This window comes from Shinella yambaruensis, assembly GCF_050859155.1.
GTDB classification, from domain to species: domain Bacteria; phylum Pseudomonadota; class Alphaproteobacteria; order Rhizobiales; family Rhizobiaceae; genus Shinella; species Shinella yambaruensis.
The window spans coordinates 2142534-2368899 of sequence record NZ_CP150638.1; the positions used below are offsets into that span (position 1 = coordinate 2142534).

The window sequence follows — 226366 nt, forward strand, 5'->3', positions numbered from 1 at the left end:
AGGCCCATCGGCACGATGGCGAATTTCCGCGGGTCGTAGAATTCTTCGCGCGTCACGCCGAGCCAGTCGCGCAGCCGGTCACCGGACGCGTCGTTGAACGGCAGGCCGCTTTCATGCACCCGCAGCCCCGGGGCCTGGCCGGCGATCAGGATGCGCGCGGCATCGGAGAGGACGGCGACGGGCCGCGGCTCGTGCGGCAGCCGGTCCCGGGGCCCCTTCGCCGGCGCGTCGCGACAGAGCCGACAGGCCGTAATCGCCGCGCCAAGGGCGGCAATCGCGCCGTCAGGTTCCGCATCGTCCATCATGCGGTCCGTTCTAGAACAATTCCGGCAAAGGTGCGAAGCGGTTTAAAGCCCGAACACGCGCAGAATCCCGTCGAGGATGCCCGGCTCCGCATCGTGCACATCTTCCTGCGGCCGGCCGTTCGTCCTGCGCCATTGTTGCGGCATGTCGAATTCCGCCCCCCACAGGCCCTTGCGCTCCGCCCGCGCGAACTGCTCCTCGTCCTCATAGCCGCCATAGGCGACCGCGAGCCCCTCGCGCACCATGCGCGCGCCGAGATCGCCCGCCGTGTTCTCGCAGCGCGCCAGCCAGCGGTCGTATTTGTCCGTGCCCTGCGTCCGGCAGGTGATCGGTCCTTCGCGCAGCAGCTCGGCAAGCCGCGAGCGCGCGGCGGCGCCGCAGCGCCAGTCCGCGCCGTCGCGCCGGCAGGTCTGCGTCAGCTCGGGCGAGTCCATGCCGACGAGCCGGATGCGGTGGCCGTCGAGCGTCAGCGTGTCGCCGTCCGCCGCCCGCGCCGCACCGGTGAAGGTCTCGCCGCCACCACCGCCGACGCGCACCACGATCAGCGCCGTCAGCGCCAGGATCGCCATCGCCACGCCGACATCGCGCGCCCGCCTGGTAAGCCCCATGGAATTCCGTTCCTCGCGAAGGGCGGTTCCGGCAAAGGCGCGCGCGGGCAGCCAGCCTCCGGAACCGCGTAAAATGAAAGAGATAGGGTGTTTTCGCGATTCGGAGAAAGGCGCAAATACCCCGGCGTCATGCCGTTACGTCACGATGGTGGCGCGCTGCCGGCGGGCTGTTCCGGAAAATGCCGGAATGGTTCGCAAATGGTTTATGCGCGGCAGCATCTTCTTAAGGATTCCCCCCTAGAATTCAACGCCGTCCGCAACAGTTGCAATCGTGATGAGTACCGGCGTCAGTACATCGACCGACAAGATCATCGTCGACAAGTCGCGCAGCCATAGAAACAAGGCTGTTTCGCGCACCGTCCGCGCGACCCGGGAACGCCTGCAGACCGCCACGGGCATCGCGCCCGGCTTCGAGCGCGAGATGCTGCAGCTGCACGTCGCCTCTGCTGCCCAGAGCGCGCTCGCCATTCCCGTCGTGGTCATGCTGATCGCCGCCGTCGGTGTCTACCTCACGCAGGAAGTCGGCCTCGTCGCCTGGGGGATCCTGGCCCTCAGCGTGCATGCGCTCGGCATGATCGTCGCCCGCCGGGCGCGCGCGCAGGAGATCACCGCCGACAACACCCGCCGCTGGCAGCGCGTCTTCCTCGCCGCCCAGGTCGCCATGGGCCTCACCTGGGCCGCCTTCTCCCTGCAGACCTGCGGCCCGTGCGGCGAGGTCACCTTCGATTTCTACAAGGGCTCGGCCCTGCTCGTGGCGCTGGCCGTCACCGCCATCAGCACCTTGATGCTGCGCCATGCGGTGCTCTATGCCTTCCTGCCGACGGTCGTCGCGCTCTCCGTCTCGGCCCTGCTGCGCCCCGACCCCGCGACCTTCGGCATGGCGGCGATCATCTCCGCCGCGCTGATCTTCCTCATCTTCATGACGAACCGCCTGCGCCACACCAGCGCGCAGCTGCTTTCCTCGCAATCGGAGAAGGACGACCTGATCGCCGAGCTGGAAGTGGCCAAGTCCATGTCGGACGAGGCGCGCCGGCGCGCCGAAGAGGCGAACCTTGCCAAATCCCGCTTCCTCGCCTCCATGTCGCATGAGCTGCGCACGCCGCTGAACGCCATCCTCGGCTTCTCCGAGGTCATGTCGACCGAGGTGCTCGGGCCGCTCAGCAATCCGGTCTACAAGGAATACACCTCCGACATCCACCGCTCCGGCCAGCACCTGCTCAACCTCATCAACGAGATCCTCGACCTCTCGCGCATCGAGGCCGGCAAATACGACCTGTCGGAGGACAGCGTGCATCTCGTCGATATCGCCGAGGACTGCATCGGCATGGTGCAGCTGCGCGCCCGGGCGAAGAACATCACCATTTCCGAGCAGGTCGAAGGCGACATGCCGGCCGTCTGGGCGGACGAGAAGGCCCTGCGCCAGGTCATCCTGAACCTCTTATCGAATGCCGTGAAATTCACGCCCCAGGGCGGCGAGATCCTCGTCAAGGCGGGCTGGACCGCCGGCGGCGGCCAGTACATCTCCATCAAGGACAACGGCCCCGGCATCCCGGAGGAGGAGATCCCCGTCGTGCTCTCCGCCTTCGGCCAGGGCTCCATCGCCATCAAGAGCGCCGAACAGGGCACCGGCCTCGGCCTGCCGATCGTCCAGGCGATCCTCGCCAAGCACAATGGCGAGTTCATTCTGAAATCCAGGCTGCGCGAGGGCACCGAGGCCATCGCCATCCTGCCGGCCAAGCGCGTGCTGCAGAGCCTGCCCGCCGTCACCGAGACCCAGGCCGTCGCCCCGCGCAAGAAGAGTTTTGCCTGAGGTCAGCGGTGCGTCCGGATTGTGGATCCTCGGGTCAAGCCCGAGGATGACGGAGAGGAGGAGAGGCCGCGCGGCCTTGAAACCGATCAGCATGTGGAAGCGTTGCGACGGACGGCCTCCCCTCGCTTCTTTCGTCATCCTCGGGCTCGACCGGGGGAGCCATGAGCCTGCCCGAAACCGCTCAGATGAACTGCGACACCACCACATAGCCGGCATAGACGGCATTGGCGGTGATCAGGCAGAAGACGGCGAAGGAGCCGAGGTCCTTCGAGTGCTTGCCCATCTCCGAGATTTCCGGCGAGACGCGGTCGACGATCTCCTCGATCGCCGTGTTGAGCGCCTCGAAGGCGATCATCAGGAGGAACAGGATCGCCATGGCGACATACTGGAAGAACGAGGCGCCGACCACGGTGAACAGCACCATGGCGACGCCGAAGGCGATCAGCTCGTGGCGGAAGGCGGATTCGCCGAGCAGCCGCCGCGCGCCGGCCGCCGAATAGGTCGCGGCCGCGAACAGGTGGCTGATGCCCGTCTTTTTCTCGATTGGTGCCTGACCCATTCCCGCAATCCCGTTGTCGCCGCTCTCATGAAACACGCCCGTGTGACGGGCGTGCCTCGAGGTCTCAATCCTGCCATTGAGGCTTTTTGCCGGCCGCCCGTTACGTCCGGTTGCTGACGCCCGCCTGAACGAAGGTCGCCATGCCCGAATGGCAGGCGGCCGCCGCCTTGACGATGCCGGCGGCAAGCGCCGCGCCGGTGCCCTCGCCGAGCCGCATGCCGAGCGCCAGCAGCGGCGTCTTGCCGAGCTTCTCGATCGACTTCAGGTGCCCCGGCTCGGCCGAGACATGGCCGATCAGGCAATGGTCGAGCGCCGCCGGATTGGCCGCGCGCAGGATCGCGCCGGCCGCCGTCGCCACATAGCCGTCGAGGATGACGGGGATCTTCTGCATGCGCGCGGCGAGGATCGCGCCGGCCATGGCGGCGATCTCGCGGCCGCCGAGGCGGCGCAGCACTTCGAGCGGGTCGGAAAGATGCGCGCGGTGCAAGTCGACGGCCTTCTTCACCGCCGCCACCTTGCGCTCCAGCACCGCGCCTTCCGAGCCGGTGCCGGGCCCGACCCATTCCTCCGCCGTGCCGCCATAGAGCGCCAGGTTGATCGCCGCGGCGATCGTCGTGTTGCCGATGCCCATCTCGCCGATGCACAGGAGGTCCGTGCCGCCGGCGACGGCCTCCATGCCGAAGGCCATGGTGGCGGCGCAGTCGCGCTCGGAGAGCGCCGCCTCCTCCGTGATGTCGGCGGTCGGATAGTCGAGCGCGAGGTCGAAGACCTTGAGACCGAGATCGTGCGTCACGCAGATCTGGTTGATCGCCGCGCCGCCGGCGGCGAAGTTCTCCACCATCTGCGCGGTGACGGAGGACGGATAGGGCGTGATGCCCTGCTGGGTGACGCCGTGATTGCCGGCGAAGATGGCGACCAGCGGGCGCGTCACGGCCGGCGGACGGCCGGTCCAGGCGGCGAGCCAGAAGGCGATCTCCTCCAGCCGGCCGAGCGCGCCCGGCGGCTTGGTGAGCTGCCTGTCGCGTTCGCGCGCCGCCACCAGCGCGGCCGAATCGGGACCGGGCAGGTTGCGCAGCAATTCACGAAAATCATCGAACGGCAGGCCGCTGGCACTCATCTTGGGGAATTCCTTAAGTTTCGGCTTTCAAAGGCGGGTGTTTGGTGTCTCCTAATAGAGGCAGGGCGCGAATCCGACAACCGCATTTGCGGCGGCTTCCGTCGCCCTTTCGTCACAGGGCAATCGAATGCGAAGGCGGAACTGGCCAAGCCCCTCACCTGCCTGCCGGCATCCTCTCCCCGTAAACGGGGAGAGGAGCGATGGGCTCGCCGTTTTCCCCTTCTCCCCGCCTGCGGGGAGAAGGTCCCGGCAGGGGGATGAGGGGCGCCTCACCAGCCGCGCCGCCTTCGGAAAGGACTCACTTGGCCATTCAGGACTACATCGACGACACCGCCCGCTCGGTCGCCTTCCTCTCGCGCGTGCCGGTGCCGCAGCGCCACTTCATCGGCCATGACGGGCGGCTGTCGCGCGCCGTGCGCGCCTTCCCGCTGGCCGGTATCCTGATCGTGCTGCCTGCCGCCGCCCTTGCCGCCCTCCTCTCGGCCCTCCATGCCCCGCCGCTGCTCATCGCCTTCGCCACGCTTGCCGCCCAGGTCCTCGTCACGGGCGCGCTGCACGAGGACGGGCTTTCCGACAGCGCCGACGGCATCGGCGGCGGGCGGGACCGCGAGAGCGCGCTCGCCATCATGAAGGACAGCCGCATCGGCTCCTATGGCGCCGTCGCGCTGATCCTCTCCTTTGGGCTGCGCGCCGCGGCCATCGCCGCCCTTGCCACCACCCTCACCCCGTCCGGCCTCGGCATGGCGCTGCTTGCCGTCGCCGCGGCCAGCCGCACCGCGATGGTCTGGCACTGGTCGCTGCTGCCGCCCGCCCGGCAGGGCGGCGTCGCCGCCTCGGTCGGCGAGCCGGACGGCGGCGCGACGACCGTCGCGCTTGCAAGCGGCATCCTCCTTGCCGCCGCCCTCCTGTTGCCGCACGGCGGCGTGCTCTCCCTCGTGCTGGCGCTCGTCCTCGCCGTCGCCGCCGTCATCGCCTTCAACCGCGCCGCCCTCGGCAAGATCGGCGGGCATACGGGCGATACGATCGGCGCCACGCAGCAGCTCGCGGAAATGTCAGTGCTCTTCGCCCTTGCCTTGGCGCTCTGACCTGCCGATATAGGAAAGACAATTTTCGGGAGCCGCGATGGAATCGCCCTGCATCCTCGTCTGTTCGATCGACATGGTGACCGGCTACTGCTTCGGTTGCGGCCGCACGCGCGATGAAATCGGCGCCTGGACGCTCTATTCGTCCGATGAGCGCCGCGCCATCATGGCCGAGCTGCCGGCCCGCCTCGCCACCGTCGAGCGCAAGCCGCGGCGCGAGACCCGCCGCGCCCGCATGGCCCGGGAGCGCGACGAAGCATGAGGCTGTACGTCCTTCTCGGCATCCTCGCCGTCGGCCTCGGCGCCCTGATCCTCAACCATGACAACGGCCGCACGATGGGCATGGACAACAACGATTTCGGCCGCCTCGTCACGCTGTCGGCGCTCGCCACGATGATGGCGGCGGGTGTTCTGGCCGGGCGCCGGCAATGGGGCGAAAGCATACGCCAGGCCGGAATCTGGCTCCTGATCATGCTCGCGCTCGCCGCCGGCTACCTCTACCGCTTCGACCTGCAGGAGGTCGGCAACCGGCTCACCGCCGGCCTCATCCCCGGCCGCGCGGTGGTGACGACGGGCGTCGACGGCGAGCAGATCCTCGTCATCCACAAGGGCGTCTCCGGCCATTACGAGGCCGACGTGACGATCGACGGCACGCCGCTGCGCATGCTGGTCGATACCGGCGCCAGCTCCGTCGTGCTGTCCTACGAGGATGCCATGCGCCTCGGCATCAACCCGGACAACCTCGTCTTCTCCATCGACGTCTCCACTGCCAACGGCCGGGCGCTCGCCGCGCCCGTCACGCTGCGCCAGGTCGCGATCGGCCCCATCCTGCGCGGCGCCATCCGCGGCATGGTCACGGAACAGGGCCGGCTGGAACAGAGCCTGCTCGGCATGAGCTTCCTCGAAACGCTCGGCTCGATCGAGATCACGCGCGACGAACTGCGGCTGAAGGACTAGTTCTTCAGCTTGTAGCCCGTCTTGAAGATCCAGGCCGTGATCGTCAGGCACACCGCCAGGAAGCCGAGCACCGTCACGAGGCTGACGACCGGGCTCACGTCGGCGATCTCGTAGAAGCTCCAGCGGAAGCCGGAGACGAGGTAGAGCACCGGGTTGAAGTGGCTGACCGCCTGCCAGAAGGGCGGCAGCATGTCGATCGAGTAGAAGCTGCCGCCGAGGAAGACCAGCGGCGGGATGATCAGCATCGGGAAGAGGTTGAGCTGCTCGAAGTCCTTCGCCCAGATGCCGATCATGAAGCCGAACAGGCTGAAGCTGACGGCCGTCAGCACGAAGAACAGCACCATCATGAACGGATGCCTGATCGAGATGTCGACGAAGAGCGAGGCGTTGACGAGGATGATCGTGCCGACGATCAGCCCCTTGGTCGCCGCCGCGCCGACATAGCCGATGACGATCTCGAGCGTCGAGATCGGCGAGGACAGGATCTCGTAGATCGTGCCGGTGAACTTCGGGAAGTAGATGCCGAAGGAGCCGTTGCCGATGCACTGGTTGAGCAGCGTCAGCATGATGAGGCCGGGCGCGATGAAGGCACCGTAGGAAACGCCCTGGATTTCCTGCATGCGCGAGCCGATCGCCGCGCCGAAGACGATGAAGTAGAGCGAGGTGGTGATGACGGGCGACACGATGCTCTGCAGCAGCGTGCGGCGCGTGCGCGCCATCTCGAATGCGTAGATGGACTTGATCGCCTCGATGTTCATCGGCCCTCTCCCACCAGTTCCACGAAAATGTCTTCCAGCGAACTCTGCTCGGTGGAGATGTCCCTGACCCGAAGCCCCGCCTGCGACAGCGCGGAAAGGAGCGAGGATATGCCGGTGCGCTCGCCGGAGGCATCGAACTCGTAGACGAGCTGTCCGCCGCCCTCAGCCAGCGTCACCCCGTAGGACGACAGCGCATCGGGCACGGCCGTCAGCGGCTCGGCCAGTTCCACGGTCATCTGCTTGCGGCCGAGCTTCGCCATCAGCGCCTTCTTGTCCTCGACCAGCAGGATCTGCCCGTGGTTGATGACGCCGATCCGGTCGGCGATCTCCTCCGCCTCCTCGATATAGTGCGTCGTCAGGATGATGGTGACGCCGGAGGCGCGCAGGCGCTCGACGAGCTGCCACATGTCCTTGCGCAGCGAGACGTCGACGCCCGCCGTCGGCTCGTCGAGGAACAGCACCTTCGGCTCGTAGGACAGCGCCTTGGCGATCAGCACGCGCCGCCGCATGCCGCCGGAAAGGTGGCGCAGCATCGTGTCCTTCTTGTCGTAGAGCGAGAGGTCGCGCAGGATGCGCTCGATCAGCGCCGGGTTCGGCGGACAGCCGTGCAGGCCGCGCGAGAAGGCGACCGTGTTCCACACCGTCTCGAAGGCGTCGAGCGTCAGCTCCTGCGGCACGAGGCCGATGATCGCGCGGGTCTTGCGATAGTCGGTGAGGATGTCGCTGCCGGCCACCGTCACCGAGCCGCCGCTCGGCGTGACGATGCCGCAGATGATCGAGATCATCGTCGTCTTGCCGGCGCCGTTCGGTCCGAGCAGCGCGAGGATCTCGCCCTCCTCGATGTCGAGATCAACGCCCTTGAGCGCCTGGAACCCCGATGCGTAGCTCTTGGTGAGATTGCGAATGGAAACTATGGGCGCCATGGGAGGTCCGGAGAGAGGGATTTCATGCGGAAGGACACCCTATATGGCGTGCCCTTCGCCGATTTTCACCCTGAGGGCGCAAAAAAGTCGCTCAGCCGTAGATGCTGGCGAGAAAGCGCAGCGAGACGAGGATGAGGAAGATGCCGAAGCCGATTTCGAGCTGCCGCTTGCTCATCGAATGCGCCAGCCGCACGCCCCAGGGCGTGACGATGAGCGCGATCGGCACGATGAGCGCGACGGCGACCCAGTTGATGAAGCCGGTGGAGAACGGCGGCAGGCCCGGTTCGCCCCAGCCGGCCCAGATATAGCCGACGATGCCGGGGATGGAGATCAGCACGCCGACGCCGGAGGAGGTCGCCACCGCCTGGTGGATCGGCCGGCCGAAGGAGGTCATGTAGGTGTTGTTCAGCACCCCGCCGCCGATGCCCATCAGGCCGGAAAGCGTGCCGATGACGACGCCCGCCACCTGGTTGCCGATGCCCGTCGGCAATTCGTTGCCGACCCGCCAGGTATCGCGGTTGAACAGCATGCGCAGCGCGACCAGCAGCGCGATGGCGACGAAGACGAGGCGGAGGCCGACGCTGGAGATCACCGCCGCGATGACCGAGGCGAGGATGGCGCCGAAGGGCAGCGCGACGATCCAGCTCTTCAGGAGGTCCGTGTCGACCGCACCGCGCAGCCGGTGCGCGGTGAAGGAGCGGATTGAGGTCGGCACGATGATGGCGATAGAGGTGCCGATGGACAGGTGCATGCGCACCGCCTCCGGCACGTCGAGATAGCCGAACACCTGGTAGAAGACCGGCACGAGGATCGCCCCGCCGCCGATGCCGAAGATGCCGGCGAGCAGGCCGGACACGACACCCGCCGCGACGAGTGCGAGCGCGAAGAGGGCAAGATCGGCGACGGACGGCATGGCAGGCTCCAGGGGATCCGCCAGGACGGCGGCGACTCGCGGGAATTTCGCATTTGCGAAAGCCGCACTGTCATCAAACCGTGACCCATTTCAACCATTGTCTCACGCGAGGCCGCCCGGAACGCCCTTGCACCCCGCTCTCCAGGCGTTTCCATTGCCCTGCGCGCAGCGGCCTTGCTCCCGACCCTGAGGGAGCGATCGGCGGTTCCCATCCGCCCGCTTCCTCCGCGGAAGCCCGCCTTGCATCTTCGCCGGTCCGCGCCGGCGCCGGTGATGGAATGTGACGTTCCAGGCAGCCGCACCCTACGCGCTGCCACCCCTTTTCGACCGGCGGCCCCGCCGGTCTTTTTTTGTCCCGGGATCAGGCAGCTACAGGCTGCAGTGCCTGTAGCCGGACTTGCGCACCCTGAGGTCGAAGTGGAAGTGGTCCTTGTGGTAGCGGTCGCTGCCGGGGCCGAGCACGGTGGAGAAGTACTTGCAGCTGTCGCTGCGCACCGACTTCAGCAGACCCTTCTCGCGGAAGGCGAAGAAGCCCTTCTTCTCGATGGCGATCGCCTTGCCGTTCTTCAGCACGATCTTGCCGACGTCGATGGCATTGCCCTTGGCGTGCTCCGACATGGCGGCGCCGCGCTGCGAGTTCATCGTGCGGCAGGAATAGGAGGACATCTGGTGGATGGCCGAGACGCCCGAGAGGTAGCGCGCGCGGCTGGAGGGAACCAGCTCGTGCTTCACCCAGCGCGCGAAGGCCTCGGTGATCTGGCAGTTGACCTGTGCGGCCGGCTTGATCTGGATGCCGCCGGAAAGGCCGGACAGTTCGATCGGCCAGGCGATGCCGCAGGAGCGCCCGCGGGAAATGCGCGGCACGTCACGGAACTTGACGCCGAGCTTTGCCAGGCGCTGGCGGCAGGCCTTTTCCGAGGCCGGCATGCCGCCCATGGTCTCCGGCATCTGCATCGGGTTGTTGAGGCGCGGCAGGAAGGCGACCTGCTCGCCCCCGCTCGCCTGCCGTCGGCGGGTCGTCGCCTTGTCCGGCACCTGGAGATAGCCGCCGCCGTCCGGCGCCTCGCCAAGCTCGACGCCGGCCTCCGACATCGGGATCGTCGCCGGCTGGCCGACCTGCTGCGGCGTCTCCGAGCCGATGCCGCCGACGACGACCTGGGTGGCGTTGCCCTCCGCGATCTCGCCCGCCTGCGCCTCCGCCAGCCCCTCGACGCGCCCGACACCGAGCTCCGCATCCATGTTGACGCCGCCTTCCGGCACGGTCAGCACGCCGGAAGAGGCCTGGACGGGCTCCGTGATGCCCATCGCCTCGTCGCTGTCGATCATCGGCAGGCGCTTCTTCTGTGCAGGCGCGGCCATCGCCGTATCGGCCTCGACCGGGTAGTCCGCGAGATCCCCGCCCGTGTCGCCGATATCGGCGGCGGGACGCTGCGAAACCTCCTCCGAAGGCCGGATGGCGCCGACGATATCGTCGGGCGGGGTCATCCCCCCGGAACAGGCGGCCAGCATCGCCGGGACGAGGAACAGCCCGAGCGGTCGGCGCAGACGAGAAACAAACGCAATACCCATTGTCACTTCCGCCAGCCCTGCCCCGCGTCCCGCGGGTCCCGGTTGCGCACATTGTTGTCCGGTCATGGTGCAGGCCGCTTTTGTCCGCATTCGGACGGGACAAGCCCGAAACCGGACGCGAAAAGCGATCGTCCTGCATTTCCAGAGGATTTTCGCGCAACAGGGTAAAGGAACCGTTCCCAGGCACCCCGCGAGATTGATGGGCATGAGCTTGCTCCGTGGCACCCCCCTCTGCCCTGCCGGGCATCTCCCCCTCAAGGGGGGAGATTGGACGGAGAGCCGTCTCGCCCATTTCAAACGTCGCTGGTTGAACTTTGCCCTCGCCTCTTGCCAATCTCCCCCCTTGAGGGGGAGATGCCCGGCAGGGCAGAGGGGGGTGCTACTACACAGGACAACATTGCCTTATGGGGGAGACACAGGCCTTCCGGCTGACCTCCCCACTACAATTGCGCACGCCCCAACGAAAAACCCCGGCGCCTTGGGCACCGGGGCAAGCGTGTCCGGAGATCGTCTTTTGCGTTATGCCGCGCGGCGCCGGTGGTCCGCCGCTCCGGCTGCGTTCAGCCGGAAATTGCCGAGCAGGGTCTTCAGCTGCTCGCTTTCCTGGGTCAGCGTCTGGCCGGCCGCGTTGGTTTCCTCCACCATGGCGGCGTTCTGCTGGGTCATCTGGTCCATCTGGTTGACGGCCGTGTTCACCTCGGCAAGGCCGGTCGCCTGCTCGCGCGCGGCGGTGGCGATGGAGTTCACCTGGTCGTTCACCTTGTTGACCAGCGCCTCGATCTCGGTCAGCGCATCGCCCGTCGAGCGCACCAGCGCGACGCCGGTGCCGACCTCGGCCGCCGAATTGCTGATCAGCCCCTTGATCTCCTTGGCCGCGTTGGCCGAGCGCTGGGCAAGCTCGCGCACCTCCTGCGCCACGACCGCAAAGCCCCGGCCGGCCTCCCCTGCCCGCGCCGCCTCGACGCCGGCATTGAGGGCGAGAAGGTTGGTCTGGAAGGCGATCTCGTCGATGACGCCGATGATCTGGCTGATGCGGCTGGACGCGTCCTCGATGCGGCTCATCGCGGCGACGGCGTCGCGCACGATCGTGCCGGAGCGGCCGGTCGACTGCTTGGTCTCGGCCACCATGCGGCTCGCCTCGGCGGCGCGGTCGGAGGCGTTGCGCACCGTCGCGGTGATCTCGTCGAGCGCGGCGGCGGTCTCCTCCAGCGAGGCCGCCTGCTGCTCCGTGCGGTGCGACAGGTTGTTGGCCGCCTCCGCGATGCCGCCGGCGCTGCCGTGCACGATGTCGGTGGAGCGGGCAATGGCGTTGATGACGCTGGAGAGCGCGTCGACGGCACGGTTGAAGTCGTCGCGCAGCTTGGCATATTCCGGCGCGATCGCCTGGATCGAGACCGTCAGGTCGCCATTGGCAAGGCGCTCCAGCGCCTGGCCGACCGTGTTCATGGCGTCCGCCTGGCCCTGGCTCACGGCCTGCTGGCGGCGCTCGCCCTCGCTGCGCTCCTCCTCGAGGCGAACCTGCTGCTCGCCCTCGCGAAGGCGAAGCTCGGCGCGCTCGGCGACCGACTGGCGCAAGATCGACACGACCTTGGCCATCTCGCCGATCTCGTCCTTGCGGTCCGTTTCCGGCACGTCACCGGACACATCCTCATCGGCGATCGCCTGCATCGAGGCCTTCAGGCGCGAGACAGGACCGGTCACGCTCTTCACGATGCCGTAGGCGGCAAGGATGATGGCGAGGCCCCCGAGGGCGAGGATGACCGCCGTTTCGATGGCGTTGCGGCGGAACATGGCGGCAAGGTCGTCCGCATAGACGCCCGTGCCGACGATCCAGCCCCACGGGGCAAAGCCCGCGACATGCGAATATTTCAGCACCGGCTGCTCGAAGCCCGGCTTCGGCCACAGATAGTCGACGAAATCCTGGCCGGTCGGGCTCCCCTTCACGGCCTTCACGAATTCGATGAAGATCTTCTTGCCGGTCGGGTCGGCCATGCCGGACTGGTCCGTGCCGTCGAGCTCCGGCTTGATCGGATGCATGACGATCACGGCGTTCATGTCGTTGATCCAGAAGTAGCCGCTGTCCTCGTAGCGCAGCGCCCGCACCGCGTCCTTCGCCCGCGTCTGCGCCTCTTCGCGGGTCAGCGTGCCGGCGGTCTCGAGCGCGTGATAGTGCTGGAAGAGCGTCAGCATGCTCTCGTCCATCGCCGCCAGCTTCGACTTGCGCTCGGCCACCATCGCTTCCTGGTAATGATAAAGGCTGTAGACGAGCGCCGCGACGACGATGGTCAAGGCAAGACCGACGAGCAATGACAGGCGCATGGATATTCTGAGATTCTTCACCGGGCTCTCCTCAATGGACGCGGCACTCCAACCTTTCCGAAAGTCCGGGAAACCCTTTAAAATCGCCTAAAATTGCGATCATCAATTTTTAGAGTTTGAAAATACTCGAAAATACCGATCGTCGGGTTTCGGCCGGCCGCGACGTGCCCTCTTCCGCCATCGCGCGCATTCCGTTAGACCGGTATCAGCCAGGAAGAGGATGCGCATGACCGACACCAGCAGGCCCAACGGACAACTCACCCTTCGCACGCTTGCCATGCCGGGCGATGCCAATGCCGCGGGCGATATTTTCGGCGGCTGGGTCATGGCGCAGATGGACCTTGCCTCGGGCATCCGCGCCGCCGAGCGCGCGCAGGGCCGCGTCGTCACCGCCGCGGTCAAGGAAATGGCCTTCGACCTGCCGGTGAAGATCGGCGACACGCTCAGCATCTATACGGATATCGTGCGCGTCGGCCGCACCTCGATCACGCTGTCGGTCGAGGCCTGGGCACAGCGCTATCTCACCACCACGCTGGAAAAGGTCACGGGCGCCACCTTCGTCATGGTCGCGCTCGACAAGGACGGCCATCCGACCCCCGTTCCGGTCGAATAGCGGCCGGGAGGCCCACCATGGAGCACACTGCCCCCGATCCCGCCATCTTCAGCCATGTGCGCGTCGTCATCGGCATGGTGGTGAGCCTCAGCCTTGCGCGCCTGCTGACGGGCGTCGCGCTCTTCATCCAGCATCCGGGCAAGCTGAAGCCCTACCCCGTCCACCTCGCCTGGGCCGGTTTCCTCCTCCTGTTCCTCCTGCATTTCTGGTGGTGGGAGTTCCGCCTGCAGGCGCTGACGACGATCGGCTTCGGCGTCTATCTCTTCCTGATCAGCTATTGCTGCCTGTTCTTCCTGCTCGCCGTGCTGCTGTTTCCCACGACGCTCGACGACTATGCCGGCTATGAGGACTATTTCTACTCGCGCCGCAAATGGTTCTTCGGCGCCTTCGCCCTCGTCTTCGCGGTCGATCTTCTCGATACGGCACTGAAGGGAGAGGCCTATTTCGGCTCCTTCGGCTATGAATACCCGATCCGCAACGTCGCCTTCATCGCGCTCTGCCTTCTTGCCGCCGCAACGGCCAGCCGCCGCTTCCACGCCGTCTTCGTCGGCCTCGGCATCGTCTATCAGCTGAGCTGGATCTTCCGCGCCTTCGACATGCTGGAATAGGGTCAGCCGCGCAGATAGGCTGCGTGCCTGTCGAAGCTCAACCCCGGGAAGACCGCGGTTTCGAGGTCCCGTGCCGAAATGCCGAACTGCTGGCGCAGCATGGCCGCCGCCAGCTGGCGCAGGTCCGTGGTCGGGCGAAGGTCGCGCCCGTCGAGCAGGTCACTGTCCGAAAGCGACGGCCAGTCGCGGTAGACCTTGCCCCCCGCCACGGCACCGCCCGCCAGGACGGCAAGGCCGCCCGTGCCATGGTCGGTGCCTTGCGAACCGTTCTCCCGCGCCGTGCGCCCGAATTCGGTGATCGCCAGGATCGCCGTCTTGCGCCAGACCGCCGGCGACAGGTTCGCCTTCAGCGTTGTGATGGCCGTCACGAGCTCATCGACCGGCTTCAGAAAGATTTTCGACTGGGAGAGATGCGTATCCCAGCCGGTAATGGAGAAGCTGGCGATGCGATAGTCAGTCGAAAGCATGCCGGCCGCGAACTTTGCCACGGACTGGGTGCCCACGCTGCGCTTCTCGGTGCCGTAGAGCCTGTCCGACAGCATGTCCGTCACCATCGCCTCGCCGAGGGCGGCGGCAAAGGCCGGGTCGTTTCGATAGAGCTGCACGAAAAAGGCCTGCTCGTCCTCGGCCAGCGCGAGATCGGCGCGCGTCGACCAGACATCGACCGGGCTGTCACCCGAAAGGATCAGCTCCGCCGTCGCGTTGATGTCGATCGCGCGGCGATCGGCCGGCTGCGGGATACTGGCGATGGCGCGGTTGAGCCAGCCGGTGCGCTCGCCCTGTACCGCCGCACCGCCGCTCTCCAGAATGTCCTGCCCGTCGAAATGGCTGCGTTCGTTGCGATAGGGCGTGGAGGTGGCGTGGAGGAAGCCGAGTTCACCCGCATTCCACAGCGGCAACAGGGCCTTGGCTGCGGGGTGAAGGCCGAAGAAGCCGTCGAGATCGAGGAGGCCGTCATCGGCCCCGAGCGCCAGTTTCGGCCGCAGCAGCCTGAGCGCTGGGTCGCCGTAGGGCTGCACCAGCGAAAGCCCGTCCATTCCCCCGCGCAGAATGATCGTCACCAGCCTGTTCTCGCCCGGCATCGCGGCAAAGCTGACCGGCGTGACGAGCGGCGAAGCGGCAAGGCAGCAGGCTCCGGACAGGAAGGCGCGGCGATTGATCTGGCTGGCCATGGTCCACTCCTAACGATGGTTGAACTCGGGAGATGCCAGCACCATCGCCAGCGCCACCTCGCGGTTCGGCGCACGCGAGATGATCTCGATCGTGTCCGCCCGCGCCGTTTCCGCCATCGTATCCTTCAGAAAGGTGCGGGGATCGATGCCACTGCCAAATTGCGTCGCAAGCCGTTGCGCAAAGGCGATCCGCCCGGTGATCTGGCTGGCGGTGATCCAGGCGATGGGGCCTTCCTCCCAGCCCGCCGGGCTCGGTGGGGTCCAGAGCGGCTGCCCGAGCAGGTCAAGCGCCCCGGCGGTCAACGGATTGGTGACGAGCGCCGCCTTTCCATCAGCCGTCATCATCGTCACATCCTCCAGCGCCGCGACGTCAGCAACCGGTCGCACGCCCTTCGTTCTTTTCTTCGGCTCCAGCTCAGCCACCGGCACGTTCAGCGCCCGCAGCGCCGCGACGACGAAATCGAAGGGCTGCCGCACCTTGCGCCCGTGCTCCTCCCAACTCCGCGGATGTTCCAGCATCGCTTGGTAGACGGCAAGAAGATGCCCGTCACTGCGCTTCCAGGCCGACACCATGGCCGCCACCACCGCCTCCGGCGGATCGTCGGCGATGAAATGCACGACGAGCTTGCGGCAGATATGACGACAGGTTTCCTCCCGCGCGGCCAGGTCGTCGAGCATGTCGTGGATCTGTTCGATCTGCCGCAGCTTGCCGCCATAGGCGCGGCCAAGCACACGATAAGTGCCCGGCTCGGCCGCTCGCGGGCGGAAGGCCGTCTCGTAGAGCGGCGCTCGGAACCACAGACCGGTCAACACATAGGCCGCCGAACGCACATCCTTCTGACTATAGCCGCTGCCCGCGCCCATCGTATGTAGTTCGATCAGTTCGCGCGCGAGGTTTTCATTGAGCCCGCGCCCCGATTTCCGCCCCTCCGACGATTTGGGGCCGACCGAGCGATGCTGGTCGAGATAGATCAGCATGGCTGGATGCAGCACCGCCGCCTTCAGGAGATCGGCGAAGCGGCCCGCAAGGTTCGGCCGCACCGCCTCCGCCTCCTGCAATGGCGTCAGCAGGCGCATCACACCACCCTTGCGCACATCGACCGAGAAATGGTCGCACCAGAAAGCGGCAAGCCGCTCGAAGAAGGCGTTGGGAGAGAGGACGGCCTGGCGTACCTTCAGGTGCCGGTCACGCTGAAACGTATTGGCCATCACGATATTGGGAGGATTGACGCTGACGCCATCAATCTTTTCCAGCGTATTGCTGTCGCGCGCCGTATAGAAGGCGCGCAGTATCTTTTGATAGGCGGGAAGCCGCGCGCGCCGTCCCTCGATGCCCTCGTGGGGAAAGAGGCAGGTCTCGCGGGTCCCGCGCTCTACCTGGCGCAGAAGCGCATCGACGCTCTCCGGCGCCGCCTCGCCTGGCCTTCGGCCGTAGCCGAAACGTATCGACGCCATGGTCGTAAAGGTCGTGGTCACGCAAGCCTCATCCGATCCGTGCCATGCTTACGCCGGAATGCGACTATTTTAGGAGCCCTATCCCTTGAACACAAACGTCGCGCCGGCTGCGATCAGCAGGAAGCCGATGGCGTGGTTCCAGGTCAGGCTCTCCTTCAGCCAGAAGACCGAGAAGCCGGCGAAGACGACAAGGGTGATCACCTCCTGGATCGTCTTGAGCTGGGCCGCCGAATAGACCTCGTGGCCGATGCGGTTGGCCGGCACCGCCAGACAGTATTCGAAGAAGGCGATGCCCCAGCTGGCCAGGACCGCGACGAGGAGCGGCGCGGACTTGAACTTCAGGTGCCCGTACCAGGCGAAGGTCATGAAGACGTTGGAGAGGCAGAGCAGCACGATCGGCCAGACGGCCGCCGGAGTGAGGCTGAAGGGCATCGCGAATCCTGATTCTTAAGGAGGTCGGACAAGGGCATACCCGACCCGCCGCCGCCGTCAAGACCACCACTCCGAAATCGCCAGGAGGGACAGATCCTCCCCGCCCGGCCGCTGCTCCGCCTTCGCGAGGACGACCAGCGCGGCGGCGAGCATCGGCCCGCCGTTGAAGGGATGCAGCGCCCGCAGCATGCCGGACCCCAAATTCTGCACGGCAACGAACGGCACGGCTTGCGGGACATGGAGCAGCGCGGCCAGCCCCGCCCACCGCCGCGCCGCGGCTTTTCGGGCGATGAAGCAGCGATCGTCGCCAAGGCTCACCCCCAGGCCTCGACGAGATAGCGGCGCGGATCGTCCTCCGGCTCGCCCGTCTTGCGCCAGGCTTCGAGCGTGGCGGCATAGTCCCGGCCGGCGGAAAACAGCGAGAGCTCGTCGCGCGTGTCCGCCCGGTAGACGAGGAAGGGCGGCTGCCACGGCAAGCCGCAGCGATGGGCGGTCGCCTCCAGCGGGCGCAGCAGCTCCGCCATGGTGAACCGGTTGACGCCACCGGGGGCATAGGCTTCCGGCACATTGCCCGCCGTCGCCGCGACGAGCAGCGGCTTGCCCGCCAGCAGGCGGCCCTCCGCCTCGTCGTGGATGTAGACCATGCGGGTGAGCACCGCATCCTGCCAGGCCTTGAGGAGCGGCGGCGTGGAATACCACTGGATCGGGAATTGCAGCACGATGCGATCGGCCGAAAGCAGCCGGGCCGCCTCCTCGCCGGCATCGATCCTGCCGTCCGGGTAGAGCGCGTACAGGTCGATGAGCTCGACATCCGGCAGCCGCAGGGCCGAGGCGGCGAGCACGGCATTGGCGCGCGAGCGGGCGAGATCGGGGTGAAAGAGAAGGATCAGTGTCTTGCTCATGGCGTCGTCTCCTGTGTTGACGTAACCAGGATGCCGCACGACATGAAATCATTCCAATGGATGATTCATATATGCTATTATCGATTTCATGAATTTACGATCGATCGACCTCAACCTTCTCGTCGTGCTCGATGCCCTGCTCGACGAGGCACATGTCTCGCGCGCCGCCGCCAAGCTGAACCTGTCGCAGCCGGCGACATCGAGCGCGCTGGACCGCTGCCGCCACCTGTTCGGCGATCCGCTGCTGGAGCGCGGCAAGGGCGGCATGCGCCTGACGCCGCGGGCGGACGCGCTGCGCGACCCGTTGAAGGCCCTTCTCGCCGGCATCGCCGCCGTCGTCGATGCGCCGGAGGAACCGCTCGCCGAGATCCGCCGGACGGTGCGCATCGTCACGGCGGACCATCCGGGCATCCTGATCGCCGGTCCGCTGCACCGGGCGCTCGCCGGCTCCGCCCCCGGCATCGATATCGTCATCCAGCCCTGGCATGGCGCATCGGCGGCGCTGGAGGCTCTGGCGCGCGGGGCGAGCGACATCGCGGTCTCGGTCTTCCCCAGCGTCGACGCGGCCGCCTTCCATTGCGAGACGGTGCTGGAGGAACACTATGTCGTGGCGATGCGCCGGGACCATCCGGCCGCCCGCGGCTTCTCGCTCGACGGCTGGCTCGCCTATCCGCACATCCTGGTCTCCGGCCGCGGCGATACGCGCAGCGGCTTCGACGACCAGCTTTCCGCCCTCGGCCGCAGCCGCCGCGTCGGCATCGTCGTGCCGAGCTTCCTGATGGTGCCGCCGCTCCTTGAGGAAAGCGATCTCATCGCCATGATGCCGAGCCATTGCCTGCCGGCGGATGCGGCGGCCCGCTTCCACGTCGCCCGGCCGCCGATCCCCGTTCCCGGCTTTCCGCTGCACATCGCCTGGCACCGCCGCCGCGACAAGGATCGCGCCGTCCGGCATGTCGCCGACCTGCTGCGCGATCTGCTGGCCGGCGCCGACGCGCCCGCCCTCACCCCTGCATCAGCCCGTCCCGCACCGCCCGCAGGTAGGTCCGGCCGACCTTGATCTCGGTCTCGTCGCGCAGCACCACATGCAGCACGCCGAGCGGCCCGCGCTTCACGCGCACCACCTGGTCGCGCCGCACGATCGCACTGCGGCTGATGCGCAGGAAATCCTCCGCCGGCAACCGCCGCTCCAGCGCCGAGAGGCTCTCGTTGTAGAGAAAGCTGCCCTGCTCGGCGTGCAGCTGCACATAGTCGCCGGCGGCCTGGAACCGCAGCACCTTTTCAGCAGGGATGCGGATGGTCTCCCGGCGCGATTTCACCCAGAACTGCGTCGGCCGCGTTGCCTGTTCGCGCAGCGCCTTGCGCAGCGCGGCGACGGTTTCGCGCAGCTCCGTTACCGCGTCCCGGTTCTCGCGGGCGACGATCATCGCGCGCGCCCGCTCGAGCGCCTGCCGCAGCCGTTCCGGCGTCACCGGCTTCGTCAGGTAGTCCACGGCATTGCATTCGAAGGCGCGGATGGCGTGATGGTCGAAGGCGGTGACGAAGATCGGCAGCGGCGCGTGCGGGCCGGTCTGCTCCAGCACGTCGAAGCCGCTGCCGCCGGGCATCTGGATATCGAGCAGCAGCACGGCGGGTGCGAGAGCGGCGATCTGCTCGAGCGCCTGCGGCACGTCGCCGGCCTCGCCGGCAACGCTCACGCCGTCGATCGCCGCGAGCATGCGGACCATGCGACGCCGGGCGATCGGTTCGTCATCGATGATAAGAACGGAAACTTCGGTCATGCGATCATGCGGTCCTGATGGGCATGGTCAGGGTCACGCGGAACCGGCCATCGCCGGTCCGGCCGTAGTGATACCCGCTCGCGCCGGGAAAGCGCCGCGCCAGGCGCTCGCCGACATTTCTGAGGCCGATGCCGAAGCTCGACGCGCCGGGCAGCTGGTCGGCAAGCGCCATGTCGTTCTCGACGAGAAGCCAGAGGCGCCCCGCCTCCTGCCTGGCGCGGATGGCGATGGTCACGCCGCCCGCCTTGCGGCAGGCGCCGTGCTTGACGGCGTTCTCGACGAGCGGCTGGAGGATGAGGCTCGGCACCAGGACCTTGCGCAGCTCCTCCGGGAGGTCGATCTCCACCCCCATGCGGTCGGAAAAGCGGCGCTGCTCGATGGTGAGATAGCCGGTCTGCAAGGCGACTTCCTCCTCCAGCAGCAGGTCCTGCAGCGGATCGAGCGCCAGCGTCGTGCGCAGATAGGCCGAGAGGGAGAAGACCATGTCGCGCGCATCGTCGCGCTCGCCCTCCTCGATCAGCCCGGCCATCGAATTGAGCGTGTTGAACAGGAAGTGCGGGTTGAGCTGGTAGCGCAGCGCCCGCATCTGCGCCGCCATGGCCTCCTCGCGCATCAGCGCCAACCGCCGCTCGTGGTCGCGCAGGTCGAAACTGTAGGACAGGGCGAGGAACAGGCAGCTCCAGCCGAAATAGAGCGACGTGCCGTAGATGACGTTGTAGGCGATGCCCGTCATGTCCCACATCGGCGCCGCGGGATAGACGCAGATCGCGTAGATCGCATGGTCGATGCCGCAGTAAAGCACGCCGCCGACGAGCGACAGCGTGAAGCAGAGCGCGGCCTTCGCCGGCAGCGGCAGCGCCTTCAGCCGGACCAGCAGCATCGTCAGCAGCGCCGCCAGCAGCGCGGCCATCGCCAGGAGAAAGACCTTGCCGACGGCCGAGTCGACCGGATCCGTGCCCGCCAGCCCCCACAGCAGGCTGGAGCTCAGGAAGACGGCAAGCAGATACAGCCCGCCGAAGCGCAACGTTGCCCGTTGCAGCTGCGACTCACTCTGTTCGGCGTGAGGAATGAATGGCAGACTCGATACAGTGCTCATTGCGCGAATAATCGTTTTTTCCCTGAAAACTGTCGAGTGCCGTTCAGCGACGAAAATCAGCCGTTCACCGAAAGGCCGCCCGTTGAGCTGGTGCTTTGCATCCTTTCGCCGCTCCTGCGCTTCACAAGCCGGACAGCGCCCGACCATTCATGCGCACCGGTTGGCTGGACGCCGCCGATGTTTCATGATTCCGGAGATATTCCATGGCTACACTCAAAGGCGACAACAAGAACAACTTCCTGATGGCGGACCCGATGAACGGCGATTCCGTCTACAAGATCTACGGCTACGGCGGCAACGACCGGATTTTCGGCCACTCCAGCGCCTACAACAAGATTTACGGCGGCAATGGCAACGACATCATCTATGGCGGCGACTTCAAGAACTACATCGAAGGCGGCAAGGGCAACGACCAGATCCACGGCGGCGATGGCCGCGACGTCATCATCGGCGGCGCCGGTGTCGACAAGATGTGGGGCGGCGACGGCGGAGACCGCTTCGTCTTCAAGAGCATTGCGGAGATCGGCAAGGCCGAGGGCCGCCGCGACGTGATCGAGCAGTTCAAGTCGAACACGTTCGACGGCCGCGACAAGATCGACCTGTCCGCCATCGACGCCATCGCCGGCACCAAGAAGAACGACGCCTTCACCTTCGTCGCCAAGGAAGGCGCGGCCTTCAGCGGCAAGAAGGGCGAGCTGACCTGGACCGAGACCCAGCTCAACAACGGCCACTACACCAAGCTCGTCATGGGCGACGTCAACGGCGACAAGAAGGCCGACTTCATCCTGGAAGTCGATTCCTTCAGCGACCTCTACAAGGGTGACTTCATCCTCTGACCGCTCCTCCCAGGCGACGCGAAACGCCGGCCCGGCCGGCGTTTCGTGTTCCTAGCCGATCTTGCGCACGAGCTGCGCCGTCGCCAGCAGCGTCACGAGATCGCGGATCATCGGCCGGATGTAGCGGTCGAAGTCGATGGGCGTATCCACCGGCGGCAGCTCGAAGAAATCCTTCCTGGTCGGCACCAGCAGGTAGCATTCGCGCCCCGTGAGGGCGAGGCGCACCACATCGTCCCGCCACACGCTCGCGAGATAGTCCAGCGCCTTCGCGAGCGTGCCCTGCACGATCGGCGTCGCCGCCTCCGCACGGTCGGTGCGGAACTCGTGCGACACGTCCACCTCCACATTGCCGCTCGTCACCAGCGCCAGCCGGGAGCCGCCGAAGAGGTCGCGCATGAAGCGGTGCACGGCGTTCGGCTTGCGCGCGGCGATCAAGAGGCCGGGAAACTCCTCCTCCCGCAGGAAATGGAAGATCACGCCCTTGAAGGTGGTCTGCCGGCTCTTGCCGCTGCCGGTGCTCAGCTCCGTTTCGGAAAGCGTGAAGGCCAGCCCTTCGTGCACGCCGGCGATCATGTCGCCATGCACGGCGCGGTCGCGCTGCACGAACTCCTTGCCCGGCATGCCGGCGATGAAGCGCGGCGTCGCGCCGTGAACGTACTGCACCTCGTCGACGAAGCCGAAGACCAGCGGCAGCATGCGGTCGCGCAGCGTCTGCTGGAAGCGCTTTGCCGGCGCCACGGCGAATTTCCAGACGAAGGTTCCCCCGACGATCAGCGCGGCCAGCGTGACGAAGGTCCAGTCCTCCTCGATCTGCGTCGCGACGAGATAGAGCACGAGCACCGAGAAGAGCAGGTAGACGCCGAGCAGCAGCGTCACGGTGACATACATGTCGCGCGCCACCTTCGGCCGCGCCGCGTTGTACTCCGCCACCGCGCCGTGCAGCGCGTCCAGCGAGCCCTCCTTCGGCATCAGTGCCGCCTCGTCCACCGTGCTCATGCGCGCCCCCAGACCGTGTTTCGAGGATAACGGCCGGGGACGGCGGCAAATTCGTTTCCCTTTTGTACTCACGCCCCCTTTCCTTTCCGGATGACTCTCTCCATATTCCCCGCATGGCCAGATCACCGAAGAAATCCCCGCCCTCGAACCCCGGTTTCGAGGAAGCCCCGCAGTCGGACTTTGAGGGCGCGCCGCTCAGCGGCAGCGTCTCCGACTGGGTGAAGCAGCTCGAGGCCGAGGCGGAGGCCGCGAGCGTCGAAAGCCGCCGCGAGGTCGCCTCCAAGGCAGGCAAGCACCGCAAGACGGTGGAGAATGCCGCCCGCCGCCACAGCGAGCAGGTCACGGTCTCCAAGACGTCCCGCGGCGTCTCGATCGGCGGCTCGTCCGACCCGAAGACCCGCGCCGCCGCCGGCCTGATGCCGGTCTCCGGCCTCGACGTCTCGCTGGAGGATGCCGCCGCGCTGGAGAAGGGCTCCGGCGTGACCGCCACCGTGGAGGCCCTGTCGAAGCTCATCGAGAGCGGCAACCCCCTCTTCAAGGACGGCAAGCTGTGGACGCCGCACCGCCCCGCCCGGCCGGAAAAGTCGGAAGGCGGCATCCCGATCCGCATGATCAGCGACTACCAGCCCGCCGGCGACCAGCCGACGGCCATCAAGGACCTCGTCGACGGCCTTTCCGACGGCGAGCGCAGCCAGGTCCTGCTCGGCGTCACCGGCTCGGGCAAGACCTTCACCATGGCCAAGGTGATCGAGGAGACGCAGCGCCCCGCCGTCATCCTCGCCCCGAACAAGACGCTCGCCGCCCAGCTCTACAGCGAGTTCAAGAACTTCTTCCCGGAAAACGCGGTCGAATATTTCGTCTCCTACTACGACTACTACCAGCCGGAAGCCTACGTTCCCCGCTCGGACACCTATATCGAGAAGGAGAGCTCGATCAACGAGCAGATCGACCGCATGCGCCACTCCGCGACGCGCTCGCTGCTGGAGCGCGACGATTGCATCATCGTCGCCTCGGTCTCCTGCATCTACGGTATCGGCTCGGTCGAGACCTACACGGCCATGACCTTCCAGATGGAGGTCGGCGAACGGCTCGACCAGCGCCAGCTGCTGGCCGACCTCGTAGCCCAGCAATACAAGCGCCGCGAGATGGATTTCCAGCGCGGCTCCTTCCGCGTCCGCGGCGACACCATAGAGATCTTCCCCGCCCACCTTGAGGATGCCGCCTGGCGCATCTCGATGTTCGGCGACGAGATCGACGCGATCACCGAGTTCGACCCGCTGACCGGCCAGAAGACCGGCGACCTGAAATCGGTGAAGATCTACGCCAACAGCCACTACGTCACCCCCCGCCCGACGCTGAACGGCGCGATCAAGGGCATCCGCGAGGAACTGAAGCACCGCCTCACCGAGCTGGAAAAGGCCGGCCGCCTGCTGGAGGCGCAACGCCTCGAACAGCGTACGCGCTACGACCTGGAAATGCTGGAAGCCACCGGCTCCTGCGCCGGCATCGAGAACTATTCGCGCTACCTGACCGGCCGTCGCCCCGGCGAGCCGCCGCCGACCCTCTTCGAATACGTGCCGGACAACGCGCTGATCTTCATCGACGAAAGCCACGTCACGATCCCGCAGATCGGCGCCATGTACCGCGGCGACTTCCGCCGCAAGGCGACGCTGGCCGAATACGGCTTCCGCCTGCCCTCCTGCATGGACAACCGCCCCCTGCGCTTCGAGGAATGGGACGCCATGCGCCCGGACACCATCGCCGTCTCGGCGACGCCCGGCGGCTGGGAGCTGGAGCAGTCCGGCGGCGTCTTCGCCGAGCAGGTCATCCGCCCGACCGGCCTCATCGACCCGCCCGTCGAGGTGCGCCCGGCCAAAAGCCAGGTGGACGACGTGCTGGGCGAGATCCGCGAGACCGCGCAGGCCGGCTACCGCACGCTCGTCACCGTGCTCACCAAGCGCATGGCCGAGGATCTTACCGAATACCTGCACGAACAGGGCGTTCGCGTGCGCTACATGCACTCGGACATCGACACGCTGGAGCGCATCGAGATCATCCGCGACCTGCGCCTCGGCGCCTTCGACGTGCTGGTCGGCATCAACCTCTTGCGCGAGGGCCTCGACATTCCCGAATGCGGCTTCGTCGCCATCCTCGACGCCGACAAGGAAGGTTTTTTGCGCTCGGAGACGTCGCTTATCCAGACCATCGGGCGCGCGGCGCGAAACGTCGACGGCAAGGTCATCCTCTATGCCGACCAGATCACCGGCTCCATGCAGCGCGCCATGGACGAGACGAGCCGCCGCCGCGAAAAGCAGGTGGCCTACAACGAGGCCAACGGCATCACCCCGGAATCGGTGAAGGCGAAGATCTCCGACATCCTCGATTCGGTCTACGAGCGCGACCACGTCCGCGCCGACATTTCCGGCGTCTCCGGCAAGGGGTTTGCCGATGCCGGCCACCTCGTCGGCAACAACCTGAAGGCCCATCTCGAAGCGCTCGAAAAGCAGATGCGCGACGCCGCCGCCGACCTCGACTTCGAAGCCGCCGCCCGCATCCGCGACGAGATCAAGCGCCTCAAGGCCGCCGAACTCGCCGTCATGGACGATCCGATGGCGCGGGACGAGGCAAAGGCGCAGGAAGGTGGAGCAAAGAGTGGGAAACCCCGCCGCGAGTCGATCTCCCCCCTTGAGGGGGAGATGTCCGGCAGGACAGAGGGGGGTGCCGCTTCTGGCAAGACCGCCTCAAAATCCCTCTTCCAGAAACCCTCGCTCGACGACATGGGCCCGGGCACCGACACCGAGCGCCCCCTCTTCCGCAAGCCGCACCTGGACGAGATGGGCCGCGACGTCGCGACCCCGGCGGGCAGATCCCTCTTCCGCAGGAACACGCTCGACGAAATGACCGTCGGCCGCACCGAAAAACCCGTCACCGGCGACCTGCCGGACCGCCCCCCGGAAACCATCGGCACCAAGAAGCGCCAAGCCCCCCTCCTCGAAGGCCAGCCAGACCGCACCACCAGCGCCGAGGACGCCAAGCCGGTGAGGCGCGGGAAGATCGGCGTCGGGAGTTATGAGGACCCGGCGGAGGTAAAGCGCAAGGGGCGCACCAAAGGGAAAACGGGGCGGCCAGGGCGGTGACGACTGGACAATAGCGCCGCTTAATCGAGTGAGCCCTTTTCACCCAATCTTATAAGCGCCAACTTCAAACTCTCTAAGACAGTGTCCTCTAGCTGTGCGTAAAATGGTGATTTCAGATCGACATATGGTATTTTCTTACCATCATTGTAATCTTGCAAGCGGCCTTCTTTATCTTTTCGTTTAGCTCTCTGGAAAAGCTCTCTATAGCGACGGGGGGTAATTCCGTAAAAATGCGTAAAATCGACAGCGGGAAACAATTTATACTCCCCTCTCTCTTGACTATCTATGTCTATAGAATCTGCATGTAAGCGTGACGCCAAACTTTTTGGATATGGCTCTAAATAAAAAACCTTATCTATTCCGCTCGAAACGATGTGCTTTGCACACATATGACATGGAAATGTTGTACTATATAATACAGCTCCCGATAGAGACCCTCTCAACCTAGCAGCATCAGAAATAGCTGACATTTCGGCATGAACTATTCGCCCATACTCAAGCGCATCCATGAAACTTGATTCATTTATGGCGTTAATTTGCTCCAACGTTAAAGAATCCCAATTTAATCCAAGTTTCCTTACGATATCTTCAAGTATCTCTTTTTTTCTTTTATCGTTGGAGTCAACTTTCCGGCGAAATTCTCTGTCATCAAACTCTTCGTCCGGCCAGTAAGTTCCGCCACCTGCTTTCGGGACCTCGTTTGATCCAAGTGAAATAATCTCTCCTTTTTTGCTAAAAACTGCGGCTCCCACCTGCCTAGAAAGGTCTGACGTACGCAACGCCGCAGATTTTGCCGCAAACATCCCGTATTCAATTTTTGTAGGAGTAATTGTATTTGAAGAAAATAACAGCTCTAAAAATCGCGTAAGCTGTTCGTTTGCCGTTGGTTTTCGAATATCTCGATTTATTATTAAGTCAGCGTCATGAAAAATTTTTGCTACGCGCTGCCCATACTTTTCACGCACTTGATTTTCATCAATATCAATAAGCTGCTCCGCCGCGGAGCGAAATGAACTATGCACCGCCTCCCCGGCATCTTCAGCAAATTTTCGAGCAAGGTAATCGACTCTGGATGACCGCATCGAATAAACGGATACCTGAAAGAATATCTTTCCATACACGGCTCTAAGAAGGTCTATTTCCTCCGGCCTCTTGAATTGGTGAACAATAAAAACGTTCTTTGTAAACCTCTCGTTTTCACTAGAACTCGCCTTCAGTCTCGTTTCCACGATACTTTGAATCGTTAGAGCAGCCAGAACGGACGAATCTTTTGAGAAATTTCTCAACTGGTTTCCATACTTGATGTATGTGTCATAGCGTTGAGCGAGCGGTCTCTCTATCAAGGGCTGTTTGGGAGGAACAATTTTCTGCATCTGCTTGAAAACGTCCGTTACACGGATTTCATGAGTAGTGTATCCGTTCGCGGCAAAGTAGCTGCGCGTTTCCGCTATCGTCTCCCCCAATGCCGTTCCGATCGGCGCAACTAGGCCGATAACAATTTCGGGAAATTCAAGCCGTGAGATCAGAGATGTCATGGAACTACATTTCGAATCGTGCGAGGGTAGAATACGACTATCAGGAGGGCACAAAATGGTTGTAAAATCAAACACCACTAATGCAACTATTGCGGCAACTCGGCGATTGGAAAAAGTGATCGAATCACATCGGTCCTATTTTTCAGACTGGCGTAGCGATAAATTCGATAGGCCTGCTATTAGGCAGGAAGATACGCAGCATGTTCCCCCTCGCAATGATGAAAAAAAGAGTACCAATTCTTAATGCAAAATTGCGGTCAAGCCATTGAAACACTTGAAAATAGCTAGTGGAGCATGAGTACGTGCTTTGCTGTGTAGTAACTTATAAATACATCGTTTTTCCCCACCCCATCCACCCATGCCATACTCCCCTCATCCCGCCGCGGATACACCGCAAGGCGTTGCGGCGAGGCGGGGTCGGCGCTTTTGGCGGGGGACGGACGTAAGCCGCCGCCAAGGGGGCTCGCGGAAAATGGTCTCCCTCCGGCGACACGGGGGAAGCGCCAGGGCGTCGGACCGGCCCTGTCGTTTCAGCCCCGGACGGCGCGTCGGGCGTGCCTGTGCGGCACACAAGGAGGCCGGGCGTGGCGGATGCGTCGGCATCGTCCGCCGGAGCGGCGTTTTCCCGGGAAAGGCGTAAAAAACCTTTCCGTCCGGGCCGGGCTCAGGGCGAGCCTGCCCGGCGCGCAAAACCGGACAGAACCCGCCCCGGAAACCGGCGGCCAACATTCTTGCACCCGGCCTTTGCAGAGAGACCCAAGTCGCGGGCAGAAACCGCCGAACGGGGCGCTGAAAGGCGTCATATACATATTTCTGACCCGGCGGCTTCCAGCGCCCCGTCCGAAAGCCGATGCACAGACCCCGGCGCGGTTCTTTTCCACGCGCGGCGATGCGGACTTGTGTCCGCACGACTTCAAGGCCGGAGCGAGCGCCGGACGCGGCATGTCCGCGCCCCCGGCCCCGCCTCCCCCATCTCAGAGGAAACCCGATGCCCAGGACGTACCAGCTTCCCCCGCCCGACCGTCACCTGCTCGCCCGCGCGGCCGAGATGCTGGCCCTGCCGCAGCGCGTCTGCCGCATCCGCGCCTGCCGCCGCCAGGGGCGCTGCGCCTGGTTCTTCCACGGCACGCAGGAGCCCTGCTGCCTCGCCAATCTCGACGCGGCGCAGCGCCGCCTGTTCGATGACGTCGCCGCAATCGCGCGCGACGTCCGGGATCTCGGCAATTCCTGGGGCAAGCTCTCCTTCGCCTCGCCCTGGCGCGAGACCCGCGCCCTGCAGGACGCCGCGGTGGAGGTCGCCCGCCCGCTCCTGCGGGGCGCCGCGCTTACCGAGTTCCGCGCCTTCGCCGCCGCGCGGGCGAAAAAGCCGCCGGTGCGCTACGAGGGCGACGAGCCGCCGCTGACGGTTTGAGACGGCGCGGCCGGCCTATTCCGCCGCCTCGCCCTTCACCTCGACCGGCAGGGGGTCGAGCGCGGCGGCGAGCTCGTAGGAATAGCCTTCCAGCATGGAATAGGCCTGCTCGATGGCCTGGATCTGCCCTTCCGCGGTGCGGATCGCCTCGGCGATCGACTGCGAGCGGGCGCGCAGCATGGAGCCGAGAAAATCCGTGCCCGCCTTGCGGCCGAGCCGGTCGATATGCTGGCGCACGCGGTTGCGGTGGCGCTCCAGCTCGAGGATGTGGAAGCGGCTCTTGACGATGTCGTCGGAGAGCTTCCGGCGCATCGCCGCCAGCGGATCGAAGCTGCCGGGCTCGCGCTCGTCGAGGATCACGTCGTTGACCAGCGGTTCGAGCAGCATCAGGCCCTTGAGGTCGCGCGGATCGGCGAGCTGCGGGTCGAAGCCGGTATCGTCGAAGACTTTTCGCCGCACGGGGTCGCGCAAAAGGTCGTAGCAGGTCTGCAGGCGGGCGAACTGGTCCGCGTCGCCGCCGGAATCGGGATGCATGCCCTTGGCGGCCTTGCGGTAGGCCGCCTTCACCTGGTTGTCGTCGGCATCGCGCTCTAGTCCGAGCATGGCATAGGGATCGATCACGCGGCCACCTGTCCGTCTTCTTCTACTGCGTCGTCTGTCTAGAGCATTTCCAGCAAAAGTGCGAAGCGGTTTTGCGTCCGGAAATGCGGCAAAACAAAGGGCTAGAGCGTTTTCGCGATTCGGAGAAAAGCGGAACTGCTCCAAAGTCTCCGACCCCGAGGGGACGAAATTGTGGTGAGCCCGGGGCGGTGCACAGAAAGCGCTATTCCGCCGCCGCGGCCGCTTCGCTCCGCCCCGACAGCACCGCCGCGAAGGCGGCCGCGATCACCTCCGGCCCCGCCCCCGGCTTGGTCGCGTCGGTGGAAAGGATCTGCCGGTATTTTCGCGCCCCCGGAAAGCCCTGGAAGAGCCCGATCATGTGCCGCGTCACATGCGCCACCCGTCCGCCCCGGGCGATCACATCGCCCGCATAGGCCATCATCGCGTCCCGCACCGCCTCCCAATAATCGGCGGAAAGCGCCCCCGGATCGGAGACACGGCCGGACGGCGGGCTGCCCCCCTGAAGCGGATGCGGAAAGAGATCGTCCACGCCCGTCAGGATGCCGCTATCCTGATAGGCAGCCCGTCCGAGCATGACGCCGTCCAGCCCCGTCATCTCTTCGAGTGCCTGGCTCAGGGTGTGGAGCCCGCCATTGAGCCCGACGAAAAGGTCCGGGTTCTCCGCCTTCAGCCGGCGCACGAGGCCGTAGTCGAGCGGCGGGATGTCCCGGTTCTCCTTCGGCGAGAGCCCTTGCAGCCACGCCTTTCGCGCATGGACCCAGACGGCGTCCGTGCCGGCGAGCGTCACGCGCGAGACGAGGTCGCGCAGCGCCACCTCGGGGTCCTGGTCGTCGACGCCGATGCGGCACTTGACGGTGACGGGAATGGCGACCGCCGCCTTCATCGCCGCCACGCAGTCCGCCACGAGCTGCGGCTCGCGCATCAGGCAGGCGCCGAACGTGCCGGACTGCACCCGGTCCGAGGGGCAGCCGACATTGAGGTTGATCTCGGCATAGCCGAACCCCTCGCCGATCCGCGCCGCCTCGGCGAGTTTTGCCGGATCGTTGCCGCCGAGCTGCAGCGCGACGGGGTGCTCCACCGCGTCGAAGCCGAGCAGCCGCTCGCGGTCGCCGCGCAGGATCGCGTCGGCGACGATCATCTCGGTGAAGAGCAGCGCGTTCTTCGTCAGCTGCCGCGCGAAGACGCGATAATGCCGGTCGGACCAGTCGATCATCGGCGCGGTGGCGAAAATCTTCGTCCCCGCCGTCACGGCCTGCCGGTAGAATGTCGCTGCGTTCGTCATGGCCGGGCTCATACCCCATCACCGGCCAAAAAACCACCCTCGCCTCTTTCCCCGCCCGCCCGGCGGGGTGCTAGAGTGGCGGGAGGAATCAGAACCGCCGGAGGACCCCATGCCGCTCTATGCCCTCGACGACAAGCAGCCGACGCTTCCCGAAGGCGGGCGCTACTGGGTGGCGCCGGATGCGAATGTCATCGGCCGCGTGGTGCTCGGCGCGGATGTCGGCATCTGGTTCGGCGCCACGCTGCGCGGCGACAACGAGCCGATCACCGTCGGCGCGCGCTCGAACATCCAGGAGGGCGTCATCGTGCACACCGATCCGGGCAAGCCGGTGACGATCGGCGAAGGCTGCACGATCGGCCACGGCGCCATCATCCACGGCTGCACGATCGGCGACAACTCCCTGGTCGGCATGGGCGCGACGGTGCTGAACGGCGCCGTCATCGGCAGGAACTGCCTCGTCGGCGCCAATGCGCTGGTGACGGAAGGAAAGGTCTTCCCGGACAATTCCCTGATCGTCGGGTCCCCCGCCAAGGCGATCCGCACGCTGGACGAGGCCGCCATTGCCGGCCTCACCCGCTCGGCCGAAAGCTATGTGCGCAACTGGCAGCGCTTCAAGAACGGCCTCAAGGCGCTCTGATCCACGCATTCGACCGGAAAAATCCACCGGCGAAACTTCCCCGCACGACAAGGTTGCGGCATACTTCCCCCGCCATCCATGAAGGCCGCGTGAGGGGACCATGCTGCTTCGTCTCGCCATCCTGTTTCTTGCCGTCGTCATCGGCCAACCGGCCCTTGCCGAGCGCAAGGCCGCCCTCTTGATCGGCAATGCCGGCTATGCCGCGCCGGCGACCGTGCTGAAGAACCCGCCCAACGACATCACGACCATGAAGGCGACGCTGGAGGGCGCCGGCTTCGAGGTGACGGTGCTGCAGGATGCCGGCCGCGCGGCGATGTCGGCGGCGCTCGCCGCCTTCGAGGAGAAGGCCACCGGCGCCGATATCGGCCTCATCTACTATTCCGGCCACGGCATCGAGGTGAACGGCGACAATTTCCTCATTCCGGTCGATGCGAAGCTCGCCTCGGACCGCGACGTCAAGTACGAGACGATCCTGCTCGACGACCTGCTGCATGCGCTGGCGGGCGCCACGAAGCTGAAGCTCGTGCTGCTGGATGCCTGCCGCGACAACCCGTTCCTGACCTCCATGAAGCGGCTCTCCACCCGCGGCATCCCGACCCGCGGCCTTGCGCGGGTGGACAGCGCGGAAAGCAACATGCTGATCGGCTATGCCACGGCGCCGGGCGAAGTGGCGCTCGATGGCGAGGGCACGATGAGCCCCTATGCGACGGCGCTTTCCCGCCACCTCGTCGTGCCGGGCCTCGAGGTCGAAGCGGCGCTCCGGGCCGTCGCCAAGGACGTGTTCGAGGCGACGGGCGGCAAGCAGCGCCCCTTCAAGACCGGCTCGCTGTTCGAAACGGTCATGCTCGGCAAGGGATTGGCGCCCGATGCCTCCGGCACGATCGGCCACAACGATCCCTGCCGGGATGCGGCGGCGCACTGGGCCGAGATCCGCGAGAGCAAGGACAAGGTGATGTTCGAGGATCACCTGCGGCTTTTCCCGACATGCGCCTTTGCCAACATAGCCCGCCAGCGCATGGCCGATCTCGCGCCCGTCGTCAGCGTGCGGGAGGCGACGGGCGAAACGGAGTGCGACCGCCTTGCGGCTGCCGAAAACGACCCGTTCAGGCTCGCCTCCACGAAGCCGATAGGCTTTTACGATATAGACTTCGCCCGCGCCATCCCGGCCTGCGAGGCGGCGATCCGCGACAATCCGCAGGAAAAGCGCTTCTTCTACCAGCTCGGCCGGTCGCTGGATCACGGCGGCCGTTTTCCAGAAGCGCTGGCGGCATACCGCAAGGCGGCCGATCTCGGCAACCACCAGGCCATGCGCAACCTCGCCATCCTCTACGAGAACGGGGAAGGCACGTCCCAGGACTATGCCGAGGCCATGCGCTGGTTCCGCCAGTCGGCCGAGCTCGGCAACGGGCTCGCAATGAACAATGTCGGCCTGCTCTACCGCAACGGCAAGGGCGTGCCGGAGGATCTGAACGCGGCGCTGGAATGGTACCGCAAGTCCGCCGATGCCGGCATCCCCGTTGCCATGCAGAATATCGGCGACTTCTACGACCTCGGCCTCGGCGTGAAACAGGACCTGAAGGAAGCGTTCGCCTGGTACAGGAAGGCTGCCGACGGCGGCAGCGCCGCGTCGATGACGAATCTCGGCTGGGCGCTGGCAAACGGCCGCGGCGTCAAGCGCGACGATGTCGAGGCCATGCACTGGTACCGCAAGGCCGCCGCCGCGGGCGACGCGCAGGGCATGAACAATATCGGCACCTTCTATGAAAACGGCCGGACGGTGAAGAAGGACAAGGAAGAGGCGATGCGCTGGTACCGCATGGCCGCCGACAAGGGCAACACATACGGCGTCCACAATGTCGCCGCGCTACTCGACGGGGACGTCAAGGACGCGGATCCGAAGGAGGCCGCCCGCTGGTTCGAACGGGCGCTTCGCCTCGGCCATCAGGAATCGCTTCGGCAGGTGAAGGAGAACAGCCGCGCCTGGTCGCTCGCCTTCCGCAAGGAGCTGCAGCGCATCCTGACCGATGCCGGCGTCTATACCGGCCAGCTCGACGGCCAGTTCGGCCCTTCGACCGTTCGTGCCGTCGAGGCGATCTTCAACCGGCAGGCCAGTTGAACCGGGAGCGATCCCCGCAAGGGTGCGGAGCGGCTTTACACGAAAACAAACGGATGCAGTTCGATGACAGCCATCGCTCCAAATGCTCCGTCATCCTCGGGCTCGCCCCGAGGATCCAAGCTCCACCCGCGGCATGGATGGTCGGGTCGAGCCCGACCATGACGCAGGAGAGGTTCGCGGACGTCGTCAGCTCAGCATGAGCAGGGCATTTCCGCGATCCGGAGGAAAGCGGAAGTGCCTCAGGCACAGCCCGCGCAGGTGCCGCGGATCTCGATCGTCGTCTTGCCGGTCTTGAAGTTGCGGTCCTTGGCAAAGCCCTTCAGCCGGTCCTCGATGACATGGTCGTGGAACTCGGTGACCTTGCCGCAGGTCTCGCAGATCGTGAAGGCGGTGATGCCGTGGGCGTGGCAGCCCTCCTCCGGATGGGCGCAGGCGACGAAGGCGTTGATGCTTTCGAGCCGGTGCACGAGGCCGAACTCCAGCAGCTTGTCGAGGGCCCGGTAGACCTGCAGCGGCGCGCGAAACCCGTCGTCGCGCAGCTTGTCGAGGATCGAATAGGCGCTGAGCGGGCCTTCGGAATGCGTCAGCACGTCGAAGACGAGGCCCTGGTTGCGCGTCAATGGTTGCGTGGTCATGCCCGACCTCCCTGGCTTGCCGCCGAATGTTCCGCTCCGCTCATCCTCGGCTTGGTGAGCAGGCTTAGAATGAACAGGGCCAGTGCTGCAACCACGATCGAGGGACCGGAGGGCGTGTCGAATTTCAAGGAACCGAAGAGCCCGCCGACGACGGCGAGCGCCCCGACGATGGAGGCGAGCACGGCCATGATCTCCGGGCTCGTGGAAAAGCGCCGGGCGGTGGCGGCAGGGATGATCAAAAGCGAGGTGATCAGCAGGATGCCGACGATCTTCATGGCGATGGCGATGACCAGCGCCATCAGAAGCATGAAGGCAAGCCGCGTGCGCTCCGGCTGCAGGCCTTCCGCCTCCGCCAGCTCCGGGTTGACCGTCGAGGCGATCAGCGGGCGCCACATCCAGACGATGGCGAAGGTGACGAGGATGCCGCCGCCCCAGACGAGGTCCACGTCGGCGCGCGTGACGGCGAGAATGTCGCCGAACAGGAAGCCGACGAGGTCGATGCGCACCCAGGTCATGAAGGAGACGATGACGAGGCCGATCGCCAGCGTCGCATGCGAGAGGATGCCGAGCAGCGCGTCGGTGGACAGCGTGCCGCGCCGCTGCAGCAGCAGCAGGAGGAGCGAGACGGAGGCCGCGACGATGAAGACGGAGAGCAGCAGGTTGAACTCCATCAGCAGCGACAGCGCGACGCCGAGCAGCGCCGAATGCGCCATCGTGTCGCCGAAATAGGCCATGCGCCGCCAGACGACGAAACAGCCGAGCGGCCCGGCGGTGACCGCCAGCCCCACGCCGGCAACGAGGGCACGGATGAAGAAATCGTCAAGCATCGCGCCGCTCCCTGCCGCTGCCGGCCGGCGCCGGGCCGGGATCGCAGCCGCAGTTCGGCCCGTGCACATGGCCGATGCGCATCGGCCCCGCCCGCCCGCCGCTCGGCAGGATGTCGACGGGGCGCCCGTCGTCCGGCCGGCAGTCGTCGGTGATCGAGCCGTCGGCGTGCAGCACGCGGCCGTCCGGCAGGTGCGTGTGGTCGTGGTTGTGGTTGTAGAAGGCGAGCGTCTGCCCGGCGCGAGCGCCGAAGAGCTTCAGATATTCCGGGCTCTGGCTGACGGTTTCCGGCGTGCCCCGGCAACAGACATGGCCGTTGAGGCAGACGACGGTGTCGGTTTCCGCCATCACCACATGCAGGTCGTGCGAGATCAGCAGGATGCCGCAGCCGGTGGTGTTGCGGATCGTCTTGATGAGGTCGTAGAGCGCGATCTCGCCGGAAAAGTCGACGCCCTGCACCGGCTCGTCGAGCACCAGGAGGTCCGGTTTGCGGGCGATCGCCCGGGCCAGCAGCGCGCGCTGGAACTCGCCGCCCGAAAGGTGCTGCACCTCGGCGCGGGCGAGATGGCGGATGCCGGTCGCGTCCAGCGCGGCGTCGATCTCCGCGCCCTTCAGCGGCGAGGTCAGCGTCATCAGCCGGTCGACGGTCAGCGGCATGGTCCAGTCGACCGACAGCTTCTGCGGCACGTAGCCGACCTTGAGGCCGGCCTTGCGCTCCACCCTGCCCTCGTCGGCCTTGAGCACGCCGATCGCCGTCTTGGCCGTCGTCGACTTGCCGGAGCCGTTGGGGCCGATCAGCGTGACGATCTCGCCCGGTGCGATGGAGAATTCCACGCCGCGCACGAGCCAGCGGCCCTGGCGGCGAACGCCGACGCCCGCAAGCGAGACGAGCGGCGGGACGGTCCTGGTGGGGGTTTGCAGCATCATTTTTCCAAAAGCCTGTTGCGTCAGGGTATGGCACACGTTATAGCATAACGCAATTGATGTAATAACATTACATTGCCATTCAAGACGGAGATCCCCATGCAAAAGGCCGTTCGCGCCCTCCTCCTCACCACCGCGCTTCTTTCCGCCGGCACCATCGCCGCGCGGGCCGAAACGCCGAACGTGGTCGTGTCGATCAAGCCGGTCCATTCGCTCGTCGCCGCGATCATGCAGGGCGTCGGCGAGCCGGCGCTGGTCGTCGAAGGCGCGGCCTCGCCACACACCTACGCACTGAAGCCGTCCAATGCCGCGGCGCTGCAGGATGCCGACGTCGTCTTCTGGATGGGCCACGGCCTGGAAGCCTTCCTCGAAAAGCCGCTGGAAGCGCTCGGCGACAAGGCGACCGTCGTGGAGCTGGAGGACGCGCCCGGCCTCGAAAAGCTGCCCTTCCGCGAAGGCGGCCCGTTCGAGGCGCATGCGCACGAGGGCGAGGACGGCCATGATCACGCCCACGGCGAGGAAGGCCACGACCACGACAAGGAGGCCGAAGGCGACCATGCGGGCCATGCCGGGGAAGCCGGGCATGAAGGGCACGAACACGGCGCCTTCGACATGCACCTGTGGCTGAGCCCCGACAATGCCCGCGCCATCGCCGCCGAAGCCACCCGCGTCCTGTCGGAAAAGGATCCGGGCAATGCCGACGCCTACAAGGCGAACCTCGCCGCGCTGACGGAAAAGCTCGGCACGCTCGACAAGGAGATCGCCGCAACCATCGCCCCCGTGAAGGACAAGCCCTTCATCGTCTTCCATGACGCTTACCAGTATTTCGAGCACCATTACGGCGTGAACACCGCCGGCTCCATCACCGTCAGCCCGGAAACCATGCCCGGCGCCGCGCGCCTCACGGAAATCCGCGAGAAGGTGAAGACGCTCGGCGCGACCTGCGTCTTCGCCGAGCCGCAGTTCGAGCCCAAGCTGGTGAACGTCGTCATCGAGGGCACCGACGCGAAATCCGGCACGCTCGACCCGGAAGCCGCGACGCTGGAGCCCGGCGCGGACCTCTATTTCACCCTGATGCGAAGCATCGCGACGTCGCTGCGCGATTGCCTCGGACAGGCGAGCTGAGCGGGCGATCGCCTGTGGAGGAAACCATCGCCACACCCCCTTCTCCCCCGCGGGGAGAAGGTGCCGGCAGGCGGATGAGGGGGTGGCGAGGACGCAAACGATCTCCATCCGAGCCCCGCTAACCGATCCGGAGCCTGCCCTCGGGCTCGCCTTTGGCGAGACCCGTGGGGGCCACCTTCTCCCCGCAGGGGAAAGGGCGAGCGGCAACGTCGAACTCCACGGGCGACCGCCCTGCCCCGGCCGGAGCGAGACGACGAAGAACCAGGCGGGAGCATCCCGCCTTTTTCAGCCTCACGAATGTAATGGTATAACATTAAAGGTAATCACGTCATGGACAACCGCCTTCCCGTCACCGTGCTCTCCGGCTTCCTCGGCGCCGGCAAGACGACGCTGCTCAATCATGTGCTGAACAACCGCAGCGGCCTGCGCGTCGCCGTCATCGTCAACGACATGAGCGAGGTCAACATCGACGCCGCCCTCATCCGCGATGGCGGGGCGGACCTTTCGCGCACCGACGAACAGCTCGTCGAGATGACGAACGGCTGCATCTGCTGCACGCTGCGCGACGACCTCCTCGCCGAGGTCCGCCGGCTGGCGGAGATGAACCGCTTCGACTACCTGCTGATCGAATCGAGCGGCATTTCCGAGCCGCTGCCCGTCGCCACCACCTTCGATTTCCGCGACGAGAACGGCCGGAGCCTTTCGGATGTCGCCCGGCTGGACACGATGGTGACCGTCGTCGACGCCGCCAACCTGCTGAAGGACTACGCTTCCGAGGACTTTCTCGCCGACCGCGGCGAGACGGCCGGCGAAGGCGATACACGCACGCTGGTGGAGCTGCTCGTCGAGCAGATCGAGTTCGCCGATGTCGTCGTCATCAACAAGACCGGCGCGGCCAGCCCCGCCGACCTGCGCGCCGCGCGCCAGATCGTCGGCAGCCTCAACAGCTCCGCGCAGGTCATCGAAACGGATTTCGGCCGCGTCGAACTCGCCGACATCCTCGGCACCGGCCGCTTCGATTTCGAGAAGGCGAGCGAGCACCCGCTCTGGTTCAAGGAACTGCACGGCTTCGGCGACCATGTGCCGGAGACCGAGGAATACGGCATCCGCGCCTTCGTCTACCGCGCGAGGAAGCCGTTCCATCCGGCCCGGTTCAAGGCCTTCCTCGACGAGAGCTGGCCTGGCGTCATCCGCGCCAAGGGCTTCTTCTGGCTCGCCACCCGGCCGCACCATGTCGGCGAACTGAGCCAGGCGGGCGCGCTGGTCAGGAGCGGCCGGCTCGGCCTCTGGTGGGCCGCCGTGCCGCGCCCGCATTGGCCGCAGGACCCGGCGGCGGTCGAGGCCATCGCCCGCGTGTCGGATCCCGTCTGGGGCGACCGGCGGCAGGAGCTCGTCTTCATCGGCGCGGACCCGATGGATGAAGCCGCGCTCCGCCGCCGGCTCGACACCTGTCTCGTCGAGGCGGATGCTTTCGAGCCGGCGCGCTGGACGAACCTGCCGGATCCCTTCCCGCTCTGGGTTCGCCAGGCGGGGTGAGAGGATGAGGAGGCCGCCCGGCCTTGCCGCCGGGCGAGCGATCGCGTCAATCGAGTTCGGCGGACTTCTTCCAGAGGTTGATGTCCGCGCCCTGGCTGTAGGTGTCGATCGCCGCCAGCTCCTCCGCGGTAAAGTCCGGCTTCTCCAGCGCCTTGACGCAATCGACGATCTGCGCGGAGCGGCTGGCGCCGATCAGCGCGGAGGTGATGCGCCCGCCGCGCAGCACCCAGGCGATCGCCATCTGCGCCAGCGTCTGGCCGCGCCGCTCGGCGATCTCGTTCAGCTTGCGGATGTTGTCGATGATCTCGGGACGGATGAAATCCGTCTTGAGGAAGTGGTTCAGCGCCGCGCGGCTGTCGCCCGGAATGCCGCCGAGATATTTCGCCGTCAGCATGCCCTGCGCCAGCGGCGAGAAGACGATGGAGCCGATGCCGAGCTCGCCCAGCGTATCGACGAGGCCGTCCGTCTCGATCCAGCGGTTGAGCATGGAATAGCTCGGCTGGTGGATGATGCAGGGCGTGCCGAGGTCCTTCAGGATCGCCGCGGCCTCGCGGGTGCGCTGCGAATTGTAGGAGGAGATGCCGACATAGAGCGCGCGGCCGGAGCGCACGATATGGTCGAGCGCGCCGCAGGTCTCCTCCAGCGGCGTCTCCGGGTCGAAGCGGTGGGAATAGAAGATGTCGACATAGTCGAGGCCCATGCGCTTCAGGCTCTGGTCGCAGGAGGCGATCAGGTACTTGCGGCTGCCCCACTCGCCATAGGGACCCGGCCACATGTCGTAGCCGGCCTTCGACGAGATGATCAGCTCGTCGCGCAGATGGGCGAAATCCGTGCGCAGGATCTCGCCGAAGGCGGTTTCGGCCGTGCCGGGCGGCGGGCCGTAATTGTTGGCGAGGTCGAAATGGGTGATGCCGAGGTCGAAGGCCGTGCGGCACATGTCGACCTTGCGGTCATGCGGCGTGTCGTCGCCGAAATTGTGCCACAGCCCGAGCGAGATCGCCGGCAGCTTCAGGCCGGACCGTCCAAGCCGGTTGTAGGTCATCGTGTCGTAACGGTTGTCCGCAGGCTGCCAGGCCATGATAAATTCCTTCGTTCTTTATGGGCGAGTCTCAATACCGCTCTCGCGCGCATCGCGACAAGAGGCATTTGCCCCTCGCCCTGCAAGCGGGGAGAGAGGACTTGCCCCACGAGCGGGTATTGCTCGGGGAAACCGGCGCGGCATATTCCCTTCTCCCCGCTTGCGGGGAGAAGGGGACCGGCAGGCCGGATGAGGGGCAGACCGCAGGCGATATCATCGCAAGAGAGCCCGTGCCTCCTCGATGCCCAGCGCCGCGGGCTGCGTGCAGGTCGTCACGATGTCGATCGCCCTGCCCTCCTCGGCCGAGCGCAGGATCGCGGTCAGGACGTCGATCGTGTGCAGCGACCGGTCGAGCGAGCAGCGATAGTCGCGGCCGGTCGTTACCGCCTCCATCATGTCGGCAAGGCCGATGCCGCGGTAGTTCGCCTGCAGGCCCCAGTCGAACTCATAGTTCTGCGCCGTCAGCGGATGGTCCCAGACCTCCACCGCCCTCGGCTCGCGGTCCGTGCCGGCGACCTCCACCGCGCCGCCGAAGAAATTCGGGTCGGGCACGAAGACGGCGCCCGCGGTGCCGTAGAGCTCCATGTTCTGGTGGCGATGCGCCCAGACATCCCAGCTCGCCATCAGCGCGACCTGCGCGCCGCTGGCAAAGTCGAGGATGGCGTGGATGTTCGTCGCGACGGCCACCGGCACCCTCTCGCCAAGACGCGGACCGTTGCCGATGGTGCGCTCCTCATGCGCCCGGTTGGCGAGCGCCACGACGCGCCGCACCGGCCCGACGAGATTGACGAGGTTGTTGACGTAATACGGCCCCATGTCGAGGATCGGCCCGCCGCCCGGTGCGAAGAAGAAGTCCGGGTTGGGATGCCAGCTCTCCATGCCCGGCCCCAGCACATGCGCGGTGCCGGACATGATCTTCCCGACCGCGCCGCTGTCGATGAGATGGCGCACGAACTGGTGCGCGCCGCCGAGATAGGTATCCGGCGCCGAACCGACCTTCAGCCCGCGCTTATCGGCGATGCGGCGCAGGTCCTCGCCCTGCTCCAGCGTCAGCACGAAGGGCTTTTCCGAATAGACGTGTTTCCCCGCCTCCAGCGCCCTTTTCGAGACCGGGTAATGCGCCTCCGGCACCGTCAGGTTGACGACGACGTCGACGGCGGGATTGGCGAGCAGAGCGTCGATCTCCTGCGCTTCCACGCCGAACTCCTCCGAGCGCGCCCTGGACGCGGCCGGGTTGATGTCGGCGCAGGCGACCAGCTTCAGGTTCCTGAAGGTCGGGATCAGCCTGAAATAGGCGCTCGATATGTTGCCGCAGCCGATGATGCCGACTCCGTATTCCTTGCTCATGATGGTCAGTCCTCAGAATGCCTTGATGGTCGCGATCGACCGCGTGGCGAGCCGCGCGATGTCCCTGGGATTGTCGTGCTCGACGATGAAGTGCTGGACAGGCGAGCCGGCGAGCGCCTTGGCGAGATCGCCCCACGGCACCACGCCGTGGCCGACATCCGCCCAGCCGTCCTCCTCCGCGTTCTCGCCCTTCGGCGCGATGTCCTTGACGTGCACGGCGGTGATGCGGTCGCCGTATTTCCGGATCCAGGCGAAGGGATCCGCGCCGCCGCGGATGATCCAGGCGATATCCGCCTCCCAGGCAAGGTCCGGCCCGCCGGCAAAGAGATGGTCGAGCGGCACGGTGCCGTCGGGCAGCGCGAAGAACTCGAAGTCGTGGTTGTGCCAGCCGAAGGTAAGGCCCGCCTTGCGGATCGGTTCGCCGGCCTTCTGCAGGCGCGCGCCGAGGGCGCGCCAGCCGGCGGCGTCCGCCGGGCGGTCCTCCGGCAGGAGATAGGGGCAGTAGACCGCCGCGATGCCGAGCGTGCGGCAGATGGCGAGCACCCGCTCCGGCTCCGCCTCCAGCATGTCGAGGCTGAAGTGGGCGGTGGGCATGGTGAGGCCATTGGTGTCGAGGTCGGCCTTCACCTGCTGGATCGCGGCATCGTCGAGCGAGGGATAAAGGGCGCCATAGCCCTCGACCTGCTTGTAGCCGGCATCTGCGAGAATCCGGAAAACCTCGGCAAAGGGTTGGAAATTGCGGGCGCTGTAGAGCTGGAAGCTGACTGTCTGCATGAAAATTTCCTCGGGTTACTCGGATTGCGTCTGGCAGGAATGAAGATCGAGCCAATGGATTTTCGGAACCGCGCCGCGTTCGGCCGGGGTGAAGATCACCGTTTTCCGTTCGCCGGCCGTGAGGTCGAAGGCATTGTCCGACCAACGGCCGGCGACATCGGCCTCGAGCATGACATGGAGCGCAAGTCCGCTGGCGCTGGCTGTGACGGCGACGGCGCCGTCCTCGCGCGGCGAAACGTCGAGGGTGAGGCCGGACGGTTCGAGTTCCAGCGCCTTGTAGGTGCCGTGCACATGGTGCCCCTCGCCGCGCATGCCGTTGGACGCCTCGAAGGACCAGAAGAGCAGCGTGTCCTCCGGCAGGTCGGCGGAAAAGACGGAGAACAGCATCTCCGCCCTGTCCGGCCCGCATCGGCCTTCGGCGCTGCGATAGGGCCGGCGCTCGCCGGAAAGCGGGACGAGCCAGGTGTCGAGCTTCACCGCCACCGCCTCCGCCGTGTCGTTGACGACGGAAAAGCCGATGGTCTCGCCGTCCTTGGAAGGGATCGCCGCCACGGCGACGGGCTGGAAGAAGCGGCGCGCCATGTAATGCATGGCCTTCCAGCTGCCGCCATGGTCGAGGCTCGACCAGGAGGCGACCGGCCAGGTGTCGTTGAGCTGCCAGTAGAGGGTGCCCATGCAATGGGGTTTCAGCGAGCGCCAGTAGTCGACGGCGGTGCGGATGGCGAGGCCCTGCTGGATCTGGCTGAGATAGACGAAGCTCTCGAAATCCTTCGGGAAGCGGAAATAGCGGAACATGGTGCCGGCGATGCGCTCGTTGCCGCCGGCATTCTTCTGGTGGCTCTGCATCACCGGCGAAGCGATGTTCATGTCCTTCGGCGCGGCAAAGGACCTCATGACGGGCATGGAGGTGTAGGACTGGAAGCCGAATTCGGAGCAGAAGCGCGGGCGCACGGTGCGGTAGTCGTCGAACGACTTGTTCTCGTGCCAGACGGACCAGTAGTGCATGTCGCCGGAACCATCGGCATGCCAGGCATCGCCGAAATCGAGAGTGCCGGAGGCCGGGCTCGACGGCCACCAGATCGCGCCGGGCGCCGCCTTCCTCATCGCCAGCTCGATGGTGCGGTTGAGCCGGTCATAGGAGACGAGATAGCGGTCGCGGTTCTCGCGGCTCGCCTCGAACCAGGTCAGCGCGCCGACCAGTTCGTTGTCGCCGCACCAGAGCACGATGGAGGGGTGCGAGGCGAGCCGCTTGACCTGGTAATCGACTTCGGCGGCAACATTGTCGAGGAAATCGACGGTGGAGGGATAGAGATTGCAGGCGAACATGAAGTCCTGCCAGACCATCAGGCCGAGTTCGTCGCAGAAATCATAGAACCAGTCCGGCTCGTAGAAACCGCCGCCCCAGACGCGGATCATGTTCATGTTGGCTTCACTGGCCGATTGCAGGAGGTCGCGCACGCCGGCCGGCGTGATCCGGGAGGGCAGCGCGTCGGCGGGGATCCAGTTCGCGCCGCGGCAGAAAATCTCGCGGCCGTTGACCTTCAGGGCGAAGCGGCTTCCGGCCTCGTCCCCGTCGGTGACCAGTTCGACCTGGCGCAGGCCGATGCGGCGCACCACCGTCTCACCCGGCGTCTCGACGCGGATGGCATAGATCGCCTGCTCGCCATGGCCCGCCGGCCACCAGAGGGCCGGCCTCTCGATGCGGAACATGTGGGTGAGCTGCGTCTCCCCGGCATTGACGCCGATATCGAGCCGGACCCGCTCCTCGCCGAGCGAAAAATGCACGGGCAGGATGCCGGGCGCTTCGGCATGGAACGTGGCGGTGACGTAGAGATCGACCGCGCCATCGGCATGGTGGAACTGCCGGGTCGTCACATGCTCGATGCGGGCGACCTCCAGCCGGCGCAGGAAAATCGCACCATAGATGCCGAGCGGGGCGATCGCGATGTTCCAGTCCCAGCCGAAATGGCACTGGGGTTTGCGCAGCATGTTGCCGTTGGGGATCGGCGAATTGCCGGGGTGCCAGGGGATGAAGAAGGGCTGCGCCGCCTGCCGCGCGGCACCGGCGGCGATGCTGGAATGGATCAGCACCCGCAAGACGTTCTCGCCGGCCTTCAGCGCCTCGGTGACGTCCGGCCGGTAGCGGCGGAAGCAATTGTCGGCATCGAGCACCAGCACGCCGTTGATATAGACGGAGGCGACGGTGTCGATGCTGCCTATGTCGAGATACCAGTCGCCCTCCAGCATTTCCGGCGTGACGTCGAAGGTCCGCTCGATCGCCCAGTCCTCCTGCGCCACCCATTGCACATCCCGTTCGTTGCGGCCGGCATAGGGATCGGGGATGAGGCAGGCGGAAAGAAGCGCGCTGTGCACGTCGCCGGGCACAGGCATCGGCGCGGTGTGGCCGGTACCGGCGCCGGTGAGCGTCCAGGTTCCGGAGAGGTCGATCGCGGTGGTTTCGGTTTGTTGGATCATTCGCCTATCCCTGAAGCATGAATGCGGGGAAACACCCCCTTTGCCCTGCCGGGCATCTCCCCCTTGAGGGAAAGGCAATTGCAAATGAGGCAAGCCGGCGCTGAAATCCCCTTCTCCCCCGCGGGGAGAAGGTGGCCCGAAGGGCCGGATGAGGGGGTGGCTCGAACGGATCACTCACGCCTTCGACCTCCCCCTCATCCGCCTGCCGGCACCTTCTCCCCGCGGGGGAGAAGGGGATGGAGTAGCCGTTTCCCTCCATAAGCGGTCGCCCTGCTTTCAAGAAAGGAAATTGGCAGGAGGGGAGAACATGACTTGGACTGCAACGCCTGCGATGGGCAAAACATTGCCCCATCCGATTTCCCCTCTTGTGGGGGAGATGGCCGGCAGGCCAGAGGGGGGTGGTCACGAATTCCAGCATGCTAGATCCGCTCCTCGGTCTCCGCATCGAACAGCGAGGCCAGCCCCATGTCGAAGGAAAGTTTCACCGCCGTGCCCGGTGCGAAGCGCCGCGCGCCGCCGACACGGACGGAGAGCGTATGGCCGGCATGTTTCAGCCAGAGCAGGTTGTCGGCGCCCATCGGTTCCTCGATATCGACGGTGGCCTGGTGGGTCTCGGCACCCTCCCCGTTGACCGACACATGCTCCGGCCGCACGCCGAGCACGACCTTGCGGCCGGGCCGAAGCGTCTCGGCCGCATCGTAGCCGTCGAGCGCGAAATCGACGCCGTTCGTCGTGAAGACCGGCCTGCCGTCCCGCCCGGCGATCTCGCCGCGCAGGAAGTTCATCGACGGAGAGCCGATGAAGCCGGCGACGAACATGTTCCGCGGCGCGTTGTAGATCGTGTTCGGATCGGCAAGCTGCTGGATGACGCCGCTCTTCATGATGGCGATGCGGTCGGCGAGCGTCAGCGCCTCGATCTGGTCATGGGTGACGTAGATCATCGTGTTCCTCAGCGACTGGTGCAGCCGCTTGATCTCCACCCGCAGCTCCGAGCGCAATTTCGCATCGAGGTTGGACAGCGGCTCGTCGAAGAGGAAGACGTCGACGTCTCGCACAAGCGCACGCCCGATCGCCACGCGCTGGCGCTGGCCGCCGGAAAGCTCGGAGGGCTTGCGCTTCAGCAGCGGGCCGATCTGCAGGATCTCGGCGGCGCGGGCGATGCGCTTGTCGATCTCCGGCCGCGGCATTTTCGCCACCTGCAGGCCGAAGGAGAGGTTCTTCTCCACCGTCATCTGCGGATAGAGCGCATAGGACTGGAACACCATGCCGATGCCGCGGTCCTTCGGCTCTTCCCAGGTGACGTTCTTGTTCTTGATGAAGATCTGCCCGCCCGTCGGCTCCAGAAGGCCGGCGATGCAGTTGAGCAGCGTCGACTTCCCGCAGCCGGACGAGCCGAGGAGGACGAGGAACTCGCCGTCGCCGATGTCGAGATTGAGGTTCTCCAGCACGTTGACCGCGCCGAAGCTGAGCGAAAGGTCCTTGATCGATACGGAATTCTGCATGGCTTACCCCTTCACGGCGCCGGCGGCGATGCCGCGGACGAAGAGGCGCCCGGACACGAAATAGACGATGAGCGGGACCGCGCCGGTGAGCAGCGTCGCGGCCATGTTGACATTGTACTCCTTCACCCCCTGGACGGAGTTGACGATGTTGTTGAGCTGCACGGTCATCGGGTAGACCTCCGGCCGGGTGAAGACGACGCCGAACAGGAAGTCGTTCCAGATTCCGGTGATCTGCAGGATCATCGCGACGACGAAGATCGGCAGCGACATGGGCAGCATGATGCGCAAATAAATCTGCCAGAAGCCCGCCCCGTCGATGCGCGCCGCCTTGAACAGCTCCTCCGGCAGGGCGGAGAAATAGTTGCGGAAGAGCAGCGTCAGGATCGGCATGCCGAAGATCGTGTGCACGATGACGAGGCCGGTCAGCGTGCCGTAGATGCCCATTTCGCGCAGCACGATGACGATCGGGTAGATCATCACCTGATAGGGAATGAAGGCGCCGACGATGAGGATGGTGAAGAAGATGTCCGCGCCCCTGAACTTCCAGTTGGCCAGCGCGTAGCCGTTGACCGAGGCGACGAGGATGGAGATCAGCGTCGAAGGCACGGTGATGCGCACGGAATTCCAGAAGCCGCGCGACAGGCCGTCGCAGTTGAGGCCCGTGCAGGCGCTGGCCCAGGCCTTTGCCCAGGGTTCGAAGGTGATTTCCAGCGGCGGCGAGAAGATGTTGCCGAGGCGGATTTCCGGCATGCCCTTCAGCGAGGTGACGATCATCACGTAGAGCGGCAGCAGGTAATAGAGCGCCGCCACGAGCAGCGTGCCGTAGAGCATGATGTTGCGGCCGGAAAGCGCGCGGCGGGGTTTGGCGCCCCAGGGTTCGGCCCCGGCCCTGGCGGTGGCAGCGGGGGCGGGAAGAGTAACGCTGTCAGACACGCTTGCGCCCTCCGAATTCGAGATAGGCCCAGGGGATGATGATGATGGCGACCGTGACGAGCATCATGGTGGAGGCGGCAAAACCCTGGCCGAGGTTCTGCGCCTGGAACATGTAGTCGTAGACATATTTCGCCGGCACTTCCGAGGCGATGCCCGGCCCGCCGCTCGTCTGCGCCACCACGAGGTCGTAGACCTTGACGATGCCGCTGGCGATGATGACGAGCGTGGTGATGAAGACGGGGCGCATCATCGGGATGACGATGAAGAGATAGGTCTTCCACATCGGTATGCCGTCGACGCGCGCGGCCTTCCAGATGTCCTCGTCTATGCCGCGCAGGCCCGCCAGCAGCAGGCACATGACGAGCCCGGTGCCCTGCCAGAGGCCGGCGATCAGGACGCCGTAGATGACGATGTCGGCATTGTAGAGCGGATCGAAGGTGAAACTCGTCCAGCCGAGCGCGCGCACGACGGACTGTACGCCGAATTCCGGGTTCAGGATCCACTGCCAGACGAGGCCGGTGACGATGAAGGACAGCGCGAAAGGATAGAGGAAGATCGTGCGGAAGGTGTTTTCGAAGCGGATCTTCTGGTCCATCAGCGCCGCCAGCACGAAGCCCACCACCAGGCTGAAGACCAGCGTCAGCGCGCCGTAGATGGCGAGATTCTGGATCGAGACGATCCAGCGCGGCGCGTCCCACAGGCGCTCGTACTGGTCGAGGCCGACGAAGTTCGCCCGCGGCAGCAGCTTCGAATTGGTGAACGAATAGACGACGGTCCAGATCGTGCCGCCGAGAAAGATGACGACGGCGGTGAGCATCATGGGAATGGAGGCAATCTTGGAACTGAGATTGCGCAGCAGTTTGCGGGGACGACCGGTGTGTGCCTGGCCCGTCATGGGTCACTTCCTCCTTGGTCTCGATCAGGGGCAGCGCCCGTGGGGCGCCGTCTGGCCGGCGGCGAACCGCCGGCCGATGCCTTCCCGGCAATTCCGCATGCAAGGCCGCCGCGCAGCCTTGCTGGAACTGCCCGCCTGATCAGTCCGCCGACGCGATGATGGCGGCGAAACGCTTCTGCGCGTCTTCCGGCGTCATCGAGGGATTGGCGAAGAATTCGGAGAAGAGATCCTCCTTCTGCTTCTGGCTGTCGGCCGAAAGCAGCTGGTCGGTGCCCTCGATCACATTGCCCTTGGCGAGGATGTCGAGCCCCTTCTTCATGCAGTCGTTCGCCGCGGCGAGGTCCACGTCGCCGCGCACGGGAAGCGAGCCCTTCTTGAGGTTGAAGGCGACCTGGGTGGCCGGCGCAAGCAGCGTGGAGGCCAGCACCTCCTGCGCCTTGGATTTCTCCTCGTCCGCCAGAACCGGGAAATAGAAGGCGTCGCCGCCCGTCGAGATGACCTCGTTCACGCCGAGGCCCGGAAGGCAGGTATAGTCCTTGCCCGCGACCTTGCCGGCGAGCGCGAACTCGCCCTGCGCCCAGTCGCCCATGATCTGGCCGCCGGCCTTGCCGGTGATCACCATGTTGGTCGCCTGGTTCCAGTCCTGCACGTTCGTGCCCCTGGACATGCGCCGCGCATCCTCGGCCGCCTTGAAGACCCTGGCCATGTCGGGGCCGGCCGCGACGTCGGCATCCTTGTCCTTGAACACCTTGTTGAACGTGTCCTTGCCGGCGATGGCCACCATCAGCACGTCGAAGGCGCCGGCCGCCTGCCAGGCCTGCCCGCCGACGGCGAGCGGCACGATGCCGGCCTTCTCCAGCGCCGGCGCGGCGGCGACGAACTCGTCCCAGTTCTTCGGCACGGGCACGCCCGCCGTTTCGAACGCGGCGTTCGAAAGCCACAGCCATTGCCAGGAATGGATGTTGACCGGCGCGCAATAGATCTTGCCGTCGACCGTGCAGCTGTCGAGCAGGCTGGCCGGCTTGATGATCTCCTTCCAGTTCTCGCGCGTCGCCACGTCGGTGAGATCGCGCAGCAGGCCGGCCTCGACCAGCTCCTCCGCCTGGCGTCCATGGTTGAACTGCGTGGCGCCCATCGGGTCGCCGCCGGTGAGCCGGCTGACCATGATCGGACGGGCCGTGCTGCCGGCGCCGGCGATCGCACCGTCGATCCACTTGTTGCCCGTGGCGTCGAACGCCTTCGCGAACTCGGCGACCGCCGCGGCCTCCCCGCCGGACGTCCACCAATGGGTCACCTCCAGGTCCGTCGCATAGGCGGCGGCGGACGGCAGGACCACGGTTGCCGCCAGCATGGCAGCCATAAAGCGCATTTTCATGAGTCTCCTCCCTCACTGAAACGTTGCAGTAAAACGTAACCCAATCGATTTAATCACGCAACCGGGTCCGGGTCAGAAATCCCGTTTTCCCCAGTACCGGGAGTTTTCGAGGAGGGAATACGCCCCATTGCGCAACGCGGGAAGCCTCTCGGTTCTCTCAATAATAGTTTGTTATTATTGGACTAATTATTGGATCCGTTACGACCGTGGAGACCATGGGCCGGCGGCGGAACGCCTGGCGCTTTCGCAACGCAGCAGGCATTCCGGCGCCAGTGCAAAGGCGAGTCCATGCATTTTTCGCTCGACAAACGACCTGCATCGTTACAGTTTTGGAGCGAAGCCCATGAAGGAGTAGCGGCTCTGGTTAAAATATGTATAACCGACCGCTAATGCGAAGAGGTGGCAGGCAGGGGATGGACAAGACGATGAGCGAAGGCCCGGCGGCGGCGCTTCCGCATCCGAGCGAGCGGCCGACGCTGAAGACGATCGCCTTCATGACCGGCCTCGGCATCACCACGGTTTCGCGGGCGCTCAAGGACGCGCCGGACATCAGCGCCGAGACGAAGGAGCGCGTGCGCCTCGTCGCGCGCCAGATCGGCTACCAGCCGAACCGCGCGGGCGTGCGTCTTCGCACCGGCAAGACCAACGTCATCAGCCTGATCCTCAGCCTCGAGGAGGAGATCATGGGCCTGACGAGCCCCATGGTCGTCGGCATTTCGGAAGTCCTCGCCACGACGCAATACCATCTCGTGGTGACGCCCTACCGCACGCAGGGCAACGCGCTGGACCCGGTGCGCTACGTGCTGGAGACGGGGGCGGCCGACGGCGTGATCATCTCGCGCACCGAGCCGAAGGACCCGCGCGTCGCGCTGATGATGGAGCGCAACTTTCCCTTCGCCACGCACGGGCGCACGGAAATGGGCCTCACCCATCCCTATCACGATTTCGACAACGAGCGCTTCGCCTACGAGGCGGTGCGAAAGCTGGTGGAGCGCGGCCGCAAGCGGCTCATCCTGCTGCAGCCGCCGCCCTACCTCACCTTCTACCTGCACATGCGGGCAGGGTTCGAAAAGGGCATCCGCGATTTCGGCGCGATGGCCCTGCCCTTCAACCAGGTGAATCTCGACAACGGCCTCGTCGACATCCGCAGGGCCGCCGAGACCCTGTTCAGCGCGCCGGACGGGCCGGACGGCATCGTCTCGGGCAGCGGCGGCGGCGCGGTGGCGCTGATCGCCGCGCTGGAGGCGAAGGGCCGCAAGCTCGGCCACGACATCGACATGGTGTCGAAGGAACCGCACATGTTCCTGCAATGGCTGCGGCCGGAGGTCGTGACCATGCGCGAGGACATCCGCCTCGCCGGCCGGGAACTCGCCAAGGCCGTCATCGGCCGCATCGAGGGGACGGCGGCCGCGGAGCTGCAAACACTGAGCTATCCGATCCCGACGGAAGGATAAGGCCGGCTCCCGCCTTTCTCGGCCCGCGGCAAGTCCCGCCCCTCACCTGCCTGCCGGCATCCTCTCCCCGCAGGCGGGGCGAGGAAGGCTGGGCGAACCGTTTTCCTCCCCTCGGCAGAATGAAGGAAAACGGTCCGGCACCCCCTTCTCCCCGCCTGCGGGGAGAAGGTCCCGGCAGGGGGATGAGGGGCCGATCTACAACACTGAAAAGAACGGCCCGATCTTGCGACCGGGCCGTTCCATGTCAGACTATCAACAGGTTCTCAACCGTTAAGGCCGGAGCCCCACGGGCCGTGATGGCTGTCGGCGCCGTCGATACGGTCGAAGCCGTGGGCGCCGAAGAAGTCGCGCTGGGCCTGGATGATGTTGGCCGTGCCGCGGGCGCGGCGGTAGCTGTCGAAATAGCCGAGCGCCGAGGCGAGCGCCGGGACCGGCAGGCCATGCAGCGCGGCCGCGGCGACGACGCGGCGCAGCGCGCCGTCGGTCTCCTTGACCATGGCGGCAAAGGCCGGGGTGACGATGAGGTTCGCCGCATCCGGCGCCTTGGTGAAGGCGCTCGTGATCTCGTCGAGGAACTGCGAGCGGATGATGCAGCCGGCGCGCCAGATCTTGGCGATGGTCGGCATCGGCAGGTTCCAGCCATATTCCTTCGAGGCGGCGGACATCACCGCGAAGCCTTGCGCATAGGCGCCGATCTTGCCGGCGAGCAGCGCGCTTTCGAGGTCCTTGATGAAGGCAGCCTTGTCGGTGACCTCAAGCGCCGGCACATCCGGCAGGCCGAGGATCTTTTCGGCGGCTTCGCGCTCCGTCTTGAACGAGGAGATCGAGCGGGCGGCGACGGCGGCCTCGATGCCGGTCGCCGGCACGCCCATGTTCTGCGCCTCGATGGCGGACCATTTTCCCGTGCCCTTCTGGCCGGCCTTGTCGAGGATCATGTCGACGATCGGGTTACCGCTGATCGGGTCCCTGGCGGCAAGCACCTTCTCGGTGATCTCGATGAGGTAGGATTCCAGGCGGCCCTTGTTCCATTCGCCGAAGACGGCGCCGATCTCGGCGGCGCTCATCTTCAGGCCGTCGCGCAGGATGCCGTAGATCTCGGCGATCATCTGCATGTCGGCATATTCGATGCCGTTGTGGATGGTCTTGACGAAGTGGCCGGCGCCGTTCTCGCCGAGCCAGGCGACGCAGGGCTCGTCCTTGTACTTGGCGGCGATCGAGGTCAGCACCTTCTCGACGCGCTTCCACGAATCCTCCGTGCCGCCGACCATGATGGAGGGACCGTGACGCGCGCCTTCCTCACCGCCGGAAACGCCCATGCCGATGAAGGTGAGGCCGCTGTCCTTCAGCGCATCGAAGCGGCGCATCGTGTCGCGGAAGTTCGCGTTGCCGGCATCGATCATGATGTCGTTCCGTTCGAGATAGGGGCGCAGCAGGTCCATCTGCTGGTCGACCGCGGCGCCGGCCTGGATCATGATGATGATCGGCCGCGGCGGGCGGATGGCGGCGACGAACTCTTCGATCGTCTCGCAGGGCACGATCTGGCCCTGGAGCGCGCCGGCCTCCTCGTAGAACTCCTTCGTGCGCGCCACCGTGCGATTGAAGACCGCGATCTTGTTGCCCTTTTCGGCAATGTTGAGCGCAAGGTTGGACCCCATCACGCCGAGACCGATGAGACCGATTTCCGCCTGTGCCACGTTCATACCTCCGTAGGATGGCGCGGCGTGGGATGCTTCCGGACCCATGCCGGAAACGCCGCGCAGAAAGAGAGTGAGGAGCTCCGCTCCAGCGGTGGTGTTTTGGCATTCAAATCGATTTACGACAAGGGATTGTTTGGCTTCGGCGGGATTTTCACCGCCACTTGCATGGTTTCTATGACCCCATATCGGCGTGCCGTCAGCGCTGCGGCTTGTCGTCGCCATCATCGAGGACGCGCCAGGCGGCGCCCTCGACATCGTCATACTGCCCGCTCTTCAAAGACCAGAGGAAGGCGGCGAGCCCGAGCCCGCCGAGGAAGAGCGCGATGGGGATGAGGAAGATCAGCGTGTTCATGCCGCGCGCACCAGGGAAGCAAGCGGGCGGGCCTCGTCCGCCGCCCGCACGGCGAAGGCCGGTATCTGCCCGCGCAGGCGCAGCGAGTTCACCACGACGATGATCGACGACGTCGACATGGCGATGGCGGCGATCAGCGGCGTCGCGTGGCCGAGGATGGCGATCGGCACGGCGATGACATTGTAGCCGATGGCGAGCGCGAAATTCTGCCGGATGAGGCGGCCGGCACGGCAGGCGGTCTCGTGCGCGAAGGGCACGGCCTCCAGGCTCTCGTGCAGGAAGACGAAGTCCGCCGCCTGCCGGCCGACATCCGCCGCCGTCGCCGGGGCGATGGAGACGTGGGCGGCGGCGAGCGCCGGCGCATCGTTGATGCCGTCGCCGACCATCAGCACGCGGTGACCGGCGGCCGCCCGTTCGGCGACCGCTTCCGTCTTTTCCCGGGGCGACAGCGCCGCGCGCCAGCGGGGAATGCCGAGCAGGCCGGCAATGCGGGCGACGGCCGGAGCACGGTCGCCGGAGAGGATCGCCATCGCGATATGCGCGCGCTTCAGCGTGGCGACGGCCTCGCCTGCGCCGGTCCGCAAGGCATCCTCGAAACGGAAGGTTTCCAGCACCTTGCCATTGCGCGACAGCACGACCTCGGAGAGTCCGTGCTCTTCCCCGGCCGCGGCGCTACCGCCGGCGAAGGCGCGGTTGCCGAGGCGATAGAGGCCCTGGGGCGTCTCGGCCTGAAGGCCGCCGCCGGCCACTTCCGTCACGCTTTCGACAAGCGGCATCGGCCCCGGCCAGGCGCCCGCCAGCGCCATTGACAGCGGATGGCGCGAATGGGCGGCGAGCGCCGCGGCAAGCGCGAGATGGGTGCGGTTGAGCCTTTCCCGGTCGACGAGGCGCGGCTTGCCGAGCGTCAGGGTGCCGGTCTTGTCGAAGACGGCGGTGTCGATTTCGGCAAGGCGCTCCATGGCCGAGCCGTCCTTGACCATCACGCCGCCGGCAAACAGGCGCCCCGCGGCCACCACCTGCACCACCGGCACCGCAAGGCCGAGCGCGCAGGGGCAGGTGATGATCAGCACCGCGATGGCGACGAGCATGGCATGCTTCCAGTCGCCGTCGTAAAAACCCCAGCCGAGGAAGGAGGCGAGCGCCAGCAGGTGCACGGCCGGCGAATAGATCTGCGCGGCGCGGTCGGCGATGCGGCGATAGCGGGCCCTTCCCCCTTCGGCGGCCTCCATGAGGCCGATGACCTCCGACAGGAACGAATTGCGCGCCGTGGCGACGGCCTCGACGGTGAGCGAACCGGTGAGGTTCATCGCGCCCGCTTCCAGCCGCGTGCCCGGCCCGGCGGCGAAGGGATCGCTCTCGCCGTTGACGATCGAGCGGTCGATGTCGCTTGCGCCCGAAAGCACGCGGCAATCGACCGGGATGCGCTCGCCGGCGGCGATGGAAAGGTGTTCGCCGACGGCGATCTCCTCGACGGGCCGGTAGTCGCGGCTACCGTCCGGCCGGATGACCATCGCCCCGCGCGGCGAAAGGCGGGCAAGGCCGGTGATGGCCGAGCGGGCGCGGTCGCGCATGACGTGGTCGAGCGTGCGGCCGATGAGCAGGAAGAAGAGCAGGCTCACCGTGGCGTCGAACCAGGCGTGCTCGGCGCTGTGCAGCGTCTCCCAGAGCGAGACGACATAGGAGAGCGTGATGGCGAGCGCGATGGGCACGTCCATGTTGGTGCGGCCGTGGCGCAGCGCATTCCAGGCCGACTGGTAGAAGAAGCGCCCGGCATAGATCAGCGTCGGGCCGGCGATCAGCGCGGAGATCCAGTGGAAGAGGTCGCGCGTCGCGGCCTCGGCACCCGACCAGACGGAGACCGAGAGCAGCATGATGTTCGTCGCCGCGAAGCCCGAGACGGCGACGGCGCGGATCAGCTGGTTGCGCAGCCGGTCGTCGCCTTCCGCCGCCAGCGAGAAGAGATGCGTGTCATAGCCCGTGGCGCGGATGGCGGCGGCGATCTCCTGCGGATCGGTGCGCCGGCCCGCGACCTCCTCCTTCCAGACCACCGAAACGCGGCGGGTGGAGAGGTTGACGCGCGCCCGCTCCACGGCCGGCAGCGCGTTCAGCGCGCCTTCGACGGTGGTGATGCAGGTGCCGCAATAGACGCCCGGCACGCTGAGGTCGCTCTGGCGCAGGCCGTCGCCGACCGGGCGGCTCGCCAGCATCAGCTCCTCCGAGGAGGGCAGTGCCACGCGCTGCGCCTCGACGGCGCCTTCCGTGCCGGGTGCGCAGCAGCTCATTTCGCCCCTCCCGCAACGACGGTCCGCACGGTCTGGTGGAAGACCTTCTCGCCGTCGCGCTTCGTGCTGATATCGACGATCCACTGGCCGGCCGGCACCGGCCGGTCCGCCACGAACAGCCCCTCGCCCGCCGGCTCGAGCGCGACCGTGAAATCCTTGCGCTCGTCGACGGGCCGCTTGAAGACCGCCGAGACGTCGTCGGCGACAAGGGGAACGCCCCTCGCATCGGTGACGCGGTAGGCGATGCGGCCTTCCGTCACGGTGAGGTCGCCCTCGATGCCGCTGGCCGCGAGCGCCCGCGCCTCCGCCACCTTGCCGTTGAACTGCTGGCTGGCGACATAGGTGTTGGGCACGACGAGGCCGCTCCAGCTGTTCGAGGCATTCCAGGCCATGATCAGGTTGACCGTGATGATCGTGCCGAAGAACAGCACCATGACGCCCGTCATGTGCCAGCCGGTGAAGACGAATCCCTGTTCCTTGCGTTCCATGGCCATCACTTTGCTCCCGGCGTGTTGAAATTGGCGGAATAGACGTCGCGCTCGTGGCCCTGCCGGTCTTCCGCGATAATCTGGAAGCCTTCGGCCGCTTCCGCAAGCCGATCCTTCGGCAGGGTGACGAAAACACGCAGTGCCGTCACCTTGTCCGGATCGGCCGGCACGTCGACGCTGCGGCCGTCGGCGCTGTCATGGCCGGCGATCTTCATCGTCGCGCCGGGCATGCCCTCGATCGACACGGTGATGACGCGCGGCTCTGGGATCATGTTGAGCAGCTTCACCGCATAGCCGTTGCGGACCGAGCCGTCCGATTCGACGACGAACTGCGGATTGCGGTCGTGGATGACGTTGAGGTCCAGCCGGTCGCGCGAAAGCAGCGCGAAGAGCAGCGCCAGGCCCGCCAGCGACCAGACGCCGAAATAGAGCAGCGTGCGCGGACGGAAGATGATGCGCCAGTCGAAGTGCCGGATCTTGCCGTCGAAGGCGCCATCGGCACCGCGCACGCGCTTCGGATCCACCGGCACGGTGCCGCCGGCGGTGGCGAGCGCCATGTTGGCCGAATAGTCCGACAGCGTGGCATAGGCGATGAGGCCGCGCTCCTTGCCGATCTTGTCCATCACGTTGTCGCAGGCATCGATGCACAGCGCGCAGGTGATGCATTCGAGCTGCTGGCCGTCGCGGATGTCGATGCCCATAGGACAGACGACGACGCAGGCATTGCAGTCGACGCAGTCGCCGACGCTCTCGCCAGCGGCGATCGCCTTCTTGGCATGGCGGGTGCGCGGCTCGCCGCGCCAGTCGTTGTAGGTGACGACCAGCGAGCTCTCGTCGAGCATCGCCGCCTGGATACGCGGCCAGGGGCACATATAGGTGCAGACCTGCTCGCGCATCAGCCCGCCGAAGATGTAGGTGGTCGCGGTCAGGATGGCGACGGTGATGTAGGCGACCGGCGGCGCCTTGAGCGTCGCGAAATTGACGAGCAGCGTCGGCGCATCGGCGAAGTAGAAGATCCAGGCGCCGCCCGTCGCCACCGCGATCACCAGCCAGACGGCGTGCTTGCTGACGCGCTTCCAGACCTTGGCCAGCGTCCACGGCCCGGCATCGAGCTTCATACGGGCATTGCGGTCACCCTCGATTGCCCGTTCGACGACGAGGAAGAGATCGACCCAGACGGTCTGCGGACAGGCATAGCCGCACCAGGCGCGCCCGACGGCCGAGGTGACGAGGAACAGCCCGAAGCCCGCCATGACGAGCAGCCCGGCGACGAAGAAGAATTCCTGCGGCCAGATCTCGATGAAGAAGAAATAGAAGCGGCGGCCGGCAAGGTCGATGAGCACGGCCTGGTCCGGCGCATGCGGCCCACGATCCCAGCGGATCCACGGCGTCAGGTAGTAGATGCCGAGCGTGATCAGCATCACCAGCCACTTGAACTGCCGGAAGCGACCCTCCGCCCGTTTGGGGAAGATCTTCTTGCGCTTTTCATAGAGCGGCTTGCGAACCTTCGCCGAGTTGACGGGTTCCGCCTCATGGCGCTCGATGGAATTGTAGATCGTCGTGGTATTCTGCTGCATGTCGTCGGCCGCACCTGTCGTTGTGCCGGCACAATGACGCCAACGACGGCCTCCATCGTTGATCTACGTCAAGTTTCGGAGATGGCAGGGCGTGGCGGGTTGCCGCACGGAGAGGACACGATGACGGAGACCATCCTGGCCAAGCGCTACGGCGACTACCGCGAATATGCCGCGCCCGGCGCGCTCTCGGCCGTCATCCGCTGCAGCTGGATGCATCGTGCGCCGGAGGGCCCGCCCGCCGCACGCATCGCCGTCGTGCCGGATGGCTGCGTGGACCTGCTGTGGACGGATGAGGGCTTTCTCGTTGCCGGGCCGGACCGCACGGCCGCCTTTCCAAGGCTCCGGCCGGGCGAGACTATCCTCGGGCTGCGCCTGCGGCCCGGCATCGCGCGCCACCTGCTGCGCTGCGACCTCGACGCGCTGACCGGCAAGGTCGTGCCTCTCGCCGATATCCGCGCGCACGGGCTGACCACCCACCACGACCGCCTGCTTGCGGCCTCGGGCCCGCTGCAAAGGCTGCGGCTTCTTCAGGCGCTTTTCGCAGCCGGGACGGCAGAGCTTCCTGCCACGCGGCCCGATGCCGCGGCCCTGCATGCGCTCGGCGCAAGCCGGCCGCCGGACGCCATCGCCGCCGAGATCGGCGTGACGGCGCGCACGCTGCGGCGCATCAGCATCGCCGAGTTCGGCTACGGGCCGAAGACGCTGGCCCGCATTCTCCGGCTGCAGGACCTGCTCGGCCGGATCGCAAGGCCCGGCACTTCGCTTGCCGGCCTTGCCGCCGATGCGGGCTTTGCCGACCAGGCGCACATGAACCGGGAGGTGCTGGCGCTGACCAGCCTGACGCCCGGCGAGATCCGGCGGCAGATGCGCGGCTGACTGTCCGTTTTGTTCAAGACTTCGGCGCGGGACCGCGTATCGTGGCACCGAATGGAGAAAACCGATGACCACCCTGCCCGCCCGTATCATCCACCGCACCATCCGGCGCGACTGGCGCGCCGTCCACGCCTTTGCCGCCCGGCCGGAAAACATGCCGCTCTGGGCCTCGGGCCTTGCCACCGGGCTGACGCGCGACGGAGAGGACTGGATCGCCGATGGCGGGCCGATCGGCAATGTGCGCGTGCGCTTCGCCCCGCCCAACGATTTCGGCGTCATCGACCACCGGGTGACGCTGCCGGACGGGCGGGTGGTGGACAATGCGCTGCGCAGCGCACCGAACGGCGATGGCGCGGAGGTGATGTTCCTGTTGCTGCGGCAACCGGATATGGACGATGAAGCCTTCGAGCGGGATGCGGCGCATATAGCGCAGGATCTCGAGACGCTGGCGAGACTGGTGGAAGAAAAGGACGTGCAGGAATGAGCACCAGGGGCGCGGATCGCAAGATCGACTATATCGAGTTCAACGTCGCGGACATCGCGGCCAGCAAGGCCTTCTACGGCGGCGCCTTCGGCTGGACCTTCACCGACTACGGCCCGCAATACTGCGAGTTCCAGGACGGCCGCCTCACCGGCGGCTTCACGACGCTCGCCCCGGTCAACGCCAAAGGCGGCCCGCTCGTCATCCTCTTTGCCGATGCGCTGGAAGAGGTGCTGGAGCGGGTGACGGCGGCCGGCGGGACGATCGTCAAGTCGATCTTCGACTTTCCCGGCGGCCGGCGCTTCCAGTTCACGGACCCCGACGGCTACGAGCTGGCGGTCTGGTCCGACCGCTGATGTGCCTGCCGTAACGTCAATGTGAACGGCCGAGCGCCTTTTACCGAACGAATTCAGGCTTTTTCAATAAGACGCTCCTAGTCAGGGTCCGCGATCAAAAAGGCACGCGGGCTCTCTCCATGTACAAAATCCTCGGAAAGGCATTGGCGGTCGGCGCCCTCTCGACCCTGGCATCCCTCGCCATCAGCTTCGCCTTTGTGCCCCTCATGGGCGGCGAGGTGGCAGGCGCCGGGCTCGTCATGACGATCGCCTGCCCGATCGCCATCTCCATTCCCGTCTCGGCCCTGCATTTCTACCAGGCGGACCGGCTGCGCGCCGCCAATGCCGCCCTTGCCCGCGCGAAGGACGAACTTGCCGAGGCCTATGCCCGCCTCAAGCACCAGGCACAGCGCGACGCGCTGACGGGCGTGCTCAACCGCGCGACCTTCATGGCCGAACTCCACGCCCGCGGCCACGGCGGCCGTTCCGGCGGCCTGCTCTTCCTCGACCTCGATCACTTCAAGTCCGTCAACGACCGTTTCGGCCATGCCGCAGGCGACGACGCGCTGCGCCTCGTCGGGACGGTGCTGCGCGACCTTGCGGGCAGGAACGACCTTGTCGGCCGGCTCGGCGGCGAGGAATTCGCCGTCTTCCTCGACGAGGCTTCGCCGGCGCACATGCTCGACCATTCCCAGACGATCCGCGAGGCGGTGGAGGCGATCGACCTGCACGCGCCGTCGGGCGTGCGGATCGCGCTCGGCATCAGCATCGGCGTCTTCCATTGCGCGCCGCGCTTCGATCCCGTCGAGGCGCTCGCCGCCGCCGACCGCAACCTCTACCGGGCGAAATCGATGGGCCGGAACACGGTCGTCGCCTGAGCGCCGCGCCGCCAGCCGGATTGCCAAAAAAGAAAAGGCCGCGGTTTCCGCGGCCTTCGTCGTTTGAGAGAACCGGCGCCTACTCGCCGCCGCCCAGCGAATGCACGAAGACGGCAAGCTGCTTGACGGCCGGATCGCCGAGGCGGGGAAGCCAGGCGGGCATGACGCCGTGCTTCGGCGAACGGACCTGCTGGGCGATGGCGGCCTCGCCCTCGCCCTTCAGCCAGATGGCGTCGGCAAGGTTCGGGGCGCCCATCTCGCGGTTGCCCCTGGCGTCATCGCCATGGCAGGCGGCGCAGTTGTCGGCGAAGATCTGCTTGCCGGGCTCGACGAGGCCGGCATCCGACGGCGTGCCCGTCAGGCTGACGACATAGGCCGCGACCTGCTTGATCTCCTCCGGCTGGAGGATATCGCCATAGGCCGGCATGTCCGAGATGCGGGTCTCGTCGTCGCCGGCATGGCGGATGCCGTGGGCGATCGTGTGGTAGATGTCGTCCACCGTGCCGCCCCAGACCCAGTCGTCGTCGTTGAGGTTGGGGAAGCCCGCCGCGCCGGCCGCGCCCGAACCGTGGCACTGGGCGCAGTTGACCTTGAAGGCCGAGGCGCCGCCGGCGATCGCGAACTGCGAGAGCTGCGGATCGGCCATGATCTCCTGCAGGGAGGATTTGGCGATGCGGTCGACGAAGCCGGCCTGCGCCTGCTTGGCCTCGGCAAGCTCGACGGCGACATTGGCGCGGCTCGACCAGCCGAGCATGCCGGTCGTCGCATCGGAGATCAGCGGCCAGGCCGGAAAGGCGATCGTATAGCCGATCGCCCAGACGATCGTGGCATAGAACGTCCAGACCCACCAGCGCGGCATCGGGTTGTTCAGTTCGCGGATGCCGTCCCATTCGTGGCCGGTGGTTTCGACGCCCGAGATTTCGTCAATATGCTTCTCGGCCATGATCAGTCCTCCTTGAGAGGGATTTCAGCGGCCCTTTCGGCGGCCTTGCGGGCGCCGGGGCGAAGGGTGAAGACGACGACGGCGAGGAAAAACAGCGTCATGGCGAGCAGTCCCCAGCTGTCGGCGAAGTGCCGCATGGCGGTATAGGTTTCCATGGGCGTCCTCCTCAGCGGTAACCGGCGGCGTCGTCATAGGTGGAGAAGTCCACCAGCGTGCCGAGCATCTGCAGATAGGCGACGAGCGCATCCATTTCGGTGAGCCTTGCCGGATCGCCGTCGAAATCGCCGAGCTTGGCCTTCGGGTAGCGGGCCTCGATGCCGGACGTATCGGCATTGGGGTCGGCCTGCGCCTTGAGGTCGGCCTCAGCGTTTTCGAGCATCTCGTCCGTATAGGGCACGCCGACCGCGCGGTTGGCCGACAGGTGCATCGCGACGTTCTTCACCTCCAGCCGCGTGTCCTTGAGGAAGGAATAGCTCGGCATCACCGATTCCGGCACGACCGAGCGCGGCTCGATCAGGTGCTGGACGTGCCATTCGTTCGAGTAGCGGTCACCCACGCGGGCAAGGTCCGGGCCGGTGCGCTTGGAGCCCCACTGGAACGGATGGTCGTACATCGATTCCGCCGCCAGCGAATAATGCCCGTAGCGCTCCACCTCGTCGCGGAACGGCCGGATCATCTGGCTATGACAGGTGTAGCAGCCCTCGCGGATGTAGATGTCGCGGCCGGCAAGCTCCAGCGGCGAATAAGGCCGCATGCCCTCCACCTTCTCGATGGTGTTTTCCAGGTAGAACAGCGGGGCGATCTCGACGATGCCGCCGATGGTGACCACGAAGAGCGAGCCGACGAGCAGAAGCGTCGCGTTGCGCTCGAGGATCGCGTGTTTGTCAAGAATGGACATCGGGTCCCTCCTATTCGGCCGGCTGCAGCTTCGGCGCGGCGCCCGGGATCGGGGCCTCGTCACGCTGGTAGCCGAGGATTGTCATGGTCACGTTGTAGGCCATGATGAGCGCCCCAAGGAGGAACAGCCCACCGCCGGCGGCACGCAGCACGTAGTACGGGAACATGGCGGCGATCGTTTCGGCGAACGAATAGACCAGGAAGCCCTGCTCGTCGTATTCGCGCCACATCAGGCCCTGCTGGATGCCGGCGACCCACATGACGGCGGCGTAGACGACGATGCCGAGGGTGGCGAGCCAGAAATGCCAGTTGACCATGCGGATCGAATAGAGCCGCTCGCGCTTCCACAGCTTCGGGACGAGGAAGTAGATCGCGCCGAAGGTGATGAGGCCGTTCCAGCCGAGCGCGCCCGAATGCACGTGGCCGATGGTCCAGTCCGTATAGTGGCTGAGCGAGTTGACCGACTTGATCGACATCATCGGGCCTTCGAAGGTCGCCATGCCGTAGAAGGCGACGGCCATGACCATCATGCGCACGATCGGATCGGTGCGGATCTTGTCCCAGGCGCCCGAGAGCGTCATCAGGCCGTTGATCATGCCACCCCACGAGGGCATCCAGAGCATGATCGAGAAGACCATGCCGAGCGTCTGCGCCCAGTCGGGCAGCGCCGTATAGTGCAGGTGGTGCGGGCCGGCCCAGATATACATGAAGATCAGGGCCCAGAAGTGGATGATCGACAGGCGGTAGGAATAGACCGGACGGTTCACCTGCTTGGGGATGAAGTAGTACATCATGCCGAGGAAGCCGGCCGTCAGGAAGAAGCCCACGGCGTTGTGGCCGTACCACCACTGCGTCAGCGCATCCTGCACGCCGGAGAAGGCCGAATAGCTCTTCACGCCGAGGAACGAGACCGGGACGGCCAGGTTGTTGACGACGTGCAGCATGGCGATCGTCACGATGAACGACAGGAAGAACCAGTTCGCCACGTAGATGTGCGGCTCCTTGCGCGTCATGATCGTGCCGAGGAAGGCGATCAGATAGGCGACCCAGACGATGGTGAGCCAGATATCGACATACCATTCCGGCTCGGCATATTCCCGGCTCTGCGTGATGCCGAGCAGGTAGCCGGTGGCGGCCATGACGATGAAGAGCTGGTAGCCCCAGAACACGAACCAGCCGAGATTGCCGCCGAAGAGCCGGGCGCGCGAGGTGCGCTGCACGACGTAGAAGGACGTCGCGATCAGCGCGTTGCCGCCGAAGGCGAAGATCACGGCCGAGGTGTGCAGCGGGCGTGTCCGGCCGAAATTCAGGAAGGGCTCGATATTGAGGTCGGGGAAGGCCAGCTGGAGCGCCACGACGACGCCGACCAGGAAGCCGACGACGCCCCAGAACACCGTCGCGATGACACCGTACTTGACGACCTCGTCGAAATACCCCTCGTCATCCTGCGATGATTTGGTCGCGACGGCCGGCGCGAAGGAGATGCGCCGGACCATGAAGAGCGTGCTGGCAAGCAGCACGAAGAAGAGGACCCACATATGGGCCTCGAAGAGCCTGTCCTGGGCAAACGCCGCGCCGAGCAGCGCGATGAACGCCCCCACGGCCAGGACGATCGTTTCCGTTACAAATTTCATCGTTGGCATCCCCCAACTCGTCGTTTTCCCGCAACGGCCGGTTCCCTCGCGGAATCGGCCCTTGCGCTCGACTGAGCCTTCGCAGATGCGGCCGGAAGCATCCTTGACATGGATCAAGGCGAAGACCGGATGCGAGCGGCATCAAGGGACAGGTTGACGCAGCCGCGCGTCGAAACGCAGCGGCACTCCCGAAACGAGGGAACTGACATGACGGACTATACAGGGATCGCCCGGCTGCTTTCCGATCGCCCGACGGACGCCGTTTCGCTGGACTGGTTGAAGAAGGCCCACAACGCACAGCTGACGCTCTGCGAGGCGCTGGAGGACATCGCCGACAGCCTGCCGGCAAACGTCAACCGGCAGAAATGCATGTATGCGGCCAAGTCGCTGATTCCGCTGGTCAACGGCATCCACCGCTACGAGGAGGAGACCGTGTTCCCCTTGCTGGAGCGCATCGCCTCCGGCGACCGGGAACTCATCGATTCCATCGCCCGGCTGAAATTCGAGCATGTCGAGGACGAGTGCTTTGCGGAGGAGCTGACCGACACACTGACCCGGCTCGGCAGCGGCGACGGCACGGTGAACGCGGAAGCCGCGGGCTACATGCTCCGCGGCTTCTTCGAGTCGATCCGGCGCCACATCGCCTTCGAACAGCAGTTCATGCTGCGCGGCACCGGCCTCACCTCCTGAAGGATCAGGCGGCGAGCGGTCCCTGGGACCGTGCCGTCTCCTGAAGGACGAGGATGGCGCCGAGCACGTTGCCGGCCGCCGACATGCAAGGCGTCATGCGGCAACGCGTGACCACCTCGCCCCGGCGCGGGGAAACATAGTCGTACTCCACCACGTCCCCGGCAAAGCAATGGTCGAGATTGCGCTTCACGCGGCTCTCGAAACGCTGCACGCCGATGAACTCCACGATGTGCCGGCCGACGAGGTCGATGGGCTTTTCGCTGAAACGCTCGGCATTGAGCGGGTTGGAATAGAGGTAGCGGTAGTCCGTCGTGATCACGGCGACGCGGTCGGGAAGGCTGTCGAGGATCGCCTCGTTGAGCAGCCCGTCCTCCGCCACGCGCGGCGCGATGGCGGGACGCGTGACCTCCGGCATGCCCATGCGGAACGGCACGACGGCCTCTTCCGTCCCGAAGTAACGATCCATCAGCAGCTTGAAATGATGGGCCTGCCGGAGCACGCAGGTCTTGTCGTCCGCCTCCTCCCGCAGGAGATCCACCACGAACTGGAACTGGGAACGGAGTTCGGAAGCGTCGCTCGCCTCCTTTTGCAGCACGGCGGCAAGCGCCGGCTCGATTTCCTTGTCCAGCATCGAAACGAGCCTGTCGTTTCCCGTCCTCACGGCATGCTGGAGTTGTGAATACTTAAACCAGAACAACTCTACAAGAGCTTTCAATTCATGCTCCCCGAATTGCTGAAATGTACAGCAATTGCACCACTACATTATTTAAACTGTCCAAAGCCCGATAGAATTTGACCGTTACCTTCCCAAATATGCCGCCAAAAGCGCTTACATTAGCAAAATGGTAACAGCGAACGGGAGGATGTCAAACCCCAAATTCGATAAAATTCGCGTAAATCGGGAAGCTGAACGTATTCAGGTTTCGCAAGGCAAGAAAGAATAGTAAGCAGTCAAGTAATAAGGCCGCGCTTGATATTCCAGCGGTCGTGATACCACAGCCATTGGCCCGGATATTCGCGCACCCACTGCTCGACCTTGTCGTTCAGTATCTGCGCGGTCGCATCGACATCGACGGCGCCGTTCTCCTTGCGGGGAATGTCCATCGCCGGTTCCAGTTCCAGGCGATAGCGGTTGCCCGGCAGGCGGATGCAGCGCGCGGGATAGACCTCGCAATCGAACTGGCGCACCAGCTTGGCAAGCAACGGGTTGGTCTGCACCTTCCGGCCGAAGAACGTCGTGTGCAGCCCCTTGTTGAACTTCTGGTCGACCAGCACGCCGACCGGGCCGCCCGCCTCCAGCTTGCGGGCGAGCGTGAAGGACGAGCCGGCATGGGAGGGCACCAGGTGCCCCATGCGTTCACGGCGGAATTCGAAGACCCTTTCCGCGACATAGGGGTTGTTCGGCGGCCGGAAGAGCACCGTCACGTCCAGCCCGAAGGCGGCGCCGGCGACCGGCAGGAGCTCGAAATTGCCGGTATGCGCGGTGAAGACGATGAAGGGCCGCGGATTGTCGCGCAGGTCCATGAAGAGCGGAATGCCGGAGACCTCGATGCGGCCGGGCGCCGTGCGCGCGGGATCGAAGTCGAACAGACGGTCGAGAAAGACATATTCGGCCGCAAGCCGGCCCATATTGCCCCAGGCATCGAGCGCGATCGCCGCGATCTCCGCCTCGGTCTTTTCCGGAAAGGCGTTCCTGAGGTTGGTGAGCGTCAGCGTGTGGCGGCGTGTCTTCGGGCCGATCCAGCGCGCCACGCGATCGGCGAAGTTGATCGCACCGTCCGCCGGCAGGAGCTTCAGGAGGCTGAGCAGGCCGAAGACGCATTGCGCCACCAGCCACTGCTTGAACTTCCTCAGCGCCAGAACGAGGCGTGTGACGATCATCCGCACGGCATCAATCCAGCTTCAGGACGATCTTGCCGAAGATCTGGCGCGATTCCATGCGCTCCAGGGCCGTCGCGATGCCGTCGAAGGTCACTTCGGTATCGATGACCGGATGGACGATGCCCCGCGCCATCTTCTGCATGGCATTCGCCATGTTCTCCATGCGGCAGCCGAAGGAACCGAAAAGCTTCAATTGCTGCTGGAACAGCATCATCAGGTTCATGTCGGTGGAAACGCCGGAGGTGGAGCCGCAGGTGACGAGCCGCCCGCCGCGCTTCATGCAGAGCATGGAGCCCGCCCAGGTGTCCTTGCCGACATGTTCGAAGACGACGTCGACGCCCTTTTTCCTGGTCAGCTTGCGCACAACGCCCTCGAAGCGGTCCTCGCGGTAGTTGATGACGTGGTCGGCGCCGAGCGCCTTGGCCTTCTCGATCTTGTCGTTCGAGCCGACGGTGGTGATGACGGTGCAGCCGATCTTCTTGGCGAGCTGGATCGCCGCCGTGCCGATGCCGGAGCCGCCGGCATGGACGAGGATCGTCTCGCCGGATTCGAGTTTCGCATTGTCGAACAGCATGTGCTCGACCGTGCCGAAGGTGACGGGGGCGAGCGCCGCACCGACTGCATCGACGCCGGGCGGGGCCGGCACGAGCAGGCGGGCGGGAAGGTTGACCTTCTCCTGCGCGAAACCATCCAGATGGAAGCCGTGCACGCCGCCGACATGTTCGCAGAGATTGTCGCGGCCTTCGCGGCAGGGCTTGCAGAGGCCGCAAGTGCGCGCGCCGTAGATCGAGACGAGCTGGCCGGGCAGCACGTTGGCAACGCCGGGACCGATCGTCTCGACGACGCCGGCCGCCTCCGCACCGATGACGAGCGGCATCTTGCGCTTGGCAAAGGCCATGCCGCGCCAGCCCCAGACATCGATATGGTTGAGGGCGACGGCCTTGACGCGCAGCGTCACCTCGCCGAGGCCGGGCGCCTCCGGCTCCGGGATGTCGGTGAGTTCGAGCTTGCGGTCATCGAGAAGCTGGAGGGCGCGCATAGAAAATTCCTATCAGGCGGGTTCGGCCGTCATGACGAGGCTGGCGTTCTGGCCGCCGAAGCCGAAGGAGTTGGAGAGAACCGCGGAAACGCGCGCATCGCGCTTCACGTTCGGCACGACATCGAGCACGATGGCCGGGTCGGGGTTCGTGTAGTTGATCGTCGGCGGCAGGGTGCCGGTCAGCATGGTCTGGATGGAGAACACGGCCTCGACGGCGCCGGCCGCCGTCAGCGTATGGCCGATCATCGACTTGTTGGAGGAGACCGGGATATTCGCCAGCGTGTCGCCGAAGACCGTCGACATGGAAAGATATTCCATCTTGTCGTTTTCCGGCGTCGAGGTGCCATGGGCGTTGATGTAGCCGATGCCGCTCTCGTCGATGCCGGCATCTTCCAGCGCCGCGCGGATCGTCGCGATGGCGGGGCCGCCATCCGGCGAGGAACGGGTGCGGTGGAAATGATCGGCCTTCTCGCCGCAGCCCTTGAGGATGCCGAGCACCTTCGCGCCGCGCGCGACGGCGGATTCGAGCGATTCCAGCACCAGTGTGGCCGCGCCTTCGGCGATGACGAAACCGTCGCGATCCTTGCTGAACGGCTTGGACGCCTTGGTCGGCGGGTCGTTCTGCGTCGAGAGGGCTGAGAGCAGCGCGAAGCGGATCAGCGCCTCCGCCGTCACCGAGCCATCGGTGCCGATGGTGAGCGCGCGGTCGGTGCGGCCCTGGCGGATCGCCTCGACGCCGAGCTGGATGGCCGTCGCGCCGGAAGCGCAGGCGGTCGACAGCGTGACGGGCAGCCCGCGGGTGCCGAAACGGTCGGCGAGGCGTTCGGAGATCGCGCCGAAGGCCCAGGCCTCGTGCAGCGCGGGTTCGGCCTTTTCACGCAGCACCGCAAGGAAGCGGTCATAAGCATCGCCCGGACGCTGGGACGGCGGGGCGCGGTCGGCAAGCGCGAAGCGGTCGCGCCAGTCCGGCTCGATCGGCGGGGCGGCAAGGAAGAGCGGACCGCCGAAATCGCCGGAAAGGCCGGCTTGCGCCAGCGCCTCGTCCGCCGTCTCGCGGGCATAGGCATAGGAGCGCTCGACCGGGTTCTCGACGGGCAGCTCGATGAAATCGACCGTGCCGGAAATGCGGGTGTTCAGCCCGTCGACCGGAAAGCGCGTGATGCCGTGGATGCCCGACACGCCGCCGACGAGCGCGGTCCAGTTGTCCTTGAGGCCCTGCCCCAGCGAGGTGATGACGCCCATGCCCGTGACGGCGACGATCGGGCGACCGAGATGATCCCTGTAAGCGGCTTTCGTCATGGCCGGCTCCTACTTCTCTGCGGAAAGGATTGCGACGCCCTCGCCGCGGCCATGGCCGACCGTCGTGACCACGGCGCTTTTCGCCGCTGCGGTCATCGCGGCTTCGGCCGCGGCATCGAACGGAGCGACCTTGACGCCCGCGCCGAGCGTCAGGGCGGCGATGGCAAGGCCGAGCGGGAACTGCGCTTCCAGCGCCTGGCCGGTGACCGCGCTGAAGCCGCGCACCGGGCTGCCGGCAAAACGCGTGTCGAGCCAGGCCTTCTCGCGCGCCGTCGGGCCGTGCTGGCCGGACGCGCCGGAGAAGACCACGGTCCCGGCCCCGGCCGCAGCGCCCTCGGCCAGCCGCTCGAGGCGGGCTTCCAGCCGTCCCTCGTCCCGCGGGCCGCGGTCGCCGCCGATGGCGTCGATGGTCGCATAGATGCGCGCACCCCGCGCCTCGGCATGGGCGCGCGATTCCAGCACGAGGAAGGCCGCGGCCGTGCCGGTGACGATGCCGCCGCCGGCCTTCTCGTCGCGCGACCAGAGCGGCGTCCAGCCGCCCGTCGCATGCGCGCCGATCGCTTCGTAAAGCAGGATGACATCCTGTCGCTCGGCCACCAGCGCGCTGCCGACGAGCGTGTGCGTCGACTGGCCGGAGCGGATGCGGTGAAAGGCCGTCTCGATGGCGGAAATGCCGGCCGCCTCCTCGCCCATGAAGGTACGGGAGGAGCCCGTGACCTTGTGGACGATGGAGATGTTGCCGGCAAGCAGGTTGGAAAGCTGGGCGAGGAAGAGCGTGGGCCGCAACTCGGTGGTCAGCTTCTCGTTGAGCAGGCGCTCGCGGTCATTCCGCTTCAGGCCCTCGTCGACGATCAGCGAATCGACAGCGATATCGCGCTCGCCGCCGCCGGCCGCCACGATCATGTCCATCGTGCCGCAGGCGTCCGCATCATCCTTGAAGCCGGCATCGTCGAGCGCAAGGCCCGCGGTGAACACGCCGAGGCGCTGCCAGTTCTCCATCTGGCGCTGGTCGCCGCGCTTGGGGATCTGCTGGTTCCAGTCGATCTCCGGCATCGGGTGCACCGGGTAGGGCGCGAAGCGCTCCGTCTCGATCTTCAGCGCCGGCGCGCTCGCGCCGCCAAGGATCTCCACATGCGCCGCCGCGCCGACACCCTGACAGGTGACGATGCCGACGCCGGTGATCACCACATCGTTGTTCGCCTTCGCCATGCTCACTTTCCTTCCGCAGACGCGTCGAGCGCCTCGAACAACCCCACCTCGCCGGCGCGCGCCCGCAAGATATCGGCAAGCGGCACTTCGGCAAACGGCATGGTGCGCAGCTTCAGCTGCGCATCGCAGACCTTCTTGCCGGCAGACGAGATCTTCGCCTTGGTGACGGCATAACCCGACCCGTCATGCTCCAGCACCGCCTCGATGTCGAGCACGGCACCCGGCTCGACGAAGCTGCGCATCTTGGCGCCGTCGACGCTCATCAGGAAGGGCATGGCGGCAAAATCCGTCGCGGCGAGCACGAGGAAGCCGGAGGCCTGCGCCATGGTCTCGATGAGCAGCACGCCCGGGACGAGCGGCATGCCGGGAAAATGGCCTTCGAAAACAGGGCTTTTCGCGGGCACGACCGAGCGGGCCTTCAGCACGCGGCGCGCGCCGTCGACGGCCTCCACGCGATCGATCATCTGGAAATATTCGAGCAGCATCGGGATACCTCCGGCAGGTTCCGGAAATCGAAAGGCCTGCCGGAAACGGCAGGCCGTGCGCCACAAGCACCGGGATCGTCAGGAGCGCGGCCGCAAGGGCGGCCGACGCCGTTGCCTCAGGCCTTGGCGGCCCGCAGGTCGTCGATCTTGGCGCAAAGGTTCTTCAGGACGAAGTATTCTTCCGTCGCGACCTTGCCCTCGTTGACGTCCTGCGTCCACTGTTCCAGCGGGATCTTGATGCCGAATTCCTTGTCGATCGCAAAGACGATGTCGAGGAAGTCGAGGCTGTCGATGCCGAGATCGTCGATCGTGTGGCTGTCGGGCGTGATCGTCTCGCGGTCGATCTCGCTCGTCTCAGCAATGATGTCGGCAACCTTGTCGAATGTAGCAGTCACGCCCATACCTCATGAATCTATAGTCGGGCGATCCTATATGGAAATAAGACGCAATTGCCAATGGGGTTGATGAGGGCCCTGCGCAGTCGGCGATGCTGTGTTGCGCAAACAGCATGGCCGTGGGCCGCCGGTCAGACCGCGATGGAATGCCGCCCGCGCCCGCTCGCAAGATGCGCATCGAAGACCGCGGCGACGGTGCGCGCGAAGGGCCGCCCCGCCGCGGTCAGGACGAACCGGTCGCCCTCGATGCGGGCGAGCCCGTCGCGGTCCGCCGCGACGAACCCGATGGCCTCGGAACGGATGACGCCGGAGACGGCCGGATGGCGCGCGGCGAGCGCAGCGAAGGAAAAGCCGAAACCGCACATGATCTTCTCGATCACGAAGGCGCGGGCGCGATCCTCCTCGGTCAGCGCATAACCGCGGACGGCGGCAAGACCGCCCTCCTCCACCCGGCGCAGGTATTCGCCCGTCGCCGGCATGTTCTGGATGTAGCCTTCGGGAAGCTGGCCGATGGAGGAGGCGCCGAGCCCGACCAGCGCATCCGCCTGGTCGTCGGTATAGCCCTGGAAATTGCGGCGCAGCGTGCCCTGCCGCGCCGCCACGGCGAGCCGGTCGGCGGGAAGCGCGAAATGATCGATGCCGATGGCCTCGTAGCCGGCCGAAACCAGCATGTCGGCCGCCAGCGCCATCTGCTCGAACCGCGCGACGACGCCCGGCAGCGCGGCCTCGTCGATCATCGTCTGGTGCTTCTTCATCCACGGCACATGGGCATAGCCGAAGAGCGCGATGCGGTCGGGCGCAAGCGAGAGGACGGCCCGGACCGTCTCGGCCAGCGTCTCCAGCGTCTGGTAAGGCAGCCCGTAGAGGATGTCGCAATTGACCGAGCGCACGCCCCGCGCCCGCGCGGCCTCCACCACGCCGCGGGTCTGCTCGAAGGTCTGGATGCGGTTGATCGCCTTCTGGACCTTGGGATCGAAATCCTGGATGCCGAGGCTGGCGCGCGTCATGCCGATATCGGCCAGCGCATCGTGCCGGGCCTCGTCCAGATCGTTCGGATCCATCTCCACGGAGATTTCCGCATCCGCCGCGAAGGAGAAATTCGCCTCCAGACAGGCCTTCAGCGCCCGCATGTCCTCCGGTCGCAGGAGGGTCGGCGAGCCGCCGCCGAAATGCAGCGCCGTAACGGGCACCGCCCGCGACACCCGCGTGCCGATCGCGGCGATCTCCGCATGCAGGCCCTTGAGATAGGCCTCGACGGGCTCGTAGCGCAGCGTCTGCTTGGTGTGACAGGCGCAGAACCAGCACAGCCGGTCGCAATAGGGAACATGGGCATAGAGCGAAAGGCGATTCTCAGCCGCAAGACGCCCGAGCCACTGCGCATAGACCTCCGGCCCGATACTTTCGTTGAAATGCGGCGCGGTCGGATAGCTTGTATAGCGTGGAACCGGCGACGAAAGACGTTCGACGAGGGCGTGCTGCATGGTCATCTCCTTGCTCACACGGGAAATAAACCCGAAACGGTCGCCACCATTTGATTTTGATCAAGTGAAAGCCGGAATGAGTGCGCTAGGATTTGACAATAGTCAGGAAGCGCTATTTTGCCGCGAGGCGGCACGCTTTATGTTCACGACCGCGTGCGGTAGCACGGCAGTATTGCGCCGCGGAGCCGCCGGGCGAAAGGAAAAGCCGACATGGAAATTCGCCGCCAAGATATCCATAACTCCGACATTCCTCTCGTGTGCCGCGCCTGCGAGGCACGCCATGGCGGTGTGTGCGGCGCGCTGACCTCCGAGCAGCTTTCCGAACTCAACAAGCACTCCGTCCGCCACCGGCTGGAAAGCGGCGCCGAAGTCATCGGCCAGGGCGAGACGGTGGTGAACTATTCCAACATCATGCGCGGCGTCGTGAAGCTGACCAAGGTGATGGCGGACGGCCGCCAGCAGATCGTCGGCCTGCAATTCGCCCCCGATTTCCTCGGCCGTCCCTTCCTGGAGGAAAGCGCCATCACCGCGGAGGCGGCAACCGAAAGCGAAGTGTGCAACTTCCCGCGCGCCGTTCTCGACCGGCTGGTCAAGAGGACGCCGGAACTGGAGCACAAGCTGCACCGGCAGGCCCTGAAGGAACTGGACGAGGCGCGCGACTGGATGCTGACGCTCGGCCGCAAGACGGCGCAGGAGAAGGTGGCGAGCTTCCTCTACCTGATCGCCACCCATATCGACCCGGAGAGCGTCGACAGGTCGGCCTTCGAGCTGCCGCTCTCGCGCGCCGACATCGCCGACTTCCTCGGGCTGACGATCGAGACCGTCAGCCGGCAGTTCACCAAGCTGCGCAAGGAAAACGTCATCCGCATCGAGAACAACCGCCACGTCACCGTTCCCGACATGGAGCGGCTGATGCGCTATGCCGGCAACGACTGAGCGGACGTCTCAGCGCGTGATGACGATGCGCGTGTTGGACAGCCCGTTGCGGTTGGCCAGCTGGAAGAAGGTCGCCGCATTGTCCGGGTGCAGGCGCACGCAGCCGTGCGAGGCCGGACGGCCGAGGCGCTTCGTCTCATAGGTCGCATGCACGGCATATCCCCCCTTGAAGAAGATCGCATAGGGCATCGGGGCATTGTTGTACTTGCGCGAACGATGGTTGCGCGAGGCCCATTTCGCCGACCAGGCGCCGGTCGGCGTGCCATAGCCCTTGCGGCCGGTCGAGACGGGCCAGCGATATTTCACCGCGCCGTTCTGAGTAACGACCATGGTCTGCGAAGAAAGGCTGATCCGGGCGGTCAGATTGGCCGACAGAGCGGTCTGGGTCTGGAACAACACAAGAAGGAACGCGACAGCGGTCGCAAAGAAGATACGCATGACTTCCCCTCTATTCGATTGCGCATGGCTTTAGGGTCTGCACTCCATCAGGATAGGTGTTCTGCAAGCCGCATTTTGTGCCTGAGTAGGAGGAAAGGTGCAGGAAATGGCTGCATTTTCAAACCTTTCCGACGCCCGCAGGCACAAAATGCGGCTTGCCCGAAGGGTTATCATGGACGGGCCGCCTGATCGCAAACAATGCTCGACAAGGCCAAGGGGCCTTGCCTTGCGCTTGTTTGCTTCCATCCAATCCCGTCCATGACAACAGAACACCTATCCTGATGGAGTGCAGACCCTAATGCCAGTCTCGCACCGAGACAGAATATAGACGTTTCAGCCTTCCACAATATTGACGGAGTCGCGAAAAGAAAACGAAGTTAAGATGTAAAATTCTATTGAATGCCGCGCGGCGCGCTCACAACAAAGCGGCAAGAAGCGCCGCCAGCAATACAGCGGCAGCAAGAGCAGCACAGGCGGCCGAGAAGATCCGCAAGGACAGATCGATATCCGCCACCGTCGCGACGGTGCGCCCGCTGGCGTTCATCATCGGTTCGTCGACGCGCGTGCCGCCATAGATGCGCGGGCCGGCAAGGCCGATGCCGAGCGCGCCGGCCATGGCCGCTTCCGGCCAGCCGGAATTGGGCGAGCGGTGAAGGCCCGCATCGCGCAGCGCGGTGCCGATGGCATGGCGCGCCGCCGCCCTGCCCTTCACCACCCACGTCCCGGCGGCCAGGAAGAGGGTGGAGAGGCGTGCGGCGGGCCAGTTGGCGAGATCGTCCAGCCGGGCCGAGGCCCAGCCGAAATCGAGATATTTCGCGTTTTTGTGGCCGATCATCGAATCGGCCGTGTTCAGCATCTTGTAGGCGAACAGGCCCGGCAGGCCGAAAAGCGCATACCAGAGCGCCGGCGCCACCACGCCGTCGGAAAAATTCTCCGCCAGGCTCTCGATGCCGGCGCGGCAGATAGCCGGCTCGTCGAGCGTTGCCGGATCGCGGCCGACGATCATCGACACGGCCTGCCGCCCGCCCGCAAGGCCGCCGCGCTTCAGGCCGCTGGAGACGGCACGCACATGATCGTAAAGGCTCTTCTGCGCCAGGAAGACCGCGACGACGGCGATCTCGACGAGGGCGCCGACGATGCCGAGCGGCGCGAGCAGCCGGTGCACGAAGAAACCGAGGAAGGCGCTGGCGGCGAGCAGAACGGCAATGCCGGCGGCGCCGTTGAAGCGCTTCGTATCGGCCGAGAGGCGCTTGCCGTTGAAGAGCTTGTCCATCAGCCCGATCGCCCGGCCGAACAGCACGACCGGATGCGGCACGCGCCGCCAGAGCCTGTCCGGGTCGCCGACAAGGCGATCGAGCAGCAGGGCCAGGAAAAGGAGGAGAAGCGTTTCGCTCATCGCCCGGCCGTCACCTCCGCCAGCGCCGCCGCCAGCCGGGCATCCGAGGTCGTATCCGGCGCAAGGCCGAAGCGCAGCCAGCGCGCGTTGTAGTCGAAGGGACGAACGAGGATGTGGCGGCGGCAGAGCCCCTCGTGGATGGCGGGCGCATCCGCATGGTCGACCAGCGCGAAAAGGCCGGTGCCGCCGACGATATCGAGTCCGGCGCCGGCAAGGACGGATTCGAGCGCCGCCTTGCGCGCGTCGATCGACCGGCGGATGGCGGCGGTGTCGGCGGTCATCAGGCCGGTAGCGATGGTCAGCGCCGGGCCGGACACAGCCCAGGGGCCGAGCCCGTCCTCGATCCGGTCAACGACCGGCGCCTCGCCGATCACGAAACCGAGGCGGAGACCGGCAAGGCCGAAGAACTTGCCGAAGGAGCGGAAGACGAGAAGGCCCGGCATGTTATCGCCGGCGAGCGGCGCGATGGCGGCTTCGGGGCGCATGTCGCCGAAGGCCTCGTCGACGACGAGAAGGCCGCCGCTGCCGGCAACGCGCCGGTGAAGGTCGAGCAGCGCCTCGCGCGAGAACAGCCGGCCGTCCGGATTGTTCGGATTGACGACGACCACCAGGCCATGGGCATCGCTCACGGCATTAAGGCCTGCGATGCGATCCACCGCCACGCCGGCATTTTCCAGCACGCGGGCATATTCGCCATAGGTCGGCGAGACGACGGCGGCGCGCCGGCCGGCGGCGGCGAAACGCGGCAGGAGCTGGATGACGGACTGCGTGCCGGGAACGGGCAAGGGCAGCGCGCCCGATGTGCCATAATAGCCGACGGCGGCGGCGCGGGCGGCATCCTGGCGGTGGCAGTCCGGCAGGCGGTGCCAGGCGGCGACATCCACTTCGGGCAGCGCCGCGGGATTGGGGTTGATGCCCGTGGAAAGGTCCAGCCAGTCCTCCGGCCGGCCGCCGAAGCGCCGGGCGGCGGCGGCGACACCGCCGCCGTGAACGATGCGCGGCGCGGTCATGCCGCCTCCGGCGCAAGATCGATGAGATGCATGTAGGAGCCGCTGACGGTTCCGCGGCGAAGGCCTGCCTCGCCGAGGTCCTCGCCGACCGCGTCCGTGACGGCGAAGAGGCGCTCCGCAGCGCCCTCGCTGGCGACGGTCGAATAGTGGAACTCGTGGGCGGTCATCGGCGCCGAAAACCCCGCGCCGGCAAGCGGCGTCACGCGGCGGTAACCGAGATGGCGGCGGCGCGCGGCAAAGCTGGTGACGAGCGGCAGGAGGCCGAGCATGCCGTAGCGGGATCCATCCGCCGCAACCAGAGCCTCCCCCAGAGTCATGTAGCCCCCGCATTCGCCATAGATGCGCGCCCCCCGGCGCGCTGCCTCCTGCATGCCTAGACGGAAGGCAGCGGCATTGGCAAGAGCGGCCCCGTGCAGTTCCGGGTAGCCGCCGGGCAGATAGACGGCATCCGCATCGGCCGCGGGCGCCTCGTCGGCGAGCGGCGAGAAGAAGGAAAGGTCCGCCCCCGCCATGCGCCATCCCATCAGGAGATGCTCGTAGGTGAAGGCGAAGGCGACGTCGCGGGCGATCGCGATGCGCTGGCCGAGCGGCGGCAGGCGCGGCACGGTGCCCTCCGCCCGCGCCCCTCCCCGTCGCGTGGCGACGGCGACCAGGCGGTCCAGATCGCAGCACCGCGTCACCACGCCGGCGGCATGGGCGATGAAGGTCTCCAGCATGCCATGCTCGCCGGCCTGCACGAGGCCGAGATGCCGTTCCGGCAGGGCAAGCAGCGGATCGCTCCGCAACACGCCGAAGATTGCGATGCCGCTCGCCTCCAGCGCCCCGCGCAGCATGGCCTCGTGCCGGGCACTGCCGACCTTGTTGAGGATGACGCCGGCGACGTGGACATCGCCGCGATGGTCCCGGTAGCCCTTCACCAGCGCAGCGACGGACTGGGACATGCGGCTGCAATCGACGACGAGCACGACGGGCAGGCCGAGCAACGCCGCAAGGTCGGCCGGCGCGCCGGTGCCGTCCGCGGCGGCGTCGAAAAGGCCCATCATCGCCTCGACCAGCAGGAAATCCCCCGCGCCGGCCTGCCGCGCGGCATTGGCGCGGATGAGCTCGGGACGCATTGCCCAGGGATCGTAGTTGAGGCAGGCCTTGCGGCTGGCGGCGGCGTGGAAGGCGGGATCGATGTAGTCCGGCCCCGCCTTGCCGGAGACGAGGCTAAGACCGGCATCGGCGAAGGCGCGCGCCAGGCCCAGCGTCACCGTCGTCTTGCCGGAGCCGGACGCGGGCGCGGCGATGAGCAGTCCGCTCATGCCGGGTCCTTCAACTTGCGCGAGCCGAACGGATCGGGCGCCAGCGCGCGGCCCTCCGTCAGCGCGCCGAGCCAGTCGAGCGAGGCGCGCAGGCGCACGACCTCGCCGACGACGACGATGGCCGGCGGTTCTAGGCCCGCGGCCGTGACATCCGCCTCCGCGCGCGCCAGCGTCGTTTCCAGCACCTGCTGCTCGGCGGTCGCGGCATTGCAGACGAAGGCGACGGGCTCCTCTGGCGCGCGGCCGCCGGCGATGAGGTTGGCGGCGATCTGGCCGATATGCTTCATCGCCATGTACATGACGATGACGGGCGAACCCTTGGCGATGCCCTCCCAGTTGATGCGGTCGGGCACGAGGCCGGAGGAATCATGGCCGGTGAGGAAGGTGACGGCGTGGTTGACCTCGCGATGCGTCACCGGGATGCCGGCATAGGCAAGCCCGCCGATGCCGGCCGTGATGCCCGGCACGATGCGGAAGGGAATGCCGTGCTCGATGAGGGTCAGCGCCTCCTCGCCGCCGCGGCCGAAGACGAAGGGATCGCCCCCCTTCAGCCGCAGCACGCGGTTGCCGGCGCGCGCCAGCTCGACAAGCCGCAGCGAGATGTCCCGCTGCTTATGCGAGGGCTTGCCGCCGCGCTTGCCGGCGAATTCCAGCACCGCATCCGGGCCGGCAAGCGACAGGCACTCGGCATTGACCAGCGCGTCATGCACGATGACATCCGCCTGCTGGAGCGCATGGGCGGCGTGCAGCGTCAGGAGGCCGGGATCGCCCGGGCCTGCGCCGACGAGCCAGACGCTGCCCCTTTCCATGGGCGGGAGGGCGGCGAACAGGCTGTGCATCAGGCAGGCTCCCGGCTTGAATCGGAAAACGAAGGCGCGGAATCGATGCCGCAGGAAAACGCCGCAAGCGGCTGGAAAGACTCAGCGATCGCCGCCGTGGCATGGGCCGACTTCGTCTTTTCCACGATGAGCCTGCCGCCGCTGCCCGCCTGCGCCAGCGCCGCCGCCTCTGCGACGCCGTGGCAGCCGGTGATGGCGAAGACGCGGTCGGAAGGATTGGCAAGGCGGGGCGTCTCGGCTTCGAGCCGGACGGCCGGAAAAGTCACAAGCGGCACGGAGAAATGCCGGGCGACGGCATGCATGGCCGGCTCTTCCGCGCGTACGTCCAGCGTCGCGACGAAGGCAATGCCCTCGGGGTCCGGGATGACGGAGAGGGCGAGATCGAGCAGTTCCGCCGGCGGCGTGCCGCGTTCGCAGCCGAGGCCGAGGACGAGCAGACGTCGTCCGGTGTCAGGGGATGGGGCCTTGGCGCGCATGGCGGTCTCTCGCAAAATTCCACGCGAAAGGGCCCGGCCTTGCCGTCCACCGACGGTTCCGGATGAAGCCCCTCTGGGTCGGCCGCACCGGACACCGCTCGGCCCGCCCCGCGGGCACCGTCGCTGGGTTTCTTAGTACCGGAGGGCGTGGGGCCGGTCAAACCGGATTGCGGCATCGCCCGCGCCGGATGCGCCATGCCTCAGGCCGAAACGAGATTGGCCAGCACGATCTCCCGCCAAAGACGCGTCGGCGACACCCAGGCGTCCGGCGCATTGTAATTGCCGGAAAAGATGACGCAGGCGATATCCGCCTCCGGCATCAGCCAGAGCCGCTGGCCGCCATTGCCGAAGCCGGCCATCCACGGCCGCTCCCCGCCGAAGGCCGGCACCGGCGCGGCGCCGAGAAACCAGAAATGGCCATAGTCGAGCCCGTCTCCGGTCGAGACGGCCGGTGCCAGCGAGGCGTCGAGCCAGGCCTTCGAGACGACCTGCCGCCCGCCGGCGCGCCCGCCCTCCAGCACGAGGCGGCCGATGCGCAGGAGGTCCGGCGCGGAAAGGCGAAGGCCGGAGGCCGGCGAAGCGACGCCATCCGCCCCACTCAGCCACTCGAACCTTGAAATACCGAGCGGCTGAAAAAGCGCCTCGCGGGCGAAATCCTCGATCCGCCGGCCGGTGCCCCGCTCGATGACCGCCCCGACCAGCGCCGTCGCCCCGCCGCAATAGACCCAGTGGGTGCCGGGCGCATGCAGCACCGCCTGCTCCAGGACGAAGCGATAGCGGTCCGGCGCGTTCTCCATGGCGATCTCGCTGTTCAGCGGGTCGGCATAGGAGCGGTCTTCGTCCCAGTCGAGCCCGAGCGTCATGGTCAGCGCATGGCCGATCGTCAGGCCGGCGCGCGCCGGATCGGCGGCAAGATCCGGATAGTCGGGAAACTGCGCCAGAAGCGGCGCCTGCGGCGGCGGAACGAGGCCCCGGTCGAGCGCGATGCCGTAGAGCAGGCCGACCACGCTCTTCGTCACCGACCGGAGGTCGTGCAGCGTCAAGGCGCCGAAGGCGACCGTGCCGAGCGGCATGCCCCAGCTTTCGTCGGGCGCCTCACGATAGTGCTCCAGCACCAGCTTGCCGTGCCGGCTGACCAGCACCGCATGCACATCGCGGATGAGGCCCGCTTCGATGCCGGCGAGCAGCTTGCGCGCCAGCGCGGGATCGAACCCCAGCTCCGCGGCCGCCGCCCGTTCCCATTCGCCATCCGTTTGCTGATCTGCGTGCATCGCGGCCTCCCCTCATGGCGCCGCCGATGTATCGGCGGCCAGCCTGTTTGACCCGTCCTGCCCGGCCGACGCAAGCACCTTCATGCGCGCAAGGCCGCCGGGCTTTGCTTTTGCCGCGCAGTCTGACAGAAGGGCTGGCAATCCTCTCCTCGCATTCCCCGAGTCCCGCCGTGGCCGATATCGCCCTTCATATCCTGCTCTTCCTGTTCCTCGCCGCCTTCCTTGCCGGTTTCATCGATTCCATCGCCGGCGGCGGCGGCATGATCACCATCCCCGCCATGCTGATCGCCGGCATCCCGCCGCTCGAAACGCTCGGCACGAACAAGCTTCAGGCGCTGTTCGGCTCCGGCTCGGCGACGCTGGCCTATGCGCGCGCCGGCCATGTCCGGCTTCGCGAGCAGATGCCGATGGCCGTGCTCTCGGCGCTGGGGTCGGCCTTCGGCGCCTTGCTCGCCACCGTGGTGCCGGGCGACCTGCTGAAGGCGATCCTGCCCTTCCTGCTCGTGGCCATCGCCGTGTTTTTCGGGCTGAAGCCGAATATCGGCGATGTCGACAAGCACCGCCGCATGGGCGTCTTCCTCTTCACCGCCACCATCGTGCCGCTGATCGGCTTCTATGACGGCGTGTTCGGCCCGGGCACCGGCTCGTTCTTCATGCTGGCCTTCGTGACGCTGGCTGGCTTCGGCGTGCTGAAGGCGACGGCGCACACCAAGCTCCTCAACTTCGGCTCGAATGTCGGCGCCTTCGCCGTCTTCCTCGCCTATGGCGTCGTCCTGTGGAAGGTCGGCCTCGTCATGGGCATCGGCCAGTTCCTCGGCGCACAGGCGGGCTCGCGCGTCGCGATGAAGAACGGCGCCAGGATCATCAAGCCGCTGCTCGTCATCACCTCGATCGCGCTCGCCATCCGCCTGATGGCCGATCCGGGCCATCCGCTGCGCATCTGGCTGGGGTGGTGATTACGGATTTCAGCCCGCCTGTCATGACCTGAGGGCACGACGTCGAAAGGCCCCCCTCACCTGCCTGCCGGCATCCTCTCCCCGCAGGCGGGGCGAGGAACGACGGGCGCGCCGTTTTCCTCCTTCTCCCCGCCTGCGGGGAGAAGGTCCCGGCAGGGGGATGAGGGGCGACGCTTCCCTCACGATCAGTATTCCACGCCCTGCTGCGCCTTGATGCCGGAGCGGAAGGGATGCTTCAGCAGTTCCATTTCGGTCGCGAGGTCGGCGATCTCGATCAGCTCGTCCTTTGCGTTGCGGCCCGTCAGGACGACATGCGTCATGTAGGGCTTTTCCGTCTTCAGGAACTCGATCACCTCATTGACGTCGATATAGTCGTAGCGCAGCGCGATGTTGATCTCGTCGAGCAGCACCATGGAGTTACGCTCGTCGCGGATCAGCTCCTTCGCCTTCTCCCACGCCTTCTCAGCCATCGCGACATCGCGCGCGCGGTCCTGCGTTTCCCAGGTGAAGCCCTCGCCCAGCGTGAAGAACTGGCAGAGATCGGAGAAATGCGCCTCGATGAGGTCGCGCTCGCCCGTCACCATGGCCCCCTTGATGAACTGCACGACGGCGCAGGGCTTTCGGTGCGCGATATGGCGGAAGATCATGCCGAAGCCGGCTGTCGACTTGCCCTTGCCCTTGCCGGTATGGACGATGACGAGGCCCTTCTCGTCCGTCTTCGTCGCCATGATCTTTTCGCGCGCCTGCTTCTTCTTCGCCATCTTCTCCGAATGGCGGGCGAGCTCGGCTTCGTTCATGCCGGCGGTTTCGTCGTGGTTTTCGCTCATGTCAGCCTTCCCGTTTCGGCAGGTCGTCCTCGCAATGCAGCCAGGAAACCCGCTCGTTCCAAAACCCGTGCTGGGTGATATCAACCCCGCTCGCATCGTCCAGCGAGGCGACGTAGAGATCGATGATGCCCGGCCGCTTGTCCGTTTCGTAGCTCATCGGCGAGCCGCAATTGCCACAAAAGCCGCGCCGCACACCCGGCGAGGACGCGTAGTGGCGCAACGTATCGCCTTGAAACGCAAGGTTCTCCGTCGCCACGCAGAAGAATGTCGTCACCGGCGAGGACGTGGCACGGCGGCAGCTTTCGCAATGGCAATGGCCGGTGCTGATGATGTCGCCGGAAAACGAAAATGTCAGGGAACGGCAAAGGCAGCGGCCGGCAAGCTGCATCACGAAGCCCTCCTCTTTCCGAGCATGTCCAGCTCGAAGCGCGCGGAGTTCGAGCGCGGCGTCCAGAGCTGCCGGTCGATCGCCTCGGCGAACCGCGCCGCCATTTCGGCAAGCGCCGCCGGGTTCTTCTCCATCAGGAAGTCGCGCACCCGCTCGTCGAGCACATAGGCCTGGTAGGCGGCCTCGAAATGATGGTCCTTCACCGCGCCGGTCGTGGCGGCGAAGGCGAACATGAAATCGACCGTCGCGGCGATCTCGAAGGCGCCCTTGTAGCCATGGCGCATGACGCCGTCGATCCATTTGGGATTGACGACGCGGGCGCGCACGACGCGACCGATCTCGTCCTCCAGCGTGCGCACGACCGGCTTTTCCGGCCGCGACAGGTCGTTGTGATAGACGACCGGCTGCTTGCCGGAAAGGTGCTCCGCCGCCGCGGCCATGCCGCCCTCGAACTGATAGTATTCGTCGCTGTCGAGCAGGTCGTGCTCGCGGCTGTCCTGGTTCTGCACGACGGCCTCCAGGCTCTTCATGCGCGCCTCCAGCCGCTCGCGCATCGGCACGCCGTCGCTCGTCCCGTCATAGGCATGCGCGCCCCAGGCGAGCCAGGCCTCGGCAAGGTCGCCGCGCTCCGTCCACAGCCCCTCGTCCATCATCGTCTGCAGGCCGGCGCCGTAGCCGCCGGACTTCGCGCCGAAGATGCGGAAGCCGGCCTGCTTCAGCGCCTCGTCCTCGGACGCGCCCTTGGCTGCCAGCGCCGCCGCTTCCGCCCGCATGCGGGCGGCGATCGGGTTGTCGGCATCGTCCTCGTCCAGCGCGCCGACGGCGCGCACGGCCCGGTCGAACAGCGCGATCTGCTCCGGGAAGGCATCGCGGAAGAAGCCGGAAATGCGCAGCGTCACGTCGACGCGCGGATGGCGCAGCACGGCCGGCGGGATGATCTCGAAGCCGGTGACGCGGCGCGAGGCCATGTCCCAGGTCGGCTTGACGCCGATCAGCGCCATGGCCTGCGCGATGTCGTCGCCGCCGGTGCGCATGTTGGAGGTGCCCCAGGCGGTGATGCCGAAAGAGGTCGGCCATTCGCCGTGGTCCTGCGCATAGCGGGTGACGATGAGCTCGGCGGACTTGCGGCCGAGCTCCCAGGCGGCCGGGGTCGGCACCGCGCGGCTGTCGACGGAGTAGAAGTTTCGGCCCGTCGGCAGCACGTCCGGCCGCCCGCGCGTCGGCGCGCCGGAAGGGCCCGGCTCGATGAAGCGCCCGTCGAGGCCACGCAGCAGCGCGGCGATCTCGGCCGGGCCGCAGGCGGCGATGGCGGGGCGGATGCTGGCCTCGATCACATCGAGCACGGCGCGGGTGGCGTGCCAGTTTTCCGGGCAGGCAAACGTCCCGTCCACAAGCCTTGCGGCGAGCAGTTCGATGCGCTCGACCGTGTCGCCCTTGCTGCGCCAAGGGGTGTCGGATTGCGTGGCGAGGATGCCGGGGCGCGGGCCGGTCCAGGGATCGGAGGGGATGCAGTCGAGCGGGTCGAAGGCGTATGAAGCGCTACCCCCCTCTGCCCTGCCGGGCATCTCCCCCTCAAGGGGGGAGATCGATGGGGGTACGCGTCCTGTTCCATCCGCAGCCAAGGCGGTTGGCTTCAACGCGGCGGGGAAAACGGAGTCAGGCTCCCAGCCGATCTCCCCCCTTGAGGGGGAGATGGCCGGCAGGCCAGAGGGGGGTGCGGCCTCCGCAAAAACATCCGCCGCGATCGCCCGCTGCAGGCTCGCCTCGCCGCCCTCGCCGAGGCCGCGGGGCACGCGGGCGAGCGCCAGCGTCAGGTCGGTCAGAAGCCGCCCCTCGGGCGAGACGCCGAAGACGTGCAGGCCGTCGCGGATCTGCATTTCCTTGAGGTCGCAGAGATAGGCGTCGAGCTTCTGCAACGCCGCCTCCTCGCCGTCCGAGCGGGCGATGCCGGCGTCGCGGTCGAGGCCGATGTCGCGCACGAGGTCGAGGATCTGCTTCGTCAGCAGCTTGATGCGCCGCGGATCGCCGCCGGAGGCGTCGTAATATTCGTCAACCAGCGCCTCGAGGTCCTTCAGCGGGCCGTAGGTCTCCGCGCGGGTCAAAGGCGGCGTCAGGTGATCGATGATGACGGCGGCGGAGCGGCGCTTGGCTTGCGTGCCCTCGCCCGGATCGTTGACGATGAAGGGATAGAGATGCGGCACCGGGCCGAGCACGGCTTCCGGATAGCAGGCCTCCGACAGCGCCAGCGCCTTGCCCGGCAGCCATTCGAGATTGCCGTGCTTGCCCATGTGCACGATGGCATGCGCGCCGAAATGCCCGCGCAGGAAGGCGTAGAAGGCGAGATAGCCATGCGGCGGCACGAGGTCGGGCGAATGGTAGGTGTCCTTCGGATCGATATTGTAGCCGCGCGCCGGCTGGATGCCGACCAGCGTCTCCCCGAAACGGGCAAGCGGCAGGGCGAAGACATCGCCGCTGACGAAGGGATCGTTCTCCGGCGCGCCCCAGCGGGCGGTCATCTCCGCCTGAATCCGTTTCGGAAGGGAGACGAAGAAGGCCTTGTATTGCTTCAGGGAAAACGTTTCGCGGATTTCGCGCCCGTCGCCCGCCGCGTTGGTCGGGCCGGCCATCAGGTGGGCGATCAGCGCGTCGCCGTCGGCCGGCAGGCCTTCGACCGCATAGCCTTCCGCCGCCATGGCGCGCAGCACCTCCATCGTGCCGGCGGGCGTATCGAGGCCGACGCCGTTGCCGAGGCGCCCGTCGCGGTTCGGATAGTTCGCCATTACGAGCGCGATGCGGCGTTCCGCCGGCGCCGCACGCCGCAGCCGCGCCCAGCCGGCGGCCAGCCGGGCGGAAAAGCGGATGCGGTCCTCGACCGGATCGAGGCTGACGATGTTGGTTTCGACGCACTCGTCGTAGCGCGCGGCCGCCTTGAAGGAGACAGCACGGGCGAGCACGCGGCCGTCCACCTCCGGCAGCGAGACGTTCATGCCGAGGTCGCGCGCCGTCAGCCCCTGGCCGGAGGCCTCCCAGGCCTTGCGCGAGGAGCCGGAGAAGACGACCTGCAGGACCGGCGCACCGGTCTCGTCGAGCACGGTCGGCTTGCGGCCGGCGCCGGGGGCGGACACGGCAAAGCTGGTGGCGTTCAGCACCACCTCTGGCCGGGCCTTGGCGAAGGCGGCCCGCACCGTCTCGATGGAGACGGGCTCCTTGAGGCTGGAGACGAAGAGCGGCAGGGCGCGGAGACCCTCGGCCGCCAATGCCTCAATCAGCATTTCGACGGGGCGTGTCTCGCCGCTCTGGACATAGGCGCGGTAGAAGCAGATGGCGGCGGTGGGGGGAGCGCGTTCCTGCGAGGCAGGAGGCGCAACACCCCCCTCTGGCCTGCCGGCCATCTCCCCCTCAAGGGGAGAGATTGGCAGGAGGCCGGGCCGTGCCCCCTCGACACCGTCCGGGGTTGCAGCGTCGCCAGATGGGAAGGAAACCGCTGCCCCATCGATCTCCCCCCCCGAGGGGGAGATGGCCGGCAGGCCAGAGGGGGGGAGCGCCGCCAGCGCCTGCCACGTCTCGATATCGACCACGCCCCGCCCCGGCCACCAGATGCCGGCCTTTTCCAGCGGCATCGCCGGTTCCGGCCTGTCGCCGCCGAAGACCAGGGCGTCGGCATAGGCAAGGAAGCGGTCGGCATTGTCGGCGCCGCCCTCGTTGAGATAGGCCCAGAGGGTCTGGCGGTCGGTGTCGTCGATGCGGTTGAAAGGCGCGAGGCCCTCGTCCGGCCGGTCGTCGCCGGGCAGCGCCACGAGCCTGATGCCGTTGGCAACGGCGGTCGCCAGCAGCGCCTCCAGCACGTAGCGGAAATAGCTGGCGCCGCCGAGGGCGCGGATGACGATGAGTTTGGCGTGGCGGGCGGTGCGCTCGATATAGGTATCCACCGACATCGGATGGGAGAGCGTGGCGAGGCTGGCGAGCCGCAGCCGCGCTTGCGTGTCGCGCGCGCGATGGGCGGCCGCGATGGCGGCAAGCTCTGTGTCGGCGGCGGAAAGGAAGAGGATGTCGCCCGGCGTCTGGCCAAGGTCGATCGCCTCGCTGCCGTCGGCAATGGTTCCCTTCTGCGCTAGGAGGAGGTGCATGCGGCGCCTCCGCTTTGCCGGCAGGGCAATCGCATATGGATGGAAAACGTTGCCACCCCTCCTTCTCCCCGGCAAGGAGAAGGTGCCGGCAGGCGTATGAGAGGGATGCCGGAGGCGCAAACGATCCGTCCGAGCCACCCCCTCATCAGGCCCGGAGCCTGTCCTCGGGCTCGCCTTTGGCGAGACCCGTGGGGGCCACCTTCTCCCCGGCGGGGAAAAGGGGAGAGCGGCAACGTCGAACGCCATATGCGATTGCCCTGCCCTTGCCGGCGTGCCGGGAGGATGGGTCCTCGGGTCGAGCCCGAGGATGACGACAGGAGGAAGGGGCGGTGGACAACAGCCGCGGTTGTCCCTGCCGCGCCGATCGATAGGCTCTTCGGCCGCTCCTCCCCTCCGTCATCCTCGGGCTCGACCCGAGGATCCACCGGTACGGCACGCCCAAAAAGGCCAAACCGTACCTGAAACGCCGAAGGGAGGGACTGCCGCACGCTCATGCCGAAACTCACACCGCCGCGGCGATGGCCGCGCGCACGGCGGCTTCGTCCATGTCGTGCAGGCCGATGACGACGAGGCGGGTGCCGCGGGTCTCGCCCGAGGCCCAGGCGCGCTCGAAATAGTGGTCGATGCGGCTGCCGACGGCCTGGACGAGCAGGCGCAGCGGCTTGCCGGGCACGTCGGCGAAGCCCTTGAGGCGCAGCACGTCGTGTTCGGCGATCACGCCCTTGAGGCGCTCGATGAAGGCGGCCGGCTCGGCGATGGCGGGCAGCTCGACGACGAAGCTGTCGAATTCGTCGTGGTCGTGCTCCTCGCCGTTCTCGTGCTCCAGCTCGTGGTGCGACTTGCGGTTGGCGATGTCGTCTTCCGTGCCGACGCCGAGGCCGAGCAGCACGGCGGCGGCGACCTCGCCGTTCTTCGCCTCGATCATCGAGGGCTTGCGGGCGGTGCGGGAGGCGACCTCGTCACGCACCGACTTCAGGCCGTCGGCATCGATCAGGTCGGTCTTGTTGAGCACGATGAGGTCGGCAGCGGTGAGCTGGTCCTCGAAAAGCTCTTCCAGCGGGCTCTCGTGGTCGAGGTTCTCGTCTTCGACGCGCAGCGCATCCACCTTGTCGTGGTCGTCGGCAAAGCGGCCGGCGGCGACGGCGGCGCTGTCGACCACGGTAATGACGCCGTCGACCGTCACCTGCGTCTTGATCTCCGGCCAGTTGAAGGCCGCGACGAGCGGCTGCGGCAGGGCAAGGCCGGAGGTCTCGATGACGATGTGGTCCGGACGGTTCTCCCGCTCCAGGAGCTTCGTCATGGTGGGGATGAAATCGTCGGCGACGGTGCAGCAGATGCAGCCGTTGGTGAGCTCGATGATGTCGTCCTCGCTGCAGGCCTCCGCGCCGCAGCCCTTCAGCACGTCGCCGTCCACGCCGAGATCGCCGAACTCGTTGATGATGAGCGCGATGCGTTTTCCGCCCGCATTCTGGAGGAGGTTGCGGATCATCGTCGTCTTGCCCGCGCCGAGGAAGCCGGTGATGACGGTGGCGGGGATCTTCTGTTGCAGCATGGCTCAACCCTTCATTTTCAGCGGCAGTCCGGCCGCGATAAAATAGACTTCAGGCACGAGGGCGGCGACCTTCTGGTGCAGCCGCCCGGCATGGTCGCGGAATTCGCGCGCCATGCGATTGTCAGGCACGATGCCGAGGCCGACCTCGTTGGAGACGAGGACGATGCGGCCGGGCGCCTGCCGGATGGCCTCCAGGAGGCTGGAGGATTCGGCGGCGATGTCCCGCTCTTCCAGCATCAGGTTCGTCACCCACAGCGTCAGGCAGTCGACGAGCACGGCCCGGTCGGCCCGCGCCACGTCCCTTATGCGCGCGGCGAGCGCCAGCGGCTCCTCATGGGTCTGCCAGCCGTCGCCGCGATCCTCCCGGTGCCGCGCGATGCGCGCGCGCATCTCGTCGTCGAAGGCGCGGCCGGTGGCGATATAATGACGCGAGAGGCCGGTCTCGGCGACCAGCCTCTCGGCAAAAGCGGATTTTCCGGAACGCGCACCGCCCAGAACCAGGACGGCTCCGGGCGATGTCGATGTCATGTCAGGCAGCCTTGGCGATCTTCTCGTTGGCAAAGCCGAGCGAGAGGCCGAGCACGATCCAGAAGAACAGGGTCGTGGCCAGGGCGGCGACGGCGAATTCCGCGCCGAGCACGGCCGGAACGTTGCTGGAGATGTCGCCCGGCTGCGGCGCGCCATAGACCTGCGGCGCCGCGATCAGCACGATGCCGATGACCTTGGCGACGATGTTCTGCTTGAGGAACAACAGGTAGAGGCCGGCTGCCGAAAGGATGACGGTCGCGATCCACCAGACCTGGCGGTCGCCGAGATCGGCGGCGGGGAAGCCCGGAAGCTCCGGCGGCAGGCCGATGGCCGGCAACATGTGCACGGCAAGCCACCCCGCCGCGCCCCAGAGCGCGCCGTTCGCCACCGTGATCGGATGGCCGGAAACGAGGCTGAAGCCGGCGAGCAGCAGGCCGAAGCCGGCGCCGGTGACGAGGTTGGCGAGCAGCGTGCCGGAGAACCGGCTCATGCCGAACATGATGCCGCCCTCCTCGTGATCCTCGCCCTCATGGGCATAGGCGACGGAAACCGGCGAAAGCGCCGAGGCGATGTCCAGGATGACGGCGCCGAGCGAGGAATGGTCCTGCGTCTGTGCGGCGCCCTCCGTACCGGTGCCGGGCGTGGTGCCTTCCGCGGCGGGCGCGGCTTCGTCGCCGCCCTCGAATTCCTCGGCATGCAGGATGAGCGGAACGACACGGGCCTCCTGGGCGGCCGTCATCAGCACGCCGGAGAACAGCCCGGCCACCAGGGCGGCCAGGAGATAACGAACGATCATGTCGAAAACTCCTTAGTGGCAGGGAAAGCCGTAGGAGTGACGCGTATCGTGGGCCGTGTCATGCAGCACGGCGGAATTCGCAAGGCCCGCGCCGAACACCAGGAAGGCGCCGAGCAGGAGAGCGAAAACGCCGGCGACGAGACGGTCGTTGGCGGAAAGGGTAACAGAAGACGTAGTCGAAACAGCCATGACAACCTCCGTGCAGGCGGCGGGGAAACCTCCCCAGGTCGGACGAAATGTCCTTCGCATTGGCTGGCAGGTCTCCTGGCTCGCAGCGTCCGGCGTCCAAAAACGCCTGCGGGTCGCCCTCGCCTTCCCAGGCTCCGGCATCGCGAAAAGGCGGACGATTCGTAGAGAAAGAGGCGTCCAACCCCTGCTGATCGCGATGCCACCCAGTGGCTTTTCCGGCTGGTTGTCACGGCGCGGGGCGAAGGCACCATTGCCCCGTTCCGCGCAGATCCTCCCGTCCGGATGGGCGTCCCTCGCCACTCTACAGTCGCGGGGTCGGCCGTGATTGCAGCGCCCTGGTTGGGTCCGCCGCGTCACATTCCCATTTACTCCCCGATCCGTTTCCGGATCCGGGAACCATCCAATATCCCGGATGATTATGCTTCCGCCCCTGCGAAGTCAATCGACCGGCAGCGTCATCACCTGTGCTGAAACCGCCGTCCGGCCGTCGCGATCTCAATAGCCGGGGATGATCACCACGCCACCGCCGCCATTGTAATAGCCGTCGTCGCGATAGTAGCGCTCGTAATAGCCGTCGACCGGGCCTTCGAGCACGTCGTAGTCCTGCTGGTAGCGGCGCTGGCGATTCTGCCGGGCCTCGGCATATTGCGCGGCCTGCCGGAGAGCGCGGTACTGCTGGCGGGAGAGGTAGCCGTCGGCGCGGTAGCCGGACGCCCCCTGCCAGGCGGCGATCGCGGCGCGGGTGCGCGAACCGAAGACGCCGTCGACGCCATAGGTGTTGAAGCCGAGCATGCTCAGCCAGCGCTGCGCCTGCACGCGGGTCGAACGATCCATATAGGCCTCGCGGCGGTCGACGACCGGCTGCTCGGCCTTCCGCTCGGTTTCAGCGGTGGCCGTTTCGCTTTCCTGCTTCGGCTTGGCCGCCTGCCGGGCCGTGTCTGCCAGCGCCGCAAGGCGCTCGCGCGCATCGGCGACGAAACGGCCGTCCGGATATGCGTCGAGATAGGCGCGGAAGGCCTTTTCCGAACCGTCGAGCACGGCCTTCTGGAAGGTCTCCTCCTCGCGTTTCGCCGCATCGTCGGCGCGCTCGACGGCAAGGCCGCGGTTCTTCGTGTCCGCGTCCTGCGCTTCGTTTTCGCGGGCCGCGGTGTCGTTCGCCTGCGCGGCCCGTTCGGCGGCGGCCGCTTCCTCGGCGCGTTTTTCGGCTTCCTCGGCAAGGCGGGCCGCCTCGGCGGCCTTGGCCTCGGCGTCGGCAGCGGCCTTCGCGGCTTCCGCCTTCAGCCGTTCCACCTCGGCGGCCTTTTCCTCAGCAAGCTTGCGGGCAGCGGCGGCCTCTTCTTCGATCCGCGCCTTCTCGGCCGCGGCAGCCTTTTCCGCTTCGACGCGCCGGGCCTCGACCTCGCGCCGGGCAGCGGCTTCCTCTTCCGCACGCGCCTTTTCCGCGGCGGCGGCCTCTTCGGCCTTCTGGCGCTCGGCCTCGGCCTTCAGGCGGGCTGCTTCCTCCGCCCTGGCCTTCTCGGCGGCGGCCGCGGCCTCCGCCTTCAGCCGCTCGGCCTCGGCGGCCTGCGCCTCGGCGAGCTTGCGGGCGGCCGCTTCCTTCTCTTCCGCCTCCGCCTTCAGGCGCGCGGCCTCTTCGGCGCGGGCCTTTTCCGCCGCGGCGGCTTCCGCGCGCGCCTTCTCCTCGGCCGCGGCCTTTTCCTCGACAAGCTTGCGCGCCGCGGCAGCCTCTTCCGCCTTCTTCGCGTCGGCTTCCGCCTTCAGGCGCGCCGCCTCGGCCTTGGCTTTCTCGGCTTCCGCCGCTTTCTGCGCATCCTCTTCGGCCTTCAGGCGCGCGGCTTCCGCCTCGGCGTTGGCCTTTTCGGCCTCAGCCACCTTCCGCGCCTCTTCCTCGGCCTTCACACGCGCCGCTTCCGCATCCGCCTTGGCTTTCTCGGCCTCCGCGATCTTGCGGGCCTCCTCTTCGGCCTTGGCCTTTTCCCCAGCGGCCTGTTCCTCCGCCTTCGCCTTTTCGGCGGCAGCGGCCTGCTCGGCCTTGGCCTTGGCATCCGCCTCGGCCTCATCGGAGGCGCCCGTCGCCGGCTTCGCCTTGGCGGCGGCCTGCAGTTCGGCGATGCGCAGGCGCGCCATGGAGGCGAACGTGCCGTTCGGATATTGCTTCAGGTAGCCTTCATACTGCGCGACATCGCTGCCGGCGGAGACCTTCTGCCAGAGCGAGAACTCCTCTTCCCAGCGTTTGCCGGCGCTGCCGGCCTCCTTGCCGGTCGCAGCCTGGGCAAAGGCGACCGCCGGCTGGCCGGCGAGCGACAACCCGACGATGCCGGCGATGCCGAGCCGCACCAGAACGGAGCGTGCGAGAGGTCCAGAACCCATATATCCCACCCTTTCGGATCGCGCGAAGGCGCCAGCGCCCGGCGATCCCGGGCGGATTTCCGTCACTCCTCGCACCGAATTCTGGCGCAACTTTGGTGCGGCAGGCCGGCAGCGGAAGAACCCGATGGCTGAACGTTTCAGAAGGCCGGTTTAATCAGCCCGGGCTAAAAGGCCGTCGAGCCATCGCGGGTCGAGAACCGCCTCCAGCTCCGCCGCCACGCCGTCGAGCGCCGCATCGACGCTCGCCCGGTAATCGAAGCCGCCGCCCTCGATGCCGAAATCGGCAAGCAGCCCGGCGCGGTAGGCGTCGCTCGACAGAAGACCGTGCAGATAGGTGCCCATCACCCGCCCGTCGGGCGAGATCGCGCCGTCCGGCCGGCCGTCGATGCTGACGGGGGGACGCAGCGTGTCCGGCCCGGTGGTGCGGCCGAGATGGATCTCATAGCCTTCGAGCGGCACGTCATATTGCAGGGAGCGGGCCGTGCTGTTGCGCACGGTCTTTTCCGGCGCCATCTCGGTCTCGACCGCCAGCAGACCGAGCCCCTCGACCTCCCGCTCGCTGCCCTCGATGCCGAGCGGGTCGGTGACGCGGCTGCCGAGCATCTGGTAGCCGCCGCAGATGCCGATGATCCGGCCGCCGCGGCGCCTGTGCAGGGCAAGGTCGCGGTCCCAGCCGGCGGCACGGAATTCGTGGAGATCCGCAATAGTGGACTTGGAGCCCGGCAGGACGACGAGGCCGGCATCGGCCGGAAGCCGCTCGCCCGGCCGCACGAAGACGAGGTCCACCTCCGGCTCGGCCTTGAGCGGATCGAGGTCGTCGAAATTGGCGATGCGCGAGAGGACCGGCACGGCGACCTTCAGCGCCCCGCCGCCGCCCCTGGCGAGCCGCTCCAGCACCACCGAATCCTCCGCCGGCAGGCGCGCCGCCTCTCTCAGCCAGGGCACGACGCCGAAACAGGGCCAGCCGGTGAAGCGGGCGATCTCGGCAATGCCGCTGTCGAACAGCGTCACATCGCCCCGGAACTTGTTGATGAGATAGCCGGCGACCATGCGCCGGTCTTCTTCCGGCAGGATGGCGTGGGTGCCGACAAGCGAGGCGATGACGCCGCCGCGGTCGATGTCGGCGACGAGCACGACCGGCACGCCGGCGCGCGTGGCAAAACCCATATTGGCGATGTCCCCGGCCCGGAGGTTGATTTCCGCCGGCGAGCCCGCGCCCTCGACGACGACGAGATCGGCGCCGTCCGCGATCGTCTCGAAGCTTTCCATGACGGCGCCCATCAGCTTCGGCTTCAGCGCCTGGTAGTCGCGCCCCTTCGCCTGGCCGAACACCCTGCCCTGCACGATGATCTGGCTGCCAACGTCCGATTGCGGCTTCAGAAGCACCGGGTTCATGTGCACGGAGGACGGCACGCGGGCGGCCAGCGACTGCAGCCACTGGGCCCGGCCGATCTCGCCGCCATCGGCCGAGACGGCGGCATTGTTCGACATGTTCTGCGGCTTGAAGGGGCGCACCTTCAGCCCGCGATTGGCGGCAATGCGGCAGAGCCCCGCCACCAATACCGTTTTTCCGACATCCGAGCCGGTGCCCTGGAGCATGATCGTTCTGGTCATGCGGCCCTCGTAGCATTCCCGCTCGTCACCGAAAAGCCCTGACTTACCGCAATCTTGCCGCAATCTTCGCGCCGCCGGCGCCGCTTTTTCCCGGAAGGTCGCCATGCGCCGCAAGCATGGCTGTCATGCTGTCCTTTTTGCGACATGTCGCGCCGTGAACGACCATGGCTTTCCGTCCGGAGAACGCCTATATCAACACCATCACACAGCCGAGGCGCGTGGCTTCGGGTTTCAAGGACAAAGACAATGCTGTTCATCTTCAGCAAGCCGAACTTCGTACAGATCGCCTGGAACGGCGAAGCCCCCCAGAGCCAGTCCCGCGTGCGCAACGTCGTCATGGACGCGCCGCTCGGCCCGCTCGGCTTCATCCGCACGCGCAACGTCGGCTGATCCTTCGAGCGCGACGTCAGGTCCCGCTCGTATCCAGCGCCGTCTCTCTCCGGGAGGCGGCGTTTTTTATTGCCTTTCGCAGCCCTGAAACGGCGAAAGCCGTGCATCCCTTCCGGTGATGCACGGCTTGCCAAAATACGCATGGCGGCGTCCGACAAGAACGCGTCGGAGCCCAGGCACCCCGGTACGCAATACCTTTCCGGAGCAGGCGGCGGTGTCCCCCGCCGTGAAAGAACCAATAGCGGCACATCCTTACCGGACCGTTATCGGAAGCTTAAGCAAAGGTGAATCACGAACTTTTTTGAAAATTTTTGCGATAATTGATCGAAGGCCCGAAGCGGCGCATTCGGGACAGGATTTGTCCGCTTTCAGCGACCATCGCACCCGCCCTCGCGAATTGCACCCTGATCATTTGCCCTGATGCGAGCAAACGCCCATTTTTTCCACCGCAAGGTTGCTGGAATTTCAGCCTTTCGGCGCTCCGGGACAGCCCAGCGGCCATGGCCTGGCCGCACAGGAGGTTGATTTCTCTATGAGAACCCGTAGGCTGCCCTTGTGACGCACGAAGATAGGTCGCCGGTGACAGGGTTCCGCCGGCAAACCAGAAAAAGGCTCGGCGTCGCTGCAGCAGGGGGATTGGCTCGCCTCACCTGGCATCGGATCCCCGTGGCTGTCGCAAAACTTTCGGGCAGTCGGGACAACGCAGTAGCCTGCGCTGCCTTCCGGGTTGATCGCTGCATCCAAGACTGGGAGGTCTTAATCCATGAAGAAGCTCCTTGCTTCAACCATCCTTGCTGCCGGCCTTTACGGCTTTGCCGGTTCTGCCCAGGCGGCAGACTGCGGCGAGGTCTCGATCGCCGAGATGAACTGGGCCTCGGCGGGCGTTGCCGCGCATGTCGACAAGCTCATCCTCGAAAACGGCTATGGCTGCACCGTCACGCTGGTGACCGGCGACACGATGCCGACCTTCACCTCCATGAACGAGAAGGGCGAGCCGGACGTCGCGCCCGAAATGTGGGTCAACGCCGTGCGCACGCCGCTCGACGCGGCGATCGCCGAAGGCCGCCTGATCCAGCTCGCGCCGCTGCTTTCGGAAGGTGGCGTCGAGGGCTGGTGGATCCCGAAATTCCTCGCCGACGCGCATCCCGACATCAAGACCGTGCAGGACGCGCTGAAGCATCCGGAACTCTTCCCCGCGCCGGAAGACTCCTCCAAGGGCGCCGTGCACAATTGCCCCTCGGGCTGGAACTGCCAGGTCTCGACGGACAATCTCTACCGCGCGCTGGATGCGGACAAGGACGGCTTCACGCTCGTCGACACGGGCTCGGCGGCGGGCCTCGACGGCTCGATCGCCAATGCCTTCGAGAAGAAGAGCGGCTGGCTCGGCTACTACTGGGCGCCCACCGCCATTCTCGGCAAGTACGAGATGACGAAGCTCTCCTTCGGCGTCGAACACGACAAGGCCGACTGGGATGCCTGCACCGCCGTGCCGGACTGCCCCAACCCCAAGGTCAACTCCTATCCAACCTCCGACGTGTTCACCGTCGTGACCAAGGCCTTCTCCGAAAAGGCCGGCGTTGCCATGGACTACATGAAGACGCGCCAGTGGGACAACGGCACGGTCGGCAAGGTGCTTGCCTGGATGGACGAGAACCAGGGCACGAACGAGGACGCCGCCAAGCATTTCCTCGAAACCTATCCGGACATGTGGACCAAGTGGGTCGCTCCGGATATCGCGGAAAAGGTCAAGGCCGCGCTCTGACGACGGCCTGCCGGCGGCCCTTTGCGGCTGCCGGCTTTCCGGCGACCTGAACGAGGGTGCAGGCAAACCGCCCGACGCCCGCTCAAGAAACTGCAGAGGTCGCAAACAGCACAGTATCAGGCAGCCGTTCGTGAGAAGACGGACTGCAAGCCGGGAACCAGAACAAGAATATCCCTGTGCGCGCCGTCCCGTTCGCAAGGCAAGAAAACGCTCTTGCAGAACGGGACAATAACTTCCGGTAGAAGAGGGGAAGAGGATGGCAGGCCTATGCGAACTGTTGCCAGGCTTTCTTTGCAAGTTTCCAGCCTTCAGTGACGCGAGTATCCGCGGCGCAAGAAAAGTCATCGACGACGGCTTCAAGAGCCTCGTCAGGAGCTATGTCAACATCATCGATGCGATGGTCCAGCCATTGCAGTGGTTTCTGAACTATCTGGAGCGGCTGTTCGTCAGCTCGCCCTGGCCGATCATCCTGATCGCGATGTTGGCCATCGTCTATTTCGGCAGCCGCAACATCAAGATCACCATCGGCACCGCCGCCTCCATGTGCGCCATCGGGCTATTGGGCCTGTGGAACGACACGATGGTGACGCTCGCCATGGTGACGGTCTGTACGCTGATCGCCGTCATCGTCGGTATCCCGATCGGTATTCTCATGGCCCGCTCCGACCGGGTGCAGGCCTTCGTCAACCCGATCCTCGACGTGATGCAGACGATGCCGAGCTTCGTCTACCTCATCCCCGTCGTCATGATCTTCGGCATCGGCAAGGTGCCGGGCCTCATCGCGGTCGTCATCTATGCTGTGCCGCCGATGATCCGCCTCACCAATCTCGGCATCCGTCTCGTCGACAAGGAGGTGCTGGAAGCGGCCGACGCCTTCGGCTCCTCCGGCTGGCAGAAGCTGAGGAACGTGCAGATGCCGCTCGCCCTGCCCACCATCATGGCCGGCATCAACCAGACCATCATGATGTCGCTCGCCATGGTCGTGGTCGCCTCGATGGTCGGCGTCGGGGGGCTCGGCAAGAACGTGCTCCAGGCCATCAACAACCAGTTCTTCACGGTCGGGTTCCTCAACGGGTTCGCGCTCGTGGCCATCGCCATCATCTTTGACCGTACAAGCCAGGCCTATGGCAAGCGGCTGCAGAAGCATTCGGAGGTAATTCATGGTTAGTCATGCAATCGAGGTCCGCAATCTCTACAAGATCTTCGGACCCCGCGGCGGCGACTATGTCGATGCGGTCAAGAACGGCCTCGGCAAGGCCGAGCTGAACCAGAAATACGGCCATGTGCTGGGCTTGCGCGACATCAACATCTCCATGCCCGCCGGCGGCATCATGGTGGTGATGGGCCTGTCCGGCTCGGGAAAATCGACGCTGATCCGCCACATCAACCGGCTGATCGACCCCACCGCCGGCGAGGTGCTCTATGACGGCGTCGACGTCTGCCGGATGAGCGAGAACGACCTGCGCGAATTCCGCCGCCACAAGACGGCGATGGTGTTCCAGAAATTCGCGCTGCTGCCGCACCGCACGGTCCTGGAAAACACCGTCTACGGCCTTGAGATCCAGGGCGTGGCGCAGGCGGAGCGTGAGAAGCGCGCCAAGCAGTGGATCGCCCGCGTCGGCCTTGCCGGCTTCGAGAACCACTATCCGAACCAGCTTTCGGGCGGCATGCAGCAGCGCGTGGGCCTTGCCCGGGCGCTGACCAACGATGCCGACATCCTCTTGATGGACGAAGCCTATTCGGCGCTCGACCCCTTGATCCGCGTCGACATGCAGACCGTGCTGCTCGACCTGCAGAAGGAGCTGAAGAAGACCGTCGTCTTCATCACCCACGATCTCGACGAGGCGCTGCGCCTCGGCGACAAGATCGCGATCCTGCGCGACGGCATGGTCGTGCAGCAGGGCACCGGCCAGGAGATCGTGCTGAACCCCGCGGACGAATACATCACCGCCTTCGTCAAGGAGGTGAATCGCGGCCGCGTCGTCAACGTCGAGACGATCATGGCGCCGCTCTCGGGCAATCCCGAGGGCATGCCGATCGCCAAGGGCACGGTGCTCGAAATGGCCGCCCGCGCCATGACGGCGGCCAACCAGACGCTCGCCCATGTCGTCGACGAGGCGGGCCGGCCGATCGGCGCGATCAGCCTCAGCGCCATCATTTCCAGCATGGTGACGCCGACCAGCCACGAAGCGAAGGCAGCCTGAACGTCCACAGACGAACAAAGAGGGCGCCCCGGGGCGCCCTCTCCTCGTTTGGGAATGGGCCTGCTCCCTCTCCTCACCCTCTCCTCTTCTCTTCTCTTCTCTTCTCTTCTCTTCTCTCCTATCCTCTCCTCACCCCTTTCCCTCTCCTCCGTCACCCTCGGGCCTGACCCGAGGGTCCACACGGCACTCGCGGCTGTGGATGGTCGGGTCAAGCCCGACCATGACGGAGGAAAGGTCGCTGCCTTCCTCGAACGTGCCGCCAATCCATCATTGCAATCACATAAAGAAATCTTTATATGATGTGACAAACAGAAGGATATGCCGATGACCGCGACGAACCCGCTTGCCCAGCTTCTTGCCGAAAAGCCCTTCCTGCTCGCCGATGGCGCGACAGGGACCTCGCTCTTCGCCATGGGCCTCGAAGCCGGGGAAGCGCCGGAACTGTGGAACGAGGCGAAGCCCGAGAACATCACGAAGCTGCACCAGGACTTCGTCGATGCCGGGGCGGACATCATCCTCACCAACACGTTCGGCGGCACGCGCCATCGCCTGAAGCTGCACCATGCGCAGGACCGCGTCTTCGACCTCAACAGGAAGGCAGCCGAGATTGCCCGCGCGGTCGCCGACAAGGCGCCGCGCACGGTGATCGTCGCCGGCTCCGTCGGCCCGACGGGCGAACTGCTCGTGCCGCTCGGCGCGATGACCTATGACGATGCCGTCGCCGCCTTCGCCGAGCAGATCGAGGGCCTGAAGGCCGGCGGCGCAGACGTCGCCTGGATCGAGACCATGTCCTCGCCGGAGGAGATCCGCGCCGCCGCGGAAGCCGCCACCAAGGTCGGCCTGCCCTTCGTCTATACCGGCTCGTTCGACACGGCCGGCAAGACGATGATGGGCCTGCATCCGCGGGACATCCACGGCGTTGCCGGCGATATCGGCGCAGGTCCCCTCGCCGTCGGCGCCAATTGCGGCGTCGGCGCCTCCGATATCCTCTCCTCGCTGCTCGACATGACCGGCGCCGACCCGTCCGCGACCGTCGTCGTCAAGGGCAATTGCGGCATCCCGGAATATCGCGGCGCGGAAATCTACTATTCCGGCACGCCGCCGCTGATGGCCGAATATGCCCGCCTCGCCCGTGATGCCGGCGCGCGCATCATCGGCGGCTGCTGCGGCACGTCCTGCGAGCACCTTGCCGCCATGCGCGTGGCGCTCGACGCGCACGAGCCGCGCGAACGCCCGACGCTCGCCGCAATCATCGAGACGATCGGCCCGCTGCGCAACAAGACCGCCGACGAAAGCGCCGCCGCGCCCGCCCGCGAACGCAGCCGTCGCCGCGGCTGAGGCCAGCCACCGGCACGAAGGATCATCAGCCGCCCCGGCCACGCCGCGGGCGGCTTTCCCTTGCCCTGACCTCTGGAAGCAGATAGGCGCCGGCATTACCCGCAAGGTAATCGATCTGCCGCGGAGGGCGCCGTAGGTTTCTCCCATACCGCCACGCACAGGAGAGACCCATGATCACCTATGCCCTCGCCCATCTTCGCAATGTCGCCTTCGGGGCGGAGATCATCGCCTATCTCGAGGCGATCGACACCACCATGGCCCCCTTCGGCGGCCGGTTCGTGCTGCACGGCGACGGCAACAAGCGCGTGCTGGAGGGCAGCTTCTCCGGCGACGTCGTCATGCTGTCCTTCCCGAGCCGCAGCGCCGCCGAGGCCTGGTACGCTTCGCCCGCCTACCAGGCGATCCTGCCGCTGCGCACCCGCAACGCGGACGGCGACGTGCTGCTGATCGACGGCGTCGACGACGACCACAAGGCGACCGACATCCTGCACAAGGGCTAGCGCGCTTCCTCCGCGAGAAATTCCCGCCAGGCCGACAGCCCCGCCTCAATGTTGCGCCGGCCGAAGCCGACGCGGAAGCGATCCGGCGGCACGGGCAGGAGGTCGGATACATAGAGGCTGGAGGGCAGCAGCAGCACGCCCTTCTCCTCCACCAGCCGCCGGCAATGCGCCTCGACGCCGTCGGCGCCGCGATAGCGCGGGAAGGCGACGCAGCCGCCGTCCGGCTCGGCCCATTCGTAGAGATCCGGATAATCGGCGAAGAAGGCGCCGAGCCTTGCCATATTCTCCGCGCAGAGCGCGCGGTTGCGGGCGAAGATCGTTTCGCGCGCCTTGATCGCGATGCCGGCCAGCACCTCGGAGGGGCGCGCATTGCAGATGGAGAGGTAGTGCTTCATCTTCTCCATGCGCGCCAGCAAGGCATGGTCCTTGCTGGCGATCCAGCCGATGCGCAGGCCCGGCAGGCCGTAGGCCTTGGACATCACGTTGAGCGAAATGCCCTTGTCGAACAGGTCGGCCGCCTGCGGCAGGCGTTTTGCGGCGTCGATCTCCAGCCCGCGATAGACCTCGTCGGAAAAGAGATGGATGCCGCGCCCGGCGCAAAGATCGACGAGGCCACGAAAGACCGCCTGGTCGGCGATGGTGCCGGTCGGGTTGTTGGGGAAATTGACGGCGATGAGTTTTGTTTCGGGGCGCAGCGCGGCGCGCACGTCGTCGAGATCGAGCTGCCAGCGGTTTTCCGGCCGGAGCGCGATGCCCGTGACATGGCCGGCGACGGTGACCGGCATCGTCTCCATCGACTGGTAGTTCGGCACGGTGACGATGGCGTGGTCGCCGGGCGCAAGCAGCGCCAGCATGGCGCAGTAAAGCCCCTCCTCCGCGCCGGCGAAGGTCAGGATGTCGGCGCCCGACAGCGTGTCATAGGTCGTCGCGATGGTCTCGCGCAGTTCGGGCGCGCCCCAGGTCTCGGTATAGCCGAGCGCGACGCGCTCCCAGGCCTCGCGATCCTCGGGACCAGCCAGCGCCAGCAGGTCCGACATGGTCATCGTCTCAGCATCGCTTGCCGTCATGTGATGGCGCGCCTTGAACTCCCAGCGCGAGAAATGGGTTTCGAGGCGGAAATCCGGCAGCGTGGTCACGGGGTCCTGTCCTTCTGGCTCTGGCGCCGGGCATCGGCGAGATAGTTGTAGATCGAGGCGCGAGAGGCGCCGATGAGGCCGGCGAGGTGGTCGACGGCATTGCGGGTCTGGAACAGGCCGCGCCCGTCGAGCGCGGCGACGAGCGCCACCCGGTCGCCCTTCTTCAGCGCCGTCAGCGCCAGCCCGCGGGTGCGCAGCCAGTCGTGCAGCGCCGTGTTGATCTCCTCGCGCCAGTCGCCGGCGAAAAGCGAGGCCGGGCGGGTGGCCGCCGCGCCGGCAAAGGCCGAAAGCAGCTTTGCCGCGGCGTCGAAATGCGACACGTCCATGTTGATGCAGAAGAGGCCGAGCGCCTGGCCGAAATCGTCCTTCAGCACCGCCGTCACCGATTTCAGGCGCCGCCCGTCCTCGCCGGTCTTCTCGTAGGGGCCGTAGATGCCGCCCTCGCCGGCCTCCTCCAGCGCCTCCTCGACGAGCGATTCCATGCCCGCCTTGCGGCCGGAAAAGGCGTTCCAGATACCGGCGATCAATCCCGTTTCGAGATCGTGCAGCACGACCTCGGCATGGGGATAGAGCAGGGTCGAAATGGCCGCGGCCGTCGCGGTGTGCTGGCGAAGCAGCAGGTCGGCGTTTGATGAGTCGTACATGCGGACAAACAATCCAAAGATAGATAATTTGTCAATATTGGATTTTTAGTCCAAACATTCGGTCACAGGCTGGCGACCCGCTTTGTCCCTGTCTATCCAGAGCAATTCCAGCAAAAGTCCACAGCGGTTTTGCGTCCGGAATTGCGTTAGAAATGAGAATCAGAGCGATTCTTGGGGGACGATCATGAGTGCCGATCTTGCAGCCTTTCCCGACCGGGAGACCGTGGCCGACAAGCTGGGTGCCCTCGGCGAGGCCGACCAGGCCTATCTGCGCCTTCTGATGGAAAACCCCAAGCAGGACGAGAACCTGCTCGAAGGTCTCGACCTCTATCTCAACCGCGCCGCCGGCGCCCGTTTCCTCAATTCCCTGAAGCTGGAAAGGCTCGGCGAATGGCTGGGCGAGACGGCGCCCGCGCGCCTGCAGATGCGGCTGACCGAGGCTGCCCGCTCCAGCCAGCATGCCGCCTATGTCGCCTTCCGTACCGGCCTTACCCGCTCGGGCGGCCTCGAACGGGCCTATCCGAAGGCCTGATCCGCCGGCACCGCCAGCGGCCCGAAGGATTTGCGGATCATGTCGGCCATGCCGTCGATGGTCGGCCCGCTGCGCCGGGGATTGCGCTTCAGCACGACGCGCGAGGCATCGATCGGCGGAAAGCCTTCCGCCGCGGTCAGCTCGCGCGTGCCGGGCGGAATGTTGCTGCGCGATAGCGGCGCGACGGTGAGCCCGCTCATGACCGCCGAGCGCAGCCCGCCGCTGGTGTCGCAGGTATAGGCGGTGCGGAAGGGGATCGCGTGCCGCTCCAGCGAGCGCAGGGCAAAGTCCCGGCACCAGCTCGAGCGCCAGTAGACGGCGATCGGCATGGGGCGCTCCAGGTGCCGGTTGTGTGCCACGGAGGTGACCCAGACCGTCGGGTCGATCGCCAGCAGCTCGCCGGTAACCCCGTCGCACCAGTCGAAGATGATGGCGAGGTCCAGTTCGTCAGCCTCCAGCGCCGCAAGCTGCTGGGCGGTGTAGCCGCACAGCACCGTCACCTCGGTATCCGGATGGACTTCCGCGAAGGCCGCCAGCGCATTGGGCAGGACCGTCTGGTTGTATTCCTCCGGAATGCCGACGCGCACCGGCCCGTCCAGCGGCACCGTGCGCATCGCCGCCGTGGTCTCGTCGACGAGCCCGACGATGCGCCGCGCATAGGGCAGCAGCCGCTGGCCCTCCCGCGTCAGGGCGACGCCGCGCGGACCGCGCTCGAAGAGCGTCGCGCCCACCGATTCCTCCAGCTTGCGCACCTGCATGCTGATCGCCGACTGCGTTCGCCCGAGCCTGTCGGCAGCATGCGTGACATTGCCGGCCTGGGCGACGGCGACGAAGATGCGGAGCAGGTCACTTTCGAGAGGTGGATACATTGGCGCCATCGCTTTTTCTGATGCCTGCCATAATCGCTATTCGTTTGTGAAATGTCTACGGTTTTGCTTGGCTTGCCCTGCAAGGGAAGGCAAGGCCATGGGAATCATCGGAAAACTCTTGGAACAATGGATGCGGTTTCGCCGCAGGCAGGCGGAGCGGGAGGCCTTGCGGCTGCTCGTTGCGCGGCGGGATATACGGCTGCTGCGCGATGTGGGGCTGACCTTGGTCGAAGGCAGCGAGCGCGGCTATGCCCACCTGTCGCAGGTCAGGGAGCGCCGCTGGACGGCACCCCTCATCCGGCTGCCGCCGCCTTCTCCCCGCAGGCGGGGCGAAGGCGACGCCGCGCCCGCTTCCGCAAGCAATCTTCACAATACGAAGGAAAAGCCTGCCGCGTAGGCCGTTCCTTCGGCTTGCGGCATGGTGGTTTCGCATGGCGGGGCGTTCCCTCTACGGCCTGCCGGCCATCTCCGCTTGAGGGCAAGGCAATCGCCTATGGAATGCAATCGTCGCCGCAACCCCTTCTCCCCCGGGGGGAGAAGGTGCCGGCAGGCGGATGAGGGGGAGACCGAAGGCGTAAATGATTGCAATATCGCACCTGCCTCACCCCCTCATCCGACCCTTCGGGCCACCTTCTCCCCCCGGGGGAGAAGGGGTCGCGGCATCGTCCTGCCCCTATGCGCGAATCCCTTACCCTCAAAGGGAGATGGCCGGTGGGGCAGAGGGAGTACCGATTGCCTCTGCCCGCAAGGACAAGGTCCGGCGGGCCTGAGGCAAGGCGGCCTGCCCTATTGCGCCTTCTCGCCGGAAAGGCCGCCGGCGAGCTGGACGAGCTTCAGGAACTCCGCGCGGTAGCCGAACGGGTCGTTGCCCTTCGCCGCTTCCGCAAGGCCGAGGATCGAGCCGTAGGCATAGTCCTGCAAGGCGCTCACGCCCTTCAGCTTCTGCCCGAAGGCGGCGACGGCGACGGAGAAGCGCACATCCGGCGCGGCGGCGTTCACGTCGGCGACGGCATCGGCATCGGTCACCGGCAGGGTGGCGAGTTCGCTCGTGTCGCCATCCGGCTTCTTCCAGCGCATCTTCAGGAAGGCGAGCTCGCCGCTCTCGGCCACGGGCGCCGCTGCCGCGTTTTCCTTGCCGTAGCGCAGCGGGTCGTTCAGCACGGCGGGGCTGCCCTTCGGCGTCACCTCGTAGATCGCCGTCACCCGGTGGCCGGAGCCGATGTCGCCGGCATCCACCTTGTCGTTGTTGAAATCCTCGCGGTTGAGCACGCGGGTCTCGTAGCCGATCAGGCGGTATTCGGCGATGCGCTCGGGGTTGAACTCGATCTGGAACTTGACGTCCTTGGCGATGGGGAAGAGCGAGGCGCCCGCCTCCTCCACCAGCGTCTTCTGCGCCTCGGCCAGCGTGTCGATATAGGCGGCCGTGCCGTTGCCGTTCTGCGCCAGCGTCTGCATCATGCCGTCATTGTAGTTGCCGCGGCCGAAGCCGAGCACGGAGAGGAAGATGCCGCTCTTGCGCCGTTCCTCGATGATGCGCTTCAGGTCGTCGTCGCTTGCGGGACCGACGTTGAAATCGCCGTCCGTCGCCAGCATGACGCGGTTGACGCCATCCGTCTTGAAGGCTTTCTCGGCCAGCCGGTAGGCCGTCTCGATGCCCTCCGCGCCCGCCGTCGAGCCGCCCGGCTGCAGCGTGTCGATGGCGTCGAGGATCTTCTGCCGGTCCTTCGCCGCGGTCGGCTCCAGCACCACGCCGGCATTGCCGGCATAGGTGACGATGGAGACGGTGTCCGTGTCCTTCAGCTTGCCGACCAGCAGGCGGAAGGCGCCCTTCAGGAGCGGCAGCTTGTCCGGCTCGTTCATCGAGCCGGAAACGTCGATGAGGAAGACGAGGTTGGCGGCAGGCTGCGCCGTCGCCGCCGTATCGAACCCCTTGATGCCGATATGCAGCAGTTCGGTATCCTTGTTCCACGGCGTCGGCAGGACGGTGACGGTGGCGTTGAACGGCTTTTCCGCCGTCTCCGGCCCCTTCCAGTCATAGGGGAAGTAGTTGACCAGTTCCTCCACCCGAACGGCCTCCCGGTCCGGCAGGCCGCCGCCGAGCAGGGCGCGGCGCACATAGGAATAGGACGCCGTATCGACATCGGCGGAGAAAGTCGAGACCGGATCGGTGGCGACGCTCTTGACCGGGTTGGGATCGGCCGAGGCGAAACGCTCGCGGTCCTCCGCGGGCACGGGCATCGCGATGGCGTCCGCCGTCGCGGAGGGCTGCGTGATGGCGCGGCTGAGCGACTGCGTGGCGACCGCTTCGCCCAACGCAAAGGAATCCGGCGCGGCCGCGACGGCCTCCTCTTCCCGGCCTTCGGCAAGCGGAACAGGCTCGGCAGCCAGCATGTCGGTCGGCTGCGCGGCCTCCGCTTTCGCCTCCGCCCCGGTCGCCTGCCCTGCGCTGCCGTCCCGGGCCTCGCCGCTTTGCAGGGCCGCGGAAAGCTCGCCGGCGTTCGGCGTGGTCTTCTTGGCTTCCTGCTGGCGGGCGCGCAGATCCTGGCCACCGGACGTTTCGGCGACCTCCGTCGTCACGGTGAACGGCACGGTGCCGTTGTTCACCAGTTCATAGGTCACGAGGCCGGCGACGGGCACGACGAGCAGCGTGGCAAGGGCCGAGCCGGCGAGAAGTCTGCGGTTCATGATGGGGTTCCATATCCGGTTGAAGATGGAGCTTTGACGCCCGCCTGCGGACGATCCTTGGGGGCTGGCCGCATTTTTTTCCGCGCCGTCGAACGCCTCCATGGCGGCGGCGAGCGCGCGGGCGCGGGCCGCGGGGTCGGCGGCAGGGACCCTGTCGCGGGCGAGTTTTTCGAGGTCGAGATCACTCATCGTCTGTCCTTCCGTCACGCGGCCGCATCGCGCAAGAGCACCTTCAGGCGCTTGCGGGCCTCGTGCACATGCCAGGAAATCGTCGTTTCGGCGCAGCCGAGCACATCGGCCGCGGCCGCATGGCTGAGGCCTTCGCCGTAGATCAGCAGCACGGCGTCGCGCTGCTTGTCGGGCAACTGGCGCACCGCCTGCCAGAGTTCCTCGTTGCCGTCCTCCGCGGGGGCGCCGTCGAGCACCGCCTGTTCGCGCAGATAGGCGGCGTCGCGCCATTCGGCCCGGCGGCGCTTGCGCAGCTGGTCGCGCGCGGCGTTCAGCGTCACCGTATAGAGCCAGGTACCGAAGCGGCTCGCGCCCTTGAAGCCGCGGATGGCGCTTGCAAGGCGTATGCAGACCTCCTGCGCCACGTCCTCGGCATCCTGCCGGTCGCCGCACCACCGCCAGGCAACGGCATGGATGAAATCATAGCGGCTCTCGACAAGCGCGGCGAAAGCCTGCCTGTCGCCCGATGCCGCCTTTTCGACGAGTTCTGTTTCCACGGGTCCATCCCGATTGCTGTGCACTATCCTTTCAGACGTGCGTCGGGCGACGATCCTTGGGTGTCCTTCCGAAAAAATTTCTCACCAGGGCAGATTTTTCACGACGGCGATGATGATGCCCATCACGGCATTGCGGTCGTGACGCCGGATTTCCGGGGCGTAGAGGCTGGAAATGCTGCCATCGAGGAAAAGCGCGTTGCGGCTGTGCAGCCGGTCGCGGAAGAGCGTCGCGAAGTCGTGGAACCGGACCGGATCGTTCGAGATGACGAAGGCGATCCGCCCGTCGGGAAGGCTGCCGACGCCGTTGCGGATCTGCAGGCTCGTGCCGTCGGCAAGGAACCGCGGATGGATCTTGCCGTCGATGACCAGCATCGGCCCGGACTGCGTCGCCTCGCGCGGCGAAAGCCCCGCCCTGGCGAAGGCCTCCGTCTCCATCACGCCGGCCCTGCCCTCGCCAACCCAGAACACGCCGTTCGGCTTGAGGAAGAAATTGCCGAACGCATCGCCCCGGTTGAGCGCGCCCGTCTCCCGCCCCCCTTCCACCAGCAGGCCGACCGGCCCGTAGTCGGGGTGATACATGCCGCCGTTCATGGCGAAGGTCATGTGCTGCCCGTTGCGCAGGAGATGGGTGTTGAGCTGGTCATAGCGCGCACCGCGGCTGGCGAGCGTCGCCGCACCGAAGAGCCGGATCGTCTCCTGCGCGGGGTCGAATGTGCAGACGGTGTAGCGGCCGGAAAGATGCTCGATCTCGGCGCATTTCGGCGGTTCGGCCATGGCAACGCTCCGCAAGGTCAGGGCGGCAAGAAGGAAGGAAAGGAACAGAAGGACGCGCATGCCCCTGGCTCCGCCGGCAATGCGGCGAATTTAGCAGCAGGCCCGACAAAAGATCAAAGCGACAGCGCCGCCATGTGGAAGCGAAGCTGGGCCTCGTCGTAACGATAGGCCGCCCCCACGGGACAGGCCGCGCGGGAAAGGCAGCCGGCGACCATGCAGCCGCCCTGCCCCGCCGGTAGGCACAGATGCGCCCGGCAGGCGGGCACGTCGAACATGTCGAGACGGACGGCACCGGCGGGACAGGCCGTCAGGCACGGCTTGTCGCGACAGTGCGCACAGGGGTGCGGCGCGGCAAGCAGAGGGGCATCCGTGATCGGCATCGAAAAGCCGAGCGCGCCGCGATAGCCGTGCCAGAGGCCATAGACGGGATGGATGAGGATGCCGAGCGGCGAGGCCTTCAGGCCTTCCGCGCGCATGGCCCAGCGCTGGAACGGCTGCCAGGGCGGATCGGAGGGAAACCAGGCGGTCGCGCCGGCCGCCGCGGCGACGGCCTGGACGACCTCTTTCGACCAGGCGTCGAGCGGGTCCGGGCCGCCGCGATCCGCCCGCTCGGCCCGCCAGCGCGAAAAGGCCGGCCAGATCGAGCTGCCGATATTGCCGACGAGCGCGACGCTGGCCGCAGGATGGCCATCCGCAAGGTCCGGTGCGACCTCGTCCCCGGCGAAGTTCACGGTGCCGCGCAAAAAAAGACCGTGCGGCTTCAGAGCCGCACGGATCGTATCGAGATCGGGGCGACACCCCCTCACCGGGTCACGTCCCCCTTGAGTTCATAGTGGGGACGCCAGACTTCCTTCTGGATCATGTCCGCCACCCGCGTTGCTCCGCCTTGCTCCCTGGCGCGATCGGGACCCTTTCAGGTGAAGGCGTCCGGCATCGAGTCCTTGCGGCTCTTGACGTAGGCGAGCAGCGCCTCGTCGATCGCCGGGTCGAGATAGGGCGCCTCGTAGCTCTCCAGCCAGGTGCGGCAGAGCGCGTTGGCGCGGTCCTCGATGCGCTTCTGGCCTTCGATCTCCCACTGCTCGAACGAGTTGTTGTCGGCGAGCGGCGAGCGGTAGAAGGCGGTCTGGAAGTTGGCCTGGGTATGGGCGCAGCCGAGATAGTGGCTGCCCGGGCCGACCTCGCGGATCGCATCGAGCGCCTGCGCATTCTCCGAAAGGTCGATGCCCTCGGCGAACTTCTGCTGCATGCCGAGCTGGTCCTGGTCGATCATGAACTTTTCGTAGGAGGCGACGAGGCCGCCTTCCAGCCAGCCGGCCGCATGCAGCACGAAGTTCGTGCCGGCAAGCAGCGTCATGTTCAGCGTGTTGGCCGATTCGTGGGCGGCCTGCGCATCCGGGATCTTCGAGCCGCAGAGCGAGCCGCCGGTCCGGAACGGAATGCCGAGACGGCGGGCAAGCTGCGCCGCGCCGTAGGAAACGAGCGAAGGCTCGGGCGAGCCGAAGGTCGGCGCGCCCGACTGCATGGAGATCGAGGCGGCGAAGGTGCCGAACAGCACCCGCGCGCCCTTGCGGATGAGCTGGGTGAAGGAAGCGCCGGCGAGAACCTCGGCCAGGATCTGCGTCAGCGTGCCGGCGACCGTCACCGGGCTCATCGCGCCCGACAGGATGAACGGCGAGACGACGCAGGCCTGGTTATGCCGCGCATAGACCTTCAGCGCGCCCACCATGGTCTCGTCGAAGACCATCGGCGAGTTGGCGTTGATGAGGTTCATCATGACCGTGTTGTTTTCGACGAACTCGTCGCCGAAGACGATCTTGGCCATGGCGATCGAGTCTTCCGCGCGTTCCGGCGCGGTGACCGAGCCCATGAACGGCTTGTCGGAATATTTGATGTGGCTGTAGACCATGTCCAGGTGGCGCTTGTTCACCGGAACGTCCACCGGCTCGCAGACCGTGCCGCCGGAAGAATGCATGGACGGCGCCATATAGGCGAGCTTCACGAAATTGCGGAAATCCTCGATCGTCGCATAGCGGCGGTTGCCTTCGAGGTCGCGCACGAAGGGCGGGCCGTAGACCGGCACGAAGACGGTGGCCTTGCCGCCGATATGCACGCTGCGCTCGGGATTGCGGGCATGCCAGGTGAAGCTGGACGGCGCGGTCTTCAGGAGCTCGCGGCAAAGGCCCTTCGGAAAGTGCACGCGCTCGCCCTTGACGTCGGCGCCGGCTTCCTTCCAGAGCTGGAGCGCTTCCGGATCCTCGCGGAACTCGATGCCGATCTCCTCCAGCACCCGGTCGGCATTCGCCTCGATGAGCTGCAGGCCTTCCTCGTCGAGGACCTCGTATTCCTTGATCTTGCGGGTGATGTAGGGCAGCGAGGGGCCCGGACCGCCTCCCGTGCGCGATGCGCGCCGCGCGGCCGCACCGCGCCCCTCACGCGACCGGCGTCCGCCGCCTTCACTGGCGCCCTCGCTTGCCACCTGCTGAATGTCCTCGCTCATGATCCGTCTTTCCTTGTTCTTCCGGCGCTGGAGAAGCGCCTCTCGTCCTATGCTAGCAAGCCGCCGGGGCGGGACGGTTCTCAAAGCGCCAAGCGGTGGCGCACGCTGGATATCGGCACCGTGGCGACTATAGCCGGATTGCGACGGCGATCGTAGCGCCATCCCTCGGTTTGCACTGTCAATTCACGGCTTTACGCGTTATGGATGACAGAAGCGTCCGGCGGGTCGCTTTTCACCATATGCGACGTCGCTTTCGAAATCAGGTCCGCGCAAGAGGAAGGATATTTCTTGTACGACGAGCCTGCCGCCCGCAGCGCCACTGGAGACGAGGAAACAACATGTCCGACGACGAAATCATTCTCGCCGATCTCTCCGACGAAGAGCTCGTGCAGCAGATGCACGACGACCTCTACGACGGCCTGAAGGAGGAAATCGAGGAAGGAACCAACATCCTGCTCGAGCGTGGCTGGGCACCTTACGATGTCCTCACCCAGGCGCTCGTCGAAGGCATGCGCATCGTCGGCGTCGATTTCCGCGACGGCATCCTCTTCGTGCCGGAAGTTCTGCTCTCGGCCAACGCGATGAAGGCCGGCATGGCGATCCTGCGCCCGCTGCTCGCCGCCACCGGCGCGCCGAAGCAGGGCAAGATGGTCATCGGCACCGTCAAGGGCGACATCCACGACATCGGCAAGAACCTCGTCGGCATGATGATGGAAGGCGCCGGCTTCGACGTCATCGACCTCGGCATCAACAACCCGGTCGAGAACTATCTCGAAGCCATCGAGCGCGAGCAGCCGGACATCCTCGGCATGTCGGCGCTGCTGACGACCACCATGCCCTATATGAAGGTCGTCATCGACACGATGAAGGAAAAGGGCCTGCGCGACGACTACGTCGTTCTCGTCGGCGGCGCGCCGCTGAACGAGGAATTCGGCAAGGCCGTCGGCGCCGACGCCTACTGCCGCGATGCGGCCGTGGCCGTGGAAACCGCCAAGGAATTCATGAAGCGCAAGCACAACATGCTTGCCGGCTGATCGTGAATTCGACGGCGCCGGTCTTGAATTGGCGCCGTCCGCTGACGACCTTTAGTTTGCGGCGTTGTCGATGTCCTGGCCGGCGGCCTGCGTCGCATCCACGGCATTGGCCGTATCCCGCCCCATGCCGCGAATGGTGTTGCCGCAGGCGCTGAGCGCCAGGAGCGCGGCGAGAACGATGGTCATACGGGTCAGGTTCGTCCCAGTCATGATTGGAGTCCCTTTTCATGGATGTGGTTGACGCAGAACTTCGGGATGGAAGTCCCACCGGTGAACGCATGAACGCGGAAAAAGTTCGCGTCATCGCCTGCGGCGCCATCGCCCGCGAGGTCCTCGCCATCCGCGAGGCGAACGGTCTTTCCCATATCGACCTTCTCTGTCTTCCCGCCATCTGGCACGCCCATCCGGAAAAGATCACTCCCGGCGTGGAGCAGGCGATCGCCGAAGCGCGCGCCGAGGGGTTTTCGCGCATCTTCGTCGGCTATGCGGATTGCGGCACGGGCGGCCTGCTCGACCGGCTCTGCGAGCGCGAGGGCGTCGAACGCATCGCCGGACCGCACTGTTACTCCTTCTTCGCCGGCAACGAGGCCTTTGCGGCCAAGGACGACGACGTCACCTCCTTCTTCCTCACCGATTTCCTCGCCCGCCAGTTCCGTGCCTTCGTCATCGAACCGCTCGGCCTCGACCGTTATCCGCAGCTGAAGGACATGTATTTCGGCAATTACGAGAAGCTCGTCTATCTCTCGCAGGTCGAGGACGAGGGCCTGCAGCAGAAGGCGAAGGAGGCGGCGGACTATCTCGGCCTCGCCTACGAATACCGCTTCACCGGCTACGGCGACCTGACGGGCGAGCTTTTGCACGCGCGGTAAGGAACGGTTAGCCAATCCGGCCGGATGCCGCCTTCTCTTAAGGCGGCGATAAACTCCGCGCGCGACAGTGCCGGCCGAATAGCCCCTCACCCTAGCCCTCTCCCCGCAAGCGGGGAGAGGGGACGCGGCTCACGAAACGCTCGCGTCACGGGATACGGCGCGGCAATCCCTTCTCCCCGCTTGCGGGGAGAAGGTGGCGGCAGCCGGATGAGGGGCACAGGCAAATGCATAGGCTCCTCGATGACGGCACCGACCATCGCCATTCTGATCCAGCCCGGCCCCAACCCGGAAATCGTCGTCAACGCCCTCAAGGCCGCTTTCCCGAGCCTCGTCGTCATCGAGGAAAAGCCCGAATCGAAAAAGCTCTTCATCCGGCGCCGGGCGAAGAAGCTCGGCTGGGTGCAGGCCCTCGGCCAGCTCGCCACCATGGTCGTCTCGAAATACGGCAAGCGCTTCACCACGAAACGCGCTCAGGAAATCATCGAGGAGTTCGGCGTAAACCCCTCGCCCGATTCGCAAATCCGCCGCATAGCAGTACCCTCCGCCAACAGCCCCGAACTTCTCGAAGTACTCGGGAAAATCCGCCCGGCGGCGCTGCTCCTCGTCAGCTGCCGCATGATGAAGGCGCAAACGCTTGCCGCGATCCCCTGCCCCGTCCTCAACTTCCACGCCGGCATCAACCCGCAATATCGCGGCCTGCAGGGCGGCTACTGGGCGCGCATCGCGCGCGACGAGGAGAATTTCGGCGCCACCGTGCATCTTGTCGATCCCGGCGTCGACACCGGCGACGTGCTCTACCAGCGGCGCGTCAAACCTTCCAAACGCGACACGATGCACACCTATCCGCTGCTCCAGACGGCGGCCTCGACCGGCATCATCGTCGAGGCGATGCGCGATGCGGCGGCCGGCAATCTCAAGCCATTGAAAATAGCGGCGCCCTCGCGGCAATGGTATCATCCGCCGATCTGGACCTGGCTCTGGAACGGCGTGACCCGCGGCATCTGGTAAAACCTTCTGTATAGTCGAATCCCGCGTCGTTTTTGAGCATGGGGCAGTCGTGGCGGGTGAAGCCCGCGACGCGGCAAGATCGCATTGTCAGCGCGAGGAGAATTTTCGACATGGCAGACCGCATCATCGTCTACTGGCGCGACATCCCCGCCCAGGTCATCATCAAGAAGGGCCGCACGAGCGCCAAGCGGGAACTGTCGCTGCGCTTCACCGAGGCGATCGACATGTGCGCCATGCGCACCGGCGCGGCCGAAACGGACGACTATCTCGCCGAATGGCGCAAGGCCGATCCCGTTCCGGTCTCCGACGACCTGGAGGCGGAAGCCGACAGGGCCGCGGCCGAGCTGGAAGCCGCCTATGACCGCGAGCGGCTCGTCGCCCTCGTCAAGGCCGGAGGCCGCGACAATGGCTGACGCCGTCCAGAAACCGGGCAATGCCGCCCCCGCCAAGAAGGCCGCCACCGGCGCCTTCACCCCGGCCGGCGTGTCGCCGAGCCGCCGGGCCCGGCACAAATACACCGTCCGCCTGTGGGCCGTGCGCCATTCCCGCTTCTTCGAGTGGTTCTACCACCGCTTCGCCCAGGGCTTCCTGCTGCTGCACCCCGTCTGGAAGCTTCTCGGCTACCAGCGCGTCGAGCGGCCGATCACCTTCGTCGAGCGCCATGTGAAGGGTTTTCTCTTCGACTGTCGCATGTGCGGCCAGTGCGCGCTGTCGTCCACGGGCATGTCCTGCCCGATGAACTGTCCCAAGCAGCTTCGCAACGGCCCCTGCGGCGGCGTTCGCGCCAACGGCAATTGCGAAGTGGAGCCGGACATGCCCTGCGTCTGGGTCCAGGCCTGGAAGGGATCGCAGAACATGGCGAAGGGGGATGCCATCATGAACGTGCAGAAACCGGTGAACCAGTCGCTGCGCGAAACCTCCTCCTGGCTGCGCGTGACGGCCGAGGCTGCCGCGGCCAGGGAAGCCGCCGCTGCCGGAAAGGACGCCTGATCCATGGCGCATATCGATGAAAACCCGCTCGGCCCGCACCTGCCGCTCGATCCCCTGCCCGGCCATTCCTCGCTCGGCCGGCTGGAGCGCGTGCTGCGCCGCGGCGAATTCGCCGTCACGACGGAACTGAACCCGCCCGACAGCGCCAATCCGGAAGACGTCTACGCCCGCGCCGCGGTCTTCGACGGCTGGGTGGATGGCATCAACGCGGTCGACGCGTCGGGCGCCAACTGCCACATGTCCTCCGTCGGCATCTGCGCGCTGCTCACCCGCATGGGCTATGCGCCGATCATGCAGATCGCCTGCCGCGACAAGAACCGAATCGCCATCCAGGGCGACGTGCTCGGCGGCGCGGCCATGGGCGTGTGCAACATCATGTGCCTGACCGGCGACGGCGTGCAGGCCGGCGACCAGCCCGGCGCAAAGCCGGTCTTCGACCTCGACTGCATGTCGCTGCTCGAGACCGTGCGCATCATGCGCGACAATTCGAAGTTCCTCTCCGGCCGCAAGCTGACGACGCCGCCGAAGGTCTTCCTCGGTGCGGCGATCAACCCCTTCGCCCCGCCCTACGACTTCCGCCCCTATCGCCTCGCCAAGAAGATCGAGGCCGGCGCGCAGTTCGTGCAGAGCCAGTACTGCTTCGACGTGCCGATGTTCCGCGAATACATGAAGAAGGTGCGCGACCTCGGCCTCGACGAGAAATGCTACATCCTCGTCGGCGTCGGCCCGATGGCCTCGGCCAAGACGGCGAAGTGGATCCGCTCCAACGTGCCGGGCATCCACATTCCCGATTCCGTCATCGCACGGCTCGAGGGCGCCCAGGACCAGAAGAAGGAAGGCAAGCAGCTCTGCATCGACATCATCAACGAGGTGAAGGAGATCGAGGGCGTTTCCGGCATTCACGTCATGGCCTACCGGCAGGAGGAATATGTCGCGGAGATCGTGCATGATTCCGGCGTGCTGAAGGGCCGCCAGCCCTGGAAGCGCGAGCCGAACCCGGTCGACCAGCTCGTTGCCGAACGCATCGAAAGGACCCGCCAGGGCGTCGAACAGAACCAGCAGCAGATGGCCGAGACCGCCGCCCATCACCCCCATTGACCGGAAGACGAACGCCTATGTTGGAGATATCCCCCTCATCCGCCTGCCGGCACCTTCTCCCCCAGGGGGAGAAGGGGGAAAACGAGACGTCTCCACTCCCCTTCTCCCCCTCGGGGAGAAGGTGGCCCGAAGGGCCGGATGAGGGGGCTTCCTCTCCGCCCGCCGCCAGCATTGCAACACCGGAAATCGCGCGCTAGACCAGACCCAGCGCCCCGCCCCAGAGGACCCTATATGACACGCACCATCGTCGCCTCGGCCACCCGCGAAATCGTCATCGGTTTCGACCAGCCCTTCTGCGTCATCGGCGAACGCATCAACCCGACCGGCCGCAAGAAGCTGGCCGCGGAAATGCAGGCCGGCAATTTCGAGACCGTCATCAAGGACGCGCTGGAACAGGTCGCCGCCGGCGCCACCATGCTGGACATCAATGCGGGCGTGACCTCGGTCAACCCGAACGAGACGGAGCCGGGCCTTCTGGTGCAGACGCTGGAGATCGTCCAGGGCCTCGTCGACATCCCGCTTGCCATCGACTCGTCGGTCACCGCCGCCATCGAGGCCGGCCTGAAGGTCGCCAAGGGCCGCCCGCTGGTCAACTCCGTCACCGGCGAGGAGGAGAAGCTCGAAGCCATCCTGCCGCTCGTCAAGAAGTACGACGTGCCGGTCGTCGCGATCTCCAACGACGAGACCGGTATCTCCATGGACCCGGACGTGCGTTTCGCCGTCGCCAAGAAGATCGTCGAGCGCGCCATGGACCACGGCATCAAGCCGCACGACATCGTCGTCGACCCGCTCGTCATGCCGATCGGCGCGCTGGGCGATGCCGGCCGCCAAGTCTTCCAGCTGCTCTATCGCCTGCGCAACGAGCTGAAGGTCAACACGACCTGCGGCCTTTCCAACATCTCCTTCGGCCTGCCGCACCGCCACGGCATCAATGCCGGCTTCATCCCCATGGTCATCGGCGCCGGCATGACCTCGGCCATCATGAACCCCTGCCGCCCGCAGGAAATGGAGGCCGTGCGCGCCGCCAACGTGCTCAACGGCACGGATGCCAACTGCACCAACTGGATCATGACCTACCGCGACCACAAGCCCGCCGAAGGCGGCGCCGTCGCGGCCGCATCCGCAGCACCGGCAGCCGGCGGCGGTCGCCGTGGCGGCCGCGCAGCCCGCGCCGGCGCCGGCGCGGCGCGAGAATAACGTGGCCGGCAGGCGCCAGCTTCGTCGCGACGCCTTCAGCCTCTGGCTGGAGGCGCCTCTCGTGATCGCCATGCGCTGCCACGAGATGCAGATGGCGGCGCTGACGGGATCGACGCAGAACACCGCCGAGATGACCCGGATGGTCACCGAAAAGATGGCTGCCACGGCGGAAAGCGTCGTGGCAGCCAATTTTGCTGTTGCCAAGGCCATGATGACGGCGGCCTCGCCCGAAGCCACGGCCCGCGCCGTCTCCGAAGCCGCGCTGAAACCCTATGGCAAGCGCGTGCGCCGCAATGTGCGACGTCTCTCGGCCAAGAAGGGCTGAGATGCGCCGCTTGACGCCCAAGAGAAAGTACGACCGATGCGCATCGAAGGTGAGAACGAGACCAACATGACGGAAGCTTCGGCAAAGGAACCGTTCGTCCTCTTCATGCCCTCGGGCAAGCGCGGCCGCTTCCCGGTCGGCACGCCGGTCCTGGAAGCCGCGCGCAAGCTGGGCGTCTATGTCGAGAGCGTCTGCGGCGGACGCGCGACCTGCGGGCGCTGTCAGATCGAGGTGCAGGAAGGCAATTTCGCCAAGCACAAGATCGTCTCCTCGCTCGACCATATCTCGGAAAAGGGGCCGAAGGAGGAGCGCTACGAGAAGATCCGCGGCCTGCCGGAAGGCCGCCGCCTCTCCTGTTCCGCCCTCATCCTCGGCGACCTCGTCGTCGACGTGCCGCAGGACACCGTCATCAACGCGCAGGTCGTGCGCAAGGCCGCGACGGATCGCGTCATCGAGCGCAACGCCGCCATCCAGCTCTGCTATGTCGAGGTGGACGAGCCGGACATGCACAAGCCGCTCGGCGACCTCGACCGCCTGAAGGTGATGCTGGAGAAGGACTGGGGCTGGAAGGACCTGCTCATCGCCCCCCACCTCATCCCGCAGGTGCAGTCGATCCTGCGCAAGGGCAACTGGGGCGTCACCGCCGCCATCCACCGCGACATGGATTCATCGCGCCCCTTCATCGTCGCCCTCTATCCGGGCCTCAAGAACGAGGCCTACGGCATCGCCTGCGACATCGGCTCGACGACCATCGCCATGCATCTCGTCTCGCTGCTGTCGGGCCGCATCGTCGCCTCTTCCGGCACGTCCAACCCGCAGATCCGCTTCGGCGAAGACCTGATGAGCCGCGTCTCCTACGTCATGATGAACCCGGACGGCCGGGAAGCCATGACGAAGGCGGTGCGCGAGGCCGTCAACGGCCTGATCGGCAAGGTCTGCGCCGAAGGCGAGGTCGACCGGCACGACATCCTCGACATGGTGTTCGTCGCCAACCCCATCATGCACCACCTCTTCCTCGGCATCGACCCGACGGAGCTCGGCCAGGCGCCCTTCGCGCTCGCCGTGTCGGGCGCGCTGCAATACTGGGCGCATGAACTCGACATCGAGGTGAACCGCGGCGCCCGGCTCTACACCCTGCCCTGCATCGCCGGCCATGTCGGTGCGGATGCCGCTGGCGCGACCCTCGCCGAGGGCCCCTATCGGCAGGATCGCATGATGCTGCTGGTCGATGTCGGCACCAATGCGGAGATCGTGCTCGGCAACAGGAACCGCGTCGTTGCCGCCTCCTCGCCCACGGGACCTGCCTTCGAGGGCGCGGAAATCTCCTCCGGCCAGCGCGCCGCCCCGGGCGCGATAGAGCGCGTGCGCATCGATCCCGTGACGCTGGAGCCGCGCTTCCGCGTTATCGACGTCGACAAGTGGTCGGACGAGGACGGTTTCGCCGAGGCCGCCGCCAGCGTCGGCGTCACCGGCATCTGCGGCTCGGCGATCATCGAGGTCGTCGCGGAGATGTACCTGTCCGGCATCATCTCCGAGGACGGCGTGGTCGATGGCGCGATGGCGGAGAGGAGCCCGCGCATCCTTCAGAACGGCCGTACCTTCTCCTATCTCCTGCACGACGGCGAACCGCGCATCACCGTGACGCAGAACGACATCCGCGCCATCCAGCTCGCCAAATCCGCGCTCTATGCCGGCATCAAGCTGCTCATGGAAAAGCAGGGCATCGACCATGTCGACACGATCCGCTTCGCCGGCGCCTTCGGTTCCTTCATCGATCCGAAATACGCCATGGTGCTCGGCCTCATCCCGGACTGCGACCTCGACGAGGTGAAGGCCGTCGGCAATGCCGCCGGCACGGGCGCGCTCATGGCCCTCCTCAACCGCGACCACCGCCGCGAGATCGAGCGCACCGTCGCCCGCATCGAGAAGATCGAGACCGCGCTGGAGCCCAGCTTCCAGCAGCTCTTCGTCAACGCCATGGCGCTGCCCAACAAGGTGGACCCCTTCCCGGAGCTTGCCAAGGTGGTGACCCTGCCGGAGCGCAAGGTGCTGGCCGACGACGGCGGCGGCGAAGGCGGCGGGCGGCGAAGGCGGCGGAGCAGGGAATAGCGGCGGCCTCCGGGCTCGGAGTTGCCCCCCTCTGCCCTGCCGGGCATCTCCCCCACAAGGGGGGAGATGCCCGGCAGGAGTCGGGCACCTTGCTTAAATCGCATCGCTCAAGATGGGCGAAACGCTGCTCCATCCAATCTCCCCCCTTGTGGGGGAGATGCCCGGCAGGGCAGAGGGGGGTATCAGCCGCTCCTGTCTCAGCAGGCGACCTGCAGCATGTCCATCGGCCGGCGCTCGATGCGGGCGAAGGCGGCGCGGATGTAATCCGCCACGGCGAGCGCCGGCGTCTCGGCCTCCTCGTTGACGACGAGGCCGATCAGGTAGTGGCCGAGATCCGGCAGGCCGTCCTTCTCGCCGAGCGCCACCATGTCGTCCCCCACCAGGAAGCGCGCGAGCGGCGCGACCGCGAGGTCCGCCCGGATCGCGGCGCGCTGGCCCATGTGATGGGCACAGAAATAGGCGACGCGGAAATCGCGGCCCGAACGGCTCAGCTCCTCCAGCGCCCGCGCCCGCCAGATGCAGCCCTCCTCCCAGACCGATACCGGCAGCGGGTTCTTCAGATGCGCATTGCCGCAGTTCTTGCCGGCCCAGACGAGCTGCTCCTTGAGCAGGACCTCGCCCGGAACGGGGATCGTGCCGTCGGTGGCATTGAAGATGGCAAGGTCGAGCCGCCGCTCGGCGACGGCGCGGCGCAGGTTGCCGCTCGTCTCAATCGACACGTTGACGGCGATCGACGGATAGGTCTCGGCAAAGCGGCGCAGCACTTCCGGCAGGATGAGCTCGCCGACGTCGTCCGGCGCGCCGAGCCGCACCACGCCGTTCATTTCCGGCATCATGAAGCGCGACACCGCCTCGTTGCTGAGCGCGATCAGGCGGCGCGCATAGGAGAGCAGCACCTCGCCATGATGCGTCAGCACCACGGAGCGCGCATCGCGGCGGAACAGCGTGCAGCCGAGCAGTTCCTCCAATTTCTTGATCTGCATGGAGACCGCGGACGGCGTGCGGTGCACCGTCTCGGCGGCCGTGGTGAAGTTGCCGGTCTCGGCAATCGCCACGAAGGTTTTCAGGATGTCGAGTTCCAGCAAGGGGAGCGTCTGGCGCATCAGCAGGTTCATGCCTACCTCCATGGATCAGAAAATCTGAAGCAAACTGTCACTTCATTTCGTTTGATTGAAAACCGAGATGGGCGGATAGTCAACCTCACAAGCCAACGAGTGAAAGGAAAAACGCCATGGATACGCAGAAATCATACGCGAACGGCGCCGATCTCGCCGTTACGGTTCGTGGAAACGGATTTTACTACGCAATACGGCGCTTCGTGGGCGACGCGATCGAAGCCCGCCGCCGGCGCAATGCGGCCCGCCACACGGCCGAGGAACTGGCGCAGCTGCCGCCCTACCTCAAGGACGACATCAACTGGCCGGCCGTTGCCAACCATGAGGAACGCTGATCAATCCAATCAAATATATTCGTTTGATTGATGCATGAGGTTGCGACATAGTCACGATCAAGGTCGCGACCTTTCGAAACCTCCCAAGCTCGAAAGGACCCTGAAATGGCAATAGCATTGGAACATCGTCCGGTACGGCGTGCGTCTGGCACCCGTCACGCCGGCAGCCTGTCCCGTCCCGTCCGGGATGCCTTCGAACGGATCGTCTCCGCCTGGCGGCGCTATCGCACCGAGCGCGAGCTGGAAGGCCTGTCCTTCGACCAGCGCAAGGACATCGGCTTCCGTTCGTGGGACAAGACCACACGATGACGGACGACTGTAGCGGCAACCCGCCAAAGGAAGACGACGCCGAACACCGCCGGAGCTGACGTCAAACGTCCCTCCGGCGGTTTTTTTCATGGCCGCAGGATCGGCACCTTTGGCGCCACCGTTTCCGGCAGGATGCCCGTCACCCGCGGATCGTCGAAGACCTCCACCTGGCGCTTCACGGGCGTGAAGCCGGAGCGGATATAGAATGACAGGGCCTGCGGCGCGTCGAGCGTGCAGGTATGCACCCAGAAGCGGCGGATCGGCGGATGTCCCTCCCGCGACCAGGCCCGCGCGATCGCCCGGTTCATCAGCCAGCGCCCCGTTCCATTGCCGATGATCGCCGGCGTCAGGCCGAAGAAGGCGAGCTCGCAGACGCCCGCCTCGCGAAAATCCAGCTCCAGCAGCCCCTCGCCCCGCCCGTCCTTCATCACGGCATGGACCTCGACATCCGGGTGATGGAGGATTTCGGCGAGATCGGCCTCGGGCATGGCAAGGCGCGAGGCCCAGAGCCATTCGGCACCGATGCGGCCGTAGAGGTCGCGATACCAGGCGATCTCCGGCCGGGCGATGCGCTCGAGCGTGATGCCGGCCTGTTCGGGATCGGCGCGCTCGGGCGGCGGTGCCCGCATTTCAAGGCAGGTCACCACGGCGGCGAGCTTGCCCGCCGGCACATCCGAATATCCATCTGGCAGCATCGACATCACCCTGCAAAAATCCTGCTTCCTATGTCGCGAGGCGGGCCTGGTTGTCAAACGGAACGACGCGGTTCCCGTGTATCGGGGCAAGCTGTCGCAATCGGACGATGCCGGCGGCAGGGTCGCAAATGTGCAAGTGCGAAGGCATGGACACAATTCCGCCGGAAGGCACTGGCATTTCAGCGATACGCAGCGGGATTCAGTCGTAACCATCCCTTTCGGTGTCGCAAAAATACTAGCGCGCCTGCCGGACAGCCTGCAACGATTGCGACATCGCGCCTCCAGCATGGACACTCCGATGAACAAGCCAAACGTCAAGAAGCGCTCTCTCGTCTTCTTCCTGGTGCCCAACTTCTCCATGCTGCCCTTCTCGGCGGCGATCGAGACCCTGCGCATCGCCAACCGCATGCTCGGCTACGAGGCCTATACCTGGCGTCTCGCCTCGACGGACGGCCAGCAGGTGCTCTCCTCCAGCGGCATCGGCATCGAGGTGAACTCCTCGCTCGCCGACGAGCGCAAATATCTCGGCGGCGAGAACCGCCCCTCCATGGTGCTGGTCTGTTCCGGCATCTATGTCGAGGACTTCTCCAACAAGTCGGTCAACGCCTGGCTGCGCGAGGTCTACAACCGCGGCATCGCCGTCGGCTCGCTGTGCACCGGTGCCCATGTGCTCGCCCAGGCGGGCCTGCTCACCGGCAAGCGCTGCGCGATCCACTGGGAGAACCTGCCGGGCTTCGCCGAGGCCTTCCCGCAGGCCGACGTCTATGCCGACCTCTACGAGATCGACAGCAACATCTATACCTGTGCCGGCGGCACCGCATCGCTCGACATGATGCTGAACCTGATCGACCAGGATTTCGGCGAGAACCTCGTCAACCGCGTCTGCGAACAGGCGCTGACCGACCGCGTGCGCGGGCCGCACGACCGCCAGCGCCTGCCGCTGCGCGCCCGCCTCGGCGTGCAGAACGCCAAGGTGCTGTCGATCATCGAACTGATGGAGAGCAACCTCTCCGAGCCGCTGTCGCTGCTGGAGATCGCCGACAGCGCGGATCTCTCGCGCCGGCAGATCGAGCGGCTGTTCCGCCAGGAGATGGGCCGCTCGCCCGCCCGCTACTATCTCGAGATCCGGCTCGACCGGGCGCGCCACCTGCTCGTGCAATCCTCGATGCCGGTGGTGGAAGTGGCGGTCGCCTGCGGCTTCGTCTCCGCCTCGCACTTCTCCAAGTGTTACCGTGAACTCTACAACCGCTCGCCCCAGCAGGAGCGCGCCGAGCGCAAGCTGACGCTGTCGGCCATCGCCCGCTGACCGATTAGAGCAGTTCCAGCAAAAGTGCGAAGCGGTTTTGCTTCCGGAACTGCGGCGAAACAAAAGGAGGGAGCTGTTTCGCGATCCGGAGAAAAGCGGGAATGCTCCAGGCCCCGCCGCGGCGGGGCTCAGCTTGCCAGCGCGCTCATTAGCGACAGTTCGGAGAAGACCCGGTTCCGGCCGGCATGCTTGGCCATGTAGAGGAACTGGTCGGCGGCGTTCAGGTAGTTGTCGAAGGTTTCCCGGCCGGAAATCGCCGCAAGGCCGGCAGAGACGGTGATCGTCAGGGGCTCGCCGTCCGCATTGATCGGCTGTGCCGCCAGTTCCAGGCGCAGCCGCTCGCAATAGTCCAGCGCCCCTTCCAGTTCCAGGCCGTGGAAGATGATGCCGAACTCCTCCCCGCCGAGCCGCGCCAGGAGGTGGCGGTCGCCGACCCGGTGCTTGAGCCGGCGCGAGACGGCCTTCAGCACGATGTCGCCGACCTCGTGGCCATAGGTGTCGTTGAGGCGCTTGAAATGGTCGATGTCGAGGATGGCGATCGACATGGGCTCGCCCCGGCGCAGCGCCTGGTCGACGAGCCGCGGCCCCGCCTCGAAGAAGTAGCGGCGGTTGTAGATGTCGGTGAGATAGTCTCGCGCGGCGATTCGGTGCAGCGACTGCACGCGCTTCTGGATTGCCGCGACGTGGAAGATGCGGCTGTTGAACTCTTCGACGAGGAACGGCTTCTGGATGTATTCATCGCCGCCGGCGCGCAGGAAGCGGGCGGCCACCATGCGGTCCTCCGAGGTCGACAGGCCGACGACCCGCACGGCATCGTCGCCATGGCGCTGGCGGATCTCGTTCAGGAGGTCGAAGCCGTCCATGTCGGCAAGCGCGAGATCGCACACCACCATGTCGATGCCGCCATGCGAATCAAGCGCATCGAGCGCCGCCGCCCCGCTTTCGACCGCGATGATCTGGAAGCGTTGCTTGGCGATCAGGTTCACCTGCCGCTGCAGGCTCTCCGGGTCGGAATCGACGACGAGCACCTGCGTCTTGCCGCTCGTCAGAATGCGGTCAACGGCCAGCACCAGCTGCTGGATCGCCGACGGATTGTCCTTGACGACATAGTCCAGCACGTTCTTCGCGAGGATCTGGTCCCGGGTCGCATCGCTGAAGGAGCCGGTGAAGACCAGCGGCGCAATGCCCTTCGAGATCACATAGTCGAGCGCTTCGCAGTTCGGCGCGTCGGGCAGGTTGAGATCGAGCACGGCCAGCACGAATTCCGGCGCATCGCCCTGGAAGATCGCCCGGACCGCGGCCATGCTGGAACAATGGGTGACGCAAAGGCCGAGCTCCCGCTCGAGCCGGTACTTGAGCGCGGTGGAGAACATGCGCGAGTCCTCCACGAGCAGCACCTGCTGGCCGGAATGGCGCAAGAATGCAGGCCCTCGCTGCGGATTTGTATCCACTCCCACGTCGTCCAGTACCCTGATGATGTTCCGGTCTGGAACGCATTACAAACCACCGGTTTTACCAACTGGTTAATCCGGGAAGAAATATCTCACGCTACGTAAGGGACATATCCGGGTGAATCACGAAAATCCTGTGGAGAATCAGGCCGTCAGGCGCCGCTGGGTCGTCTTGATCTGGGTCAGCGTGTCGAGGTTCTGATTAACGCGGCAGTAGAATTCCTCGTCGATGAACGGGCGCATGATGAAATCGTTGCCGCCGGCCTTGAGGAAGCGGGCGGAAAGCAGGCGATCGGTGGAGGACGACACGCCGATGATGCGCAGCTGATGCGACCCGACCGTGCCGCGAATGCGCCGCGTCAACTCGAAACCGTCGATATCCGGCATGTTGTAGTCGGTGATCATCAGGCCGATATCGGGGTTCGCCTTCAGGAGGGCGAGCGCCGCCGAGCCGCTTTCCGCCGCGCTGACGCGGAAGTTGTAGCGCTTGAGGCGCGTCGTCAGCAGCGCCCGGGCCGTCGCGCTGTCGTCGACGATCAGGACGTGATGGTTGTGGTTGGTGAGGAAGCGGCAGACCGATTCGGCCAGCATGTCGACCGCGAAGATATTGTCCTTCAGGATGTAGTCGACGATCTCCTTGGACAGCAGCTGGTCGCGCGTCTTCTGCTGGAACGTGCCGGTGAAGACGATCGTCGGAATGCTGAGGTCGACCAGATAGTTCAGCGCCTCGCCGTTCTCGGCGCCCGGCAGATTGATGTTCGAGATCGCCAGCGTGATCTTCTCGCTGGACTTGTCATAGGCCAGTTCGATTTCCTCGAAGCTGCGGCAAATCTCCACGTCGATGTCGAAAAGCTCCTTCAGGCGCTTGGAGATCATGGATGTGAAGACATTCGAGTCCTCGGCAATAAGGATGCGGTGATGCGAGAGAGACGCGCCGGAATACTGCATCCCGGAAATGCCGACAAATGCCATGGATATGCCTTCGTAATAACGATGTTCCCCAGGTTAAGACGTAGCTGCAACCCTTTGCGAAAGCGTTAAATTTAGAGGGCATGAAAAAGCGGTGGGCGGAACTCTCCCACCCGGCACAAGGCAGTCACGCAAAGAAAAGCGGCGCGGTTGATCTTCCGCGCCGCTGGAAATATCCGCCTCGAAGCTTACTTGACCGAAGCCGAGCCGCCTTGGATCTCGACATTCTCGCCGCCGTTCAGCGCGATCCGGTCACCGTTCGGCAGGGTGAGGAAGCAGCCGGACGGGCAGATCGTCTCCGTCGCGCCGGGCTCGAGCGCAACCTCCATGCGGCTGCCGCCCTCCACGATGACGAGCACCTGGGTGTCGCCGTCCTTGTTGGTCACCGAGGCCGCCATGGCCGGAGCGGACATCGCGGCCGACACCAGCAGCATCATGATCATTCGCTTCATCTCTGCCCGGCGCCTCGGCGCCGCCCCTGTTCACAAGCCCTTGCGGAACACTATCGTTCCGCGCCGGGATTTGCATGTGTTTTATGGGGAAACGGCTGAATGGAGCGTGAATGCGGCGTTCATGTGCCGCAAATCGGGCACGGCGGTCAGGTCTCAGGCCCTTCCTCCGCCGGCTTGCGGCGCCGGCCCGCCGCCGGCCGGCGATTCTCCCGGGTCGCGTGGTCGAGCAGCCTGGTGATGAGATCGGCCCCTTCCGGCGAGATCTTGATCGGCACTTCCGCGGCCGCCGGCGCACCGATAGCGATACCTTCGGCCCGGAACCGTTCGAGGGCGGCGGCCCGCAGATCGGACTTCACGCCCGTGCCGTTGAGGATATCCGCAAGAAAGGCCCGGATCTCGAAATCCAGCGTCGCCGAGGAGAATGCCTGGAAGACCACCGTGGGCTCGGGATTGCGCAGCAGCCCCTGCTGCCCGCGCACGACCTCGGTGAGGATCTCCTGGACCCTGCGTGGATCGTTGCTGGCATGCACGCTGATCGCCATGTCGATGCGGCCGAGCTTGTTGCGATGCGTCCAGTTGCCGACCTGCCCGTTGATCAGCACCGAGTTCGGCACGATCACCGTCTGGCGCTGGAAGGTCTCGATCTCGGTGGCGCGCACGGAGATGCGGCGCACGAAGCCCTCGGTCGTGCCGGCCACCACCCAGTCCCCCACCTTGAACGGCCGCTCGGCGAGCAGGATGAGGCCCGAGACGAAGTTCGAGACGATGTTCTGCAGGCCGAAACCGATACCGAGCGAGAGGGCACCGGCAACGAGCGCGAGGCTGGACAGGTTGATGCCTGCCGCCGATATGCCGACAAGCCCGGCCAGCGCCACGCCGGCATAGCCGACGGCGGTGCGGACGGAATTGCGCACGCCGGCATCGACCTGGCTGCGCGCCAGGACATTGCCGTCCACCCATTTCTGGAACCAGCGGGTGATGAGGAGGCCGGCGACGAAGAGCAGGATGCCCGCGAAGATGCCGATCAGCGAGATGGTGATGCTGCCGATGCGGATTTCCGTGAAGATGCGGTAGGCCCAGGATTCGATGTCGGCGACCTGGAAGCCCCATTGCAGCAGGACGAGCGGCACGAAGAAGACGAAGATCAGCAGATAGATGCTGAGCCCGGCGGCGAGCCCCACCTGATCGAGCGTCACCTGGCCTAGGCCGAAGCGCTCCTCCAGCCGCTTGCCGACCGCCGTTTCGGCAAAGGCATTGGGCGCCGAGACGGCGCGGCCGGAGAGGAAGCCGATATACATGGTCACCACGATCGCGCCCGTGACGACGATCTGCGTGGCGATGAAGCGGGCCATGCCGACATAGCCGAGCAGCGAGGCGAAGATGAGCCCGAGGCCGGTCAGAATCAGGAGGACGAAGATCGACCGCGGCCAGGGCCGCCCCTGCGCGTCGGGCGTTTCCCCCTGGTGCAGCACCGGCTTGATGAAGGCGGTGACGACGAGCAGCGCGCCGATGATGATCGAGGCGAAGAAGCTTTTCACCACCGTCAGCACAACCGGGGAGCCCAGCACCTCGCTGATCGTGCCGAGGAAATAGTCGGCGCCGTTGACGATGGCCATGCTGAAGATCAAGAGCCACAGAAGCTGCGCGCCGCGATCGGACACGCGAACCAGCCGCCAATGTCCGTCACCGGGCGACAGGACCGCATTGGCAAGCTGCGCCACGAAGAAGATCGCCACCATCACGCCCAGCGCGACGGAAGCGATCGGCGCGATGTCGGAGCGCAGCACGTTGAACGTATCGAGGAAGAAATAGCTCGTGCCGGCAAAGGCGCCCACGGCGATGCTCGGCAGGATCGTCGACCAGAAGGCGACGGAAAGCCGCGTGATATAGTGCGGCTTCTGCTGCTGCACGGCACGCGTGATGACGGGGGAAAACAGCCGATAGCCGCCGGAGAGCAGCACGAGCGCGGCCACCAGCGACAGCGCGACGGCGCCCAGAAGCTGCATGCGCTTGAACTTCCAGACGAACTGCAGCCAGGCCGTCGCCGTGCGGCCGAGCGTCGCCGTCTCGTTCGTGAGCGCACCGGAGGCCTCCGTGAAAAGCGCCGTGTTGATGTCGGTGCGCTTGAGGATGGCATCGGTGAACAGCCGCCGGCGGATTTCCGTGATGCGGTTCGAAAGCTTCGTCGCCTCGATGGAAAGGTTTTCCGCCTCCCCGGTCAGCGCGTTGATTTCGTTGCGCTCTGCGGCAAGCTTCTTGCGCTCCTCCACCACGACGGCGGCTTCGGCCGGCGCACCCTCGGCGGGCGGGTCGCCGAGTTCGGTCTGGCGCGCCTTGATCGCCTCCAGCCGCGGCCGCGTCGCGACCGAGATGGCCAGGATCGTCCGGTTCAGCGCTTCGGCCTCGATCTTCAGCTCCACGAGCCGCGCGTCGTCCTCCTTGTACCGCTCCACCCGCTCGCGAATCGCGTTGAGCTGCCCGCTGGCGCGGTCGAGGTCGCTGCTCGCCTGCTCGATCTGCGTCGCGTCGATGGCGGGTGCGGCCGCGGTCTGCGCCCGGGCGGGCGCGGCCGCAAGCAGGAGAACCGCAAGAAGGACGGAGAGAAGGCGGAAGGTCGGCAACAGGCCATCCTCGTTGAACGGAAACAGACGACGCAGCACAGGCATGCGGTTGCGCACCCTTCTAGCCGCGAATGCGGCCATTTTAAATCGGCATGCCCGCGGAACTAGAAGCCGGCGCCCGGCTCGGCGAGGTAAGCCTCCTCCTCCCGAGTCGAGACGCGGCCGAGAAAGGCGTTGCGATGGGGAAAGCGGCCATACTCGGCGATGACGTCCCGGTGGCGGACGGCATAGTCGAGATACATCTCGTCGCCATGCGCCTCGAAGAGCTCGACGGAAAGATCCTGGTCCGCAAGCGCCTCGGAATGTTCGAGCGGCATGTAGAAGAAATGCCGCCGGTCATAGGAAACGGCCTTGTCGGCGCCGACCTCCAGCGCAAGACGCGCCTCGCGCCGGGCGATCCAGTCGGTGGCGAAGGCCAGCGGCGAGGCGCGGTACATGTTGCGGGGAAACTGGTCGAGCACGATGATGGCGGCAAGCCGCGCCTCCGGGCTTGCCCGCCACGGCGCCGTCACCGCCTGCGAAAGGGCGAAATGCGTCTCGGCGAAGGTTTCACGCACATGCGCGTCGAGCGCCGGCGTCGATTGCCACCAGTCCTTGGCCGTCAGCGTCTCGTACCAGAAGTCGACGACCTCCTGCGGTGTCCTGATCCTGCTCTCGCTCATGCCATCCGTCTCCATTCGTCTTGGCGGCAATATGGCGGTGTACGACCGGGTTGCAAGGGGCGGCGTTAGCAAAGCGTTTCCCCTTTTCGTGAGCGCCGCCTTTACCCGGCGGGCGCTAGGCTGCCCGAACGCGATGAAAACGGGACAAACGATGCTGAAATTCACCGGGCTCTCCATGTCCGCCTACCGGAAGACGGGTTTCGACCTGCTCCTCGGACTGGAGGGCTCGACCCGGCGCGCCTATCTCGACACGTCGGCCGATCCGGCACCGACGATCGGCATCGGTTTCAACCTGCGCTACAATCTCGAACCCGTGCTGAAGGCGATCGCCGGCAGCGGCTGGAGCGCGGCGCTGCAGGCCAAGCTGAAGGCCGTCATCGACCAGAGCTATTCCAAAGGCGAGACCGCCCTGCTCAACAGCCGGCTCGACACGGTCATGGCCGACTGGAACGCGACGCGCGATCCCGGCGTGCCGAAGACCTTCGCCTTCTCCTCGAATGCCGAGATCCAGGCGGCGCTGACCGCGCTCTCGCCGCGCTACGAGGCGGCGATCGACACATGGCTCGCCGGCATCCCGAACTCCACCGAGCGCACCGTGCTCTTCAGCATGGCCTACAACGCGCCCTCCCTGCTCGGGCCGAAGCTGAAGGCCGCGATCCTTGCCGGCGACCGGGCGGAGGCCTGGTACGAGATCCGCTACAATTCCAACGGCGGCCATGCGGGCATCGCCAACCGGCGCTATGTCGAGGCCGAGCAATTCAAGCTCTTCGCGAGGGAAGGCACGGCGACGACGGCAGAAGCGCTCGATGCCGGCCGCATGTATGCCGCCCATCGGGAAAAGATCCTCTCCTATGAAAGCCGCTTTGACGCCGATGCCGCCGGCCGCATCAAAGGGTTTTCCGGCATCGATCCGATCTTCGAGGAATATGCCCCCGCCATCGCCCGGCTGAAGGCGGCCCACGGCATCGGCAAGGGCATGGCGCTGGAGGAGCTGCAGGTCGCCTCCGCGACCCTCCGCAATCTCTCGGGTGACGGCACGGCGCATGATTCGACCGCCAACGACGCCGATCTCCTCGTCGGGTCCTCGCACGCCAATACGCTTTCCGGCGGCGGCGGCCATGACGCGCTTCTGGGCCTTGCCGGCAACGACAGGCTCCAAGGCGGCGCAGGCAACGACTGGCTGAACGGCGGGGCGGGTGCCGACCGGCTGACGGGCGGGGCCGGCGCCGACACCTTCGTTTTCCGCAGCGCCGCCGAAATCGGCCTTGCGGCGCGCGACCGCATCACGGATTTCGAACCCGGCCGCGACCGCATCGACCTTTCCGCCATCGATGCCAACGGCCCCGAGGCCGGCCACAGCTTCACCCTTCTTGCGCGGGGAAAGGCTTTCACGGGCGATGCCGGCGAATTGCGCTGGTACGCGACGACGGCAAACGGCAAGGCCGTCACCGTCGTGGAAGGCGACATCGACGGCGACAAGGCGGCCGATTTCCGCCTCGACCTCGACGGCAAGCTGGCGCTCGGCAAAGGCGACTTCCTGCTCTAGTTTCGCCAGAATCGCTGCCGGCCACCCGCCCTCCTCCGTCAAACGCCGCATCGCGGCCGCCCCGCAGGCCCCTGGCGCAGCGGGCGGCGCATTGTCGCGGACCAATGGATACAAGGGCACATATCGGCATGGCCAGCCTGTTCCCCAGGGAACAGCGCGATGCGGACGGTTCAATAGAACAGCGGTTCACCCCGCCGATTGCATGGATCCCCGGCCGCCGGCGGCATGACCATAACGCCCAACCTGCACAGTTCATTCGATGACGAACGAAATTCTGACCATGGGTCTGTTGCTGTGCGCAGGGCACTGGCTGGCCGACTATCCCCTGCAATCGGACTTCCTGGTGAAGGCGAAGGTCGAGGGGCCGCTGCGGGCCTATCACCTTGTCGCCCATGCCGGCATCCACGGCGCCGTGGTGCTGCTGGTGACGGGAAGCGCCCTGCTCGGCCTTGCCGAATGGGTCCTGCACGTCCTGATCGACGAGGCGAAGATCCGGGGAAAGATCAGCTTCGCACAGGACCAGGCCCTCCACCTCCTGTGCAAGCTCGGCTGGCTGGCCGCAAGCGTCGCGCTGACGACACCGTGACGTTCCCGCGCCTTCAGGCCTGCTTCTTCAGGCCCGCGTCGCGGACGATCTCGGCGATCGTGGCGAACTGTGCCGAAAGCGGGTTGCTCTTGCGCCAGACCATGCCGATCGTCCGCGTCGGCCGGGGTTCGGCCAGCGCCGATATGCAGACCGAAGCGGACCGGGTTTCCGTGTCGACCGCCATCTGCGGAATGAGCGTCACGCCGATGCCCGCCCCGACCATCTGCACCAGCGTCGAGAGCGAGCTTCCCTCCATCAGGTCGCGCACCGACGCGGCCCCGATATTGCAGACCGAAAGGGCCTGGTCGCGGAAGCAGTGGCCCTCCTCCAGCAGCAGCAGGCGCATTTCATGCAGCCTGTCGGAACTCGGCACCGGCTTTCCGGCGTCCTCCAGAGGCCGCACCAGCACGAATTCCTCGTCGAAGAGCGCGATCTCCTTGAGGGCCGGCTCCGAAATCGGCAGCGCGACGATGGCGGCGTCGAGCTTTGCCTCCGTCAGGTCCTCGATCAGCCGCTGCGTGATCGCCTCGCGCGGCCGCGGATCGATGCCGGGATAGAACCGCGCCAGCGCCTTGATGATGTCCGGCAGGAGATAGGGCGCGACCGTCGGGATGACGCCGAGGCGGAGGCGGCCGGCGATCGGCCCGTGCGCCGCCCGCCCGAGATCCTCCAGCTCGTCGACCGAGCGCAGGATCGCCCGCGTCCGCTCGGCGAACTCCTCGCCAAGCCCCGTCAGCCGGATGCGCCGCCCGCCCCGCTCGACGAGCGGCACGCCCACCAGGTCCTCCAGCTCGCGGATCTGCACGGAGAGCGCCGGCTGGGAAATCGCGCAGCTCTCCGCCGCCCGGCCGAAATGGCCGATGCGGGCAAGCGCCTCGAAATAGCGCAGATGTTTCATGGTCAGGCCATTCATAACCTGAGCATATCGGAGCCTTTAGTTTTTACAATTGGAGTTTATGACTGGCCTTTGCTACGCCTTGGCAACCCGGAAGACGCTTCACCGCGGCGCCGACCCAAGAGGCGCGCCTGCAAGTTCCCTTCCGGTGTCCTGTCGAATCAAGAAAATCCGTTGGAGGACCAAATGGATACGAAGACGACGACGACCGGCAAGTGTCCGGTCATGCACGGCGGTGCCACCGCCCTCAACAATTCCGTCATGGAATGGTGGCCCAACGCGCTCAACCTCGACATCCTGCACCAGCACGACACGAAGACCAATCCGCTGGACAAGGGCTTCAACTACCGCGAAGAACTCAAGACACTGGACGTGGAGGCGCTGAAGGCCGACCTGCGCGCCCTGATGACGGACAGCCAGGACTGGTGGCCGGCCGACTGGGGCAGCTATGTCGGCATGATGGCACGCGTCACCTGGCATGCCGCCGGCTCCTATCGCGCCGCGGATGGCCGCGGCGGCGCCAATACGGGCAACCAGCGCTTTGCCCCGCTCAATTCCTGGCCGGACAACGTCAACACCGACAAGGGCCGCCGCCTGCTCTGGCCGATCAAGAAGAAATACGGCAACAAGATCTCCTGGGCCGACCTGATCGCGCTTGCCGGCACCATCGCCTATGACGTCGCGGGCCTGAAGACCTTCGGCTTCGCCTTCGGCCGCGAAGACATCTGGGCACCGGAAAAGGACGTCTACTGGGGTGACGAAAAGCAGTGGCTCGCCCCGAGCGACGGCCGCTATGGCGACGTCTCCAGGCCGGAAACGCTGGAAAACCCGCTCGCCGCCGTGCAGATGGGCCTCATCTACGTCAATCCGGAAGGCGTCAACGGCAAGTCCGACCCGCTGGCGACGGCCGCGCAGATGCGCGAGACCTTCGCCCGCATGGGCATGGACGACGAGGAAACCGTCGCGCTGACCGCCGGCGGCCACACGATCGGCAAGTCGCACGGCAATGGCAGCGCGGGCGATCTCAGCCCGGATCCGGAAGCCGCCGGCCCGGAATTCCAGGGTCTTGGCTGGATGAACACGAAGGGCCGTGGCATCGGCCGCAACACGGTCGTCTCGGGCATCGAAGGCGCATGGACCTCCGAGCCGACGAAGTGGGACAACGGCTTCTTCGAGATGCTGTTCAAGCATGAATGGACGCTGACCCACAGCCCGGCCGGCGCATCCCAGTGGGCGCCGATCGTCATTGCCGAGGAAGACAAGCCGGTCGACGTGGAGGATCCCTCGATCCGCACCATCCCGATGATGACCGACGCGGACATGGCGCTCAAGGTGGACCCGATCTACCGCGAGATCTCGCTGCGCTTCAAGAACGACTTCGCCGCGTTCTCCGATGCCTTCGCCCGCGCCTGGTTCAAGCTGACCCATCGCGACATGGGCCCGAAGTCGCGTTACTTCGGCCCGGACGTTCCGGCGGAAGACCTCGTCTGGCAGGATCCGATCCCGGCCGGCCGCACGGACTATGACGTCACCGCCGTCAAGGCGAAGATCGCCGCCTCCGGCCTGTCGGCCGCGGACCTCGTCGCCACCGCCTGGGACAGCGCCCGCACCTTCCGCGGTTCCGACTTCCGTGGCGGCGCGAACGGCGCGCGCATCCGCCTTGCCCCGCAGAAGGACTGGGAAGGCAACGAGCCGGCGCGTCTCGGCCGGGTGCTTGCCGCCCTGGAGCCGATCGCGGCCGTCTCGGGCGCAAGCCTTGCCGACGTCATCGTGCTCGCCGGCAACTGGGGTGTCGAGCAGGCGGCGAAGGCCGCGGGCTTCGACGTCATGGTCCCCTTCGCACCGGGCCGCGGCGATGCGACGGCCGAGCAGACCGATGTGGACGGCTTCGCCCCGCTCGAACCGCTGGCCGACGGTTTCCGCAACTGGCAGAAGAAGGACTATGTGGTGAGCCCGGAAGAGCTGCTGCTCGACCGCGCCCAGCTCATGGGCCTGACGGCACCGGAAATGACGGCGCTCGTCGGCGGCCTGCGCGTGATCGGCACCAACCATGCCGGCACCGCCCATGGCGTCTTCACCGACCGCGTCGGCGCGCTGACGACCGACTTCTTCGTCACGCTCACGGACATGGCCTATTCGTGGATCCCGACGGGCAACAACCTCTACGAGATCCGCGACCGCAAGACGGGTGCCGCCAAGTATACGGCGACGCGCGTCGACCTCGTCTTCGGCTCGAACTCGATCCTGCGCGCCTATGCGGAGGTCTATGCCCAGGACGACAGCAAGGAAAAGTTCGTCAAGGACTTCGTCGCCGCCTGGGTCAAGGTCATGAACGCCGATCGTTTCGATCTGGCCGCCTGACCGGCAGGCCATCCCGCCGGCCGGGATGCCACACGCACACCTTCCCCCGCCTCAGCGGGGGAAGGCTTCAGCAGGAATGCAAGGTCATAAGGCCTGAGCAGTCCCGGCAAAAGGGCGAAAAAGCCGAAACGCCCTACGACGGATTTGCCGGGCTCTTCGGCTGCACGTCCCCCGATTTCGGCTTGCGGCCCTCCGGTGCCTTTCCGGCGCGCTCGCGCGCATGCGCCTCGGGGCCGGCAACGATCACGCCGGGCTTCTTCTCGTCCCGGCGCTTGTCTTCCTTTGACTTCGAAACCTGAGACTTCTTGTCCATGGCAGCCTGTTCTCCCGTTGAAAGATGAGAGACGAACGATTCTGCCGGACACAGGTTCCCTGAGATTCTTCGCTAGAGCCGCCAGGCGGACGTGATCGTCACGGACATGGTGTCACCCGGCATCGGCCTTTCGCGGCTGAAGGCCCGGAGGGTCTGGCCGTCGGCCAGGTCCAGCGTCACGCTGTAGCGCTCCCCCTCATAGAGCGATGAGCGCACACGCGCAGCGGCCCCCTCGCTGCCCAGCCTGACATCCTCCGGCCGGACCAGGACGTCGGCCGGAACCCCGCCGTCAGGCGCGGATGCGCCCAGCAGCATGCGAATCGCGTCCCAGTCGAGTTTCCGCGGCATTGCGGCGGGCACGGCAAGCGAGAGGATGGCGCCCCGCCCGATCAGGCTGCCGACAAGCCGGCCCTCGGGGCACGCATAAATCTCCTGCGGCGGCGCGACCTGCAGCAGCTCGCCCCGGGACATGACCGCGATGTCGGTGGCGAGCGCCATGGCCTCGCTCTGGTCATGCGTGACATAAACCATCGTCGCGCCGGAGCGGATATGGAACTCGCGAAACGTCTCCTCCATCTCCTGGCGCAGGTGCCGGTCGAGATTGGCGAGCGGCTCGTCGAGCAGCACGACGTCCGGCTGGGTGACGAGGCAGCGCGCGAGCGCGACACGCTGGCGCTGGCCGCCGGAAAGCTCCGCGGGGCGACGGTCGGCGAGATCGGCAAGGCGCACCGTATCGAGTGCCTCGACGATCCGGCGGCGATAGGCCTCCTTCGAAACGCCGCGCACCTTCAGCGGATAGCCGACATTGTCGGCGACGCTCATATGCGGCCACAGCGCATAGGACTGGAACACCATCGCCATGTTGCGCCGCTCGGGCGGCAGCGACTGGGCGGGATCGGCCAGGAGCCGCTCGCCGAGGAAGATCGCGCCGTCGCTCGGCGCCTCGAAGCCGGCGATCATCCGCAACACAGTCGTCTTGCCGCAGCCGGACGGGCCGAGCAGCGCGAGGAAACCGCCCTCGCGCACGTCGAGCGAAACGCGGCTTACCGCCGGCTGGCCGGTGCCGAAGTCCTTGCTGACATTGTTGAGGATCAGCTTCGCCACGGCACTGCCCCCTTCGGCAGGTGCTTCGCCATCGCCTCGAGCAGCAGCATCATGGCGACGACCATGAGGACCACGAGCACGGAAAGCGCGGAGGCAAGATCGGAGCCGCCGCTGTCGTCGAGATTGTAGATCACGACGCCGAGCGTCTGCGTGCCCGCGGACCAGAGCAGCGCCGAAACCGTCAGCTCGTTGCAGGCGATGAGGAACACGAGGATGACGGAAGCGCCCGCGGCGGGCGCGACGAGCGGTACCAGGATATCCTTGAGGCGCGTGAAGAAGCCTGCGCCGGCAAGGCGCGCCGCCTCCTCCAGCGCCGGATCGAGCTGGCGGTAGGCGCTGACGACGGGCTTCAGGCTGACCGCGAAGAAGCTCGCGAAATAGGCGACGAGGATGATCCAGATCGTGCCGTAGAGCGTCAAGTTGAAGACCGGCAGCGGGGCCGCGAAGACGAGGATGAACGCCACGGCGACGACGATGCCGGGGAGCGCATAGGGGATTTCGATCAGGCTCGCCACCATGCGCGATGCCGCATCCCGCCGGCGCGTCAGCATGTAGCCGGCAAGCACCGACAGGACGAGCAGGCCGATGGCGGTGACGGCGGCGAGGAACAGGGAATTGGCGAAGGCGGTCCGGGTGATCGCCTGCCGCAGCAGCACCTCCTCGAAGGCGTGGAAGGACAGGGTCTTAACTGTCAGCGGCACGCCATAGGCCGGCACCAGCGCGCCCGCGAGCAGCGCGAGGAAGGGCGCGACCAGCATGAAGAAGAGCAGGATCGCCAGCACGGGCAGGAAGACGAACCGCCACCGGCCGACGGGAAGGCATGCCGCCGCGCCGGACTGGCCGAGAATGCGGTAGTCGCGGCCGCCGAGCGCGTGCTCCTGCACGGCAAGCCCCGCCACCGAGATCAGCGCGATGACGCCGGAAAGCAGCGCGACTTCGCCGAAGGTGCGATCCGTGAAGGCCGCGAACTTGGTGAAGACGAGGGTCGAAAGGGTGTAGATCGACGCCGGAATGCCGAGGATCGCCGGGATGCCGAAATTGCCGATGCAGGAGACGAAGGCGATGGCGGCGCCCGCGATCATGCCGGGCAGCGCGAGCGGCAGGACGATGTCCCGGAACGTGCGCAGGGCCGAGGCGCCGGAAAGGCGCGCCGCCTCCATCCCGTCGCGGGGCACGTTCATCAGCCCCGCCCTGAGGGCGAGATAGACGAGCGGCGCATGCTGCACGCCGTAGAGCAGCGCGATCCCACCGACCGAATAGAGCGGCTGCGGCGAGCCGAGGGGCGGCGCGATGTGCAGCGCCTTCAGGAGCGGGCTCGATGGCCCGGACATCTGCACCCAGGCCAGCGCCGTCACCTGCGGCGGGATCATCATCGGCAGCACGAAGAGAAAGCCCAGCGTCCCCCGGCCCGGCATGTCGGTCAAGGTCAGCAGGAAGGCAAAGAGCGAACCGATCGCCAGCGAGATGAGGGTGCCGACGATGGCCGTGACCAGCGTGAAATAGGTCGCCGACCAGAGCGCGCGATCGGTGAGCACCGCGAAAGCACCGCCATCGGCAAACGCGGCGATGCCGGTCGCCGCCAGCCGCATGAGGGGCAGCACGCTGAGAAGGACGACCACGCTTGCGATAAGCGGAAACAGCCAGATGGGCTGGCTGCTTCCCGGACGAACATATCCGTACATGAAGGTGGCGGTGTGCCTCAGTTCGAGCCGAAATAGCCGGAGAACGTCTTCAGGTCCGCGTCGGTGTTCTTCAGCGCCTCAGCCGCATCGAGCGGCAGCACGCGGATCGTCTCGCGCGCCGGGAAACCGTCCGGCATGGCGATGCCGTTGCGGGCCGGGATGTAGCCGAGCTTGACGAAGCCTTCCTGGCCTTCGACCGAAAGAACGTAGTCGACGAATTTCTTGGCCGCCTCGGCATTCTTCGAGGATGCAAGGATGCCGACAGGCTCGGTGACGGCGGAAACGCCTTCGGCCGGGAAGACGAACGCGACCGGCGCGCCCTTCGCCTTTTCCCGGATCGGCATGTAGTCGACGACCATCCCATAGGCCTTCTCGCCCGAGGCGACGGCCTTCAGCACCGCGCCGTTGCCGCCCGCCGCCGTGGCGCCGTTTTCGGCGAGCGCCTTGTAGTAGTTCCAGCCGAGGCCGTCGACGGAGGCCAGCGTCTGGGCGTGGATGAGGGCGGCGCCCGAGGTCAGCGGGCTCGGCATGGTGGCAAGGCCCTTGGCCTCCGGCTTTGCAAGGTCCTGCCAGCGCACCGGCTTCATCGCCGCCGCGGTATTATAGACGATGCCGGTGGTGATCAGCTTGGTCGAATAGTAGTGGCCGTCCTTGTCGTAGAGGCTGGCATCGTAGTTGCCGGCTTCCGGCGAGAGATAGGCGAGCAGCTTGCCGTCCTGCTTCAAGCGCTCGAGCGTGACGGTGTCGGCGATCAGCAGCACATCGGCAACCGGATTGCCGGCCGCGATCTCTGCCTGGAGCTTGGCCATGATCTTCGGCGTGCCGTCGCGCACCCAGTCCACCTTGATGTCGGGATGGGCGGCCATGAAGCCGTCGACGGTCGCCTGCGCGTCCTCGTTCGGCTGGCTGGTGTAGAGCACGAGATTGGCGGCAGAAGCCGGCAGGGCAACGAAGCTGGCGGCGAGGAGAGCGGCGGCGGAGACAAGGGTTTTCATGGGAGCATCCTTCCGGGAACGTCATCGCTCCCTACGCCCGTCGCTTGACACCCATGTGACAGCCTTTGCAGTGCCCCGCCAAGCCCGTGACGCGATCGGGTGCCGGTCGTGAAACCCGCATCGAACCGAAAGTCCCCTGTTGACTGACGCCGGCAGCTCTGGACGAAAGCCATTCGATCCCGCTTTAACGGCGTGACGCGAAATTTTCTCCCGGACCGTAACGCACCGATCGGAAAACGATGCCAATCCATGAACTTGCGGCGCTCGGCGCCGCGACCTGCTGGGCCCTGACCGGATTGATCTCGGCCGGCCCCGCGGGCCATCTCGGCGCACCGGCCTTCAACCGGGCACGCCAGGTCTTCGTCACCGGTCTGCTGGCGCTCTACGTGCTGTTCACCGGCGTCTGGCGGGAGCTGGACATGGCGAGCGCCGGGCCGCTGCTCCTGTCCGGGCTGATCGGCATCTTCCTCGGCGACACGCTGCTCTTCGAAACGCTCAACCGTCTCGGCCCGCGCCGCTCCGGCATCCTCTTCGCCCTGAACGCGCCGATTGCCGCCCTGCTCGGGTGGCTGGTGCTGGGCGAAACCCTGTCGAGCCTCGCGGTGGCAGGCATCCTGCTGACGGCCGTCGGCGTGCTGCTGGCCATCGTCTTCGGCAAGCGCCGGGCGCAGATGCACCAATGGGAGGCGATCAAGGGGCCGCTTTCGGTCGGCGTGCTGCTGGGCATCGGCGCGGCGACGGGCCAGGCCATCGGCTCCATCCTCGCCCGGCCGGTCATGGCGACCGGCATCGATCCCTTCCTCGCCTCGCTGCTGCGCGTCGGCACCGCCGCCTTCTGCCTCAGCATCCTGCTCCAGCTGCCGATCCCCTCCGTGAAACCGAGGGGGCCGCTGACGCCGAACGTCGCGGCGATGACCGCGCTGACCGGCATCCTCGCGCTCGCCATCGGCATGACATTGCTGCTGTTCGCCCTTTCCGGCGGAAAGGTCGGCATCGTCTCGACGCTCTCCGCCACCTCGCCGGTGATGATCCTGCCCATGCTCTGGCTGAGGACCGGCGAGCGGCCTGCCGGCGGCGCCTGGGCCGGCGCGGCCCTCGTCGTCATCGGCATGGGGCTGATCTTCATGTGAAACGCGCGGAACGCACGGCGGAGGCGTCCCGCGGGCACATCGCAAGCCGGCTCAGCGGCCGTCCTTCGCCTTGAGGCCGGCGGCCGCGATAAGCTCCGTGAGCGTCCGCCGCAGCATCTCGTAGGGCGCGGTGGTCTCGATGGCCTTGTGATACAGGATCCCCGCATCGAAGCTCCAGATTTCGCGCGTCGTCTCCACCTGGCGAATGCCGATATCGCGGAAGCTCCCGAACAGCGGCGCGGCGAGGCAGGCGAGAAAATCGCCGCTGCGCACCAGTTCGACGACCGCCATGAGGGAACTCGATTCGACCGCGATCCGCGGCGGGCCTATTCCCAGCGACTTCAGGAAGGCGCTCAGGCGCTCGATGGCGTCCGTATCGGCCTGGTAGAGGACCCATTGGAACCGGGACAGATTGTTGAGGTCGAGGGGCGAGCGCTCGAAGATCGGATGGGCATCCCGCGCGAAGATCCCGCTCTGGATGGTGATGAGCGGCCGAAAGCCGATATGGTCCGGAAGCGCCGACAGGTCATGCGGGCTGGCCGAGACCACGAGGTCGATCTCGCCGGCGAAGAGCTTGGGGTGAATGACGGTGTTGACCCCGACATCGAGGGTCGTGCGGACGTCGGGGAAGCGCTGGTGCAGCCGCGTCAACGCCTTGGGCAGCAGCGTACCGCCCCAGAACGGCCCGCCGCCGATCCTCAGGTGCCCCCGGTGCCCGCTGCGCATCGCTTCCAGCTCGGACGAGGCAAAGCGGCATTCCGTATCGATCATCTGCGCATAACGCAGCAGCGTCTGCCCATAGATGGTAAGGGTGACGCCGCGCGTGTGCCTGTCGAACAGGGTTATCCCGCACTCCTCCTCGAGCCGCCGGATGTTCCGCGTCAAGGCCGGCTGGCTAAGTCCCATCTTCTCGGCAGCGGCCGTCACATTGCCCTCCCTCGCAACGGTCAGGAACGATCGCAGCAAGCCGATATTGCGCAGCAGGTCCATAACTCCTCCGTATGGCTTTCGAGCATTTAAGTATTATACGGCATGGCAAAGCTTCACTAGTGTCTGCCACACGAGGCAAGGCGATGCGGGGCGACATGGCGGAGAACCCGGAAGCGAAACGAAGCTGCTGCAGCCTGCCGCGCCGCGAAGGCGCCGGCAATGCACCGGCGCGAAACGGCGAGGCCCTGCCGGCGACGGCACCGGCGCCGGCGGACGTCGCCTGGTTCGACGCGGGCATCGCGACCGTCGGCACCGACAGGCCCGTCATCGATACGGACGGAGAGGGTCCGGCGCGCCAGGTGGCGGTGCGGGCGTATGGCCTGGACAGGCATGCCGTCACGAATGCGCGCTTCGCCCGTTTCGTGGCGGACACCGGCCATGTCACGGATGCGGAGCGTTTTGGCTGGAGCTTCGTCTTCAAGGACTTCGTCGCACCGGGAACCGTGACCAGCCAGCCGGTCGGCCTGCCCTGGTGGCATCGGGTCGACGGCGCGACATGGCGCCTGCCGGGCGGCCCCGGCGGCCCGCTCCGTGCGGATGACCGGCACCCGGTCGTCCACGTCTCCTGGAACGACGCACAGGCCTTTGCCCGCTGGGCTGGCGGCCGGCTGCCCTCCGAAGCCGAGTGGGAGCACGCCGCAAAAGCCGGCCGGGCGGAGATGCGGTATCCATGGGGGGATGAAGAGCCCGGCGACCGGGCCATCCACTGCAACATCTGGCAGGGCCGTTTCCCGCACATCAATTCCCTTGCCGACGGCTATGGCGGCACGGCGCCGGTGGACGCGTTCGAACCGAACCCCGCGGGCCTCTTCAACATGTGCGGCAATGTCTGGGAATGGTGTGCCGACGCGTTTCACGTCCAGCCGCTCACGCAGGCCGCGAAGGCGCGCAACGCGCTCGCAGGCCGGAATGCCGAGCGCCTTCTCAAGGGGGGCTCCTATCTCTGCCACATCAGCTACTGCTACCGCTATCGCATCGCCGCCCGCATGGGGCACAGCGCCGACACGTCGACGGGCCATATCGGCTTCCGCCTCGCCTACGACCGGCCCTGACATTCCTGCGCAGGTCGCCCGGGGCTCGTTCGCTGCCTGACGGCCTTTCCCTGTGCCTTCAGCGAGCGCGCGCCTCCTCTGCGCACCAGATCGTCCCGGAACAGCGTCCGCAGGTCGCGGAACGAGCGATAGCCGAGAACGCCCGCGAGGCGGGAGACGGTCGTCGCCGACACGCCGGCCCGCCGCGCGATCGACGAACATGTCCCGAAGGCCATGATATCCGGATGCTGCAGGGCGAAGTCCACCAGCAGGGCCAGTTGCCGTGGAAAGGCGGAACCGCTCGCCATGGCGAGGGCATGCAGCTCGCCCCAGGTCCGGGGAGGTTCGTGGCCAGGGTTCATGATCCGCTCCTTGCCTGGTGAAAACGGAGAAATGGGCATCAGGGCCGGCCCGGCATCCCGCGTGCCGGCCATGCGGCGCGGATCCGCGAGCGGACGCGAAATCCCCTGCCCTAGAGACGCCGCCCGCTTTGCGGATCGAAAAGGTGGATGCGGCCCGGATCGGGCGACAGCCGCACCATGTGCCCGGCCCGCACATCCAGGCGGTCGCGCGCGACGCAGGTGACCTCCTGCCCCGCGAGCCTTACGACGAGATAGGTTTCGGCCCCCGTCGGCTCCACCACGCAGACCTCCGCGGCAACGCCGTCTTCGCCGATGCCGATATGTTCGGGCCGGACGCCGTAGACCGCCCGCCGGCCGACCAGTTCCGGAGCCGGCGCGGCAAGCGGCAGCCGGACGTCGCCTGCGAGGAACCCGTCGTCGCGGATCTCTCCCGTCAGAAAATTCATTGCCGGCGAACCGATGAAGCCGGCGACGAACATGTTGACGGGACTGTCATAAAGCGCCAGCGGCGCACCGACCTGCTCGACGACGCCGTCGCGCATGACGACGATCTTGTCGGCCATCGTCATCGCCTCCACCTGATCATGCGTCACATAGACGGTGGTCGTTCCGAGGCGCTGGTGCAGGCTCTTGATTTCCGCCCGCATGGAAACGCGCAGCTTCGCGTCGAGATTGGAAAGCGGCTCGTCGAACAGGAACACCTTGGGGTCGCGAACGATCGCCCGCCCCATCGCGACGCGCTGGCGCTGGCCGCCGGAAAGCTGGCGCGGATAGCGCTCCAGAAGCGTGTCGAGGTTGAGGATACGCGCCGCCCGCTCCACCTTGCCCTGGATTTCGCGCTTGTCCGTGTTCTTGAGCTTCAGCGCGAAGCCCATGTTCTCCGCCACGGTCATGTGGGGATAGAGCGCGTAGTTCTGGAAGACCATCGCGATGTCGCGGTCCTTGGGGGGCAGCTCGTTCACGACGGTCTCGGCGATCCGTATCGTGCCGCCGCTGATCTCCTCAAGGCCCGCAAGCATGCGCAGGAGGGTCGACTTGCCGCAGCCCGACGGACCGACAAGCGTGACGAACTCCCCGTCGTCGATCTGGATGGAAACGCCGTGCAGGGCCTTGAGCGTGCCGTAGGACTTCTGGACGTTGTGAATTTCGACCGAGGCCATCGTTGTGACTCTCCTTGACAGTCTGAAAGGGGAGCCGGTCCCAACCGGGAACCGGCCCGATGGCGGCGACAGATCAGCCGGCGGCAAGGCTCGGGTGCTGCCCGCGCTCGACATAGATGCCGACCGTCACGTCCCACGGGATGACGCCCACCCGGGCCGCCCAGGCCTGCCACCGGGCCGCAAGGTCGGCGACGATATCGGGATTGTCCGCCGCAAGGTCGACGAGCTCCGTGCGGTCGGCCGCAAGGTCGTAGAGCTCCCAGCCGTTCGGCTCTTCGCGCACGAGCTTCCAGCGCCCGACCCGGATCGCGGCATTGCCCGTATGCTCCCAGTAAAGCGGTGCTTCAAGCAGCGACCCGCCGCGCAGGAGCGGCAGCAGGCTCCGCCCCTCCAGCGGCGCGACCGCGCGGCCGAGCGCCGGCGGCGGATAGCTGGCGCCGGTCACGTCCAGGATCGTCGGCGCGATGTCGACGAGCTGCGCCGGCGCATCGAGGATCGCCCCGTCCGCAAACCCGCCGGCCGGCCAGTGCACGATCAGCGGCGTCGCGATCCCGCCTTCGTGCACCCAGCGCTTGTAGAAGCGGAACGGCGTGTTGGAGAGGTTCGCCCAGGCGCGGCCATAGCTCGAATAGGTGTCTTCGGCGCCCGGAACGATGTCCGGCGTGTTGCCAACGCGCATCGGCCTGCCGTCACGCGTCGCCCGCGGCAGGATGTCGGCCCGCTGCATAAAGGTCTCGACATCGAACTGGGGCAGGTCCTCCGGCGAGGCGCCGTTGTCGGAAAGGAAGACGAACAGCGTGTTCTCGAACGTGCCGCTCGCCTTGAGCGCCTCGACGATCCGGCCGATGCCGCGATCCATGCCTTCGATCTGGGCCGCATAGGCCTGCATGCGCTTGGCCTGCCACGCCTTGTGTTCCTCGGCCGTCCAGGCCGGCTGCGTTGGATCGCGCTCGCTGAGCGTGGTGTCGGCCGGCAGGATGCCTTCCGCAACGAGGCGCTCCATGCGCTTTTCGCGCAGCGCATCCCAGCCCTCGTCGAAGCGGCCCTCGTAGCGGGCGATGTCCTCGTCGGGCGCATGCAGCGGCCAATGCGGCGCGGTGAAGGCGGCGTAGAGGAAGAAGGGATTGCCGGCGGCCGCCTGCTCCGCGATGAAATCGGCACCATGGGCAGCGATGGCGTCCGTGTAGAAGAAGCCGGGATCCAGCGCTTCCGCCGAGGCGTCGCTCTCCCCGCGCGTCAGCGTGCCGGGGGCGTAGAAGCTGCCGCAGCCGGTCAGCGTGCCGAAGAAGCTGTCGAAGCCGCGGCGTGTCGGCCAGGTGTCGTTCGGCGTGTGCATGTCGGTCGCCAGATGCCACTTGCCCGACAGGCATGTCGCATATCCGGCCGCCTTCAGCATTTCCGCCAGCGTCGCGCAACGGCCGTTGAGGTTGCCGGGATATCCGCGCGGCAGGTCATTGTTCGTGAGGACGCCGATCCCCGTCTGGTGCGGGTGAAGGCCGGTCATCAGCGAGGCGCGCGAGGGGCTGCAGCGCGCGGTGTTGTAGAACTGCGAAAAACGAGCGCCGTTGCGCGCAAGGCCATCCAGATGCGGCGTGGATATTTCTCCGCCATAGCAGCCGAGATCGGAAAAACCCATGTCATCGGCAAGGACAAGGACGATATTGGGACGCTTGGTCATCGATGCTCTCTCAGTTGGTTGCGCCACCGATCGCTCGGGTGGCGGATTCCGGAGCATTTCCGGTGAACCGGAGCTCACCGGAAATGCTCCGGATTCTTGTTTTTCCGCATTATCCGGCGCCGAAGCGGCTTCGCTTCGGCTGGAAATGCTCCAGGCACGTCAGGATCGTTCCGCCGGCCCGGGGGCCGGCAGTCGCAGGTGTTCGAAATCTCCGTTCCGGAGCCGTCCTGTTCACGCGGCCCGCCGCACCACGGCGGGCTGCATGACGAGATCAGCCCTCGCTACTTCGCAAAGCCGCTTGCCTTGGCGATGTCCGCAAGCTTTGCCTGCAGGCCGTCGAGCGCCGCGGCGACCTCCACCTCGCCCGAGCCGATCTGGCCGATGACTGGCTCGACGGCCTCGAGCATCTGGGCGGCAAAGACGTATCGGATCGAGCCGCGGGCCAGGGGCGCGGAATCGCGCGCCGCTTCCATGATCGGCCGGAGCGCGCCGGCGCCCGAGACGTCGATGTCCTTGCGCGTCGGAATGCCGCCCGCGCCGGCAAAGACCTCCTGCTGCTTCTTTTCCAGCATCCAGACGATGAACTCGGCGGCCCGGCGCTGGCGCTCCGGCGCCTGACCGGCCGGAACGCAGAGGGACCACACGCCGCTTGCCGGAACCGGCTGGTCGAGCGATCCCGCCGGCACGACCGCATAGCCGCATTTTCCGACGACGGAGGAGCGGGATTCATCTTCGAGCTGCGGCATGCCGGCCGCCACGAAATGTCCCTGCAGGGCCTGGCCGCTCTGCATGAGCGCGATGCAATCCGCCTGCCCGACCGTCTGCGGCCGGGACGGCCCCAGTTCCAGAAGGCGGCGGAAGGTCGTCGCCGCGGCCTTTGCCGCCTCGCTGTTTATCGCCGGCACGAGCGAGCCGCCGTCGGCGGTGAACCAGTCGGCGCCGAAGCCGTAGAGCACATGCATGAACTCGTAGCTGACCGACTGGCCGCCCGTCGTCGGCTGGCCGCGCGTGACATAGCCGTACCGGACCTCGCCGGCCTCCACTGCCTTCTTCCCGTTCTCGATCGCCTCGTCCCAGGTGCGCGGCACCTGCAGGCCCAGCTTGTCGTAGATGTCCTTGCGGTAGACGAAGAGATCGACATTGCCGTTGATCGGCAGGCCCATCACCTGCCCGCCGGCCACGCCCAGCCTTTGCTGCCTGTCCCACAGCGGCAGGTTGTCATAGGTCAGGATGTTCGGATCGAGCGCATAGCCTTCGATGATCTCGTCGATCGGCTTGATCCAGCCGTTGTCGTAGAACTGGCCGGTCCACGGCTCGTCGAGCTGGAAGATGTCGAAGGCGGCGTTCTTGCTCTGGATCGCGTTGGTCATCTGGGTGCGCATGCCGCCATAGGGGAACGGCCGGAAGGTGATCTTCACGCCCTTTTCCGCCTCATAGGCCGCAGCCGCCTTCTGATAGGCCGGCAGCCAGGGCGTCGTGCCGGTCAGCACGATCAGCTCCCTGACCTCGGCGGCGGCCGCCCCCCATGCCGGAAGGCCTGCCACGCCCGCCGCGCCCGCGGCGGCGATCCCCTTGAGAACCTGGCGCCGGGATAGGGGCAGGCGCATGGTTTCGGTTTGCTTGATCATCTGTTCCTCCCTGAGATCAATCTGTTGCATTACTTGACGGAGCCGCGCGTCATGCCGGCGATGATGCGCTTGCTGGCGAGCACGCTCGCAATCATGATCGGCACCACGGCAAGGCTGCCGACGGCCGAGAGCTGGCCCCAGCGGACCTCGTAGGGCTGCACCAGCGATGCGATGCCCACGGAGAGCGGCGAGGTCGTGCCGCCGGACGTCATCGTCAGCCCCATGAGAAACTCGTTCCACGTCATGATGGCCGTGAAGAGCGAGCTGGTGATCAGGCTCGGCGTGACGAGCGGCAGCATAATTGTCCAGAAGGATCGCGCCTCGCTTGCGCCGTCGATGGAGGCCGCCTCCTGCAGGGCGGGCGGGATCTCGTCGAAGCCGATCTTCATGAGCAGCGTGGCGAACGGCAGGTTGAGGATCGTGTTGAGGATGATGAGGCCGGCGAGCGATCCGAGGAGCCCCGTCTGGATCAGCGTCACGTAGAAGCCCGGCACGAGCGCCATCGGCGGCAGCATCGGGACCACGGCGCAGGAGGCGCCGACCGTGGCGGTCAGCCACCACGGCAGCCGCAGCTTGGAAAGGCCGTAGGCCGCAAGGGTGGAGGCGATGCCGCACAGGACGACCGTTCCCGCCACGATGACGAGGCTGTTGGCGAGCTGCGCGCGGAAGGGCTGGTCGTCCGCCAGGATGGCGGTCACGTTGTCCAGCGTCAGGTCCAGCTCCCAGAACATGGAGATGATCGCCCGGTCCGACTGGAAGGAAAGCACGATCATCCACGCGATGGGGGCGATGAAGAGCAGCAGCAGCAGCGCCAGGACGGCATCGCAGGTGAGGTCGGCGAGATCCTTGCGCCGGCGCAGCCGCGCGTCGGCAAGGATCCCTGTCTTGATGGCATGGCTGCCGGCGGTCATGCTTCCACCTCACGCGTTGCAGAAAAGGGCCGGATGGCGCGCAGGTGCCTGATGAGCATGCCCGCGCCGATGGCGAGCGACATCAGCGCCACGAGCAGAACGCTGAAGGCGGAGCCGTAGCCGTAGTTCAACTGGTCGAAGAAGACGTCGCGGATATGCAGCGAGACCAGCGTCGTGGCGCCGTTCGGGCCGCCTGCCGTCAGGAGGTACATCTCGTCGAACGCCTTCACGCCCATGATCGCCCGGATGAAGACCGTTCCGATGATCGCCGGCATCAGCATGGGGATCTTGATGTAGCGGATCACCTGCCACTCGTTGGCGCCGTCGCAGCGCGCCGCCTCGATGGCCTCCTCGTCGACCGCGCAGAGCGCCGTGTAGAGCATGAGGAAGGCGACCGGCGTCCAGTGCCAGACGTCGACGATGATGATGGCGACGATCGCGCCGGCCTCCGTGCCGAGCCAGTCCTGGGTCGGCAGCCGCACGGTATCGAGCAGCTTGTTGAGCACGCCGATGTTCGGGCTGAGGATCAGGAGCCAGATGAGGCTTACCACGACGGGCGCCACGATTGCCGGCCACAGAAGGACGACCTGCGAGATGCGGTTGAGCCGCCTGCTGCGCTGGACGAGCAGCGCCAGCACCAGGCCGAGGACGACCGAAAGGACGACGGTCGCGACCACGAAGAGAGCCGTGACTGCCAGCGAGTACATGGCCAGCTCGTTGGCGAGGATCTCGCGAAAATTGTCGAACCCGGCCGGCTGCCAGACGAACTCCCCCGCCTCGATGCGCAGATGGGAGAAAGCCATGAGAACGACCTGTGCCCAGGAATAGCCGCCGATCCCGACGATCAGGACGAGAAAGGGAAGCGTGGTGGTCTTCGCGAAGACGCTGGACCGCCGCCAGAATGTCAACGCCATGTCGTCAGATACCCCTGCCGCGCTCGGGCGACCCCGTCGCCGCGCGTTCCGGGCAGTCTCCCGCCCATGGCAGGCTTACGCCGCCGTCCGGACATTTCATCTCCTCCCAGATTATGTTCCACCTGATCCTTGCGCCATCTCAGCCATAAACTGAAATGCTTTCTTCTTTAAAATCCATAACCAAGGCGCATGGCGACGGCAGGGCATCGCCGACCGCGAACCGCGCGGCACCGCGATCCGGACGGAACTTCGCAGGTCGCTTTGCGGTTACCTTCGAAAGCTGATTCCGTTTGCGGGAGAGATGTCATGAATCGTATTGTTCCGGCCGTTCTGGCCTGCTGTGTCCCGATGCTGTTTCCCACGGGGACGAGCGCCAGCGAGGAGCGGTTTCTGGACAGCCTCGCGGGCGACTATGCCGGACAGGGCCAGGTCCGCCTGCGCACGGACAGAAAGCCGATCACCGTCAGTTGCACATTCGCCTCGACCACGTCGGGCGATTCATTGTCGCTGAAGGGGCGGTGCCGCGGACTGGTCGTCGTGTCGAGGGCCGTCGGCGTCGATCTCAAGGTTTCCGGCGGAACGTACCGCGGATCCTACATCGGAGCCGGTTCCGGACCGGCGTCGCTTTCCGGCCGGCGCAAGGGCGAGGCGCTCAATCTCACCATCGGCTGGGCAAAGAAGGTGAACGGCGATCGCCGCGCCAATCTCTCCGTGGCGAAGGCCGGAAACGACGGCCTGACGCTCACGACGACGGACCGCGACCCCTCGTCGGGCAAGATGGTGACGACAAGCCGGATCACGCTTCAGCGCCGGTAAGCGCAGAAAAGGGCCATCGGCCGGCCGGCATGGACCGGCTGGCGACTGGTTCTAGTCCTCGGGGCCGTAGCCCGGCATCCTGTAGATCGTATCGGACCGCTGCTGAATGTCCGGCACGAAGACCCTCGCCATCCATTCCTCGTCCTTGACGTCCTCGATCGCCACCGACACGAGGTCTTCGCCGCACCCCAGCGATGCCGTTACGGCCTGGGTGAGCGCTTCGGCAAGCGCCCTCTTCTGCTCCTCGCTACGCCCCTCGATCATCTTGAGGATCACATGCGGCATCCTCGCCTCCCCGCTGAAACCTGCCGGCCGTCTTTGGAAACCTTCACGGCCATTGCTTTGCCCATTCCTTCAACTCCGCCCTCGCCTTTTCCGGCCATTCCGTCACCGGGGCGGGAAACACCGCGATCCGTTCGCCATGCGGCTTCCAGGCCGCATAGGCGCGGCGGTCGCTCGAGGACAGGTAGATCAGACCCGCCTCGTCAAGGCATGCGTGCGGACGGCACGCGGTGCCGACGAAATCGTCCCCCTTAAACTGTCCGCTTCCGACACCGGCCATCAATTGCTGGAACTGCGTGAAATCCGAGCCGAGCACCATCTTGAAGCTTGCCGCGATCTCGGCGTTGTTGAAGGCGTCGGACGGGTGCGTGAAGGTGCGCTCCCGCAGGTTGCTCCAGCCGCGCGCCTCGTCCGGCTGGAAGGCCACGGGCGCAAGCGGCGTCATGCCGCGATCGACGCTCCACTGCCATCGCTCCGTATCCCGCCCCGGAACGCTCGCCGTCGAAAACAGCAGCGTCGAGCCCTCCACCGCGTGCGACACGGGCGTGCAACTGTCCAGGGGACCGTCTATCCTCGGCGCGCCCTTATCGGGAAACGACAGCACGAAGGGAGCCCCCTCGCAGGCATTGCCTCCGACCGAGCTCGTGCCGACCACCACGACCGTCCCGTCGAAGGCATAGACGTCGTCCAGGAAGATGATCGCATTCGTGTGCAGCTCCCGGCCATCGACGGCGAGCACTTTCTCGAAGTCCCGCTCCTTGATCTCGATCGTGCGGCCCGCGATCTTCTCCAGCTCCACCGCATTGGCGGATACGGCAAGGCCGGCAAGCCAGCCGACCAGGGAAAATGTGAGAATCAACCGTCGCGTCATGAAAACCTCCTGCACTTTGCGCGCAGGCTAGGCGGCGCGGCTGTCGATCGCAACCGGGCAATCCGTTTTCGCGAACGCCATGAACGGCGACGTTCGCCGTCGCGGCTACCCCTGCCGCGCTGGGCGCCCCGCTCTGTCATGTCGCGCAGGCTCAATGGCCGGCTGAAAGCCGCGGGCCGGCCGATCTTCCGTCCTGCCGGCGTTTCAGACCGTCAGATGTTGACGCGCCTCCGGTTCGTCGAGCGTCGCGGCGGCGCCTTCGTGTACGATCGAGCCCCGGTCCATGATATAGACGTGATCGGCAAGCTCGCGGCAGAAGTCGAGATACTGCTCGACGAGCAAGATGGCCATGCCGGTGGAATCGCGCAGGTACCGGATCGCCCGGCCGATGTCCTTGATGATCGACGGCTGGATGCCTTCGGTCGGCTCGTCGAGCACGAGGATTTTCGGACGCGTCACCAGCGCGCGGCCGATGGCGAGCTGCTGCTGCTGGCCGCCCGAAAGATCGCCGCCGCGCCGGCCGAGCATGGTGTGCAGCACCGGGAAGAGGCTGAAGATCTCGTTCGGGATGAAGCGCTCCGAACGCTTCAGCGGCGCGTAGCCGGATTCGAGGTTCTCCCGGACGGTGAGCAGCGGGAAGATTTCGCGCCCCTGCGGCACATAGCCGATGCCCTCCCTGGCGCGACCATAGGGCGCCATGCCGTCGAGCTTCACGCCGTTGAAGGCCACCGAGCCCGAGGAGAGCGGGTGCTGGCCGGTGATGGCGCGCAAGAGGCTCGATTTTCCGACGCCGTTGCGGCCGAGCACGCAGGTGATCCTGCCCGTCTCGGCCGTGAGCGAGATGCCGCGCAGCGCCTGGGCGGCGCCGTAGTGGAGGTTGGCGTTTTCGACGGTCAGCATGCGGGGGTTCCCCTGGTGTCGGCGGCCTTGGCACCCCCCTCTGCCCTGCCGGGCATCTCCCCCACAAGGGGGGAGACTGGATGGGGCGAGGCCTCGCCCATTACGAACGTCGCGTGGGAGCAAAGCTTCTGCCACTTGCCGATCTCCCCCCTTGAGGGGGAGATGCCCGGCAGGGCAGAGGGGGGTAGCGCCGCAGCGAATTCCAGCGACAGGAACACCGAATACACCCTCACCTCCCCAGATAGTTCTCGATGACCTTCTGGTCGGCGCTGACGAAATCGATCGAGCCCTCCGCCAGAACCGAACCTTCCGCAAGGCACGTCACCTTGACGCCGAGGTCGCGGATGAAGCCCATGTCGTGCTCGACCACCACCACCGAGCGGGTCTTGGCGATCTCCTTCAAAAGGATCGCCGTCTCCGCCGTCTCGGCGTCCGTCATGCCGGCGACGGGTTCGTCGACCAGCAGCAGTTCCGGCTCCTGCGCCAAGAGCATGCCGATCTCCAGCCATTGCTTCTGGCCGTGGCTGAGGTTGGCGGCGAGGTCGTCCTTGCGGTTGGTCAGGCGCACGGTCGAGAGGATTTCCTCGATACGGGCCTTGTCCTCCGCGGTCAGGCGATAGAACAGCGTCGAGAAGACGCCGCGGTCGCGGTTGAGCGCCAGTTCCAGATTGTCCCACACGGTGTGGCTCTCGAAGACCGTCGGCTTCTGGAACTTGCGGCCGATGCCGAGCTGGGCGATCTCCGCCTCGTCCTTCTGGGTGAGGTCGATCGCGCCCTTGAAGAAGACCTCGCCGGCATCCGGCCGGGTCTTGCCGGTAATGATGTCCATCATCGTCGTCTTGCCCGCGCCGTTCGGGCCGATGATGGCGCGCAGCTCGCCGGGCTCGATGACGAAGGAGAGCGAGTTCAGCGCCTTGAAGCCGTCGAAGGAGACCGAGACGCCGTCGAGATAGAGGATGCTGGTGGGTTTTGCATTGCTTGCGAGCGTGTTCATGCCGGTCACTCCGCCGCCTGGGGTTCTGCCGCCGCGAAGGCGCGCGCTTCTTCCACCGCCTTCGCCTTGCGATATTCCCGGCGCCGCTCGACGAACTGGCGCACGGTGCCGACGATGCCCTTCGGCAGGAAGAGCGTGACGAGGATGAAGAGGCCGCCGAGCGCGAAGAGCCAGAATTCCGGGAAGGCGGCGGTGAAGACGCTTTTGCCCCCGTTGACGAGGATCGCGCCGACGATCGGGCCGATCAGCGTGCCGCGCCCGCCGACCGCCGTCCAGATGACGACCTCGATGGAGTTCGCCGGATCGAATTCGCCGGGATTGATGATGCCGACCTGCGGCACATAGAGCGCGCCGGCAACGCCCGCCATCATGGCCGAAACCACGAAGGCGAAGAGTTTGACATGCTCGACCCGGTAGCCGAGGAAGCGCGTGCGGCTTTCCGCATCGCGCACGCCGACGAGGATCTTGCCGTATTTCGAGCGCACGATGCCGGAGGTGATCACCAGCGAGAGGGCGAGCGCGACGGCGGAGGCGGCGAAGAGCGCGGAGCGCGTGCCCTGCGACTGGATGTTGAAGCCCAGGATGTCCTTGAAGTCGGTGAGGCCGTTGTTGCCGCCGAAACCCATGTCGTTGCGGAAGAAGGCGAGCAGCAGGGCGAAGGTCATCGCCTGGGTGATGATCGAGAGATAGACGCCGTTGACGCGCGAGCGGAAGGCGAACCAGCCGAAGACGAAGGCGAGCAGGCCCGGCGCCAGCACCGCCATCAGCGCGGCGAACCAGAACATGTCGAAGCCATGCCAGAACCAGGGCAGTTCCTTCCAGTTGAGAAAGACCATGAAATCCGGCAGCAACGGATTGCCGTAGGAGCCCCGCGCGCCGATCTGGCGCATCAGATACATGCCCATGGCATAGCCGCCGAGCGCGAAGAAGGCGGCGTGTCCCAGAGAGAGGATGCCGCAGAAGCCCCAGACGAGATCGAGCGCCAGCGCCAGCAGCGCATAGGTGAGGTACTTGCCGAACAGCGAGACGATATAGGTCGGCACATGCAGCGGGTGATCGGGCGCCGTCAGAAGATTCAGCGCGGGCACGAGGGCGGCGAGCGTGAGCAGGATCGCGACCGTGACGACGATGTTGCGCCCGAGGGCCTTTGCGAGAAACGAGGTGATCATGCTTCCACCGCCCTGCCCTTGAGTGCGAAGAGCCCGCGCGGCCGCTTCTGGATGAAGAGGATGATGAGCACGAGCACGAGGATCTTTCCGAGCACCGCGCCGGCATAGGGCTCCAGCACCTTGTTGAGGATGCCGAGCGAGAAGGCGCCGACCAGCGTGCCCCAGAGATTGCCGACCCCGCCGAAGACCACGACCATGAAGCTGTCGATGATGTAGCCCTGGCCGAGGTTGGGCGAAACGTTGTCGATCTGCGAGAGCGCGACGCCGGCGATGCCCGCGATGCCCGAGCCGAGCGCGAAGGTGAGCGCGTCGACCCACGGCGTCCTGATGCCCATCGAGGAGGCCATGCGGCGGTTCTGGGTGACGGCGCGCATCTGCAGGCCCATCGGCGTCTTCTTCAGGAGGAAGAGCAGGAAGGCGAAGACGGCGAGCGAGAAGAGGATGATCCACATGCGGTTCCAGGTGACCGTGAGGCCGCCGAGCTCGAAGGCGCCGGACATCCAGGACGGGTTGCCGACCTCCTGGTTGGTCGGGCCGAAGATCGAACGCACGGCCTGCTGGAGGATCAGCGAGACGCCCCAGGTGGCGAGCAGCGTTTCGAGCGGTCGGCCGTAGAGGAAGCGGATGATGCCGCGCTCCATGACGAGGCCGACCGCGCCGGTGACGAGGAAGGCGAGCGGCAGGGCGATGGCCAGCGACCAGTCGAACAGGCCGGGAAAGGAGGTGCGGATGACCTGCTGCACGACGAAGGTCGTGTAGGCCCCGAGCATGACCATCTCGCCATGCGCCATGTTGATGATGCCCATCACGCCGAAGGTGATGGCAAGGCCGATGGCGGCGAGCAAGAGCACCGAGCCGAGCGACAGGCCGTACCAGATGTTCTGGCCGGCGGCCCAGAGCGCAAGCTGGTCCTCGATCTGCTGGATGCCGATCTCGATATCGGGACGCAGGCTTTCGTCGGCGGAGGCGAGCGCGGCGGAGAGCAGCGAAAGCGAATCCCGCCCGCCGGTCTGGGCCACCGTGGCGACGGCCGCCTTCTTCTCCGCCACGGGGCGGTCGGACACCAGGATGGCGGCGGCGCGGGCCTTTTCGAGCACCGCCTTCACCGCGCCGTCGGTTTCCGCGGCAAGCGCCGTCTCCACGCCATCGAGCGCGTCGGCGGTCGGCGTGCGCAGGATCGTGCCGGCGGCTTGAAGACGCACGGAAGTATCGGGGCTCATCAGCGTCAGCCCGCCGAGCGCGCCGCGGATGACCCGGCGCAAGCCGTTGTTGACCTTGACCTTTTCCAGCGCGGCCTTGGCCTCCTCGCCAACCTCGTCGCCGGTCAGCGCGTCGATCAGCTTGAAATTGGCGCCGGCCGGCTTGACGATGAACACGGTGCCATCGGCCTTGCGCTGGTAGAGATCGCCCTCGGCAAGCGCTTCGAGCGCCGGCACGATCTTGGGGTCGCCCGTCTTCGCCAGCGCCTCGACCTGCTTCTGGTTCTGCTGGAAACTGCCGCCGCCGAGCGCGTTCATCATGGCACGCAGGTCGTCCGCGGCCCGGAGGTCGGTCGCCATCAGGCAGACGGCGACGATGAGGCATTGCAGGAAACGATGGATGAGCCGCGCTTGCATCTCATGGCCTCGAAGCGTTGGGTGATGTGGCCATCCCGAACGTCGGGATGGCGGTTCGTCGGGAAGACCCTCTCTGCCTGCCGGGCAATGGCATGTGGCAGGACGATGCCGCATCCCCTTCTCCCCCGGGGGGAGAAGGTGGCCCGAAGGGTCGGATGAGGGGGTGAGACGAGTGGATCATTTTGATCTTTCGCGCCTGCGACCTCCCCCTCATCCGCCTGCCGGCACCTTCTCCCCCCAGGGGAGAAGGAGAATCGTGGCGACGGTTACATTCCATAAGCGATTGCCCTGCCCTTGAGGGAGAGAACCAGGGAAACTTGCACTTTCAGCTTGAGGAGAAGGGTTTTCCGTCCTTCCCTCTCAACCCCTCAGATCACGACCCCTTGCCGCCGCACTTGCCGGTGGCGACGTTGAAGTTGCCGCATTCCATGGGCTTGCGCCAATCGGCGATCAGGTCCTTGGAGTCCGGCAGGAAGTCCGACCACTCGTCGCCGACGACGAGGCCGGAGGTCTGCCAGACGGTCTCGAACTGGCCGTCGGCCTGGATTTCGCCGATCAGCACCGGCTTGGTGATGTGGTGGTTCGGCATCATGGTGGAATAGCCGCCCGAAAGGTTCGGCACGGAGACGCCGATCATCGCGTCGAGCACGGCGTCCGTATCGGTCGTGCCGGCCTTTTCCACGGCCTTCAGCCACATGTTGAAGCCGATGTAATGGGCTTCCATCGGGTCGTTGGTGACGCGCTTGTCGTTCTTGGTGAACGCCTTCCACGTCTTGATGAACTCGGCGTTGGCCGGGTTGTCGACGGACTGGAAGTAGTTCCAGGCGGCGAGATGCCCGACCAGCGGGCCGGTGTCGAGGCCGGCAAGCTCTTCCTCGCCGACCGAGAAGGCGACGACCGGGATGTCCTCGGCCTTGACGCCCTGGTTGCCGAGCTCCTTGTAGAAGGGAACGTTGGCGTCGCCGTTGATGGTCGAGACGACGGCGGTCTTCTTGCCGGCCGAGCCGAATTTCTTGATGTCGGAGACGATCGTCTGCCAGTCCGAGTGACCGAAGGGCGTGTAGTTGATCATGATGTCCTCGGGCTTCACGCCCTTGGAGATCAGGTAGGCTTCGAGGATCTTGTTGGTGGTGCGCGGATAGACGTAGTCCGTACCCGCAAGCACCCAGCGCTCGACTTCCTCGTTCTCCATCAGGTAGTCGACGGCGGGGATCGCCTGTTGGTTCGGCGCCGCGCCCGTGTAGAAGACGTTGCGCTGGCTCTCCTCGCCCTCGTACTGCACGGGGTAGAAGAGGATCGAGTTCAGCTCCTCGAAGACCGGCAGGACGGACTTGCGCGACACTGACGTCCAGCAGCCGAAGACGGCCGAGACCTTGTTGACCGAGACCAGCTCGCGGGCCTTTTCGGCGAAGAGCGGCCAGTCGGACGCCGGATCGACGACGACGGCTTCGAGCTTCTTGCCGAGCAGGCCGCCCTTCTTGTTCTGCTCCTCGATGAGCATCAGCATGGCGTCCTTGAGGGTGGTCTCGGAAATCGCCATGGTTCCGGAAAGCGAATGCAGGATGCCGACCTTGATCGTGTCGTCGGCCGCGAACGCGCCATGGAAGGCCGTCGTCGAGAGAATGGCTGCGAGCAGTGCGCCGGTGGCGCGCGCCTTGATGGACATGGTCTGAACCCCTCTGTTCTTTTGACCGCAACGGGGCGGATTGGTTTTTTAGCCGTTGCTGGAGGGGACTATCGGCCGGGCATGCTGCGCTGCACATACGTCATATTGCGTAGATGGGAGGGAGAAGCGGGAAGTTTTTGCGGCGCAGCAGGAATTTCGGGGGCGGTACATGTGTGCTACGAAAGGTCAGTGTGTTGGGCGGGCACCGCCCTCTCCTCCGTCATCCTCGGGCTTGACCCGAGGATCCAAGCCGCGGGTGCCGTGTGGATCCTCGGGTCAAGCCCGAGGATGACGGAGAGTGGGGACATGGCGCGCCACAACGCACCCAAAGAGGGCCGGGTGAACACGGCCCACCAGACAACCGAGGGGAACGACAGCAACACATGGCCGCACGCCAGCGCATCATCCCGATCCGCCGCGAATACAATCGCTGGGTCGCCAACCAGACGCTGGAGGACTATGCGCTGCGCTTCACCGCCAAGAGCGCGCGGCGCTTCTCGTCGGACCGCATCTCGCAGACGGCCATCGGGGCGATCTCCTTCCTCGCGCTGGAGGCCATCGGCGGCGCGATCACCATGTCCTACGGCACGACCAACGCGCTTGCCGCCATCCTCGTCGCCAGCCTGATGATCCTCCTCGTCGGCCTGCCGATCAGCCGCTACGCCATCCGCCACGGCGTGGATATCGACCTTTTGACGCGCGGCGCGAGCTTCGGCTATATCGGCTCGACGCTGACCTCGCTGATCTATGCGAGCTTCACCTTCATCCTCTTCGCCATCGAGGCGTCGATCATGTCCGGCGCGCTGGAGCTGGCGCTCGGCATACCGCTCTGGATCGGCTACATCATCTCCTCCGTGGTGGTGATCCCGCTGGTCACGCACGGCGTGCAGCTCATCTCGCGCTTCCAGCTCGTCACCCAGCCGTTCTGGATCGTGCTCAACATCCTGCCCTTCGTCTTCATCGCCCTCGCCGACTGGGAAAAGGTCGGGGCGTGGCTCGCCTATTCGGGCCTCAATCATCCCTCCGGCCCGCCCGGCACCTATGCGCCCTTCACCCTCGTTGAGTTCGGCGCGGCCTCGGCGGTCATCTTCGCTCTGATGGCGCAGATCGGCGAGCAGGTCGACTTTTTGCGCTTCCTGCCGCCGGACGGGCAGAGGAAGCTGCACCACCGCATCGCCGTCTTCCTCGCCGGCTCCGGCTGGGTCATCGTCGGCGCGCCGAAGCTGATCGCCGGTTCCTTCCTCGTCGTGCTGGCGCTCTCGACAGGCGTGCCCTCGACGCGCGCGGCCGATCCGGCGCAGATGTACTACACCGCCTTCGGCTACATGCTGCCGTGGGATAGCGCAGCGCTGCTGCTGATGGTCGCCTTCGTGGTGGTCTCGCAGCTGAAGATCAACGTGATGAACGCCTATGCGGGCTCGCTCGCCTGGTCGAATTTCTTCTCGCGCCTGACGCACAGCCATCCCGGCCGCGTCGTCTGGCTGGTCTTCAACGTGGCGATCGCGCTGCTCCTGATGGAGCTCGGCATCTACCGGCTGCTGGAGGAAACGCTCGGCGTCTTCTCCATCGTCGCCATGGCCTGGCTCTGCACCATCTCGGCGGACCTCTTCGTCAACAAGCCGCTCGGGCTTTCGCCGCCCGGCATCGAGTTCAAGCGGGCGCATCTCTACGACATCAACCCGGTCGGCCTCGGCGCGATGAGCTTTTCCGCCGTCGTCGCCCTCGTCGCGCATTTCGGCGCGTTCGGCGAAATCCCCGCCTCGCTCGCGCCCTATATCGCGGCGCTCGCGGCCTTCCTCGCCTCGCCGCTGATCGCCTGGGGGACGGGCGGCAAATACTACCTCGCGCGAAAGCCGCGCCGCAGCTGGGCGCAACGCGACACCATCACCTGCTCGATCTGCGAACACCCGTTCGAGCCGGAGGACATGGCCTGGTGCCCTGCCTATGCTGCGCCGATCTGCTCGCTGTGCTGTTCGCTCGACAGCCGCTGCCACGACCTCTGCAAGCCGAAGGCGCGCTTCAACGCGCAGGTCGCGGGCGTCGCCAAAACCATCCTGCCCGAGCCGGTGACGACGGCGCTCGCCACCCGCCTCGGCCGCTACGGCATCGCGACGGCCCTGTCGATCACCGGCATGGGCGTCATCCTCGCGATGATCGCCCACCAGGTCGGCACCGGCTCGCCGGAGACGGCGGCGGTGGTGGAGCGCACGATCGCCGTGGTCTTCTTCGTCTTCGCCGTGGTGGCCGGCGTCGTCTGCTGGTTCTATGTGCTGGCGCATGACAGCCGCGTGGTCGCGGAAGAAGAATCCTCGCGACAGACGACGCTTCTCCTGAAGGAAATCGCCGCGCACAAGAAGACGGACGCCGCGCTTCAGCAGGCGAAGGAGACGGCGGAAGCGGCGAACCGCGCCAAGAGCCGCTACGTCGTCGGCCTCAGCCATGAATTGCGCACGCCGCTCAATGCCGTGCTCGGCTATGCGCAGGTGCTGGAGCGCGACGAGAGCATCCCGCCGCAGCGCCAGGGCGCGATCCGCGTCATCAAGCGCAGCGCGGATCACCTTTCCGGCCTCATCGACGGCCTGCTCGACATTTCCAAGATCGAGGCGGGAAAGCTTCAGGTCTATTCGAACGAGATCAACATCCACGATTTCCTCGACCAGATCATCGAAATGTTCCGCCCGCAGGCGCAGGCCAAGGGCGTCGCCTTCACCCATGAGCGCGCGAAAAACCTGCCGGCCTATGTGCGTACCGATGAAAAGCGCCTGCGCCAGATCCTTGTGAACCTCATCTCCAATGCGCTGAAATTCACCGACAGCGGCACGATCCGCCTCGACGTCTCCTATCGCAGCCAGGTCGCCACCTTCACGGTAGCCGACAGCGGCCGCGGCATCCTCGAAAAGGACCTTTCCCGCATCTTCGAGCCCTTCCAGCGCGGCGATGCCGAACACGGCAGCATGCCGGGCCTCGGCCTCGGCCTCACCATCACGCGCCTGCTCACCCAGACGCTCGGCGGCGAGATCGCCGTGACGAGCGAGCGCGGCAGGGGCACGGAATTCCGCGTGCGGCTGATGCTCTCGGCCGTCGACCGCCCGACGGCGCCGAAGGTGCGCCACATCAAAGGCTATACGGGGCGGCGGCGCACCATCCTCGTCGTCGACGACAATGCCGACCACCGCAACCTGATGGAGGAGGTGCTGCGGCCGCTCGATTTCACCGTGCTGACGGCGAAGGGCGGCGCGGAATGCCTCGCCCTCGTCGAGGGGCTGAGGCCGGACCTCTTCCTCATCGACATCTCCATGCCGGGCATGAACGGCTGGGAACTGGTGGAGCGGCTGCGCGCCCTCGGCCAGCCCGGCCCGGTCGTCATGCTCTCGGCCAATATCGGCGACGGCTCGGCCGCCGCCTCCGAGACCGGGCACAACGACACGCTGGCCAAGCCCTTCGACCTGCGCCAGCTTACCGACAAGCTCGCGCTCCACATGGGGCTCGAATGGACCTACCATGGCGAGGCACGGGCGGAGGAACCGGCGCGCAGCCATATCGTCATCCCGGAACGGGACGATGTGGAGGAGTTGATCCGGCTCGGCGAGATCGGCTATGTGCGGGGCATAGAGGCGAAACTGGCCGAAATCGCCCGCACGCCGAAACACCAGCCCTTCACGGAGGCGGTGCGCGCCTATGTGCAGGTGTTCGATCTTGCCGGCTACGACGCCTTCCTGAAAACCATGGACCCGGAGAAAGGACGCCGCCCGTGACGGAACCGGCCACCCCGCGCGACATCGTCCTGCTCGTCGACGATTCCCCCGAAGCGCTCGGCTTCCTGACGGAGGCACTGGAGCAATCCGGCTTTTCCGTGCTCATCGCCACATCCGGCATGGCGGCGCTCAACATCGTCGACCGCATCACGCCCGACATCATCCTGCTCGACGCCGTCATGCCAGGCATGGACGGGTTCGAGACCTGCCTGAAGCTGAAGGCCAACCCGGCCGTCAGCCCCGTGCCCGTCGTCTTCATGACCGGCCTCACCGAGACGGAGCACGTGGTGCGGGCGCTGGAGGCCGGCGGCGTCGATTACCTTACCAAGCCGATCAACATCGACGAACTGCGCGCCCGCATCCGGGTGCATCTCTCCAACGCCCGCTCCGCCCAGAGCGCGCGGGTGGCGCTCGATGCGGCGGGCCGGCACCTGCTGGCCGTCAGCGGCGAGGGAAAGATCCGCTGGTCGACGCCGCAGGCGACGCGCCTCGTCAACGCCGCGACGGGCAGCGACGACGGCCTAGACGCGGTCTCGACCCATATCAACGCCTGGATGAAGACCCGCGGCACCGCGCGCGAAAACAGTTTCGCGATCCGCCAGGCGGGCCAGGCAAGCCTGCAGCTCGCCTTTCTCGGCGCGATCGGCGCGGACGAATATCTCTTCCGCCTCACCGCCGAAAACCGGCTTTCCGAGGACGAGGTGCTGCGCCAGCATTTTGCGCTGACGCACCGCGAATCCGAGGTGCTGCTGTGGATCGCCAAGGGCAAGTCGAACCGGGATATCGGCGAGATCCTCGGCCTCAGCGCCCGCACGGTGACCAAGCACCTCGAACAGATCTACGTGAAGCTCGGCGTGGAAAACCGCGCCTCGGCGGCGGTGAAGGCCGCCCATGTGCTGCACGAGGTCTGACGACGGACAGGCGGCTTCCCGTGCGCCATGAGCTGGGCCGATGGCCAGAAAATCGAACCTAGGGTGAGCTGGCCGTCGGTGCGCTCCGCCGCCATGGGCGAAACGGATCGCCATTCCGGCCAAAACTCCGTCACGAACCGTTGCAGGCGCCGTCCTGGCCGACGCCCGGCGCGGCCAGCATCGGCAGGAAACCGTGAAGCCAGACGCCGAAGCTGGCCGCCCAGAGCAGCGCGCTGATGGCATGGTGCAGGGGCGCAAGGCCGGCGGCGAAGGCGAATTCGGGAAGGACGCGGACGAACGCGGCGGCGACCATCAGCAAGGCCGCCCCGTGGGCCTGCCATGGCAGGTGCAGGAGATTGCGGCCGGTATGCCGCAGGCCGGCGATGACCAGCACGGCCATCACCGCGCAGCCGAGCGCCCCGACCGACAGCATGTGCAGGCCGGCGACGAGGGGAAGGTCGAGCCCGAGCCGCGTTGCGCCGAGCGCCAGGAAACCGGCGCCGGCAAAGGCATTGCCGAGGGCGAGCATGACCACCTCGGTCCTGAAGGCGGGGCGGCCGATGAACCATTCCGCCAGCCGGTCGAGGAACGCGGCGCCCGCCGCCAGCGCCAGCCAGGCCGAAACGCCGCTTTCCGGAAAGATCAGGGCCGAGGCCATGTAGAGCACCGTCATCGCCGCGGCCGCATGGCGCCGCCCGGGATGCGGCCTGTAGGGCGTCGTCTCGCCGGTCGGATCCAGCGCAAGGTTGATCACCACGACATTGATGCGCGAGGCGGACAGCGAAAACAGCACGATGAAGATGCAGAGCGCCGTTTCCAGCAGGCGGGCGGAGAGCGCGACATCGCCGACGAACCAGCCATAGCGCACGCCCGCCGCCACCGCGGCGAAGGAAAGCAGCCAGAACAGGAAGGCGAGATGCTTCGTCGTGCGGCGCTCCAGCATCGCCCGGCCGATCAGGGCGGAAAGCGCGACCAGAAAGGCAAGGTCGAAGACGGCGGCCACTAGGCTCAGCGCATCCGCCCCCACCGCGCCGACCAGGCGCGCCGGCAGCCAGAGAGCGGCAAGGCAAAGCAACGCCCTGCCCCGTGGCGGGCCGGTATCGGTCCATTCCGGCACGGCCGAGCCGAGGAAGCCGGCGAGCGCCATGCCATAGGTGCCGAAGATCATTTCATGCGCATGCCACTGCGAGGACGGGATGTCGGAGGAAAAGGGCAGCTCGTAGCCGCCCAAGACCACCCAGAGGAACGGCAGCAGCGCGCCATGGGCGGCGGCCAGGGGAAAGAACAGCCGCAGCGCTTCGGCAAGGATCGGCCGCTCCCTCATCGCGCCCGCTCCGTCGCCGAGAAGAGCTCGCCGAAGACGGGATCGCGCGACCATGCCTCCACCTGCTCGAAGATCGCCCGTTCGGAGCGTTCGCCCGGCCGGCCGGCAAGCGCGCGGCTCGCGGCGATGCGTCCGTCCCGGCCCGAGAGAACCGCGATGCGATCAGCCACGCGGACCGCTTCGGCAAGATCGTGCGTCACCAGCAGCACGGAGAAGCCACGGCTGCGGGCGGCGGCGATCAGAAGGTCCTGAAGATGGCGGCGCAGGCCGACATCCGTCGCGCTGAACGGTTCGTCGAGGAACAGCATGTCGGGATCGACGGCGAGCGCCCGCGCCACGTTCGCCCGCTGCCGCATGCCGCCGGAAAGCTCCGCGGGGTATTTTGTGAAGTCAGCCTCTTCCAGGCCGACGGAGAGCGCGAGGCATTCCGCCGTCCTGCGGCGCGCCGCCTTCCCCTCGCCCCTTGCGGCAAGGCCGTAGGCGATATTGTCCGTCAGCGTCATCCACGGCAGCAGGCGCGGTTCCTGGAACACCACCGCCTGACGGCGGTATCCGCGCAAGACCCGCCCCTTGACCGGCTCGACGATGCCGGCGGCGATCTGCAGGAGGGTCGTCTTGCCGCTGCCGGACGGGCCGAGCAGCGCCACGGCCTCGCCCTTGCCGATGGCAAGGTCGAAATCCTCGAAGAGGCTGCGCCCGAGAAAGGCGTGCCCGACGCGGGAGAAGGTGAGCGCGGGGCTTTGCCTCATCGCTTCACGCCCCAGGGAAGGCCGGCGCTGCGCCAGCGCTCCGCGGCCTCGCGCACCACATGCAGCACGCCATAGTCGGTAGCGAGCGCGAGGATGACGGTGATCGCCAGCCAGGCCGTGACGAGCGGGATGTCGAAAAGCGCGCGTGCCGTCGCCAGCTCGCCGCCGATGCCGCCGGAATTGGAGAGGAGTTCCGCCATCACCGTGACCTTCCAAGCGCTGCCGGCCGTCGTCGTCCAGGCGGGAAAGAGGTAGGAGAGCACATGCGGCAGGGTGATCGTGCGCAGCCGGTAGGCCCATGAGGCGCCGAAGGACTGGGCCATGATGTCGAGCTGCCGGTCGCGCTTGGCGACGCCTTCGAGCGCGCCCGCGAAGGAGAGCGGCGCGGAGGCGATGACCACCGTCATGACGGCCGTGCCGCCGGACGAGCCGAACCAGATCAGCGCCAGCACGATCCAGCCGATCGGCGGCACGCCCAGCATGACCGTGACCACCGGCTTCATCAGCCGCATGGCGGCGAAGGAATAGCCGGCGACGAGGCCGGCCGCCGTGCCGGTCACGGCGGCGAGCGCGAAGCCCGAAAGCGCCCGGCCGGCGCTCTGCGACAGGATCGTCCAGAAATCCGGCCGCGCGGCGAGCGCGCCGATGGCTGCTGCCGTTTCCGCCGGCGACGGCAGGATGAAGGAGCCGTAGATCTCGTGCCCGGCCTGCCAGACGGCGAGGAAACAGAATATGCCGGCAAGGCCCGCCCAGCCGGCCCACAAATAGCGCCCCGTCCAGCCGAGGCCGGCGAGAACATGGCTCATCGTATCACACCAGATAGAACCCGTCGCCCGGCAGCTTGCCGCCGATGATCGCCGGATTGGCCTTGGCCAGCACGCCGTAGAAGCCTTCGAGGGTCTTCCTCGCCGCGCTCGCGGGGATCGCGCTCAGGTGGCTGGTCGGGAAGGACGCGGCGATGATCTCCGGCGGGAAGCCGAGCGCGTCCGCGACCGCATTCGCGGCGGCCTCGGGATCGGCCAGCGCATCGGCAAGCGCGGCCTCGATCGCCGTCTGCAGGGCGTGGGCGCCTTCCCTGCCGAGCGCCTGCTGCACCTCGGTCGTCAGCGCGAGCCCGGCCTGCGGGATCTCCGACGTGCCCGCGACGGCCTGCCATTCCGCCTGGACGTCGATGGCGCGGTAGACGGTCATGAAGAGCGATTTCGCCTTGATGATGACGCCGGTCGCCGCCGGTTCGCTGAGGAGAGCGGCATCGACGCGGCCGGTCAGGAGCAGTTGCACCGCCTCGGGCGGCGAGGCGGTATATTCGAGCGTCACGTCGCCCTCTCCCAGCCCCGCCTGTGCCAGAAGCCGCGCCATCACGAAATCCGGCATGTCGTTCTTGAACGGCAGGGCGAGCGTCCTGCCCTTGAGCCCGGCGACCGTCTTCAGGCTCTCGTCCTTCGAGACCACGTAGAGGAGGCCGGTGGTCAGCACATCGAGCAGCCCGATGCCGAGGCCCCGGTTGTGCAGGTTGGCGGCGGCATAGCTCGGCATCACCACGGCGCCCATGGAGCCGGAGGCGACGGCGGCGCGCATCTCGTCCGGCGTCTTCCAGGCGCGGAAGACCGCCAAGGGCGCGACGTCCTTCAGGAAGCCGCCCTTGACTGCATGGGCAAGGACGGCGGAGGGCGCGGCCGGCGGACCGTAGAGCGTCAGCCGCGCGGCGGCCCTGAGGATCGCGGGTGCCGCCAGCGTCGTGACCGCGAGCGCGGAGAGGCCGGCAAGAACGTCACGGCGGGTGGGAAGAGTCATGTCCATCGTCCTTTCGTCAGAAACGCGCCTTGATACCGGCGTAGAAGCCGCGGCCATCGCCCGGCAGGTAGACCGCCTGCCCGGGGCCTGCCTGGTCGAGGACCAGGGTGGAGGAGGCATAGGTCTTGTCGAAGAGGTTGGTGACGGCGCCGTAGAGGCTGAAGGCCTCGCTGATGCGGTATTCGGTCTTGAGGTCGACGACCGCATAGGGATCGGCGTAGAGCGTGTTCATGTTGTCGACGGGCGTCTTTGCCGGGACCCATTGCAGGGCCGCGCCGATATCCCAGTCCTCCGTCACCGCATATTGCAGCGCGAGGTGGACGACATGGCGGGGCGCGCCGGCGAGGCGATTGTCGCCGCGCACCGGATCGTCGTCGAAGCGGAAGTCCTGGAACGTATAGGCAAGCCGGCCCGTGAGCGCCTGCACGATCTCGCCGGAGACGCCGAGCTCCAGTCCCGCATGGATCGTCCGGTCGGCATTGACGGCGGCCAGCAGCGAACCGCTGCTGTCGCGCAGGCTGAGAAGCTCGTCGTCCACCCAGGAGTAGTAGGCGACGGCATCGACGTTCCACGTCTCGTAGCTGCCCCGCCAGCCGATCTCGACGGTGGTCGCGGTCTGGGCGTCGAGGTCAGGCGTGGAGAAGCCGGTCGCCGAGCTGTTGGGCGTGCCGCCCATGGTGCCGAGCAGGTCGTCATGGGTCGGCGGCTCGAAACTGCGGCTGATCGCGGCGAACAGCAGGTTGCTTTCGTCGGGTCGCCAGCTTGCGGCCAGCGCCGGCGACCAGCCGCTATAGCTGCGGTCATAGCTCGTATCGACCGCCGGAATTCTCGACAGGACCGGCCCGCCGGGCGTGAAGCCCAGCCACGGGCGGGTCGCCGTGCCCCAGAGATCGTCGTTTCCGCGCGTCGCATAGGTGTAGGACAGCGAGGGCGACAGCGTCACCGCATCGCCGACCGGCACATTGAGGCCGGCCGTGAGCGACAGGGTCTTGGCGTCGAGATCGTTCCGGGAGAAGGCCGGCCCGCCGGCGCCGGCGCGATTGATGTTGTAGGTCCGCTCGGCCGAGCCGATGGAATACTGCGCCGTCGTTTCGAAGAGTGGCAGGAGAGCATCCGCATCCGGCTGGTAGGCATAGCGCAGGAGGCCGGTCAGGTCGCCGCCCTCCGTGCGGCGCACGCCGCTCGACACGGGGAAGCGGAACATGTCCTCGGTATAGGTGTAGCCGAGCCCGATATCGAACAGGTGGTCGTCCAGCACGATGGAGGTGCGCGAGCCGATGAGGAACTGGGTGGCCTCGCGGCGCGGCCTGTCGCGCTCGACATTGGGGCCGAGGCTGGTCGGCGGGCCGAGCGAGATCTGCGTCGGGTCGGCGTTCAGCGCGCTCAGCGTCAGGGGACCGGAAACGTCGAAGCCGAGGTCGGTATAGCCGATGAAGGCGCGCGTCGTGACGCTGTCGGAAATCTCCGCCTCGATCGTGCCGCCGACGCTCGTCCGGCGGGAGCCGTTGTGCCGGCGGAAGCCGTCGCGGCGGCTGCTGTCGATGGAGAAGCTGCCGGCGAAGCGGTCGCTGTCGAAGCCCGTGCGGGCGGAAACCTCCGCCGCGCCGAAACTTCCGCCTCCCGCCGAAACGCTCGTTCCGGCCTCCACCGGCGAGGCGAAGTTGATCGCCCCGCCGAGCACGCTCGCGCCGAGCCGGTTGGCGGTATAACCGCGATAGACCTCGATCAGGCTCGCCTGGCCGGGATTTGCGAGGCCGACGATGTAGGACCCGTCCGCCCGGTTGATCGGCAGGCCGTCCCGCAGGACGAGGATGCCGCGCTCGACCGGGTTCTGCTGCAGGCCTGAGCCGCGGATCTGCACCCGCGGCTGGTCGTTGCCCCCGAAGAAGCGCTGCACGACGACGCCCGGAACGAGGGCGAGCGCTTCGGAAAGTGTCGGCACGGCCCGTGCCGCCGGCTCCTCCCCGCCGATGGCCGCCACCCCGCCGGGAATGGCCGCCAGGCGCTCGCGCGCCCTCTGGACCGTGTCGCTCCACCTTGTGCCATCGACCACGACGGCGTCCAGAACCGTGGTCGAGCCGGGTGTCGCCGACTGTGCCAAAGCCCCCGTCGCCGTCCCGGCCAGAAGAACCGCCGTAACGAAACCAAGTCCACCGATGCGCGCCATGATATCCCCGCTCGCCAATTGCCCTGTCACGGGAATTGCACATCCGGGAAACGCCGCTCTTTGCGCTGGCGCAAACAAGAGTCAAAACTTGAGTATTTCACGCATGTTATTGCGGGACAGTGCCGCGCAAGGCGCGCCCAAGCGGCCCCAACGCGATCTATGGCGCGATTTCAACCGTTTCCTGCAATCGCACGAGCTCGAAATCGCTGACGAGAATGTCGATCCTCACGCGCCACCGCCCGGCCAGGGGAAGGATGACGTCCGCGGCCTGCCAGGTCCCGTCGCCCTGCAATGCGGCCCGCCGGCGCATCGGCTCGATGCCCGCTTCTGGGTTCGAGAGCACGAACGTGACCTCCTTCGGGCTGAGGGGCGTGAAGTCGGGCGACAGGATGACGGCGGATAGCCGGACCGGGCCGGCGCGACCCGGCGTGAGGGCGATTTCGGCCATCGCCTTGTCCGAATGGATATGGATCGAGGCCGGCTGCGCCGCCGCGAGCGCCAGTGCGCGCGGCGGCGGCGTGAACCGCCAGGCCGCGGCGACGGCAAGAACCGCAAGGACGATCATGGTCTCCACGATGATCGACCGGACAAGCCGCCGCGTCGCGCCGCGATCCCCGCGCGCGGCGGGCCGGGTGAAAACCCAGCGGTTGAGAGCCACGAGCGAAAACAGGACCGCAAGCAGCGCCATCTTCACCAGAAGCACGGCGCCGTAGGCCGTCGAAAAGAGCGCGCCGAATGCCTGGATCTGGACGACGGCAAGCAGCAGGCCGGCAAGGGCCAGCACGGCAACGCAGGCCGGGATCAGGCGCGAAAACCGGTCAAGCGCCTGCCGGCCGGCATCGCCGCCCCGCCGCACGGCACAGGCCAGCGGCAGGAGGGCGCCGATCCAGACGGCGATTGTGATCGCATGCACGAAGACGGCGGGTTGCGTCAGCCATTGCGGCGCGGCCGAACTTGCATGGCCGCTCAACGCCAGGGCCCCGCCTCCGGCGAGGAGAGACGCAAGGGATGCCGCACGACCGGCGAATGCCGCGCGAAAGGAGGCAACCACCGCCAGGCAGAAGGCCGCCAGAAGCACGATGACGGTGAGGCCGAAACGCGTGGCGAGACCGGCTTGCCATACCGCCCGATCCATCAGGCCGGACAGCGGAACGCCGAGCGCATCCAGTCCCTGAAACCCCAGCGAGAGGACGGCCGCCGCCAGGCCGAGCAGCGTTGCCCCCCTTATGACGCGCAGGCCATCCGCGCCGCCCGGCATCAGCCAGCGGACGGAAAAGAGGCCGCCGATGCCGAAGAAGAGGCCGACATAGAGGGCGACCCGCGCAAGCCACAGCGCGATCCTGACCGGCCAGTCGGCCGCCGTTTCGGCGACGGGCGGCGCGCTGCTCGGCGCGCCGATCGAAAAGACCGTGGACCCGGCCACCGGATGCCCGTCCTCGGACACGACACGCCAGACAAGGACATGGGTGCCAGCGCCGAGCCCGTCCGGCGGCACGATCTCAAGCAGGCGGTCGCGGAGCACGAAGGTCCCGAGCGTCCTTGCCTGCCCGTCCGGCAGGACGAGCCGCAGCACGAGCGGCGAAACCGGCTCGCTGAAGGACAGCGAGAGGCTTTGCGGCGGCGTGTCGACGACCGCGCCATCCGCCGGCACCGACCCCGTCAGGGAGGCATGCGCCATCGCCGCCGCAGCGAGGCAGCACCAGAGGATGCCGGCCAGGAATACCTGGACACAGGCTCGGCCAGGATGGTCCCGCACGAACGCTCTCCGGACGACAGATGCGGCCGGCACCCCGATGGCGCCGGCCTTCACGAGGCCAGGGCGTTTGCGCCGTTCTTCAAATCGCAAAGACACCCCGGCCTCCTGTTTCGCCGCAATCTCGCATGCAAGACCGCGTCATGCCTTTTTTGGAACAGCCTTTAATGGCCGCTTGCGGCCTCGACCAGCTTCACGCCGGGCGCGGGAAGCTCGAGATCATCGGCCGACTGGCCTTCGGCAGGAATCTCGATCCAGCGCTCGGCCATGCCGTCCGGGCACTCCTGCACCACGGGGAAATACAGCGTTTCGCCCGCCTTCAGGTCCTTCGTCAGATAGACCCGCAGCACGAACTCGTCATATTCGTCATCGCCGAGGCTGCCGCCGCTCCATACGATTTCCTTCACGCCTTCGCTGGTCGGCGTGCCGTGGTAGTCGTAGGATTTCGCATAGGCACCCTTGATCTTTTCAAGCGTCCAGCCGGCCTTCGGCTGCGGCTTGACCGCGATCACGCCCTCCGGGATCTGCACGCGGAGCACATTCGTCGGCCTGCCTTCGCAGCCATGCGGCACCTGGAGGATCGCGCGATAGGTCGAACCGACCGGCGCCTCCTTCGATTGCAGCGAGACATGGGCAAGGGCGGCTCCGGAACCGATGGCAAGGACGGCAACGGTTGCAAGCATTCTTTTCAGCATAGTCAGTCTCCATGAAGCCGGTCATCCCTGCCGGCAAGGTTTGATGGAAGAAAAATTGGAAGGTGCGATCGCGGAGCGCCCGGCGGGGCGCCGACGACAGGACGGACGGAAGCCGGGAGGCACGGCAGTGCGCATCATGCGTGCGTGGAGAACGGGAGCCGCGCGGCGCCCCCTGCCCCGTCGACCGATATGGCTCGGGCAGGCGCATCGTCACGGTCGCCAGCGGGTGCCGGCCCGGCGGTCAGGCGATGGCGGGAGGGCCGCGCGGATGTCCGGGGAGAGCGTCGTGCGCCGAGGGGACCATGTCGCCATACCCATCGAGAATCCGCTGCGATGGCTGGGCAAGCGGATTGAACAGGATGGGAACGGAGCGGTGGGTCGGAACGAAGGCTGCGGCCATGCCGCAGGCAAGCGTGCAGCAATCGGGAGCGAGGGAACGCTCCTTGCCCGGCGCGGAGGCCGGCTCCTGCTCCTCGGCATGGGTGATGCAGAGCGGATTGCCGAAGGCATCGACCGGCGAAGCGCCGGCGGCGGCTGCAACGGCAAGGGGGCCGAGAAGCGCCTGCAACGCCATCAGGACGGCGACGGCGAAGGCCACCATTCCAATCCGGCACTGTTGCAGATGCATGTTCATCGAAACCTCTCGCGCCAAGGCTTACCAACCAGGCAGCGCGATGAAAAGGCTCTCCGCCTGCCGAATTGTCGCACAGTTTGCGATGCAGCAATGAGCCGCGCGAAAAGTCGCCGGGCTTGCTAGTAGGCTGCGCGGTAGAGGGCCAGCGCGTCCGCCTCTTCCAGCGGCACGGGATTGTTGGCGAGGAGCCGGGTCTGCAACATGGCGTCCGCCGCGAGCGTCGGGAGCATGTCTTCCGCCACACCGGCATCGCGCAGCCGGCGCGGCGCGGCGGAGGCATCCATCAGTTCCAGCATCCGGGCAAGGAAACGGCGGGCAAGGCCCTCCTCGCTCCCGGCGCCAGCAAGATCCGCCCCGGCCGGCACGGCCAGCCGGGCGTAAAGCGGCGCCGCGGCCTTCAGGTGGAAGCCGAGCACCGGCCCCAGCATGAGCGCATTGGCAAGGCCGTGCGGGATGTGGCAGCGGCCGCCGAGCGGATAGGCCAGGGCGTGCACCGCGGCCACCGGCGCATTCGCGAAGGCCTGCCCGGCCAGCGTCGCGCCGAGCAGCATCGCTTCGCGCGCCGTGCGGTCACTGCCGTTGCGGCATGCGGCAACCAGGTGGGTGGAGAGAAGCCGCAGCGCCTCGCAGGCGAGAAGATCGGATATCGGGTTCTTCCTGTACCGCGACGTATAGGCTTCGATCGCATGCACCATGGCGTCGATGCCGGTCGCGGCGGTGTGGAGCGGCGGCAGGCCGCAGGTGAGCGCCCCGTCGAGCAGCACGCGGTCGGCATAGAGCTGGTCGGCGACCACGCCCATCTTCGTCGTCTCGCCCGTGGTCAGGATCGTGATGTTGGTCACTTCCGATCCCGTGCCGGCCGTGGTCGGGACCTGAACGAGCGGCAGGCGCCCGCCCGCGACCTTGCCGATGCCGTAGAGGCTGGCAAGGCTTTGCCTGGAGCGGATGAGAACGGCGGCGAGCTTGGCCACGTCCATGGACGAGCCGTCGCCGAAGCCGAGCACGATGTCGACCTGCGCTGCCCTGGCGCGCGCGACGCAATCGATAAGCACGCTTTCGGGCGGGTCGGCGACGACGGCGTCGAACACGGTGACGGTAAAGCCGCTCGCCTGAAGCGAGGCAAGCGCGGGGTCCAGAACGCCCGAGGCCCTGAGGCCGCCATCCGTGACGAGCAGGAGGTTGCGCGCGGTAAACCAGGCACCCAGCCTCTCGCCGATATGAGCCGCGCCGCCCCATTCGACGGCAAGGCTCGCAACGGTGTCGAACTGGAACGGCTGCATGGGATCAGGCCGCCAGATAACCGCCGTCGACGGGCACGATGGCGCCGTGGACATAGGAGAAGCCGGTGGGCAGGCCGATGCGGCGGAAGAAACCGGCAAGCGCGCGGATCTCCTCCGCACTGCCCTGCCCGGCGGCGAGCTGCGTCAGCGTGCCGAGCGCGACCATTTCACCATGCAGCAGGCCGCCCAGCGTAGGCATGACCGACAGGCCGCGCACCATGGCATGAGCAATGGAAAGGCCGCCGCTTTCAAAGGCGAGGCCGCTCAGGAGCACCGACGCCTCGACGACGCGCTCGAAGGCCTCGTCGGGCGCCGCCGCCGCCATGGCGGTCTCGCTGTCGACAAGAAGGATCTCCTGCGCGCGGGAGACGATCGCCTGCGTCAGTTCCGTCGGCCGGCCCGAGAAGAAGTTGAGCCCGCCGCCGGCCAGCGCGCCCGCAAGCTCGTAGGGCTTTGACATCGCATCGCCGATGCCGGCGGCCAGGAACCGGCGCGGCGCCCCGGCGATGACGGCAGTATCCACCAGCACCAGCACGGGATTGGTCTTCATGCGGCGCACGCCCTCGACGGCGTGGTCCGGCGTGTAGACGACGGCGATATGGCTGGTGGGGCTGTCGTTGGAGGCGATCGTCGGCACGATGGCGACCGGCAGGCCGCGCTCGATCGCGGCCCCCTTCGCGGTGTCGATCGCCTTGCCGCCGCCGACGCCGATGAGAAGCCGCGCGTCGCCCGTCTCCGCGGCGCGCGCGGCGATTTCCGCCGCGGTGCACTCGCCGCCGAATTCCATGAGACGGGCATCGGGCAACTGGCGGAGGATGCGTTCGCCAAGAAGGCTGCGGGCAACCGGATCGATGACCACGGCCACCGGCCCGCCCCCGACGATCGCCACCTCTTGCAGACAAACTGAGCAGCCGTTGGCTGCGGCACTTGCGATGCCCGCCTGCCGCTTTAACCAACAGCCGCAGCCGATCGCCCTCCGTCCATTTGTCGCTCGGCGTGGGGTGGATGCCGCCGCCTCGAACGGATTGTCCGGCGGGCGATCCCGGCCATTGCTCAATTGTTCTCCGTATCCTTCAAGCGCGATCGACCAGAGGAGCCTTGGTCCCCACCCAGCCAAGTTCCTTGGTCTCATGCGTCAAGTGGAGGCGGCCCCATGTTCATACTTAGCCTTTCACCGCCCCGGCGGTGAGCCCGCTCACGATCTGGCGCTGGAACGCCATCACGAGCAGGAACAGGGGCGCAGTGATCGAAACGGCCGCCGCGATGGCCTGGACCTGGTCGGTCGTCGTCGTCTCGCGGTTGAAGTAGGCGGCGATCGCCGGAACCATCGTCATGTCCGACTGGTCGAGCAGCAGCGAGGTCACAAGGAAGTCGTTATACGCCAGCAGGAAGCTGAACAGCCCCGTCGTGATCACGCCCGGCCACATCACCGGCATGATGACCCTTCGGAACGCCTGGAAATGGGTACAGCCGTCGACGCGCGCCGCCTCGTCCAGCTCGGCCGGGATGCTCTGGAAGAACGAGCGTAGCATCCAGATCGTGAAGGGCTGGTTGATCGACACCAGCACGATGATGACGGCGAGCGGCTGGCCGTAGAGGGTCGGCGCATTTTCTCCCAGGAGCGGCCGCAGAAGCTCAGCCGAATTGATGAAGACCGGAAGATAGCCGGCCACCAGCACGGAATGCGGCAGCGCCCTGAAGACCAGCGCGCCGATCAGCAGCCAGAAGGCGAGGTTCGAGCCCGAACGCGACAGCCCGTAGCCGGCGAGCGTTCCGACGGTCAGCGAGATCGTCACCACGCCGGTCGTCACGATCGCGGAATTGACGAAATTCTGCCAGAACGCGTTCTCCACCCAGACGGCATGATAATGCTGCGTCGTGAAACCGATAACCGGATCGAGCGCCATGGCCGCGTTCACCGCCTGCGCCAGGCGCGGCAGCAGGATGAACCCCGCCAGAAGCACGATGATGCAATAGCCGGTGAGCGCCAGGATCCAGCCGAGCGGTCTGTAGCCGGGCGGCACGTGGCGGGCGACCAGGCCCGGCAGTGCCTTGATCGCAAACCAGATGGCCAGCCCTCCCCCGAGAAGAGCCGCCGCGATATCGGCAAGCGTCAATCCGTTGCCCTGCGCGATCGTGGCCGGCCCCAGGATCACGTCGAAGGGATTGGCGGCGAAGGCGTCGAGCGGTGCCTTGATGCTCATGACCGCGATCCAGGCGATCGGGAACAGGGCAAGCACGCACCAGAAGAGCAGGAAACCGGCCGACACTATCTGCAGCGAGGCGGGCTGGCGCAAAGCCTTTACAGTGGACATCAGCGGGCTCCCTTGTGATCGCGCCAGGACTTGCGCAGCAGCGGAACGAGAAGGATGACGATGCCGATCATGGTCAGCATGGCGGAGGCGGAGGCGCGGCTGACCGCGCGGTTGCCCGCATCGTCCGGCTGCAGCAGGTCGTAGGTCAGCCATTGCAACGAGATGACATGCGCCTGGCTTCGGAAGCCGACCACTTCCTCGAAGACACGGTAGGCATCCATGAGATGGATCAGCGAGACGAACACGATCAGCGGCATCAGATGCGGCACGATGACATAGCGCAGCCGCTCGAAGCGCGAGGCGCCGTCGACCATCGCGGCCTCCAGCGTCTCGCGGTTCATCGTCTGCAATCCGGCATAGAAGATGACGAAGGCGAAGGGCGCGACATGCCAGACGCGGTAGAAGAGCATCAGCAGCTCGATGGTCCATCCTTGCGCGAACATGGCGATCTCGGTGCCGCTCCAGGCCTCCATCGCGCGGGTCAGGATCCCGTCGCCGACGAACAGCCAGCGGATCGACAGCGCGCCGATCACGGGCGTGACGATGAAGGGAAGCAGCGACACGAAGATCACCGGGCCGCGGATCGAGCGCATGGTGTTGTTGACCGCCAGCGCGATCGCAAGACCCAGGCCGACGACCAGCGGCAGCGTCACCAGCGTGAAGGTGAGCGTGAAACGCAGCGCCTTCCAGAAATCGATCGACATCAGGGCCTGCCAGTCCCATGCCGACAGCGCGGCGAAGGCGCGGTCGGGCCTGACCACGGCGCGATAATTGTCCAGCCCGACGAAGCGCGTCGTCGTCACGACCGCGCCGTTCTCGTCCAGCACGGGGACGTTCTTGATCTCCGTCGTGCATTGCTGCTCCAGGAATCCGGCCGTGCAGCGCTCGGTCTCGACCCGCTGGATTTGCGGCTGCGTGACAAAGAAACTCTGCACGAACACGCTGGCGAGCGGCGCGGCGATGAACAGCACCATGAGCAACAACGATGGCGCGACAAACGCCGCGAATGTCCTGAAGCGCACCGTCTTCTCCCTGCTTTTGCGAAAACTGTCCGCGGGCCGCGCCGTTCATCGCGGCCCGCGCGAATGGTTCATTGAAGAAGGCCGGCCTCGCGGGCTGCCGTCCCATATTCCTCCTCCGCCGCGCGCAGGGCCGCCTCCGCCGACTTCGCTCCCGTGAAGAAGCCGCTGATCTGGTTGCCGATGGCGGAATGGATGAGCCCCATCTCGATCGTCATGGGATAAGAGATCGGGCCGGGCTGGGCGCTGGCCGTGGCGACCGCGCCTTCGGCAAGGCGGCCGGGCTTGTAGCCTTCGATCAGCCAGACGGCATCATCGTTGTGCGCCTGGACCATTTCGGTATCGAGCCCTTCCATCGCCACCCGGAAGGCCGCCTCGGCCGCCTCGTCGGAGATGTTGCGGGGGATCACGACGCCATCCCAGAAGAGCATGGCGACCGGCCGGGCGCCCTCGTCGGCCAGCGGCGAGGCGGCGGTGTGGATCTTGCCGACCACCTTGGATTCGGCCTGGTTGTCCGCGGCACCCGCACGGCTCGCCCAGATATTGGCCATGGCGATCTTGCCCTGCTGCATCTGCTGCTGGACGAAGGTGGAATCCGACACGAGATATTCGGGGTCCATGTATTCGCTCGCGCGCTTGAGCAGTTCGAGCGCCTTGATGCCGTTCTCGTTGTTGAAGTTCGGCGTGCCGTCCGCGTTGAGGAAGCTGTCGCCGGCAAGGCTCGCATAGACGTTGAGCCATTCCAGCGCCATGTTCCAGCCGGACATCGTCATGCCGCCGAGCGGATAGTCCACCTTGCCGGATTGCCGGATCTTCTCGGCGGCCTCGAAGACCTGATCGTAGGTCTTGGGCACGTCCAGCCCGAGCTCGTCGAAGATGTCCTTGCGATAGGCGAATTCCTGGGTATTCACCATCATGGCGATGGCCACGATGTCGCCGCCCACCTTGATGAGCTGGTTCGGCTTGAGGTGCTGGCCGTATTTCTCGACCAGATCGTTCAGCGGCCGGATCCTCTTCTCGTTCAGCAACTGGGGAATCGTGTTGTTGGCCACGCCGCCGAGCTGATAGAGCGCCGGATTTGCGGCAAAGGCAGCGGACTGCTTCAAGCGGAAGTCCTGGTCCAACGATGCCTGGACGTTCCCGCATTCGGCCATCGCATCGGTCACCGACTTCCACGCCTCGAAGGCGGCGCTGAGGACCTTTATCGGCACCTCGTTCGAAAAGCTGCAGGCGGCGTTGGCCGGTCCGGAGCCGAGCGCGGCAAGGACGGCGAAGATGAAGAGATTTCGACGTTTCATTTTGATTCCCCTGCTGTTTGCTGCCGGCACGTTTTCCGGCATTCGTGGTTGGATTTATCCGGCGGTCTCGATGCGGTTGCCTTCAGCGGCATCGAAGAGATGACAGATCCCTGCGGGCACCGAGATCTCGACCGGAGCGCCGATCTCGATGCGGTAATCCTTGTGGGCCTTGACGGTGACGAGCGCGCCGCCGGCGCGCACCGCGACCATCGTGGCATCGCCCAGAAGCTCCATGGTGTAGGTCGGCGCGACGATGTCGCCGCCGGCGGGCACCACCGAGGCATCCTCGGCCCGAAACCCCAGGACGACGGCGCCGTCCGGCCCGTTAATCCCGGCAATGCGGACGTTCTCGCCGCTGAAGACGCCGCCGCGAAGCTCTCCGGTCATCAGATTCATGGCGGGATTGCCGATGAAGCCGGCCACGAAGGTATTGGCCGGCCGGTCGTAGATCTCCACCGGGCTTCCGACCTGCTGGATCACGCCGCGTTTCATGATGACGACGCGGTCGGCCAGCGTCATCGCTTCCACCTGGTCGTGGGTGACGTAGATCGTCGTCACCTTCAGCTCGTGGCTGAGGTTCTTGATCTGCGCGCGCGTCGAAACCCTGAGCTTGGCGTCCAGGTTGGACAGGGGTTCGTCCATGAGGAACACGTTCGGCTGGCGGACAATCGCACGCGCCAGGGCCACGCGCTGGCGCTGCCCTCCGGACAGCTCGCCCGGGCGGCGCTCCAGGAATTCGGTCAGCTCGACCATCCGGGCCGCGCGCATGACCCTTTCGTGATGTTCCGCGGCCGGCACGCGCCGCACTTTCAGCGGAAAACGGATGTTTTCGTAGACGTTCATGTTGGGATAGAGCGCATAGCTCTGGAAGACCATCGCGATGTCGCGGTCCTTCGGATCCAGGCCGTTGACCCGCCGCCCGCCGATCAGGATGTCGCCCTCGCTGGCCTCTTCCAGCCCGGCGATCATGCGCATGGTGGTCGTCTTGCCACAGCCCGACGGCCCCAGCAGAACCAGGAATTCCTGGTCCGCTATCGTCAGGTTGGTGCGCTCGACACCTGTGAAGCTGCCCCATCGTTTCGTGAGGTTGCGCAAGACGATCTCGGCCATTCGGGTTGAGCTCCTTCCTCTGTGCATTCCCTTTGTGCATTCGAATGCATAAATACCCTAGACACAGAATTTGATATCTGGCAACTAATAATATGAGAGGACGGCGAAAGAGCCCGCGAGGGTTCGGACCCGCCCCGATCCGGCGCGCTTGGGGCATGGCAGCGCACCATGCCCCCGGGCCGGACGACGAAAAACAACCAGCTTTATCGCCCCGGCTTCCGCAGGATGTGCCGGCCGGCGCCGGCCGTGGCGTCGCCGAACAGCCGTGGTTTCCCTTCGCCAGCAACAGGACAGACAAGAGGTACAGTCATGAAAGGTTTTGATCCGAAATGGCGGGATGTCCCGCATTTCATCAACGGCCTCACCCAGCAGATCTGGGAGGACCGCCAGATCGGCAGCCTGCGCCGCCACTATGCCCCGGGGCTGATCGTGCGCTCGCCCGCCTCGGTGGTGGTCGACAACACCAATGTCATCGCGGCGACCATGGCGACCCTTGCGGAATTTCCGGACCGGGAACTGCCGGGCGAGGACGTGATCTGGTGCGAGGACCCGGTCGGCTCGACCGAAACCTCCGACGCCTTCCTGTCCTCGCACCGGCTGATTTCATGGGCACGGCATACGCGGCCGGGCATGTACGGCGCGCCGACCGGAAAGCACTTCGCCTATCGCATCCTCGCCGACTGCGCGATCCGCGACGACGCGATCTATGACGAATGGCTGGTGCGCGACCAGTCGGCGATCGTGCGGCAGATGGGCTTCGACGTGATCGACTGGACCCGCGACCTGATCGCGCGCGAGGGTGGACCGGAGCGTTGCGTCAAGCCGCTCACGAAGGACAACGACGTGCCCGGGCCCTATAGCGGCCGCGGCAACGACAACGAATGGGGGCAGCGCCACGCCGAGATCCTGAACCGCATCATGGCCGCAGACATGGAGGTGATCCCGCGCAGCTACGACCGCGCCTGCAACCTGCACTATCCCGGCGGCGAGACGCTGTTCGGCCGCGCGCAGGCGGACCAGTTCTGGATGGGCCTGCGGGCCGCCTTCCCCCATGCCGAGTTCCGCATCGAGCACGTCATCGGCCGCGAGGACCCGCTGATGCCGCCACGCTCAGCCATCCGCTGGTCGCTGTGGGGCAAGCATTCCGGCTGGGGCCGCTTCGGCACGCCGACGCAGGCGCAGGTCTATGTGCTCGGCATCAGCCATGTCGAGTTCGGCCCGTTCGGCGACGACGGCGGCCCGGCGATCCGCAACGAATTCACCCTGATCGATGAAACCGCCATCTGGAAGCAGATCCTGCTTCAGACCGGCGCGCACGACTGACACGCGGGAGCGCACTGCATGAACACTCATCCGAACATCCGCCGCAATCCTCTCCGCGAGAGGCTTGCCAAGGGGCAGACCATCGTCAATGCCTGGCTGTCCATCCCCTCGTCCTATTCCGCCGAGGGGATGGGACATGCCGGGGTCCAGGCCGCAACCGTCGATCTCCAGCATGGCATGATCGGCCCGACCGACGCCCTGCACATGCTGCAGGCGATTTCCGCCACCCCCGCGGTTCCGCTGGTACGCGTCCCCTCGCTCGATCCCGCATTCATGATGCGCGTGCTGGACAGCGGCGCCTACGGCGTCATCTGCCCGATGATTTCCACCGCCGAAGAGACGGCGGAACTGGTGCGCGCCTGCCGCTATCCCCCGACCGGCATCCGCTCGTTCGGGCCTGCCCGCGGCCTGCTCTATGGTGGGGCGGACTATGTGGCGCATGCCGATTCCGAGATTCTCGTCATCCCGATGATCGAGACCGTCGCGGCCGTCGAAAACCTCGACGCGATCCTCGCCGTCGAGGGGATCGACATGATCTATATCGGCCCGAACGACCTCGCCTTCGTCTTCGACGGCCGCGTCGGACCTGACCGGAGAAAGTCCGAAGAGGTCATCGCCCATGTGCTCGAAAAGGCGAAGGCCGCCGGGATCCCGGCCGGGATATTCTGCGCCGACGGCGCCGAGGCGGCGCGTCGCGTGGCGCAGGGCTTCGCGCTGGTCACGCCCGGCAATGATTTCGGCATTCTCACCCGCGGCATGCGCGCTGCGGTGGCCGAGACCCTTGGCGCAACGGTCGCGCGGTCCCCGGCGCAGGGCGGCTATTGATGGCGGCGCGCTGGTGGCTCCTGCCGGGGACGCTTTGCACGGCCGACGTCTTCAGGCCGGTCCTCGATATCCTGAAGGTTCCGCCGCAAGATTGCCGGACAGTGATGCTCGACCGTCCTTCGGTCGAGGATTACGCCGGAGACCTCGCCGCGGTGGAACCGCAGGACATCGTTCTGGGCTTTTCCCTCGGCGCGATCCTCGCAGCCCACCACGTCGACCGGATCCGGGCGCGCGCGGTTGTTCTGCTGGCGGCCAATCCCTTCGCCGACATGCCTGAAAAACGCGCCGCGCGGCTGGAGCAGCTGGCGGCGGTTTCCAGCCGGGGGGCGCGGCCCGTCATGTCCGCGCTGTGGCCTGCCATGGTCTGCCCGGCGGCGAGCGGCAACCTGCTCATCGGCGAGCGGATCGTCGCCATGGCCGAGGCAGCGGCCGCCCATCTTCCGGCGCAGACCGAACTTGCGCTGACACGCCCGGGCGCCGAGCCGATGCTCGCGGCCACGCGCGCGCCGGTCCTGTTCGTGACGGGGCGCGAGGATAAGGCCGCCCCTTACGAGCGGGCGGAACGCGCGGCAGGGATCGGAGCACACACGCTGATCCTGATCGAGGGGGCGGGGCATTTCCTGCCGCTGGAGGCACCGCAGGCCTGTGCCGAGGCGATAGCCGGTTTTTTGAAGGAAAAGGAGATCCGCCCATGCTGATCGGCGCCATCGGGGACGATTTCACCGGATCGGCCGACCTGGCCAACATGATTGCGCAGGCGGGGCTTGCCACCCGCCTCTATGCAGGCCCGTTGCCGGCCTCCGCCACCGACGAGGCGGCGGCGATCGTGGCGCTCAAGACCCGCTCGGTTCCCGTGGCCGAGGCCGTCGCCGCCTCGCGCGCGGCGGTGGACTGGCTTTTGAAGCAAGGTGCAGAACGCATTCTGTTCAAATATTGCTCGACCTTCGATTCGACGCCCGAGGGCAATATCGGTCCCGTCGCCGAGGCGCTGGCCGACGATCTCGGCGCGGATCGGGTCCTGTTCGTGCCCAGCTTTCCCACGACGGGACGCACGGTCTATCAGGGGCACGTGTTCGTCGGGGACCGCCTGTTGTCGGAAAGCCCGCTGGCGCAGCACCCGCTGACCCCGATGACCGATCCCGACCTGCGGCGCTGGCTGGCGCGTCAGACATCGCAGAAGATCGGCCACCTGCCGCTGGCCGCGCTGCGGGCGGAGAACGCGGCCGCGGCTCTGGCCGATGCGGACGCACGCTTCATCATCGCCGATGCGATCGACGACGGCGACATCGATCGATTGGGACGGCTTGTCCTCGATGCGCGTCTGGTCACGGGCGGCTCGGCCATCGGCAGCGGGCTTGCCCGTGCACTTGGCGCAGAGGGCATGGCCCGCGGCCGCTGGACCGGCGTCGATGGCCGGGCCGTCCTGATGGCCGGCAGTTGCTCGGCCGCGACGCTCGGCCAGATCGCCGCCTATGACGGGCCGCAACGCCGGCTGAGCGTAACCGAAGCGCTCTCCGCCGACGACACCTTCATCGAGACGCTGGCGGCATGGGTGCTGCAGCAGGACCGCCCGCCGCTGATCGCCGCGTCCAGCCCGGCCGACGAGGTCACTGCCGCGCAGGAAACCTATGGCCGCGAGCGCGTGGCCACCGCAATCGAAAATACCTTCGCGCGTCTTGCGGCGGCGTTGCGCCAGCACGGCGTGCTTCGGTTCGTCGTGGCGGGGGGCGAGACCTCCGGCGCGGTCGCCACCGGGCTCGGCATCACCAGCTTCGAGGTCGGCCCGCAGATCGCGCCCGGCGTCCCCGCGCTGACGGCTGGTCCCCTGCGGGTCGCTCTCAAGTCGGGCAATTTCGGCGGTCGGGATTTCTTCCACCGCGCACTGGAGGTTCTGGAAGGCCGATGACGGAAGCCGAGTTGAGACAGGAGCTCTGCGCTCAGGGCGCGGCGCTCGCCGCACAGGGGCATGCGCGCGGCGGTTCGGGCAACATCTCGGCCCGGCTCGCCTCGGGCGGCTTCCTGATTTCACCGAGCGGCTACGCGCTGGGCTCGTTGCAACCGGATGACCTTTCGCTGTGCGACGACGCGGGAACGCATCGTTCCGGAGCACCGCCTTCCAAGGAACTGCCGCTGCATCTCGCCCTTTACCGCAGCAGGCCGCAGACCGGCGCCATCGTCCATCTTCACACGCCCCATGCGACGGCCTGGTCCATGGTGGACGGAATAGATCCGGACAATGCGCTGCCCGCCGTCACGCCCTATGCCGTGATGCGGCTCGGCGCGGTCGCCCTGCTGCCGTTCGCCGTCCCCGGCGATCCCGTCCTCGGCGACTGGATTTCCGGACGGGCATTGCGGCATTCGGCCTTCCTGCTCGCGAACCACGGCTCGGTCGTCGCCGCGCGCACTCTGAAGGACGCCGCTTTCGCGGCTGAGGAACTGGAGGAAACGGCAAGGCTTTGCCTGATACTGCGCACCATCCCGCATCACGGCCTGACACCCGATCAGGTCGAGGCGATCGAAACGCATTACGGCGACCGTTTCAGATAAGTGGCCGTGCATTCAAGCGGGCGGCGATCCGTTCGCCAAACGGGCCGAACTTCTCTCGATGAGTTCTCCGGGCACCATGATCCGGCGCGGCGGCAGGTCCGGGTCGCCGATCCGCGCCAGAAGCAGGGACGCCGCCGTTTCCGCCATGTCGACGATCGGCTGCCGGACTGTCGTCAGCGCATAGCTCGGTCGTCCGGCTTCGGCGATGTCGTCGAAGCCGATGATGGAGATGTCCTCGGGGATGCGCCATCCCAGATCGAACCGGCAGGCATCGATGACGCCCAGGGCAAGCTGGTCGTTGGCGCAGAACACCGCGTCCGGGCGTTTCATGCCGCCAACCAGATCAAGGAAACGGCGCCGCCCGTCGGCATAGGAGAAATCGGTGCAGACGGTGGGGATCGACCCTATCCCGAACTCGGCCATCCGGTCGCGGAACGCATCCACACGCAACTGGCTGACCGGCGCCCGTTCCGGCCCGCGGACGCATACGACGGACCGATGCCCCGCCCGGTAAAGCGCCTCGGCGATCCGCCTGCCCGCCCCGGCATGGTCGAGCGTGATGCAATCTACCAGGCTGGAATCGACAAGGCGGTTGAAGAACACCATCGGCACACCGCGGTTGGCGAACTGCCTGATCCAATCCTCGGGCATCTGCGCGCAGCAGATCAGGCCGTCCAGCGGATATTCCATCGCCTTCTGCAAGGAAGCGCCGATGGCATCGTCGTTTTCGACAACCATCAGGAACAGGCTGTTTCCGGCATTCTGCAAGGCTTCGCCGAGCGCATAGATCAGTTCCGGGTTGTTGCGGATCGTGAAGGCGGTGACAATGACGCCGACCACGTTCGAGCGCTGGGTAATGAGGGAGCGCGCGAGCGCGTTGCCGGTATATCCCATGTCGCTGGCGATCTTGAGGATATGGTCGCGCGTCTTCGCCGAGATCTTGGCGTCGTCCTTGAAACATCTGGAAACGGTCGACTGCGCGACGCCAGCGGCGCGCGCAACATCGTAGGACGTCGCCCGCCTGGGGCGCGCTGTCGGTGAGGAATGCATTCTGTCCATCTCGTCGTCGGTTCCCATCGAACATATCCCTCAATGTCAAGCGTGCAAGAGGCATGCGGTTCCCGGTTCGGCATAGCCTGAGCAGCCCAAACCCGATTCATCCATTCCACTTTATCTGACTGGAAGACAAAGAAAAGCATTGCCTGCATTCGAATGCAGCGATATCGTGCATTCGAATGCATAGGAAATCTACGGCAGAATTCCTCCCATCCGGCGACATGCGCTCTCCTTCGAAGCGCAACCGACGGCAAGAATGCTGCTCGACGTTTCCCTTTTCTCAACCTCGCATCAAAGGAGCGATCTCGATGACCCCTACCCCGTCCGCCGTTCAAGTGTCCGAGGCGGAAAGCCAGCGCCGTCTTGTCCGCCGCAAGGATATGGTGGCGGAACGCGTCGCCTTCATCGATTGCAAGATGCCGGGCTCCCATCTGAAGGAGAACTACTCGCTCATCGGCCCGGGCGTGACCCAGTCGAAGGATCAGAAGGTCAGCCTCTCGGAGCCGCACGGCTTCAGCCTCGGCGTCGCTGCCATGCCCGCCGGGATCACCAACAACCTGCACATCCACTATACCGCCGAAGTCTTCATGATCTTCAAGGGTACATGGCTATTCCGCTGGGGCGCCGACGGGAAGGACGGCGAAGTCGTCTGCACCGCCGGCGACGTGGTCAGCATACCGACGTGGATCTTCCGCGGCTTCACGAATGTCGGCGACAGCGACGGCTGGATCTTCACCGCGCTCGGCGGCGACGACACGGGCGGCATCCTCTGGCATCCCCGGATCCTCGAAGTCGCGGCGGAGCACGGCCTGTACCTGACCCGCAACAATATGCTCGTCGATACGCAAAACGGCCAGCCCAAGCCGGACGATTCCGAACTGATCGAGCCGATGACGCGCGAGCAGATCGAGAGCCTGCGCAAATATACCGTCGAGGATATGAGCCAGCGGGCCGTGCGCCGCGATGATCGCGTCTTCTCCACCACTGCCCTGCTCGACAGTCGCATCCCGGGCCACGGCGCCGAGCTTGCCCCCGTGCTCGGCCACGGTATCACCGAGGATCGCGATCACGTTCCGCCGATCTCAAATCCGCACGGCATGTCCATCGAATGGGGCCGCATTCCGGCAGGCGGCTCCATCGGCCGCCACCTGCTGCGCGAGAAGCAGGTTATGATCGTCTTCTCCGGCTCGGTCGAGATCACCCAGAACGAGGGGGATGCCGAACTGACCCAGACGGTCGACGCACAGGACCTCTACTCCTTCCCGGCCGACTCCTGGCGGTCGATCCGCAACACCGGCAGCCAGACCGCCGAATTCGTGCTGATGACGGCGGGCGACCACAAGAAGCGGATCGTGTGGTCCGATGAGATTCGCAAGCAAGCGGCGAAGTTGGGCTATGCCATCGATCACAACGGCTATGTCGCGCCGCTGGCGCTCTTGCCGCAGAAGGTGAAACAGACGTTCGCGCCATAAGTCCGCATCCGGCGTCCCAAACAAACGCCAGCCATGTCATCTCAGACGCTTCGGTCGAGACGCTTAAGTCCGGTCGAGGCGTCAAAATCACCTGCCATGGCCCGGGACCGGGAGCGTATTGTGCCCCTCTATCAGATTTGAGTAGTAGAAGTTCATCGAACGCACCAGATCGCCGACAGAAGCCCGCATAAGCGGGTGCAGGCGCGCAGCGAAGCGGCTGGCCGCCGACGTCAACTCGATTGTCAGATCTTCCAGGTCCCGATTGCTTTCGGGGAGGAGTGGCTCAATGCTCGCGAGCGTTACCATTTTTTGCCGATTTCTATACCGATAAATTCATCTTTATGAACAGAGCGATAGGCGTGATCTTATGCAATCGTTTTGCCGGTCCTATTGCCGATCTTGTTATGGCAAGATTTCATCGTCCATGATGATGCCGAACTGCAAAGACTGCAAAGCTAATGGCTGTGCGGCCCTATTCCCCGTCGCCCCCCGCCTCGGCCATCGCGATGTCTGCCGGCATGGGCTGCCGACTCAACACCCCTTCGCTTGAGCGCAACGCAGACAGCTTCAATAAGCGATCAACGATTGGTTCGTGCACTGTCGCGTAGCTACGCAGGAACTTGACGTCATCCTGATCGAAATCGCGCGGCTCCGCTGCTTCGCGTGGTTTGCAAAAGTAATCACGATCACGCCGGCTTAGTGAAGCTGCGCGGCTGAGCGTGGCCATTCTTGCCTTGGGCTCCAGACCGCAGCCCTGGATTTCTGACGTGGCGTACGATCGCAGGCGGAGGCAAAGGCGGAAATTTCCGTGCCGCATGTCACAATCCTTGGCTCCTTTCGTCCTTGTCGGCGAAAGGAGATTTTCATGCGATCCCTGCTTCTTGCCCTTGCCGCCCTTCAGCTTTTCAATGGCGCCCTCACGCTGGCGGCGCCCCAATTCTGGTATGGCACTGTATCCGGTGTGACCGAGACCGGCCCGTTCAACGCCCATTTCGTCCGAGACATCGGCCTCGGCTTCCTGAGCGCGGGCTGTGCGCTCGGTCTGGCCGGCTGGCACAGCGCCATCGCCCGGCCTTTGGTGGCGGTGGCCAGCATCTTCCTGCTCGGCCATACGCTGCCGCATCTCGCGGAAATGGTCCTGCACGGCTACGATCCCGGCCATGCCGCGCGGGACATCGCCCTGATCGTGGTGCCGGCGCTGCTGCCGTTTGCCGTCTTCATGCGGAGGACCTCCCATGCTTAGGAAATGCCTGAAGAATGCCGTGCGTCGGTTCGGCACCCGTTATGACTACGGTGTCGGCTATATGGAGAACCTCGCCGACCTCAGCCCAGGCGGCTTCCTCAAGCTCGGCATGCTTGTTCCTTTCACCCAGGAGCGCTTTGGCCTGCCGGCGGCGCCCTATTATGCGGCGAAGTTCATTGCAGCCCGAACATCCGGATGCGGCTCCTGCGCGATGCTGGTGGTCTGCATGGCGGAGGAGGCGGGCGTCAGCACCGCGCAACTGGCCTCCATCGCCCGGCCGGGTCCTGCCGATGCCGACATGCGGCTCGCCGCCGACTATGCGAACGCCGTGCTCGCCGACTTGTTGGAGCTTGCGGGACTGATTGAGGCAGTCCGCAGCCGCTTCGGAGAAAGAGGCCTCTGGGGCCTTGCCTCCGCCGTGACGGCTGGCCAATTCTATCCCACACTGAAGCGCGGTATCGGCGCGGCGCTGAGCTGTGAAATCATGCCCGCGGAATTCCGGGAGGCGGCATAGTGCAGGGCGGTAGAAGCGATGGACCGATGCCCGATGCGCTGCGCCGTCGGCTGGTGCGGCTCGCCTACCGCTATCTCGGCGCGGTCACCGATGCCGAGGATGTCGTGCAGGAGGCCGCGATCAAGCTCATCGCCAGCGAGGGGGTGCGGGATCGTGAGGCGTGGCTGGCACGGGTCGTCACCAATGCCTCGCTCGATCGGCTCAGGCAGATCAAGGCGCGGCGCGAGACCTATATCGGCCCATGGCTGCCCGAGCCCGTGATCGAGACGGATGAAAATCCGAGCGACCGCGAGCTCGACATCTCCTTCGCGGTGATGCGCACGCTCGAGGCGCTTTCGCCGCTCGAACGCGCCGCCTTCTTCCTGCACGACCTGTTCGGCATGGACTTCGACACGGTCGGCGAGACGCTCGGTCGGTCACCCGCCGTCGTCCGCAAGCTGGCCTCGCGGGCACGGCAGGCCGTGAAGGACGGGCGATCGCGCTTTGCGGCGAGCGAGGCGGATGTCGAGCGGCTGCTGACGGCGATCGGCACGGCGGTGAAAACGAACACAGTCGAGGGGCTGGCGGCGATGCTGGCCGAGGATATCGAGCTGATCTCCGATGGCGGTGGCAAGGTGATCGCGGCGCTCCGTGTCCTCCGCGGCCCGGCCGAGGTCGTAGATTTCCTCATGCATATCGCCCGCAAGCCGTCCAATGGCGGATGGCGTTTCGACCGGACGCAGGTGAATGGCGGAGCAGGCGTGCTGATCAGTTCCGAAACCGGCCTCGACACGGTGATGATGCTCGATCTCGATGCCGACGGGCGGATTGCCACGGTTTATCTCGTGCGCAATCCCGACAAGCTCGCGCATGTGACCTGAAGGGCGAGGAGCGCCCGTCGATGGCAATGTCATCGACATCATGCATGCGCTCCACAAGAGCCTGGCTGCCAGCGAGAAAGGCAAGCTCGCATCTGAAATCTTCACTGAAGACACCTATGTTCGGACTCTCCGCATGTGATGGACACCGATGAATCGAAAGCGCCAATCCGTCATCCCCCTTTACGATGAGCCCCGCGAGACGCTGCAGTCGCGTCCGGTTTGCAAACGCGACGCGACCCAGAGCAGCCGAGCCTGCCGTTCGATCCGATGCCTGAATGCGTCGAGCCCTGTCTCGCCCTGCTCCGGCCGACGCCGCCGGAAGGGCCGGACTGGCTCTACGAACTCAAATGGGACGGGCTATCGCCTGGCGATCTATATTGAGCCGAAGGGCGTGCGGATTGTCACGCGCGGCGGCCACGACTGGACGCATCGTTTTCCCAGGATTGCAGAGGCCGCCGGCAAGCTCGGCATCGGGACCGCTATCCTCGATGGCGAAGCCGTCGTCCTCAACAAGGAGGGCCACGGCGATATCGAGCCCAATGGAGCTTGTACGAGATCGAGTACACATTGACCTTGCCCGTCTCTAAACTCGCCACGTCACGAGATACGAATCGAAGGCCCGCAAAGTCTATAACGGTCTCACCTTATCTTCTCACCAGTAGCCTTGTCGAAAAGGTGCGCCTGGTTCGGGTCGATGACGATTGGCAGTTTGTCGCCCGGCTTGAAGATGTCACGTCCGCGATATGAGACGGAAATGCTATCGCTGTCGAACTCTGCAAGGATCAGGGTTTCGGCGCCCATGGGCTCAACCACGGTAATCGTCGGACTAAGCGTGGGTTCCCGGCCGTTTCGGGCAATCTCGACATGTTCTGGCCTGATACCATAAACCGCCTCGCGACCCATTTTTGCGGCAAGTCCATGCGGCATGGGCATCGTGAACCCGCCCTTGGAGCGGAAGGTCGAGCCCGCTTCCAGTATCCCTTCAATGAAGTTCATGGAGGGGCTGCCGATGAACCCCGCGACGAAAAGATTGGCCGGGTTGTCATAAAGTTCAAGCGGTGTGCCGGCTTGTTCGATATTTCCACCATTCATCACCACGATACGATCGGCCATGGTCATCGCCTCGACCTGATCGTGGGTGACATAAATACTCGTGGTCTTCAACCGCTGATGCAGCGCCTTGATTTCGGCGCGCATTTGTACGCGCAGCTTGGCGTCGAGGTTCGAAAGGGGTTCGTCGAACAAAAACACCTTCGGATCGCGCACGATGGCGCGGCCCATGGCGACTCGCTGACGTTGACCGCCAGATAGCTCCTTGGGGTAGCGGTCGAGCAACTGGCCAAGATCGAGCATGCTGGCAGCCGTCTTGATCCGGGCATCGGCCTGCGCCTTCGGCGCCTTGGCAAGCCGGAGCGAAAAGCCCATGTTCTCCGACACCGTCATATGCGGGTAGAGTGCATAAGTCTGGAAGACCATTGCGATATCGCGATCCTTCGGCGAAACTCCGATCACGCTTCTGCCACCGATGCGGATATCGCCACCAGTCGCCTGCTCCAGGCCGGCCAGCATACGCAGCAGCGTCGATTTTCCGCATCCCGATGGGCCGACGAGAATGACGAACTCACCGTCGGCCACGTCGAGCGAGATACCTTTGAGCACTTCATGTGCGCCAAAAGCCTTGCGTGTCCTGTCGAAACTCACCGTCGCCATGTCTTTCCTCCTAATTTCCACTTACAGGACCGATCTGATCCGCGTCACATGACGAAGACGGCCTTTTCGGTCTTGCGCTCGTCAAAAAGCCGGAACGCGGTTTCCGCCTCGTCGAGCGAGAACGTATGGGTCGCGAGTCTCTCGAGATCGATCTTGCCGGTCTCTACGATGCGCAGAATGTCCTCATATTCCGCAACACCGAAATACCAGGAGCCCATGAGGGTGACCTGCTTGCGGATCAACTGGTCGCTCGGCTTGATTGTCGTCTCGCGGCTCTCACCGACGAAGGCCACTTTGGCGAAAGGTGCCGCGACATCGAGCGCCATGTTCTGAGCGGCGCTGTTGCCGGAGCAATCGAGTCCTGCCGAGATGCCCTTGCCGCCCGAGAAGTCCATGATTTCTTCGCATGCAGTGGCTGATGTCGGATCAATTGCGAGATCGGCGCCGAGGCCGAGCGCAAATTCGCGACGCTCGGCAATCGGATCAAGCGCGATGACCTTTCCACCTAGCGCCTTGGCGGCGAGCACGCCGGCCGACCCCATTGGCCCGAGCCCCCATATGCCGACGGTGCTCAGACCGTTGATGCCGAGCTTGCGAGCGGCGCTGCACAGCGTACCGAACGCATCGGTGGAAATCGCACCGGCGACATAGGACATGTCGTCGGGGAGTTTCAGCAGGTTGCGTTCGGGAACGGCGATATACTCGGCATTGCCGCCATCGGCGGTGAAGCCGAGGCAGGTCCATTCGCGGCAGAGGTGAAAGTGGCCTGCGCGGCAATAGGAGCAGACACCGCAACCGACCGCGAGATGGATCGCGACACGGTCATCCTTCTTGAACTGGCGGACCGCAGAGCCAACCTCGACGATGACGCCCGCCGGTTCGTGGCCGGTGATACAACGGCCTGCCGCGTCACCACCGACAACGGCATTGCCATAATAAAGGCTGAGATCGCTGCGGCAGATGCAGGACGCCTTGACCTGAACCAGCACTTCGTCCTGACGCGGTTTCGGCACTTCGACAGCGCGGATCTCCACTCGCTTGTTGCCGGGAAGAAAGACAGCTTTCATGGGATGACTCCGGATTTCGATGGTTATTTGACTGCCCCGGCCGTGAGGCCGCGCGTGAATGAGCGTTGCAGAACAAGGAACAGCACGACGATCGGCGCAAAGGCGATGATGCCGGCCGCAGCAATGCCGCCATAGTCGACACCGTAGCGTCCCTGAAGTGTGGCTGCGCCCACGGTCAGCGGCTTGAGCGTTTCGTCCTGGATGACAACGAGCGGCAGTAGATATTCCTGCCAGGAAAACAGGAAGGCGATCAGCGCCAGTGACAGGAGACCGGGTTTGACCACCGGGACGACGACCTTGATGAAGGTCTCGAAGAGCGTCGCGCCATCGATCGTCGCTGCCTCGAGCAATTCGTCCGGAACGTCCTCCATCACCGTGCGCATCATGAAGATGGAGAACGGCAGCAGGAGCGCGGCCTGAGGCAGGATGACGCCGATACGCGTATTGAGCAGGCCGAGCATCTGGAGGTCGCCATAGAGCGCGACGATCACCGATGGAGCCGGGACGACCAAACCCGCGAGGAACAGGGCAAAGACCGCTTCCTTGCCTTTGAACTTGAGCTTGGCAAAAGCAAAGCCAGCGAGCGGCGCCGTCAGCACGACCAGAGCGGTGGAGCCGACGCTGATCACCAGGCTGTTGACGACGAATTGCGAGAAGCCGCTCTCGAACCAGACGCGCTGGAAATTGGAGAAGTCAATCGGCCACGGCAGCGTGAGAGGGCCGGAGAAGAGGTCCGCCTCACTCCGCACCGATGCCAGGAGCACGAGATAGACCGGCATCAGGGCATAGAGCGCGAAGATCAGCAGGAAGACGTGTTGGAGAATGCGGGACGGGCGGGTCATGACTGCCTCAAAATCCGGTAGCTCAAGCCGCCTACCGTAAGCACGATGACGAGCAGCACGACCGAAAGGGCCGCGGCGTAGCCGAAGTCACCGACGAGGAAGAAGGTCTTGTAGATGTGCGTGGTCAGCACTTCAGTGTCGTAGCCCGGGCCGCCCTGGGTCGTGACCCAGACGAGGTCGAAGAAGCGCATGGCTTCGATCGCGGAGTAGAGACCAAGGAACAGCGTGGTGCTCTTCAGCAACGGTACAGTGACAAAGCGGAACCGCTGGCCCCAGCTTGCGCCATCAAGCGACGCGGCCTCGTAGAGCGAGGGATCGATCGACTGGATCGCCGAAAGATAGATCAGGACGCAAAAACCGTAGAAGGTCCATGCGCCTGCGACGTTGAGCGAGATCAGTGCCGTACCGGATTCGGCAAGCCAGGCACCACCCCATGAGCCGAGCCCGACGAGGTCGAGCACGTAATTCAGCAATCCGAAGATGGGATTGTAGATCCAACCCCAGATGATACCTGCAACGACCAGCGGAATGGTGCGCGGCAGGAAATATATGGCGCTCATGACCTTCACGACCCGTGGAGAGCGCTCGGCCAGGATCGACGCCAGGATGAGTCCGATCAACAGCGGAAAGCAGAGCGTGAGTATCGCCCAGATCGCATTGTGGCCCAAGGCCGTCCAAAAGACGCCGTCGGTGCCCAGACGGGCGTAATTGGCAAGGCCGCTGAAAGCCTTGATCGACCCGTTGTCCCACGAAAAAAGGCTATAGGCGGCGACCTGCAGGATCGGTACCGCGACGAAGGCGGCATAGAGCAGCAATGCAGGCAGCACGAACATCCAGGCTTGGCGGCTCGTATACATGATCTTGTCCAGAGCTTGGGGATGGCGGCCCGAGCCGCCATCCGGGTTGATCCCGGGGCTTGGTCAGGGAACCCAGCGTTCGCCATTGTCGATGGCCGCCTGCCAGGAGGCTTGCATCGCCGCGAGAAACTCGTCCGGCGTCGCTTCCCCACCGATCAGCTTTTGGAGTTCGGGATAGAGCACCTGCGTCACGCTCTCCGGCACTGTCGTGTGCAAATCGTAGAAATTGGTGTCCGGTGTCTTCAAGCCTTCCGCATAGAAGTCCTTGACCACCGGCAGCGTGTTCCAGGCATTGAGTTCGTCGGGCGTCGTGCCGATCGGCACCAGGTAGCCCTTCTCGACCCAGACCTTCCGATTTTCCTTGGAGGTCAGGCAATTGACATAGCTCGCCGCCGCGTCCTTGACGTTCTGTGCAGCACTTGCCGAAATCTGCCATTGCGAGCCTTCGCCCCACATCGTGCCGGCCGGCGCGTCCTCGGAGATCGGAGGCAGAATGAACACGCCGAGATCGAACTTCGCCCCGCGCGCCATGTCCTGCAGCACCCAGGTGCCGGTGATCGTCATCGCGGCACGGCCGCCGAGGAAGAGCGCATTCGCCTCGTCATAGCCAATGCCGTTGAAGCCACGCGGGAAGTAGCCGTCATTGCCCCATTGCTGAAACGTCTCGGCTGCAAGCTTGAACTTCGGATTGGTCCAGGGCTCGTCGCCGAAGAACACCTTCTCTTCGCCGGCACGTCCTGCGGTGAGGCCCAATATCAGGCTCATCGTATTGGTGGCCGGCCAGCGGTCGCGGTTGCCGAAGGCAATCGGAATGCGGCCCGCTGCCTTGATTTTCTCGACCACGTCCTTGAATTCGGCATAGGTCTTTGGCACGTCGAGACCGAGTTCCTCGAACATCGCCTTGTTGTAGTAGACCCCCATCAGGTCCTGTTCCATCGGAACGGCGTAGAGCTTGCCCTGGTAGGAATTGCGGCCGCGATAGAAGGCGTCGACATTCTCCCAGCCGTACTTCTCGTAATAGTCGTCGAGCGGGGCGACCTTGCCGGTGCGGGCATAACCCGCCAACACCGATGCCGCCGGCCAAGTATAGCCGAGGTCCGGGGTCTTGTCGGCGGACACGGCCAGACGATAGCTTTCTCGAATGCCAATCGAGGGAACGACGGTGCGAAGGATTTTCACATCCTTGAGCGATGCTTCGCAGACCTTGATCAATTCATCCATAGCCGGTCCGGCCGCCGTGATACCGGCATTGGAGAACTGGTCCCACTGTACCACCACGTTTTCCTGCGCCATCGCGCCGGATGCCGTGGCGAGTATCAGCGCCGATGCGGTGGCCTTCGCAAGGTTGCGATAATTGAATTCCAGATTCATAGGGGGTTCCTCCTCCCGCTGCCAATCAACCCAGGGTTTTCTCTAGTGATTTGAGATAGTTCAAAGCGCTCCGCGCGACCCGGTCGGGGTCGAAATCACGGCCGCTGAAGCCGACTTCCATCGTGACGTAGCCGTTGAAGTCGATTTCCTTGAGGGCCTTCAGGACACCGAACCAATCGACTGTGCCCTCGCCTGGCGGCAGTCGATCCGTGTCGGCGAAATGCACATGATCGAGGTGATCGGCCATTTCTCGCACATAGTCCGAACTCACCTCGTTACGATAGAGCGCGTGGTAGGTGTCGAACATCACCTTCACCGAATCCGAGCCGGCCTGTTCACGTAGCAACAACGCCTGTCCTGGCGTATCGATAAGGTTGGAGTCGGCCGACGTCGGCTCAATGCTGATGCCAACGCCCTTTTCCCGCGCATGGGCTGCGATTTCCTTGAGCGCTGCCAGGCTCCAGTCCCAAGCCTGCTGGTAGCCGGTGCCGAAGGACCGCCATCCGGCGATATAGAGCACGCGATCGGCCCCGAGGTCATGGGCGAGATCCACGACTTCCTTGTAGTGCGCTATCGTCGCCCTGCGTTCCGCCTCGAGAAGCGAAGCCGGGTTGTTGCCGGGGCCACCGCCGGGTGCAGGCAGCAGGCTGACGGGCTTGAGGTTGAGATCGGCCATCAGGGACTTGAGATCGCGGCGATGGGCGGCGGAAAGATGCGCCGGCCACGCATGCGGCGCCGCGCAGCCGATCTCGATGCCGTCATAGCCGATATCGGCGATCCGGCGGATCGTCTCCTCGATGGAATAGGAGGGCACCCAGACGGGAAAGCTGGAATAGGCCCATGTGTTGAATGCGTATCTGAACGCCATCGAAATCGCTCCTCCCGGGCACAATTATCCAATGAGCCGGTGCCGCCCGGCTCCGGTCTCCCGCGCGACATCGCGCAATTGCTGTTCATGCTGTTAGTGGTGCTCCTGCGGCCGTGACCGTCAGGGGCTTGTCCTTCCCAGTTTCCGCAGCCTCCACTGCGGCCGCATCTCCGCGGCTCGAATGCGAAGAGGCTAAGATAGGATGCAGACTTGGACTAGCCGATATTTTATCCAAGATGGATAAAACCCGGCATCAAGGAGAACTGATGCAATGCTTTTAATAATGCCCCTGCTTGCGCATGACGGCGTCGGCGCGGTTCTGGGCATCGGTCAGCGCCTGCCCGACCCCCTTGCGACCGGCAAGGAGTTCATGGATTTCCTCACCGGCAATGGCGATGATCTCGGGGATGCCGACGATTGGTGGACGCGGCCACATGCCAAGATAGCCGCGTGTGGCAAAATCATCGATTGCACCGATAAAGGGAGAAATCGAGCGGATCTCGGGATCGTTGCTGACGCTGATACGCGAACTCGCGAGACTTCCATTCATCAGATAGAGCTTCACTGCATTTGAGGACGTGAGTACGCGTAGCGCCTGCCAGACAGATGGAATGCGGGCCTGGGCGATATTCGCCGGAATGCAGAGCGCATAGCCTCCGACCGGCACGATTGGCCGGCCATGTGGCCCGACAGGATGCGGCAGATATCCCGTCTTGCGATAGGCAGGCGATTGCGGCACGGTCTCGTAGAGATGGGCCAGCAGCGAATGCGAATAAGCCATGGCCGCATTGCCGTTGGCATATATGCTGGTCCGCTCGAACCAAGTGATGTCGAGTATGTTCGGCGGCGAAAACGCGATCAGTTCGCGCATGTAATCGACGGTCTGCCTCGCCTCTTCCGAGAGGAAGGTTGGGCGGAGCGCAAGGCCATGTGCGCCTGCTACGTCGAAGCCATACCCGGCCCGTTCGAGATCGACGATAGGACGGCCGAAAGCGCCCATCATCATGATGAAACTGTGGCCCAATGCGGTACCACGCCCGCCGTTCCAGACGACGCCAAAAACGCCCTTCCCGGGTGCATGCAACTGTCGCGCCGCCTCGATGACATCCGCTGCGGTCCGGGGCGGAGCGATCCACTTCTCCTCAAGGAGATCCGTTCGATAGGCCAACACCTCGCCCGTCATCAGCATGGGTATGCCGAGCTGCCGGCCGCCATGACATGAACTCGCAAGCGCCTCGGGATAGATGTCCCCGACATCGACGGGCTTCTCTACCATCAACTCGTCAAGCGGCAACAGCCGGCCATGGTGCCCCATCTCGCCGAACCATGGCAGATCGCAGGCGATCAGGTCGTAGCGAGATTGCGACCGCTTCGAGTTCGCGACGATCTCATCATGCAGCGGATCGATCGGGCGAGCGCGCGCTTCGATGGGCACACCGAGGATCAGCTCGAACTGCCGCTTGAGCGCGCTCATGGCCATGAAGGTCGTATCCGCATGCACGAGGATGCGGAGCGCACGCCCGAGCGACAGCTTATCCGTGAGCACTGCCGGCGGCGGAATGATCCCAGGCGTGACCTCCGACGCAGGTCGCCGCCCGACCGCCCGGTCGCCATGCACCTCCGACGTGACATCGCGAAGCAGCTTCTCACCACGATGCGCGAAGGCGTGCCAGCGCGAAATCAAGTCGCCTGATGGATGAAGCGAGTAGGACAGGCCGGTCGAGGTTCGCGGCCGCGTGACGATCAGCTTGGCTTCCAGCATGGCGTCGATTGCTCGCATCGCCGTGCCGTAGGAGAGGCCGGAAGAAGCTGCGAGAGACGACTTCGTGACCAGCATCCCGGAAAAGTGGTTGCGGACGAGCTCTATGACGAGCCGCATATCCCGCTGCGCGATCTGGAACCCGAATATGCGTTCGCTTTCGTCATAGAGCGCCACGACGAAATCAAGAAATCGGTTGAGATCCTGCTTCTGCAGCGTTCCCCGAACATAACCGGGCTCGTTCTCATATGGCCCCTCGGGCGATTGAGCAGTTTGCCTGCTTGGTGTTTTCTCAGCCATGAAGGCATCCTAATGCCAAGCTGCATCGTGGGCGAGATGGTTTACATAGGGAGCCGGTCGAATGAAGACGACAGGATCGACCGCATCGACGCGAAAGGCGTATTTAGGCAACGGAGTTCGGAGTGTGTTGGTGCCATCTGGGTGCAAGCAGGCGATACAACTCTTCCCGCGTTTCCGAGCAGGCCGTGACGCCGCCGATGACGGTGGCAATCATCCGTCAATTCCTTTTCTGACTGAGCGCGACGGCGAGGATGATGATGCCGCCACGGGCGATCAGTTGCTGGCTGAATTCGAGGCCCATCAGGATGAGGCCGTTGTTGATGAGGCCAATCATCAATGCGCCGACGATTGTGCCGATGACGGTTCCTTTGCCGCCGAACAGGCTGGTACCGCCAAGCACCGCGGCGGCGATGACCGAGAGCTCGTCGCCCTCGCCGAGCTGGAAGCGGCCGGATTGCAGGCGCCCGGCATAAAGCATGCCGGCGAGTGCTGCTGCCGAGGACGAGATGACCAGCACCTTGAACTTGACGGCCTTGGTATCGATGCCGGAATAGCGCGCCGCCGTCTCGCCGCCGCCGGTCGCAAGCACCCGTCGGCCAAAGCCCGAACGACGCAAGACGATGTGTCCGATGCCGCCGAGCACCGCCATCCAGACGAGCAGCACCGGCACCGGTCCGAGATTGCCACCGCCGAAGAGCCAGGCATAGCCGGGCGACAGGATCGGCACGGCCGCGGTCGCCGATATCCACATGGCGACACCCTTGGCGATGCCCGTCATGGCGAGCGTGGTGAGAAAGGACGGGATACCGATGCGGGTGGTGAGCCAGCCATTGAGCATGCCGACCGCAAGTCCCGTGGCGATGCCGGCACCGACGCCGACGAGCGGGCCGCCTGCGGCGATCGCCATAGCGACGGTGACGGTCGAAAGGCCTGCGACCGCGCCGACCGAAAGGTCGATTTCGCCGGCCGAGAGCACGAAGGTCATGGCAATCGCCATGACGGCGATCATCGCCGTCTGCCGCACGATGTTGAGCAGGTTGTTCGGGTTGAGGAACCCCTTGTCGGCCAGCGTCACCGCGAAGACGAGGAAAATGACGACGAAGCCGATATAGATGATGTTCTGGCGCCAGTTGGCGAAGAAGGCGTTAGCCATGGGAAACCTCCTGAACCGAAAGGGCCTTCTGGATTTCGATCTGCAGGCGCTGTTCGGCGGCCTGGAGACGGTGGGCAAGGTCGTCGTCGGGCACGGACGGATCCTCCAGCGCCTCGCGCGGCAGATCCTGGTGCACGCGCCCATCGGACATGACGAGAATGCGGTCGCAGGCGGTCAGCAATTCGGAAAGCTCCGACGAGATCATGACGATGCCCTTGCCAGCGGCAGCCAGTTTACGCACCAGGCGGATGATCTCGGATTTCGAACCGATATCGATACCCGCCGTCGGCTCGTCGAGGATGAGGATGTCCGGATCGGTGGCGAGCCACTTGCCGATGACCACCTTCTGCTGGTTGCCGCCCGAAAGCGTCGAGACGGCATGGTCGCGGCTCGCCGTCTTCACCCGCAGGCGCTCGATTTGCGCGTCGGTCAGGGCGTTTGCCGCCTTCGTGTCGACGAGACCGCCCTTGGACAGCCGGTCGATGACGGCGAGGATCATGTTGGAGGCCACCGAATGGGCGGGAATGATGCCCTGCGTTGCGCGTGCCTCAGGCACCAGCGCGACACCCGCGGCGATCGCATCGCCCGGCTTGCGGATCGTGACGGCGCGGCCCTTGATACGGATCTCGCCCTTGGCCGCCGGGTCGATGCCGGCGATCACCCGCGCCAGAGACGAGCGGCCCGAGCCGAGCAGGCCGGCAAGCCCCACCACTTCGCCGCGATGCAGCGTCAGGGAAATGTCTTCCGGCTTGTGAACGCCGCTGACACGGTCGAGCTCCAGCAGCACCTCGCCCCTGGTGGAATGGCCGCGCTCGACATCGGAGAGCCCTTTCGAGCGCCTGCCGACGATGTGCTCGATCATCGTATCGATCGGTAGCTCGCCGAGAGGCGCGGTGATGACATGCCGGCCGTCGCGCAGGATCGTGACGCGGTCGGCGATGCGGGCGATCTCGTCCATGCGGTGGCTGACATAGATGATCGCCACGCCCCTGGCCTTCAGCTTGCGCAGGAAGACGAAGAGCCGCTCGACATCGGAAACGGCGAGCGCCGTGGATGGCTCGTCCAGTACCAGAATCTTGGCGTCCTGCGAGATCGCCTTGGCGATTTCGGTGAGCTGCTTCTGGCCGGCCCCCAGATCCCCGACCACGGCTTTCGGATCGACGAAGACTTCGAGCAGCGCGAAAATGTCCGCCGCGCGCCGCTCGGCTTCCCGGTCGTCGATGAGCCCCATGCCGTCACGGCATTCCCGCGTCAGGAAGATGTTCTGGGCGACTGTCAAAGTCGGGACCAGGCTCATTTCCTGGTAGTTCATCGCGATGCCGGCGGCACGCGACGCCTCCGGTGTATGTGTCGTCAGGGGTACGCCGCCGACTTCGATTGCGCCCTGATCGGGGCGATGCACGCCGTTCAAGACCTTGAGGATCGTCGACTTGCCGGCGCCGTTGCCGCCGAGCAACGCATGAACCTCGCCGGGCAAGACCTCGAAGGAGACGTCGTCCAGCGCGCGCACCCCGCCGAAGGCCTTGCTTATGCCGGTCATCCGGACGGCAGCGGCGCTCGCAGTCATCCCACCTTCTCCCACTGTCCCGTCTCACCCGAGCGGATAAGGGCGTCGGCGACGAGTTCCGTCAACAGGCCATCCTCGAAGTTCGGGCTCGGCAGCCGGTTCTTCGCGATTGCCGAGAAGAAATCGTAGCATTCGACGATCTTGGTCTCCGAATAACCGATGCCGAGGCCGGGGATCGGCCAGAGGCCATTGCCATAGGGATGCGCCGGACCCGTATAGACGGTGCGGAAGCCGCGGGCATCGGCCGGGTCGTCGGCGAACATCACCTGCAGCTCGTCGCGGCGCTCGTAGTTGAAATGGATCGAGCCCTTGGTGCCGTGAACCTCCAGCGTGATGAAGTTGTTGCGGCCATAGGCGTTGCGGGTCGCTTCCAGGCTTCCGATCGCGCCGCCCTCGAATTTCAGCATGGAGACGACCTCGTCGTCGACATCCACCTCACCGCGTTCCGCATCCTTGGCTTTTTCCGCCGCGCCGAGCTTGTCGACGCCGCCCTGCTGGAGGGGGCGCGTCTTGTTGTAGGTGGTGGTGAGCGCGCTCACCTCGGCGATCGGTCCGACAAGATAGTGGGCGAGATCGACCACATGGGTGGCGATGTCGCCGACCGAGCCGGAGCCGGCGATCTTCTTCTGGAAGCGCCAGGAGAGCGGTGAATCCGGATCGGCCGACCAGTCCTGCAGATAGGTGCCGCGGAAGTTCAGGATGCGGCCGATGCGGCCTTCCTCGATATATTTCCTGGCGAGTGCGACGGCCGGCGTGCGGCGATAATTGAAGGCGACCATGTGGATGACGCCGGCAGCCTTCACCGCGTCATGCATCGCCCTCGCCTCTTCGACCGTGCGGGCGAGCGGCTTCTCGCAGATGATGTGCTTGCCGGCCTTCGCCGCCTCGATGGCGATTTCGGCATGCACATTGTTGGGCGTGCAGATGTCGACGACGTCGATATCCGGACGGTTGACGGCAGCGCGCCAGTCCGAGGATGCCTCTTCGAAACCATAGCGGCGGCGTGCTTCCTCCGCCATGCCGTCCGTCACGTCGACGACGACCTTGCGATGGGGAATGGCCGGCGCGGGCCAGAAGAACATCGGCATGGAGGCATAGGCCATGGCATGCGCCTTGCCCATGAAGCCGCCGCCGATCATGGCGACGTTCATCACTTTGGTCATCGGGTTTCTCCTGAACGATAGCGGCTAAGGCAAGCCGCGTTCCATCTGCCGGCCTGGGCCGGCTCACTCCATGCGGCACGGAGCATGATCATGCCCCGTGCCTGCCATCATCACTGGCCGAGGCTCGTCTTGATGTTGTCGGTCGCTTCGCTGGAATAGACCGCTTTCCAGCCGTCGAGCAAAGTCTCCCGCGTCACCGGGAGAGCGGGAAGTGCGACGAAATCGGGGGCTTCCTTGCCGAGCAGCGCATAGCCGGCGAGCTTGGCCTCGACCACGCCGGCATCATAGGGCCGCTGCGCACCGAGCCCCTTGACGAAACCACCCTGGGCCATCGAGATCGCCACGTTCTCGCCGAGGTCGATGGTGGTGATGACGAGGTCGTCGCGACCGGCGACACGCGCGGCCGAGATCACACCTTCTGCCGGCACGTCCCAGACGGCCCAGATGCCCTTGATGTTCGGGTTGGACGTGAGGATCGCAGACGCCGCCTTATCGGCGTCGCCTGAGAAATCGGGCCCACCGATGCCCTGCTCGGCCACGATCTTGATGTTGGGGTAATCGGCGGCGATCGTTGCCTTGAAGGCTTCGTAACGCTGCTTGGTGACGAAGAAGTCGGCGGCGTGGAACACCAGGCCGATATCGCCCTCGCCGTTCAGCGCCTTCGCCACTAGATGAGCCGAGGCGACGCCATTGCCGTAATTGTCTGCCGAGACGACCGACACGTAGTCCTTCCCGGCCACAAAGCCGGTCGGCACGTTGTCCATGAAGACGAGCTTGGTGCCGGCCTCCGCCGCCGCCTTGTAGGCTGCGGCCGTCGCCGTCGGATCGGTCGGGATCGAGACGATGACGCTCGGCTTCTGCGCCATGATCGTCTCGATATCGGCGACCTGCTTTTCCGGCTTGAAGCCCGCATCGGTCACTGCAAGAACCTTGATGCCCATCGCGGCGAACTGGGTTTGCAGGCCGTTGACCTGGGCGCGCGACCAGTCGTTGCCGCCATAATGCATGACGATCGCCGCCGTCGCGTTCATGCCCTTGATCTTGGCGAGTTCCTCGTCGTTCAGCATAACATCGGACGCCGGCGACGGATCTTCGCCGGAAGGCCCCTTGGAGAGGACCGTCTTCTGGAGCTCCGCCAGCGCGGTGTCCGGATCGGCCGAGGCCGGTGCAGAATAGGCAAGAGCAAGCGCCAGCGCGGCGGCCGTACCCAACAGGAATCGTCTCGTCATCATCACTTTCTCCTCCCGAAAGTGGGGCTCCCGCCCCGGTCGCGGCCGTCAGGCCGATTTAAGATAGGCCATGCTCGCTTTCGCTCCCTCAAGCGGATCAGGCCAGGAATCGAGTTCGGTACAAACCCAGCCGGCAAAGCCGGTCTCCCGAAGGACTGCGATGATCCCGTCCGTCGGGACGTCGCCACGGTCGATGGGCGTGAAGGTGAAGGGCTCCTTCTGGAAACCCTTGAGATGGACATAGGAGATGCGCGCCGCATGCTCGCGAATGAGGGCGGCCGGATCACCGCCAGCGGCCGCGAGATGGGCCGTGTCCGGGCAGAAATGGATGCCGGTTAGCCCGAAGATCTTGCGCACGTCTGCCGGCCCCTCGACGATTGTCGAAAGATGCGGGTGATAATGGGCGGTGAGGCCGCGCGCCTCGGCGATCTCCTTCACCCGGTCGAGCGCGGCCGCGAGCTTGTGATAGTCCGCCTCGCGGATGCCGTCGAAGCGCTTGGCGCCGCCGCCGACAACGAGATGGGGTGCACCGAGTTCGGCGGCGCGATCCGCCGCGCGCACCACGCGGGCCAGTTCCTCCGGCAGGATATCGTCGAAGATGAAATTGCCGCCGGCATAGGTCGCCACCAGCGCGAGCCCATTATCGGCGAGCAGGGAGCGCATGTCGTCAGTGCTGAAATCGAGAAGGTTGCCGTCGAAGAGCTCGACGCCCTCGTAGCCTGCCGCGGCAATGTCGGCGAAGGCACGGCGCATGTCACCGAAGGTGCGGTAAGCGAGATTGGTGATCGAGGTTACGCCAACTGCATCCCCGCCGAGATTGCCCCAGCAGTTCGCATGATAGGCGAGCTTGAAGTTCGACATCGGCGCCTCCTTCCAGTGATCGTCACGACTTGCAGACCGTATTACGGCGTGAAAAACCTGATGTCAATTATTTATACGCATATCTAACGATACTTTTGCTGATTTAATGCAAAAGTCCGATGTTGCCAGTCGAAACAAGCGGCATTATCAAGGGAAAGAAGGCGAAGCCGCCAGAAAGGAAAACCCATGCCGACGACGGCGACCGCGCAAACTGATGGATATCCCCGCCGCAAAGGCCGTCCGCGCGTCTCCGAAACCGCTGCCCCCAGCCTCGTCGACATCCTCAACCTCGTTCGCACCGAACAGGCCACCACCCGCCAGGAAATCGAACGCCACAGCGAGCTTGGACGCGCCGTCGTCGCGGATCGGCTCGGAACGCTCGGCGAACTGGGCCTCATCGATGAAAGCGAGCTCGGCACCGCCACCGGCGGCCGCGCGCCGCGTCTCGTGCGGTTTGCGGCAGATCGCGGCCGCATTCTCGTCGCGACGCTCGACCAGACCGCCATCGGCGTCGGCGTCGCCGATCTCGCCGGATCCCTGCTCATGGAGCATCATGAGGCAGCCGAACTGACCCAGCCGGTTTCCGCCCTGGCAGAGCGACTGATCACGCTTTTCCGCTGGATTCTCGAGCGGCAGGCGGATCCGCAGCTCTATGGCATTTCCATTTCCGTACCCGGTGCGGTGCCGGATGGCGGTGAAGCGCTTTTCCAGCGCAGCACGCCCGGGGTCCTGCCCGGCTGGGAGAGCTTCCCGCTGGTCGAGACGCTCATCGCGGCCTTCGACGCTCCGGTTTGGTTGCGCTCCAGTGTCGAGACGATGACGATGGGCGAACTCCACGCCGGCGCTGGCGGCGGCCGCAACACCATGCTGTTCGTCAAGGTCGGCAAACGCATCGGCGCCGGTCTTGCAAACGACGGCGCGCTGTTTCGCGGCGCGCAGGGCGCCGTTGGCCTTATCGGTTCCGTTCCGGTGACGGTGGGCGACAGGACCGGCACGCTGGAAGCCATGGCCGGTTCCGACCACATCGCCCAGGACGGCAAGGTGGCGGCCGAGCATGGCGCGAGCCCTATCCTTGCCGAGCATATGCGGCGCGGTAGCGAGATCACGGCCCTCGAAGTCGCGCAGGCTGCACAAATGGGCGACGCCGCGGCGATCGATATTCTCGCGCAGAGCGGCCGGCTGATCGGTCAGGTGGTCGCGACGCTGGCCAACATGCTTAACCCGGCACTCATCGTGCTGTCAGGCTCGATCGCCCAGACGAACGACATCCTTCTTGCCGCCGCGCGCGAGGCGATCTACGGCGCCTGCCATCCGCTGGTGAGCCGGGACCTGCAAATCATCCGCTCGCAGATGGGCAGTTCGTCAGGGCTTGTCGGGGCCGCGATCGTCGCGACGGAAAGCCTGTTCGCCCCTGCCATGCTGAGGGACTGGATCATGGCCGGCCGGCCCCAGGCGCATCCGCTCTTCCAGCAGGTGAAGGACGAGATTGCCCGGAGGAAGACCATGGAGGGAAACAGCCTGCGGCCGCCGGATGTTTGAGGAGGAAGCAATGGCGATTACTGGTCTCGGCCCTCACGGCGAGCGGGCATCGGCACCCGAGCGGGTGCTGCTGCTGCCGGAAGACATGGCGCGCGCACGGGCAAGCGGCTTCCGTGTCGCGATCGTGCTCCACACGCTTGCCAGCGACTGGGCCAAACAGCAGCTCTCCGGCATTGTCGGCATGCTCGGAAATTGCGGGGTCGCGGTCATCGACGTGGTCGATTGCGCCTTCACGCCGGAGGTGCAGATCGAGGCGCTGGAGCGGCTGATCGGCGAGGCGCCGAACGCCATCATCTCGCTGCCCGTCGCCAATTCCAAAGTGGCAGCGGCGCATGCGCGCGTCGCGGCGGCCGGCATAAAGCTCGTCCTGCTCGACAACGTGCCGACCGGCCTTCTTCCGGGCAAGGATTATATCTCGCTCGTCTCGGCGGACAATTTCGGGCTCGGCAAGATTGCGGCGGAAGGATTGTCGCCTCATCTGCCTGATGGTGCGGAGGTTGGCGTACTCGGTTATGACGCCGACTTCTTTGCAACGAACGAGCGCGAAATCGCCTTCGTCAAGTGGATGCAGATCAACCGTCCGGATGTGACGCTGCGTATGCGGCGGTTCCCTGCCCTTTCAGAAGTCGCCAAGACCACGCGAAACCTTGCCGAAGCCCATCCCGGACTTGCCGGCCTCTTCGTCGTCTGGGACACGCCGGCAATGACCGCTGCCCAGGTTCTCGAAACGATGGGCCGCAGGATTTCGATGGCGACGGTGGACCTTGGCCAGGAGGCTGCAATCGGACTCGCCGCCAGTGAACCGCTCGTTGCCATCGCCGCCCAGCAACCCTTCCGCCAGGGCGAGACCGCCGCTTCCATAGTCGTGACCGCTCTCCTCGGCCGGCTAGCCCCCGCCTGGGTCGCGCTGCCCGGCCTTGCCGTCACGGCGCGCAATGTCGTGGAATGTTTCCAGACCGTCTGGCGCATGCCGGCGCCGCGCGAAGTGCTGCGCAAGCTCAGCCTCGTCGGCCCGGAAAAATAGCCCCGCTCTTGAAAGGATTCGAACGATCGGCGCGATCTTGAACTAAGTTTGGGGCCATACAACATCCAGCCCTGCCCTCCGAAATAACACGGCCTGCGCCAGCATCACGAAATGCGCGTTGGGCGCCGCGAGCATGATGATCTGGATGATTTCGAGCGGGGTGATGCCGCCCGAAAGCAGTTGCTGCGGCGCATCATCATCAGCAGGAGCGCGAACCAAGGCATAGAGCCGGCGACAGTAGCAAGAAAGATGCCGAGGCAGGTCATGGCGAAGATGTCGAGCGCCGCTCGGCAAGGAACAGGACCAGCGAGCCGTTGACGACACGGCGAGCACGCCTCCCACGACGAAGACCAGGCTGAAGGCGGACGCCGCCAGCAAGATAAGGCCCATCGACCAGACCTTGCTCACCATGATCTCGAAGGCGGTTACCGGCATCACCAGCAGGTGCTCGATGGTGCCGTGCTCGCGCTCGCGGATGAGCGCCGCGCCGGTGAGGACGATCGACAGCATGGTGATCGAGGTGATGACGTTGCTTATCGCGCCGAACCATCCCTTGTCGAGCTCCGGGTTGAAGCGGGCGCGCAGGTTGAGGGAGACTGGCAGAGCGGTTTACGAGCGGTGGCCGGCAGGGAACTCGCCGACATCAACCGATACGATCGACTGAACATAGCCGCTGCCGGTGAAGGCCTGCGACATGCGCGCGGGTAGACGCCGTGCCGATGCGCGGACCGCGCCATGTCGCCGCCGAGAACCTCGATGCGGCCCTCATGGATCCTTCGCGCGCCGGCTATCAGCGAAAGCAGGCTGGACTTGCCCACGCCGTCGGACCCGATGAGGCCCACCATGCAGCCGGCCGGTATGTCCAGCGTGACGGCGTCGAGCGCCCGCGCCTTGCCGTAGGAAAGGCCGGCATTTTCCAGCCGGGCCACCGGGCACGGGGTCATTGCAGCAGGGTTCCCTGCAAGGGCGGCCGGCCATTCGGCCTGCGGATCGAGCCGGATATAGGCGACGCCGGGCAGCCCCGTCTTCACCTGCTGGATATATTTGCGCAGCAACTGCGCCTCCGCCTGCCGGCGGCGGCCGGCGAGCTCGGCCGTATCCATGCGGGCGAGCACGTCGCCCGCCTTCACGAGGTCGCTGTCATTGACGAGGATGTTCTTGATCCGCCCGGCGATTTCGCCGAGACATCGATTTCGACGGCCTCGATGCGTCCGTTGCCGCTTGCCAGCCCTTCCGGCAGCGCTCCATTTCCGACGTGCCGCCAAGCATAGAACCCGCCGACAGTAAGGACCGCAATCAGGAGAACGCCAAGCCAGAGGCGTCTAGCGGTGATCATGATGATACCCCTGTCTTGGCCGGCGGGCCGGCGAGAGATCCGTTACATTCATTGCCCGTCTCCGGTGATGCGGTCACAGCCGTCATTTCCTTCCGTCCTGAAGTCCTAAAATGAAAATCAGAACTCGGCCGCGACGACCTTGATCCGCGTCAATGCGACAGGGCGACGGGCGGCGTTTTCTGGGATGCCTGCCGGATCGAGCCGATCAGGCGAAGCAAGGCCGGGCGCGGCAGCGCGCCGACGAGCGACTTTTCGGCGGGAAGCACCGCCGCCCCTCCGCCCCGCCGTTCTGGGCGCGCGAGGAAGACCGGGGCGACGGCAATGAGGACGATTATTCAACGCACAGGAGATCAATCATGGCCGAAGCTGCCACCAAAATGCCCGTCACGAAGACGACCGCCCCTGCCAAGCGCGACGAGCGCCGTCCACTGGAAAGCCTGCGGCGTGACATCGACCAGCTTTTCGAGAGCTTCCGTCCCTTCGACTGGCGCCTGCCGTCGAGCGTCTTCGGCTTCGAATTGCCGCGCATGTCCCGCGAGGAATGGCAGGTGCTGCCCGCCATGGACCTCGTAGAGAAGAACGATGCCTACGAGATCACGGCCGAGCTTCCCGGCATCGACGAGAAGAACGTGGAGATCAAGCTCTCCAATCACACGCTGACGATCAAGGGCGAAAAGCAGGAGGAAAAAGAAGAAAAGCAGAAGGACTACTATCTCTCCGAGCGCCGCTACGGCTCGTTCCAGCGCAGTTTCCAGCTTCCCGACGGGGTGGACACCGACAAGATCGACGCCGCCTTCGCCAAGGGCGTGCTGACCGTCAAGCTGCCCAAGACCGCCGAGGCAAAGCAGGCGGAAAAGACCATCGCAGTCAAAGCTGCATAATCATTGCGACCATCACCGGTGCGCCCGGCCGGCGCACCGGGATTTTCCAGGAGACCCCCATGAGCGGCACATCGATCACCAATTTCACCCAGGCCGCGCAATGGGTCAACGAACTCGCCGAGGATCTCGGCTGGACGCAGCCGCGGGCCTATCACCTGCTGCGGTGCGTGCTGCATGGAATGATCGAGACCTTGTGGACGGGATCGGTCTTCGAAAGCGAGGCGGCGGCGAGCGCGTGGCCCATCTCGTGATAGGCGACGCGCTCGCGCTCCTCGGCCCGAAGCAGCCGGCCGCGCCGCTCGGCGCCGGCGACGATGCGCTCCACCGCCTCGGTGAAATCGGCCATGGTCACCTCGTCCGCGTTGCGGCGGGTGGCGAAGATCGCCGCCTCGTTGACGAGATTGGCAAGGTCCGCGCCGGTGAAGCCCGGCGTGATGCCGGCGATGTCGCCGACATCCAGCCCCGGCGCGGTCCGCACCTGCCTCATGTGCACCCTGAGGATCGCCTCGCGGCCCTTGCGATCCGGCCGGTCGAGCACGACCTGGCGGTCGAAGCGGCCGGCCCGCGTCAGCGCCGGATCGAGAATTTCCGGCCGGTTGGTCGCCGCCAGGAGGACGATGCCGACGCGCGGATCGAATCCGTCGAGTTCGGAGAGCAACTGGTTGAGCGTCTGCTCCTTCTCGTCGCCGCCGCCATAGCCGCTGAACGGCATGCGCGCCCGGCCGAGCGCATCGAGTTCATCGATGAAGATGATGCACGGGGCCGCCTTGCGCGCCTGCTCGAAGAGGTCGCGCACCCGCGCCGCCCCGACCCCGACGAACATCTCGACGAATTCCGAACCGGAGATCGAGAAGAACGGCACGCCGGCTTCGCCCGCGACCGCGCGGGCCATCAGTGTCTTGCCGGTGCCGGGCGGGCCGACGAGCAGGATGCCCTTGGGAATGCGCGCCCCGAGGCGGCCGTATTTGTCCTTGTCCCTCAGGAAGGACACGATCTCCATCAGCTCCAGCTTCGCCTCGTCGACCCCCGCGACGTCCTCGAAGCTCACGCCGGTCTCGCGCTCGACATAGACCTTCGCCTTGGACTTGCCGATATTGATGAGCCCACCCATGCCCTGCCGCTCGGCGAAACCGCGAAAGAGGAACATCCACACGCCGAAGAAGAGCAGCACCGGCAGGACCCAGGACAGGATCGTGGTGAGCCAGTTGCTGTCGCTGCCGCCCGTCACCTGAACGCCCGCCTTCTCGAAGGCCGCCGCCGCGTCCGGATCGACGCGGGTGGACAGGAACAGGCTCTTGCCGTCGACCGGCGCCTTGAAGCGGCCCTGCACCATGGTTTCCGTTATGGTGACCGACGCCACCTTCCCCTCGCCCACCATCTGCATCAGCTCGGTATGGGAAAGCTGGGCGACGTCCCGCCAGGCAAGCCATGTCTGGAATGCGCCGAGCAGAAAGAGCGCCAAAAGGAAGTATCCGACATTGAACGTCTGTTTCCGGTCCATATCGCGCCGCTCCTGTTCGAGTATCGCCTATCTTACTTCCTTTCATGTCCGGGCGGCTGTATCCTTGACGCTGGTCAAATCTCCCCTCCCGATGGCGCCCGGGCTGGCGTCCCGTTAGGAAAACCATGCCGGCGCGCGATCTACCCGGATTGCAAGGGCGCTTCCTCCAGGCGATCTTTTCACGCCGCTTCGAGGGAGGCGTCGGATATGGGTTGGCGCTGGTGTTGGTGGCATCAGTTTTCGCTTTTCGCTGGCTGCTTCAGGGCATATTCGGGAATACTGCGACATTCATCCTTTTCATTCCCGTCATCCTCGTTGCTGCCATCGCCGGCGGCATGGGGCCTGGCCTTTTGGCACTGGCCCTTTCCCTTGTCAGCGCGACCTATGTGGCCGGCCCCAACGGAACAATCTGGCTGCAGGTCACAGTCTTCGCGCTCGTCGGGCTGGCGATTACGTGGATGGGCGAGATGCTGCACCACGCGCGCAGGGCCATAGACAGAACCGAAAGCGCGCTCAGGGCGCGGGAGGCGCATCTCCGCTCGATCCTCGACACCGTGCCCGACGCGACGGTCGTCATCGACGAACAGGCGCGCATCACCTCTTTCAGCGCCGCCGCCGTGCGGCAGTTCGGCTATACCGAGGCTGAGGTGCTCGGCCGAAACGTCGATATCCTCATGCCGGAACCCTATCATCGCGAGCACGACGGATATATCGAGCGCTACGTTAGAACGGGCGAGAAGCGCATCATCGGGGTGGACCGCGTGGTCGTGGGCCTTCGTCGGGACGGCTCGACCTTTCCGATGAAGCTCGCGGTCGGGGAGGTGCAATCTTCGAATGGCCGTTTCTTCACGGGCTTCATTCGCGACCTGACCGAACGCGAGGAGTCCGAGGCGCGGCTGCAGGAAATCCAGAACGAACTGGCGCGTCTCGCGCGGCTCAACGAACTGGGAGAAATGGCCTCCACGCTCGCGCACGAACTCAACCAGCCGCTGGCGGCCATCGCAAACTATTCCCAGGGCTGTGTCCGGCTGCTGGACGGCATGACGGAGGAACCGGCCGCCCAGATGCGGGAGGCGCTGGAAGAGACCGCAAAGCAATCATTGCGCGCCGGTGAAATCATCCGCCACCTTCGCGAGTTCGTCACGCGCGGTGAGACGGAAAAAGCGCCGCATGACATGTGCAAGCTGATCGAGGAAGCCGGTGCGCTCGCCCTTGTCGGGTCAAGGGAACTCGGCGTCCGGTCGGTTTTCGCCTTTTCGCCGAATACCAAAGCGGTGCTTGTCGACCGCGTCCAGATTCAGCAGGTTCTCATCAATCTGATGCGCAACGCCATGGAAGCCATGCGGGACGCCGGGCGCCGGGAACTGATCGTGCGCACCCTGCCGGATGGCCCCGATCAGGTGGTCGTTGAAGTCGAAGATACGGGGCCAGGCATTTCCGACGAGATCGCTGCCCGCCTGTTCCAGCCTTTCGTCACCAGCAAGGCGAGCGGCATGGGTATAGGGCTGTCCATATCCAAGCGTATCGTGGAGGCCCATCGGGGCGAGATATCGGCGCGGCGCAACGAGAGCGGCGGAACGACGTTCCGGTTCTCCTTGCCGGTTGCCGGACAGGGGGCGGACTATGAAACCTGATAGCTATGTCGTGCATATTGTCGACGACGAAGAGCCGGTGCGCAAATCGCTGGCCTTCCTTCTCACCATGTCGGGTTTTACAGTGCGCGTGCACGAATCCGCCACTCATTTCCTCGCCGTCGCGCCGACACTCGCCCATGCCTGTCTGGTGACTGACCTGCGTATGCCGGATATGAGCGGCATCGAGTTGCTGGAGAGGCTCGGCGCGATCAGAGCCCTCCCCCCGGCAATCGTGATCACTGGGCACGGCGACGTGCCGATGGCAGTGTCAGCCATGAAGGCAGGCGCGATCGACTTCATCGAGAAGCCGTTTGAGGACCGAACCCTGATCGACGCAATCATTCGGGCCGCCAGCCGATTGGAAGACACGGTCGAGGTTTCCGGCGATACCGGGGCGTTGCGGGCGCGCCTGGACAGCCTTTCGGATCGAGAGCGCGAAGTTCTCTCCGCCGTCGTCTCCGGCCTGCCCAACAAGACGATCGCTTACGATCTCGACATCAGCCCGCGCACGGTGGAGGTCCACCGCGCCAACATCATGTCGAAGATGCAGGCAAAAAGCCTTGCCGAACTCGTCCGAATGGCCATCGCCCTCAAGGTCGCCAGCACCTGTCATTGAGGCCCCCGCCAACGGCGCGGGCAAGCCGCTACGCATTTTCCCCTACGGACATGACCGAATTTCGTTTCGCAGGATTTGCGCGATGATCTCCCATCGACTTCGGGGAGAAGATCATGACCGTTCATGACGAGATTCTGACATCGTTTCATCGCAGGGCCGCATTCGATCCGGGGATGGCCGATCGCCGGCAGGCCGGCGACGCGCCGACATTCTTTGCCGCCGGCGCGGAAATCTATGCGCAGGGCGAAAAGTGCGGCAGCCTCTATACCGTGGAGTTCGGCGCCGTGCGGGTCTATCGGCTGCTGGCGGACGGACGCCGCCAGATTTCCGCCTTTCACCTCGCCGGCGAGATGTTCGGGTTCGAGACGGACGCCACGCATCATTTCTTTGCCGAGGCCATAAGCGCGACCGGCATAAGGATACAACACACCACGCTCCTCCACGGCGACTTTGCCAGCGCGCTGCTGCCCATGGCCCTGCAGAGCCTTGTGCGGGCGCAGGAACACCTGCTCGTACTCGGCCGGCAGAACGCGACGGAACGCGTCGCGGCCTTCCTGCTCGACATGTCGGAGCGCCAGGGCGGCCTGCGGCGCATCGATCTGCAGATGGCCCGCGCCGATATCGGCGACTATCTCGGGCTCAGTATCGAGACCGTCTCTCGCGTGTTCTCCCGGCTTCGCCAGAAGGGCATCATCCGATTGCCGAACCTGCGCGGCGTCGAGATCGTCAGACCGCAGGCACTGGAGGACCTCGCCGCCTGACCCGGCGACGCAAAGCAGTTCATTCAACGGCCGGTCCCGACATCGAAGGGCGACGGCCAGCAAGGAGAACCACGATGATCCTACCGAATGGCGCAATGGTTGCCGTCGTCGACGGGCATAATTTGCTTCTCTTCAGGAACATGACCCACGAACCCGGCATTGAGCTCTCCGCGCTGCCTGCCCCCGCGCTGACGAAGGGACATAGCGGCTCCGGCGTGCGTCACAGGAACAGCATCGCGAACCCCGACAAGGCGCATCTTCTGGAAGACGATTTCGCCGCCACGGTTTGCGCCGTGCTCAACCGGGCGGCTGTCGCCAGCGAGATCACCGAGCTACTCATCATCGCGGACGCACGAACCCTTGGGGAAATGCGACAGCACTTTCACCGGAGCCTGAAGGAACGACTGCTTGGCGAAATCGTCAAGGACATGACCGGACGCTCCAGAACGGAGATCGAGGCTGCTATTCGAACGGCGTGAGCGCCTTCGAGCCCGGCTCCTCGTAGACATCGCTCAATGTGGCAACCGGTTTCCATAGCCCCCTACAATCAGGATCTCGAACTCGCGGTCGTCGACCGCGACGGAACGCATACGCTGGTCTTTCCCTGCCGGCGCACGTTGGTCGGATGGGTGAAATCGGGTACGCGCGAACGCGTTGACGTGTCCCCCACCCATTGGCGCCCCTGGGACGCCGAGAAGCCTCCTGGCGTCAGGTAGGCGAGAGAGGGCCAAAAACATGCCGCTTTTGACGCGGGTCAACGCCTCCCGATCTTTCGCATCAGAGAACAGGCTCAGGGCGGGGATGGTGCCCGCCGGAAGAACGAGGTGAAAGTCATGAATGACAGCACATTGAGACAGGATATCCTGGACGAACTCGACTTCGAACCCAGCATCGACGCCGCCGATATCGGCGTGGCGGTGGAGAACGGCATCATCACGCTGAGCGGCAGGGTCGACTGGCAATATCAGCGGATCGCGGCCGCCGATGCGGTGCGTGATCTCGCAGGCGTCGTCGGCGTGACGAACAAGATCGAGATCGAGCATCACGTCTCGGCGCTCGACGTCAAGAAGCGGATCGAGGATGCGCTGAAACGCAATGCGGAGGTCGAAGCGCAGGCAATCAAAGTCGCCGTTCTCGATGGCGGCAAGGTGCGCCTGGACGGCCGGGTCCATGCGTGGTCCGAACGGCGTGCCGCCGAACAGGCTGCCTGGGCCGCCGCCGGCGTCCATGCGGTCGAAGACCACATTTCCGTCGGATGATGTGACACGATTGACGACAGCCGACGAGGCGGAAGCAATGCTTCCGCCTCACATTTTGCTGGAGGTCAGCGATGAAGGCGATGATCCTGGAAAGACCGAGAACAAGGCTTGTCCTGGTTGAACGTCCCGATCCGATCCCTGGGTCGGGCGAAATAAGGCTGAGGGTCGAGGCCTGCGCGGTGTGCCGCACGGATCTCCACGTCGTCGACGGCGAGCTGGAACATCCGAAGCTGCCGCTTGTGCCGGGACACGAGATCGTCGGCATCGTCGAGGCCGTCGGCCCCGGTGTCGATGCCTCGCGGCTCGGCCGGCGCGTCGGCGTGCCCTGGCTCGGTCATACATGCGGCGCCTGTCCCTATTGCCGTTCCGGTGCGGAGAACCTTTGCGACGCACCGCTCTTCACCGGCTACACGCGTGACGGCGGCTTCGCCTCGCATGTGGTGGCGGATGCCGGCTTCGCCTTCGATCTCGACCCCGACGCCGATCCGGTTGCGCTGGCCCCGCTCCTCTGCGCCGGGCTGATCGGCTGGCGGGCCTTGACGAAAGCGGGCGAGGGAAAGCGCATCGGGCTCTATGGCTTCGGCGCGGCGGCCCATATCATCGCGCAGGTCTGCGTCTGGCAGGGGCGCGAGGTCTATGCCTTCACCCGGCCGGGCGACGGGGATGCGCAGCAATTTGCGCTCGGTCTCGGCGCCGTCTGGGCCGGCGGTTCGCAGGAGGTGCCGCCCGCCCCGCTCGATGCCGCCCTCATCTTCGCGCCCGTCGGCGAACTCGTGCCGGCGGCGTTGCGCGCGGTCCGCAAGGCGGGCCGTGTCGTTTGCGGCGGCATTCACATGAGCGACATCCCGCCCATGCCCTATGCGGTCCTGTGGGAGGAACGGGAGCTTGTCTCCGTGGCCAACCTGACGCGACGCGATGCGGAGACGTTCTTTCCGGTGGCACGCGCCGCGGGCGTACGCACGCACACCACGGCCTATCCCCTCGCCGCGGCGAACGAGGCCCTCGCCGACCTCCGGGCAGGCCGCCTCAACGGCGCGGCGGTGCTGGTTCCCTGAGGCGGCGGCCCGGTCAGGCGGCGCGGGCGCCGAGCGCTCGCATCCTCGCGAGCCATTTTTTGCGCGTGGCGCCGCTTGCGCCTTCCACCATGCCGAACAGCGTCTCCCGAACCGGGCTGATGCCGACGAAGTTCAGGATGTTGCGGCGCATGCCCGCGACGCCGTGGCCGAGATACCAGAGCCGGTAGAAGAAGGCGGGCATGCCCATGGTCACGACCACGCGCGCGGACCGGTCGTCGAGCAACGTCGTCGCGAAGCCGCCCTTGCCCGCCTCGGGATAGGCGAAAGCCACGCCGGGGCGCATCACGTGTTCGAGAAAACCTTTCAGCAGGGCGGGCATGGTGCCGAGCCAGAGCGGAAAGACGAAGACGATATGCTCGGCGTCCCGGATCGCCTGCGCGGCATCCTCCAGCGTCACCGGCATCGGCCGTTTCGTGAACTCCTCCGTCGTGCGCAGCAAGGGGAAGTCGAGCGTCGCGATATCGATAAGCCGGACCTCGTGCCCGGCGGAACGGGCGCCCTCGGCATAGCTCGCGGCAAGCGCCCTGCACAGCCGTTCCGGTTTGGGATCGGGATGGCCGACGATGATGAGGATACGACGCGGCATGGGCGATCTCCTAGTGAACCACCATCAAACCCTTTTGCCGCACCGGTGCCTTGACGCGGGTCAAACGCGACGCCTTCCTCGCCTGCGGCGGCGCTCGCGCGCGAAGAACCAGTGTTTTGCCGCTTCCGAGGCTGCCAGATAGGCAAGCGTGATCGCGATCAGGCCGCCGACGACCGGCAGCGGCAGGACGACGAAACCGAACCAGTTCGCGCCCGGCAGATAGGGGATCGCAACGGCGAACACGGCGACGGCCAGCGTCAGCCAGGAAAGCAGCGCGCTCGGATGGCTGCGCCAGAAGGCCGCGCGCGTCCGCACGACGAGCACGATGGCCAACTCCGTGATGAGGGATTCGACGAACCACCCCGTCTGGAATGCCGAGGCGGTCGCTCCGGCGACAAGGAGCAGGAAGGCGAAAGTCATCACGTCGAAGAATGAGCTGACCAACCCGAACGTCACCATGAAGCGGCGTACGAAGGCGATGTCCCATCGGCGCGGCGTTCGGACCTGGTCAGCGTCGACATTGTCGGTGGCGATGGCCAGCGAGGGCACGTCCGACAGGAAGTTGTTGAGCAATATCTGTGGCGCCAGCAATGGCAGGAAGGGCAAGGCCAACGAGGCTAAGGCCATCGAGATCATGTTTCCGAAATTCGCGCTGGTAGTGATGGAAATGTATTTCATCGTGTTGGCGAAGGTTTTCCGTCCGTCGTCGATCCCGCGCAGCAGCACGCCGAGGTCGCGCTGGAGCAGGATCATGTCGGCCGCCTCGCGCGCCACGTCCACCGCACCCTCAACGGAAATGCCGACATCGGCCTCGTGCAGCGCCGGCGCATCGTTGATGCCGTCGCCGAGATAGCCGACGACATGGCCGTGCTTGCGCAGCGCCGCGATAATGCGCTCCTTCTGGTTCGGGTCGATCTCCGCGAAGATGTCGTTCTGCGTAACGCGGCGCACGAGCGCCTCCTTCGTCAGTCGGCTCACCTCGGTTCCTGTGAGGACGCGGCGGTGCGGCAGGTCCACGGTTTCGGCAAGATGGGCAGCGACATAACGATTATCGCCCGTGATGATCTTCACCTTGATGCCGCGGGCGGCCAGCGCATGCAGCGTTTCCGTCATGCCCAGCTTCGGCGGATCGAAGAACAGCAGGAAGCCGGCAAGGGCAAGATCGGCCTCGTCCTCCCGGCGATACGCATCCTGTCGCGCGAAGCGGCGCACGGCGAGTCCTAGGACGCGATACCCCTGTCCGCTCCAGGCCTGCACCTTCTCGTCTATCTTCGCGGCCGCCGCCGCATCGAGCGGCGCCGGTGCACCGTCTTCGGCAAGGACGGAGGAACAGGCCGCAACCACAGTCTGCACCGCGCCCTTGCAGATCATCAGGTCCTCCCGTTCGCCCGCCCGGCGGACGACCACCGAGAGCCGCTTGCGGATGAAGTCGTAGGGTATCTCGTCCACCTTGGCATAGGCGGCAATGTCGTCCCGCTCGTCCCTTCCGGAGGCGATGGCCTCGTCAAGTGGGTTCGCCATGCCGGTCTGCAGCGTGGCATTGAGAAACGCCCAGAGCTGCACCTGCGGCGCATCGGTCCCGGCGACGTCGAGGCAGGCATCGAGGTGGATGACACCCTCGGTCAGGGTGCCGGTCTTGTCCGTGCACAGGAGGTCCATGCTGCCGAGGTTCTCGATGGCGTCGAGCCGGCGCACGATGACACCGTTCGCGGCCATGGTGCGGGCGCCGCGCGCCAGCGTCACGCTGATGATCGCCGGCAGCAGCTCCGGCGTCAGCCCCACGGCGAGCGCCAGGGAAAACAACAGCGAATCCACCGCCGGGCGATGCAGCAGGAGATTGGCGAAGAAGACGAGGATGACGATGACCAGCATGATCTCCGTCATGAGATAGCCGAAGCGGCGGATGCCGCGCGCAAAGTCCGTTTCCGGCGCGACGTGGACGATGGTCGCGGCGATGGAGGCGAACTCGGTCGCACCGCCCGTTTTCACGACCGCCATCGTCGCCGTGCCGCTGCGCACGGAGGTGCCGGTGAAGGCCGTATTTGTCCGCTGGCTAAGGCGGGCCTCCGGCGTGCAGATGCCCGCCGTCTTGATCACCGGGAAGGTCTCGCCGGTCAGCGCCGCCTCGCTGACGTTGAAGTCGCGCGTCTCCAGGAGGATACCGTCGGCCGGGACGAGGTTTCCCGCCGAAAGCCGGACGATGTCGCCCGGCACGATCTCCTCGACGGGAAGCAGGGTTTCCCGCCCGTCGCGCAGCACGAGGGCCTTGCGGGCGATGCGGGCGGTGAGCGCCTGCATTGCGCGGGAGGCGCCATATTCCTGCGTGAAGGAGAGAACGCAGCTCGCCAGCACGATGACGCCGATGATGACCGCCTCGCTGCCCTCGCCAACGATCCCCGAGACGATGGCAGCGAAGATGAGGATAAGGACGAGCGGGCTGCGGAACTGCCGCGCGAAGGCCGCAAGCGCCGAACCATCGTGCCCCGCCCGGATCGTATTGGCCCCGACGCGGGCGAGGCGGGCCCGCGCGGCCTCGCTCGAAAGCCCGGTTGTGCGGGTATCCAGCCGGGCAAGGAGAGCCGCAGCAGGAATGGACCAATAGGCCGGCACAGAATCCACGGCCTGCGGCGACGACATTTCCGGCTGCATTTTCGTGTCTCCACCCGCGCCCGCCCGTTCCAGATCCGTCAGTTGGACATGAAGCGATTGAGCCGGATCGCGTCGAGCAGCGATCGGGTCATGCCGCCGAACGCCCACTCCCTGAGGCGGCTGTGCCCATAAGCGCCGGATACGACGAGATCGGCGTCGTGCCGATCGACGAGTTCGATCAGGCTGTCGTTTTCCCGACCGCTTTCAACGGTTTCACTGCGTGCGGTCACCCCGTGAGCAGCCAGGAAGGATACCACGTCGCCCAAGCTCTCGCGCGCCCACTGATCGATGGTTGGAGCCACCGTCGCAACCACGACGTCATCGGCAGCCTGCAACAACGGCATGGCGTCGGCGACCGCCCGCCGTGCCTCCCGCGTGTCTTTCCAGGCGACAACGATCTTCCGGCCAACGCGGTGGTCCGTATCGTTCCCGACGACCAGGAGAGGCCGGCCCAGTTGCAGCACCGCGCTGCCCGGATCGACCCAGCGCGCCGTATCCTTCGTCACCGCGCCGTCGGCAGCCCCAGTGACGACAATGTCGGCGATCCTTGCCGTTTGGGCCAGCGCATAGGTCGGTCTTTCCTGCGCGACGCGCCAGTCGGTCGCGACAGCACCGGCAACCAGCGCCTCAAACTCCTTGCGCAGGTCCTTGAAACGACGCTCGTCGTCATCGCGCATCTGCCGCCACACCTCCGCGGCCAGCTCCGCGCCTTCCGGCCCCGTGACCGGAAGGTAGGCATCGGCCGCGCAGAAGCCGGTCAGCCTGGCGTTCCACCGTTGAGCCAACTCGCTTGCTGCCCTCACGATCGGAACGATCGGCCCTTCGATATCCAGATTAACAAGAATGGATTTGTAGCTCACTGGACTGTCCTCCTTGTTGAGAAGATAGTCGTTTGGGTGGAAGACACCTTGACGCGGGGCAAACGCGACCGTGCCGATGGCTTATGCATGCGCCGGCTCTATCCACGTCCCGCGCAGTCCCGCGACGATCTCCACGGCATCTTCGAGCCGTCCGATCGCCGCCGGCTTACCGGCAGCGCGGGCAAATTCGATCCACCAGCAGCGATGCGAGTTGTTCGGCCGGCATCTCGTCCAGCCAGCCGCGCAGCTCGCCCACCATGTCGTAGCCGACGATCGAGGCGTCGACACGCCGGTCGAGCAGCCAGTCGCGCCCCTCCGGCAGGGCCAGGGTCTCGGCCAGCAACTCGCCGAAGAGGTGCACGGTGACGCCGCGCTCGCGCAGCGCATCGACGAAGACGTCGTGCTCCTGCCGGGCGCGCTTGACCCAAAGCACGTCGTCGAACAGCAGCGCCTTGCAATTTTCGGGGGTGAGGCGGCGGAGGCTGAGATCGGGACGATGCACGATCACCTCGCGCAGCCGGCCGACTTCGGAATGGGCGCCAAGAGCAGCCATGACGGTTCCTTTCGACGGGCAGGTTCAAAGGGCGCTGACGGCACCGGTCCACATGGCGTAGGCGGCATAGAGCCCCACGGCGACGAGCGCAGCGGCAAGGGCGGCCTCCACCGGGTGGAAGACGCGTTCCCCATTCTCGCGCCGCGCCCAGACGAAGAAGACGATGCCGGGCGCATAGAGGACGGCGCACATGAAGAGGTAGGAGAGGCCCGCCGCATAGACGAGCCAGAGGCCGTAGACCGTCGCCAGGAGGCCGATCAGCATCGGACCGTTGCGGCTCTCGCCCTCGCGATAGCCCTCGCCGGTGATCGCGAGCTTCGCGGCATAGGCGCCGGAGAAGATGTAGGGCACGAGGATCGCGGCCGAGGCGATGAAGAACAGCGCCTGATAGGTGCTCTGGGCGAACAGCGTGATGACGAGGAAGGCCTGCACCAGGAGATTGGTGATGAGCAGCGACGTCGCCGGCACGCCGCGCGCATTCTCATGGCCGAAGAATTTCGGCATGGTGCCGTCCCGTCCGGCGACATGCGGGACTTCGGCGGCAAGCAGCGTCCAGCTCAGGAAGGCGCCGATGACGGAAACGACGAGCGCCAGATTGATGAGCACGGCGCCCCACGGCCCGACCACGGCTTCCAGCACGCCCGCCATGGACGGATTCTTCAGCGCGGCGAGCTCCGGCTGGCTCAGGATGCCGACGGACAGCAGCGAGACCAGCGCATAGAGCGCAAGGCAGGTGAAGAAGCCGAGCACGGTGGCCGTGGCGATATCCTTGCGCCGCTCGGCCCGCGCCGAGAAGACGCTCGCGCCCTCGATGCCGATGAACACCCACAGCGTCACCAGCATGGTGCTCTTCACCTGGTTCATGATCGAGCCGAGATCGGCATTGCCGAGGCCGGTGAAATCGGCATTGAAGACATCCACCTTGAAGGCGACCGCGACGATGCCGGCGAACAGCACGATGGGCGCGACCTTGGCGACGGTGACGACCAGGTTGACGACCGCCGCCTGGCGAACGCCGGCCAGGATGAGGAAATGGATCACCCAGAGGAGGACCGAGGCGCCGAGCACCGCCTGCCAGGTGTTGCCGTCGCCGAAGGCGGGGACGAAATAGGACAGCGCGCTGAAGACGACCACGGCATAGGACACGTTGCCGACCCAGGCGCTGATCCAGTAGCCCCAGGCGCTGTTGAAGCCGATGAAGGGCCCGAACCCCGCCTTGGCATAGGCATAGGGACCGGCATCCAGGTCCGGCTTGCGGGTCGCAAGCGACTGGTAGACGAAGACCAGCGCCAGCATGCCGACCGCGGTGATGGCCCAGCCGATCATGATGGCAAGCGGCCCGGCCCCGGCAGCCATGTTCTGCGGCAGGCTGAAGACGCCGGAACCGATCATCGAGCCGATGACCAGGGCGGTCAGCGCTCCCAGGCGCAGCTTGGCCTGCCTGGCCGTCGAGGCGGACGTCGGGGAAGTGGAATGAACATCTGCGGCAGTCATGGCTACGTCTCCCGGAGTTCTTAAACATTGAAAAAGACTGCGCGCCATTGCCGCTCTTCGCCTTGACCGGCGTCAAAGCCCATCACGAATGCAAGGCTCATTCTCTCCTGCGTTCAAACTTCGAACCCCGCATAGGAGATTGAGATGAAGGCTCTCGTTTACGAAGGTCCGGGACGGAAGTCCCTCATGGAACGGCCGCTGCCCACGATCGCGGCGGCGACCGACGCCATCGTCAAGGTGACGCGCACAACGATCTGCGGAACCGACCTGCACATCCTCAAGGGCGACGTGCCGACCTGTACGCCCGGCCGTATCCTGGGTCACGAAGGCGTGGGCATCGTTGAAGAGACGGGCGCCGGCGTGACCCAGTTCGCCAAAGGCGACCGCGTCCTGATCTCCTGCATTTCCTCCTGCGGCAAGTGTGAATATTGCCGGCGCGGCATGTATTCCCATTGCACGACCGGCGGCTGGATTCTCGGCAATACGATCGACGGGACACAGGCCGAATATGTCCGCATCCCTCATGCCGACACCAGCCTCTATCCGATCCCCGACGGCGCGGACGAGGAAGCGCTGGTCATGCTGAGCGACATCCTGCCCACCGGCTTCGAATGCGGCGTGCTGAACGGGAAGGTGCAGCCCGGAAGCACGGTGGCCATCGTCGGCGCCGGCCCGATCGGGCTTGCGGCGCTGCTGACGGCACAGTTCTACTCCCCCGCCGAGATCATCATGATCGACCTCGACGACAACCGGCTTGCGTGGCCAGCCGCTTCGGTGCGACGCAAACGGTCCGGGCGAGCGGCGGCGACGCGGCACGCCAGCTCCTGGCCTTGACCGGCGGCAAGGGCGTCGACACCGCGATCGAGGCCGTCGGCATCCCGATCACCTTCGAGCTTTGCCAGGAGATCGTCGCGCCTGGCGGCGTCATCGCCAATATCGGCGTGCATGGCGTCAAGGCCGATCTGCATCTGGAGAAACTGTGGTCGCAGAACATCGCCATCACCACGCGGCTGGTGGACACGGTCACGACGCCGATGCTGCTGAAGACCGTGCAGGCGGGCAAGATCGACCCGAAGAAGCTGATCACCCATCGGTTCAGCCTCGATCGGATCGGCGAAGCCTACGAGACCTTCTCCCGCGCGGCCGATACGCATGCCCTCAAGGTCATCATAGAAACCGGCAGCGCGCTGACGATCCCGGCCGAGGCGATGGCAAACGACTTTCTGGACACCGCTCTCATGACCCATACGGGGCTCATGTTGCATGTGCGCGCGGTCAAGCCGGAGGACGAGCCGCTTCTGGCGGAATTCTTCCGACATGTAACGCCCGAGGACCTGCGCTTCCGGTTTCTTGGCGGTGTCCGTGAAGTGAGCCACGAGCGCTTGCTTGCCATGACGAAGGTAGACCATGTCACCACGGAGCACTTCCTCGCCTTCTCCGGCGGCAGCGACGCGATTATCGCAGCGGCGCTCGTGGCCTGCGACCCGTCGATGACGAAGGCAGAGGTGGCGATCTCCGTGCGCGCCGACGACAAACACAAGGGCGTCGGCTGGGAAATGCTGCGCCATGTCGCCCGCTACGCGCAGGCCCATGGCGTCAAGACGCTGGAATCGCTGGAAAGCCGAGAGAACCACGAAGCCATCGAACTCGAACAGGAGCAAGGGTTCGTGGCGGTTCCCTACCCCGACGATCCGACCTTGGTCCTCATCCGCAAGGATCTTCGCTCAACCTGATATCGTTGCTACTGTCCGCGCCTCGTCAAAGCACGAACTCCTGATCGAGGCGCGGCACGACGCTCGGCCATCCAAGCTCGCGCACAATGCGGATGCGCAACGCCTCCGACGCTTCCGGCTCGCCATGGACGATGAAGATGTTGCGCGGCGGGCGCGGGCAGGCGGAGAGCCAGCGCATCAGTTCGTCGGCATCGGCATGGGCCGAGAGCATGTCGAGATGCGCCACCTCCGCGTTGACCGGCACCCAGGCCCCATGGATCTTCAGCTCCTTGGCGCCGGCCTGAAGCGAGCGCCCCTCGTGCCGGCGGCCTGGAAGCCGGCAAGCAGGATCGTGTTGCGCGCGTCAGGGGCAAAGGCTTTCAGATGATGCAGCACACGGCCGCCCGTCGCCATCCCGGATGCGGAGATCACGATCTTCGGAATAGGGCTCGTGCTGATCGCCTTCGAGGCCTCGACGTCGTCGGTGTAGCGCGCGATGCCACACACCGCTTTGCAGGTTTCAAGATCGAGCCGATGGTCTTTGAGGTGCTCGTCCATCAGCCCCGTCGCATTGATGGCCATGGGCTGTCGAGGAACAGGGGAACGTCGCCAAGAAACCCCGCCTGTTTCAGTTTCCAGAAATAGTAGAGCAATTCCTGCGCCCGGCCGACGGCGAAGGCCGGCACGACAACCGTGCCGCCGCGTCTGATCGTCCGCTCGACGATTGCCCGCAAGGCATCGGCCGGATCGGTCTTGTCGTGGATGCGGTCGCCTTATGTGGATTCGATCAGGATATAGTCCGCCTCTACCGGGCGAGCGGGGTCCGGCATCAGCGGATCGCCGTAACGGCCGATATCGCCGGAAAAGACGATCCGCTTGCCACCCCATTCCAACTCCACCCATGCCGCGCCAAGTATATGACCGGCGCGGTGGAAACGGAACCATGCTCCATTGGAAAGCCGCACCGTCCGGCCGAATTCGGCGGTCGAGAAGTGCTCCACGGCATTTTGCGCGTCATGGACGGTGTAGAGTGGGAGAGCCGGCTTATGGCGGGAGAGCTTGTGTCGATTGAGGAATTCCGCGTCCTTTTCCTGCAGATGGCCGCTGTCCATGAGGATCAGCTCCGCCACATCGCGGGTGGCGCGCGTCGCATAGACCTTGCCCCGGTAGCCCTCGCGCACCAGACGCGGCAAATACCCGCTATGATCAAGATGCGCATGCGTCAGGATCACCGCGTCGATATCGCGTGATGAGACCGGCAGGGGCGTCCAATTAAGGTCGCGCAGGTTTTTCAGGCCCTGGAAGAGACCGCAATCGATCAGGATGCGATAGTCGCCGAGGCAGAGCAGATGCTTCGAGCCGGTGACGGTTCCGGCTCCACCGAGCGATTTCAATGACAGCATGGTTCCCTCCCCCTCGCGGACCGCCTTGCCCACGTCCATGCAATCCGGTTTGCTCCGGAAAGAGCGAGGCTCTACTGCGGCAGCGACCCACCAGCGGCGAAATGCCCGCAGGCCGTGTCGGTGATCGTATCGACACCCCGGCGTAATTCATCCAGCCCCGCCACGACGGATTTCTCGGCAAATTCGGTCTGGCAGACCAGCATATTCAAAGGATCGTCGCACTCCGCAAGGTTCTGCAGATGGGCACACTGGTCCCGAAGCAGGCGGGACGTCGCCCCGAGCCAGTGCCTGTACATCGCCATTGCGATCTCGAAAGGCGCCATAAGAAGTGGATCGGCAGCCATGGGGGAAAAGGTTACCGCAATTTGCTCCGCATCTGTCGCATTCTTCGCGGACATGACGAACTCCCGTTTCGATTAGATCGCATTCTAGGCGGTTTCGCGCAATGAAACTTGATCTACGTCAACGGAGATAAAGACTGCCCTGTGTAGGGTAATATTCGATCCGCTACCCGTTCATGAGGTTGTCTTCAGCGGAAACCCACTCCTGCCGAAGGAGACACCCATGAATGCTCCGGCGAGCGAGATGTTGGCCTCCCGGCGGATGACGGATCTGCCGCCCGTCCCCCGGGTGGAGGAACTGGGAAGCGAAGCCTTTCGCGCGATCGACCGCATGCGGGAAGCGATCGCCGGCCAGTTCAGCGCCGGCATGTCGCCTGCTGCCTTCGCACTTGCCCTGTTCGACTGGTCGGTCCACCTCGCCTCGGCCCCCGGGAAGCGGATGGAGCTCGTCGACAAGGCGAACCGCAAGTCGGTCCGCCTGCTCTGCCACCTTGCGGCCGTGGCGGCAGCACCGGATGTGCCGCCGTGCATCGAGCCCCTACCCGGCGACTACCGCTTCTCCGACGAACGCTGGAGGAAGCCGCCCTTCAGCATCTGGGCTCAGGCTTTCCTTCTCCAGCAGCAATGGTGGCACAACGCGACAAAGGAAGTGCCGGGTGTCGCGCCGCACCACGAGGACGTGGTGCCCTTCGCCGCCCGCCAGATCCTCGACGTCTTTTCCCCCTCCAACATGCCTTTCGCCAATCCGGAGGTGATGGACAGGACGATCCGGACCGCCGGGATGAACTTCCTCGACGGTTTCCGCAACTGGATGGAGGATGTGAGCCGCCTCGCGACCGGGCAGCAGTCGGTCGGCACCGAGAATTTCGTCGTCGGCAAGAACGTCGCCGTGACCCCGGGCAAGGTGGTCTACCGCAACCACCTGATCGAGCTGATCCAGTATGCGCCCGCGACGGAGGGCTGCAGGCCCGTCGCCGATGCTCCCGGTACCTATGTTTTCCAGAGGTGAACCGCTGATGGACGAATTCCTCCGCAACCGGACCTTCGATAAACTGCAGCCCGGCGACACCGCGTCGATCGTCAGGCTCGTCGGGCGCGACGACATCGACCTGTTCGCCGCCATCTCCGGCGATCAGAACCGGCGCATCTCGACGCCGCCTTCGCGAAAACCGGCTCTTCGGCCATGTCATCGCCCATGGCATGTGGACGGCGGCCCTCGTCTCGGCCGTGCTCGGCACGCGGTTGCCGGGGCCGGGTACGATCTATCTCGGCCAGGACCTGCAGTTCCGCAAGCCCGTCGCCGGCGGCGCCACAAGGGAGGTTTCGTAATGATGATCCGGGAAATGACGCACAACCAATGCACGGCAATGGTTGCCGAAAACCGCGTGGCGAGATTGGCCTGCGCGGAAAACGGCATCCCTTATGTCGTCCCGATTTCCTACGCGCATTCAGGGAACCGTCTCTATGCCTTCTCGATGCCTGGAAAGAAACTCGACATCCTTCATGCCAATCCCCGCGCCTGCCTGCTTATCGAGTCTTTCGAAAGCAAACAGTACTGGAAAAGCGTGGTGATCGACGTCGCCTTTCGCGAGCTTCCGGATACCAATGAATTTCACGACGAACGGCTGAAAGCCTGGTCGCTTCTTGCGGAGGATTTTGACTGGTGGGAGCCAGGGGCGCTCAAGCTCCAACCGCAAGCAACGGTCGCTGCATCGCCTCACGTCTTCTTCGAGTTCGAAATCGTCGAGATCAGCGGCCGTGAGGCTTCGGCGGAAACAGGATGAGCGGCATCTAGCGGAGCGCCCTCAAGGCATTGAGGATAACGGCCACGTCGATCGCCTCCTGGAGGATCGCACCTTCGACGGGCTGAAGATATCCGCATGCCGCTGCGATCATCGCCACGATCGACAGCGTAAGGCCTACGGACACACTCTGAAGGGCGATCCGGCGGCTTCGGCGCGCAATTGCAATGGCCTTCGCGAGTGGCGCAAGCTCGTCGACAAGGAGCACGACGCCCGCCGCTTCCGAAGACGAGGCCGTGCCGCGGGCGCCCATGGCAACGCCGATGTCGGCCGCCGCGAGCGCCGGCGCGTCGTTGACGCCGTCTCCCACCATCATCACCGGACCGTTTCCGGTCTCCTTTCTGACTGCGTCGACCTTGGCTTCCGGCGTCAGATCGCCGAGGACGGCATCCATGCCAAGTGCGTTGCCGACAACATGCGCGATCTCCGTGCGATCGCCGGACGCCAGCACGAGCCTCCGGATGCCTGCCGTCCGAAGATCCGCCAAAACCGACAACGCATCTGCGCGGACCTGGTCCTTGAGAACGATCATGCCCGCGAGCGCTCCATCTATAGCGACTGCCACAGTCATCGAGGACCGCATCTCGGGCGTGATCAGGTCATGCGGATCCTCGCAGCCGGATACGCGCTGCACAAATCCACTCCCGCCGACAACAATCCGTCGTCCCTCGACATAGCCCTCTATGCCGGTGCCGGGCACTTCCCGCACACTCTCCGGCTTCGACAGAGGCAGGCCCCTTTCGGCGGCCGCACGGATCAGGGCAGCGGCAACGACATGGCCGGAAGCCTGATCCAGGCTCGCAGCCGCCCCTAGCACCGCTTCCGCTGTAAAGGACGATACCGTCCTGATGTCGACCACCGCCGCCTGACCATGGGTGAGCGTGCCGGTCTTGTCGAGAACCGCAGTCTGCACGCGCCCCAGCATTTCAAGCATGCCGCCGTTCTTCACGAGAACGCCGATGCCAGCCGCCTTCGACATGCCGGAAATAATGGCAACCGGGACCGCGAGGATCAGGGGACAGGGTGTTGCGACGACAAGGACGGCAAGCGCGCGGATCGGATCCTCCGAAAAATACCAAGCGCCGCCCGCGATGACGAGGGTCAGAACCAGGAAGCCCATCGCGAAACGGTCGGCCATGCGGACCATGGGCGCCTTGCTAGCCTGCGCGGCCTCGACCAACCGGACGATCCCGGCGTAGGTGCTTTCGGCGGCCGTCCGGTTGGCGACCAGATCGAAGGCCGCGCCCACGCAGGTCGAGCCGCTGAGCGCCTCGGTTCCAGGTGGAGCGGGCTGTGGCAGAGGCTCTCCGGTCAAGGCCGCCATGTCCAGTGCCGCGCCATCGCCGGAGACGATCCCGTCCACCGGCAGCACTTCACCCTGCCGGATGAGCAGCCGGTCTCCGGGCCGTATCTGAGAGATGGCGACCTTCTCGAGCCCGGACGGGCCATGACGCATGGCAAAATGCGAGATGCGGCCCATCAGGGCCGTCATTTCGCGGCGCGCGCGCCCTTCTGCGAAGGATTCCAGCAACTGGCCGCCCGCGTACATCAAGCCAACGACGTTTCCGGCAAGCGGCTCGCCGAACGCGATCGCCGCAGACATGGAAAGCGCCGCAACGATATCGAGCCCGGCATCTCCCCGGCGCAATGCACTGAAAACCTGGAGGAGCAGACTGGCAAGGACGGCCAGCGTCGCTGCGCTCCAGACAAGATGAGCGTAGCGAGCGGCCTGCCACGATAAGACCAACCCGGTCACCAACCCACCGGCGGCGATTGCGACCAGGATCACGCTCGAATATCGTTGCCAGAGGCCTTTGTCCGCTTGTGGCACGTTCTCTGCTCCTATCGGCAGAATGCGAAGTGAGTAAGCCCACAAACGGGAGCACTCACCTTGCGCAAGATCAATTCCGGGAGCGGCGATTTCTCTACAATGAAGATCAATAAGCGCCCGCCGCGACTTGGCCGGCTGGTTCATTCTTGACGGCTCTGCAAATGGATATGCTCATAGCCAGATTGGGTCTCGCGTTATCGATCGGTCTTCTGGTCGGGCTCGAACGCGGCTGGCAGGAGCGGGAGGCTCCCGAAGGCAGCAGAACCGCCGGCATGCGCACGTTCGGGATATCGGGACTTCTTGGCGGCGTGCTGGCGGCCATCGCTCAGGCACTCGGCTATCCAATGGTGTTTGCAATCGGTTTCCTGGGCTTCGCCGTGACGCTGGGCGTGTTCAAGCTGCGCGAGGCGCACTCGGATTCCGATTATAGTGTCACCACCGTCATGGCGGGACTTGGCGTTCTGGCGCTCGGGGGCCTGGCTGTTGCTGGCGATGCGCAAGCAGCGGCTGCCGGAGGTGCAGCCCTTGCGGCCACGCTTGCAAGTCGGAACGTCCTGCATGGCTTCCTGAAGCGCCTGACCTGGATGGAACTACGCTCTGCATTGATGCTTGCCGTCATGACGGCGGTGATCCTTCCGATCCTGCCGGACGAGGCCATCGACCCATGGGGAGGGCTCAATCCTTGGAAGGTATGGTTCTTCACCGTCCTGACCGCAAGTCTTTCGTTCCTCGGCTACGTCGCCGTCAGGATCTTCGGAGCGAGCAAGGGCTTCATGCTGAGCGCGATTGCCGGCTCCCTCGTCTCGTCCACCGCGGTCACCATGGTTCTGGCGCGAACCGCAAAACGCTCCGCCGATCCACTTCCGCTTGCCGGCGCTGCGGCGCTCGGTGCGGCCGTGTCCATCCTGCGCGTGATGGGGCTGATCCTGCTGATCGACCCGGCAGCGATCATTGCCGTCGGCCCGGCCGCCGCCACGGCCGCGGTCGTCTTTGCCGGATCTGGGCTTGCAATTTTCTACTGGCGGCAGGACAAGCCGTTCGCGGACGTATCGGCCAGTAATCCCTTCGAGATCGGTCCACTCCTGATCTTCGCGACGATTTTTGCGGCGGCCGCCATCGCCAGCGCTGTTCTCGTCTCGCATTTCGGTAGCTCCGGACTTTTGGCCACAACCGCATTGACAGGCGCTGTCGATGTCGACGTTGCCGTGCTGACGGCTCTGCAAGTGGGCCGGGACGTCATACCGATCGATGTAGTTGGAAAGGCAATCCTCATCGCCATGGCAACAAACGCCTTGTGCCGTGCAGGCATCGCAACCGTGCTTGGACCTTCGTCTTTCAGCGCACCGTTTGCCGGCCTCACGATCATCGCTGGCGCGTCAGCGTTTGCCGCTCACACCATCATCGCCGTCATGTAACAAGCGCGCTCAGCGGCATTGCCGCCGAGCACAGGAAGGGATGATCAGCCGACCGTCATCCGCCAAAGCACATTCGTCTTCCAATAAAACTGATGCGCCAGCGCACCGAGGACATGGAGGCCGACAACAACCCACAGGACGGCCT

At 65.8% G+C, this 226366-nt stretch carries 210 protein-coding genes, 5 pseudogenes and 1 riboswitch (2 of these 216 only partly in view); of the genes and pseudogenes, 74 read left to right on the forward strand and 141 right to left on the reverse strand.

The window, feature by feature from the left end:
• Together WMC41_RS10590 and WMC41_RS10595 are read right to left on the reverse strand one after the other, a co-directional pair.
• On the reverse strand, positions 1-305 hold the 5' end (the start) of the coding sequence (locus WMC41_RS10590; RefSeq protein WP_432348075.1) for a uracil-DNA glycosylase family protein. 340 nt of this gene lie to the left of the window's left edge; 305 of the gene's 645 nt are visible here — the first part of the coding sequence; the start codon lies at positions 303-305; the stop codon falls past the left edge of the window.
• 42 nt (positions 306-347) lie between these two features.
• Complete coding sequence (locus tag WMC41_RS10595) at positions 348-911, reverse strand: thermonuclease family protein (protein WP_244769614.1); 564 nt, start codon at positions 909-911, stop codon at positions 348-350.
• A 274-nt stretch (positions 912-1185) separates the two neighbouring features.
• Between WMC41_RS10595 and WMC41_RS10600 the strand changes: the two genes are divergently transcribed.
• On the forward strand, positions 1186-2721 hold the full coding sequence (locus tag WMC41_RS10600; RefSeq protein WP_244769613.1) for a sensor histidine kinase: 1536 nt from the start codon (positions 1186-1188) through the stop codon (positions 2719-2721).
• Between the two features lie 181 nt (positions 2722-2902).
• On the opposite strand, the gene WMC41_RS10605 is transcribed toward WMC41_RS10600, so the two are convergent.
• Complete coding sequence (locus WMC41_RS10605) at positions 2903-3280, reverse strand: diacylglycerol kinase (protein ID WP_244769612.1); 378 nt, start codon at positions 3278-3280, stop codon at positions 2903-2905.
• Between the two features lie 100 nt (positions 3281-3380).
• Positions 3381-4397, reverse strand: a complete 1017-nt coding sequence (gene cobT / locus WMC41_RS10610; RefSeq protein ID WP_244769611.1) for a nicotinate-nucleotide--dimethylbenzimidazole phosphoribosyltransferase — start codon at positions 4395-4397, stop codon at positions 3381-3383.
• A gap of 302 nt (positions 4398-4699) precedes the next feature.
• Here cobT and WMC41_RS10615 point away from each other — a divergent pair, with 302 nt between their 5' ends.
• From WMC41_RS10615 to WMC41_RS10625, 3 genes are read left to right on the forward strand one after another with little or no spacing between them, the layout of a single operon-like run.
• Entirely contained in the window at positions 4700-5482 is a 783-nt protein-coding gene (locus WMC41_RS10615) for an adenosylcobinamide-GDP ribazoletransferase (RefSeq protein WP_244769610.1), read from the forward strand.
• Between the two features lie 37 nt (positions 5483-5519).
• The gene (locus WMC41_RS10620; RefSeq protein ID WP_244769609.1) at positions 5520-5741 is read left to right on the forward strand and encodes a DUF1289 domain-containing protein; all 222 of its coding nucleotides are present in this window, start codon (positions 5520-5522) and stop codon (positions 5739-5741) included.
• On the forward strand, positions 5738-6436 hold the full coding sequence (locus WMC41_RS10625) for a retropepsin-like aspartic protease family protein (RefSeq protein ID WP_432348078.1): 699 nt from the start codon (positions 5738-5740) through the stop codon (positions 6434-6436). Before WMC41_RS10620 ends, WMC41_RS10625 begins: the two co-directional genes overlap by 4 nt.
• On the opposite strand, the gene WMC41_RS10630 is transcribed toward WMC41_RS10625, so the two are convergent.
• From WMC41_RS10630 to WMC41_RS10650, 5 genes are all read right to left on the reverse strand, one after another.
• A complete protein-coding gene (locus WMC41_RS10630; RefSeq protein WP_432348080.1) occupies positions 6433-7194 on the reverse strand; it encodes an ABC transporter permease in 762 nt (253 codons plus the stop codon). The genes WMC41_RS10625 and WMC41_RS10630 overlap by 4 nt on opposite strands.
• Complete coding sequence (locus tag WMC41_RS10635; RefSeq protein WP_244769606.1) at positions 7191-8117, reverse strand: ABC transporter ATP-binding protein; 927 nt, start codon at positions 8115-8117, stop codon at positions 7191-7193. The genes WMC41_RS10630 and WMC41_RS10635 overlap by 4 nt, the downstream gene beginning before the upstream one ends.
• 91 nt (positions 8118-8208) lie before the next feature.
• The gene (locus WMC41_RS10640; RefSeq protein ID WP_244769605.1) at positions 8209-9030 is read right to left on the reverse strand and encodes a sulfite exporter TauE/SafE family protein; all 822 of its coding nucleotides are present in this window, start codon (positions 9028-9030) and stop codon (positions 8209-8211) included.
• 369 nt (positions 9031-9399) lie between these two features.
• Positions 9400-10593: an extensin-like domain-containing protein gene (locus WMC41_RS10645; protein WP_272807475.1), complete on the reverse strand. Its 1194-nt coding sequence runs from the start codon at positions 10591-10593 to the stop codon at positions 9400-9402.
• A 525-nt stretch (positions 10594-11118) separates the two neighbouring features.
• Entirely contained in the window at positions 11119-12939 is a 1821-nt protein-coding gene (locus WMC41_RS10650) for a methyl-accepting chemotaxis protein (protein ID WP_432348082.1), read from the reverse strand.
• Between the two features lie 205 nt (positions 12940-13144).
• Between WMC41_RS10650 and WMC41_RS10655 the strand changes: the two genes are divergently transcribed.
• Entirely contained in the window at positions 13145-13531 is a 387-nt protein-coding gene (locus tag WMC41_RS10655; protein ID WP_244769603.1) for an acyl-CoA thioesterase, read from the forward strand.
• A gap of 17 nt (positions 13532-13548) precedes the next feature.
• Complete coding sequence (locus tag WMC41_RS10660; protein ID WP_432348083.1) at positions 13549-14139, forward strand: hypothetical protein; 591 nt, start codon at positions 13549-13551, stop codon at positions 14137-14139.
• A 2-nt stretch (positions 14140-14141) separates the two neighbouring features.
• On the opposite strand, the gene WMC41_RS10665 is transcribed toward WMC41_RS10660, so the two are convergent.
• From WMC41_RS10665 to WMC41_RS10685, 5 genes are read right to left on the reverse strand one after another with little or no spacing between them, the layout of a single operon-like run.
• Positions 14142-15311 (reverse strand): DUF1501 domain-containing protein, encoded by a 1170-nt coding sequence (locus WMC41_RS10665; protein WP_432348084.1) that lies wholly within the window; start codon positions 15309-15311, stop codon positions 14142-14144.
• Positions 15312-15320: 9 nt separating this feature from the next.
• Entirely contained in the window at positions 15321-16787 is a 1467-nt protein-coding gene (locus WMC41_RS10670) for a DUF1800 domain-containing protein (RefSeq protein ID WP_288077795.1), read from the reverse strand.
• Between the two features lie 57 nt (positions 16788-16844).
• Complete coding sequence (locus tag WMC41_RS10675; RefSeq protein WP_244769600.1) at positions 16845-17198, reverse strand: DMT family protein; 354 nt, start codon at positions 17196-17198, stop codon at positions 16845-16847.
• Between the two features lie 57 nt (positions 17199-17255).
• Positions 17256-17516 carry a hypothetical protein gene (locus WMC41_RS10680; protein WP_432348086.1) on the reverse strand — a complete coding sequence of 87 codons (261 nt, stop codon included), beginning with the start codon at positions 17514-17516 and terminating at the stop codon, positions 17256-17258.
• A complete protein-coding gene (locus tag WMC41_RS10685; protein ID WP_432348088.1) occupies positions 17513-18100 on the reverse strand; it encodes an NAD(P)H-dependent oxidoreductase in 588 nt (195 codons plus the stop codon). Before WMC41_RS10685 ends, WMC41_RS10680 begins: the two co-directional genes overlap by 4 nt.
• An 88-nt stretch (positions 18101-18188) precedes the next feature.
• Between WMC41_RS10685 and WMC41_RS10690 the strand changes: the two genes are divergently transcribed.
• Complete coding sequence (locus WMC41_RS10690; protein WP_432348089.1) at positions 18189-19157, forward strand: LysR family transcriptional regulator; 969 nt, start codon at positions 18189-18191, stop codon at positions 19155-19157.
• On the opposite strand, the gene WMC41_RS10695 is transcribed toward WMC41_RS10690, so the two are convergent.
• Both WMC41_RS10695 and WMC41_RS10700 read right to left on the reverse strand, forming a co-directional pair.
• Positions 19102-19878, reverse strand: coding sequence for a LytR/AlgR family response regulator transcription factor (locus WMC41_RS10695; RefSeq protein ID WP_244769597.1), 777 nt, complete (start codon positions 19876-19878; stop codon positions 19102-19104). The two genes, WMC41_RS10690 and WMC41_RS10695, sit on opposite strands and share 56 nt — an antisense overlap.
• Before the next feature lie 4 nt (positions 19879-19882).
• Entirely contained in the window at positions 19883-20902 is a 1020-nt protein-coding gene (locus WMC41_RS10700) for a sensor histidine kinase (protein WP_432348091.1), read from the reverse strand.
• Positions 20903-21177: 275 nt separating this feature from the next.
• Between WMC41_RS10700 and WMC41_RS10705 the strand changes: the two genes are divergently transcribed.
• Entirely contained in the window at positions 21178-21810 is a 633-nt protein-coding gene (locus WMC41_RS10705; protein ID WP_432348092.1) for a hypothetical protein, read from the forward strand.
• Positions 21811-21861: 51 nt separating this feature from the next.
• On the opposite strand, the gene WMC41_RS10710 is transcribed toward WMC41_RS10705, so the two are convergent.
• Positions 21862-22806, reverse strand: coding sequence for a hypothetical protein (locus tag WMC41_RS10710; protein ID WP_244769594.1), 945 nt, complete (start codon positions 22804-22806; stop codon positions 21862-21864).
• A gap of 113 nt (positions 22807-22919) precedes the next feature.
• Here WMC41_RS10710 and uvrB point away from each other — a divergent pair, with 113 nt between their 5' ends.
• On the forward strand, positions 22920-25943 hold the full coding sequence (gene uvrB / locus WMC41_RS10715) for an excinuclease ABC subunit UvrB (protein WP_432348093.1): 3024 nt from the start codon (positions 22920-22922) through the stop codon (positions 25941-25943).
• Between the two features lie 20 nt (positions 25944-25963).
• On the opposite strand, the gene WMC41_RS10720 is transcribed toward uvrB, so the two are convergent.
• Entirely contained in the window at positions 25964-27478 is a 1515-nt protein-coding gene (locus tag WMC41_RS10720) for an anti-phage dCTP deaminase (RefSeq protein WP_432348095.1), read from the reverse strand.
• A gap of 988 nt (positions 27479-28466) precedes the next feature.
• On the opposite strand from WMC41_RS10720, the gene WMC41_RS10725 reads away from it, so the two are divergent.
• A complete protein-coding gene (locus WMC41_RS10725; RefSeq protein WP_432348097.1) occupies positions 28467-28889 on the forward strand; it encodes a hypothetical protein in 423 nt (140 codons plus the stop codon).
• A 15-nt stretch (positions 28890-28904) separates the two neighbouring features.
• Here the strand turns inward: WMC41_RS10725 and WMC41_RS10730 are convergent, their stop codons facing one another.
• Positions 28905-29492, reverse strand: coding sequence for a J domain-containing protein (locus WMC41_RS10730; RefSeq protein WP_244769678.1), 588 nt, complete (start codon positions 29490-29492; stop codon positions 28905-28907).
• 220 nt (positions 29493-29712) lie between these two features.
• The gene (dusA, locus tag WMC41_RS10735; protein WP_432348098.1) at positions 29713-30792 is read right to left on the reverse strand and encodes a tRNA dihydrouridine(20/20a) synthase DusA; all 1080 of its coding nucleotides are present in this window, start codon (positions 30790-30792) and stop codon (positions 29713-29715) included.
• A gap of 109 nt (positions 30793-30901) precedes the next feature.
• On the opposite strand from dusA, the gene WMC41_RS10740 reads away from it, so the two are divergent.
• Positions 30902-31429 carry a gamma carbonic anhydrase family protein gene (locus WMC41_RS10740; RefSeq protein ID WP_432348099.1) on the forward strand — a complete coding sequence of 176 codons (528 nt, stop codon included), beginning with the start codon at positions 30902-30904 and terminating at the stop codon, positions 31427-31429.
• A 100-nt stretch (positions 31430-31529) separates the two neighbouring features.
• The gene (locus WMC41_RS10745) at positions 31530-33545 is read left to right on the forward strand and encodes a caspase family protein (protein ID WP_432348100.1); all 2016 of its coding nucleotides are present in this window, start codon (positions 31530-31532) and stop codon (positions 33543-33545) included.
• Between the two features lie 239 nt (positions 33546-33784).
• Here WMC41_RS10745 and WMC41_RS10750 read toward each other — a convergent pair whose 3' ends face one another.
• The 3 genes from WMC41_RS10750 to WMC41_RS10760 are packed head-to-tail and all read right to left on the reverse strand — an operon-like array spanning position 33785 to position 35929.
• Positions 33785-34180 (reverse strand): Fur family transcriptional regulator, encoded by a 396-nt coding sequence (locus WMC41_RS10750; protein WP_133033032.1) that lies wholly within the window; start codon positions 34178-34180, stop codon positions 33785-33787.
• Complete coding sequence (gene znuB, locus WMC41_RS10755; RefSeq protein ID WP_432348102.1) at positions 34177-35007, reverse strand: zinc ABC transporter permease subunit ZnuB; 831 nt, start codon at positions 35005-35007, stop codon at positions 34177-34179. Before znuB ends, WMC41_RS10750 begins: the two co-directional genes overlap by 4 nt.
• Entirely contained in the window at positions 35000-35929 is a 930-nt protein-coding gene (locus WMC41_RS10760; RefSeq protein WP_432348104.1) for an ATP-binding cassette domain-containing protein, read from the reverse strand. The genes znuB and WMC41_RS10760 overlap by 8 nt, the downstream gene beginning before the upstream one ends.
• Before the next feature lie 99 nt (positions 35930-36028).
• Here WMC41_RS10760 and znuA point away from each other — a divergent pair, with 99 nt between their 5' ends.
• The gene (gene znuA / locus WMC41_RS10765; RefSeq protein WP_432348105.1) at positions 36029-37054 is read left to right on the forward strand and encodes a zinc ABC transporter substrate-binding protein ZnuA; all 1026 of its coding nucleotides are present in this window, start codon (positions 36029-36031) and stop codon (positions 37052-37054) included.
• Between the two features lie 330 nt (positions 37055-37384).
• The gene (gene zigA / locus WMC41_RS10770; RefSeq protein WP_432348106.1) at positions 37385-38590 is read left to right on the forward strand and encodes a zinc metallochaperone GTPase ZigA; all 1206 of its coding nucleotides are present in this window, start codon (positions 37385-37387) and stop codon (positions 38588-38590) included.
• Positions 38591-38636: 46 nt separating this feature from the next.
• Here zigA and mgrA read toward each other — a convergent pair whose 3' ends face one another.
• The 8 genes from mgrA to WMC41_RS10810 all read right to left on the reverse strand — a co-directional run bounded on the left by mgrA (position 38637) and on the right by WMC41_RS10810 (position 48969).
• A complete protein-coding gene (gene mgrA, locus WMC41_RS10775) occupies positions 38637-39668 on the reverse strand; it encodes an L-glyceraldehyde 3-phosphate reductase (protein WP_432348108.1) in 1032 nt (343 codons plus the stop codon).
• Positions 39669-39881: 213 nt separating this feature from the next.
• Positions 39882-41015: a Gfo/Idh/MocA family protein gene (locus WMC41_RS10780; protein WP_432348110.1), complete on the reverse strand. Its 1134-nt coding sequence runs from the start codon at positions 41013-41015 to the stop codon at positions 39882-39884.
• Between the two features lie 12 nt (positions 41016-41027).
• The gene (locus WMC41_RS10785; RefSeq protein WP_432348112.1) at positions 41028-41789 is read right to left on the reverse strand and encodes a sugar phosphate isomerase/epimerase family protein; all 762 of its coding nucleotides are present in this window, start codon (positions 41787-41789) and stop codon (positions 41028-41030) included.
• 15 nt (positions 41790-41804) lie between these two features.
• Positions 41805-44264 carry a beta-mannosidase gene (locus WMC41_RS10790; protein ID WP_432348113.1) on the reverse strand — a complete coding sequence of 820 codons (2460 nt, stop codon included), beginning with the start codon at positions 44262-44264 and terminating at the stop codon, positions 41805-41807.
• Between the two features lie 419 nt (positions 44265-44683).
• Positions 44684-45766, reverse strand: coding sequence for an ABC transporter ATP-binding protein (locus WMC41_RS10795; RefSeq protein ID WP_432348115.1), 1083 nt, complete (start codon positions 45764-45766; stop codon positions 44684-44686).
• 3 nt (positions 45767-45769) lie between these two features.
• Entirely contained in the window at positions 45770-46699 is a 930-nt protein-coding gene (locus WMC41_RS10800; RefSeq protein ID WP_244769556.1) for a carbohydrate ABC transporter permease, read from the reverse strand.
• Positions 46692-47594 (reverse strand): carbohydrate ABC transporter permease, encoded by a 903-nt coding sequence (locus tag WMC41_RS10805; RefSeq protein WP_432348117.1) that lies wholly within the window; start codon positions 47592-47594, stop codon positions 46692-46694. Before WMC41_RS10805 ends, WMC41_RS10800 begins: the two co-directional genes overlap by 8 nt.
• Before the next feature lie 139 nt (positions 47595-47733).
• Positions 47734-48969, reverse strand: coding sequence for an ABC transporter substrate-binding protein (locus tag WMC41_RS10810; RefSeq protein ID WP_244769554.1), 1236 nt, complete (start codon positions 48967-48969; stop codon positions 47734-47736).
• Between the two features lie 425 nt (positions 48970-49394).
• On the opposite strand from WMC41_RS10810, the gene WMC41_RS10815 reads away from it, so the two are divergent.
• Positions 49395-50423 (forward strand): LacI family transcriptional regulator, encoded by a 1029-nt coding sequence (locus WMC41_RS10815; RefSeq protein ID WP_432348119.1) that lies wholly within the window; start codon positions 49395-49397, stop codon positions 50421-50423.
• 263 nt (positions 50424-50686) lie between these two features.
• On the opposite strand, the gene gndA is transcribed toward WMC41_RS10815, so the two are convergent.
• The 5 genes from gndA to ccoG all read right to left on the reverse strand — a co-directional run bounded on the left by gndA (position 50687) and on the right by ccoG (position 56819).
• On the reverse strand, positions 50687-52117 hold the full coding sequence (gene gndA, locus WMC41_RS10820) for an NADP-dependent phosphogluconate dehydrogenase (RefSeq protein WP_432348120.1): 1431 nt from the start codon (positions 52115-52117) through the stop codon (positions 50687-50689).
• A gap of 199 nt (positions 52118-52316) precedes the next feature.
• Complete coding sequence (gene ccoS / locus WMC41_RS10825) at positions 52317-52472, reverse strand: cbb3-type cytochrome oxidase assembly protein CcoS (protein ID WP_064330319.1); 156 nt, start codon at positions 52470-52472, stop codon at positions 52317-52319.
• The gene (locus WMC41_RS10830) at positions 52469-54754 is read right to left on the reverse strand and encodes a cation-translocating P-type ATPase (protein ID WP_432348122.1); all 2286 of its coding nucleotides are present in this window, start codon (positions 54752-54754) and stop codon (positions 52469-52471) included. Before WMC41_RS10830 ends, ccoS begins: the two co-directional genes overlap by 4 nt.
• Complete coding sequence (locus WMC41_RS10835; protein WP_432348123.1) at positions 54751-55251, reverse strand: FixH family protein; 501 nt, start codon at positions 55249-55251, stop codon at positions 54751-54753. Before WMC41_RS10835 ends, WMC41_RS10830 begins: the two co-directional genes overlap by 4 nt.
• Positions 55248-56819 (reverse strand): cytochrome c oxidase accessory protein CcoG, encoded by a 1572-nt coding sequence (ccoG, locus tag WMC41_RS10840; protein ID WP_432348125.1) that lies wholly within the window; start codon positions 56817-56819, stop codon positions 55248-55250. Before ccoG ends, WMC41_RS10835 begins: the two co-directional genes overlap by 4 nt.
• Positions 56820-56939: 120 nt before the next feature.
• On the opposite strand from ccoG, the gene WMC41_RS10845 reads away from it, so the two are divergent.
• The 4 genes from WMC41_RS10845 (at position 56940) to WMC41_RS10860 (ending at position 59386) form a co-directional block, all read left to right on the forward strand.
• Entirely contained in the window at positions 56940-57695 is a 756-nt protein-coding gene (locus tag WMC41_RS10845) for a helix-turn-helix domain-containing protein (protein ID WP_432348127.1), read from the forward strand.
• 64 nt (positions 57696-57759) lie between these two features.
• Positions 57760-58176, forward strand: coding sequence for an SRPBCC family protein (locus tag WMC41_RS10850; protein ID WP_432348129.1), 417 nt, complete (start codon positions 57760-57762; stop codon positions 58174-58176).
• Positions 58173-58529: a VOC family protein gene (locus WMC41_RS10855; RefSeq protein ID WP_432348130.1), complete on the forward strand. Its 357-nt coding sequence runs from the start codon at positions 58173-58175 to the stop codon at positions 58527-58529. The genes WMC41_RS10850 and WMC41_RS10855 overlap by 4 nt, the downstream gene beginning before the upstream one ends.
• Before the next feature lie 119 nt (positions 58530-58648).
• Complete coding sequence (locus tag WMC41_RS10860; protein WP_288077833.1) at positions 58649-59386, forward strand: GGDEF domain-containing protein; 738 nt, start codon at positions 58649-58651, stop codon at positions 59384-59386.
• 79 nt (positions 59387-59465) lie between these two features.
• Here the strand turns inward: WMC41_RS10860 and ccoP are convergent, their stop codons facing one another.
• From ccoP to ccoN, 4 genes are read right to left on the reverse strand one after another with little or no spacing between them, the layout of a single operon-like run.
• Positions 59466-60329 (reverse strand): cytochrome-c oxidase, cbb3-type subunit III, encoded by an 864-nt coding sequence (gene ccoP / locus WMC41_RS10865; RefSeq protein ID WP_244769544.1) that lies wholly within the window; start codon positions 60327-60329, stop codon positions 59466-59468.
• A 2-nt stretch (positions 60330-60331) separates the two neighbouring features.
• On the reverse strand, positions 60332-60484 hold the full coding sequence (locus tag WMC41_RS10870; protein WP_064330326.1) for a CcoQ/FixQ family Cbb3-type cytochrome c oxidase assembly chaperone: 153 nt from the start codon (positions 60482-60484) through the stop codon (positions 60332-60334).
• Positions 60485-60495: 11 nt separating this feature from the next.
• On the reverse strand, positions 60496-61227 hold the full coding sequence (gene ccoO, locus WMC41_RS10875) for a cytochrome-c oxidase, cbb3-type subunit II (protein ID WP_244769543.1): 732 nt from the start codon (positions 61225-61227) through the stop codon (positions 60496-60498).
• Between the two features lie 10 nt (positions 61228-61237).
• Positions 61238-62860, reverse strand: coding sequence for a cytochrome-c oxidase, cbb3-type subunit I (ccoN, locus tag WMC41_RS10880; RefSeq protein ID WP_244769542.1), 1623 nt, complete (start codon positions 62858-62860; stop codon positions 61238-61240).
• 207 nt (positions 62861-63067) lie between these two features.
• Between ccoN and WMC41_RS10885 the strand changes: the two genes are divergently transcribed.
• The gene (locus WMC41_RS10885; protein WP_272805695.1) at positions 63068-63550 is read left to right on the forward strand and encodes a hemerythrin domain-containing protein; all 483 of its coding nucleotides are present in this window, start codon (positions 63068-63070) and stop codon (positions 63548-63550) included.
• 4 nt (positions 63551-63554) lie between these two features.
• On the opposite strand, the gene WMC41_RS10890 is transcribed toward WMC41_RS10885, so the two are convergent.
• The 8 genes from WMC41_RS10890 to hemN form a co-directional block, all read right to left on the reverse strand.
• Entirely contained in the window at positions 63555-64181 is a 627-nt protein-coding gene (locus WMC41_RS10890; protein WP_432348132.1) for a PAS domain-containing protein, read from the reverse strand.
• Between the two features lie 320 nt (positions 64182-64501).
• Entirely contained in the window at positions 64502-65431 is a 930-nt protein-coding gene (locus tag WMC41_RS10895; protein WP_432348322.1) for a lipid A biosynthesis lauroyl acyltransferase, read from the reverse strand.
• 10 nt (positions 65432-65441) lie between these two features.
• Entirely contained in the window at positions 65442-66470 is a 1029-nt protein-coding gene (locus WMC41_RS10900) for a zinc-binding dehydrogenase (RefSeq protein WP_432348133.1), read from the reverse strand.
• Between the two features lie 12 nt (positions 66471-66482).
• Positions 66483-67769, reverse strand: coding sequence for a beta-ketoacyl-ACP synthase (locus WMC41_RS10905; RefSeq protein WP_064330333.1), 1287 nt, complete (start codon positions 67767-67769; stop codon positions 66483-66485).
• 9 nt (positions 67770-67778) lie between these two features.
• Positions 67779-68978 carry a beta-ketoacyl-ACP synthase gene (locus WMC41_RS10910; protein ID WP_432348134.1) on the reverse strand — a complete coding sequence of 400 codons (1200 nt, stop codon included), beginning with the start codon at positions 68976-68978 and terminating at the stop codon, positions 67779-67781.
• Positions 68979-68980: 2 nt separating this feature from the next.
• Positions 68981-69463, reverse strand: coding sequence for a 3-hydroxyacyl-ACP dehydratase FabZ family protein (locus tag WMC41_RS10915; protein WP_432348136.1), 483 nt, complete (start codon positions 69461-69463; stop codon positions 68981-68983).
• 116 nt (positions 69464-69579) lie between these two features.
• Positions 69580-69864, reverse strand: coding sequence for an acyl carrier protein (locus WMC41_RS10920; RefSeq protein WP_133033009.1), 285 nt, complete (start codon positions 69862-69864; stop codon positions 69580-69582).
• Positions 69865-69989: 125 nt separating this feature from the next.
• Positions 69990-71339, reverse strand: a complete 1350-nt coding sequence (gene hemN / locus WMC41_RS10925; protein WP_432348137.1) for an oxygen-independent coproporphyrinogen III oxidase — start codon at positions 71337-71339, stop codon at positions 69990-69992.
• Positions 71340-71549: 210 nt separating this feature from the next.
• Between hemN and WMC41_RS10930 the strand changes: the two genes are divergently transcribed.
• Positions 71550-72275, forward strand: coding sequence for a Crp/Fnr family transcriptional regulator (locus WMC41_RS10930; RefSeq protein ID WP_244769534.1), 726 nt, complete (start codon positions 71550-71552; stop codon positions 72273-72275).
• Between the two features lie 9 nt (positions 72276-72284).
• Here the strand turns inward: WMC41_RS10930 and WMC41_RS10935 are convergent, their stop codons facing one another.
• The 7 genes from WMC41_RS10935 to WMC41_RS10965 all read right to left on the reverse strand — a co-directional run bounded on the left by WMC41_RS10935 (position 72285) and on the right by WMC41_RS10965 (position 79009).
• Positions 72285-72713 (reverse strand): L,D-transpeptidase, encoded by a 429-nt coding sequence (locus WMC41_RS10935; protein ID WP_244769533.1) that lies wholly within the window; start codon positions 72711-72713, stop codon positions 72285-72287.
• Between the two features lie 415 nt (positions 72714-73128).
• Entirely contained in the window at positions 73129-74109 is a 981-nt protein-coding gene (cbiB, locus tag WMC41_RS10940; protein ID WP_432348139.1) for an adenosylcobinamide-phosphate synthase CbiB, read from the reverse strand.
• Entirely contained in the window at positions 74106-75119 is a 1014-nt protein-coding gene (gene cobD / locus WMC41_RS10945; RefSeq protein ID WP_432348141.1) for a threonine-phosphate decarboxylase CobD, read from the reverse strand. Before cobD ends, cbiB begins: the two co-directional genes overlap by 4 nt.
• Complete coding sequence (locus WMC41_RS10950; RefSeq protein ID WP_432348142.1) at positions 75116-76423, reverse strand: cobyrinate a,c-diamide synthase; 1308 nt, start codon at positions 76421-76423, stop codon at positions 75116-75118. The genes cobD and WMC41_RS10950 overlap by 4 nt, the downstream gene beginning before the upstream one ends.
• Entirely contained in the window at positions 76420-77262 is an 843-nt protein-coding gene (gene cobA, locus WMC41_RS10955) for a uroporphyrinogen-III C-methyltransferase (protein ID WP_244769529.1), read from the reverse strand. The genes WMC41_RS10950 and cobA overlap by 4 nt, the downstream gene beginning before the upstream one ends.
• Positions 77262-77738 (reverse strand): cobalamin biosynthesis protein, encoded by a 477-nt coding sequence (locus WMC41_RS10960; RefSeq protein ID WP_432348144.1) that lies wholly within the window; start codon positions 77736-77738, stop codon positions 77262-77264. Before WMC41_RS10960 ends, cobA begins: the two co-directional genes overlap by 1 nt.
• A gap of 200 nt (positions 77739-77938) precedes the next feature.
• The gene (locus WMC41_RS10965; protein ID WP_432348146.1) at positions 77939-79009 is read right to left on the reverse strand and encodes a serine hydrolase domain-containing protein; all 1071 of its coding nucleotides are present in this window, start codon (positions 79007-79009) and stop codon (positions 77939-77941) included.
• Between the two features lie 170 nt (positions 79010-79179).
• Between WMC41_RS10965 and WMC41_RS10970 the strand changes: the two genes are divergently transcribed.
• The gene (locus WMC41_RS10970; protein ID WP_272805707.1) at positions 79180-79965 is read left to right on the forward strand and encodes a TSUP family transporter; all 786 of its coding nucleotides are present in this window, start codon (positions 79180-79182) and stop codon (positions 79963-79965) included.
• A 185-nt stretch (positions 79966-80150) separates the two neighbouring features.
• Here WMC41_RS10970 and cobO read toward each other — a convergent pair whose 3' ends face one another.
• From cobO to WMC41_RS11015, 9 genes are all read right to left on the reverse strand, one after another.
• Positions 80151-80792 (reverse strand): cob(I)yrinic acid a,c-diamide adenosyltransferase, encoded by a 642-nt coding sequence (cobO, locus tag WMC41_RS10975; RefSeq protein WP_272805708.1) that lies wholly within the window; start codon positions 80790-80792, stop codon positions 80151-80153.
• 1 nt (position 80793) lies between these two features.
• Positions 80794-81180 carry a GFA family protein gene (locus WMC41_RS10980; RefSeq protein ID WP_432348323.1) on the reverse strand — a complete coding sequence of 129 codons (387 nt, stop codon included), beginning with the start codon at positions 81178-81180 and terminating at the stop codon, positions 80794-80796.
• Positions 81180-85307, reverse strand: coding sequence for a cobaltochelatase subunit CobN (gene cobN, locus WMC41_RS10985; RefSeq protein WP_432348147.1), 4128 nt, complete (start codon positions 85305-85307; stop codon positions 81180-81182). The genes WMC41_RS10980 and cobN overlap by 1 nt, the downstream gene beginning before the upstream one ends.
• A 502-nt stretch (positions 85308-85809) precedes the next feature.
• Positions 85810-86859 (reverse strand): cobalamin biosynthesis protein CobW, encoded by a 1050-nt coding sequence (cobW, locus tag WMC41_RS10990; protein WP_432348148.1) that lies wholly within the window; start codon positions 86857-86859, stop codon positions 85810-85812.
• Positions 86860-86862: 3 nt separating this feature from the next.
• Complete coding sequence (gene cobU / locus WMC41_RS10995) at positions 86863-87387, reverse strand: bifunctional adenosylcobinamide kinase/adenosylcobinamide-phosphate guanylyltransferase (RefSeq protein WP_288077852.1); 525 nt, start codon at positions 87385-87387, stop codon at positions 86863-86865.
• A gap of 1 nt (position 87388) precedes the next feature.
• A complete protein-coding gene (locus WMC41_RS11000; RefSeq protein ID WP_432348150.1) occupies positions 87389-88183 on the reverse strand; it encodes a CbtA family protein in 795 nt (264 codons plus the stop codon).
• Between the two features lie 12 nt (positions 88184-88195).
• The gene (locus tag WMC41_RS11005; protein ID WP_050743285.1) at positions 88196-88372 is read right to left on the reverse strand and encodes a CbtB domain-containing protein; all 177 of its coding nucleotides are present in this window, start codon (positions 88370-88372) and stop codon (positions 88196-88198) included.
• 48 nt (positions 88373-88420) lie between these two features.
• Positions 88421-88788, reverse strand: a riboswitch (cobalamin riboswitch).
• Between the two features lie 79 nt (positions 88789-88867).
• Positions 88868-90742, reverse strand: coding sequence for a peptidoglycan-binding protein (locus tag WMC41_RS11010; protein ID WP_432348152.1), 1875 nt, complete (start codon positions 90740-90742; stop codon positions 88868-88870).
• Between the two features lie 150 nt (positions 90743-90892).
• Positions 90893-92356 (reverse strand): cobyric acid synthase, encoded by a 1464-nt coding sequence (locus WMC41_RS11015; protein ID WP_432348154.1) that lies wholly within the window; start codon positions 92354-92356, stop codon positions 90893-90895.
• Positions 92357-92602: 246 nt separating this feature from the next.
• Between WMC41_RS11015 and WMC41_RS11020 the strand changes: the two genes are divergently transcribed.
• From WMC41_RS11020 to WMC41_RS11045, 6 genes are all read left to right on the forward strand, one after another.
• Entirely contained in the window at positions 92603-92746 is a 144-nt protein-coding gene (locus WMC41_RS11020; protein ID WP_023517380.1) for a hypothetical protein, read from the forward strand.
• Between the two features lie 763 nt (positions 92747-93509).
• Positions 93510-94508: an ABC transporter substrate-binding protein gene (locus tag WMC41_RS11025; protein WP_244769518.1), complete on the forward strand. Its 999-nt coding sequence runs from the start codon at positions 93510-93512 to the stop codon at positions 94506-94508.
• A gap of 256 nt (positions 94509-94764) precedes the next feature.
• Positions 94765-95676, forward strand: coding sequence for an ABC transporter permease (locus tag WMC41_RS11030; RefSeq protein ID WP_244769517.1), 912 nt, complete (start codon positions 94765-94767; stop codon positions 95674-95676).
• Positions 95669-96712: a quaternary amine ABC transporter ATP-binding protein gene (locus WMC41_RS11035; RefSeq protein WP_244769516.1), complete on the forward strand. Its 1044-nt coding sequence runs from the start codon at positions 95669-95671 to the stop codon at positions 96710-96712. The genes WMC41_RS11030 and WMC41_RS11035 overlap by 8 nt, the downstream gene beginning before the upstream one ends.
• 324 nt (positions 96713-97036) lie before the next feature.
• The gene (gene bmt / locus WMC41_RS11040) at positions 97037-98050 is read left to right on the forward strand and encodes a betaine--homocysteine S-methyltransferase (RefSeq protein WP_432348158.1); all 1014 of its coding nucleotides are present in this window, start codon (positions 97037-97039) and stop codon (positions 98048-98050) included.
• 170 nt (positions 98051-98220) lie between these two features.
• Positions 98221-98550 carry a DUF1330 domain-containing protein gene (locus WMC41_RS11045; protein WP_432348159.1) on the forward strand — a complete coding sequence of 110 codons (330 nt, stop codon included), beginning with the start codon at positions 98221-98223 and terminating at the stop codon, positions 98548-98550.
• On the opposite strand, the gene WMC41_RS11050 is transcribed toward WMC41_RS11045, so the two are convergent.
• Both WMC41_RS11050 and WMC41_RS11055 read right to left on the reverse strand, forming a co-directional pair.
• The gene (locus WMC41_RS11050; RefSeq protein ID WP_432348161.1) at positions 98547-99686 is read right to left on the reverse strand and encodes an aminotransferase class I/II-fold pyridoxal phosphate-dependent enzyme; all 1140 of its coding nucleotides are present in this window, start codon (positions 99684-99686) and stop codon (positions 98547-98549) included. The two genes, WMC41_RS11045 and WMC41_RS11050, sit on opposite strands and share 4 nt — an antisense overlap.
• Positions 99683-100330 (reverse strand): helix-turn-helix transcriptional regulator, encoded by a 648-nt coding sequence (locus WMC41_RS11055; RefSeq protein WP_272805719.1) that lies wholly within the window; start codon positions 100328-100330, stop codon positions 99683-99685. The genes WMC41_RS11050 and WMC41_RS11055 overlap by 4 nt, the downstream gene beginning before the upstream one ends.
• A gap of 184 nt (positions 100331-100514) precedes the next feature.
• On the opposite strand from WMC41_RS11055, the gene WMC41_RS11060 reads away from it, so the two are divergent.
• Complete coding sequence (locus tag WMC41_RS11060) at positions 100515-100862, forward strand: hypothetical protein (protein WP_272805720.1); 348 nt, start codon at positions 100515-100517, stop codon at positions 100860-100862.
• Here WMC41_RS11060 and WMC41_RS11065 read toward each other — a convergent pair.
• Entirely contained in the window at positions 100847-101731 is an 885-nt protein-coding gene (locus WMC41_RS11065) for a LysR family transcriptional regulator (RefSeq protein WP_432348164.1), read from the reverse strand. The genes WMC41_RS11060 and WMC41_RS11065 overlap by 16 nt on opposite strands.
• A 97-nt stretch (positions 101732-101828) precedes the next feature.
• On the opposite strand from WMC41_RS11065, the gene WMC41_RS11070 reads away from it, so the two are divergent.
• Entirely contained in the window at positions 101829-102128 is a 300-nt protein-coding gene (locus WMC41_RS11070) for a hypothetical protein (RefSeq protein WP_432348165.1), read from the forward strand.
• Positions 102129-102517: 389 nt separating this feature from the next.
• Here the strand turns inward: WMC41_RS11070 and WMC41_RS11075 are convergent, their stop codons facing one another.
• The 5 genes from WMC41_RS11075 to WMC41_RS11095 all read right to left on the reverse strand — a co-directional run bounded on the left by WMC41_RS11075 (position 102518) and on the right by WMC41_RS11095 (position 108412).
• The gene (locus tag WMC41_RS11075) at positions 102518-104605 is read right to left on the reverse strand and encodes a YfbK domain-containing protein (RefSeq protein ID WP_432348167.1); all 2088 of its coding nucleotides are present in this window, start codon (positions 104603-104605) and stop codon (positions 102518-102520) included.
• 14 nt (positions 104606-104619) lie between these two features.
• Complete coding sequence (locus WMC41_RS11080; RefSeq protein WP_432348169.1) at positions 104620-105141, reverse strand: RNA polymerase sigma factor; 522 nt, start codon at positions 105139-105141, stop codon at positions 104620-104622.
• Between the two features lie 81 nt (positions 105142-105222).
• Positions 105223-105975 carry a phosphodiester glycosidase family protein gene (locus WMC41_RS11085; protein ID WP_432348171.1) on the reverse strand — a complete coding sequence of 251 codons (753 nt, stop codon included), beginning with the start codon at positions 105973-105975 and terminating at the stop codon, positions 105223-105225.
• A gap of 53 nt (positions 105976-106028) precedes the next feature.
• Positions 106029-106721, reverse strand: coding sequence for a ferredoxin (locus tag WMC41_RS11090; RefSeq protein WP_432348173.1), 693 nt, complete (start codon positions 106719-106721; stop codon positions 106029-106031).
• A gap of 107 nt (positions 106722-106828) precedes the next feature.
• The gene (locus WMC41_RS11095) at positions 106829-108412 is read right to left on the reverse strand and encodes a trimethylamine methyltransferase family protein (protein WP_432348174.1); all 1584 of its coding nucleotides are present in this window, start codon (positions 108410-108412) and stop codon (positions 106829-106831) included.
• Positions 108413-108750: 338 nt separating this feature from the next.
• On the opposite strand from WMC41_RS11095, the gene WMC41_RS11100 reads away from it, so the two are divergent.
• Entirely contained in the window at positions 108751-109446 is a 696-nt protein-coding gene (locus WMC41_RS11100; protein ID WP_064330367.1) for a corrinoid protein, read from the forward strand.
• A gap of 51 nt (positions 109447-109497) precedes the next feature.
• Here the strand turns inward: WMC41_RS11100 and WMC41_RS11105 are convergent, their stop codons facing one another.
• Complete coding sequence (locus WMC41_RS11105; protein WP_244769674.1) at positions 109498-109632, reverse strand: entericidin; 135 nt, start codon at positions 109630-109632, stop codon at positions 109498-109500.
• Positions 109633-109724: 92 nt separating this feature from the next.
• Between WMC41_RS11105 and WMC41_RS11110 the strand changes: the two genes are divergently transcribed.
• The 8 genes from WMC41_RS11110 (at position 109725) to WMC41_RS11145 (ending at position 117042) form a co-directional block, all read left to right on the forward strand.
• Positions 109725-110315, forward strand: coding sequence for a DUF1638 domain-containing protein (locus WMC41_RS11110; RefSeq protein WP_432348177.1), 591 nt, complete (start codon positions 109725-109727; stop codon positions 110313-110315).
• Between the two features lie 240 nt (positions 110316-110555).
• Entirely contained in the window at positions 110556-111323 is a 768-nt protein-coding gene (locus WMC41_RS11115) for a formyl transferase (RefSeq protein WP_432348179.1), read from the forward strand.
• 110 nt (positions 111324-111433) lie between these two features.
• Positions 111434-111736 (forward strand): virulence factor, encoded by a 303-nt coding sequence (locus WMC41_RS11120; RefSeq protein ID WP_064330369.1) that lies wholly within the window; start codon positions 111434-111436, stop codon positions 111734-111736.
• Complete coding sequence (locus WMC41_RS11125; RefSeq protein ID WP_244769502.1) at positions 111729-112313, forward strand: methylenetetrahydrofolate reductase C-terminal domain-containing protein; 585 nt, start codon at positions 111729-111731, stop codon at positions 112311-112313. The genes WMC41_RS11120 and WMC41_RS11125 overlap by 8 nt, the downstream gene beginning before the upstream one ends.
• Before the next feature lie 3 nt (positions 112314-112316).
• Positions 112317-113411 (forward strand): methylenetetrahydrofolate reductase, encoded by a 1095-nt coding sequence (locus WMC41_RS11130; RefSeq protein ID WP_288077887.1) that lies wholly within the window; start codon positions 112317-112319, stop codon positions 113409-113411.
• 231 nt (positions 113412-113642) lie between these two features.
• Positions 113643-114608, forward strand: a complete 966-nt coding sequence (locus WMC41_RS11135; protein WP_064330372.1) for a methyltetrahydrofolate cobalamin methyltransferase — start codon at positions 113643-113645, stop codon at positions 114606-114608.
• A gap of 1 nt (position 114609) precedes the next feature.
• A complete protein-coding gene (locus WMC41_RS11140) occupies positions 114610-114933 on the forward strand; it encodes a hypothetical protein (RefSeq protein ID WP_272805730.1) in 324 nt (107 codons plus the stop codon).
• A gap of 36 nt (positions 114934-114969) precedes the next feature.
• Positions 114970-117042 (forward strand): ASKHA domain-containing protein, encoded by a 2073-nt coding sequence (locus tag WMC41_RS11145; protein WP_432348180.1) that lies wholly within the window; start codon positions 114970-114972, stop codon positions 117040-117042.
• A gap of 197 nt (positions 117043-117239) precedes the next feature.
• Here WMC41_RS11145 and WMC41_RS11150 read toward each other — a convergent pair whose 3' ends face one another.
• Positions 117240-118157: a LysR family transcriptional regulator gene (locus WMC41_RS11150; RefSeq protein ID WP_244769497.1), complete on the reverse strand. Its 918-nt coding sequence runs from the start codon at positions 118155-118157 to the stop codon at positions 117240-117242.
• A 116-nt stretch (positions 118158-118273) separates the two neighbouring features.
• Between WMC41_RS11150 and WMC41_RS11155 the strand changes: the two genes are divergently transcribed.
• The gene (locus WMC41_RS11155; protein WP_288077889.1) at positions 118274-118492 is read left to right on the forward strand and encodes a hypothetical protein; all 219 of its coding nucleotides are present in this window, start codon (positions 118274-118276) and stop codon (positions 118490-118492) included.
• Positions 118493-118597: 105 nt separating this feature from the next.
• Positions 118598-118801, forward strand: a complete 204-nt coding sequence (locus WMC41_RS11160) for a hypothetical protein (protein WP_244769495.1) — start codon at positions 118598-118600, stop codon at positions 118799-118801.
• Positions 118802-118887: 86 nt separating this feature from the next.
• Here the strand turns inward: WMC41_RS11160 and WMC41_RS11165 are convergent, their stop codons facing one another.
• A complete protein-coding gene (locus tag WMC41_RS11165) occupies positions 118888-119496 on the reverse strand; it encodes a GNAT family N-acetyltransferase (RefSeq protein WP_432348182.1) in 609 nt (202 codons plus the stop codon).
• Between the two features lie 298 nt (positions 119497-119794).
• On the opposite strand from WMC41_RS11165, the gene WMC41_RS11170 reads away from it, so the two are divergent.
• A complete protein-coding gene (locus tag WMC41_RS11170) occupies positions 119795-120802 on the forward strand; it encodes a GlxA family transcriptional regulator (RefSeq protein ID WP_133032976.1) in 1008 nt (335 codons plus the stop codon).
• Between the two features lie 128 nt (positions 120803-120930).
• Here the strand turns inward: WMC41_RS11170 and WMC41_RS11175 are convergent, their stop codons facing one another.
• From WMC41_RS11175 to WMC41_RS11195, 5 genes are all read right to left on the reverse strand, one after another.
• Positions 120931-122220 (reverse strand): GGDEF domain-containing response regulator, encoded by a 1290-nt coding sequence (locus tag WMC41_RS11175; protein ID WP_272805734.1) that lies wholly within the window; start codon positions 122218-122220, stop codon positions 120931-120933.
• A gap of 177 nt (positions 122221-122397) precedes the next feature.
• Positions 122398-123225, reverse strand: a complete 828-nt coding sequence (locus WMC41_RS11180) for a response regulator (RefSeq protein WP_244769491.1) — start codon at positions 123223-123225, stop codon at positions 122398-122400.
• A 185-nt stretch (positions 123226-123410) separates the two neighbouring features.
• Complete coding sequence (locus tag WMC41_RS11185; RefSeq protein ID WP_244769490.1) at positions 123411-123674, reverse strand: hypothetical protein; 264 nt, start codon at positions 123672-123674, stop codon at positions 123411-123413.
• A 146-nt stretch (positions 123675-123820) separates the two neighbouring features.
• On the reverse strand, positions 123821-126295 hold the full coding sequence (locus WMC41_RS11190) for a mechanosensitive ion channel domain-containing protein (RefSeq protein WP_432348185.1): 2475 nt from the start codon (positions 126293-126295) through the stop codon (positions 123821-123823).
• A gap of 104 nt (positions 126296-126399) precedes the next feature.
• Complete coding sequence (locus WMC41_RS11195) at positions 126400-126957, reverse strand: DUF924 family protein (protein ID WP_432348186.1); 558 nt, start codon at positions 126955-126957, stop codon at positions 126400-126402.
• 151 nt (positions 126958-127108) lie between these two features.
• Between WMC41_RS11195 and WMC41_RS11200 the strand changes: the two genes are divergently transcribed.
• Both WMC41_RS11200 and WMC41_RS11205 read left to right on the forward strand, forming a co-directional pair.
• Entirely contained in the window at positions 127109-128503 is a 1395-nt protein-coding gene (locus tag WMC41_RS11200) for a M10 family metallopeptidase C-terminal domain-containing protein (protein ID WP_432348188.1), read from the forward strand.
• Between the two features lie 259 nt (positions 128504-128762).
• The gene (locus WMC41_RS11205) at positions 128763-129089 is read left to right on the forward strand and encodes a DUF3307 domain-containing protein (protein ID WP_432348190.1); all 327 of its coding nucleotides are present in this window, start codon (positions 128763-128765) and stop codon (positions 129087-129089) included.
• Positions 129090-129102: 13 nt separating this feature from the next.
• Here WMC41_RS11205 and WMC41_RS11210 read toward each other — a convergent pair whose 3' ends face one another.
• Positions 129103-130002 carry a hydrogen peroxide-inducible genes activator gene (locus WMC41_RS11210; RefSeq protein WP_244769486.1) on the reverse strand — a complete coding sequence of 300 codons (900 nt, stop codon included), beginning with the start codon at positions 130000-130002 and terminating at the stop codon, positions 129103-129105.
• Positions 130003-130170: 168 nt separating this feature from the next.
• Here WMC41_RS11210 and katG point away from each other — a divergent pair, with 168 nt between their 5' ends.
• Positions 130171-132345, forward strand: coding sequence for a catalase/peroxidase HPI (gene katG, locus WMC41_RS11215; protein ID WP_432348191.1), 2175 nt, complete (start codon positions 130171-130173; stop codon positions 132343-132345).
• Positions 132346-132478: 133 nt separating this feature from the next.
• Here the strand turns inward: katG and WMC41_RS11220 are convergent, their stop codons facing one another.
• The 4 genes from WMC41_RS11220 to WMC41_RS11235 form a co-directional block, all read right to left on the reverse strand.
• Positions 132479-132658, reverse strand: coding sequence for a hypothetical protein (locus tag WMC41_RS11220; RefSeq protein ID WP_432348193.1), 180 nt, complete (start codon positions 132656-132658; stop codon positions 132479-132481).
• 72 nt (positions 132659-132730) lie between these two features.
• Positions 132731-133762 (reverse strand): ABC transporter ATP-binding protein, encoded by a 1032-nt coding sequence (locus WMC41_RS11225; protein WP_432348195.1) that lies wholly within the window; start codon positions 133760-133762, stop codon positions 132731-132733.
• Positions 133750-135444, reverse strand: coding sequence for an ABC transporter permease (locus tag WMC41_RS11230; RefSeq protein WP_432348197.1), 1695 nt, complete (start codon positions 135442-135444; stop codon positions 133750-133752). Before WMC41_RS11230 ends, WMC41_RS11225 begins: the two co-directional genes overlap by 13 nt.
• 17 nt (positions 135445-135461) lie before the next feature.
• The gene (locus WMC41_RS11235) at positions 135462-136439 is read right to left on the reverse strand and encodes an ABC transporter substrate-binding protein (RefSeq protein ID WP_432348198.1); all 978 of its coding nucleotides are present in this window, start codon (positions 136437-136439) and stop codon (positions 135462-135464) included.
• Positions 136440-136678: 239 nt separating this feature from the next.
• Here WMC41_RS11235 and WMC41_RS11240 point away from each other — a divergent pair, with 239 nt between their 5' ends.
• The gene (locus WMC41_RS11240) at positions 136679-137569 is read left to right on the forward strand and encodes a DMT family transporter (protein WP_432348199.1); all 891 of its coding nucleotides are present in this window, start codon (positions 136679-136681) and stop codon (positions 137567-137569) included.
• Between the two features lie 51 nt (positions 137570-137620).
• Here the strand turns inward: WMC41_RS11240 and WMC41_RS11245 are convergent, their stop codons facing one another.
• Positions 137621-138559, reverse strand: a complete 939-nt coding sequence (locus tag WMC41_RS11245) for a LysR family transcriptional regulator (RefSeq protein ID WP_432348201.1) — start codon at positions 138557-138559, stop codon at positions 137621-137623.
• Between the two features lie 83 nt (positions 138560-138642).
• On the opposite strand from WMC41_RS11245, the gene WMC41_RS11250 reads away from it, so the two are divergent.
• Positions 138643-139611 carry a formylglycine-generating enzyme family protein gene (locus WMC41_RS11250; protein WP_432348202.1) on the forward strand — a complete coding sequence of 323 codons (969 nt, stop codon included), beginning with the start codon at positions 138643-138645 and terminating at the stop codon, positions 139609-139611.
• Here the strand turns inward: WMC41_RS11250 and WMC41_RS11255 are convergent.
• From WMC41_RS11255 to WMC41_RS11280, 6 genes are all read right to left on the reverse strand, one after another.
• On the reverse strand, positions 139596-140024 hold the full coding sequence (locus WMC41_RS11255) for a MurR/RpiR family transcriptional regulator (protein ID WP_432348204.1): 429 nt from the start codon (positions 140022-140024) through the stop codon (positions 139596-139598). The genes WMC41_RS11250 and WMC41_RS11255 overlap by 16 nt on opposite strands.
• 38 nt (positions 140025-140062) lie before the next feature.
• Positions 140063-141112, reverse strand: coding sequence for an ABC transporter ATP-binding protein (locus tag WMC41_RS11260; RefSeq protein WP_432348205.1), 1050 nt, complete (start codon positions 141110-141112; stop codon positions 140063-140065).
• Positions 141113-141185: 73 nt separating this feature from the next.
• Positions 141186-142790 carry an arylsulfatase gene (locus WMC41_RS11265; protein ID WP_432348207.1) on the reverse strand — a complete coding sequence of 535 codons (1605 nt, stop codon included), beginning with the start codon at positions 142788-142790 and terminating at the stop codon, positions 141186-141188.
• 281 nt (positions 142791-143071) lie between these two features.
• The gene (locus tag WMC41_RS11270) at positions 143072-144418 is read right to left on the reverse strand and encodes an extracellular solute-binding protein (RefSeq protein ID WP_432348209.1); all 1347 of its coding nucleotides are present in this window, start codon (positions 144416-144418) and stop codon (positions 143072-143074) included.
• Between the two features lie 29 nt (positions 144419-144447).
• Positions 144448-145329, reverse strand: a complete 882-nt coding sequence (locus WMC41_RS11275) for a carbohydrate ABC transporter permease (protein ID WP_432348211.1) — start codon at positions 145327-145329, stop codon at positions 144448-144450.
• A complete protein-coding gene (locus tag WMC41_RS11280) occupies positions 145326-146243 on the reverse strand; it encodes a carbohydrate ABC transporter permease (RefSeq protein ID WP_432348212.1) in 918 nt (305 codons plus the stop codon). The genes WMC41_RS11275 and WMC41_RS11280 overlap by 4 nt, the downstream gene beginning before the upstream one ends.
• Before the next feature lie 306 nt (positions 146244-146549).
• Here WMC41_RS11280 and WMC41_RS11285 point away from each other — a divergent pair, with 306 nt between their 5' ends.
• Positions 146550-147059, forward strand: a complete 510-nt coding sequence (locus tag WMC41_RS11285; protein ID WP_432348214.1) for a hypothetical protein — start codon at positions 146550-146552, stop codon at positions 147057-147059.
• 51 nt (positions 147060-147110) lie between these two features.
• On the opposite strand, the gene WMC41_RS11290 is transcribed toward WMC41_RS11285, so the two are convergent.
• The 7 genes from WMC41_RS11290 to urtA form a co-directional block, all read right to left on the reverse strand.
• Entirely contained in the window at positions 147111-147344 is a 234-nt protein-coding gene (locus WMC41_RS11290) for a tautomerase family protein (protein WP_244769471.1), read from the reverse strand.
• A 43-nt stretch (positions 147345-147387) separates the two neighbouring features.
• A complete protein-coding gene (locus WMC41_RS11295) occupies positions 147388-148212 on the reverse strand; it encodes a hypothetical protein (protein WP_432348215.1) in 825 nt (274 codons plus the stop codon).
• A 204-nt stretch (positions 148213-148416) separates the two neighbouring features.
• A complete protein-coding gene (gene urtE / locus WMC41_RS11300) occupies positions 148417-149112 on the reverse strand; it encodes an urea ABC transporter ATP-binding subunit UrtE (RefSeq protein ID WP_244769469.1) in 696 nt (231 codons plus the stop codon).
• A 229-nt stretch (positions 149113-149341) separates the two neighbouring features.
• Positions 149342-150106, reverse strand: coding sequence for an urea ABC transporter ATP-binding protein UrtD (gene urtD / locus WMC41_RS11305; protein ID WP_288077918.1), 765 nt, complete (start codon positions 150104-150106; stop codon positions 149342-149344).
• 5 nt (positions 150107-150111) lie between these two features.
• The gene (urtC, locus tag WMC41_RS11310; RefSeq protein WP_432348217.1) at positions 150112-151275 is read right to left on the reverse strand and encodes an urea ABC transporter permease subunit UrtC; all 1164 of its coding nucleotides are present in this window, start codon (positions 151273-151275) and stop codon (positions 150112-150114) included.
• Positions 151272-152891, reverse strand: a complete 1620-nt coding sequence (gene urtB, locus WMC41_RS11315; protein WP_432348219.1) for an urea ABC transporter permease subunit UrtB — start codon at positions 152889-152891, stop codon at positions 151272-151274. The genes urtC and urtB overlap by 4 nt, the downstream gene beginning before the upstream one ends.
• 373 nt (positions 152892-153264) lie before the next feature.
• A complete protein-coding gene (gene urtA, locus WMC41_RS11320; RefSeq protein WP_244769466.1) occupies positions 153265-154557 on the reverse strand; it encodes an urea ABC transporter substrate-binding protein in 1293 nt (430 codons plus the stop codon).
• Positions 154558-154940: 383 nt separating this feature from the next.
• Here urtA and WMC41_RS11325 point away from each other — a divergent pair, with 383 nt between their 5' ends.
• Both WMC41_RS11325 and WMC41_RS11330 read left to right on the forward strand, forming a co-directional pair.
• A complete protein-coding gene (locus tag WMC41_RS11325; protein ID WP_432348221.1) occupies positions 154941-158312 on the forward strand; it encodes a hybrid sensor histidine kinase/response regulator in 3372 nt (1123 codons plus the stop codon).
• Positions 158309-159223, forward strand: a complete 915-nt coding sequence (locus tag WMC41_RS11330; protein WP_432348223.1) for a response regulator — start codon at positions 158309-158311, stop codon at positions 159221-159223. Before WMC41_RS11325 ends, WMC41_RS11330 begins: the two co-directional genes overlap by 4 nt.
• A gap of 130 nt (positions 159224-159353) precedes the next feature.
• Here WMC41_RS11330 and WMC41_RS11335 read toward each other — a convergent pair whose 3' ends face one another.
• The 14 genes from WMC41_RS11335 to WMC41_RS11400 all read right to left on the reverse strand — a co-directional run bounded on the left by WMC41_RS11335 (position 159354) and on the right by WMC41_RS11400 (position 175361).
• Entirely contained in the window at positions 159354-160547 is a 1194-nt protein-coding gene (locus WMC41_RS11335; protein WP_432348224.1) for an NnrS family protein, read from the reverse strand.
• Positions 160544-161296: an ABC transporter ATP-binding protein gene (locus WMC41_RS11340; protein ID WP_432343191.1), complete on the reverse strand. Its 753-nt coding sequence runs from the start codon at positions 161294-161296 to the stop codon at positions 160544-160546. The genes WMC41_RS11335 and WMC41_RS11340 overlap by 4 nt, the downstream gene beginning before the upstream one ends.
• Positions 161293-162102 (reverse strand): ABC transporter permease, encoded by an 810-nt coding sequence (locus WMC41_RS11345; RefSeq protein WP_432343194.1) that lies wholly within the window; start codon positions 162100-162102, stop codon positions 161293-161295. Before WMC41_RS11345 ends, WMC41_RS11340 begins: the two co-directional genes overlap by 4 nt.
• A 4-nt stretch (positions 162103-162106) precedes the next feature.
• A complete protein-coding gene (locus tag WMC41_RS11350) occupies positions 162107-163090 on the reverse strand; it encodes an ABC transporter substrate-binding protein (protein WP_432343197.1) in 984 nt (327 codons plus the stop codon).
• Between the two features lie 16 nt (positions 163091-163106).
• The gene (locus WMC41_RS11355; RefSeq protein ID WP_432343199.1) at positions 163107-165257 is read right to left on the reverse strand and encodes a TonB-dependent receptor family protein; all 2151 of its coding nucleotides are present in this window, start codon (positions 165255-165257) and stop codon (positions 163107-163109) included.
• Between the two features lie 157 nt (positions 165258-165414).
• Entirely contained in the window at positions 165415-167013 is a 1599-nt protein-coding gene (locus tag WMC41_RS11360) for a copper resistance CopC/CopD family protein (RefSeq protein WP_432343202.1), read from the reverse strand.
• Positions 167014-167174: 161 nt separating this feature from the next.
• Entirely contained in the window at positions 167175-167705 is a 531-nt protein-coding gene (locus WMC41_RS11365) for a YcnI family copper-binding membrane protein (protein WP_432343205.1), read from the reverse strand.
• Between the two features lie 241 nt (positions 167706-167946).
• Complete coding sequence (locus WMC41_RS11370; RefSeq protein WP_432343208.1) at positions 167947-168339, reverse strand: hypothetical protein; 393 nt, start codon at positions 168337-168339, stop codon at positions 167947-167949.
• A gap of 119 nt (positions 168340-168458) precedes the next feature.
• Positions 168459-169619 (reverse strand): iron-containing alcohol dehydrogenase, encoded by a 1161-nt coding sequence (locus WMC41_RS11375; RefSeq protein WP_432343210.1) that lies wholly within the window; start codon positions 169617-169619, stop codon positions 168459-168461.
• A 4-nt stretch (positions 169620-169623) separates the two neighbouring features.
• A complete protein-coding gene (locus tag WMC41_RS11380) occupies positions 169624-170484 on the reverse strand; it encodes an iron-containing alcohol dehydrogenase (protein ID WP_432343213.1) in 861 nt (286 codons plus the stop codon).
• Positions 170485-170782: 298 nt separating this feature from the next.
• Entirely contained in the window at positions 170783-171934 is a 1152-nt protein-coding gene (locus WMC41_RS11385) for a carbohydrate ABC transporter permease (RefSeq protein ID WP_432343215.1), read from the reverse strand.
• Entirely contained in the window at positions 171934-172956 is a 1023-nt protein-coding gene (locus WMC41_RS11390; protein WP_432343218.1) for a carbohydrate ABC transporter permease, read from the reverse strand. The genes WMC41_RS11385 and WMC41_RS11390 overlap by 1 nt, the downstream gene beginning before the upstream one ends.
• 68 nt (positions 172957-173024) lie before the next feature.
• Positions 173025-174251 (reverse strand): ABC transporter substrate-binding protein, encoded by a 1227-nt coding sequence (locus tag WMC41_RS11395; protein WP_432343221.1) that lies wholly within the window; start codon positions 174249-174251, stop codon positions 173025-173027.
• Between the two features lie 54 nt (positions 174252-174305).
• Complete coding sequence (locus WMC41_RS11400; RefSeq protein WP_064329361.1) at positions 174306-175361, reverse strand: ABC transporter ATP-binding protein; 1056 nt, start codon at positions 175359-175361, stop codon at positions 174306-174308.
• Positions 175362-175670: 309 nt separating this feature from the next.
• On the opposite strand from WMC41_RS11400, the gene WMC41_RS11405 reads away from it, so the two are divergent.
• Genes WMC41_RS11405 through WMC41_RS11425 form a run of 5 tightly spaced genes read left to right on the forward strand, consistent with a single transcriptional unit; the run spans position 175671 to position 180056 of the window.
• Positions 175671-176684: a nuclear transport factor 2 family protein gene (locus WMC41_RS11405; RefSeq protein WP_432343224.1), complete on the forward strand. Its 1014-nt coding sequence runs from the start codon at positions 175671-175673 to the stop codon at positions 176682-176684.
• An 18-nt stretch (positions 176685-176702) separates the two neighbouring features.
• Positions 176703-177509: an HpcH/HpaI aldolase family protein gene (locus tag WMC41_RS11410; RefSeq protein WP_432343227.1), complete on the forward strand. Its 807-nt coding sequence runs from the start codon at positions 176703-176705 to the stop codon at positions 177507-177509.
• Positions 177509-178207 (forward strand): alpha/beta fold hydrolase, encoded by a 699-nt coding sequence (locus WMC41_RS11415; RefSeq protein ID WP_432343229.1) that lies wholly within the window; start codon positions 177509-177511, stop codon positions 178205-178207. The genes WMC41_RS11410 and WMC41_RS11415 overlap by 1 nt, the downstream gene beginning before the upstream one ends.
• Positions 178201-179415 (forward strand): 3-oxo-tetronate kinase, encoded by a 1215-nt coding sequence (otnK, locus tag WMC41_RS11420; RefSeq protein ID WP_432343232.1) that lies wholly within the window; start codon positions 178201-178203, stop codon positions 179413-179415. The genes WMC41_RS11415 and otnK overlap by 7 nt, the downstream gene beginning before the upstream one ends.
• Complete coding sequence (locus WMC41_RS11425; RefSeq protein WP_432343235.1) at positions 179412-180056, forward strand: aldolase; 645 nt, start codon at positions 179412-179414, stop codon at positions 180054-180056. The genes otnK and WMC41_RS11425 overlap by 4 nt, the downstream gene beginning before the upstream one ends.
• 12 nt (positions 180057-180068) lie before the next feature.
• Here the strand turns inward: WMC41_RS11425 and WMC41_RS11430 are convergent, their stop codons facing one another.
• Complete coding sequence (locus tag WMC41_RS11430) at positions 180069-181133, reverse strand: LacI family DNA-binding transcriptional regulator (protein ID WP_244769443.1); 1065 nt, start codon at positions 181131-181133, stop codon at positions 180069-180071.
• 287 nt (positions 181134-181420) lie between these two features.
• On the opposite strand from WMC41_RS11430, the gene WMC41_RS11435 reads away from it, so the two are divergent.
• The gene (locus WMC41_RS11435; RefSeq protein ID WP_432343238.1) at positions 181421-182584 is read left to right on the forward strand and encodes a cupin domain-containing protein; all 1164 of its coding nucleotides are present in this window, start codon (positions 181421-181423) and stop codon (positions 182582-182584) included.
• A 472-nt stretch (positions 182585-183056) separates the two neighbouring features.
• On the opposite strand, the gene WMC41_RS11440 is transcribed toward WMC41_RS11435, so the two are convergent.
• Positions 183057-183311: a hypothetical protein gene (locus tag WMC41_RS11440; protein ID WP_288077944.1), complete on the reverse strand. Its 255-nt coding sequence runs from the start codon at positions 183309-183311 to the stop codon at positions 183057-183059.
• Positions 183312-183449: 138 nt separating this feature from the next.
• On the opposite strand from WMC41_RS11440, the gene WMC41_RS11445 reads away from it, so the two are divergent.
• The 4 genes and pseudogenes from WMC41_RS11445 to WMC41_RS11460 all read left to right on the forward strand — a co-directional run.
• Positions 183450-183827: a hypothetical protein gene (locus tag WMC41_RS11445; RefSeq protein WP_432343240.1), complete on the forward strand. Its 378-nt coding sequence runs from the start codon at positions 183450-183452 to the stop codon at positions 183825-183827.
• Entirely contained in the window at positions 183820-184341 is a 522-nt protein-coding gene (locus WMC41_RS11450; RefSeq protein WP_432343243.1) for a hypothetical protein, read from the forward strand. The genes WMC41_RS11445 and WMC41_RS11450 overlap by 8 nt, the downstream gene beginning before the upstream one ends.
• Before the next feature lie 26 nt (positions 184342-184367).
• On the forward strand, positions 184368-185201 hold the full coding sequence (gene sigJ / locus WMC41_RS11455; RefSeq protein WP_288077948.1) for an RNA polymerase sigma factor SigJ: 834 nt from the start codon (positions 184368-184370) through the stop codon (positions 185199-185201).
• Positions 185202-185349: 148 nt separating this feature from the next.
• Positions 185350-185760, forward strand: a pseudogene (locus tag WMC41_RS11460) (non-homologous end-joining DNA ligase); the annotation flags it as partial.
• Positions 185761-185840: 80 nt separating this feature from the next.
• On the opposite strand, the gene WMC41_RS11465 reads toward WMC41_RS11460, so the two are convergent.
• The 12 genes from WMC41_RS11465 to WMC41_RS11520 all read right to left on the reverse strand — a co-directional run bounded on the left by WMC41_RS11465 (position 185841) and on the right by WMC41_RS11520 (position 199948).
• Positions 185841-186911: an ABC transporter ATP-binding protein gene (locus WMC41_RS11465; RefSeq protein ID WP_244769437.1), complete on the reverse strand. Its 1071-nt coding sequence runs from the start codon at positions 186909-186911 to the stop codon at positions 185841-185843.
• A gap of 44 nt (positions 186912-186955) precedes the next feature.
• Entirely contained in the window at positions 186956-187978 is a 1023-nt protein-coding gene (locus WMC41_RS11470; protein ID WP_244769436.1) for an alcohol dehydrogenase catalytic domain-containing protein, read from the reverse strand.
• A 23-nt stretch (positions 187979-188001) separates the two neighbouring features.
• Positions 188002-188820: a carbohydrate ABC transporter permease gene (locus WMC41_RS11475; RefSeq protein WP_288077949.1), complete on the reverse strand. Its 819-nt coding sequence runs from the start codon at positions 188818-188820 to the stop codon at positions 188002-188004.
• Positions 188817-189677: a carbohydrate ABC transporter permease gene (locus WMC41_RS11480; RefSeq protein ID WP_244769434.1), complete on the reverse strand. Its 861-nt coding sequence runs from the start codon at positions 189675-189677 to the stop codon at positions 188817-188819. Before WMC41_RS11480 ends, WMC41_RS11475 begins: the two co-directional genes overlap by 4 nt.
• Before the next feature lie 63 nt (positions 189678-189740).
• Complete coding sequence (locus WMC41_RS11485; protein ID WP_432343249.1) at positions 189741-191048, reverse strand: ABC transporter substrate-binding protein; 1308 nt, start codon at positions 191046-191048, stop codon at positions 189741-189743.
• 25 nt (positions 191049-191073) lie between these two features.
• A complete protein-coding gene (locus WMC41_RS11490) occupies positions 191074-191916 on the reverse strand; it encodes a sugar phosphate isomerase/epimerase family protein (protein ID WP_244769432.1) in 843 nt (280 codons plus the stop codon).
• Between the two features lie 277 nt (positions 191917-192193).
• On the reverse strand, positions 192194-193975 hold the full coding sequence (locus tag WMC41_RS11495; RefSeq protein WP_244769431.1) for an extracellular solute-binding protein: 1782 nt from the start codon (positions 193973-193975) through the stop codon (positions 192194-192196).
• Positions 193976-194192: 217 nt separating this feature from the next.
• Positions 194193-195128 (reverse strand): ABC transporter permease, encoded by a 936-nt coding sequence (locus WMC41_RS11500; RefSeq protein WP_432343253.1) that lies wholly within the window; start codon positions 195126-195128, stop codon positions 194193-194195.
• The gene (locus WMC41_RS11505) at positions 195121-196695 is read right to left on the reverse strand and encodes a sugar ABC transporter ATP-binding protein (protein ID WP_432343256.1); all 1575 of its coding nucleotides are present in this window, start codon (positions 196693-196695) and stop codon (positions 195121-195123) included. Before WMC41_RS11505 ends, WMC41_RS11500 begins: the two co-directional genes overlap by 8 nt.
• Positions 196692-197858 carry a Gfo/Idh/MocA family protein gene (locus WMC41_RS11510; protein WP_432343258.1) on the reverse strand — a complete coding sequence of 389 codons (1167 nt, stop codon included), beginning with the start codon at positions 197856-197858 and terminating at the stop codon, positions 196692-196694. Before WMC41_RS11510 ends, WMC41_RS11505 begins: the two co-directional genes overlap by 4 nt.
• Positions 197859-197968: 110 nt before the next feature.
• Positions 197969-199087, reverse strand: a complete 1119-nt coding sequence (locus WMC41_RS11515) for a substrate-binding domain-containing protein (protein ID WP_432348324.1) — start codon at positions 199085-199087, stop codon at positions 197969-197971.
• 48 nt (positions 199088-199135) lie between these two features.
• Positions 199136-199948 (reverse strand): sugar phosphate isomerase/epimerase family protein, encoded by an 813-nt coding sequence (locus tag WMC41_RS11520; RefSeq protein WP_432343261.1) that lies wholly within the window; start codon positions 199946-199948, stop codon positions 199136-199138.
• Between the two features lie 186 nt (positions 199949-200134).
• Between WMC41_RS11520 and WMC41_RS11525 the strand changes: the two genes are divergently transcribed.
• Entirely contained in the window at positions 200135-201487 is a 1353-nt protein-coding gene (locus WMC41_RS11525) for an ROK family protein (RefSeq protein ID WP_432343263.1), read from the forward strand.
• Positions 201488-201497: 10 nt separating this feature from the next.
• Positions 201498-202511 carry a substrate-binding domain-containing protein gene (locus WMC41_RS11530; RefSeq protein ID WP_244769424.1) on the forward strand — a complete coding sequence of 338 codons (1014 nt, stop codon included), beginning with the start codon at positions 201498-201500 and terminating at the stop codon, positions 202509-202511.
• A gap of 48 nt (positions 202512-202559) precedes the next feature.
• Here the strand turns inward: WMC41_RS11530 and WMC41_RS11535 are convergent.
• Together WMC41_RS11535 and WMC41_RS11540 are read right to left on the reverse strand one after the other, a co-directional pair.
• Positions 202560-203210: pseudogene (locus WMC41_RS11535) on the reverse strand (ABC transporter permease); the annotation flags it as partial.
• Positions 203195-203455, reverse strand: a pseudogene (locus WMC41_RS11540) (ATP-binding cassette domain-containing protein); the annotation flags it as partial. The pseudogenes WMC41_RS11535 and WMC41_RS11540, both read right to left, overlap by 16 nt.
• Before the next feature lie 748 nt (positions 203456-204203).
• On the opposite strand from WMC41_RS11540, the gene WMC41_RS11545 reads away from it, so the two are divergent.
• On the forward strand, positions 204204-204728 hold the full coding sequence (locus WMC41_RS11545) for an Hsp20/alpha crystallin family protein (RefSeq protein WP_245083420.1): 525 nt from the start codon (positions 204204-204206) through the stop codon (positions 204726-204728).
• Between the two features lie 175 nt (positions 204729-204903).
• On the opposite strand, the pseudogene WMC41_RS11550 reads toward WMC41_RS11545, so the two are convergent.
• Positions 204904-206229: pseudogene (locus WMC41_RS11550) on the reverse strand (ATP-dependent metallopeptidase FtsH/Yme1/Tma family protein); the annotation flags it as partial.
• Positions 206230-206354: 125 nt separating this feature from the next.
• Here WMC41_RS11550 and WMC41_RS11555 point away from each other — a divergent pair.
• From WMC41_RS11555 to WMC41_RS11580, 6 genes are all read left to right on the forward strand, one after another.
• The gene (locus WMC41_RS11555) at positions 206355-207863 is read left to right on the forward strand and encodes a PAS domain S-box protein (protein ID WP_432343267.1); all 1509 of its coding nucleotides are present in this window, start codon (positions 206355-206357) and stop codon (positions 207861-207863) included.
• Positions 207853-208479, forward strand: a complete 627-nt coding sequence (gene fixJ, locus WMC41_RS11560) for a response regulator FixJ (protein WP_432343269.1) — start codon at positions 207853-207855, stop codon at positions 208477-208479. The genes WMC41_RS11555 and fixJ overlap by 11 nt, the downstream gene beginning before the upstream one ends.
• 173 nt (positions 208480-208652) lie before the next feature.
• Positions 208653-209240 (forward strand): helix-turn-helix domain-containing protein, encoded by a 588-nt coding sequence (locus WMC41_RS11565; protein ID WP_432348325.1) that lies wholly within the window; start codon positions 208653-208655, stop codon positions 209238-209240.
• 74 nt (positions 209241-209314) lie between these two features.
• Positions 209315-209719: a host attachment protein gene (locus tag WMC41_RS11570; RefSeq protein WP_245083412.1), complete on the forward strand. Its 405-nt coding sequence runs from the start codon at positions 209315-209317 to the stop codon at positions 209717-209719.
• Between the two features lie 354 nt (positions 209720-210073).
• On the forward strand, positions 210074-210499 hold the full coding sequence (locus tag WMC41_RS11575) for a BON domain-containing protein (protein WP_432343272.1): 426 nt from the start codon (positions 210074-210076) through the stop codon (positions 210497-210499).
• 71 nt (positions 210500-210570) lie between these two features.
• Positions 210571-211554, forward strand: coding sequence for a zinc-dependent alcohol dehydrogenase family protein (locus WMC41_RS11580; protein ID WP_245083403.1), 984 nt, complete (start codon positions 210571-210573; stop codon positions 211552-211554).
• A gap of 13 nt (positions 211555-211567) precedes the next feature.
• Here the strand turns inward: WMC41_RS11580 and WMC41_RS11585 are convergent, their stop codons facing one another.
• The 5 genes from WMC41_RS11585 to arcD all read right to left on the reverse strand — a co-directional run bounded on the left by WMC41_RS11585 (position 211568) and on the right by arcD (position 217717).
• On the reverse strand, positions 211568-212161 hold the full coding sequence (locus WMC41_RS11585; protein WP_245083401.1) for an NAD(P)H-dependent oxidoreductase: 594 nt from the start codon (positions 212159-212161) through the stop codon (positions 211568-211570).
• A 60-nt stretch (positions 212162-212221) separates the two neighbouring features.
• Positions 212222-214810 (reverse strand): magnesium-translocating P-type ATPase, encoded by a 2589-nt coding sequence (gene mgtA, locus WMC41_RS11590; protein WP_432343276.1) that lies wholly within the window; start codon positions 214808-214810, stop codon positions 212222-212224.
• 38 nt (positions 214811-214848) lie between these two features.
• Entirely contained in the window at positions 214849-215670 is an 822-nt protein-coding gene (locus WMC41_RS11595) for a universal stress protein (RefSeq protein WP_245083395.1), read from the reverse strand.
• 166 nt (positions 215671-215836) lie between these two features.
• Positions 215837-216223, reverse strand: a complete 387-nt coding sequence (locus WMC41_RS11600; protein WP_432343278.1) for an arginine deiminase family protein — start codon at positions 216221-216223, stop codon at positions 215837-215839.
• A gap of 24 nt (positions 216224-216247) precedes the next feature.
• A complete protein-coding gene (arcD, locus tag WMC41_RS11605; RefSeq protein ID WP_263195040.1) occupies positions 216248-217717 on the reverse strand; it encodes an arginine-ornithine antiporter in 1470 nt (489 codons plus the stop codon).
• A gap of 144 nt (positions 217718-217861) precedes the next feature.
• Here arcD and WMC41_RS11610 point away from each other — a divergent pair.
• Both WMC41_RS11610 and WMC41_RS11615 read left to right on the forward strand, forming a co-directional pair.
• A pseudogene (locus WMC41_RS11610) lies at positions 217862-218892 on the forward strand (zinc-dependent alcohol dehydrogenase family protein); the annotation flags it as partial.
• A gap of 216 nt (positions 218893-219108) precedes the next feature.
• Complete coding sequence (locus WMC41_RS11615) at positions 219109-219450, forward strand: GNAT family N-acetyltransferase (protein WP_432348326.1); 342 nt, start codon at positions 219109-219111, stop codon at positions 219448-219450.
• Positions 219451-219475: 25 nt separating this feature from the next.
• Here WMC41_RS11615 and WMC41_RS11620 read toward each other — a convergent pair whose 3' ends face one another.
• The 4 genes from WMC41_RS11620 to WMC41_RS11635 form a co-directional block, all read right to left on the reverse strand.
• Positions 219476-219694: an MBL fold metallo-hydrolase RNA specificity domain-containing protein gene (locus WMC41_RS11620; protein ID WP_432343281.1), complete on the reverse strand. Its 219-nt coding sequence runs from the start codon at positions 219692-219694 to the stop codon at positions 219476-219478.
• A 17-nt stretch (positions 219695-219711) separates the two neighbouring features.
• Positions 219712-220011, reverse strand: a complete 300-nt coding sequence (locus tag WMC41_RS11625; RefSeq protein ID WP_425314245.1) for a hypothetical protein — start codon at positions 220009-220011, stop codon at positions 219712-219714.
• A 191-nt stretch (positions 220012-220202) separates the two neighbouring features.
• Entirely contained in the window at positions 220203-220871 is a 669-nt protein-coding gene (locus WMC41_RS11630; RefSeq protein WP_432343285.1) for an MBL fold metallo-hydrolase, read from the reverse strand.
• A gap of 32 nt (positions 220872-220903) precedes the next feature.
• A complete protein-coding gene (locus tag WMC41_RS11635; RefSeq protein ID WP_432343288.1) occupies positions 220904-221230 on the reverse strand; it encodes a hypothetical protein in 327 nt (108 codons plus the stop codon).
• Between the two features lie 166 nt (positions 221231-221396).
• Here WMC41_RS11635 and WMC41_RS11640 point away from each other — a divergent pair, with 166 nt between their 5' ends.
• Complete coding sequence (locus WMC41_RS11640; RefSeq protein WP_432343290.1) at positions 221397-222182, forward strand: poly-beta-hydroxybutyrate polymerase N-terminal domain-containing protein; 786 nt, start codon at positions 221397-221399, stop codon at positions 222180-222182.
• Between the two features lie 7 nt (positions 222183-222189).
• The gene (locus WMC41_RS11645) at positions 222190-222957 is read left to right on the forward strand and encodes a pyridoxamine 5'-phosphate oxidase family protein (protein ID WP_432343293.1); all 768 of its coding nucleotides are present in this window, start codon (positions 222190-222192) and stop codon (positions 222955-222957) included.
• Between the two features lie 7 nt (positions 222958-222964).
• On the opposite strand, the gene WMC41_RS11650 is transcribed toward WMC41_RS11645, so the two are convergent.
• The gene (locus tag WMC41_RS11650) at positions 222965-224950 is read right to left on the reverse strand and encodes a heavy metal translocating P-type ATPase (protein WP_432343296.1); all 1986 of its coding nucleotides are present in this window, start codon (positions 224948-224950) and stop codon (positions 222965-222967) included.
• Between the two features lie 2 nt (positions 224951-224952).
• On the opposite strand from WMC41_RS11650, the gene WMC41_RS11655 reads away from it, so the two are divergent.
• The gene (locus WMC41_RS11655) at positions 224953-226221 is read left to right on the forward strand and encodes an MgtC/SapB family protein (RefSeq protein WP_432343299.1); all 1269 of its coding nucleotides are present in this window, start codon (positions 224953-224955) and stop codon (positions 226219-226221) included.
• Positions 226222-226265: 44 nt separating this feature from the next.
• Here WMC41_RS11655 and WMC41_RS11660 read toward each other — a convergent pair whose 3' ends face one another.
• Positions 226266-226366, reverse strand: partial view of a cytochrome b gene (locus tag WMC41_RS11660; RefSeq protein WP_244766665.1) — the final stretch only. The gene runs 400 nt beyond the window's last position; 101 of the gene's 501 nt are visible here — the last part of the coding sequence; its start codon lies beyond the right edge, outside the window — the gene reads right to left on this strand; its stop codon occupies positions 226266-226268.

Bases quoted from the DNA above. Each gene is read 5' to 3' on its own strand.
- WMC41_RS10595 (WP_244769614.1), bottom strand. From the start codon at position 911: ATGGGGCTTACCAGGCGGGCGCGCGATGTCGGCGTGGCGATGGCGATC.
- WMC41_RS10600 (WP_244769613.1), top strand. From the start codon at position 1,186: ATGAGTACCGGCGTCAGTACATCGACCGACAAGATCATCGTCGACAAG.
- WMC41_RS10605 (WP_244769612.1), bottom strand. From the start codon at position 3,280: ATGGGTCAGGCACCAATCGAGAAAAAGACGGGCATCAGCCACCTGTTC.
- cobT (WP_244769611.1), bottom strand. From the start codon at position 4,397: ATGAGTGCCAGCGGCCTGCCGTTCGATGATTTTCGTGAATTGCTGCGC.
- WMC41_RS10620 (WP_244769609.1), top strand. From the start codon at position 5,520: ATGGAATCGCCCTGCATCCTCGTCTGTTCGATCGACATGGTGACCGGC.
- WMC41_RS10625 (WP_432348078.1), top strand. From the start codon at position 5,738: ATGAGGCTGTACGTCCTTCTCGGCATCCTCGCCGTCGGCCTCGGCGCC.
- WMC41_RS10630 (WP_432348080.1), bottom strand. From the start codon at position 7,194: ATGAACATCGAGGCGATCAAGTCCATCTACGCATTCGAGATGGCGCGC.
- WMC41_RS10635 (WP_244769606.1), bottom strand. From the start codon at position 8,117: ATGGCGCCCATAGTTTCCATTCGCAATCTCACCAAGAGCTACGCATCG.
- WMC41_RS10640 (WP_244769605.1), bottom strand. From the start codon at position 9,030: ATGCCGTCCGTCGCCGATCTTGCCCTCTTCGCGCTCGCACTCGTCGCG.
- WMC41_RS10655 (WP_244769603.1), top strand. From the start codon at position 13,145: ATGACCGACACCAGCAGGCCCAACGGACAACTCACCCTTCGCACGCTT.
- WMC41_RS10660 (WP_432348083.1), top strand. From the start codon at position 13,549: ATGGAGCACACTGCCCCCGATCCCGCCATCTTCAGCCATGTGCGCGTC.
- WMC41_RS10665 (WP_432348084.1), bottom strand. From the start codon at position 15,311: ATGGCCAGCCAGATCAATCGCCGCGCCTTCCTGTCCGGAGCCTGCTGC.
- WMC41_RS10675 (WP_244769600.1), bottom strand. From the start codon at position 17,198: ATGCCCTTCAGCCTCACTCCGGCGGCCGTCTGGCCGATCGTGCTGCTC.
- WMC41_RS10685 (WP_432348088.1), bottom strand. From the start codon at position 18,100: ATGAGCAAGACACTGATCCTTCTCTTTCACCCCGATCTCGCCCGCTCG.
- WMC41_RS10690 (WP_432348089.1), top strand. From the start codon at position 18,189: ATGAATTTACGATCGATCGACCTCAACCTTCTCGTCGTGCTCGATGCC.
- WMC41_RS10695 (WP_244769597.1), bottom strand. From the start codon at position 19,878: ATGACCGAAGTTTCCGTTCTTATCATCGATGACGAACCGATCGCCCGG.
- WMC41_RS10705 (WP_432348092.1), top strand. From the start codon at position 21,178: ATGGCTACACTCAAAGGCGACAACAAGAACAACTTCCTGATGGCGGAC.
- WMC41_RS10710 (WP_244769594.1), bottom strand. From the start codon at position 22,806: ATGAGCACGGTGGACGAGGCGGCACTGATGCCGAAGGAGGGCTCGCTG.
- uvrB (WP_432348093.1), top strand. From the start codon at position 22,920: ATGGCCAGATCACCGAAGAAATCCCCGCCCTCGAACCCCGGTTTCGAG.
- WMC41_RS10720 (WP_432348095.1), bottom strand. From the start codon at position 27,478: ATGACATCTCTGATCTCACGGCTTGAATTTCCCGAAATTGTTATCGGC.
- WMC41_RS10725 (WP_432348097.1), top strand. From the start codon at position 28,467: ATGCCCAGGACGTACCAGCTTCCCCCGCCCGACCGTCACCTGCTCGCC.
- WMC41_RS10730 (WP_244769678.1), bottom strand. From the start codon at position 29,492: ATGCTCGGACTAGAGCGCGATGCCGACGACAACCAGGTGAAGGCGGCC.
- dusA (WP_432348098.1), bottom strand. From the start codon at position 30,792: ATGACGAACGCAGCGACATTCTACCGGCAGGCCGTGACGGCGGGGACG.
- WMC41_RS10740 (WP_432348099.1), top strand. From the start codon at position 30,902: ATGCCGCTCTATGCCCTCGACGACAAGCAGCCGACGCTTCCCGAAGGC.
- WMC41_RS10745 (WP_432348100.1), top strand. From the start codon at position 31,530: ATGCTGCTTCGTCTCGCCATCCTGTTTCTTGCCGTCGTCATCGGCCAA.
- WMC41_RS10750 (WP_133033032.1), bottom strand. From the start codon at position 34,180: ATGACCACGCAACCATTGACGCGCAACCAGGGCCTCGTCTTCGACGTG.
- znuB (WP_432348102.1), bottom strand. From the start codon at position 35,007: ATGCTTGACGATTTCTTCATCCGTGCCCTCGTTGCCGGCGTGGGGCTG.
- WMC41_RS10760 (WP_432348104.1), bottom strand. From the start codon at position 35,929: ATGCTGCAAACCCCCACCAGGACCGTCCCGCCGCTCGTCTCGCTTGCG.
- znuA (WP_432348105.1), top strand. From the start codon at position 36,029: ATGCAAAAGGCCGTTCGCGCCCTCCTCCTCACCACCGCGCTTCTTTCC.
- zigA (WP_432348106.1), top strand. From the start codon at position 37,385: ATGGACAACCGCCTTCCCGTCACCGTGCTCTCCGGCTTCCTCGGCGCC.
- mgrA (WP_432348108.1), bottom strand. From the start codon at position 39,668: ATGGCCTGGCAGCCTGCGGACAACCGTTACGACACGATGACCTACAAC.
- WMC41_RS10780 (WP_432348110.1), bottom strand. From the start codon at position 41,015: ATGAGCAAGGAATACGGAGTCGGCATCATCGGCTGCGGCAACATATCG.
- WMC41_RS10785 (WP_432348112.1), bottom strand. From the start codon at position 41,789: ATGCAGACAGTCAGCTTCCAGCTCTACAGCGCCCGCAATTTCCAACCC.
- WMC41_RS10790 (WP_432348113.1), bottom strand. From the start codon at position 44,264: ATGATCCAACAAACCGAAACCACCGCGATCGACCTCTCCGGAACCTGG.
- WMC41_RS10795 (WP_432348115.1), bottom strand. From the start codon at position 45,766: ATGCAGAATTCCGTATCGATCAAGGACCTTTCGCTCAGCTTCGGCGCG.
- WMC41_RS10805 (WP_432348117.1), bottom strand. From the start codon at position 47,594: ATGACGGGCCAGGCACACACCGGTCGTCCCCGCAAACTGCTGCGCAAT.
- WMC41_RS10810 (WP_244769554.1), bottom strand. From the start codon at position 48,969: ATGAAAATGCGCTTTATGGCTGCCATGCTGGCGGCAACCGTGGTCCTG.
- WMC41_RS10815 (WP_432348119.1), top strand. From the start codon at position 49,395: ATGAGCGAAGGCCCGGCGGCGGCGCTTCCGCATCCGAGCGAGCGGCCG.
- ccoS (WP_064330319.1), bottom strand. From the start codon at position 52,472: ATGAACACGCTGATCTTCCTCATCCCCATCGCGCTCTTCCTCGGCGGG.
- WMC41_RS10830 (WP_432348122.1), bottom strand. From the start codon at position 54,754: ATGAGCTGCTGCGCACCCGGCACGGAAGGCGCCGTCGAGGCGCAGCGC.
- ccoG (WP_432348125.1), bottom strand. From the start codon at position 56,819: ATGCAGCAGAATACCACGACGATCTACAATTCCATCGAGCGCCATGAG.
- WMC41_RS10845 (WP_432348127.1), top strand. From the start codon at position 56,940: ATGACGGAGACCATCCTGGCCAAGCGCTACGGCGACTACCGCGAATAT.
- WMC41_RS10850 (WP_432348129.1), top strand. From the start codon at position 57,760: ATGACCACCCTGCCCGCCCGTATCATCCACCGCACCATCCGGCGCGAC.
- WMC41_RS10855 (WP_432348130.1), top strand. From the start codon at position 58,173: ATGAGCACCAGGGGCGCGGATCGCAAGATCGACTATATCGAGTTCAAC.
- WMC41_RS10860 (WP_288077833.1), top strand. From the start codon at position 58,649: ATGTACAAAATCCTCGGAAAGGCATTGGCGGTCGGCGCCCTCTCGACC.
- ccoP (WP_244769544.1), bottom strand. From the start codon at position 60,329: ATGGCCGAGAAGCATATTGACGAAATCTCGGGCGTCGAAACCACCGGC.
- WMC41_RS10870 (WP_064330326.1), bottom strand. From the start codon at position 60,484: ATGGAAACCTATACCGCCATGCGGCACTTCGCCGACAGCTGGGGACTG.
- ccoO (WP_244769543.1), bottom strand. From the start codon at position 61,227: ATGTCCATTCTTGACAAACACGCGATCCTCGAGCGCAACGCGACGCTT.
- ccoN (WP_244769542.1), bottom strand. From the start codon at position 62,860: ATGAAATTTGTAACGGAAACGATCGTCCTGGCCGTGGGGGCGTTCATC.
- WMC41_RS10885 (WP_272805695.1), top strand. From the start codon at position 63,068: ATGACGGACTATACAGGGATCGCCCGGCTGCTTTCCGATCGCCCGACG.
- WMC41_RS10890 (WP_432348132.1), bottom strand. From the start codon at position 64,181: ATGCTGGACAAGGAAATCGAGCCGGCGCTTGCCGCCGTGCTGCAAAAG.
- WMC41_RS10895 (WP_432348322.1), bottom strand. From the start codon at position 65,431: ATGATCGTCACACGCCTCGTTCTGGCGCTGAGGAAGTTCAAGCAGTGG.
- WMC41_RS10900 (WP_432348133.1), bottom strand. From the start codon at position 66,470: ATGCGCGCCCTCCAGCTTCTCGATGACCGCAAGCTCGAACTCACCGAC.
- WMC41_RS10905 (WP_064330333.1), bottom strand. From the start codon at position 67,769: ATGACGAAAGCCGCTTACAGGGATCATCTCGGTCGCCCGATCGTCGCC.
- WMC41_RS10910 (WP_432348134.1), bottom strand. From the start codon at position 68,978: ATGGCGAAGGCGAACAACGATGTGGTGATCACCGGCGTCGGCATCGTC.
- WMC41_RS10915 (WP_432348136.1), bottom strand. From the start codon at position 69,463: ATGCTGCTCGAATATTTCCAGATGATCGATCGCGTGGAGGCCGTCGAC.
- WMC41_RS10920 (WP_133033009.1), bottom strand. From the start codon at position 69,864: ATGGGCGTGACTGCTACATTCGACAAGGTTGCCGACATCATTGCTGAG.
- hemN (WP_432348137.1), bottom strand. From the start codon at position 71,339: ATGCAGCACGCCCTCGTCGAACGTCTTTCGTCGCCGGTTCCACGCTAT.
- WMC41_RS10930 (WP_244769534.1), top strand. From the start codon at position 71,550: ATGGAAATTCGCCGCCAAGATATCCATAACTCCGACATTCCTCTCGTG.
- WMC41_RS10935 (WP_244769533.1), bottom strand. From the start codon at position 72,713: ATGCGTATCTTCTTTGCGACCGCTGTCGCGTTCCTTCTTGTGTTGTTC.
- cbiB (WP_432348139.1), bottom strand. From the start codon at position 74,109: ATGAGCGAAACGCTTCTCCTCCTTTTCCTGGCCCTGCTGCTCGATCGC.
- cobD (WP_432348141.1), bottom strand. From the start codon at position 75,119: ATGACCGCGCCGCGCATCGTTCACGGCGGCGGTGTCGCCGCCGCCGCC.
- WMC41_RS10950 (WP_432348142.1), bottom strand. From the start codon at position 76,423: ATGAGCGGACTGCTCATCGCCGCGCCCGCGTCCGGCTCCGGCAAGACG.
- cobA (WP_244769529.1), bottom strand. From the start codon at position 77,262: ATGCACAGCCTGTTCGCCGCCCTCCCGCCCATGGAAAGGGGCAGCGTC.
- WMC41_RS10960 (WP_432348144.1), bottom strand. From the start codon at position 77,738: ATGCGCGCCAAGGCCCCATCCCCTGACACCGGACGACGTCTGCTCGTC.
- WMC41_RS10965 (WP_432348146.1), bottom strand. From the start codon at position 79,009: ATGCACGCAGATCAGCAAACGGATGGCGAATGGGAACGGGCGGCGGCC.
- cobO (WP_272805708.1), bottom strand. From the start codon at position 80,792: ATGAGCGAAAACCACGACGAAACCGCCGGCATGAACGAAGCCGAGCTC.
- WMC41_RS10980 (WP_432348323.1), bottom strand. From the start codon at position 81,180: ATGCAGCTTGCCGGCCGCTGCCTTTGCCGTTCCCTGACATTTTCGTTT.
- cobN (WP_432348147.1), bottom strand. From the start codon at position 85,307: ATGCACCTCCTCCTAGCGCAGAAGGGAACCATTGCCGACGGCAGCGAG.
- cobW (WP_432348148.1), bottom strand. From the start codon at position 86,859: ATGCTGCAACAGAAGATCCCCGCCACCGTCATCACCGGCTTCCTCGGC.
- cobU (WP_288077852.1), bottom strand. From the start codon at position 87,387: ATGACATCGACATCGCCCGGAGCCGTCCTGGTTCTGGGCGGTGCGCGT.
- WMC41_RS11000 (WP_432348150.1), bottom strand. From the start codon at position 88,183: ATGATCGTTCGTTATCTCCTGGCCGCCCTGGTGGCCGGGCTGTTCTCC.
- WMC41_RS11005 (WP_050743285.1), bottom strand. From the start codon at position 88,372: ATGGCTGTTTCGACTACGTCTTCTGTTACCCTTTCCGCCAACGACCGT.
- WMC41_RS11010 (WP_432348152.1), bottom strand. From the start codon at position 90,742: ATGGGTTCTGGACCTCTCGCACGCTCCGTTCTGGTGCGGCTCGGCATC.
- WMC41_RS11015 (WP_432348154.1), bottom strand. From the start codon at position 92,356: ATGACCAGAACGATCATGCTCCAGGGCACCGGCTCGGATGTCGGAAAA.
- WMC41_RS11020 (WP_023517380.1), top strand. From the start codon at position 92,603: ATGCTGTTCATCTTCAGCAAGCCGAACTTCGTACAGATCGCCTGGAAC.
- WMC41_RS11025 (WP_244769518.1), top strand. From the start codon at position 93,510: ATGAAGAAGCTCCTTGCTTCAACCATCCTTGCTGCCGGCCTTTACGGC.
- WMC41_RS11030 (WP_244769517.1), top strand. From the start codon at position 94,765: ATGGCAGGCCTATGCGAACTGTTGCCAGGCTTTCTTTGCAAGTTTCCA.
- WMC41_RS11035 (WP_244769516.1), top strand. From the start codon at position 95,669: ATGGTTAGTCATGCAATCGAGGTCCGCAATCTCTACAAGATCTTCGGA.
- bmt (WP_432348158.1), top strand. From the start codon at position 97,037: ATGACCGCGACGAACCCGCTTGCCCAGCTTCTTGCCGAAAAGCCCTTC.
- WMC41_RS11045 (WP_432348159.1), top strand. From the start codon at position 98,221: ATGATCACCTATGCCCTCGCCCATCTTCGCAATGTCGCCTTCGGGGCG.
- WMC41_RS11055 (WP_272805719.1), bottom strand. From the start codon at position 100,330: ATGTACGACTCATCAAACGCCGACCTGCTGCTTCGCCAGCACACCGCG.
- WMC41_RS11060 (WP_272805720.1), top strand. From the start codon at position 100,515: ATGAGTGCCGATCTTGCAGCCTTTCCCGACCGGGAGACCGTGGCCGAC.
- WMC41_RS11065 (WP_432348164.1), bottom strand. From the start codon at position 101,731: ATGTATCCACCTCTCGAAAGTGACCTGCTCCGCATCTTCGTCGCCGTC.
- WMC41_RS11070 (WP_432348165.1), top strand. From the start codon at position 101,829: ATGGGAATCATCGGAAAACTCTTGGAACAATGGATGCGGTTTCGCCGC.
- WMC41_RS11075 (WP_432348167.1), bottom strand. From the start codon at position 104,605: ATGAGTGATCTCGACCTCGAAAAACTCGCCCGCGACAGGGTCCCTGCC.
- WMC41_RS11085 (WP_432348171.1), bottom strand. From the start codon at position 105,975: ATGCGCGTCCTTCTGTTCCTTTCCTTCCTTCTTGCCGCCCTGACCTTG.
- WMC41_RS11095 (WP_432348174.1), bottom strand. From the start codon at position 108,412: ATGAGCGAGGACATTCAGCAGGTGGCAAGCGAGGGCGCCAGTGAAGGC.
- WMC41_RS11100 (WP_064330367.1), top strand. From the start codon at position 108,751: ATGTCCGACGACGAAATCATTCTCGCCGATCTCTCCGACGAAGAGCTC.
- WMC41_RS11105 (WP_244769674.1), bottom strand. From the start codon at position 109,632: ATGACCATCGTTCTCGCCGCGCTCCTGGCGCTCAGCGCCTGCGGCAAC.
- WMC41_RS11110 (WP_432348177.1), top strand. From the start codon at position 109,725: ATGAACGCGGAAAAAGTTCGCGTCATCGCCTGCGGCGCCATCGCCCGC.
- WMC41_RS11115 (WP_432348179.1), top strand. From the start codon at position 110,556: ATGACGGCACCGACCATCGCCATTCTGATCCAGCCCGGCCCCAACCCG.
- WMC41_RS11120 (WP_064330369.1), top strand. From the start codon at position 111,434: ATGGCAGACCGCATCATCGTCTACTGGCGCGACATCCCCGCCCAGGTC.
- WMC41_RS11125 (WP_244769502.1), top strand. From the start codon at position 111,729: ATGGCTGACGCCGTCCAGAAACCGGGCAATGCCGCCCCCGCCAAGAAG.
- WMC41_RS11130 (WP_288077887.1), top strand. From the start codon at position 112,317: ATGGCGCATATCGATGAAAACCCGCTCGGCCCGCACCTGCCGCTCGAT.
- WMC41_RS11135 (WP_064330372.1), top strand. From the start codon at position 113,643: ATGACACGCACCATCGTCGCCTCGGCCACCCGCGAAATCGTCATCGGT.
- WMC41_RS11145 (WP_432348180.1), top strand. From the start codon at position 114,970: ATGCGCATCGAAGGTGAGAACGAGACCAACATGACGGAAGCTTCGGCA.
- WMC41_RS11150 (WP_244769497.1), bottom strand. From the start codon at position 118,157: ATGAACCTGCTGATGCGCCAGACGCTCCCCTTGCTGGAACTCGACATC.
- WMC41_RS11155 (WP_288077889.1), top strand. From the start codon at position 118,274: ATGGATACGCAGAAATCATACGCGAACGGCGCCGATCTCGCCGTTACG.
- WMC41_RS11160 (WP_244769495.1), top strand. From the start codon at position 118,598: ATGGCAATAGCATTGGAACATCGTCCGGTACGGCGTGCGTCTGGCACC.
- WMC41_RS11165 (WP_432348182.1), bottom strand. From the start codon at position 119,496: ATGCTGCCAGATGGATATTCGGATGTGCCGGCGGGCAAGCTCGCCGCC.
- WMC41_RS11170 (WP_133032976.1), top strand. From the start codon at position 119,795: ATGAACAAGCCAAACGTCAAGAAGCGCTCTCTCGTCTTCTTCCTGGTG.
- WMC41_RS11180 (WP_244769491.1), bottom strand. From the start codon at position 123,225: ATGGCATTTGTCGGCATTTCCGGGATGCAGTATTCCGGCGCGTCTCTC.
- WMC41_RS11185 (WP_244769490.1), bottom strand. From the start codon at position 123,674: ATGAAGCGAATGATCATGATGCTGCTGGTGTCGGCCGCGATGTCCGCT.
- WMC41_RS11195 (WP_432348186.1), bottom strand. From the start codon at position 126,957: ATGAGCGAGAGCAGGATCAGGACACCGCAGGAGGTCGTCGACTTCTGG.
- WMC41_RS11200 (WP_432348188.1), top strand. From the start codon at position 127,109: ATGCTGAAATTCACCGGGCTCTCCATGTCCGCCTACCGGAAGACGGGT.
- WMC41_RS11205 (WP_432348190.1), top strand. From the start codon at position 128,763: ATGACGAACGAAATTCTGACCATGGGTCTGTTGCTGTGCGCAGGGCAC.
- WMC41_RS11210 (WP_244769486.1), bottom strand. From the start codon at position 130,002: ATGAATGGCCTGACCATGAAACATCTGCGCTATTTCGAGGCGCTTGCC.
- katG (WP_432348191.1), top strand. From the start codon at position 130,171: ATGGATACGAAGACGACGACGACCGGCAAGTGTCCGGTCATGCACGGC.
- WMC41_RS11220 (WP_432348193.1), bottom strand. From the start codon at position 132,658: ATGGACAAGAAGTCTCAGGTTTCGAAGTCAAAGGAAGACAAGCGCCGG.
- WMC41_RS11230 (WP_432348197.1), bottom strand. From the start codon at position 135,444: ATGTACGGATATGTTCGTCCGGGAAGCAGCCAGCCCATCTGGCTGTTT.
- WMC41_RS11235 (WP_432348198.1), bottom strand. From the start codon at position 136,439: ATGAAAACCCTTGTCTCCGCCGCCGCTCTCCTCGCCGCCAGCTTCGTT.
- WMC41_RS11240 (WP_432348199.1), top strand. From the start codon at position 136,679: ATGCCAATCCATGAACTTGCGGCGCTCGGCGCCGCGACCTGCTGGGCC.
- WMC41_RS11245 (WP_432348201.1), bottom strand. From the start codon at position 138,559: ATGGACCTGCTGCGCAATATCGGCTTGCTGCGATCGTTCCTGACCGTT.
- WMC41_RS11250 (WP_432348202.1), top strand. From the start codon at position 138,643: ATGCGGGGCGACATGGCGGAGAACCCGGAAGCGAAACGAAGCTGCTGC.
- WMC41_RS11255 (WP_432348204.1), bottom strand. From the start codon at position 140,024: ATGGCCGGCACGCGGGATGCCGGGCCGGCCCTGATGCCCATTTCTCCG.
- WMC41_RS11260 (WP_432348205.1), bottom strand. From the start codon at position 141,112: ATGGCCTCGGTCGAAATTCACAACGTCCAGAAGTCCTACGGCACGCTC.
- WMC41_RS11265 (WP_432348207.1), bottom strand. From the start codon at position 142,790: ATGACCAAGCGTCCCAATATCGTCCTTGTCCTTGCCGATGACATGGGT.
- WMC41_RS11270 (WP_432348209.1), bottom strand. From the start codon at position 144,418: ATGATCAAGCAAACCGAAACCATGCGCCTGCCCCTATCCCGGCGCCAG.
- WMC41_RS11275 (WP_432348211.1), bottom strand. From the start codon at position 145,329: ATGACCGCCGGCAGCCATGCCATCAAGACAGGGATCCTTGCCGACGCG.
- WMC41_RS11280 (WP_432348212.1), bottom strand. From the start codon at position 146,243: ATGGCGTTGACATTCTGGCGGCGGTCCAGCGTCTTCGCGAAGACCACC.
- WMC41_RS11285 (WP_432348214.1), top strand. From the start codon at position 146,550: ATGAATCGTATTGTTCCGGCCGTTCTGGCCTGCTGTGTCCCGATGCTG.
- WMC41_RS11290 (WP_244769471.1), bottom strand. From the start codon at position 147,344: ATGCCGCATGTGATCCTCAAGATGATCGAGGGGCGTAGCGAGGAGCAG.
- WMC41_RS11295 (WP_432348215.1), bottom strand. From the start codon at position 148,212: ATGACGCGACGGTTGATTCTCACATTTTCCCTGGTCGGCTGGCTTGCC.
- urtE (WP_244769469.1), bottom strand. From the start codon at position 149,112: ATGCTGACCGTCGAAAACGCCAACCTCCACTACGGCGCCGCCCAGGCG.
- urtD (WP_288077918.1), bottom strand. From the start codon at position 150,106: ATGAACACGCTCGCAAGCAATGCAAAACCCACCAGCATCCTCTATCTC.
- urtC (WP_432348217.1), bottom strand. From the start codon at position 151,275: ATGATCACCTCGTTTCTCGCAAAGGCCCTCGGGCGCAACATCGTCGTC.
- urtB (WP_432348219.1), bottom strand. From the start codon at position 152,891: ATGCAAGCGCGGCTCATCCATCGTTTCCTGCAATGCCTCATCGTCGCC.
- urtA (WP_244769466.1), bottom strand. From the start codon at position 154,557: ATGTCCATCAAGGCGCGCGCCACCGGCGCACTGCTCGCAGCCATTCTC.
- WMC41_RS11325 (WP_432348221.1), top strand. From the start codon at position 154,941: ATGGCCGCACGCCAGCGCATCATCCCGATCCGCCGCGAATACAATCGC.
- WMC41_RS11335 (WP_432348224.1), bottom strand. From the start codon at position 160,547: ATGAGGGAGCGGCCGATCCTTGCCGAAGCGCTGCGGCTGTTCTTTCCC.
- WMC41_RS11340 (WP_432343191.1), bottom strand. From the start codon at position 161,296: ATGAGGCAAAGCCCCGCGCTCACCTTCTCCCGCGTCGGGCACGCCTTT.
- WMC41_RS11345 (WP_432343194.1), bottom strand. From the start codon at position 162,102: ATGAGCCATGTTCTCGCCGGCCTCGGCTGGACGGGGCGCTATTTGTGG.
- WMC41_RS11350 (WP_432343197.1), bottom strand. From the start codon at position 163,090: ATGACTCTTCCCACCCGCCGTGACGTTCTTGCCGGCCTCTCCGCGCTC.
- WMC41_RS11355 (WP_432343199.1), bottom strand. From the start codon at position 165,257: ATGGCGCGCATCGGTGGACTTGGTTTCGTTACGGCGGTTCTTCTGGCC.
- WMC41_RS11365 (WP_432343205.1), bottom strand. From the start codon at position 167,705: ATGCTGAAAAGAATGCTTGCAACCGTTGCCGTCCTTGCCATCGGTTCC.
- WMC41_RS11370 (WP_432343208.1), bottom strand. From the start codon at position 168,339: ATGAACATGCATCTGCAACAGTGCCGGATTGGAATGGTGGCCTTCGCC.
- WMC41_RS11375 (WP_432343210.1), bottom strand. From the start codon at position 169,619: ATGCAGCCGTTCCAGTTCGACACCGTTGCGAGCCTTGCCGTCGAATGG.
- WMC41_RS11385 (WP_432343215.1), bottom strand. From the start codon at position 171,934: ATGTCCACTGTAAAGGCTTTGCGCCAGCCCGCCTCGCTGCAGATAGTG.
- WMC41_RS11395 (WP_432343221.1), bottom strand. From the start codon at position 174,251: ATGAAACGTCGAAATCTCTTCATCTTCGCCGTCCTTGCCGCGCTCGGC.
- WMC41_RS11400 (WP_064329361.1), bottom strand. From the start codon at position 175,361: ATGGCCGAGATCGTCTTGCGCAACCTCACGAAACGATGGGGCAGCTTC.
- WMC41_RS11405 (WP_432343224.1), top strand. From the start codon at position 175,671: ATGAAAGGTTTTGATCCGAAATGGCGGGATGTCCCGCATTTCATCAAC.
- WMC41_RS11410 (WP_432343227.1), top strand. From the start codon at position 176,703: ATGAACACTCATCCGAACATCCGCCGCAATCCTCTCCGCGAGAGGCTT.
- WMC41_RS11415 (WP_432343229.1), top strand. From the start codon at position 177,509: ATGGCGGCGCGCTGGTGGCTCCTGCCGGGGACGCTTTGCACGGCCGAC.
- otnK (WP_432343232.1), top strand. From the start codon at position 178,201: ATGCTGATCGGCGCCATCGGGGACGATTTCACCGGATCGGCCGACCTG.
- WMC41_RS11425 (WP_432343235.1), top strand. From the start codon at position 179,412: ATGACGGAAGCCGAGTTGAGACAGGAGCTCTGCGCTCAGGGCGCGGCG.
- WMC41_RS11430 (WP_244769443.1), bottom strand. From the start codon at position 181,133: ATGGGAACCGACGACGAGATGGACAGAATGCATTCCTCACCGACAGCG.
- WMC41_RS11435 (WP_432343238.1), top strand. From the start codon at position 181,421: ATGACCCCTACCCCGTCCGCCGTTCAAGTGTCCGAGGCGGAAAGCCAG.
- WMC41_RS11440 (WP_288077944.1), bottom strand. From the start codon at position 183,311: ATGGCCACGCTCAGCCGCGCAGCTTCACTAAGCCGGCGTGATCGTGAT.
- WMC41_RS11445 (WP_432343240.1), top strand. From the start codon at position 183,450: ATGCGATCCCTGCTTCTTGCCCTTGCCGCCCTTCAGCTTTTCAATGGC.
- WMC41_RS11450 (WP_432343243.1), top strand. From the start codon at position 183,820: ATGCTTAGGAAATGCCTGAAGAATGCCGTGCGTCGGTTCGGCACCCGT.
- sigJ (WP_288077948.1), top strand. From the start codon at position 184,368: ATGCCCGATGCGCTGCGCCGTCGGCTGGTGCGGCTCGCCTACCGCTAT.
- WMC41_RS11465 (WP_244769437.1), bottom strand. From the start codon at position 186,911: ATGGCGACGGTGAGTTTCGACAGGACACGCAAGGCTTTTGGCGCACAT.
- WMC41_RS11470 (WP_244769436.1), bottom strand. From the start codon at position 187,978: ATGAAAGCTGTCTTTCTTCCCGGCAACAAGCGAGTGGAGATCCGCGCT.
- WMC41_RS11475 (WP_288077949.1), bottom strand. From the start codon at position 188,820: ATGACCCGCCCGTCCCGCATTCTCCAACACGTCTTCCTGCTGATCTTC.
- WMC41_RS11480 (WP_244769434.1), bottom strand. From the start codon at position 189,677: ATGTATACGAGCCGCCAAGCCTGGATGTTCGTGCTGCCTGCATTGCTG.
- WMC41_RS11485 (WP_432343249.1), bottom strand. From the start codon at position 191,048: ATGAATCTGGAATTCAATTATCGCAACCTTGCGAAGGCCACCGCATCG.
- WMC41_RS11490 (WP_244769432.1), bottom strand. From the start codon at position 191,916: ATGGCGTTCAGATACGCATTCAACACATGGGCCTATTCCAGCTTTCCC.
- WMC41_RS11495 (WP_244769431.1), bottom strand. From the start codon at position 193,975: ATGGCTGAGAAAACACCAAGCAGGCAAACTGCTCAATCGCCCGAGGGG.
- WMC41_RS11500 (WP_432343253.1), bottom strand. From the start codon at position 195,128: ATGGCTAACGCCTTCTTCGCCAACTGGCGCCAGAACATCATCTATATC.
- WMC41_RS11505 (WP_432343256.1), bottom strand. From the start codon at position 196,695: ATGACTGCGAGCGCCGCTGCCGTCCGGATGACCGGCATAAGCAAGGCC.
- WMC41_RS11510 (WP_432343258.1), bottom strand. From the start codon at position 197,858: ATGACCAAAGTGATGAACGTCGCCATGATCGGCGGCGGCTTCATGGGC.
- WMC41_RS11515 (WP_432348324.1), bottom strand. From the start codon at position 199,087: ATGACGAGACGATTCCTGTTGGGTACGGCCGCCGCGCTGGCGCTTGCT.
- WMC41_RS11520 (WP_432343261.1), bottom strand. From the start codon at position 199,948: ATGTCGAACTTCAAGCTCGCCTATCATGCGAACTGCTGGGGCAATCTC.
- WMC41_RS11525 (WP_432343263.1), top strand. From the start codon at position 200,135: ATGCCGACGACGGCGACCGCGCAAACTGATGGATATCCCCGCCGCAAA.
- WMC41_RS11530 (WP_244769424.1), top strand. From the start codon at position 201,498: ATGGCGATTACTGGTCTCGGCCCTCACGGCGAGCGGGCATCGGCACCC.
- WMC41_RS11545 (WP_245083420.1), top strand. From the start codon at position 204,204: ATGGCCGAAGCTGCCACCAAAATGCCCGTCACGAAGACGACCGCCCCT.
- WMC41_RS11555 (WP_432343267.1), top strand. From the start codon at position 206,355: ATGCCGGCGCGCGATCTACCCGGATTGCAAGGGCGCTTCCTCCAGGCG.
- fixJ (WP_432343269.1), top strand. From the start codon at position 207,853: ATGAAACCTGATAGCTATGTCGTGCATATTGTCGACGACGAAGAGCCG.
- WMC41_RS11565 (WP_432348325.1), top strand. From the start codon at position 208,653: ATGGCCGATCGCCGGCAGGCCGGCGACGCGCCGACATTCTTTGCCGCC.
- WMC41_RS11570 (WP_245083412.1), top strand. From the start codon at position 209,315: ATGATCCTACCGAATGGCGCAATGGTTGCCGTCGTCGACGGGCATAAT.
- WMC41_RS11575 (WP_432343272.1), top strand. From the start codon at position 210,074: ATGAATGACAGCACATTGAGACAGGATATCCTGGACGAACTCGACTTC.
- WMC41_RS11580 (WP_245083403.1), top strand. From the start codon at position 210,571: ATGAAGGCGATGATCCTGGAAAGACCGAGAACAAGGCTTGTCCTGGTT.
- WMC41_RS11585 (WP_245083401.1), bottom strand. From the start codon at position 212,161: ATGCCGCGTCGTATCCTCATCATCGTCGGCCATCCCGATCCCAAACCG.
- mgtA (WP_432343276.1), bottom strand. From the start codon at position 214,810: ATGCAGCCGGAAATGTCGTCGCCGCAGGCCGTGGATTCTGTGCCGGCC.
- WMC41_RS11600 (WP_432343278.1), bottom strand. From the start codon at position 216,223: ATGGCTGCTCTTGGCGCCCATTCCGAAGTCGGCCGGCTGCGCGAGGTG.
- arcD (WP_263195040.1), bottom strand. From the start codon at position 217,717: ATGACTGCCGCAGATGTTCATTCCACTTCCCCGACGTCCGCCTCGACG.
- WMC41_RS11615 (WP_432348326.1), top strand. From the start codon at position 219,109: ATGACGAAGGTAGACCATGTCACCACGGAGCACTTCCTCGCCTTCTCC.
- WMC41_RS11625 (WP_425314245.1), bottom strand. From the start codon at position 220,011: ATGGCCATCAATGCGACGGGGCTGATGGACGAGCACCTCAAAGACCAT.
- WMC41_RS11630 (WP_432343285.1), bottom strand. From the start codon at position 220,871: ATGGACGTGGGCAAGGCGGTCCGCGAGGGGGAGGGAACCATGCTGTCA.
- WMC41_RS11635 (WP_432343288.1), bottom strand. From the start codon at position 221,230: ATGTCCGCGAAGAATGCGACAGATGCGGAGCAAATTGCGGTAACCTTT.
- WMC41_RS11640 (WP_432343290.1), top strand. From the start codon at position 221,397: ATGAATGCTCCGGCGAGCGAGATGTTGGCCTCCCGGCGGATGACGGAT.
- WMC41_RS11645 (WP_432343293.1), top strand. From the start codon at position 222,190: ATGGACGAATTCCTCCGCAACCGGACCTTCGATAAACTGCAGCCCGGC.
- WMC41_RS11650 (WP_432343296.1), bottom strand. From the start codon at position 224,950: ATGAACCAGCCGGCCAAGTCGCGGCGGGCGCTTATTGATCTTCATTGT.